Genomic DNA, 196773 nt, shown 5'->3' on the forward strand with positions numbered 1-196773 from the left:
GCATTCTGTCTCCGACCACGGGCATCATGAATCAGATTTTGATGTGGGTGGGACTCGAACTGATTTACTTCCTTGGCGAGGAAAGCTATATTCGCAGCATTCTGATCGGCTCCGGCATTTGGAAGGAAGCGGGCTGGGGAACGATTATTTACCTGGCAGCACTGGCCGGGATCAACCCGGACCTATATGAAGCTGCACGCGTAGACGGCGCGAACCGGTGGCGCCAAACCCTGGCGATTACGATTCCGTCGATTCTGCCCACGATCATGATTCTTTTCCTGCTGAACATCGGCAATTTCCTCGATTTCGGGTTTGAGCGGGTATTTGTGTTCCTGAATGCCTTGAACGAGAATAAGGGCGACATTCTGGATACGTACATTTACCGCGTCGGTCTGCTCGGACAGCAGTACAGCTACACCACAGCCATTGGGCTGTTCAAATCTCTCATCGGGCTGCTGCTCATTGTGGGCGGAAACGCCATAAGCCGCAAAACGACCGGGAATTCCTTATACTAGGCAGGTGACCGAAAACATGATAAAAAGATCAAAAGGCGAATTCGTATTCGAAATTTTCAACTTTATCTTCCTGGCCGTTGTGTCGGTTGCCATGATATTCCCGATCCTGCACGTTGCGGCGCAATCGCTCAGCAGCGATGTGGCCATTTCGCGGGGAGACGTTGGCCTGTGGCCGGTGGAGTTCACGCTCTCCAACTATGCGATCGTTTTGAACGATACTTCCGTATGGCGTTCCTTTCTGATCAGTGTATTCGTGACTGTCGTGGGGACCGGGATCAACCTGATCGCAACGGCCTCGCTGGCCTATCCGCTGTCGCGCAATGAATATCGGGGACGAAAAGCCATTCTCATGCTCGTGCTGGTCACTTTTATCTTCAGCGCGCCCCTGATCCCGAATTATCTGCTCATTAAATCACTGAACATGCTGGATACGGTATGGGCCCTGATCATTCCGGGCGCGATCAGCGCATACAACCTGTTCATCATGCGCTCGTTCTTCATGAATCTTCCGAACGAAATCATTGATTCGGCCCGGATCGACGGGTGCGGGGAGTTGCGGATCATATCGAGCATCGTGCTGCCTTTGTCCAAGCCGATCATGGCGACGATGGGATTGTTTTATGCCGTTGCGCATTGGAATTCGTATTCGTCCGCTTTATATTATATCAATAGCCGTAAACTATTTCCGCTTCAGGTTCGTCTGAGAGAGATCGTCATAACCGATCAGATGGGAGAGATGGACACCACGTTTGAGAATCTGGCGAACATGTCCCCGGAGGGCATCAAGATGGCCACGATTGTGATCGCTACGCTGCCGATCATCCTGGTCTACCCGTTCCTGCAGAAATATTTTATGAAGGGCATGCTCATCGGTTCGATCAAATCTTGATCGTAAAAGAACACAATCCCATAATAAGAACGCCAATACTGCATATGAGGGTTATGAGCTACGATGAAATGGATTTAACGAAAGCGCTTACCTCATGAATGAGCCACTTGTCTATTTTTGTGAAAAAGGGGAGAGGTTGATGAAAAAAATTGGACGGTCTTACTGATCAGCGTCATGATGATGTCACTGCTCGCGGGATGCGGGGGGAAACCGGAAGAAGGAACTGTCAGTCCCAAGCCGGAAGAAACGAAGCAAGGTACAGACTCCAACAAGCTGTCCTTCTCGATTTCTTTCTCCACGGGCGGCAACACCTACATTGAATCGTCACCCGATATCAATAAGGACAAATGGGTTCTGAAGCTGGAGGAGATGACGAACACGGATCTCGATATCCGCTTGATGTCCCACAAGGAATTTGATCAGAAGATGAGTCTGATGTTTGCAGGCAACGAAATCCCGGACGTTGTAGGGAATATGCGAGGAGGTCCAACGACAGGATCGATGTCAGGCTCGGTGGAAGCCGGGGTGTTCATGCCGCTGGATGATCTCCTCAAGGAGTTTGCTCCGAACCTCATGAAACTGGTTACCCCGGCCGCATGGGAAGAAGTATCGTATGACGGCAAAATCTACGGCATCCCGGCCTGGCTGGAAAATCCGTCGCGCCGCGCCACGTTCATTCGTACGGATCTGATGGAGAAGGCCGGCATTAAGGAAGCGCCTAGAACCGTGGAAGAGTATCTGGATATGCTGCGTGCCTTTAAGAAGCTGGGTGTAGAGCACCCCTACCAGTACCGTGAGGGCTTTAAATATGCGGATACTTTCCTTGGGGCATACGATGTGCTGCCGTTCAGTTCATGGAGCTGAATGGGGAGGTCGTACCGAAATTCTTCGATGTCGAGAACATGACCAAGGCGCTCCAGACATATAAGACGATGTACGATGAGGGTCTGATCCCGAAGGATTTCGCTTCGCTCTCTCAAGAGGATTACGGACGCAATATCAATGCCGGCAAATCTGGGATGTGGGCATCCAACGGCGAGGGGCTGATCGGATTCCGCACCAAGCTGAAGGAAGTGGATCCTTCGATGAAAGTGGATATTTACCCATCCCCGACCGGACCGGACGGCAAGGGCGGACTCGGCTTATACAGTTCGGTATCGACCACGTATTATATCAATAACAAAGTGGGAAAAGAGAAAGCCATCAAAATCATTAAATTCCTGGATTGGATGCTGACGGAGGAAGCCGATATGTTCTTCTCCTTCGGGATTGAAGGCGAGAATTATACAATGGAGAACGGGAATATCAACTATAAATGGCCTGTGACCAAACAAGAGGTGGATGAAGCGGGCTTCCGAGCCAACCAGCTGTGGTTCGTTCACGAGCTGACCTATAATAAGAAGCAGACGGCCCTTACCGAGGATGGCCAGGACGTGATCAAGGCGTTCAGCGATGTGCTGAGCAATGAAGGTCGCGGCGGCATTACGTTCATGGCGAATCTGAACAGCTTCTCCAAGTTCCCGGATCTGGCTTCGACCGGAGATACGGGACCTAAATTCATCCTGGACAGCATGGTGAAGATGATCTACGGCAAGCAGCCGATCTCCGATTGTATCGCTCCATCCGCAGTTTGGATCACGAGCTGGAGACGGAGTTTGCAAGATTTCGCCGATTCGAGCGGCTGTACGGATTTGCCAGAGTGCTGCGTTCCCTGGAGGACAGCGATTTGACGGATGTTCCCCCTTGGTATGAGGGGCTTCGAATGAAGCTGTTGCGTTTCTGCGAGAATGATAGGCAGGGGTTCAGGGAGCCGTGGTAAAAGCCCAATCGTAGTGAAGGAACCAGTCGCTTTAGGATAATCGAGGCAGATAACCACATCGCTTACGCAGGTCAATGACTGCGAGGTTGCCAGTCATTGAGGTCAAGCGTTGCAGGTATATAACAAAAAGGGTTAGGCAGAGGGCATGAACGCCCGATCTGCCAAACCCTTTTTTCTTAAACATCAACCATACAAATACGACTTCACATCCGGCCCGAGGTAGGCTCTCCATATAATCAGATTGTAAGGATCGTCCCAGTCGATCTGCTGCGGCTCTTCAAACATGCGGTGCAGGCGGTTGTTGTTGAAGATGATGGAGCCGCATTGATCAAAAGCCACCCCGTCTACCCACAGCATCCTGTCGTCGGACAGCAGCTTGATGAACGAGCGCGTGTACGGTGAATAGTAACCAATCCCCTTGCCTTCGAGCATGGTGTAGAATATATGGCCTTGATTGTCGGCATGCATGCCGTCGGTTGTCGTTCCTTTGCTGCCCAGGATCTGAACGGAATTCCGGATGATCGAATCGGGAATATTGAAATTCCGCAGCAGCCCTGTATCGATAGCGTACAGATTGCGCCCCGTTACCGGGCAGTAGAATAGAGTTCCGCGATCCGCGGATAATGCTATGCCGTCGGCGCCAATCCGGATCGGCTTGTTGCGGTATACCGGCTCGGTATCAATCTCAAACCGGAATCGGGGCACGTCCTGCGTACTGTAATGACTGTCGAGGACGCGCCGAAATTTCTTCGTTCTCATATTGTAGACGATAATTCCGCCATACAGCGGATGGTCCGGCCAGCCGGAGCCCGAATCGGTGATATAGGCATAACCGTTTCGGTTATCCACCACGATGTCGTTCAGGAACGACGTTCGGGGTGGAGCAATATCATCCGGAATGACAATGGAATCGAGCAGGCGGTTAGCGTTTAGATCCCAGATGACCAGCTTTTGCGAGCCTTCGGGCGAAGTATCGTATGCGATTTTTCCTTGATCCAGAATCCACATCCGATGATGCTCATCAATCTCGTAGCCAAGGACAGATTGCAGCATTCGCACATCCCCCGGTGTATTCCACTCCCAGCTTGGAAAAGCCTCCAGTACGGGCTTGCCGTTCACCATCACAATGGTATTCAGCGTAGCGGGAACCCCTTCCGCCCAGCGCGGCACCGATACATAGAATCGTCCCTGTAGGTCCACTTTGACGCCTGCGGGCATGCAGTGCTTCCAATACTGATGCTCCTCGAAGCGCTGCTTCATCGCAGCATTCGGGAAGTTCCAGTCCAGGCGGTTCCAGTGGAAGAGCATCTGGTACGGACTTGTATAGCTATGGGCTTGCTTATCATGAAGGGCGGCAGGCTGCTGCCACTGGCCCTCCATGGAATGATACGGTATACGCATATTTGTAAGACCTCCCGATAACATGCTCGGTTCATCCATTACGGCAGCGATAATTCATTCTTCGCGCTGATTCCTCTGAGTTAGTTATATGCCTAGAGGGATGGATTGGCACCGAAAATATTTACGAAGAGGTCTTTTTTCAGAATACCCGTTACACTTGCATAACCTTAATCAGATTCGTGTTACCGGATTGACCGATCGGCACGCCGGCAGATAGTACGATAATGTCGCCTTTTTCGATGTAGCCTGTCTTGATGGCATTGCGGGTGGCGGATTCGAACATTTCGTCCGTCGTTGTGACCTTGTCGCCTTTTACCGGAATGACGCCGGAGAGCAAGCAGATTTTGGCCAGCACTTCTTCATGCTGTGTGACCGCGATAATCGGTGCCTGTGGCCGATATTTCGAAATCATCCGCGCCGTAAATCCGCTCTCCGTTGACGTAATGATAGCTTTGGCATTCAGCACGAGGGAGGAGCTAACCGCACCCTGACTAATAACCTCGGTAATATCGGCTACTTGCTGTCTGGATTTGAAAGCGAATTGGTCTTTATAATCGATCATCGTTTCGGCGCGGCGGGCAACTGCCGCCATCGTGCGCACGGATTCTACCGGATATTTGCCCGCAGCGGATTCGCCCGAGAGCATGACAACATCAGCGCCCTGGATCACCGCGTTAGCCACGTCGCTCACCTCGGAGCGGGTTGGACGGGGATTGACCTGCATCGATTCCAGCATGTGTGTTGCGACGATTACCGGTTTGCCGGCCAGGTTGCATTTATCGATCATTTCTTTTTGCATCATAGGTACTTCTTCAATTGGCACTTCAACGCCAAGGTCTCCGCGGGCGACCATGATTCCGTCGGATGCTTCAATAATGTCATCCAGGTTCTGCATCCCCTCTTCATTTTCAATCTTGGAGATGATCTGTACATGATCCGCACCGCGTTCCTTCAGGATGCTGCGAATTTCACGGATGTTGTCGCCATGGCGCACGAAAGAAGCGGCAATGATCTCAATGTCGTTCTCGAGACCGAAGCCGATATGCATGACGTCACGCTCGGTGACCCCAGGAAGTGTCGTTTTGATGCCGGGGAGGTTGACACCTTTACGAGGTTTAAGCACGCCGCCGCTAATGATTTTACAGTGAATGTCCTTCCCATCTACACGGAGAACGTTCAGGTCTACGAGGCCATCATCAATCAAGATACGGTCTCCCGGCTTAACCACTAGATGTAATTCGGCATAATTGACCGAAATGCGGTGTGCATCGCCCAGAATTTCTTCTGTAGTCAGGATCAGCTCCTCACCTGGCTTCAGCAGGCAGGAAGCCTCCTTCAGCTTGCCGATCCGTACTTCGGGTCCTTTAATGTCCATCATGATGGGGACATACGTGTTTAATTCGGATGCGGCCTGGCGAATATTCCGGATACGGGCCACGTGATCTTCCGGCTCTCCGTGTGCCATATTCAAACGGGCAACGGTCATTCCCTCTTGAATCATGTTTTTCAACAGCTCAATGGAATCGCACGCGGGTCCCATCGTACAAATAATTTTCGTTTTTAGCATGGCTGTTTGTTCCTCCTTTGTATTTGCACTCGTCAGCTTTTTGCAGCATTCGAGCTCATTCAAACTACCCTAATGATCACATTGTAGCCTGTCTTGTCGAATCGTGATATGAACTATAGTACAATGAATGGATTATAGTATCGCAATGGAGGTGAGTTATGATCATTCCGGTAGAAGTAAAACAAATTAGCGGTGTCGATTGGTATGAAGCAGTTGACAATGAGAAGCGAGCATGGCGCTTAAGCCTTGTGACATATGGAAAATGTGTATATTGGGTGAATGGGGATAAGCAGATTATGGAGAAAGGGGAATTGCTGCTTATTCCAGCCGGTGTTCCGTATTATGGCAAAAGCATCCCAACCGTAACACACACGCAAATTGCCGTTGAGTGGACAGACCAGCTATCGACGGGATTATCGGTGCTTGAACGAGAAGAAGCATTAAAACATAAACCCGGCTGTTATGAGTTGATCCGCGAACGGTTGAAGGTGATCCATCAGCAGTGGCAGGAACGTCCATCTTATTATGTCTTGATGATAGAAGCATTATTGACAGAAGTGTTGATTTATATCAGTCGTGAGCTGGCCAAGGGCGTCATTACGCCGGAGAAGCACTTGCATGTGGAACGGATGAAGTCTTATATTGAGCGGCATTACCGAGAGAAAATAACGAAAGAGGAGCTGGGCGATGCCATCGGCAAAACCCCAAATTACGCAGCGGTACTCTTTAAGAGTGTTACGGGGCAGACCATCAGCCAGTACGTGCACGCCCAGCGGATCAAACGGGCAGTGTATTTGTTAACGGAATCGCAGCTGACGGTACAGGAGATTGCCGTATTTCTCGGATATCAGGACCTCTCCTACTTCTATAGAATTTATAAACGAGTCACGGGCAGCGCCCCATCGGATTTATTGCATGAGCGTCCACGAACGATCTAGGAAATTAACGCAAAAAAGAGGGCTGCGCCCTCTTTCTGGTGATTGCTATTTTATTGAGCAGCGTCATTTTCGAATAACTGCTTCACATACTGCCGCAGTTTCGATTTATCTACGCCGAGCACTTGTGCCCGTCCGGCCTTCTCGTTTGTCAGCAGTGAGAACGGCGGAAGCTGCTGCTGGTCGATTTTATCCATATTCACATCAAAACCGAGAGCCATCAGCTTCAGCATTTCTTTGGGGCTTAGATCGGTTTCGATGTATGGCGCAATTGATTCCAGGATGCTGGGCAGCTTGATTAATGAGCCCGTGGTCTGCATCTTCCTGGCGACTTCCGTCATGAGAATCCGTTGTCGTTCCGTACGGGCAAAATCGGACTTCGCATCGTGTCTGAATCGAACATATTGCAGCGCCATCTTGCCGTCGAGATGCTGCAGCCCTTGTTTTAAATCGATGTCGTACATATGCTTGTCCGCTTTGCTTGTGTAATACATGTCTTTCTCCACTTCTATGTCGACTCCGTCAATGGCGTCAACCAGGGCTATGAATCCAACAAAATCGGTGTAAACATATTTATGTATGGGCAGGTCCAGCAGATCACTGATCGTTTGTCTGGTCAACTCGATTCCGCCGTAAGCAAATGCCGAATTCAGTCGTCCTTTGCCATGGCCGGGGATGTTCACATAGGTGTCTCGCAAAATCGAGAACAAATGGGCTCTTTTCGTGACAGGATCGATGGAGGCCACCAGCATGGTGTCGGATCTGCCGGCATCGTCTCCCCGGGAATCTCCTCCAATCAGGAGAATATTAATGCGTTCTTTACCCTCCCACTTGGGTATTTCGATGATTTCCTCCGACGCAGCGCCCGAGGTTTCCGTTGGCTCCGCGGGATTCGAAGCGGTCGAAATTTGGTTTGAGAATTGTATGATAGCGTAGGTATAGTACGAGATAATCCCCAAGATTCCAACGGATAATAAGAGCATGGTGTATTTTAACCATTTCCTTTTCATAGTTCCTGTAACATCCTTTCTGTTGTTCTACTGCATAATTGACCATTCTAGCAAAATAATGAACAAAAATCATATTTTCCCGGAAAAACGATTCGGAAAAGTCGATATATTCCGGTCGGATAAACGGGTTGACTCTCCTCCAAGGGGAGACCTTAGACTGGAAGTCGAAGGAGGGAACCAGCGTATGTTATACACGGTAAAAGAGGTTTCGGAGCTTTCCGGGGTGACCATCAAAGCGCTGCATCATTATCATAAAATCGGCCTGCTCTTGCCTGCCGAGATCAGTGAAGCGGGTTATCGCTTGTACGGTACTGCCGAGCTGGAGCGATTGCAGCACATTCTGTTTTACAGGGAAATGGATTTTTCGTTGGACCAAATCAAGGCACTGATGGAGAAGGCCCCTGAACGGCGGAAGATGCTGTTACAACAGGAGAAGCAGCTGATGGATCGCGCAGATCGATTGGATACGATTCTGAAAACCTTAAGAACATCCTTAACCAGTACGGAGGAGGGCAAGCACATGGAGGCTCAGGAATTATTCAAAGGTTTTGAGAGCGAAGAAGAATGGAAGGAAGCCTTAGCGGAGCAAAATGAGCACCTGAAAGAGCAGTATGATGTGGATTTGCTCGAGGGTGAACCCGTTGATGTGCCAAGCATGAACGAGCAGGCAAGGGAAGCGGCTGCCTTTATGGCAGACATGGCAAATGCGTTGAAAAAGGGGATCAAACACGATGATGTGCGAGTACGGGATTCGATTCGGGATCACCTGCAGTTTATGAATGAGCAGGGCCACGCCTTTACGGCTGCGGATTTTGCGGGTCAAACGAAGTTTTTTCTGAGTGATGACTTTCATCTCCGGATGCTGGAGGAGCAGCAAACGGGGCTGGCTTATTATCTGCATGCGGCTGCGGAGGCGTATGCGCTTCTGACGTAAATAGGATGATTAAGCCGCGCGAGTCGCGGCTTTTGTCATTTTTAAGGGTGTTTAGAATTTATCGGAAGGGTTAAATACATGACATAGCAGCAACAAAAAAACAACTTAGGAGTGATGAACAATGGCTAACAACAATGATAACAAAATGAGCAGAGAAGAAGCGGGACGCAAAGGCGGCGAAGCAACGGCCAAGAATCACGACAAGGAGTTTTATCAAGAAATCGGCCGCAAAGGCGGAGAAGCCACATCAGAGTCCCATGGTAAGGAATTTTATGAGGAAATCGGTCGCAAGGGCGGAGAATCCCGCGACAATCAAAACAACAAATAACGATTAAATATAATCTACAATCAATAAATAGCAAGCTTAGAAAAGCAGCGGCGGTTCCGGTTAAACGGAAACCGTCGCTGCTTTATTTTTGAGCTAACCGCTTGGTCTAATCTCGAGTGCCAGATGCCTTCAAGTTATCTTGATTTAAGTCCACCTTGCCGCCCACAGCTTCATTTCCTTGCAGATGACATGCAGGTCCATGCCTTTCGGCGTTAGAGTGTATTCCACCGTAACCGGAACGGTAGGGAATACTTCGCGTTCAAGCACGCCCTGTTCCTCCAGATGGCGAAGGGTCGTGGTCAGTGCCCGCGGACTGACATTCGGGATTTGCCGCTGCAGCTCGCCAAATCGTTTCGTGCCGCCAAAGAGCTCGCGGATGACGAGAAATGCCCATTTTCCGCCTAAGACCAGCAATGTTTTTTCGATATTGCATTCGATATGTTCGGGAGTTTTCGGTATGTAACTGCTCGATTTATTTCCCATAACGGTAAGCTCCTTCCGGTTTTCTATTAACTATACTCAAGTATATCAGCTATCCTTCCTATAATATAGTGAAGAACATTTCACTTCTTCCCTGAGAATAGGAACTACTTTAAAATAGCAAATGTAGCATTTAAGTAATTCTATTGAAGGAGGAGTTACCATGAAATACAGAAGATTAGGACGCACAGGTCTCAAGGTCAGTGAGATCAGCTTGGGAAGCTGGCTTACATACGGTGGTTATGTTGAACGCGAGAATGCGGTTAACGCGATTAAAACGGCTTATGATCTCGGCATTAATTTTTTTGATACAGCGAATGTATATGAGAAAGGTGCAGCCGAAGTGTTAGTTGGCGAAACCCTGAAAGCGTATCCGCGCGAGTCTTACGTGCTGGCGACCAAGGCATTTTGGCCGATGGGAGACGGACCTAATGATCGCGGCTTGTCCCGCAAGCACATTATGGAGCAGGCGCATGCCAGCTTGAAGCGTCTTGGCCATGATTACGTGGATATTTTCTACTGCCATCGTCATGATCCGGAAACGCCGCTTGACGAGACGCTTCGCGCGATCGACGACCTTGTTCGCCAGGGCAAGGTCCTCTATGTCGGCGTGAGCGAGTGGCAGGCATCGCAAATCGCGGAAGCGTTGACAGTAGCGGATCGTTATCTGTTGGACCGCATCGTGGTCAATCAACCCATCTACAATATGTTTGAACGTTACATTGAGAAGGAAATCATTCCGCTGAGCGAGCGTTCCGGCATTGGGCAGGTCGTATTCTCTCCGCTGGCGCAAGGTCTGTTGACGGGCAAGTATACCTCAGCTTCCGATATTCCAGAAGGCAGCCGTGCCGCGAAGCTGGAATGGATGCGCAAAGGGATTACCGAGGAGAAAATCGCGAAGGTTCGCGAACTGGAGAAGATTGCGGCAGAGCTTGAAGTATCCGTAGGCAATCTGGCGCTTGCCTGGATTCTGCGCCAGCCGAACGTAGCCAGTGCGTTAGTCGGTGCAAGCCGTCCGGAGCAGGTAACCGAGAACGCCAAGGCATCCGGCATTGAGCTCAGCGAAGAGGTTCAAACTCGCATTGAAGAGATTTTGAAATAGGGAAGTAAATCGACCAAGAACTAAGACGTTTATCGCATGGATCCTTGGAATAAGAGAATCCGAGGACAGGTAGAAAGATGTATATTAGATGGCTTCTGACTCGGTTCAGGGGCCATCTTTTTTTTGCGTGTCTATCTGGCTAATGAATCCCTCTATTAGAAGACATTTTCTTGTTGAATTATATCGTCTACCATTTATAATACTCTCAAGTAATGTTATACTACTCACTAGTATTATGTTACTGAAATAGGACAAATGTATTAGGGGGAAGCAGCAATATGCAAAAACGAAGGCGAATAGCATCCGCAAAATGGTGGAAGGTGATGTTGTCCATTCTAATAGGTTTAGAGGTTGTACTGGGTGTGCTCGCGTCTCCGAAGACGGTTAGGGCTAATCTTCTAGACGCTCAATATCTGGGGGAGATCCGTCTATTTCCTTACCAGAACGGTCCCGAAGGGTGGATATACTGTGCAGGGCAAGTGTTAACGCTAAGTCTGGAAAATTCGGCTTTGTATACTCTATTGGGCAACAACTTTGGCGGGGATGGCAGCAAGACGTTTGCATTGCCTGATTTACGGGAGGAAGAACCGGTGCCGGGTATGGGGTACTATATCGCGGCTGAGGGATTATATCCGAGAGGCAGCAGTGGCTTGACCTACAATACGATGCTGGGGGAGCTTCGACTTTTTCCCTACAACATGGAGATGAATGATAACTGGGTGACGACTGATGGCACCGTTTTAAGTGATTCTGATCCTCTATACAGTGTGTACGGTACTACATTCGGCCAAGACAGTCAGGGTTGGTTTAAATTACCGCAGATTAACCCTGTGCAACCCCAAATCCAGTATTACGCCGCCAAGGCAGGGATATATCCAGGCAGCGCCGGTGAGGTGTATGCTGGCGAGACACGCATTTTTCCTTTGGATATCCCTGAGCTAGCATCCTATAAGGCGGATGGCAAGCTTCTGAATGTTGCAGCGAATGGGGCACTTTATGAGTTAATCGGCAACAAGTTTGGGGGAACTCCGAACCAAACCTTTGGAATTCCTGATCTGAGAGGCAAACCTTTGACGCATTATTACGTATCCCATTACGGATACGTTCCAACCCAGCTGCAAGTTCAGCCTGTAACTGTTTCCGACCAATATACAACAGATGTTTCCACACCATTAACGGTACCGTCCCCTGGGGTGATGAGTAATGATTCCCATGTTCTGACAGCCAAAATATTGAATCCGCCTGCTCATGGAAAGATCACATTTCATAAGGATGGCTCCTTTACTTATACACCGGACGTCGTTTTTGTTGGCACAGATTCTTTTACATATATAGCGAGCAATCATAATAAGAGCAGTGCCCCAGCCATCGTTAACATCAACGTTACGGAGATTGAGCCGACGATAAGTGGAGTAACCGATGGAGGACTTTATAATCACGAAGTGACGCCCGTTTATACCAATGGCATGGGAACGCTGGACGGCCAGCCTTTTGCCAGCGGCACGACCATCCGCAAAGATGGACAGTATAAGCTGGTCGTCGAGTCGCCTCGCGGCAAAACGGTCAAGGCCGATTTTGAGATCGACCAAACCGCACCTGTGGTTACAGGCGTGGCAGATGGAGGTCGGTATGATCGGGAACTGCAGATCTTTTTCAATGAAGGGAGCGCGACGCTCAATCAACAAGCGTTCCAGAGCGGAGATAAGGTAAACACGGAAGGAGAATTTGATCTCGTCGTAACCGACCGTGCAGGGAATGAGACTCAGGTTCATTTCTCGATCTATTTCCCAAAAACCGTGACGTTCGACAGCAACGGTGGTTCGCCCGTGGCGGATTCGGTCGTCCCTCATCATACGGCGGCAGCTAAGCCCGTTGATCCGGTGAAATCCGGTTATGCCTTCGGGGGGTGGTATGCGGATCAATCCTTCCAGCTTCCATTTGATTTTGCGGCACCGATTCTGGCTAACCTGACGCTGTATGCCAAATGGATCGATGCGGATTCGCCTGTCGTGGTGGATCGGACGCCTGCGAATCTGGCTGATGATGTGTCGATCGAAACGAAGCTTGAATTCAAGTTCAATGAACCCGTAACCGGAGTTAGTGGCAAGTACATATCGATTATGAGGGCAGAGGACCATCACAAGATCGAGTCGATCGAAGTAACAGACGGTTCTCGCGTTAGGGTGGTCGATGAGAAGGTTGCGGTAAGTCTGTCTCAACGTCTGTTGTACTTTACGCGTTATTATGTAGAGATAGAGGAGGATGCATTTCAAGATGCTGCAGGCAACTTCTATGCAGGCATCAAGGGTCCTCAAGATTGGAGCTTTACAACGGAAAAAGAATCTGTTTCAGCGCCGCCTGCTCCTGCAAGCTTGAGTGCTAGAGCTGGAGATGGTGAAGTGACCTTGCAATGGTCTACCGTAACGGGGGCTACCTATTACGATATTTATTCCGGGACGGAATCCGGCGTATATGGAACAGCACCGATCGCAACGGTCACGGATACTACGTATTCAGCAGGTGATTTGCTGAATGGAACGACTTATTATTTTGCAGTTAAAGCCGGAAATGATGGGGGCTCCAGCGCATTTTCAGAAGAAGTGAGCGCAAGGCCGGCCGGTGCCGAGATTCCCGTTCCGGGCGATGCGGATTTAAGCGGATTAGCATTATCGCATGGAACGCTCGCTCCGGCATTCAACCCTGCTGTCATCAGCTACATTAGCCAGGTTGGAAACCGTATAACGGAGATCAGCATAACGCCGAGCGTTTCCGATCCTCATGCAAAGGTGACGATGAACGGCAAGGCCGTATTCGCCGGGCAGCCGTCAGATCCGGTCAGCCTAGCAGTAGGAAGTAACAGCATTCATCTCGTGGTTACGGCTCAGAATGGGACGACAAAGACTTACACGGTGGACGTGAACAGAGAGGCAGCGGCTTCCCCTGAGCCTGAACCTGGGAATCCTCCTCATCCCGGTACGTCAGGCGGTGGATCTGGCTCTCCTGGAGGTCAAGGACCGAGCGGCGGTGAGGGTTCCCAAGCAGGTCAAGGGGCAGGTTCGGGGCAGAGCTCCATAGGGAGCAGCCGCGTAACGTCGTATATAAATGATGTATTACAGAACGGCATGATATCATCAACGTTAATGAAAGAGAAGAATGGGCAGGCCGTGTTGACTGTTAAGGTGAACGGAGACAGACTGCAATCATTGCTGATCAAAGAGAAGAACGGTCGACCGATTATGCGGATTCACGCCACGGACGATCTCGATCAAGTCGTGCTGGTCTTGGACAACCAGTCTGCAAAAGCGCTTGAAGGAAGCAGCGCAATGATCGAATTCGAGACCGTGGCAGGCAGCGCCCGTGTTCCAGCTCAGGCTATTTCAGAACAACTCGGCAAAGCTGCGGGATCAAAAGAAGGAACACTTCATCTCGTACTTACCAAAAGCGAAACGGCGCTCAGCGCAAAGCTGAAGCAAACTGGGAATGCAAATGATCTTGGTACAACATATGGCTTCATTGATGTTAAGGTCATAGCCTATGATCAAGGGAAACCGGTGGGCGGAGATTCCTATTCTGCTTATGTGGTGCTTGAGATTCCACTCCGAGAAGGATCCGCGCCAAAAGTCGTGACAACCGCCGTATGGTTGGATGGAAATGGAAATATCCATCATGCGCCAACCCGATTGGCAGCACGTGAAGGCAAAACTTACGCCATCATCCAAGGTTTGAATAATGGTACGTATGCCTTGATCAGCCATACCGAAGGATTACCGGATATGACTGGCCATTGGGCCGAGGCAGCCGTGAACGAGATGGCCTCACGCCTCATTGTAAGCGGCAGAGATGCTGCCGGGTTCCATCCGGATGCACCCGTCACCCGTGCGGAATTCGTCTCGATGATGGTTCGCTCACTCGGTTTAACCGAGCAGGGAAGCACCAGCACATTTCAAGACGTAACTTCCCGGGACTGGTACTTGGGGGCCGTATCGGCGGCAAGCAAGAGTGGGCTTATTCACGGCTATGCCGACGGCAATTTCTTGCCGGATAACCTGATATCAAGACAGGAGGCTGCGGTCATTTTCGCAAGAGCCCTAAAAATCGCAGGGGTTGCTCCGATATCCGGCAGCTCGGATTCGGATGCTGCGCTAGGTTCCTTCCAAGACGGTGCCGAATGGGCAGGTTGGGCGAAGGCGGCTGCAGCGGATGTGGTCGGAAGTGGAATCATGGGCGGTTATGATGGCAAGCTGAGGCCGCACAGTAATATGACCCCGGCGGAAACGGCAATCATGCTTCTGCGGATGCTTTCCGCATCGGGGATGATTGGCAATGTGCCTGCTAAATAATGGCTTATCGAATATAGAAAAAAAGAGCTGCGCCAAAGGGAATTCGTTCCTGGCGCAGCTCTTCTATTTGAAATAACGCTGTTTACCCCAGCCGATAAGTCGCGAACGGCTTGGTATATACAAAGTCGTCGCTGATTTCATCCAGGCTGGAACCCAGTGCCTCATCGATCTCAATCTCCAGGCTCTTCAGATTATCCTCCAGCTGCTCAGTCTTCGTCGCGCCGACTATGACAGTGGAGACGGCAGGGCGATTCATCAGCCAGGCTAGGGACAGGGCACTTGGGGAATGACCATGCTCTGCAGCCAACTGACTGACTTGCTGTGCGAGCTTCAGATTGCGATCTTCCAGGAAACTATTGAAGTTAGGGTCCGTTTCCGCACGGGAGCCGGAAGGCGTGCTTGCGCCTTGACCGTATTTGCCAGTGAGAATGCCGCCAGCCAGCGGGAAATACGGGATGATGCCAACGCCCTGATCGAGGCAGAGGGGAACAAGCTCCAGCTCCGGCGTACGGTCGGCCAGGGAATAACTCGTTTGGGTGGATACATACCGGGCGTATCCGCGCTGCTCGCTGATCCCAAGTGCCTTCATGATTTCCCAGGCGGCATAGTTGGAAGCGCCGATATATCGTACCTTACCCGACGACACCATGTCATCCAGCGTGCGCAAGGTTTCCTCCAGGGGCGTATTCGGGTCAAACGTATGAATCTGATACAGGTCCACGTAGTCGGTTTTCAGCCGCTTTAAGCTGTTCTCCAGCTCTTGCTGCAGATGATAGCGGGAGGAACCGCGTTCGTTCGGCCCTTGGCCGTTCACGAGTCCGGCTTTCGTGGCTAATACGACGTTATGGCGTTTGCCGGCAAGCGCTTGTCCAATGATGCGCTCGGATTCCGAACCCGCATAAATATTAGCGGTATCGATGAAATTGATGCCATGATCCAGTGCATGGTCTATGATGCGGGTGGATGTCTCTTGATCGGCTCTTTTGCCAAAAGCATTTGTGCCAAGACCGAGCTCCGAAACCTTCAGTCCGCTGTTGCCAAGACGGCGGTAGTTCATATTGATCCACTCCTCTATGTATAGATTTCCTATAGTATAAACATGATTCCGGAATCGGTTCAAATGGATATTGGAGTACGACATCTTTTTTCACTAATCGATGGAGTGTGAATCATGAAGATTTATCTGAAGAATGATGCTGGGGTAACGAAACAAGTGAAGGTAGGCTTTAGCTGGACGACGCTATTCTTTGCCTTCTTCCCGGCTTTGTTTCGAGGCGATCTGAAGTGGGCAGTTATCATGTTTATTATTTCTGCCGTCGTCGGTCCATTTACGTTGGAAATCGGAGCTTGGATTAGCGGAATCATATTCTCATTCGTGTATAACAAGATTTATATTAAAGAACTATTGGAAAAGGGTTATCGTCCTGCTACCGAAGAAGCAAGAGCAGTACTTGAGAATAACCAAATTATTGCGAGAGTAGCATAGTTCGATTTCATGCGTAAAGCTTGGGACCTGAGTGAATCTTTCATTCAAGCTCCAGGCTTTACTATATTATATCCTCTAGCCTAATCGATGAAGCGGTTTGTGGACAAATGCTAAAGGTTGTGCAAAATGCCTTAGGACTCCTTGCGATAGGCTGAATATTACGATAGGATAGTTACGAACCATTTGGAAGGGGGATTGTCTTATGAATGAAGCGATTTTTAATCAATTGGATTTTGCCAGAGGAGCGACCTTAAAGTCAGTAGAACATGTAACGGAGCAAGAGGCCGATATCATCCCGGAAGGATTTGCGAATAGCATTCGCTGGAACCTGGGCCATATCTACACCGTGCATGAGCAGTTTGCTTTTGCAACGGCGGGCGAGCAGCCCCGTATTCCGGAAGGATTCGAGGCCTGGTTTGCAACCGGAACTAAGCCTGCCGATTGGACGTCGAAGCCGCCTGCGATTTCCGAACTGGTAGAGCTTTTGCAGGAGCAAACGACCCGGATCCGTGAAACCTTCTCGAATCGCCTCGACCAGGCTTCGGCTCATCCGCTGACCATCGGACCCTTGACGTTCCAAACCGCGGGAGAATTTCTTGTGTTCAGCTTGTATCATGAAGGAATGCATACGCAGACGATCAAGGCTTACCGAAAATTGATAAAGTAATACGATGAACACGAAGCGATAGAAGGGTGCCCTCGCGCATCCCTTCTATCGCTTTTGTTTGTCGTTGCGGTGATCGATCCTTATAATGGAATCAACACAGATGGGATCATCGATGGGAGGATATGATAGTTATGGCGATTGAAATCGAACGCAAATACCTTTTGGAAGCTTATCCGGAAGACTTGATATCGGAAGGAACCATCGTGGTCGAGAAGGAGCAGTTCATCGAGCAGACGTATTTGGCGCTGGATGGGGACCAGGAGCTTCGGGTCCGCAAAATAACGGATCTGAAATCGGGTCAGGTTGAATTCACTCATACGTTCAAAAATGGATGGGGAATTGCCAGGGAGGAAATAGAGTTCGCCATTTCCGAAGGACTCTATGACCAAGTGGTGAAGGCGCATGGCGCGATTCCGCTGACCAAGAGACGGGTGACTGCCCGTTTAGGGAACACGATCATCGAAATCGACGATTATGCGCAGATTCACATGCTGGTGCTGGAGGTAGAGTTTCCTTCCATGGAAGCCGCAGACGGCTTTGTGCCGCCGGCGTGGTTTGGACAAGATATCAGCACAGAGAAACAATACAGCAACAAGAAGGTATGGCGGGATCTGCAGCAGCAAGCTGGTAGGGAATCGTAACGGAATTAGTCCCGAAGGGATGGCTGACATAGGCAACGTGTGCAGCTAGGATGTGGATACTACGCTTTCTCATATGGTTGTAAGAAAGGCTCTTCGCGGGCGGTCAGGCATGACCGCTCGCAAGAGCCTTTTTTATGGGGCATTCAACCAAAATCCTGTAGTATAGCTAACCGTATTCGACGATTACAGGGTGTCGTGAGCCGCGTTCGACTTTTTTTGACAAAAATATTGAAAACGTTTTATTATTATAATATAATATTATCATGATAATTAATTATTATATTGAAAGAGATTGCATTCATAAAAAATTCTGCTTGTCAGAGAAGGGAGAAGCTCTTCATGAATGAAAACCAGCAGCTGCTTGAAAGCTATTTTCCGATTGCTTCTTTTATCGCGGCGATCATCGGACCTCAATGCGAGGTTGTTGTGCACGATATCAGCGATCCGGAACGCTCCATCATTTTTATCGAGAATGGCCATATTAGTGGACGCAGGGTCGGCGATGCCTCCACAGACCTCGTATTGAAAATTTTGAAGGCGGAGGCCTACAGAGAAGAGCAGTTCATCGCGAACTACAAAGCTTCCAGCGCCCGTGGCCAGACTTTCCGATCCTCGACGTATTTTATTAAAAACGGCAGCGGCGAGCTGGTCGGTCTCATGTGCCTAAACATTGACATTACGCATATGGAGGTTGCGGCCGACTGGATCAACAGCATTTTGCAGGGAGGATCACTTACGCCGCCGGCAGCTCTTGATGCATCCAAGGAGGAGAAGCCGTCCACCGAATATCTACAGGGGAACGTGGACGACTTGCTGCAGCATATCATCCAGACCGTCCTTAGCAAAATCAGCATTCCGGCGGACCGTTTATCTTCTAACGAGAAGATCGAGATTGTGAAGGAGCTGAATGAGCAGGGCGTATTTCTGCTGAAGGGCGGAGTATCCAAGGTTGCCACGGCTTTATCCATATCAGAGCCTACCGTGTATCGCTATTTGCAGAAGCTGAAATAAGCGGCTTTCATCCGAATAATAATGCATTGCATCCTGAGACAATGGAAGGTGACATCATGACATTTAATTTCGACAAGGTGGTCAGCCGGTTTGGCACGAACAGTGCGAAATGGGACGGGATGGCGCAGAGCATGGGGAGCGATATGATCGCTCTCTCCGTGGCGGACATGGATCTGCCAGCACCGCCAATGGTGGTGGATAAAGTCGCGGAGGCCGCACGTCACGGCATTTATGGATATACCGATCCGTTCCCGCCTTACTTCAAAGCTGTCCGCACTTGGCTTGATAAAGCCTATGACTGGCAGGTCGAGCCCAAATGGATCGTATTTTGTCCGCGCATTGTTCAAGCCGTCTCGGTCATTATACAGAAGTTTACGGAGACCGGAGACAGGATTCTTGTCCATACGCCTGTTTATCAGCCTATTGCGAAAGCGGTTACGTTAAACGATCGGGTATTGGTTGAAAGTCCGCTTAAGCTTGCGGACGGGCGGTACGAGATCGATTTCGAAGATATGGAGCGGCGGATGGGGGAAGGGGTTAAGATGGTTCTGCTCATATCCCCGCACAATCCGGTTGGCCGCGTATGGACGAAGGATGAACTTGAACAGATGGCGGAGCTTTGCATCCGGTATGACGCACTGATTGTGTCCGATGATATCCATGCTGATTTCATTCATGAGGGACACGAGCATACCGTCATCGCCAAGCTGTCCGAAGAGGTTGCGAATCGTTCCATTATCTGTACGTCACCGGGCAAAACCTTTAACCTGGCAAGTCTCGAAATCGCTAACATCATCATTCCCAATGATGAGCTTCGGGGGGTGTTTCAACAAGGTCTGCTGCAGGCCGGAATTCATAATCCCACATTCTTCTCCGTGCCTGCGCTGGAAGTCGCATATACTTCGTGTGATGAATGGTTAACCGAACTTCGTGCTTATATCAAAGATAACATGGCTTATGCCCGAGCATTCATAGCTGATCATATGCCAGAGCTGGCCGTGATCGAACCTGAAGGGACATATTTGCTGTGGATTGACTGTACGGCCGTGAGCTGCCATGAGAAGGATTTGGTGGAGTGGATTCAGGAGAAGGCGCGTGTCAGCGTTAGCTTCGGTTCTTCTTTCGGTCCTGGCGGTGAAGGCTTCATCAGGGTCAACATCGCCACGCCGCGTCATATATTGCAGGAAGGCCTGGAGCGGCTTGCCGCGGCTTATCCGCTACAGCGTTAACAATCAAAGTTAATTTACATCCAGGGGGAATCCATGATGGCTAAACCAAAAGAGGAACGAATGATAAAGCAGCCGACCATGTTTCTGGCGTTGCTTCCGATTTTTACGATGGTGATTTTGCTGTGCCTTGGTTACGTATTATTTGAGCTGCCGCCCGAACCGCTGATTATTGCATCCGCCATTGTCGCAGGCCTGATTGCGATCAAGCTGGGTTACAGCTACAACGATATTTTGGAGTCCATCTCACAAAAAATTGCGAAAACCATGCCTGCGATCTTAATCCTGATTGTTGTCGGATTTATGATCGGTGCATGGATGGTCGGTGGAACTATCCCTATGATGATCTACTACGGCCTGAGAATCATTGATCCGCAATTTTTGTTGATCACCGCTTTTCTGGTTACATCTGTAGTATCCGTATGTACGGGAACCTCCTGGGGATCTGCGGGGACCATCGGGGTTGCCTTCATGGGGGTCGGCGCTGGAATGGATGCCAATCTTGCCGCTGTGGCGGGTGCAGTTGTAGCGGGTGCTTACTTCGGGGACAAGCTTTCGCCGCTCTCGGATACAACCAATATTGCTGCCTTGTCTACCGGCGTTAATTTGTACGAGCATATCGGCCATTTGCTGTATACGACGCTGCCGTCTTTTTTCGTGGCGGGGATCGTATACGTGATCACAGGACTGAATACGCATGTATCCAGCGTTGGGGTTCCTGAGAAGGTCACCGAGATCATGAATACGATGACAACGATATACGATTGGAATTTGCTCCTGATCCTGCCCGTGTTAATCGTCCTGTACGGCTCGATCACCAAGAAACCGACGATTCCTGTCATGCTGCTGTCATCCATTGTGGCCATGGCGAACGGTATGATATTTCATGGTTTTACTTTGCATGATGTTGTGACTTCGGTTGTAAGCGGATTCGATATCGCGATGGTTCATGTTAGCGGCTTTGATCCCAATACCGTCATTGCCGATATTCCGCGTCTCATTAACCGGGGCGGCATGAGCTCCATGATGGGGACACTGCTCATCTGTTTCAGTGCGATCACGTTTGCCGGCACGATATCGCTGACCAAATCGCTGGAGCTGATTGTGGACAAGCTCTTGAAGCATGTGCGTTCCACCGGCTCGCTGATCCTGGCTACGATTGCAACAGGGTTGACCATGATCGGCGTAACCAGCAACGGACAGGTCTCCATCCTGATGCCGGGCGAAATGCTCCGCGAGGCTTACATCCGCCGCGGTCTGCATCCGAAGAATCTGGGGCGGACGGTGGAGGATTCCGCAGCCATTACCGAACCGATTCTGCCATGGACGGCAGCGGGTGCCTATATGGCCGGTACGCTGGGCGTAGCCACACTATCCTATTTACCTTGGGCGGTGTTGTGCTGGACAGGCATTATTTTTGCGACGATCTGGGGCTTTACCGGGTTCGGTATTGCGAAGCTTACTCCCGAGCAGCAGGAGGAAATGCTAAAGGAATACGACAAAACCGCATAACGGGAACCGGAACTAGCCTCATGCGGATGATGCAGGAGCTGCATCTGTCCATTCGTGCAGGATGAATATTTCTTTGGAAAAGGCAACAAATCATTAATATAAATGCGTGAAACTATACGCTAAAGAGGAGAGAACACCATGACACAACAAGAGAGAAAAACCATCGCCACCCAGCAGGCTCCAGGAGCAATCGGTCCTTATTCCCAAGCAGTGCAATACGGAAATCTGCTGTTTACCTCCGGCCAGCTTGGCATGGATGCGTCGGGGCATTTCGCGCCGACGGTAGAAGAGCAGGCGAAACGCTCACTGCTTAACGTGAAGGCAATTCTGGAAGCGGCCGGTTTTGGCATGGAGGATATCGTCAAGACTACAGTCTTTTTAAAGGACATGAATGATTTCCAAGCCGTCAACGAGGTATATGCTTCTTTCTTCTCAGAGCCATATCCGGCACGGAGCGCCGTGGAGGTTGCCCGTTTGCCGAAGGATGGGCTGGTTGAGATTGAAGTGGTAGCTGGCAAGTCGTAACCCCATCGTCCTTCGATGTGCTGAATTAGGGATATGAACATCATTAGGTTTTAATAAAACTGCCGGGCACTAAACCCGGCAGTTTTTTGTGTGAAAAGGGATTATCATTTTTATTTCGTACGCCCATAATGCTTTCCGTAAGACAGTACCTTATGGTACAGACTTCGATCTTTTAACGTTTTGAGCGGATAAATTTGCGGTCTGGTGTTAACCTCGAGAATCCACGGCCTGCCATTGGAATCCACGGCTACATCCAGCCCCAGTTCTTGGAAGCCGCGATAATGACGGTCAAAGTTTTTGCCTACGGCAACGCCGAGTCCCTTGAGTTCAGACTCCAACTGCTGGGTGAAGACCGAGTCGAAATTGGCGCCGCTCATCGTCTTCTTGAAAGTTCCGATGGAGCCGCCTTGATTATAATTGGTGGCGACTTTGTTCGGGTTGCCGACTTTGGTGAACAGGGCGGTGCTGACCCAGGCTCCCTGCCTGGTCTTCTGGACCATCACCCGGATATCGAATGGCTTGCCATTGCTTTTGGCTAAACGAATTCCTTTTTGCAGCAGATATGCCCTGCTCCCGGCAAAGCGATTCAGACCACGGAACAATTGAGATGAGCTGGAGTATGACGTTTTCTTGGTATTCAGCTGGCTTTGGTAGCCCCCGTCCGTTTTGCGGATTCGGATGATGTTACTGCCGCCTGAACCATCCGTAGGTTTGAAGAAAACCGTAGTGTAGTCCGCCAGCATAGCGTTCAGGTTTTTTTGGCTAAACGGCAATGTGTGCGGCACATATTGTCTGAAATAAGAATCTTCGTTCAACCATTTCGTTTTCTTCCATTTGCTTTTGATGGTACTGCTTTTATATTTCATAGTTAAGAGGCTCACCCCTCTTTTTTGTTCAGCATATGCCGAAAAAGGAGAGTAAGCCTCCACGATGGCCTTAAACCAAGCTAAGTGCTTGAAAACAATTTTTTATCGAAAAACAATAAGATGATAAATAAAGCTGCCGCGACAAGCAGTATCGACGCCGGTATGATAAAGGCCAGCAGGGTTGCCGTATTCTGCATCTGATAATACATTAGCATGCCCAGCGGCATGATCCCTCCCCCGAGGATGCTCGTCCAGAAGTGCAGCGCGGCCGTCTTCTTCAAACTGAGTTTTTCCCGAAACACGTAGTAGAACAGGCCATAGGCAAATAAGGTCAGCCAGCCTACCACCAGAATATGGGCGTGGCCTGCAACCATGCTGTAGTTACTTCTCCCTGCCATGTCCGCTCCGATCAAAGCACCGAAGAGTGTATAGATTGCCGCGATACGCATCAGCCACTTACTATATTTTAACAATGGATATTCCCCCCCTTGCATCTTGAATCGGTCCCAATATACAAGAGTTATATGAACGGAGCGTGAACAAAATATAAACCGGAATTGAACAGGGAAACATCATCTACTATAATCAAATAGATCTGATGTAGAAGGAGAGAATTTCCAGGTGCGAAGCCCACTCATTGCTTACTGTCTTTCGAAGAAAGCTGCAACCGAGGACTATCCGTTCGGACCGCTTCCGGTCGTCATGAAAGTCGGGGGCAAAATGTTTGCCCTGATTACCATAACGGCAGGAGAGAAGGTTAGTCATATTTCCCTGAAATGCGATCCGGTGATTGCAGAGAATTTGCGCCAGCAGCATGACGCGGTGCAGCCCGGATATCATCTCAACAAAAAACATTGGAATACCGTTACCGTGGATGGCTCATTAACGGAAGCTGACCTCCACGATATGATTGATCATTCCTATGATTTGGTACTGAAGAGTTTACCGAAGGCTCAGCGCGATGCGATCTCTCAGCGGCTGGTATGAGGCCTGCTGAAATAAATAATCGCCCTGTGGCACAGTGGAGGCAGATAAACATCCACTTGCCAGAGGGCGATTATTAGATGGTACCATCAAACCTATTCCAACCCATCCGCTGGGCGGTTTCGTATTAGAATGGTCTCATGCCCAAAGTATCCACTTTCTCTCCGGTAATATCAACGCCCATACGGCTTGTAATATCGCGGTAGTGACCGGCGCGGCGCTGCACCGGGCTGCCCTCGGTTTCACCGAGGTTAGCTTCCAGGCCGTTCAAGACCATCACGGTCGTACCGAAGCCGGGATCGCCCAGCCCTCTGAACTTCTCAAGCGGGGAAGGCTTCCATCTGCCAACTATCACGTCATGGGCGGAAGGCTTCGGGTCCTGCGGCGTCATCCAGAACAGGATGGCGGTCATGTAGCCGATTTTGCCGTCAGTGGCAACGATCTCCGGATTGTCCAGCAGCACGCTTTTGTCTCCATAGATGATGGAACTGAACAGGCCGTAATTAAAGTTCCAGCTGAGCATGATCGGTCCCCGTCCATAATAGCGTTTGTCTGGTGTTCCGGGATACAGCTCAGCGCTGGCAGGATCGACGAAGGCATCCTTGTTGACGCCAGTCCGGCCAGCGATGTTCTCGTTCCAGAACAATCCCCAACGGAGCGGTCCTCCCGGAGCAGTAGCCCAGCCTCCGCCCGTTTCGTGGGACAGATTGGCGAGGAAGGCTGCCAGTTCGCGCTTGCGGTCCTTCTTGAACCCTTCCTTCAAGAAAGTGCCGCCATCAATGATAACGGTTTCAATATCTTTGTTAAGGTTCTCAGCGGAATGGAAGTCAGCTGAACGCACAACAAGTGTTTCAACGCGGGCGTCCTTGTCTAATCGGTAAATCTCCTGCGCGGAAGGGGTTCCTTGCCGCGTGTTGATCTTGATCTTCAGATTGGAGACCTCCGCAACCGCGTTGATGAGATTGTCGTATGAGAAATAGTCTGTCTGATCGGCTTTATAGTATTCTTTGCCATTGGCGACTTTAAACCATTCCGCCGAGCCAAGCCGGTAAGGGAACAACGCCTCGAAGTCTTCCTCCGAGAGCAGTGCTTTAACGGCGGCGATCGCCTTCTCCGGTGTGTAATCCGGATCGAGGCCATCCCAGTTCTGGTCGATCTCCTTACGACTGATTAGCCGGTGCTTCCCGATCGCTAGGGAACCGCCTAGATTCTCCGTGATTTGTGCTGGAGCTGAGGTGCTGGATTTAGTGCTGGCTGCCGGATGAGCGGTAGATACCTCGGGCTGAGGCGCTTCATTGGCTGCAAAGGCATGAAGCGGGGTCATGAGGAGCGCAGCGCCAAGGGCTGCAATCATACTTCGCTGGATCATTTTGCGGGATAACGGATATTTCCACACGGTCATACACATTCTCCTCTGTATCATTGGGATTGGAATACACTGCCATCATATATACGGTATGTTGTTTTGTACATAGTCAGGAAATCCCACGATTTAACGCGCAGTTGACACTGAAGGGGAACCTCTGGCGTGACCAAGCGGGGGAGATGTGACGATAGACAGGGGATTTGCTGCGGAATCACTAAAGATGCCGTCGAAGTTCGAATACCGGCATTCGCTGTGTCCTCCAACTTGATAACTAGTTTTTTAACGTAAAAACATTATAATGTTATTATGTCTTGATTCTAGCAATCTATTAATCTATGGAAAGAATGCTTCACTTTATAATGTTCTGTTCATTTGTGTAATTTCATACATATTAGAGATTCATCATCTTATAGACGAAGAAGGTTAACTGACATGAGTTTATTTGTTCGCGAAAAAGGGTTCTACAAAAGCTTTTTCTGGCTGACGATTGTGATCGGGATGCAGAACCTGATATCGGTCGGCGTGAATTTGTCGGATAACGTCATGCTGGGAGGATACAGTGAATCGGCCCTATCGGGCGTTGCCCTCGCGAACCAGATCCAATTCCTGCTGCACATGCTGGTTATGGGCGTATGTGAAGGATTGGTCATCATGTCGTCCAGATACTGGGGAGCGAAGGATCTAGGCTCCATCAAAAAGGCGGCAAGCATCGGCATGCGCATGGCCATCTTCCTCAGTATTGTGTTATGGGCGATCGTGTTCTTTTTCCCGCATGAGGTACTGTCCTTGTTTACGAAGGAAGAGAATGTTATAGCCGCAGGTGTGGAATATTTACGAATCATCTGTTTCTCTTATATCTTCTTTGCCGTCACCAGTTCCTTGCTGGCTTCACTGCGAAGCGTGGAAACGGTGAAAATCGGCTTTGTGGTATCGTTATCGACCTTGATTATCAACATCTGCCTGAACTATATCCTCATCTACGGGTATTTAGGTTTTCCTGAACTGGGTGTGGCCGGATCGGCTATCGCTACCCTGACGGCAAGAATCATTGAATGCGTGATCGTCCTGGTGTACATTAAACGATTTGATCGCAAAATTTTGCTGAAGCTGCAGAATTTTCTGCAGTTCGATATGGAGCTCTTCAAACAGTACATTCGCGTAGGCTCCCCGATTCTGCTGTCCAATACGATATGGGGGCTTGCCATGGCGGCACAAACTGCCATTCTGGGGCATATGGGAGAATCGGCAATCGCGGCCAACAGTATTGCTACCACGATTTTCCAGATGGTGACAGTCATCGTTTACGCTTCGGCCAGCGCAACGGCTGTGCTGATTGGGAAGACCATCGGTGAAGGGTTGATGGACAAAATTATATCCTATGCCAAAACGCTGCAGATTCTGTATATCCTGCTCGGCTTGCTGACGGGCGCTGTGCTGTTTGTAATTAAGGATTTCGTCCTGGGCTTCTACTCCATATCCGATGAGGCGAAAACACTCGCGCTGCATTTCATGACAGTGTTGTCGATCACCGTAGTCGGAACGGCTTATCAGATGCCGGCATTAACGGGCATTGTGCGAAGCGGCGGAGACACCCGCTTTGTGCTTTACAACGATTTGATTTTTATGTGGCTGATCGTGCTGCCCTCCTCGGCATTATGCGCGTTCGTGTTCCATTTATCACCACTCGCCATATTCATTTGCTTGAAGTCCGATCAGATACTGAAGTGTTTTGTGGCGATCGTAAAGGTTAACCGATTCAAATGGATACGCTCCTTCAGCTCATGATGGATAGAGAGTTGTCTTAAGGAAAAATGATCAAATAAAAGGAACCCCGGGTCCACGGACCGACCGGAGTTCCTTTTTCATTTTTCCCCGCAAAGTATTTGGAATAAGCATCGAAGCATAGGCTCCACTTTGTGGGGCTACTTGGGATATAGCGTTCAATCCTCTAGCAGGTTTAATGACTGGGCTTTAACCAGAGCCTGCGTGCGGGTAGTCACGCCGAGCTTGCCATACAGTCTGGATAAATATACCCGGACCGTTCCTTCGGACAGGCCAAGTGCAGCGGCCATCTGTTTATTGGCGGCACCTTGCCGGATCAGATGCAGGAGATTCATTTCATTCCGATTCAGCGGCTCCAGGAGAAGAGACGGGGATAGCTTGGCGGATGAAGGGTCCGCTTGGGGATAATCCGGAAAATGCTCCAACAGGATGCGTACATATTCAAGCAGCTGATGCTGCTCCGGCTGTAAGCCGCTTTCTTGTCCTTGGTGGTTTGCATACAGCTTCAGCAGCTGGTACATCTCCTCTCCTTCGTCCAGGAAGGAACGGACATAACCGTTCTGTGCTCCAATACGCAATGCGTCGCCAAGGAGATGAAGAGACTGCTTTCGCTGACCACGCTGATATTCCAGCAGTGCTTGCAGGCCTGTGATCTCGATGATGCTGGATCGCTGCTGTTCGCGCTCGGCTTGGGGTTTTAACAGCTCCAGGAGGTGAAGCGCCTCAGTTTCCCTGCGCTTTTTGCCTAACAGGCGAACGAACGCCAAATATTCGGTTTCCCGGCTATAGGTTGGTCGGTCCTTGACGGAAATCGGGAGGCCGGCCGCTTCCTTTCGGGCTTCGGTTATACGCCCTTCCCGAATATAGAGCATGCATCGTATAGCCTTTAATGGAGCAAGCCATGGGCTCGCTTTCCTGCCGAGGACAGCGGTCCATGCTTCATCCAGAGCATAATGGGCCAGATGAAACTTGCCCTCCGCAGCGTACAGCTTGGCTTCGGTTATATGAAGCGGCACGAACAAACCCATGGTTTCTTTGGCGGGGGGCGCATTTCGAATCTGTACCAGTAGTTGACGGCATTCGGTAAGCTTGTTCCATTCATAATACCCCTCGCACAAGGATTGCTTTACATATAAATTCATGAGCGAATGCGCCCATCCATGGGATTCCAGCACGCCGGTAAACAGATGTGCAATCTTCTCCGTATCAGCGGAGAGAGCTCCCTTCATGCCAAGCGGTGTACGCCTTACGTAAGGCTCCTGCCGGTTGTAATCGAATTGATAGTAGATCGGGTTGTCGGGCATAGCGTTGTCGAGGATGCCTTCGCTAAAAGCAAACCATTTGCCGAAGTCCCCGTTCAGAAAAACAAGATTGGAACGCACGAACAGGAGGCTGCTTCGGAGCTGCTCCCGTCGATCTGATGACGCGAGTGCGGCGCACGTTTCTTCAATTTGGGACAGCATGCGCTCAGACCGCTCCAGATCCCCTGCCAGAACCATGATAAAGGCATGCGCTAATGACATTTCAAGTGTCATCGAGAATGGGGATGGGATGCGGTCAAACCATTCTAGCAAGGTAGCAATCTCCCCCCGTTCAAGCACGGTTTGCATATGCTGCTCCAGCAGGTTCACGGCCCCCTCAATGTCCTGCGCTGCAAACATATGGTCAATGGCCTCATCCATAGAAACGGTAGAAGCGTAGTATTGCCCGGCAAGCCGATGACGCTTCGTATACTCCCCGTTATCTTCACGTAGCAGGAGGTCCAGCAGAAACTGCGAGAACAGATGATGATAGCGATAGCAGATATGATGTTCATCCAGTGGAACCAGAAACAGATTCAGCTTCTGCAGCTCCTCCAGCATCGGGCGGCTGTCGCTGAAATCGGTTACAGCATCGCACACCTGTGGATGAAGCTCCGATAGGACTGCGGTCTGCAGCAGAAAAGTGAGCACCTCGGAAGATAGCCTGCCTATCACCTCCTGGAACATATATTTTGAGATCAGAAGTTGATTTCCCTTCATATCTTCGACGAATGGCTCCAGATCGCGGCCGTTTCGCAGGGAAAGCGAAGCAAGCTGGAGCCCAGTTATCCAGCCTTCCGTTCGATTAAGCAATGCATCCAGCTGCATCGGAGTTAGACGGGGCTGACTGCTATCTGATTCATGCCGGAAAAAGCGCTCGGTTTCATCAGAGGTGAATTCCAGCTGCTTCATTCCGATATGGTTGACCTCATGGTTAACCATCCCTTTCATCGTGGGGAATGGAAGCTCGGTTCGGGAGGAGATGAATAGATGGATAGGCTCAGGGAGGTAATCAATCAAGTAGGAAATCCCCGCATGGATTGCATGATAGTGAATGCTATGCAGGTCCTCGAGAATGAGATTGAGGGGTTCATGCTCCTCGTATAATTCACTGATCAGCGTATCCAGAAAGCTTTCAATCGAGGCGCTTGGCAGCAGATGCGTATGGTTCATAAGCCGATCTCCTTGCTGTTCTGGAAGAACCGAAGCCAAGGCGGCTGCAACGTATCGCCAAAAGCGGACGGGATCGTTATCCCGTTCATCCAGCGACACCCAGGCGCATCGCTCGTGGGCTCCATGAGCCCACTGGGCCAGCAGCGTCGATTTGCCGTATCCGGCAGGGGCAATAATGGTAGTCAGTTGTCCATTGTGGCCTGCTGTCATCGCTTGAATAAGCCGATCCCGGTGAATGAGATGCTTTTTTAACCCGGGAAGGCTTATTTTCATTTTCAGAATAGGTGAATCGGTCAGTAATTTCATAGGTACCCTCGCTATATACGAACGTTATTTTTACGAAATTTGAGTCAAGATAACTAGATTATATGAAAAAAATGATGAAAAGTTAACGTTTGTCAATCGTTTCCCTTCCATTTATTTGATAGCATCCATGGTACCGCGGTCCCGACCGGGATTGTGGTTTATAAGCGCTGATGAAATGAGGGAGGAGATTTATGTTAAAGCGTTCAGGGAAAATCCTGCTATGTATAGCTTTGCTGTTGATGCAGATGGATTGGGTATTCGGATACCGGCAAGCCTTCGCAGCCACCGCGGTTGCACCGAAGCTTGTTGCCGGTTACTATCATACCGCTTCGCTTGTAAGCAGCGGCGAGGTTTACTCATGGGGGTATGGAGACAGGGGACAGCTGGGCGACGGCAGCTGGAGCACCCGGATCACTCCGGTCATGGCGAAGGGTTTGAACCATGTCATTGACATTCATTCCGGCGTCCGCAGCTCCATGGCGCTCCGTCAGGACGGAACGGTGTGGACCTGGGGGGCGAACGAGAACGGACAGTTGGGAATTGGAACGACAACGAATGTGAACGCCCCCACACAAGTTGCGGGTTTAAGCGGGATCAAGGCCATATCCGGCGGATTAGGCTATCACGGCATGGCGCTTTCCGAGAACGGAAGCGTATGGACTTGGGGGAGAAACGTCAACGGAGAGCTGGGCAATGGAACGACGATACAACAAAACTTCCCGGTTCAGGTGACTGGTTTGAACGATGTGACGGCCATTGCGACTGGAGGATATTACAGTCTTGCGCTAAAATCGGACGGTACCATATGGGCCTGGGGCGTGAACGGAGACGGGGAGCTTGGCGATGGAACGACGACGGATCGATACATGCCGGTACAGGTTGCCGGGCTGACAGACGTCATTGCGATTGCCGCCGGGGGGTCTCATAGTTTGGCCGTTAAACAAGACGGCACCGTCTGGGCATGGGGAAAAAACACCTACGGCATGCTTGGTGACGGCACGAGAACAAATCGAACGAGACCGGTGCAGGTTAGAAACTTGGAGCATATTGTTGCGGTTGCAGGCGGAGGGTACCACAGTCTTGCAGTGGACCAAGCAGGAAACGTATGGAGCTGGGGGGATAACAGTCAGAAGCAGCTCGGTCTGGGCTCGAATGCCTCCAGCCTAATTCCGGTCTCTGTGTCAGGGATCGAGCATGTTCGTGAAATTTCCGCCGGTGGCTATCATAGCGTGGCGATGGAGAAGGATGGGACCGTCTGGGCATGGGGCTCTAACTCCGGAGGGCAAATCGGGGATGGATCCTACAACAATACCAGGGATATTCCTACCCTGACGAAGGCCGTGCTGGATACCACGGCGCCGGATACCGGCAGTGGGATTCTGAATCCTTACAGCATTACGGCGGATTCGGTTGGATTGGAGTGGCCTAAGGCCTTGGACAATATGACGGAGCAGTACGAATTGCAGTATCTATTATATTCGTCAGGCAGCCCCAATATCAGGGACGTAAGTCAAATGGAGAGGTATGGAAAGCCGATCGGAAGCTACACGGCGGATCAAACCGCACTTGCGGTAAACGGACTTGCGGAAGGCACGGAATATTATTTTAATGTCATCGCCAAAGATGCAGTCGGCAGAAAAAGCGCATACCGTATGCTGAAAGTGACAACGAAATGGCCGCAAATCTATTCGTTAATCTATGATGGCAACGGAAATGCCACGGGGAATGTTCCGGCAAGCAGCAGTTTGTTTGCCAAAGGCGACGAGACGGTTGTGGCGGGTAATACGGGCCAACTGGGCAAGGATGGATATACCTTCGTCGGCTGGAATACGAAGGCCGACGGAAGCGGGATCGATTATCCGGCTGGCGGCAAGCTTATATTTGGTACGCAGGATGTCACGCTGTATGCCAAATGGAGTGCGAACCCGGCACCCATCGAGCTAACGGTGGTATCGTATACGCCGGCTCATCAGTCTGTCGGGGTTGAAAGAGATGCGACCTTGCAGGTTGTCTTTAATGAAGAAGTGACGGCTGTGTCCGGTAAATCGATTACGATTAGGCAAGCTTCGGATCAGCGCGTCGTGGAGACCATCGATGCTGCTGATGCAGGTAAAGTCTCGGTTCTCGGGAACACGTTGACCCTGGATCCGTTGACTGCTTTCGACTATGGAACGACTTATTATGTCGAGATCGAGTCTGGGGCTTTTACCGGTAACCATTCGGGTACCTATTTTGCCGGAATTCAAGGCGGGGATACCTGGAGCTTTACGGTCAGGGAGCCTGCGACCACGCCGTATGACGCCACCTTGCAAGCATTGGCGCTGAATTCACCTGGAGCGGAAGTGGGTCTGAGCCCTGAATTCGATAGATACCATTATGACTACAAGGCACAGGCAGCCAATGAAACGGATCGCCTTACGGTGACTGCCCAGGTGTATGACGCTCGTGTACAGGTAACGGTCAGCGTGTACGGGGAAGCCGGGGATTTGGAAGTGGGGCCGATCGATATTTTCTCCGGTCAGGAGAGCCCGGAACTCCCGGTTTCCGTCGGTAACCATATAATCGAGGTCGTTGTGACGGCGCCGGATGGCCAGCATCTGAAATATAGAGTGATGGTGACAAGAGCGTCGTCAACCGGAGGCGGAGGTGTAACGCCTGAAGAACCGGGAGGAGGTTTATCTCCTGGAGGTACTGGCTCAGGCTCAGGATACGCAAATTCAGGTTCATCAGGCAGTGCCACGCCAGCAGAGAATAGAGTGAATGTCAGAGTTACGCTAAACGATGAATCTCAGGAAGGGATGGTTACAGGCTTGTTCCATGAGACAGATGGACATACCGTCGTTTCGATGAAGCTGGATACGGCAAAGCTGGAAGCCCGTTTAAAGACCGTGGACTACAATCCGGTCATCGTCATTGCGCTTGCACAGCCTGCGGATCATGTCTACCTGGAAATAAGCGGTGCTGCAATTGACCTTCTTGATGCTAAGCAGGGCGCCATTGAAATCCGATCCGCTCTCGGTACCTTCCATGTTCCTGCTGCCGTGATGGCATCATCGCGCTGGCAGAAGTCGGGAAGTTTGGATAAGCCGATAGCGGCGGATCAAATGTTGGTGACTCTGACGATGGCTGCCAGCGATGCAGCTAAGGTAAAGGCTGTTCAGAAGGCGGCGCTGCAATCCGGCATAACCCTTATCGGTTTGCCTGTCGATTTTGAAATTACAGCTAAAGTTCAGGACATATCCCTGCAATTAGATCCGTTTCCACAGTATGTGGAGCAGCGGATTTCATTGTCACAGGGAGCGTCAGGCCATATTACTACAGCTGCCCGGGTGGATGCGAATGAAGATCTCCATCATATTCCAACGCGAACCGAGATGAAGAAGGATGGAAGCAGCGAGGCCGTTCTGCATCACCTCACCGCCGGAACCGTTGCTCTCATATCTCATCAAGCGAGCGTTGCCGATGTTTCGTTTCATTGGTCCAAGGATGCCGTGAACGATCTGGCTTCGCGATTGATCCTTAATGGAAGCGGCCGAGTGAAGGAGTCCACAAACCCAGGTGCGAATCAGCCCGAGAGGACCCTTTTCGCTCCGGACGCTCATGTGAATCGTGCGGAGTTTGCTGCCATGATCGTGAGGGCACTCGGTTTGCACGAGGTGAAGGGCGAAATCCCTGCTTTTCAGGATGTCAGCGCAGGCGACTGGTATAGCGGCGTCCTTGCACAAGCCGTACAGTATGAGCTTCTTCAGGGATATGAGGACGGCCGTTTTCGGCCAACTCAAGGGATTACGCGCCAAGAGGCCATAGCGGTTATGGGTAGAGTGATGAGGCTGGCAGGAATAACAAGTACAGTGAATGAGATGGAATCAGCTGATATCCTTTCATCTTTTAAAGATCTCCAAGACCTGTCCGCTTGGGCCAAACCGGCTGCTGCCGCGCTTGTGCAGCAAGGAATAGTCCATGGAGCCGACGCAGGGCTTAAGCCGCTGCAGAAGCTGTCCCGCGGCGAGGCGGCCGTGATGCTGCAGCGGCTATTGAAGGCGGCAGAGCTGATCGATTGATTCAGCGGGATTAACTAGGTCGGATATTAGAACCTTTCATATATTTGCAGGGGATGCCTTTGGGCATCCCTTTCTGCGTGAATGAAAAGGAAAAGCAGCATATAAGCTGCCAACAATTTGAAAATAATGCGTTTTCATGCTGATCTCGGCAGAAAACGCTTGCTCAAATGTTGGCAATTTCCGAACGTTTTCGACATTTTGATAAGGTAATGTTCTGTGATATCGGCAGTTTTCCGCCAAATTTTTGCTAAAAAACACATTAAACTACATAAAACGCTAAAATTTTTGTTTTGACATCTGCTTGTCTATACCCTAGGATAATAGTATAAAAAGTGCTCACTTAGGAGGATAAGGTCAGGAAATGAAAAAGACATGGTCAATTCTATTAACACTCGTATTATCTGTTGGATTGCTTGCAGGTTGCGGCAATAGCGATAAGTCTACTGACACTGGTGCAGCTAATGGCGGTTCAGAAGGATCTCAAGATAAGAAACGCATTGCACTTGTTCTCCCTGAGAAGATCGGCGTGAATCCTTTCTTTGCATTGATGGACGAAGGATTGAAGAAGGCTGCTGCCGATTTCAATGTCGAAGTGAAAACGATTGAATCGACAGACCCGGCCTCGATTGAGCAAAACCTGCGTACGGCGGTTGCTGAAAAATATGATTTGATTATCACATCCACCTTCCAGATGGAAGATGCACTGAAGAAGGTTGCACCGGAGAATCCGGACGTGCCTTTTGCCATTATCGATACGGTAGTGGATTTGCCGAATGTCCGCAGCGTCGTATTCCGTGAACATGAAGCAGCTTACCTGCTTGGTGCAGCAGCTGGATTGGCTACGAAGACCAACAAGGTTGGCAACGTGGTTGCAGACGACATTCCTATTATGCATAAATATATGACTGGCTTTGCAGAAGGTGCAAAATCGGTAAACCCTAACGTTGAAATTTTCGTTAACTACGTCGGCGGTTTCACAGATCCGGCTAAAGCGAAGGAACTCGCACTCCTGCAGAACTCCAAAGGTGCCGATTTCGTTGCAGGCCTTTCCGCTGTTGGTGATTTGGGCGTATTCGAAGCCGCGAAAGAGAAAGGCTTCTATGCTTCAGGACAAGATACGGATAACACGGGCACGGATCCCGAGCACGTTGTGCTTGCTCAATTGAAAGGTACAGACGCTGTTGTCTACGAAACGGTTAAAGACTTTGCAGAAGACAAATACTCATTCGATATTCGTGATTACGGTCTGAAAGAAGGCGGCGTGGGTCTTACTTACGTAACCCATGAGAGCAAAACACCGCTTAACCCATTTATTGGACAAGACATCGTAGATCAGCTTAAGGTGATTTCCGACGATATTATCGCCGGAAAGATTAAAGTAACGAACGCATTGGAACAAAATTAGTTCTCACCTGGACCGGCTGCACATGCGCAGTCGGTCTTTCATTCAGAAGCGAAAGGAAGGCATGACTCGATGCTACTCCAGATGGACAATATTACGAAAAAGTATGGCGAGTTTAGCGCAAACCGCGGCATTGATTTTTCGCTGCGTGCGGGTGAGGTTCATGCGATTGTCGGGGAGAATGGTGCAGGCAAAACAACGCTGATGCGGATATTGTACGGGATGGAGCAGCCAACCTCGGGTACGATTCGGCTGAATGGCAAGGAAGTTTCGTTTGCAAGCCCGCTTGACGCGATTCAGGGCGGCATCGGTATGGTGCACCAGCACTTCATGCTGTTTCCTACGTTTACAATCGCTGAGAATATCGTGATCGGCAATGAGCCGGGATCAGGTGCCAGGTTTGACCGCAAGCAAGCCGTGAAGATTGTTGAGGGGCTTTGTGATCAATACGGAATGAAGGTGGATCCCCGCGCAATCGTAAGCAGCAGCGCGCCTGGCGTGCAGCAGCGGGTTGAAATCTTGAAGGTGCTGTATCAGGGCGCTGAAATCATTATATTGGATGAGCCAACGGGCGTGCTGACGCCGCTCGAGGTGCAGGAGCTTCTGGATGCCATTAAACAGCTCTCCAAACAGGGAAAGAGCTTTATACTGATAAGTCATAAATTGAACGAGGTCCTTGATGTGGCCGATCGCATCACGGTGCTTCGTGACGGCGCCGTCACGGGCGTTGTGGAGAAGGGGAATACCGATGCCCATCAGCTTTCCCGTCTCATGGTCGGACGCGAGCTCATGGAGCTGGATCGAAAGCCGATCACGCCAGGTGAGAAGGTGCTGGAAGTCTCGGACGTTTCGATCCGCGGAACGAAAGGAAAGCCGGTTCTGGACGAAGTGAATATTGAAGTCCGTGCGGGCGAAGTTGTCGGGATTGCCGGTATTTCCGGCAACGGGCAGTCCGAACTGCTTCAGGTGATTTCCGGTCTGGCTCAGCCGGACAGCGGACGGATTGCCGTTTCGGGCAAGGACGTAACCGGTATGTCGACAAGAGAAATACGGGAGCACGGATTAGCCCATATTCCGGAGGATCGCTATGTATGGGGTGCTAATCGAACGGCAACCGTGATGGATACCGGGCTTATGGGGCACCACCGCCGCTTGCAGAAGGGCGGCTTCCTTAATCTGAAGGACATTCGTACGCTCGTTTCCGGATGGGTTCAGAAGTTCTCGATCAAGACAGGCTCTCTGGAGACCAGCTCGCAGTATTTATCCGGCGGCAATCTGCAGAAGCTGATCGTCGCACGGGAACTGGAGCAGGGAACCCCGTTCCTGATCGCTGCCGAACCGACGCGCGGCGTCGACATCGGAGCCATGGAGACAATCCATGGCGAGCTGCTCAAGCGGCGTGAAGAGGGGACAGGAATTCTGCTGGTATCGTCGGAATTAACGGAAATTTTGAAGCTGTCCGACCGGGTTCTGGTTATGTTTGAAGGCCGGATCGCAGGCGAGCTGTCAGCGAAGGAAGCGACAGAAGAGAAGTTGGGACTGCTGATGGCGGGAGGTACCTTGTAATGAATAAATGGACAAAATTTACGCTTCCGCTGCTCCAGCCGATTGCCGCGATCATTGTTGGGCTGCTCGCCGGGGCCATTGCGATTATGATTGCCGGCGGCGATATCCTGCAGACTTACGCGGAGATGTGGAAGGGTGCCTTCGGCGGCATGTATTTCTTTACGAATACGCTGTCCCGGGCGACCCCGATTATTCTGATTGGTCTGGGCGCGGCGTTTGCATTCCGCGCAGGTTTCTTTAACCTTGGTGCAGAAGGTCAGATGGTGTTTGGCGCGCTTTCTGCCGCATTGGTCGGATTGTACATGCCGGGCCCGGGCTGGCTGGTGTGTATCGTTGCCATCCTTGCCGGTGTGATCGCAGGCGGATTATGGTCGGTGATGGCCGGATATTTTGATGCCCGGTTTCGGGTGAACCTGCTGATCTCTACGCTGCTGCTGAACTATGTGGCCGTGTTGTTTGCGGGTTATCTGGTTGCCTATCCGTTGAAGGACCGCTCGGGTTCAGCTGCGATGGCGCAATCTGAAATGCTCGATAACAGCGTCTGGCTGCCGAAGCTAATCTCCGGCATGCCGCTGCATGTAGGCTTTGTACTCGCGGTGCTGGCCGCGTTGATTATATTCGTACTGTTGAAGCGCTCCGTGATCGGTTACGAGGTACGGATGCTTGGCGGAAATCCGCTGTTTGCTCTGTTTGGCGGGGTTAAGCGCGGGCCGATGATGCTTGGCGCCATGTTCCTCAGCGGCGGCTTGGCCGGTCTTGGCGGCGCTGTTGAAATTCTGGGCTCCCAGTATCGCTATATTGATGGTGCATTATCTACAGCCGACTATGCCTGGACGGGCATTATGGCTGCATTGTTGGCAGGATCGCATCCGATCGGCACGCTGATTGCCTCGATCTTTTTGGCCGCGCTGCAGACAGGCGGTATGGGCGTGGAACGGAATACGGAAGTGCCGCTTGAGGTAGGAGCGATTATCCAAGCCGTGCTGATTCTGTTTATCTCCGCCCGATTCACTTACAGCTTCCTGAAGCGCAGAAAGGGGAACAAATCCGATGGAACAGCTGTTTGATCTTGCCTTAATCAACTCGGCCCTCCGGGTGCTCACTCCGATCTTGCTTGCGGCCCTCGGCGGTGCCCTGTGTTCGCGCGTCGGACTGTTCAACGTCGGTTTGGAAGGCTTTATGCTGCTTGGCGCTTTTTCCGCCGTGGTGGGGAACCACTTCTTTGGCAACGTCTTTTATGCGATTTTGTTCGCGATTGTGATCGTTTCGATATTCTCTTTTATATTTGCTTATCTCAGCATCAATCTGCAGGCGAACGTCATTGTGGTCGGTATCGCGATGAATGCGTTGGCGGCTGGATTGACCACATTTAGTCTACGGGCTATTTTTGATGTAAAAGGTGCATTTTATGACAATACGATGGTCGGGCTGCCCAAATGGAACATTCCGATTATCGAGGATATTCCGGTGATCGGTCCGATACTGGCGGGTTTGACGCCGCTTGTCTATCTGTCGTTTTTGATTGCGGGCCTCATGTGGTATTATTTCTATCGCACGAAGAGCGGCTTCCGGTTCCTGGCTGCCGGCGAGAATCCGCTCGCTGCCAAAAGCGTGGGCATCCGTGTAAGACGGTATCAGTATGGAGCCGTGCTGGCGAGCGGTGTGTTGTGTGCGCTTGCCGGTGCGCAGCTGTCGCTTGGACAGGTGACGATGTTTACGGAAGGCATGACGGCTGGACGCGGCTTTATTGCGCTCGTAGCCACGATGCTGGGCCAATCGGGTCCGCTTGGAGTAACGGCGGCAAGCCTGCTGTTTGGCTTTATGGATGCACTCAGCATAAGGTTCCAGGGACTGGCGCTGCCTACGCATTTCACGCAGATGCTGCCTTATGTCGTCACGATTCTGGCGATGTTCTTCTTTAAGGACAGAAGCTTCCAGCAGGATGCACTGAAGCAGGGCTCAAGCTCCAGATAGGTGCGCACGCTGCGCCGTGACAACAAGAGAATTCGCCATCTTAGACGATCAGCGGATGCGAAAGCGGAGAAAGCGTAAAGGAGATGAACTTGGTGCACAAAAAAGCAGAGCGATTGAAAAAAATGAAGCCGGTGGCGGTGGGCAACCTGACCGAGGAGCAGCGTGCCAAGCTGCCGCCGGGGCAGACGCTGACCGAGAAATTCCCCATTTTGCACGAAGGGGAGGTTCCTCATTACGACATGTCGGAGTGGACGCTCAAGGTATTCGGCGAAGTCGAAGAGGAACGGACGTTTTCTTATGAAGATATCATGGCGATGCCAACGGTGAACGTGAACACCGATATTCACTGCGTCACGCGCTGGTCCAAATTCGATACGGTTTGGGAGGGAGTCCTGTTCCGGGATTTCCTGGCGGGGCTGAAGATCAAGCCGGATGCCAAATACGTCATGTTTCATGCCGATCCGGATTATGATACGAATGTACCTATCGAGGATCTGCTCAAGGATGCTGTGCTGCTGGCCTATCGTTTTAACGGCGAGCCGCTGACGGACAAGCATGGCTGGCCGCTGCGCACGGTTGTGCCGCATCGCTACTTCTGGAAGAGCGCCAAATGGCTGCGCGGCATTGAGTTTATGAAGGAAGACCGCCCGGGCTTCTGGGAACGCAACGGCTTCCACAATGAAGCAGACCCGTTCAAGGAAGAACGGTTTAGCGGCGAGGCACTGGATATACCTGAAGACGAATGGACACATAAGGAGTTTGACTAATATGTTGATGCCTATTTTGCAAGTGAACTCAGAGGATATACCTGAATTTGTGATCGTCTGCGGCGATCCCAAGCGTGCGGAGACGATATCCCGTAAGCTCGAAGATGCGCGCGAGTTGGCATTCAGCCGCGAGTACCGCACATTCGTGGGGACGTATGAAGGCGTTGAGCTTGCGGTAACCAGCCACGGCGTTGGTTGTCCGGGAGCTGCGGTTTGTTTTGAGGAGCTGATCCGTGCGGGGGCGAAAACACTGATTCGCGTCGGGACGGCCGGATCGTATCGGGCGGATATTCCTGCGGGAAGTCTTGTCGTCAGCACAGCGGCGATCCGTACGGATGGCCTGACGAAGCAGCTGGTGCCAGACGGCTTTCCGGCAGTTGCGGACAGCCAGGTAGCAGAAGCGCTGTACGAATCCGCCCTCGCAATCGGTGAGGGTGTGGTGCGCAAGGGGATTACTGTAACCCTGGACGTGTTCTTTAACGGTGTTGAGGAAGTGCCGCACCAGAAATATAAAGCAGCGGGCGCGCTCGGCGTCGAGATGGAAATCGCGGCGCTGTACGTCGTTGCGGCGATTCGCGGCGTTCGCGCCGGCGCGATTGTGGCGATGGACGGCTTTGCCGACGCCGATCTCGCGGCTGAGTACGACCCGAACACGAATGTGGTCGCTGACGCAGTGGAACGCGAGATTAACACGGCCTTGCAGGCTGTGGTGAAGCTGGCGAAGCAGGGGTAGTAAGGGCAAGAAAGCCGGATTTCCTGAGTGCAAGCTGCAGGAAACCCGGCTTTTTTGTTTTGAGTATGATGAATCTGGGGGAGTATTAGAGACTTGCAGCAGCAACTCAGCAGTACCTATCGTTACTGTTTTGGTGGCTGGACCGTGAAGAAGGGAACCTTTTCGATTCCGACAGCACGCACGTAAGTGAATAACTGCCCTTTATGGTGGATTTCGTGGTCGACCATGGTGCCCAGCCACACTTTTCCTGGGACAACGAACCCGTTAAAGTCCAGCGGCTGCTCGAGCTGGCTGTCGGACAATTCAGCAAAAACCGCCGTAGTCGATTCGGTTGAAGCTTGCACGATATTTCTAATGTCATCGATGGTTTCGAACTGGGTGGAAATCGAAGGCGGAGAGAACGAGCCTTTTGCAATGGAGTGCAGAAACATATCCGAGGACGCCGCAATATGAACAGCTAATGCGCCCAAGGTATAGGCGTTCTCCCACGGTTTATAATCCAAATGCTCGCTCTGTACGTCCTCCAGCAGTTGCAACAAGACTGTACGGTGTCTATGCCATCGTTCGAATTGCTGTTGACCTTCATGACTCATGATTCATCCTCCTTGATCGATTGCAGAATAAAGTGTTTAAATATGCAACCGCCTTATTCGCGGTTTATAAAACAGTTCGATAAGTAATAGCGGATTCCTTCCCGATGCGAAGTTATAGCCAGATGTTGTATTCGATAATTTTGGAAAAAAGCAGTTGCAAAAATATAGCGGACCCTATATACTGAGTTCAATTAGTAATTGGTCAATCAATAATAAAACAAAATGAGTGAAAGGAGGGTGGTAGAAATGGCTAGAGCGTCAACCTCTGCGAATCGGCGGAATGATATCGTGGCGGCAGCCATCGAAGTGTTTGCAGAGATCGGATATTATCGTGCGACCACGGCTCAAGTTGCCGAACGGGCAGCGATATCCCAGCCATACGTCTACCGGTTCTTTACCAAGGAATCACTGCTTGTGGAATCGCTGGCTGTCTCCTGGAAGCGCATCGTGAAGGCATTTCAAGTGGTGATCGAATCAGCTTCTCCAGAGAATCTGGAGTCGGGATTGATCCGGGCGTACGAAGGGATCATGCAATCGCATCGCAGCGAGATTCTGCTCCAGATGCAGGCGCAGACGATTCAGGACGCGCCTATCCGCGAAGCGATGCAGCAGGGAATGAATGAGGTGAAGGATCTCGTGGAGAATGCTTTTGTGGAAGCGGGATTTGGGGATGCCGATAAGAAAACCTCCTATTTTCTGGCCCGGGGTATGCTGTGCAATATCGCCATGGCGCTGGATATGCCGAATATGATGCCCAAAAGATAGAGCATGCTCAGGTGCATTTCTTAGTACCACACCGCGTACCGCATGGGTAGTGCGCGGTGGAGGAAGGGCATCTTATTTTTTAAATCATTTGTAATTGGTCAATCAATAACAAAAATAATTTTTGGGAGAGATTCATGATGAAAAAGGCGATTGTTCTGGGTGCAACAGGTGGCGTAGGAGCTCCATTGACTGCGGAGTTGGTTACGCGTGGAATTCAAACGGTGGCTTTCGGCCGCTCCATGAAGAAGCTGAATGAGCTGGCTGATCAGCTGGACCATTCTCCTCTGCTTACACTGGAGACGGGTGATGCATTTAAACAGGAGGATATCATAAGAGCCGCGGGGAGAGCTGACGTTATATTTCACAGCGCGAACATTCCCTATCACGAGATGGAGTCAAGGCTGTTGCCTCTAGGTGAATCGGTGATGAAGGCTGCGGAGAAGATGGGAGCAAAGGTTGTAGTGGTGGATGGTATCTATCCATATGGCAGACGGTTAATGGAAAGGGCAACGGAGGAGCATCCAAAAAAACCGCATACCCGTAAGGGCAAAGTGAGATTGGCCTACGAGCAATTGATATTCTCGTCGCGTTGGCATAAGGCAAAGCCTCTTATCGTACGGCTTCCCGACTATTACGGTCCTTCCGCACAGGCATCCTATCTATCCGTAACGATGGAAGCTATTGCGGCAGGCAAGCCAACCGCGTTCATAGGCAATATGAGCGTTCCCCGCGAGTACGTATATTTGCCGGATGCCGCCCGGATGATTGTGGAGATTGCCACGAGAGAGGAATCCTACCGGCAGAACTGGCATATCCCCGGACCGGGTGTTATTTCAGGCCAAGAGCTGGTACGGATTGCGCAGCAGGCTGCCGGAAAGCGCAAGACCGTGATGCCGCTGGGACGAATTGGGCTATCGCTGATCGGGTTATTCAATCCGGTGATGAAAGAGGTGGTTGAGATGCTGTATTTGACCGAGGAACCTCTGGTGCTGAGCGGTGAAAAATATGAACGCTTGATAGGCCCGATTCAATGGACGCCCCATGAGCAGGCAATTACGGCAACGATGAGGAGTTTAATGGACAAACAAGCTCGAGAAGCAGAAGACGCAAAGCGTAGTGCAGCCACGATATAACGATATGATGCGGATGTTTTTACGAAAATTAGTAATTGATCAATCAATAATTATGCGAATCATACCTTACTTGAGTGGTTAACTCTTTAAAGGAGATAAATCTAATATGGCTAAAATTCAGCTCAAATTTATGGACGGTTTCTTGGTGGCAGTTATGCTGGTATGTGTGCTTAGCTGGTGGGATTGAGCCATCAGGGATGAAGAATCAGTTATAGGTAGACACGCTGACCGCGTAGACGGTTGGCGTGTTTTTTTATGGGCTCGAAAAAAAATTTCGGGAATATCCATCAGTTTCATTTGCTCAAACGTTATATTAACAGAAAAGACAAAACGAAAAGTGAGAGGTTGGCTAATGGAAGTATGTGATCTCTATGAAAATCTGAAGGACGATGTCCGGCGTTATGCCAGATCCATTGCCAAGCATGCTTATGAAGCGGATGATCTGGTTCAGGATGCTTTTATGAAGGCCATCAAGGAGCCGAGCCTCGCAGATCTGCCCCTTCACAAGCAAAAGGCCTGGTTCTTCAGAGTTATCAAAAATCGCATGATCGATATTAGCCGGCGGGAGAAGCGGCTCGTATCGTGGGAGGATGATCTGGATGTCGCCGAACTCCCCGTTTCAAGCGGCAACATAGAAATGACCGAATGGCTCGCCCGCTTGCCGCTGTCACAAAGCGATATCGTGTTTAAACGTTATTGGCTTGGTATGTCCAGCCAGGAAATCGGAGAACAGCTCGGCATGCCGGCAGCTACGGTTCGGTACAAATTGCAAACTGCCATCAAAAAATTGAGAAAACTATGGGAGGAAGATATGAAATGAGCAGAATGATTGGGAACGTAGGGATGCTGGATCTTACACAGGCAACGGAGGAAAGCGTAACAAGCATTGAGCGAATCGGGAATGTGGGTCTTGTGATATACCGGGCGGAGTCGGCGCACCTCCTTATGCAGTTGAAAAATGCAGGCAATATCGGCAAGACGCTTGAAATCCCGGAGGGACATCGTTATTACAGCGGCACGCTGCGGCTGGACGAAGAATATTTTCAGCTCTTGGAGCAGCCGGACCGCGTATTCGTTAACGGCACGGTCATTATCGATAAAGAAGTATCCCTTGAAGCATTCCAAAACAGCACACTGCATCTGGTGGTCAACGGCGAGGTATATGCTCACCGGCATCTGGCCGGAGCTGTTACCGCTGCGTTGATCAAAGCGGGAGGAGCCAGCGCGGAGATTTACGCTTACGAATACGAGCCCAGGTTCGAGTCTGGGAAGGTTCAATTGAACAATGCGTACCTGGCCTCCAGCAACGAGCCTATGGACCTGGTCTTCAACGGCATGGTTCATCTGGATAAGGAACTGGATATGGAGCAGTTCACGGCCCGGATTGAAAGCATCCGAGTTAACGGCAAGGCGGTTATCCATGAACATCAATCCCCTTATTTCTACGATAAACTGAAAACGATAAACGGCCTGGTCGAGGTGATCCCGGCAGGATTCGAATATGTAACCAAACCGTTAAGGCTAAACGGAAGAACCGTTCGGCGATTTAAAGGTCATAAGTTCTACACGAAGCAGCCTCTCATTATTGAGGCGGATGTGAGCCGGGATGCCTTTAGTCAGGCCGTGTCAGAGATACAGTCGACTTCGTTCATCATTTGCAGTGAGGAGATCGAGGATCTGGTCTGGGAGCGATGTCCCAGCCTGAATACGGAAATCATAAGTTACGAGCGGTTGTTTGTTTTCATTCACGGTGAAGAGACCTGGTCGAGGGATCAGTTGTTGGCTTTGGAACAACCGGCAAACTTCATTGTTGACGGGACGCTGACCTTGGACGAAGACGTGACCGAGGAAGACATTAAGGCATCAGTGTCCTCCCTGGACCTTTTCGGCGAAGTCGTTGTAGGGGAAAAAAGAATTAAAGGCATTTTGTACCCTTACCTTCGGGCAAACAATGGAAGTATTATAGTGAAGGGGACAGAAGATGAGCTTGCAGGTATTGGTAATGTCGGAATGTTGTCGCTATAAAAGAAATGAGGAATGAAACTATGAATATCAATAATGAAGATATTGCCAAACAGCATGTTCGCGATCTCCGTCAGGAATTGGAACGATGCAGGATGGCAACGAAATTGCGCTCTAAACGCAATCAAGCGGCCAACACCGCAACGACTGCACGTACAGTCGATGGAAAGTGGAAGTCGCTGCTTAATACCATCATCATGATGGGAAGAAGAATGCTCTAATCGGTTGAGCCGGTTATGGCACCAAACGAATCTATACGAATCGTCGATGCGATAAGCGTCGGCGATTTTTTGCTTTTACCTACCGATAGTTAAAAAATATTGACACTTCTCATCCTTCGGTTTAAAATTCTACCTATCGGTAGTTAAAAAGGGAGTGAAATAACACGTTGAAAAAGAAAGACTTGACCTCGCAGCAGATCGTTGAGGCCGCCATCGGATTGTTTGCGGTTCATGGCATCGAGAAGACCAGCCTTGCGATGATTGCCGGCGAGGTGGGTATTACGAAACCGTCGATCTATTATCATTTTGCATCCAAGGATGAACTGGTGGAGCGGGTCTTTGAATACATGTTCAGCGATTATCATTTCGATCATTATTTCTCCCTGACCGAAATGAACGAGCATAACTTCGCGGAGAAGCTGTACCAAGGGGGACTACGCATGTTTCCGGAGGAGGAAGAGGCTTTTATACCGGTCATCCGCCTATTGAATGAGTTCATGCTGACCGCAAACCGGAGTGCCAATTACGGCCAGCGGGTGGTTGCCATGCAGCAATCGTTCCTTGACGGCTTCCGGGAACTGATGCGGTTAGGAGCAGACTTCGGGATCATTGAGCGGCAGAATGCAGATTCCAAGGCGTATGTTCTTGCACTGGTCATTGATAATATCACGAGTTATATCATGATGGATATGCAATTGGATTACCAAGCGATATGGAGGGAAACGGTGAACAGTACCCTCAGGAAAGGAGCGGATATACTTGAATCACGGGATGGAATACAGTGACCTTGGATTATCGGCTTCTGACCGGATCCTGATTTGGGCGGTGCCGCCGTTATTAGGTGCAGTTGTCTGCTGGTTTATACCTGCAATCGCGGATTGGGCAACGGGCCTCGCCTGGGTGCCTTTTCAAGGACCGCTGGAGTTAATCGCATCCATACAGGGACCTTGGGTCGTCATCGTAACCGCTATTCTGGGCTTACTTGCGGGCATGGTACTCTCCCACATTGCCATTAAAGAAAGCCTTGCCGTTCGCCTGTCGGATCAAGAGATCAGACTCCGCATGCATGATGCCGAACAAACGTATACGAGAGACGAGGTTTCTGCGGTCTTTCTGGATGGCAAGCAGCTGGTCCTGCTGGGTACTGAGGGGCAGGAGCTCTACCGGGAGAAACCCGAAGCCAAGCGGGATGCCTTGGCCAAAGCCTTCAAGCGGCACGGTTACTCCTGGAGAGACCGCGATCCGTTCGCCGATCATTATGTCCGATGGGTTGCCGATTCGCCGGAACTGACGCCCAGCCTGAACGCGCTCTTCCTGGCACGGGAGAAGGCGATGGAGAACGAGGAAAAAGAGGATGCAGGCGATCTGCGCAGGGAACTATCGAAGCTGGGAATTACGGTACGGGATAACGGAAAAAGACAGTATTGGCGGCAGCACGGCCAGCGGCCATAACGGCCACAGCAGCAATAGCAGCCATAGCAGCAATAGCAGCCATAGCAGGCAAAGTGTCCATAGCGACATAATGGCTCACGCTGACATTGACGTAGCATCATATTAGCCGTTTCCCCGTTGAGTCCACGACTATGGAAGCAGTCGTAATTGTCCCGATCATACGTTACTCACTCATCACGCCCACCGCCGATGCCGCGATCATCGGCGGTTTTTTAATGGATCTTCGCGTTACTGTTGTTTGCCATGACATTTATTCCCCCTCTCATCGAACAAAATGACACCTCACCCGCTCAGACGAGCCTGCGGCAAACAATATCCCTCTATCGGCAAGACATCCGGCAGTCCTCTCTTCCCATGAGAAGTTTTACAATGAAAGCGATACCTCAGCGAAGGAGATGTCTTATGAATTTTGATCTGAATATCGTACCTTTCAGCCGAAGAGAGTCTTTCTTGGCAATTTCCCTCCTGCCCGCAGCAAAGGACCGCAGACCAGGACTTTACCTGCGAACCGTCCGCGGAGGAGATGACAAGTTTGGCGAGGCGTTTCTGATAGAGCTGCTAAACCGGCAGAGCGAGCCGGTTCCGTTTGAACCTATGGCATCACCCGACAAAATCAGGCTAAAGGCCTCCGATTCGGAAGGCCATGCGGACATTTGTTTATCGGACTCCCGGACCGTCCGATTCCGCTCGGAAGGCTGCGGCATCCGGCTTACCTTTTTTCCAGCAGCGTATGATTACGCCTATGAGACCCATCCGGACAGCTGGGAGGTGAACAGCTTCACGCATGGCTGCCGCTTCATGTTGACCCGGCTTGCAGGCCAGATGGGCATGGAGGTCGAATGGAACGAGATTAAGAGCTCGCGGGTGACCGCCGACTTCTCCGTGGACGCATTAACCAATATGGCGGAATTTGCGGTAGAGGAGTTCATGACCGTCATGACCCCACGCAAGGAATGGGAGTCCTTCGACGAGGCGGTTCATAGCGTCCGGGAAGATTATACCGCATGGCTGAACAACACCCTTACCGTCTCTGAGCGGTGGCAGGAAGCAAGGGAGCTCGCGGCCTATATCACCTGGTCCTGTGTGGTTCCGGCCGAAGGCTGTCTGACCCGCCCAGCCATGTATATGTCCAAGAATTGGATGACCAACATCTGGAGCTGGGACAACTGCTTTAACGCGATGGCCCTCGTGCGGCATCAGCCGGAGCTGGCTTGGGATCAGTTCATGATCTTTTTTGACCGGCAGGATGAGAGCGGACTGATCCCGGACTTCGTGAATGATAAATACGAGCTTTGGAATTGCAACAAACCGCCGATTCACGGCTGGACGCTGGCCTGGATGATGCGTCGGACCGATTTCATTAAGGAGACCCAACTGCGCGAGGTCTATGGCCCATTATCGAAATGGACGGAGTGGTGGTTCACGCACCGGGACCATGACGGCGACGGCATTCCCCAGTATAACCACGGCAACGATTCAGGCTGGGACAACAGCACAGCGTTTAATAACGGCATTCCCGTCGAGAGTCCTGATCTTGCCGCCTATCTCATTATTCAGATGGAGACGCTGGCCGAAATCGCAGGCTTGCTCGGCCTGTCCGAGGAGTCGAGCCAATGGAGACGGAGAGCGGATGATACGCTGGAGCGTTTGATTCGACACTTCTGGAAGGATGGCCGGTTCACGGCCTGCCGCTCGGGAACGCATGAGGTATCCGAGGGAGACAGCTTGCTGCTGTTCGTTCCCATCTTGCTAGGAAGACGCCTTCCCGAGCATATTCGCAAGGCTCTACTGGAAGGACTTCGGGATGAAAGCCGATTCCTGACAAGCAACGGCTGGGCTACCGAGAGCGTAAGCAGCCGCTATTATAAGGCGGACGGATATTGGCGCGGGCCGATCTGGGCTCCCTCCACGATGCTACTGGTCGAAGGGGTGGCGGCAGCCGGCGATATGGAGCTGGCGACGGAGATTGCGCAGCGGTACTGCCGGATGGTCAGTATCAGCGGCATGGCCGAGAATTTTGATGCCCTGACCGGAGCGGGGCTTCGCGATCGAGCGTTCACCTGGACCTCCAGCGTATTTTTGATTCTTGGACATGAATACACCCTATAAGTGCGTGTTCAAAAAGGTCGATTTTCAGCACCGAAGCTTATGCTTCCGATGTGCGTTTTTTCAAAACGCTTCAGTTGGATGAAGCTAGGGACGTCAGGAGCGGAGCTACACGTTTTCGCAGAAAACGCCTTCGAAAGCATCTGCTGTTTTGAGTACGTGAGCACCTGAAATGTTTCCGCAGGAAACATGCTTCGGAAGCATCTGCTTAGTCCCGGCTGAATTCAAGATTCGATGCCGAGCTGCTTCCTGATTCGCTTCGTGTTAGATATAGAATTTATTCGTTATCAGCAGAGCTGATGAAATTCTATATCGCAAGAAAACCTACTTTTGAATCGCGGTCGCTCATCCTTGATTGGCCTCGATTGGTTTTCTTATCAAAAGCGGACTTTTTTGAACAACCTCTATAACGATGACGGACAAATACTTCTTCCCGGGCTTTTGCCTTGCGGGGGAGGTGCTTTTTCCGTTTCCTCTTAGTTTCCAGTTGCCGCCTAATTACAAGCCCTTTGTTCGGGTTTATAATGAAAGCGGTATCACGGGCGGATTAGCAGTCCTGCCGCATGGCGAACGAGTGGACGAAAGTTTCACGATACGATACAAACAACGGGGAGAGTAACCATGAATCTGCAGGGGATCAAAGATCGAGTGGGCCGGCTGTTCACCGGCACCTATCACAGTATACGAACAAAGCTGCTTACTTGTTTTTTAATCGTCACCCTGATTCCGCTGTTCTCGCTTGGTGGACTTTCCTATTATCAATCCGCTAAAGTGATTAACTCCCAGTTCGGCAAATATGGCGATAACGCCGTAGCGCAGCTGGAGCAGCAGACCAGTTCGGCATTAGGGCGGATGAAGCAGACGGCGGAAACGATTTATTCCTATTTATTGGACCCGAGCCATTCGGGAATCGGAGCCGGGACGCCATCCACATACGGCGACATTATGGAGAAGAACGACTTCGAATCGTTATTGAAGTCTCTTCGGACGCAGCTGACAGCGGGAATTTACATCATTACGACCTCCGGCTATTACTATGGGGAGAACAATCTGGATGTGAATAAACTCGACAATATCCCGATGTGGAGCACGAGGCCGAAGGCCTATGCCGGGACGTATTGGCTCGGTTTTTACAAACAGGATCATTCCATCAAGAGCAGTGATAGCGATAACGTGCCGGTCATCGGGCTCGCCGTACCGATCCACCACCCGGACAAGGCTCAGGACGGCAGCATCATCCTCATTGAGGAGAGTGCCGAGGAGCTGCTGCGCAGTTATGCCAAGTTCGAGGCCGACACGCACGCCCACCTGCTCATTACATCGCCGGACGGCACGATCGTGTATGAGACGGATGCTTCGTATACGCCCCATGACAACGATGTGACCTGGTCCCGGACGCTTGGCGTCAACCAATGGACCATGGAAGCCAGAGTTCCCGCCAAGGCGTTCTATCAATCCTCGGGCATTATCCGGGCAAACACGATGGTTGTTGCCATCGTCTCCTGCTTGCTCGCTTTTGGCATCGCTTATCTGTTCTCCTCCCGGTTCACCTCACGAATCCGGACCTTGAAGGACTCGATGCAGAAGGTGAGCTTTGGCAAGCTGGATACCCGTACGCCAATCGAGGGCAGGGATGAATTGGGCAGCCTCGACATGAGTTTTAACCGGATGGTTACGGGCGTGCAGACACTGATTGGCGAAGTGGAGCAGAGCGAGCGGCTGAAAAAAGAGGCGGAGCTGCGCGCATTCCATTATCAGATCAACCCCCATCTGCTGTTCAATACACTCAACTCCATCCAGTGGAAAGCCAGGCTGCAAGGCGCGGAGGACATCCGTCAGATGCTGTATCATCTGACGATGGTGCTGGAGGGGAATTTGGATATCTCGCAGGAGCTGGTCACGTTGAACAGGGAGCTGCGCATGATCGGTCACTTTCTAAAAATCCAGGAGATCAGGTACGGTGAGGTGTTCCGTTATGAGCTGGATTGCGATGAGGCGTTTCTGCCTTATTTGATTCCACGGATGACGCTTCAGCCGCTGTTTGAAAACATTTTTTTCCATGCCTTCACCGATGGTCAGGGAGAGATACATGTCAAGGTCGAGGAGGATCATGACGAGCTGGTGCTTACGCTTCGCGATAACGGGGCCGGCATCAAGGAGGAGAAGCTCGCTCAGTTATTCTCGCCGGAGATGAAGCGGAAGGGACGCGGCGGGCTTGGCGTGCGGAACGCCGATCAGAAATTCAAGCTGCATTTTGGTCCGCTATACGGACTGAAGGTACATTCGATTAAGGGAGAAGGAACAACGATCACCATACGCTGGCCGAAAAAGGAGGAGTCTTTCGATGATGAAAGCAGGGTACTTTAAGGTGTTGATTGCCGATGATGAGAGCATTGTGCGTAAGGGACTCCGCTCCACGGTGCCGTGGGACCGATTCGGGATGGAGGTTGTGGCGGACAGCCCCAACGGTCAGGCGGCTTGGGAGGCGTTTCTGGAGTTTCGCCCGCAGGTCGTCATTACGGATATCGTCATGCCGGAAATGGATGGAATCGAGCTGTCGCGCAAGGTGAAGGAGGTCGCGCCGGAAACCCGAATCATTCTGCTCAGCTGCCATCGGGATTTCGAGTATGCCCAAGAGGGGATGCGGCTTGGCGCCTCGGGATATCTGCTGAAAACCGCCTTCGAGGACGAAGAACTCGAAGCGATGCTGGAAAAATTCCAGCGTGAGCTGTCCGATACGCCGTCCTACGCGCACGAGTTGGCAGAGCAGATTTCTGCTCACCTGTTTGCTTGGCTGAACGGTCATAGCGATCGATTCCCGGGAGAACTCCGGCAGCTCTGCAGTCGTGTGGGGCAGGGGGAGTGCAAGCCCATCTCCCTCTATCTGATCAAGACGGCGGGCTGCAGCAGCAATTGGGAGGGGCTGCTTCAGGAACAGGGCTCCGACGAGCCGGGTTTGCGCTGCAGCAAGCTGATTCACTACGGCGCGGACAGCTGCTATTGGGCCGTACCGGAGGAGTTTAAGGGAGCGGCTGACAGCTTGCTGGTGGAGATCAAGAGCCGGTGCGGGAAGCTCACATGGAATTCGCGGGAATGTCTTCAAGATTCGGAGGATGTGCAGGCAGCTTTTCAATCCTTGCATAAGGAAGCCGAGCTGGAACGGGTGTACGGTCTTAGCGGGGAGCAGTGGCCTGAGCCGATTCTGCACGCGGTCCATCTCCTGCATGAACATCCCGCGGACGAGTGGTCGGCAGCGGAGCTGGCCCAGAAGGTGGGGCTGAGCCGCAGCCATTTTTCGATCCTGTTCAAGAAAACGGTTGGCGACAGCTTCATCACATTCCAATATAAACGTAAGCTCCGCCTCGCCTATGGCCTGCTGCGCGAAACCTCCTTAACGATGCAGGAGATCGCCGAGAAGACCGGGCTTGGCGACAGCAAATATTTCAGCAAATGGTTCAAACGCTGCACAGGTCAGACGCCAAGCCAATACCGTGCCGAACAAAAAGGGGAATCATTGTAAACAAATGAACACCCGAGGACGAAAGTTCGAACAAAAATACGATCATCTGCGAATCAGCGCACGTTTTGAACCGCTTTCATCCGAGTTATGATGAAAGCGGTTCAATTCATATCAACTCAATACTTTAGGGGAGCTGACAATATGAAAAAGAAAATGTCATGGATCGCGTTGGTTTCGGTTATGACGTTAATGGCATCCTTGCTGGCCGCATGCGGCGGCAGCGGCGGGACCGGAGCATCGAAGGAGCCGGACGGCAATGCATCGGGCGCGGCGACAACGCTTCGCTTCGCTACCTGGGATACGGGAGATGCGCTGAAGATCGAGCAGGAGATCGCCAAGAAGTTCGAGGAATCGCATCCCGGCACGAAGGTTCAGGTGGAGGCTTATGCCGACGGATTCGATCAGAAGCTGGCCGCCGGTTTTGGCGCAGCCAATCCGCCGGACGTGATGTATATGTGGGATTTTCCGACGTATCACCAATCTCTGGAGCCGCTTGACGGCTACGCGTCCAAGGATGAGGATTTGAATATCGATGATTTTTACCAAGGATTGTTTAACTACGGCAAGATCGATAATCAGCTGTACGGAATCCCGGCGGGCTTTACGACCCGGGTGGTGTACTACAACAAGAAGATGTTCGACGATGCGGGCATCGCCTATCCGAGCGATGGATGGACATGGAAGGAATTCCAGGAGAATGCCCAGAAGCTGACGGATAAATCCAAGAAGCAGTATGGCTTCGGCGTACGAGCCGAGAACGATACGTATGACCTGCAAGGGTTCGTATGGAGCAACGGCGGTTCCTTCATTTCCGAGGACGGCACAACGATTGAAGGCTACATGAACAGCAAGGAAACGGCGGAAGCTATTCAGATGCTGGGCGATATGCTCAAGAACGGCTCAGCCGTCCTTACTGGAGGCAAAGGGCAGCAGAGCGGGGAGGATATTTTCAAAGCCGGCAAAATTGCCATGTGGGAGAGCGGTATCTGGCCGCTGGAATCCTTCAGGGAAGCCGGAATCGATGTGGGTACGGTAGAAATGCCAGCCTTCGAGGGCAAGCCTGTAAAGGGCGTATTGGCCGAATCCGCGCTGTCGATAGCGAAGGATTCCAAGAACAAGGATCTGGCTTGGGAGTTCATTAAGTTCTACGTATCGGACGAAGCGATCAAAATGCGCGTGGCCGACCTTCCGGTCCGGGTCAGCGTGGTGAACGAGCTGAAGAAGGATCAGGATCCGCTCTACAAGCCGTATTACACGATGCTGGAGCGTTCGGACAATACGCCGGCCTTCCTGCTGAATCCGAAATGGAACGAAGTGAACCGCCAGCTGTCGGCAGCTGTGGAATCCGTCATGTTTGGTAGCGATGCCCAGGAGGTTCTGAACCAAGCGGTGAAGGATAGCGAACGCTATTTGAAATAAACGAAGAAAGAAGGTTCGCGAATATGGCCCATACTGAAGTGCCTTACTCACAACAGCAGACAGCGGCCCCGAAGCGACTTGGACCAAAACGTTGGGGTGGGGCCGTGCCCTACCTCTTCATTTTTCCATGGATATTCGGTTTCCTGGTTTTCACGCTTGGTCCGCTGCTGTTTTCCCTCGTCATTTCGTTTTTTGATTGGCCGATCGTAGGCCAAGTGACTTTTGTCGGCATCGACAACTATGTGGAGATGTTCTCGAACGATCCGTTGTTCTGGAAATCGCTGATGGTTACGTTAAAGTTCGCGGCTTTGTTCGTTCCGCTGAACATCATCGTGGCTTTGGGACTCGCCATGCTGCTGAATCAAAAGGTGAGAGGGAGTGCATTCTTCCGCACCGCCTTCTACCTGCCGTCGGTCATTTCCGGCGTTGCCCTCGCCATGATCTGGTCGTGGGTGTACAGCGGGGATTACGGGATCCTGAATTTTTTCTTATCGCTTGTCGGCATCGAAGGCCCGGACTGGCTGAACGATACGAAGTGGTCCCTGGTCGCCATGGTTATTGCAAGTCTGTGGGGACAGGGCTCGATGATGCTTATTTTTCTGGCGGGTCTCAAAGGCATTCCGAAGGACCTGCATGAGTCGGCCTCGATAGATGGAGCGGGCAAGATCAGGCAGTTCTTCAATGTGACCATCCCGATGATCACGCCGACCCTGCTGTTTAACCTGATTACGTCCATCATTGCGGCCTTCCAGCAATTGACGCTGGCGCTTCTGCTTACGGGCGGTGGCCCGCTGAAGTCGACGTTTTTCTATGCGATGTACATGTACGAGAATGCGTTCAAGTATTTCAAGATGGGTTATTCCGCAGCCAATGCCTGGTTCATGTTCCTGATCGTGCTGACGCTGACGTTCCTCGTGTTCAAGTCTTCGGAAGCCTGGGTGTTCTATGAGGGCGAGATGAAGAAGGAGAAGGCGAAGCCAAAGCGTAACAAAGCAGGCGTACCTGCCGGCAGAGAGGGGCATTCCGCATGAAAAAGGTAATCACGTATACACTGCTCATCTTGTGCTCCCTGCTGTTCATTGCGCCGCTCTTCTGGGCGATCACGACTGCACTGAAGTCGCAGCAGGAGCTGTATCTGTTTCCTCCGAAATGGTTACCTTCCGTGTGGAGATTCAGCAATTTCGCTGAAGCCTGGAGTATTCAGCCGTTTAACCTGTTTTTGAAAAATACGCTGATCGTGACGCTGCTGTCGACGCTTGGGCAGCTCATATCGTGCACGCTGGTGGCATATGGGTTCGCACGGTTTCAATTCAAAGGACGGGACGCGCTGTTTCTGATCGTGCTCGCCACCATGATGATTCCATGGGAAGTGACCATGATTCCGCAGTATATGGAATTCAACTATCTGGGCTGGATCAATACGCTCAAACCGCTCATCGTACCGTCCTGGTTTGGTTCCGCTTATTTCATTTTCCTGCTGCGCCAGTTCATCATGACCTTGCCGAAGGAGCTGGATGAAGCGGCAACGATTGACGGGGCGGGCAAAATGATGGTTTTGCTGCGGATCATCGTGCCGCTGATGGGACCTTCGCTCATACTGGTGGCCGTGTTCCATATGATGAGCTGCTGGAACGATTATCTGGGTCCGCTTATCTTCCTGAACGATCAGACGAAATATACGCTGACGCTAGGATTATCCCAATTCAAGGGCATGCATGGCGTCGATATGCAATCCATTATGGCGGTCACCTGCCTGATCTCGATCCCGCCGCTGGCCGTATTTTTCTTTGCGCAACGTTATATCGTTGGCGGCATTGCCACGACGGGGATCAAGGGGTAACCGTGCCGGTGATAAGAGGCATCCACGATTGATATGAAGCATAATGCAGCATCAGAACATAGAAGTGCGTGTTCAAAAAGTCATGGAAAAGATGACTTTTTGAACTACCTCTAGAAGCTTAGACTGCTTGGGAAAGGATGGAGAGATATATGAAAGACCATCGTATCGGCCGCGACTGGGATGACCTAAGCGTGCTGGAACGGAATCGGGCGAAAAGCCGGGCCTATTTCATTCCGTTCGCGGATGCGGACGGAGCGCTCAGTTATGACAGAGGCAGCTCGACCTGGTATCAATCGCTGAACGGGGTGTGGAAATTCCACTATGCCGAGGAGCCGGAGAATGCTCCTGAAGTTTTTTATGAAGAGGATTACGATGTATCGGCCTGGGATGACCTCCCGGTTCCAGGGCACTGGCAGCTGCAGGGTTACGGGCATCCGCATTACACGGATTTGTACTATCCATTCCCCGTGGATCCGCCGCAGGTGCCAAATGCGAATCCGACCGGAAGTTACGTGCGCGAGTTCGAGCTTCCGGAGCATTGGGACGGTAGGAAGATTTGCGTCAAATTCGACGGGGTGGACAGTGCGTTTCATGTGTGGCTAAACGGGTCGTTTATCGGCTACAGCCAGGGAAGCCGGCTGACCTCCGAGTTCGATCTGACGCCTTATGTGAAGACCGGAGTAAACAAGATATCGGTTCGGGTATACCAGTGGTCCGATGGAAGCTATCTGGAAGACCAGGACATGTGGTGGATGAGCGGCATTTTCCGGGATGTGTATCTGGTAGCCGAGCCGTCGGCGCTTCGCATCAACGACTTCCGTGTAACGACCGTGCTGGATGAGGAGTATCGGAAAGCCAAGCTGAACGTGCGTTTGGAGCTGAACGGAACGGAGTCCGGATCGGTCCAGCTGCGGTTGTTGAACGGAGCCGGAGTGGAAGTGGGGTCAGCCAGGAAAGATGTCTCGCACTCCGCCGTGGAGGACTTTGAGATCAAGGTAGCCGGTCCGGATTTATGGAGTGCCGAGTCCCCGGCACTGTACCACTTGGTGATCATCTTGCAGGATGCTCAAGGGGGAACGCTGGAGACGGTGGCGCAGCGCGTCGGCTTCCGCTCCATTGAAGTGAAGGACGGACAGCTCCTGGTAAATGGCAAGACAATCCTGCTTAAAGGCGTCAACCGCCATGACCATCATCCGGATACGGGCCGAACCGTCACCCTGTCCACGATGCTCGAGGACATCCGTATGATGAAGCAGCACAACATCAATGCTGTACGGACCGCTCATTACCCGAACGATCCCCGGTTCTACGAGCTGTGCGACGTGTATGGGCTGTACGTGATGGAAGAGACGGATCTGGAGACCCACGGCTTCGAGCCGATCGGCAACATTTCCCGCTTGAGCGATGATCCGGAGTGGAAGGAAGCCTATGTGGACCGTGTTCGCCGAATGGTGGAACGGGATAAGAACCATCCGTCCGTGCTATTCTGGTCCCTCGGCAACGAATCCGGCTTCGGCTGCAATTTCCGCGCGATGGCGGAATGGTGCCGGGAGAATGATCCAACGAGGCTAATCCATTACGAGGAGGACCGCGAAGCCGAGGTGTGCGACGTGGTGAGCACCATGTATTCCTCCGTCGAGAAGATGGAGGGATTCGGCAAAATGACCGATCATCCCAAGCCGCATATTCTGTGCGAGTTCGCGCATGCGATGGGCAACGGCCCCGGCGGCCTTCGCCCCTACTTCGATACCTTTGAGGCGCATCCCCGCCTGGCGGGTGGTTTCGTATGGGAATGGATCGATCACGGGCTGAGCAGAAGGACCCCGGACGGCAGGAAGGATTATGCATACGGCGGCGATTATGGCGATGTGCCAAACAACAGCAATTTTGTTATCGACGGTTTGGTCCGTCCGGACCGGACGCCTTCACCCGGACTCTTGGAATACAAAAAGGTCATTGAACCTGTCCGTATGACGATGCCAAATCAGGGTCTGCTGCTCATGATGAACCGTTATGATTTCATTTCGCTGGATCATCTGGTGGCCCATTACCGTGTGTTGGCTGATGGACAGCTTGTCCGTAGCGGAGTCTTGCAGCTTCCCCGCATCGAAGCAGGCACAAGCGCGGAGCTAAGCCTCCTGGAGGTCTTGGAGGACGCGACAATAGGCGTGAGTCCTTATGCCGAGCTGTGGTTTGAGGTATCCCTCTCGCTGGCTGCGGACTGCCGCTGGGCGGAACGGGGACATGAGGTGGCATGGTCCCAGTTTCTGCTGCGGGAATCGTCCAAGCCTGAATTCGAGCAAACGGCCGCATTGCGGCGGGGACCACTACAGGTCACCGAGGAGAAGCACAAGCTTAAGGTGGGAAATGGCAGCTTTCAGCTGTCACTCGGTTCGCTTCATTCCGGATTTGAGAGCTTATTCCTGCATGGCAAAAGAATCACGCTTGGCGGACCGGCGCTGAATTTCTGGCGTCCGCCGATTGATAATGATATGTACGTGCTGCCGGATTGGCGTAAGGCCCATCTGGACCGACTCTCCGAGCGGATCGATCATTTCGAATGGAAGCGACTGGACCAAGACAGCGTGGAGGTGCGGCGGATTTCCCGGATTGCGCCGCCGGTATATGATTGGGGCTTCCGCTGCGAAACGACCTATACGATCACTTCCAGCGGCCTGATTATCATGGATGTGAAGGGTGAGCCGATCGGCACGCCGCCCGCCATGCTGCCGAAAATCGGATTGCAAATGCAAGTCGCGGGAGACATGGAACATGTCCGGTGGTACGGCAGAGGACATGGGGAAAGCTACCCGGACAGCCTGGAAGCGGGACGGTTCGGGGAATACCGCAGCACTGTGGACGGCTTGTTCACGCCGTATATTTATCCGCAGGAGAACGGGAACCGATCGGATGTCCGCTGGATCTCGCTCGCGGATGGCGCTGGATTGGGGCTCCTCGCCGTTGGCGAGCCTGTCCTTAATTTCAGTGCAAGCCGGTACACCGATCAGGATGTGGAGTCCGCCGCGCATGCCAGCGACCTTGTTCCGCGCAGCTTCATTACGCTGAATCTGGATTACCGGCAGAACGGACTAGGCAGCAACAGCTGCGGTCCGGCACAGTCTCCGGAGCATTCGATCAAGCCTGAGCCGTTTTCGTTCCGCATTCTCCTGAAGGCTTACGCTGCCGAGGATACCGATCCGGTAAGACTCAGCCGGCGGATGCGCTCGGAAGCGGAATTATACAAGTAACCGACTGATTTCATTTCAGATCGTCATCGGATTTTCTGGAGAAGGGGAATAACATGTCCTTTTACATCAAAGACCTGCTGCAGCTGTCTACGGGGGTGCGCCGCTTCCTTATAAGCGAGGCCTTCTACGGCATTGGAATCGGCCTCTATACACTCGTCCTGAATCTGCATCTGCTTTTTCGGGGGCTAAGGGAGGACGAGATCGGCGCGTTGGTGTCGATGGGCATTCTGATCATGGGCGTGCTCGCCATTCCGGTATCCCTGCTCGCTAACCGGACCGGAAGAAAAAAACTGCTGGTTACCGGCGTATTCTTTATCGCCGCAGGTAATGTGTTGTTTGCCGTCAGCGATGATTTGCTGTGGTTCTATGCCGCTCAAATATTGGTGTCTACCGGTTTGACGCTTGTAGAGACGACGGAGATCCAGCTTCTCTTCCATTATTGCCGTTCCCGTAAGGAGGAGGCCCGAGCATTTTCCTTGATGTTTGCCGTCTTTACGGCTTTCACGGGTCTCGGAACGCTGGCAGCCGGATATATCTCGAAGGGATTTGAGGGAAGCAGAGGCTATGAAGTGTCTCTTCTGCTGACCGGGCTGGTGCTTGTGCTTCATGGCGTCATCCGGGCGTTCTGGCTGCCTGCCGAGCGCAGGGACTTGGATGAGGAAGTGGCGACGGCTTCATCTTCTAAGGGAACATCCAGGTTAACGGGGCCTCTATCGTCCGGGACCTTATGGCTGTTCGCCGTGTTTATGGCGCTGCTTGGCGGCTGTATCGCCATGACTGGTTCATTCTTGAACGTCATCGTGAAGTTCCGCCTGGATTGGATGGATGACCAGGTATCTTTAATTCTTGCCATCGGCGCGATTCTTTTGTTTATATGCTCATTGATGACGCCCTACGTCATGGAGCGGTTCGGTTATAACACGGCCATTATCTCGGTATTTATCGTAAATATGTTGCTGTTTGCCGCTCTATACATGATTCTCCCCGTATGGCTGTTTGTCGGGCTGTTTCTGCTGCGGGGCGGTGGCGTGACCATGCTGTCCAATCTGCTGGACAGTCTGCTGATGTCGGCTTTCAATGAGAAGGAACGTAATCTGTACGCCGGCATGCGGTCGGTATTCCGGAGTTTAGGCTCGTCCGGGGCAACCTTTGTTGCCGGACTGATCCTGGCCCGGCAGGATTATCGGCTTCCCTTTCTGGCCACGGCCGGCGTGCTGCTCCTATGCGGCCTGTATTACGTATGGTGGATTCGTCCGGTCTTATCCAAGAGATTAAACAGCGGCATCGAGCCATGAATGTGAAAGGCTGCCTAAAAGGGGTATTCCCTTTTAGGCGGCCTTTTTGCTGATTGCAGCATGCTGTTTTCAGATTCATCTTACGGCGTCGGCTTCACAGTTACAGGTTGAACCCGTATTTGTTCGAGGGAAAGTCTTTAAACATATTGACATCAAAAATTGGTACATGTTTAAATAGAAGAAGTGTTAGCACTCTGCTGTAAAGAGTGCTAAAAGAAACCTCGTTCAGATTGGAAGGGAGATTTTTTCATGGCGAAAAAACAGTTTAAAGCTGAGTCCAAACGGCTGCTCGAGATGATGATCAACTCCATCTATACGCAGCGTGAAATTTTTCTGCGTGAGCTGATTTCAAATGCCAGCGACGCGATCGACAAGATTTACTATAAAGCGCTGACCGACGACAACTTGACCTTTAACAAAGAAGATTACTACGTTAAGATTACCGCAGATAAAGCAAACCGTACGCTGACCATTACCGACACGGGGATCGGGATGACAAAGGAAGACCTCGAGAACAACCTCGGCATTATCGCGAAGAGCGGTTCCCTTGCATTCAAGAGTGAGAACGAAGCGAAGGACGGCCACAACATCATCGGCCAGTTCGGCGTTGGGTTCTACTCGGCTTTCATGGTGGCCGATGTCGTTACTGTGACCAGCAGAGCCCTCGGCAGCGACGAAGCATTCAAGTGGGAATCCGAAGGCGCGGATGGATATACCATTACGCCGGCCGAGAAGGATTCTGTCGGAACCGAGATCGTGCTGAAGATCAAAGAGAACACGGAAGACGATCAGTATGACGAGTATCTGGAAGAATATCGTCTAAGAGCGATCATCAAGAAGTACTCCGACTTCATCCGTTATCCGATCAAGATGGATGTGAAAACGCAGCGTCCGAAAGAAGATTCCGAGAACGAATTTGAGGAAGTTCAGGAAGAGCAGACCATTAACAGCATGGTGCCGATCTGGCGCAAGAATAAAAGCGAGCTGACCGACGCGGATTACGAGAATTTCTACAATGAGAAGCGCTACGGCTTCGATAAACCGCTCAAGCACATTCATGTCAAAGCGGACGGCGCTGTTGTATACAACGCGATTTTGTTCATTCCCGAGAATACGCCATTCGATTATTACACCAAGGAATACGAGAAAGGGCTTGAGCTGTATTCCAACGGCGTCCTGATCATGGACAAATGCGGCGACCTCCTGCCGGACTACTTCAGCTTCGTCAAAGGGATGGTCGATTCCGAGGATCTGTCGCTGAACATCTCCCGCGAGATGCTCCAGCATGACCGTCAGCTGACGCTGATCGCGAAGAACATCAAGAGCAAAGTGAAAAGCGCGCTGCAGGGCATGATGAAGGACGAACGAGACAACTATGAGAAGTTCTTTGCCTCCTTCGGCAGAGGCCTGAAATTTGGCGTCTACAACGATTACGGCATGAACAAGGAAGATCTTCAGGATCTGCTGCTGTTCACGTCCTCCAAGGAGAAGAAGCTGGTCTCGCTGGATGAGTACGTATCGAGAATGCCGGAGGATCAGAAGTATATTTATTATGCTTCCGGTGATTCCATCGACCGGATCGAGAAGCTCCCGCAGACGGAAATGGTGCTCGACAAAGGTTATGAAATCCTGTACTTCACCGATGATGTTGATGAGTTTGCGATCAAGATGCTCATGAAATACAAGGAGAAGGAATTCAAGTCGGTATCCAGCGGGGATCTCGGCATCGATTCCGAGGCCGACAAACAGGAGAATGAAGCCGAAGAGAGCGACAACAAGGAACTCTTTGAAGCCATGGGCAGCCTCTTGGCCGGCAAGGTGAAATCCGTTAAAGCTTCCAAACGACTGAAATCCCATCCGGTATGCCTGTCCACGGAGGGCGATGTCTCGATCGAGATGGAGAAAATCTTGAAGGCAATGCCGAACGGACAGGATATCCAAGCCGACAAGGTGCTGGAGATCAACACGAATCATGAGGTATACAAATCCCTGAAGGCATTGCAAGCGGATCAGGATAAGCTGAAGCTTTACACGAATTTGCTGTACAATCAGGCGCTGCTGATCGAAGGCTTGCCGATTGCCGATCCGGTGGAATTCACGAACGATATTTGCAAAATCATGGTGTAACAGGCGCAGCTGGATTATAAGATAATAACAAACAAACCCGAGACTCTGGTGTAAGGTACCAGGGAATCGGGTTTGTTTTTTTGTACATCTAATCTCAGTGCAGTGTAGATCGTTACACCACGTCTGCGGCAAGATCCGATAACAGTCCGTTCTCGGCTGCCAGGCCTAAAAGGTCGTACACCAATATTGGGAACATCGGAAAGCCGACATAGTATGGGGTGATGGCATATAGCGGATAGAAGATAACCAGTGACTTATCGGCCAGATAGAAGTCCTGATTCGGCGAAACGGTAACCGGACTGTTCTCCAGCACGGAAATGCTGCGTTCCTTGATCTGACGGTTCACTTCGGCGGCCAAGACGGCTTGATAGCCCGAGCCTGGGCGGAACAAATCGGATAAGGCATAGGATTTTCCGGTGGCCGTCGCAAAGGTCAGGCCTTTCGTCACCGTTTAAGGCTCGGTCAACCCGGCAGAAGGGCTTCGGATAGGCAGAACGCTCCAATGCGAAAGAAAGCTCTAATGCGAAAGAACGCTCCAATGCGACAGCGGCAGTCCAAGTCCGCGGGCGTGTTTGTTGTAAATCAGCTAGTCTTCACTGCTTGTCTGTAACGCCAGACGTAAGCAATCTTCTCACAAAGATCGTGAATATAACTAAGGAAACGACTACTGATGCTGCCGTAACCGTGAACAAATACGTATAGCCGATGCGCTCGGAAACCAAGCCGAGTATAATGGCTCCAAGTCCGATGCCTAGATCGAATGCCGTCATGAAGGAGGCGTTCGCTGCGCCTCTCCGGTTCTCCGGAGCAATGCGCAGGGTCGCTGCTTGAAGCGCGGGCTGGGCCGAGCCGAAGCCGATGCCGTACAGAATGGCGGCCGTAATCAGCCCGGTCAATCCGTTTGACATACTTAAGACGACCAGAGCCGCCGCCGTCACGACAAGGGACGGAATGATGACAGCCGCTTCGCCGAAACGGTCCGACAGCTTCCCGGCAAAGGGTCTGATCAAGGTAAGAGCGACGGCGTACACCAGGAAAAAGGTTCCCGGATTGACCCGGATGGACTCGGCAAACAGCGGGAGGAAGGTCGTGATACCCCCATAAGCGACAGCCAGGAAAAAGATTGCGACCGTGACAGGGAGAACGGATTTCTCGACTAACTGAATCCGCCCTGCCGAAGGTTTGGCTTGATAAGGGGCTCTGGTCATGTAGGCCAGTATAAGGGCAATCAGAGAGAGCCCGGTAGCAACAAGGAACAACGTCCGAAACGAATTCCCGCTGACGATAAAAGTACCCAGCATGGGGCCGATGGCCATCGCAACCGTCATTGCCATACCGTACCAGCCCATGCCTTCCCCGCGGCGGGAGGTTGGGATTAAATCCGTAATGACCGTTCCGATGGAGGTTGTCGAGAAAGCCCAGCTTGCGCCATGCAAGATCCGCAGCGCAAGCAGAAGCAGGATGCTGCCAACCCAATCGTAGAGATACATCGAGAGGACAAAGAATAGAAGACCCCAAATGTAAAAGGCTCTTCTGCCATACCGATCCACCAATCCCCCGACCATCGGGCGAAAGACGACTGCCGTCAGCGTGAACGCACCGGCCGCCAATCCAACCTGGGATTCTGTTCCTCCCAGATGCTTAATATACAGCGGAAGCGTGGGCAGCAGCAGATAGAAGCCTGTAAACAGAAATAACATCCCGACCGTCATTTGAATAAACGGTTTCGTCCATAATCGTTCCATTTCGATCCCTCCTTATTTCCAATTCCCCAATGCGAAAACGTCTGAACTCTAGTCTTCTTCGGACTTAATAGCCGATATTTCTTTCCGGATCCACTCGATATTCGTTATTCCTATCTGCTTCCGGTGATCGAGTACCCGCAGCAATTGAAGCCGCTGTTTCTCAGGATCAGGTCTATAAAACGTGATCTCCGCTTCAAAGTCCGTCACATGTTTCAGGTTGGTCTCCAGATAAATCAAATACTGCTCTAGACAATCGAGCCGAACCTTCTTCGGAACATACCGGAAATAGACCATTTTAAAATGGAATATCTGCTCCGTATCCATGTTGTATTCCAGGGGGTTCTCCATGAGCTTAAGAAACTTCTTCCGTCCGGAATCGGTGATCCCGTAGATTTTGCGGGGGCGTTTGCCTCCGCCGGATTCGTCCAGACGAAGATGGATCCACCCGTTATCTACCATCCGGGAGAGCAGGGGATATAACGTTCCGGAACTAATCTGACGGTAAGGACCACCTGCATTTTTTAATATTTCTTGAAGCATATACCCGTGTTTATCCCCGGTCATCAATTCACCCAACACAAAAATTTCATACATATGAGCGCCTCCAACAATATGTCGATGCGATATAAATATATATCGTACCGACATAATTATGCAATACCTGGAAGTGAATTTCTGCAATCGATTTTCAAACTATCGTCAACCGTTGGCTGACATTTATTTAGATATGCATAGGTGAAGAGAAGCAAAGGGGCGATACATTTAAACTGCGTCAGACACAAAAATTAGAAAGGAGGGATTAGCGGCTTAAAACGGAGTCTTTTAAAAAGCTGATCACTATTAGAAATACCAAGATAGAGGGGACCTAACAAATGAAGCCAATCCGAGTAGGATCGGCTGGAAGAATGCGAAGAGGGAGGAGGAAGCCAACTGTAACATGAGGTGTTTGGCAGATACGAATCCGTTGTGCGCAACAAGGGGTAAATGCATGCATTCGTATAGGTGGGCAGTGCACAGCATGAGCCTTAAGGGTTTTGCTTCCTGCGTTTACAGTCCGCCTGCGTTTTTCCCATGACTTTCACCTTGTTGTCCGTTGTTCTCCTCGACATAATCCAAATGTTGAAACCCCCAGGTGCACATGTCGGTCAGAACGCTGCCCAAGCTCTTTCCGTGCTTTGAGATGGAATACTCCACCTTGGGCGGGATCTCCTGATATACCTTGCGTACGACCAGCCCATCCTGTTCCAGTTCGCGGAGCTGATTTGTGAGCATGCCTTGGGTCACGCCCATAAGCAGACGCCGGAGCTCCCCGAACCGTTTGGTTCCGTCCTGCAGTAGTATAAACAGAATCAGCGGTTTCCACTTGCCTCCGATTAATTGCAGCGTTGTGAGAATGCCTTCGGTGTTAGGCCGTTCATGATCGCTTGTTCTCATATTCTCATCTCCCATAGGAAGTGTCGGTTTTTGTTCATGTGATGTTAGTAATGTAGCACAGTATTCAGTTTAAACCCAGTACTATTCTTATTCGTACTTAGTACGTTTTACCGTACTATGCATGGGATGAATAGGTACGCTAAAACCGACTAAGTACATAAAAAGAGCGTACTTTTCAACGAAACGGATCCGAAACATAATGGGGTGTCAAACAAACCAAATGAGACAGGAGAGACCTGAATATGAAAATCATGGTGATTGTGGCTCATCCGAATTTAGACAACTCGCGTGCGAACCGAGTGCTGATGCAGCACAGCAGGCTGTATGCGAATGAAAATGTAGATGTCCGGGATCTTTACAAGGAGTATCCGGACTGGAATATCGATATCGAGCGCGAGCAGCAGCTTCTTCTTCAGTATGATCGGGTGGTGTTCCAGTTCCCGTTTTACTGGTATAGCTGCCCGCCGCTGTTGAAGAAATGGTTTGATGACGTGCTGACCTTCGGCTGGGCGTTCGGGCCGGAAGGAAACAGCCTGAAGGGCAAAGAATTCATGCTGGCCACGACGGCAGCAGGCGCAGAACAAGGGTATCGTGCAGGTGGGGACAATTGGTATACCGCCAGTGAGCTGCTGCGGCCGATTCAATCCACGTTTAACAGGTGTAAAGTGAATTATCTTCCTGCATTTGTAACGTATAACGTTGAGCGGGTGAGTGATGAAGCACTTCAGGCAGAGGCAGCCAGGTATGCCGAGCAGGTTCTTGCACCTTCAGCCGAAAGCCGATACTGAGGCACGCTTCTCCGTTAACCGATAGAAGATTGGCTCTTGCCGGCCGAAACCATTAAGGGCATGATAGAGTCATATATGACATGACCTGATGCAGTTTTAATGCCCTTTTATGGGGGCCCACTACTATTAGCTCGAGGCAGTTTCATAAGCACATGCACACCAAATTGGAAGGAGGAAGCTTCATGACGATTGATGAAGATATTCATTTGGAGCCCTATGACAAGCAGTGGGCGGATCGGTATAGCGACGAACATCAGACGTTAACCAGAGAGATCGGTCCCTATACAGCTGCTATAGAACATTTCGGAAGCACATCCGTACCGGGGATGACGGCTAAACCCATCATCGATATTCTGGTGGGCGTGGAGAACGTGTTGCATACGAATGAAATCATCCCCAAGCTGACCGCTATGGGTTACGAGCACTTGGGAGAAGCCGGGATCCCCGGCCGTTTATATCTGCGCAAAAGAGGTAAGCATGCCTATAATGTTCACATTGTGTTATACCGTGGCGACATTTGGAATCATAACATCGTGATCCGGGAGTACTTGCGAGCACATGCCGTCGAAGCTGAGCGTTATAGCGAGATCAAACAGCGGATCGTTTCGCAAGGAACCCGGACCCTGCTCCGATATTCCGATGAGAAGAATGCGTTCGTGAAGCAGCTTCTAGCCAGAGCGAAAGCATGGATGAGTGGTGTGCAATCCGAATAAGCGTCTGGTAACTCATCCTCCATTCATGGCCTTGCACTGCTTTCGATAAGCGGAAGGGGTGAGGCCATGAAATTTTTTGAACGTCTTGCTGAAATGGACATAGTCCGAGAAGCCGACGCGGTAGGCCGTTTCCTGGGCGGAAAGCTCAGACTCCGCCAGCAATTCCCTCGCTTTTTCCATGCGAACCTGCACCAGGTATTTCACGAAGTTCATATTTGTTTCGCTCTTGAAGGTACGGCTTAGATACGTGACCGACATCCCCACTGAATCAGCCACCTCCTGTAAGGACAAATCCTCCATCGCGTAATTCTCTTCAATGTATCGTTTGGCTTTCTGAATATTGTGGCGAGACCCTAGATTTCGGGAGCCCTTTATTAACGCCAGCATTTCCTTGACCTTATCCTCGATTTGACAGCGGCAGGCCATGGGATTGTCCTGCGGCCATTGATCCTCGCCGATATCCATTGCAAGAAGCAAACCGCGTTCTTCAAGCGCAGCCAGCAGATCCTGCATCAGCATATGAGCATATCTTGATAAGCTCACCTCTTCAGGTCCCCTCGTCTCAAAAAGAGCCATGATCTGGCGGATTTGTTCCAATGCTCCCTGCTCATCGGCGGAATACAGCAGCTGGGCGAGCCTGGTTTTATGGCGCTGCTGCGCAAGCGTCCATTCCGTCTGCCGGGAGAATCGCGCTTTCCGGTTATCCAGCTCCCTGCAGGCACGTTCCAGTGTTGTATGGAACTGCGCCGGGTCGATGGGCTTCAGCAGGAAATCCGAAACGCCATAGCGCAGGGCCTGACGTGCAAATTCGAAGTTGTCGTGGCCCGAGAGGATAATAAAATGCATCTGTGGATGGGATTCCCGGACACAGCGGATAAATTCCAGTCCATCCATTTCAGGCATGCAAATGTCGGTCACGATAATATCGGGCCGGCTGTTCTCTAGCATCTGCAGGGCTTCAACCCCGTCTTCGGCTTCGCCGGTGACCACAATTTGAAGACCGGACCTCTCAACAAGCTTTCGCAAACTCAAATGAATGGCGTATTCGTCATCAATTATCATTAACCGGTACATGGTGTCCCTCCTCGCTAGTCCTATACGGCAGTCTAATCTCAAATATCGTGCCTTCCAAGGGCACAGACTCCACAAGGTGGAGGCCATACTCGGCACCGAAGGTAAGCTGAAGTCTTTGATGTACGTTCAAGAGCCCGATGCCGCTGGTGGTTTCATCCCCGCCGTTTCGCAGCATGCCTTCACCCGGCTTCTCCCGGGTTTGCAGGATGCTCCTGATCTGCCACAGCGTTTTTGCTGCCATGCCAATCCCCTTGTCTCGGATCATGATGGCAAAATAGCCCGCCTCCGCACGGGTGCTTATCCCGAGGTAGCTTGGCTTCTTGCCTCGGTATCCGTGTATGAACACATTCTCTACGATCGGCTGCAGCGTCAGTCTGACGGCATTTACGCGATCCAGGTCCCGTTCGTTCACATCCATATCAATCTGGAGTCCGCGGAAACGGGCGCTTTGAAGATCGAGATAATACTGGACATGCGTCATCTCCTCCCGCAGCGGCACGACAGACCCGGCATGGCCGATATTGTAACGGAACATATGGGCCAGCGCCCGCGTCATGCGACTGATCTCCATATGATCGTCCGCAATGGCATATGAATTAATAATCTCCAGTGAATTGTACAAAAAATGCGGGTTGATGTGGGACTGCATGGAGCGGAGCTCGGATTCCTTCTGCTTGATCATGAGCTCCCGCTCCTTCAGTTGGGAATCCTGGACCTCCCGGATCAGCCGCTTCAGTTCGCCCGTCATGCTGTAAAAGCTCTGGAATACGGCGGTCATTTCATTGTTGCGGAACCGGTTCATTTTGGTAGGAAGCACAAAATCACCCCGCTCGACGCGGGCCATCAACTTCTGGAGCATGGATAGCGCTCTCGTCAAGGACAAGGAGAATCCGCCTACAAGCGCCAATGCAATGATCAAGAGAATGGCTGCGGCCGCAAGCGAGTAATTACGCTGGGTGATCAAACCGCCGATGAGATTGTTCAGCGGCAGGTCGGCGACGACCGTCCAGCCAGTGATCTGCGAGCGTTCATGCAGGACCATCTTTTCGGTGCTGGAAGCTGCGTCTTGATGCCGGAAGAAGGAGGAGTCCCGGTTTTGAATATGCGTTAACAGCCCCGGTTCGACTTGGGTTCCGACCCGACTCGGATCCGGGTGGTAGATCATCTGCCCATCCTTGCCCATGATCCAGACGTCAAAGCCGCCCAGCGAATCATTAGAGCAGATGGCTCCGATTTGCTTCAGATTGAGATCGACAATCAATAATCCTTTATAGAGAAAGGAAGAATTGTCATACAGCTTCCGGGCCACGGTAAGGGCTGGCGTGTTTCCTACCCGGCTGAGGCCGATGATTTGAAAATCGTTGAATTGATCCAGCTGCGCTTGAAACGAACGGTTGCGTTTGCGGATTTCACTCATATCGAGCAGCCCCGGCGCGCTTTCGTAATCGGTGATTTGTCTCTTGTTCTCGGCGACGAGCGAAATTCCGATAATATCGGACCGGCCGTAGATCATCTGGGCAAACAAGTCGTCCTCCACTTTTTTGGCAAGCTGAAAGTACGCATAGGGGGTAAGCTGGGTGGTCGAGAGAAATTGCTGGATCTGCGGGTTGTGGATAAAGGGATAGGTGGAATTCTCCAGATTGGATATGTACGAATCCAGTGAGACGTTGGTTTGCTCGATGATACGCTTGTTAGCGCCTGCGGCAAACTGTTCAATCGCTTCGGTAGACGACTGGTACCAGAAGCTGCCGAGCAGAAAGAAGGGGAGGCCAATGAATAGGATGATCAGAACGAACAAACGTTGGTTAATGGTCAGATTACCGGTGGAAACGCCTTGGATGTTCATCGCTCTTCCGCCTTCCGCATTGAAGTAGGGAATGTAAGGAACATTGTAGCAAAAAAACACAAGTTGTAAATAAAAAACCATGATGCCGCAGCAAGAAATCACAAGTGGGATAAGAAAGCACATGGGCGCATTCGGTCGTTATCAACTACAATCGCATTAATCCATTTCAAACAATAGGGGGCGAGGATTTGTGAAAAAGAGAAAAGGGCTTTACAGCTGGTTAACGGCCTTATTGCTGATAACCGTTATAGTAAGCGGTTGCAGCAATGCTGATGAAGGAAAGGGCGGTACTGCCACACCCGGCACCGGAGGCGATGAAGGGAAAAAGGTAGAAATCCTGCTCGGGTATTATTCCAGCGACAGCTCCGACACGAAGATGAAGGAGCTGATCGAGCAGTTCGAAAAACAGCATCCAAACATTAAGGTAAAGACGCAAAGCGCGCCATATGGGCAGTTCTATCAAAAGCTGGATACGCAGATCGCGGCCGGCCAGGCCCCGGATGTATGGCTGTCGGACGGCGTCTATGTCATGAAATACGCCCAGCGGGGCGCCGCTAAGGATCTGACGGATTGGATCGCAAGAGACCTGAAAGCCGACGAGTACTACGGCCTCGATTTTAATAAGGACGCGGACGGGCGCTATTGGGGCGTGCCGCAGGGCATTCAGGTCGGCGTGCTGTTTTACAACAAGGAGCTGTTTGATAAAGCAGGCGTTGCGTATCCTTCGGATGAATGGACCTGGGAGGACCTGAAATCGTCGGCAGCCAAGCTGACGGTGGATGCCGGTGGAAAAACCGCCGAGGACAGCGGGTTTGACGCTGCAAGCGTGAATCAGTTCGGGCTGACGTTCTTCAGCATTACCGAAGGCTGGTTCTCCGTGATGAAATCCTACGGCGGCGGTGTCCTTGACGAGAAAGCGGAGAACTCCATCATCAATTCGCCGGAGAACAAGCAGGCGTTCGAATGGATGGTCGACGGCATGCAGCGCGGCATCATTACGGATCCGGTCGACCTGAAGAGCTTCCAGAGCAATACCGCCGTGTTCCCAAGCGGATCTGCAGCCATGCGGATCGGCATCTATGCCCGGGTGCAGGCAGCGAATGAAGCCGGCCTGAATTACGATGTGACGCTGCTGCCGAAGGGACCTGATGGCAAGCGAGTGTCCCCGGTCATCGCCAACTCATGGGTGATTAATCAGAAGTCGAGCGACGAGAAAGCCGAGGCTGCCTGGGAGTGGATTAAATACTGGGCTACGGAAGACGATGTGCAGAAGCAGTGGACTGAACTGGGTGAAGCCGTGCCCGTCAAAAAATCCGTAGCGGAATCCGAAGTGTTCCTCAAGGCGGGAGAGCAGCCGGCTAACCGCCAGGCCTTCCTAGATAGCCTGGAGTTCGCACAGACACTCGACAATAATGCGGTCTGGGAAGAATGGGTAGGCAAATTCAACGAACATGCGGAGCGTGCCTTCCTTGGGGATGCAACTATCGATCAAGCGCTCAGCGAAGCGGATGCTGCCGTTCAATCGATTCTCGATGATTTTTATAAAAAATAAAACAAGGGTGGAAGAAAGGCGGGAGTGAAATGGGCAATACATTAAACGACAATGCAGCACTCAAAGCCGATCCGATGCCGCACGGAAAGCCCGCCCGAAAACGGAAATGGGATCATGAGGGGAGATGGGGGCTGCTCATGGCCTCCCCCTATTTTCTCCACTTTATCATCTTTGTGGCAGGTCCTCTCGCCGCATCCCTGTACTTCAGCTTTTCCGATTACGATATGCTGAATCCGCCCGAGTGGAGCGGACTGGATAATTTCCGGCGCATGGCCGAGGATTCGATGTTCTGGCGTTCCCTGTGGAACACCTTGTATTTTGCGGTTCTGTTCGTACCGCTCCAGACTTTTCTCGCTTTAGTACTGGCTGTCGCGCTAAACCAGCGTTTGAAAGGGCTTAAATGGTTTCGAATGGCCCATTTTATCCCGGTGATCTCCTCATGGACCGTCATCCTGTACGTCGCCGACGCCATATTCAACCCTCGCTTCGGTCTGGCGAACACGCTGCTTGCCAAACTGGGGCTGGAAGGGCAAGGCTGGCTGCAGGATCCGAAGCTGGCCATTCCGCTGCTTGTCTTCATCGCGGTCTGGAAAGGGATCGGCTATATTATGGTCATTTATCTCGCGGGTCTGCAGAGCGTTCCCGGGGATCTGTATGAAGCCGCAGAGATAGACGGTGCCGGAGCTTTACGCAAGTTCCGCTACATTACGGTTCCGTTGATCTCACCGACGACCTTCCTGGTTGTCATCATGAGCACGATTTCCACCTTCCAGGCATTTGAACAGATCTATGTACTAACCGGAAGAGGCGACATCAGCTCGGCGGGAGGCCCGAATAACTCCAGTCTGGTCATGATGCTGTATTTATACCGTGAAGGGTTTACGTTTATGAGGATGGGTTATGCTTCCGCCATTGCCTGGGTGCTGTTCATGATCCTGTTCCTGCTGACGCTGATACAGCTCAGGGGTCAGAAGAAGTGGGTGCACTATGACTGATCAAGCAGTCAAGATGGAACTGCAGATGTGGAACCACATCGGAGGAAGGAGGAGCCTCACATGAGAAGAAAGCTGCTGGGAAAAAGCATCGGTTACGTGCTGATCGGGATCAGCTCGCTCATCATGATTGTGCCGTTTCTGTCGGCGCTCATGAATTCATTGAAAACCTACAAGGAATATACAACCGTTCCGCCCCGCTGGATTCCCGAGGTATTCCAATGGTCTAACTACGCGCAGGTGTTTCAGCTTGGGAATATTGGCGGCTACACGTTAAACAGCATCTTCGTAGCCGTATTGTCCGTCGTCGGCGCCCTGATCTCCTGCTCGATGGTCGGGTATGCGTTCGCAAGGCTGCGCTTTCCGCTGAAAAGCGCGCTGTTCGTGATGGTGCTGGGAACGATGATGATTCCGGCGGTGGTCATCATCATCCCGCATTTCATCATTTTTAATAAGCTGAACATGCTGGATACGCTCACGCCGCTGTGGATTATCGAATGGCTGGCTCAGCCGTTTGGGATTTTCCTCATGCGGCAGGCTTTTATGAATATACCTAAGGAGTATGAGGAGGCGGCCAAGATGGAGGGCTGCAATCCGTTCCAGATTTACCTGCGGATTTTTATTCCCATGGCCAGGCCTACGCTGGCGACGCTGGCGATCTTTACGTTTATGGGCAAGTGGAACGAGATTCTGACGCCTGTCATTTATTTGACCTCGAATGAGAAGTATACGCTGCCCATCGGCATTCTCTCCTTATCAGGCCAATGGACCGGCAATGAACAGCTTATGATCGCAGCTGCACTGGTCAGTCTCGTTCCGATTCTGCTGGTATTCCTGTTTGCCGAGAAATATTTTGTGCAGAACCACAATATGGCCGGGATTAAATAATGGAACGTTACTATCGGCCCGGGAAGGGTCATGTCTGTGAAGGAAAGGATGAAAGACGAAATGAAAATAGCGGCATTCAGCGGATCGTTAATCGATTACAGCATCCATGAAGCGATGTCGATCACGGCCGGGCTCGGTTTCGACGGAATCGAAATTGCCTGCCGCGAACCGCACTTAAGTCCGGAAGCTTCGCTGCCGCGGGTTCGCGAAATGAAGGCTGTCGCGGAAGGCCATAGCTTGGAGATTCCGGCATTGGCAGGTTATATGGGACATTTCTCAACAAGCGGCGATGCGGAATGCGCCGAGGCTTATGATCAGTTTATGGGTCTGCTGGAACGCGCGGTAATGTTGGAGGCGGGCATGATCCGGATCTTTCAGGGAGGGCCTAATGCTTTTCTGGCGGAGGATTATCATTATGCCAAGGCGGCCTTCTGGATTCGGAAATGCGCGGAGGAAGCCCGGGCTGCGGGGAAACGGATCGTGCTGGAGATTCACAATCAGAGCCTGGTGGAGACGACAGATAGCGCTCTGCGACTGCTGGATTTAATCGGCGAAGATCAGGTTGGCCTGATCCATGACGCAGGGAATATGTACATCACGGACACGGAGTTTGGGGAAGCGTCGGTCCAGCAGCTCGGAAGCCGCCTGTTTCATGTGCACATCAAGGATGAACGGCGGGTCGGGCAAGGGGGCGGGCCGGGAACGTTCAAGAATTTGACCCGACACGGGGAAGAGTTCTTCCTGCAGTGCCGCCTTGGTGAGGGAGAAGTGGATCACGGCGGGCTGCTCAGGGGGCTTCGGGAACAGCGGTACGCAGGTTGGCTTACGCTGGAATGCGCAGCTCCCTATCCGCCGAAGGAACGGCTCGCGTATGATCTGTCGGTCATCAAGGAATGGCTGCAGGCTGTGGAGGTGTCGACAAGATGATTGGGAAAGCGCGGAAATTTGGAATCATCGGCTGTCAGCATGCCCACATCGGCATGTTTATCGAGGAGATGCTGGCCCTGGGCTACGAATGTGCAGGAGTATACGAACCGGACAATAAGCCGTTAGCCCGTACACTCGCCGACCGGTACGGCCTGGAACTGACGGGGGATCGGGAATCGCTGCTTAATGATGAAGGAGTGTGCCTCATCGGCTGCGCGGCCATCAACCATGAGAAGATGGATGTCATTGAGCTGTGTGAGCTGCATGGCAAACCGATCATGATCGACAAGCCCGCCGTGACGGATCGGGCGGGGCTGACCCGGCTGCGCGGCGTTCTGGAGCGGGGAAGGATCGAAGTAGGCATGATGCTCACCGAGCGCTTTCGTCCTTCCCTGCATACCGTTCAGCGGATGATCCGGGCGGGTGAATTGGGGGACATTGTCTATATCTCGATGCGTAAACCGCATCGGCTGAATCCGGAAGCTCGACCGGCCTGGCATTTTGACAAGTCACAATCCGGGGGCATCATTAACGATCTTTTCGTGCATGATTTTGACCTGTTACGGTGGCTGACGGGCCGGGAAGTGGAGACGACATCCGGTTATCTGGCGAAGCATATGCTGCCTGAATATCCGACCTTCTATGATACGGCCGGCGTACAGGTATTCATGGCTGGCGGCATAACGGCACAGCTTTACGCGGACTGGCATACACCGGCAGGCAGCTGGACTTGGGGAGACGGACGGATATTCATTACGGGGACGCACGGCATTGCGGAAATTCGGCTGGAAGGCGATCCTTTATTATCGAGCAATGAGGTTGCGCTTGTGATCACCGATCAGGAGCTGCGCTCTTTGCCTTTGGAACCGCCCCCCCTCTCCCTTGCACAGGATTTCCTGAACCGTGTGGAGGGAGAAAAGAGCATCATCACACATGACGATATTTATAAAGCATCGGAGGCTACAATAACGGCCGATGAGGAGGCTCGGATCCTGATCCGGGAATAGGGAATGTATGCGGCTTTCACCGTAAACAGAGCGTAATTGAGGAGGCGTTGGGAACATGACAAAGGAAAAGCTTCCCGTTCGATTCGGTATTATCGGCTGCGGGATTATTGCGGATATTCATGCGCAGGGCATCTTGAATACGGAGGAAGCTGAGCTTACCGCCGTATTCGATACGAAACGGAAATCTGCGGTCAAGCTGACAGCAGCATATGGAGGAGATATCTGCGACACCGTGGAAGAACTGCTGGAACGCGAGGATGTAGAAGTGGTCTGCATTTGCACGCCAAGCGGCATGCATGCAGAGCAGACCGCGATGGTCGCCAGGGCGGGCAAGCATGTGCTGGCGGAGAAGCCGATGGCGATCAAGCTTGACGATGTCGAGCGCATGATCGAGGTATGCGCGGAGAATGGGGTGCTGCTCGCAACCGTCTTTCCGAGGCGCATGTCCCCGCAAGCCCGATATGCCCGGCAGGTCATTCAAGAAGGGCGCCTCGGGAAGCTCAGCTTATGCTCGGCGTATGTCATGCTGTACCGCGATCAAGCCTATTATGACAGTGCCGGCTGGCGCGGGACCTGGGCGATGGATGGCGGCGGGGCGATGATGAATCAGGGAATTCACACGGTGGATATGCTGCAATGGCTCGTTGGGCCCGTTGCGTCCTTGTCCGCGAAAGCCAAAGCCGTGCTGCGCAGCATTGAGGTCGAAGATACCGTTATTGCTGCGCTTGAATTTGAAAGCGGCGCGCTTGGCGTGCTGGAGATCACGACGACGGCCTGCGACGGGAAAGGGCAGCGGCTCGTCATCCATGGAGAGAAGGGTGTGCTCGTCATTGAAGAAGATACAATCGTATCCCTTGAGATCGATGGCCAGCAAGTTCAGCTGCCTGAATTCGAACCGTTTAAAGTTATACCTGACGGACACCGGCTGCAAATTCGAGATATGGCCCTTGCCGTTCGCGAAGGCCGCGAGCCTGTCGTCACCGGGAAGGACGGCCGGCATTCATTGGAGATTATTCTTGGCACCTACGAGGCTTCCCGGCAGCGCAAGGAAATCGAACTGCAGACCGGAAACGCCGGTATTGTAGGGGATGGAGGTGACTTTATGATGTCTCAGCGCAGCATAAAGCTTGTTCTTGAAGACGTTCAAGATCAACTGAAGGTCCGCGTTTATGACCAGCGCGAAGCGATGGGGAAAGCGGCGGCCGCCGATATCCGTGCGGCCATGCAGCGCCTTCTGGCCGAGAAAGAGCGCATTCGCATCGTCTTTGCTGCTGCCCCGTCCCAGAATGAATGCCTGGCGGCGCTGGTTCAATCGGAAGGATTGGACTGGAGCCGGGTCACGGCTTTTCATATGGATGAATACATCGGCCTTCCTTCGTCTGCGTCGCAGCGGTTCGGGAACTTTTTATCCCGGCAGCTGTTTGATCGGGTATCTCCAGGAGAGGTGCATCTGATCGACGGCATGAATGATCCTGAAGCGGAGTGCGACAGATACAGCCGATTGATCACCGCTGCACCGATTGATATGGTGGTCCTGGGCATAGGCGAGAATGGGCATGTCGCCTTCAACGATCCGCCCGTTGCCGATTTTGCCGACCCGTTATGGGTGAAGCGGGTGAAACTGGACGAGGCTTGCCGCCTTCAGCAGGTGAATGACGGCTGTTTTGCGAGCTTGGAGGAGGTTCCGGAATATGCGCTTACGCTCACCGTTCCGGCGTTAATGTCAGGTGCCCATCTGTTCTGTGTCGTTCCGGGTGCAAGCAAGCGGGCAGCGGTGCAAAGGACGCTGCAAGGTGATATAAGCGAGGCCTGTCCTGCCAGCATTCTTCGGCGGCATCCGGATTGCACGCTGTACGTGGACCGGGAGTCGTATGGGGAAATCCGGAATGGATAGCCATGCCCTTGTTCGTGTAGGCAGTCATTACGCAACAGGTGAGCGGATAAAGCTAACATGGAACCCAGACGGCCGGATCGAGCAGATACTTCCTCATGATGGTGACGAGGACGCTTGGATCGCTCCCGGACTTGTTGATCTTCAGATTAACGGCGGGTACGGCCATGACTTCAATTCCTTACCGCTCACAACGGAGACGGTCATCCAGGCGACCCGGCGTTTATGGGAGAAGGGAGTAACGCAGTATTACCCAACCGTCATTACCAATGGCGATGAAGAGATCGAACATTTGCTGCGGGTTATCGATGCGGCTTGCCTGGAGGATGAAGCGGTCCGTTCAACCATTGGTGGGATTCATTTGGAGGGCCCCTTTCTTTCTCCGGAAGAAGGGCCCAGGGGAGCTCATGATTCCCGGTACATCAAAGCGCCCGATTGGGCGTTGTTTTCAAGATGGCAGGCGGCATCGGGGAACCGGATTCGGATTGTGACCCTATCGCCGGAGTGGCCGGAAGCTGCGGATTTTATTCAAGCGTGCGTGAAGGCGGGAATCGTTGTATCGATCGGGCACACTGCCGCCACACCTGAGCAAATTCGGGAAGCCGTGGAAGCGGGAGCGACGATGTCCACGCATCTTGGCAATGGCGCACATCTGACGCTGCCGCGCCATCCGAATTATATATGGGAGCAGCTTGCGCAAGATCAGCTGTGGGCGGGGATCATCGCGGATGGGAACCATCTGCCGGACTCGGTCATCAAAGTGATGCTCCGCGCTAAGTCCTCCAAAGCGCTGCTCGTCAGCGATGCCGTCTATTTAAGCGGTATGCCACCAGGCGAATACGAGACCCATATCGGCGGCAATGTCGTATTAACACCCGAAGGCCGATTGCATCTCGCCCGCAAGCCCGAGCTGTTGGCCGGTTCAGCCATGATGCTTGCCGATGCGGTATGGAGGCTGGTTCAGTCGGGTCTGTGCGCATTTCCTGAAGCTTGGGACATGGCTTCAACGCTGCCAGTGCAAGCGATGGGGAAAGCAGACCATTATGGATTAAAGAGAGGGGCGCAGGCCGACTTCGTGGTGTTGGAGAAGGAAGAGGGAGGTCTTCGCATGGTGGAGACCGTCAAGGGAGGGCGTTCGGTTTACCGGGCGGATCGGTAGATGTTGAAATCATGAACAGAATGCAATGAGTTTTGAACGATGAACAAAGTTTGAGGCCAAGACGAAAAATATCCCTTCTTGAATTCAAGAAGGGATATTTTTTGCATTCTTTTTTATATCGATCAGTACGATCTGCATGCCTATAAGACGCCCGACGCTACGATTCTGATTGAAACGCAGCGTTGGGTATATCAGCCGCTATTCTTATATTGAACGAATATTTATCGATTGTTCGATAGAACTATCGTTACATTTCTTTGTATACCTTTTCTAAATACTTAATGGATACCTGTTGTGCCTCAGATTTTATTTGTATATCGCTTTCATATCCTCGTCTTAGATTTACATATAATGATATCGTATGCTTAATTGCGTTATAGCAACTTTCTTTTTCATGAAGAGCAATTGTTTTTCCCAGTTCCTCGATAAGTTCAGGAGCATGTCTTTCAATTTTCCGTACCCCATTTGGAAGTGAATTGTGTTGCATTAAAATTAATGGACCAATAACAGCCTCTCTAACAAATGAAAGAAGACTGATTACTTCGAATAACTCTCCTCTGCCGAGTTTAGTAGCACCATAATGTATCCAAACCCAGAAACGGTCTTCAATCCATTGAAGATCAGGGGAAGGATAAGAAAATTTGATTTCATTCAGAAGCTGTTCCAAAGAGGAATTCCGTTGCCATACCACAACAGGCTTTTCTACTCCATCCTTTATTTCTTCGATCGTTACAAATTTAAAATCAACATGAAGAGGGCCATGGTACAAGCCAATGAGTAACCGTGGCTCACCTACATGTTCACCAGTAAACCCGGATAAAAGGTGACCAAATTCACCAACGATTTGCAGTCTATTCATCATAATGTCCGTTTTAAAGGTTGGATCATAGACAAGAATCAAATCAAGATCGCTAAACTGATCCATCGTATTAGTTCTCATTGACCCCCCAGCAAGTACACCAACAAATCGTTCGTCATCTTTTATCTTCTTTATAAGATTTTGAATAAACTCTTCATGTTGTTTTAACATGCTTATCACTCCTGAAATTTGACCTATTAAAAATAGGTATTACGCCATCGTAACATAATTGATGAATCATATTCAATATTGATTTTCTAATCGAAAGAGTTTGAATAATCCATAAGGTTGGCTGCCTCTAATCGTATTTCGCCATCATCTCTGTGAGTATCCCCTTAATGCGATTCACCAGCTCCTGCGGCTCCTTCACGGTGGCTTCATTTCCTAACCCGGTAAAAAATTTAGCAAAATACAAAAGCTCGCTCGCAGGGACGTTCTGATCGAGCCGTCCGCTTCCATCCGGCTGCAATTCGATATGGGGAACAGGACACAATTCGGATTCACAGCGCTGAACGCCTTCCCGGCTCAGATCAACGACCATCCGGACATAGACCGATTTCTCTGCTCCGTATTCCCTCCAATTGCCCAGATGGATATGGCGGTGATCCCGCGGCTCGATTCCGGTTGTATCATAGGCCACGGACTGCATGCGGTCACAACGGAACAGGCGAAAATCATCCCGCAGAAAACAATAAGCGGCACAATACCAGAAGCCATTGCTTGCATAGATGCCCACGGGCTGGATGCTTCGCGCGGCATAGCCATTCCTGCTCTCGTATAACACCGTAACGACCCGCTGGTCGACGGAGGCATCCAGCAGAACGCCGAGAGATTCAACCTTCTGCTGCCTTGTATGCGTCAGAAAATCCACCCGGTTCTTCATCTGGTCAATCCGGTCGCGCACATCCCCGGGCATGTAATAATAAAATTTTTGAAGTGCGGTAGAGGACTCGGCTTCAAAGGGAAGAAATAGATAGTGACGCAGGGCGTGGCTGGCAAAAAACATCGCAACGGCTTCTTCCTCGCTAAAAGCGATTGGCGGAAGAATTCGTTCCTTCAGAACCTGGTATCCGCCGTGCGGTCCTACCTCGGAATAGAGTGGAACACCCAGCTCGCTTAGCTCCTGCAGGTCCCGCAAGATCGTGCGAGAGGACACGCCGAATTGATCGGCCAATTCCCTTACCGTGAATTTCCGCATCCGGTTCACGGTCATCATCAGCTCCATGAGACGTTTGGATTTGGACATAAGATCATCTCCGTATCGTTTGATGACTATGACAATAGTTGTCACCATTATACGCTATACTGGCTGTAGAACCCAGAGACCCCTTATAACTAAAAAATGGAGTGATGAAACGTGAGTCAATTGAATGAAATGAAGCAGCTGTTATTTGAGGAGCTTGAGCTTATCGTTAGAACCAGTTCGAATCTGATCGACAAAATCTCGGCAGAGCACTGGGATTACAGACCTGCCCACAATATGAGGTCGCTTCAGGAACTCGTGCATCATCTGGTTTCGGTGCCTTCAACGGACTTGTTGATTTTGCAAGAGAAGAGTGAGGCGGAGATTCGGGAGCTTGAAGCAAGCATCGCTACTGACGGCGTGGAAAAGGACAAGCTGATTTCCTGGATGACGAAGGGACTTGCGGATGTAAAGTCATACATGAATGGGTTGACGGATGAAGAATTTATGCAAAAGAAAACTAAACCCTTCTATTTGGAGCACGGATCGACACAAGCCAAGTGGCTGATTGAAATCGTCACGCACGCCCAGCATCATCGGGCGCAAATGTTCAATTACCTGAAAGCCCAGGGCTATGAAGTGAGCATGTTCGATTTATATTAAAGTTAAAGCACGGATACCCAGTGATAATTAAAAGGAGAAGTAAAGATGCTGAATATGTTTTTAACATCTTCGTTTAAAGATGTTGTTGATCTTTTTAGAGAATTCGTTGCTGATGATCTGAAAGGGAGGAGTTTTACGTTTATTCCTACTGCGAGTATTTCAGAAGAAATCACCCACTATATTTATACAGCAAAAGAAGCATTCGAAAAGTTGGGAGTCGTCGTTGAAGAGCTTGATATTTCTGTAGCATCATCGCAGGAAATTAAAGAAAAGCTAGCACGAAATGATTTTATTTACGTATCTGGTGGAAATACGTTCTACTTGTTACAAGAGCTGCGGAAATCAGGGGCAGACAAGATAATAACAGATCAAGTTAATTCGGGAAAATTGTATATTGGAGAATCAGCGGGATCTATAATAACATCTCCCAATATAGAGTATGTAAAATTCATGGATGATATAGGTAAAGCAACTACATTGAAATCGTTTGAGGGTTTAAACTTCATAAATGTTTATCCTGTTCCGCATTATAACAACGAACCTTTTAAAGACGCAGCTTCTGATTTAATAGCTCACTACAATTCTAAATTAAATCTCGTGCCTATTTCCAATACGCAAGTAATCCAAGTTGAAAAAAATAAAATAGTTGTTCGTTAAAATGATGTTCGATTCGATGATTAAAGGGATGGCAATCGCCATCCCTTTTTTTATCTTATACCATAAATATAAATTAGCTTGAAAGTGACGCAACGTCATCCTGTACAATGGCTTCAAAGTTGAAAAGGGTGGAGAAAGATATGAAACGATATGTACCGGCTGCAATCCTATGGATCGTCAGCATGTTCTTGCTCAGTGCATGCGGTTCGAGGGGCGAAGAAGCCGAGCAGCTCCAACGCGTAACGCTTGAGGAGGTTGAAGTGCTGGAGATCGACCATGGCAGCACGACCTTGTTCATGGAGACAGCGGATGTGGAGGCATTGGAGGTTTCGCTGCTCCGAGGCGCCAACTCCCCGGGGGCCGTTGTCGATCAGGATGACCATCGGGTGAAGATTCGTTTAGATAACGATATCACTCGGATGTTGAATATCGGCCGGATGCCGCAGCTTCGCGTGAGAATTCCCGCGGATTATGCAGGAAAGGTCATAGTTGACGGTTCTTCCGGCAATGTAACGGGAACCGGCTTGCAAAACCACAGCCTCCAGGTAAAGGGGCGAAGCGGGAATATCTCACTTGCGTTCACCCGTTTGAACAACGATGTGGAGGTATCGGCGACAAGCGGAAACGTGAACATACAGCTCGATGAAGAAACACCTGGTGCAACATGGATGCTGCAATCCGGAAGCGGACACCGGTCCATTGCCGTTCCTTTGGAGGATAGAAAGGAGAGCAACCGGAAGACGGAAGGGCGCTCCGGTGCTGGCCAGCATGAGGTGAAACTCAAAACCTCCTCGGGGAACATCTCGATCAAATAAAATGTAAGAACAGAGCGTAAGAAAAAAACAAGCATCCCCGTGGTCCTTTCCAAGAGTTTACAGCTTTCGGGCTCTTGGAAGCAGACCATTAGAGGATGCTTGTCATCTTGACCTATGAAAGTTTCTTATATGACAAAGAAGAAGGATAGAACTTATTCTTCAGCAGGCATAGAAGCCTTGGATGAAGCGGAGGATCTCATATATTGCGGCGGGTTTACGTCATCAATAAGTAGAATACCATCGTATTGGTCACGGGCAATCAGACTTTCGGGGATCATGCCCCAGCTGTAGGCAAAACGCGGCTCGAACATCCAGGAATTGCCTGCCTCACGCTTTTGGTAACGCAAATCAACGAAGGTATACGGCGCACCTGCGGCCGACAGGATCGATTCAATGGACCCCGGTTCTGCCGGCAGAACGTCATGCACATTGCCCATATTATCTGCGGTTTGTCCGCTGGCCGGATACAAGCCGAGTACGTAACTGTATTTTTTCATTTCGTCCGAGAGTTTTTCTCCCATTAAAGTAACCGGATATGGCGTACCCATGACTTCGGTTTGAGCCTTGCGGATGTGGTCGTTATGTCCCCAGACGATGAATTTCTCCGTTGGATAGACTTCAGTAGCCAGCCACATGAGATTATCGTGCATCGCCTGATCCCGCCATTCCATCGATTCCAGGAACGGTGCATAATCCCCGCTCTCCATGCCGAGGGTTGACTTGATGGAGAGCTCTACATACTCCTGGGCTATCCGAATCCGGTCGTTCAAACTTCTTTCAAGCAGCAAGGACAGCTTGGGGTTATCCGGATATAGCTCCTTCAAATGAGCCTCGTTTGCCTCCATCTTTAAGGATTTTATAACATCCTTGTATACTTGGATCAGCTGATTTTTCTCTTTGCGATAAGCGGCAAGATCCGTACCAAGAGAGTAGTCGGACAATTTCTTCTCAGCGTCTGATAGACGCTTAGCCATGGCCTGATCCTGCAGCCATTGCCCGTCTAACAGCGGGTACTGCAGCTGCATGTCGAAACCGGTCAGTACGAGCGGCTGCTTGCTCTTTTGTGCTGTTTTAATGTATTCGAACAACGGCAATATTTCCTTGGACCACCAGACACCGAAGATGGAATCCTTCATGGTCGACTCTGGGCTCTGTTGTCCTGCTTTACCATATGCCAGAGAGGTATTGCTGAGGCCGCTTTCGAAGGCAAGCACGTTATAGCCCATTTCCTGATGCAGGAACTGGATTAAACGAGTCTTGGCCAGATTGAACTCGGCAACGCCGTGGGAGCTCTCGCCGAGAAACACGAAACGTTTATCTTGCAGCAATGGTTTTAGCATAGCCAGATCCTTATATTGGTTTGGACCGCCCGCCGTGTCGGCGGGCTGAATCGTATCCAATCGGTATACATGGTCTTTAGCCCAGTTCTCCCACTCGGCAATCTTTTCGTCGGAGGTTCGTGCTGTTTTCACTTCTGTAACCTGACCTTGGATGGTATCCGGGGTGGAAGCGTATATTTTTCCGTCAGGGATTAGGGATGCTCCCACGAGGGAAGCGGTGAGCAGAAACACGGTGAATGCTTTTCTAGCGTTATGTAGCGGCATGCAGGATCACTCCTTATAAGATGATTTGTTGTATGATTTTCTAATTGAATGGACGTATAGCAAAAAAGATATCGTCATGATTACCTTGAAACGCAGCATCACCTCCTTAACATAGACATTAGTTACCGTGATTTGCTGGAGAACTGCACTGCTGTATCAGCCTTAGTCCTCTTCCCAGAACAGATCATTCAGAGTACGAGATAGTGCTTTGCATATGGCAACGCACAGGCTGAGGGACGGATTGTATTTTCCCAGCTCGATCAGACCGATGGTCTGCCTGGAGACACCGACGATCTGGGCCAGTTCTTCTTGCGATAGATCCATCTCGACCCGGGCCATCTTCAATTTGATGTTTTTCATGCGACAGTCACCCTGATATCCCTTTCTACAAGTCGAACGGATCGTTCTGCGACATTTTCTGGCTTACCTTGTTGGCACCATAGTGGATTACCGAATTCACTATAACAAAGAGCGGAATATAGATGATCAGTGAGACGAAGAAAACGATAAAGAAGTATTTGATCTCGGTCGCACTGCTGTCATTGCCAAACAGAATCGCGCTGCGGATACCGAAATAAAGAGCAAGTGCGACACCGATAATGAGCCCCCATATCGCTGTGCGCATGCGGAATGGAATTTTGCTTCGCTGGTCATGGACCTCCACTTCATCCGAATAAATTCCCATCGCCACGCTGCGGATGCCGAAATATAAGCTTCCACCCAGAATGATCAGCATTTCCAGCCATACGGGTTCCGTCCGGGATAGCGCAAAAGATTTAATAATGACGGAAATGCTGCAAATGATCATGATCAAGGTATAAACCTCTTTATATAGCTTGTTCTTCAGATTGACAATACGCTCATCTTCAACCGAGTTTTTCTTAAACCACTTCATACTCATCCTTCCTTTCGCTTGGTTATTCATTCGTCCCTGAGATTTTCTGGATACATGAATAGTAATAGTATTTATGTCTTTTTGCAATATATATATGTCATTATGATTTTAATATTAGTCTCTTTGGGAAATAAAGGTGGATCCCGCCTCGAGTAAATATCATATCGCACAGGGCAACCCCTTTTCTTGATATATTTTGCTAAACGGCATAGTTGGCCAGTGGGTTTACAACCATTCTCAGCGTGTTAAAATTGGAATAGGGCAGCTCTCTTGCCCGAATTGATAGCAGGAGCGTGTTCGTTGCCATGGTCATGATCCATTTCGTTCGCTTACGTTAATGTGAGGTACAGATCCAAATAGGCTCGGCCCCTTTTTTTTTGACATTGTGGCTTGAGTTTATTTTTCTGTGCCTTTTTCATTGCGTATGATCGAATGAAAGGGTGATTTTGCTGTGTCCAGAAATGAAAGGTTATTAAAAAAAGCACAATGGCTATCGATGAATGAGAAGATGTTTAGATGCCCGATCTGCGGCAGTTCCATGAGGGTTCAGCAGCTGGCAAGCTTGGTGTGCGAGAAGCTGCATAGCTATGATATATCCAGACAGGGGTACGTCAACCTGCTATCCCATAGAGCCAAAACCAAATATGATAAGGCTTTGTTTGAGGCACGAAAAATGATTAACAGCAGCGGGTTCTTTGGCCCGTTGATTGAAGGGATTTCGAACCGTCTGATGCGGATGCAGAAACAGAAGCTGTCGGAATCCGGCAGGCCTCTGAGACTGCTCGATGCAGGATGCGGGGAAGGCTCCCATCTCTCGGCAATTGGACATAGCCTAAGGGAGCAGGGGCATGAGTCCAATGTTGTTGGTGTGGGCATGGATATTGCAAAAGAGGGAGTCGTAATGGCTGCCAAGACATATTCGGACCCTATGTGGTGCGTGGCCGACCTGTCTCAGTGCCCGTTTGCAGACGAACAGTTTAATTACATTTTGAATATTCTGTCTCCTTCCAATTATTCGGAGTTCAGGCGATTGCTTACGAGTGACGGAATGTTGGTGAAAGTAATTCCGGGGAGCCTGTATTTGCAGGAGCTTCGAGCTTTGTTCTATACAGGTACAGGTAAAGAGACATATTCCAATGACGGCACCATGGAGCTGTTCAGCCGTCACTTTGAACGGATCGAGTTCGAAGAAATTCGGTATCGCGTCGTTCTGGATTCCGAGCAGATGAAGCAATTGATCAACATGACGCCGTTATCCTGGAGCGTTTCGTCTGAGGTAATTGAACGGATGTCAGGTGGAGAGATGGAGATAACCGCCGACTTCACACTTCTGTATGGATGGAAATAAGGGTAAGTATTTTTCTAGCCTTAGATTTCCGTTTTATTTTGCTAAAGTGTCCACTGTAGGAGATAATATGAGTTATCTACGTCAATATCAAAATAAAAGGTGGTTAACGATCGCATGACACTTCGAATGAATCCGTATCTCATTATGGACGGGAATGCTAAGGAAGCTATTCAATTCTATGAGAAGGCCTTGGACGCTAAAGTCGTCATGGTTCAGACTTTCGGCGAGATGCCGGCTAACCCGGACTTTCCGTTGCCGGAGAGCGCGCGGGATCGGGTATCCCACGCAAATCTTATCGTCGGAGAGACGGCCTTGATGTTATCCGATACGTTTCCCGGTCAACCGGTCCAATCCAGCAATCAGGTCCAGATCTGCATCATGACCGATGCAGCCGAGCGTGCAAAGCAGGTATATGAAGCACTGCGGGAGGGCGGCAAGGTGGTTATGCCGCTGCAGGAAACCTTCTGGAGCCCGGCCTACGGGATCGTTGCGGACAAATACGGCGTAAACTGGAATATCTCAACCGAAGTTGAAGCGTAGAAGCAGATTCTATACTCCTGTTGGTGCAATTGCTTCAGGATGGAGGCCTGATCGACAGCAAAACATTCTATTTCGTGAATGACAAACATCTTCGTCTGCATAGCCCGACCATACGCGTCAAAGAAGTCGAGGGAAGCGACGGCACGTCGTTTGTACTGGAGAGCAGCGTGCTCACCCGCCACGTATGGTTGTCCTCGGAATCGGAAGGCTTCTACAGCGACAACTTCTTCGACCTGATTCCGGGCATTCCGATGACGGTATCCTTCAGCAGCCGAGATAACGGAGAGCAGGCATTCGTACCTGGCAATCCAGGCCAATTCGAGGTTCGGTCCATGGCCGATTGTATCGACCCGGCGATGGTGCTGACGGTTTAATTCATCCTGTAATCGATCAACTAAAAAAAGAGCCGCCCCTTCAACCGATTCTGGTGAAGGGGCGGCTTGTTTGATGTATATGGAAACCAACCAGGATTGCGGCTGATAGAGAAACCAATCCTCGATGGTTTGATCATAAGCAACAGTAACCTAGGGGTATCTTCATCTCCATGTGATGAGGGCATGTAAAGGGTGTCCGATTCCGGCTAGATGTCAGCAAACGAAAAGAAGTCTAGCCCTCTACTATCGGTTACTCTAGATTGGTAGACATTCTGTTGGGACATGTCCATACCCTTAAACAAAAATCGGGAAGGAGACTAAACATGAAAAGACAAGTTTTGTTCATCCATAGTGCCGGCCCACAAGGCATTCACCAAGGCAGCAGTGACTTGATTGCCCATCTACAAGATCAGCTCGGGAAAGCTTACCATGTCTTATCTCCCGGCATGCCGGATCCGGATTACGCTCTGTGGAAAGCGCAGATCGCCAATGAAATCAATGCATTGAATGGGGAGGTGCTGCTCGTAGGTCATTCCCTAGGCGGGTCCGTGCTACTGAAATATCTTTCGGAAGAAGACTGCCAGCTAACCATCTCGGGACTGTTCTTGATCGCAGCCCCCTACTGGGGCAAAGACGATGATTGGCAGAATGAAGATTTTAGATTGCCTGATTCTTTTGCCACCACGCTGCCTCGCATATCCAGTCTGTACCTGTACCACAGCCGCCACGATCCCGTGGTGCCTTTCGCCCACGCTCAGCACTACGCGAAGCAACTCCCCCAGGCCATCACCCGGGTATACGAGGGTGATGATCACTATTTCCGCGAGGGCTTGCCCGAGCTTGTAGATGATATCAAGCGTATATAATCTAAGACTTCAATCTTCGTCTGTTCAGCCACCCCTGTATATGTTAATTACAGGGGGCGGCTTCCTCTCCCCCCCTCCCAAAAAGGGAGAGAGTAGCTGCGCCGTGGCTAATCGTTCGTCTTTTTGTTTTGTTTAGCATCTTCGAATAAGTGTGGATGCAGGTCCGTCCCGTTAAGACTCCAGCGGAGAAGGCGGAATGATTCTGGAGAAGCGATAGCGGTCTCCTGAAAGCTTTCTGAAAGAAAGCTACTTCGTAAGCGTAGACCGCACCCGGATTTCTACATTAGCCCATTCATTCATAGAAATCTGGGGGCAACAGAGATCGGAAGAATCATCCGCATGCGGAGCGATGAAAAAAACAGCCGGAGCGATGCAAAGGGTCTACCTGCGAACATAGCAATGCTATGGGAGCCATAAGCTAAGCGGCGCATGTAAACCTCGCATCAAAAAAGACGACATCAGCTTTTCGCTAATGTCGTCCTCTTTTTTTACTTGCTCGCTTTATATGCGCTCAAGTATTCCTTCACCTTCGCCGGATCGGCGACCAGCTCGTTGCCGGTTTTAACGATTGGGCTGACGGTGGAGTAAGCTTTAATTTTGTTGTTGTTGTAGTAAGTCAGGATCTCATCCTGGTTGATGGAGTAGAGCACCGCTCTTCTCAGATCATCGCTTGTTGCCACATCACGGTTTTTCGTGTTGAACAGCAAGTAGGATACGGCGTTGCTTTCGATGGTTTGCAGCTTCAGCTTACTGTCGCCTTTAACCACATCGTATTTCGTTTCAGGCACGCCGTAGTACAGGTGAATTTCGCCGCTGCGCAGTGCGGAGAGCGTGCTGTCCGCATCTTTGATAAAGCGTACTTTCACTTGCTCGATTTTCGGTTCGTGCTCGGTACCCTTCATGTAGCCAGGGTTTTTGTAGAAGGTCGCCTCATAGTCATTCTTGGAAGACAGAATGTAAGGACCGCTGGCATACAGCGTGTTGTTGTATTTGTCGCCTTCGGTTACCGTGTTTTGGTCACCGTAAGGGATGTCTTTGTTCACATCGAATTTCTCAACGTCATACGTGTTGATGGATTCCACTTGTTTCTTTGATACGATACCGGCCGATTGGTGAGCCAGGTAGTTCAACACTTGCGGGAACGGCTCAGTGGTCGTCAATTTAATGACTTGGTATTTACCATCTTTCGTGCTTGCTTGATTCTTGTCGTCGACGAGGGAAGTGATCTTGGAATCTAAACCAGCTTCCAGTGCATCCTTGATGCTTTCGCTGCCACCGGACACTTTAGTGTTCTCCAGTGCGCTTAGATCGGTTACAGCTTCAACCGTGTTGATATGCTCGTGAAGCGTGTAGGTGCGATGATCAGGTACCGAATTTTTGTCCTTGGCTCTGTTCATGGAGAAGATGACATCGTCAGCGCCTACGCGCTCGCCGGAATCTTCAGCCTTTTTATTTGTGATTTTCGCAAAGTCAATATCGTCTCTAAGAATGAAGTAGTACTCCGAGTTGCCTTCGCCAATGGCATGGTTATAAGAAAGCGATCCTTCGGATGTGATCTTGTCATCATCGGTCAGGTTGATCAGACGTACGTTCATGTTGGTGTTGATGATGTTGATGGAACCATCGTTACCCTTGATTGGATCAAGAGAAGTCAGTTCAGAGATCGATTGGGACAGAATCAGCGGCTGCGTAGCACGCTTGGATTGGTCTTTGAAATCAACGGCTTCCCAAGGAAGGGAACGGGATTTCGAGAGACGAACGGAGTTTTCGTCCAGCACATCCTTGTTGAACGCTTGGCTCTTCAGGGAAATGTACAATGGCGCGATGTAAGCTTTGTCCGTAACGAGACGCTGTTCAAGCTGTTTGTAGGTTTCCGCAGCGTCCTGAGGCGTTTGTGTTGCCGCTTGGTCGATCAGCTTGTCGACTTCTTCGTCGGACATGATGCTGTAGTCGCCGCCCGTTTTGAACAGGGAACGTACAGCGTAGTCAGGGTTACCCGTAACGGTTGTCCAGCTGGACAGTGCGATGTCGTAATTTCCGGCATCTTGCTGTGCCTTGTAGCTGCCGTAGTCCGGCTGCAGATTCAGCTTCACGTTGAAGCCGTTCTTCGTGAGCTGGTCACGAATGATGTTGACATCGGATTCGTTAGAGCTCATGCCAAGCAGTTCAATATTAACAGCGGATGTATCTGTAGCTGTATCCGATGGTTCTTGCTGATTTTGCTGTGCATCATCTTTGGTTGTTACGTTGCATCCAGCCAGTACAATGACTAGCGAGAGGAACAGTAACAGCAAGGAACTCTTTTTCATTTGTGATACCCTCCTGAGTTATATATATATAAAATATTTTTGAAACCATTAGTTAGGCACTGAAGCACATTAATCCAGCTTAGGATCTAGGGCATCCCGCAGTCCGTCGCCAAGGAAGTTGAAGGACAGGACAAGCGCAATGATGGCGAGACCCGGATAAATGGCCAAGTAGGAATTTGTCTCTAGATACGTGCTTCCGATCTTAAGGATATTCCCCCATTCCGGGATGTGCGGCTCAACGCCGAGACCCAGATAACTCAAGCTGCTCGTCGAGATGACGGCTGCACCAATGGTTAGCGTAGATTTGACAATCATGGGTGCAAGCGAGTTTGGAACAATATGCTTGAATATAATCGAAAAATTGCTCGAGCCGAAGGCTCTGGCCGCATCAACGTATTCAAAGGTGGAGGCCAGGAGCACATTCGCCCTCATGGTTCTCGCATAGGTCGGGATAGCGCCTACGCTGAGTGCCAGGATGAGGTTGAGAGTATTGGCTCCGAATGCAGCAATGATCGCAATGGCGAGTAAGATACCCGGAATGGCGTACAGCACATCCAGCAAGCGCATGATGATGTTATCGGTATGGCGGCCATAGTAGCCGGAGATGGCACCGAGAACACCGCCGATGACAACCGGGATCGCCGTAGAGGCAAATCCGACGATCAGCGAGATTCGGGCCCCGAACACGATTCGGGAGAACAAATCCCGGCCGAAGTTGTCCGTACCGAAGGGGTACACAAGACTTGGCGGCTGTAGGATGGCACTGTAGTTGTTATCAATCGCGATGCTGTAATCGAAGGTAAACAGACTGCTTACCGACAGACAGAACAGGAAGATCACAAAGAACAGTCCGGACATGGCCGTGGAGTTAGCGGTAAGCTTCACCCACACGTCGCCCCAGCGGGTCATCGCCGGATTGCCGTTCTTGCGTATCTTCGCTAGCAGGTTGATGCCGAGCACCAGGGCAAAAATATTACCCGTCACCGCAGTCAGAATGACCGGAAAGGCAAGCCAGGCCATTTTGGGATGTGCATAATTCGTTGTTACATATCGGGCAACGAGTATAAGCGCGATCAGCTGAATGACTGCAATAATCAGAAGCGCGGCCATCGCCGGCAGGAATGTATTCGAGACGTAAGGCTTGAACAGATTCAATGCCGATACCGCGATAACAAACAGCTGGGTTAACAGCATGTAGACGGCAATCGTATATTCAGGAGGCTTCTGTTTTTTAATCAGATTGAAACCGAACGTGACGGTAAACAGATTTCCTGTGACGATGCTCAGCAGTTGAATATATCCAAGGATCCTCGTCGAGCGCCGGATTTCTCCCTGGCTTTGAAGATCTCTTCGGATCAACAGGGTGATGATGATCTGAATGATGGTAAACAATGCATATACCGCAAAGGCGGTGAACACCCACGGTTTGATGGTTCCCCCAGTGAAATCAAAGCTGTTCAGAAGCAGGATCACCGTTAAGGTCAAAGAAATAACCCATGTGAAGCTGGCTTGACTGTACTCGTGTGAGGATTTCAGCTGGTGTTTGGTTTCTTGTTTAGAAAGAAGCTTCTTGATCATGAGTACACCTGCTTTAGTATTGTTTCATCTTGGACCTGATCCGTGGATCGAAGAACGCGTACAAGATATCAATGATGACGTTCACCAGCGATATGGTAATGGCGGTGTATACCACGCCGCCCATAATGGCCGGGATGTCAGGGATGAATTGTTTATCGACGATGTAGCTGCCGATACCGCTGATGTTGAACACCTTCTCCGTAACGGCAGAGCCGCCGAGCATCCCGCCGAACTGAAGTCCAATGACGGTAATGATCGGAATGATGGCGTTGCGGACAGCATGCTTCATCAGGATGGTGCCCTTGCTGAGCCCCTTCGCCCTTGCTGTGATCATGTAATCTTCATTAATAACCTCCAGCGTAGAGGAGCGCGTCATTCTCGCTACCGAAGCGGTAAGTCCTGTGCCGAGCACAATCACCGGCATGATCATGGACAACCAATTCTCCGGATTAAAGGTGGCGGGCAGCCAATGCAGCTTGATCGAGAAATTCAGGATGAAGATCAGTCCCTGCCAGAAGTTCGGAATGGACAGCCCGAGCAGAGCCACGAACATAAAGGTATAGTCAAAGAACGAATTCGGTCTCGTAGCCGAGATAATCCCGATTGGCAATGCGATCGCAATCGCAATGATCAGGGAAATGACCGTGAGCGTCAGTGTGATTGGGAACTTTCTGGCGATGCTTGAGGTGATCTCTTCGTTGCCAGAGAAGGATTTGCCAAGATCGAAATAGGCGATTCCTTTAATATTGTTCCACAGCTGCGCCAGGTACCCTTGGTCTAGACCGTGCATTTTGTTAAAAGCCGCGATCTGTTCCGGCGTTGCCGTCTCGCCCAGGATGTTGGCAGCAGGGTTGAACGGCGACAAGTGGAGAATCGTAAAGACGAGCACGGCTACCCCAAAGATAACGAAGACCGTCATCACGAGTCTCTCCATAATATATTTCAGGTAAGGATTGCTGTACAAAAAAATAAGGATGTACATCAGCAAGCCTGGAATAAGTGATATAATGAAGAACAACGGATTCTCGATGAGAGAACCAAACATATCGGCCATCGTCAACCGTTTCCGGTTGTTCAGCTTCAGTTCCTTGGCAGTCCGTTCCTTAAGGACTTCCTGGAACCCTGCTTCTACGATCTTGTCGACTTCCTGCCGGAGCTGCGTCTCATTGACTTTTTGCTTGAAAAAGTCGTGCTTGCGTTTCTGCTGCTCCATAATCTCGGAGCGAAGAGCCTCCAGATATCCGGCAGCCAGCATCTCGCTGCGTATGCGGTTCTCCGCCGTTGTGTAGTCGTCCTTCTTTCTGTGAACTAAATAAAATAGGAAGACCACGAGATTCACAGGCGCTCCCAACAATAATAGTAAGTATCTATAAGAAGGATTCAGAAGGATCTTACTGTATGTGCTGCTTATCAAACCTATGAGTCTGTTTGGTCTTGCTGCTTCTGTCCCCCCCATAAGCTGCCTTTCCTCCTTGTTTCAAATTGCATTATTCCGAGTGATATAGTATATTTTATTTTAGCCTATTTTAAAAGTCAATAGATTATAAGAGTTGTAGATGATATTCCTTTAATGACATAAACGCATAATGGCAGGTGAGCAGAGTTGGAACCGATATTGCAGGTTAAAAATTTGAGTGTAGCCTTTCAATCCCGTGATTCAGAATTTCACGCGGTGCGTGGGGTCAGCTTTGAAGTGAAGAAAGGGGAAACGCTCGGGATCGTTGGGGAATCCGGAAGCGGCAAAAGCGTCACCGCACGCTCGATCATGCGGCTGCTGCCGTCCCCGCCTTCTTATATGAAGAATGGGGAGATCCTGTTCCTTGGTCAGAACCTGGCGGAGAAAACCGAGAAAGAGATGGAGAGCATCCGCGGACGCGATATCGGGATGATTTTTCAGGACCCGATGACCTCGCTTAATCCGACGATCCGAATCGGGGAACAAATTTCGGAGAGCCTGGTTAAACACCAGAAGCTGTCCAAGCAGGAAGCGAAGAAGCAGGCGCTTGATATGTTGAAGCTGGTCGGCATACCGAACAGCGAAGCGCGCTATAATCAGTACCCGCACGAGTTCTCGGGCGGCATGCGGCAGCGGGTCATGATCGCCATCGCGCTGGCGTGCAGGCCCGCGCTGCTGATCGCGGATGAACCTACAACGGCGCTTGACGTAACGATTCAGGCCCAGATCCTTAATTTGATGAAAAATATGCAGGAGCGCTTCGGTTCTTCCATTATATTGATCACGCATGACCTCGGCGTTGTTGCGGGCATGTGCGACCGCGTGGCGGTGATGAAGGACGGCATGATCGTGGAGACGGGCACGACGGAGGAGATCTTCGAGAATCCCCAGCATCCTTATACCTTGAAGCTGTTAAACGCGCTTCCGCGTCTGGATGAGAAGAAGAAAGCGAAGCCGGCGCCGATCATCGTGCCAAGCACGGATTACAAGGGACCTCTGTTAGAGGTTAAATCCTTGAAGCAGTATTTTGATATGGGTAAGGGGAATGTGCTTAAAGCGGTGAATGATATTAGCTTCCATATTCAGGCTGGGGAAACGCTTGGGGTCGTTGGGGAATCCGGCAGCGGAAAATCGACGACGGGGCGAGCCATCCTTCGCCTTCACCAGCCAACAGGTGGAGAAGTGCTGTATCAGGGAATGTCTGTGAATCGTCTCTCTCCTTCGGAAATGAAGGCCATGCGGCGTCATATGCAGATGATTTTCCAGGATCCGTATGCCTCGCTCAACCCGAGATTGAAGGTGGTGGACATTATCGGCGAAGCGCTGGATGTTCACAAATTGACCGGCAGTAAGCAGGAGCGGAAGAAACGGGTCGAGGAGCTGCTGGATATGGTCGGATTGGATCCGGCCTATGCCACGCGCTATCCGCATGAGTTCTCCGGCGGTCAACGCCAGCGGATCGGGATTGCGCGGGCACTGGCTGTGGAGCCGAAATTCATCGTGTGCGATGAGCCGCTCTCCGCGCTCGACGTGTCGATCCAATCGCAGATCGTGAAGCTGCTGGAGGAGTTGCAGCATCGTCTGGGCTTGACCTATCTGTTTATTGCGCATGACCTGTCGATGGTGAAGCATATCAGTGACCGCGTTGCCGTTATGTATATGGGCAAAATCGTGGAGCTGGCTGAAAGCGAAGAGCTGTACTCCAATCCGCAGCATGATTATACGAAGTCCTTACTCGCGGCGATTCCGGTACCCGATCCGAAGATCGAATCCAAGAAGAAACGGGTACTGCTGGAAGAGCGCACCGGAGAGGACAAATATAATCTCGAGCATTCGGAGCTTGTGGAAGTATCTGAAGGCCATTGGGTGGCCATGCCAACCGGAGCTTAACGAACAATAGTAGAACCTGTCCCGACTGGAGTCGGGGCAGGTTTTTTTTGAATAAGAAGTATGAACTTCAGAAATTTAACGTCCTGATATCGCAAAAAACTTTCGCTAATAAATTTCGCTAGATACGGTCTGTCTTCTGGGAAAGTACGTCGATCAACTTTGTTCTCATACAACGGGACATGCCAAAAAATTCGCTCATAAATCCACGATTTGCGTGGTACATAAAAAGGAATTGAGCCTTGGACGGCAAATATTTAAATGTTAGGAAGCGTTCTCACGAGAGGAATGAGCCTACGAAATTCCAATTGTACGTACATTAGCAACATACCAATGAGGAGGAAGTGGAATGAATCGTTTGCAGCAAGGGGATGTCGTATTATTTCAAGGGGACAGCATTACGGATTGCGGTCGTGACCGGAACTTTTCCGGCAGCTTGGGTAACGGCTACCCGCTATTGATCGACTCGTTGTTCGGCATGAAATTTCCTGAGTTAAACGTAACCTTTTTGAATAGAGGGATCAGTGGAAACCGGGTCGTCGACTTGAATGACAGATGGCAGGAGGATTGCCTGGACCTGAAACCGGACTGGGTATCCATCTATATCGGAATCAATGACACTTGGCGCCGATATGATAGCGGTGACCCGACAAGCACCGAGGATTACAAAGCTGGCTACCGTCGATTGATCGAACGCACCAAAGGGGCGCTGGACGCCAAGTTGATTCTGGTTGAACCGTTCGTGCTGCCGCATCCGGAGGATCGCAGAGTTTGGCGCGAGGATCTGGATCCGAAAATCACGGCGGTTCGCGAATTGGCGGTTGAATACGGGGCGCTGCTGGTTCCGCTGGACGGATTGTTCGCTGCGGCGTCGGTGCGCCGCGAAGCTGCTTTCTGGGCGCCGGACGGGGTGCATCCGTCACCGGCCGGACACGGCCTGATCGCGAAGGCTTGGCTGGAAACGATGGGCGTTCGTTTGGATTAATTCATTTATCAGCGAAAAGCGGAATGCAAGATGAAGGATAAGCTTGATGCGCTGATCTTGATTAAGATGAGAAAAGAGCTCGAGGGTGAATCACTGCCTTTCGAGCTCTTTTTTTGATCATGCATTAAAGCGAGAAAATAAGGGTTGACGCCTTCTGTTAAATCCTATAGGATTACTTGTATTAATAGTCCTTTTAACGGAAAACAGGGGGAGAGAGAACATGAAAGGCAGTAAACATGTAAGGAAATTAACGACGCTGGTGCTCGCGTTTATGATTGTCTTAACCGGTTGTGCCGAATCGGGCAGCGGTGGCGGTAACGGAGCCGGGAATCTGGCGGACAAGGTCGAGAACCTGCCGGCAGGCATCGCGGAGAAGGATCCTGTGAAATTGATGGTCGTTCGGAAAATCGGGGGCGATGATCACACGGCGCAATTTTTGGCAGGCGCGAAGCAGGAGGGCGAGGCACTCGGGTTTAAGGTAGATACCTTCTCGGCGAACGGGGATTCCGCCAAATTCCATGATGCGATCGCCCAGGCCATTGACAGCGATTACGATGGATTTATCATTTCGCACGGAGACGATCCTGCATCCGTTCAAGACGTGAAGAAGATTACGGATAAAGGGATTCCTGTCGTTACCTTTGACTCCTTGCCGGAGATCGGCGACATTGCAGGGGTAACCCAGACATCGCAGGATGACGAGCAGCTGGCGAAGCTGGCACTGGACAAGCTGGTCGAAGAGCAAGGGCCGGAAGCCAACATTGTCTATCTCTGGGTAGACGGATTCCCGCCGATGGTGCGTCGTAATGCCGTATACCAGGAAACGCTGAAGAACAACCCGGGCATCAAGGAATTGGAGCGTTTCGGTGTAGCGAGTAACCAAACTTCGCTGGAAACGCAAAATGCAGTATCCGCCATCCTGACGAAATATCCGAAGGGCGAGCTCGATGCGATCTTCGCTACCTGGGATGCCTTCGCCATCGGTGCAGCCAGAGCGCTGGAGGAAGCGGGACGCACCGAGGTTAAGATTTACGGCATCGACGTATCCAACGCAGATTTGGAGCTGATTCAGAAGCAGGACAGCCCATGGGTGGCTACGGCTGCCGTGGATCCGAAAACGATCGGTGCGATCAACGTCCGTTTGCTTGCTAAAAAGATTGCCGGCGAGGAAACGCCTGCTACGGTCAATCTGGAGCCTGTATTGATCGAGCGCTCTAGCCTTGCCGGTGCAACCGAAGCGGTCAACATGGTCAACCTGGCGGACATTATCCCTAGCTGGGGAACAAGCACCGAATTCGAAGAGGACTGGATGAAGGCGTTGAAAGAAGCAGGCGGCAAATAAACAGCACGATTCATACAGGCGCTCTTGTCGGTCATCGATAAGGGCGCCCTATCCTATTTGAAGGGAAGAATGCACTTGCGAAGCGTTATGGAGCCAACAACTGCCACATTGACCGACGTATCGGGTGTGGCACCCTTACTTCAAATGAAGCATATCTCGATCTCCTTTCCGGGTGTTAAGGCGTTGACCGATGTTGATTTTCAGACGACGGCGGGAACGGCCCATGCGTTGATCGGCGCGAATGGCGCAGGGAAATCCACATTAATGAAGATTCTATCGGGAGCTTACAACCATTACGAGGGCGAGATCTGGATCAATGGGAGCAAGGTGCACATTCGTTCCCCGAAGGAAGCGAAGGACCTGGGCATTCAGATCGTCTATCAAGAGGTGGATACGGCGCTCATTCCGAACCTGACGGTCGGGGAGAACATTATGCTCGACCGGACGGTTCACGATATGGGCAAACGGCACTTGATCCACTGGAAAGAACTCCATCAGGAAGCCGAATCGATTCTTGCACGGATGAATATCCGGGTTCCCGGCAAGAAGCTGATCTCGGAGCTGACGCTGGCGGAGAAGCAGATGGTGCTGATCGCAAGAGCCGTCTCCAAGCAGTGCCGGATTCTGGTGCTGGACGAGCCGACCGCGCCGCTCAGCCACAGCGAGACGGATCAGCTGTTCAAGCTGGTGCGCAAGCTGAAGCAGGATGGAGTCGGCATTATTTTCATATCGCACCGGCTGCCGGAGCTGTATGAAATTTGCGATGATATTACGATCATGCGGGATGGTCAGCTGGTGAAGAGTGATCGCATTGCGAATATCCATCAACCGAAAGTGGTGGAGTACATGCTGGGCTCCAAGATGGAGCAGCAGTTTCCCCGCGTCGAGCGGGACATTGGCTCCACCTGGTTCGAGGTGAAGAACATGTTTGACCCGGGCAAAATCAACGGCGTTGACCTGCACATCCGCAAAGGGGAGATCGTCGGTCTGGCCGGTCTGGTCGGGGCCGGGAAAACCGAGCTGTGCCGGGCAATATTCGGAGCATCCGACACATCGACCGGCGAGATCGCGCTGAACGGGAAAAAGCTGCGCATCCGCTCACCGCATGATGCCGTTTCGCAGGGCATTGCGCTGGTCCCCGAGGAGCGCCGCCGCGAAGGTGTCTTCGTGGAAGAAGCGGTGTCCGTCAATTTAACGGCTGCGGTGCTGTCCCGTTTTTCCAGATGGGGATCCTGGCTTAGCTTCGGCAAGGAAAATCAGGCGGCGAGGGAGATCATTCAGTCGCTCGGGATTAAGACCCCGAATGAGCGGGCCAGAGTGAAAAACCTGTCCGGGGGCAACCAGCAGAAGGTGGCGATCGGCAAGTGGCTGCTGGTCGACGCGGACGTGTATATTTTCGATGAGCCGACCAAAGGGGTTGACGTTGGCGCGAAGCGGGACATCTTCCATCTGGTGGCCGAGCTGGCCAAGCGGGGGAAATGCGTGCTGTACGCCTCAAGCGAGCTGTCCGAAATCGTTGGCATCACGGATCGGGTATATGTGATGTATGACGGCGGCATCATGAAGGAGCTAAGGACGCAGTCATCCAACGAAGAGGAAATATTGCTTTACTGCACAGGAGGCGGGTTGATATGAATACAGCAAGACCTGTTAAGGAGAAGCCGACGGCTAGTTTCGCTTTTGACTTTCTTTATAAATACGGTACGTTGATTACGGTATTTGTACTTATTCTCGTATTCGGGACCGTCGCCGACAACTTTTTGAATACAAGCAACATTATTAACATACTCCGTTCGATCTCGATCGTGACGATTATTGCCGTAGGGCTGACCGTGTCACTGGCCGTTGGCGGCTTTGACCTGTCTGTCGGTTCAACGGCTTCCCTGGCGAACGCGCTGGTCATTTCCATGTTTGTCTGGCACGGGCAAAATATCGGCATCGGCATTGGTCTCACGCTGCTGTTCTGTCTGGTCGTGGGATTGATCAACGCCTTCCTGGTCATCAATTTCAAAATTGATGATATGCTGATGACGTTGGCCACGATGTTTATCTTTCAAGGCGTTGCGCTTACGTATACCCGCGGCGCTACCATTTCCCAGAATATGATCCTGCCGAGCGGAGACTTTGCCACCGGTAAAATTCCGGCGGTGTTTGAGAAGATCGGGCAAGTGCCATGGATCATTATCATCATGGTTCTCGTAGTTCTCGTCGTCCATCTGTTCCTGACCTATACCAAACACGGACGGTATATGTATATGATCGGAGGCAACCGTGAAGCGGCGGCTTTATCCGGGATTCCGGTGAGCAAATACCGTTTGATTGCTTATCTGGTCTCCGCATTGTTTGCCGCCATCGGCGGCATTATCCTCGGGGCTCGGGTCATGACGGCCGAAGTCAACTCCGGTGGACCTTACCTGATGGATGCCGTCGCTGCAACCTTTATCGGATACTCCGTATTCGGAGCCGGCAAACCGAACGCGCTCGGGACCTTTGTCGGCGCCGTGTTGATCGGTATATTGCAAAATGGTCTGATCATGCTGTCGGTGCCGTATTATGCGATGGATATCGTGAAGGGCGCCGTGCTGGCGTTGGCGCTTGCTTTAACCTACTATAAGAAGCGACATTAATCGCTTAAGCTGCGCTTTCTGTAACCGAACTTTGTTCCATTCATACTTATCGAGACCATCCCTCCAGTGATCCTGCTCCGGAGTGGATGGTCTTTTTTCATAGCTCGCTGCATTCAGGCAGGTTATCCATGATTTGGTTATTTAGTTGACGGACTTAACTTGTATTGACTATCCTTGTAGAAGACTGATTATAATTGTACATACATTTGCCTCGTATAAAGAGAAAGGGGACTCATCATGAAAAAAACAACCTTCATACAACCGGATCCCAAGGCTTGGCTGGACACATTTCACTTTGAAATTCCGATAAAGATAAGGTATTGCGAAACGGATATGCTGGGTCATGTCAATAACGTCAGTTATTTCATGTATTTTGAGCAGGGACGCATTGAGTACTTCGAAAACCTGGGATTGACTGAGGATCTGTTCAGCGACAAAAAGGTGTCGGTGGTTGCGGATCTGGAATGCCAGTATCTTGCTCAAATGTATCTGAAGGACCCGCTTAAGCTTCATGTCCGGGTGGCTGAGATCGGGCGTTCCTCCATGGACGTCCAGTATGCGATCGTGGTTGAAGGCACCTTAAAAGCTGCCGGTCGCGGAACCATTGTGCTCATCGATACCGCGTCAGGCAAGAGCACACCGATTCCGGATTCGGCACGCGAGCGAATTTCGACGTTTGAAGGATGGATGTAACGAAAAGACAAAAGATCAATCATAATCAGATAAGAAGGGAAGGGATTAGGGATGAACATCCGTTTTGCCGTTATCGGCACAAACTGGATTACCGAGCGGTTTCTCCAAGCTGCTCTGGAGACGGAAGAATTTATTCTTGCTGCCGTATACTCTCGTACAGAAGAGAAGGGCAAGGCTTTCGCGGCCAAGTACGCGGATCCCAAAGTGTACACGGATCTTGTGACGATGTTGCAGGATGACGAGATTGACGCGGTGTACATTGCGAGTCCGAATTCCTATCACGTCGATCAGGCGATATTATGCATGAACCACGGAAAGCATGTTCTCTGCGAGAAGCCGATGGCTTCTAACGCAGTTGAAGTCGCCGCCATGATTGAGGCTGCGAAAAATAACAACGTTCTGTTAATGGAAGCGTTGAAGTCGACGCTGATGCCGAACTTCAAGACCGTCAGGGACAACCTGTACAAGCTGGGTCCGATTCGGCGTTATTTTGCAAGCTATTGCCAATACTCCTCCCGTTATGATGCGTACAAGTTGGGGACGGTACTCAATGCATTTAATCCCGAATATTCCAACGGTTCACTCATGGATCTGGGTATTTATTGCCTGTACCCGATGGTCACCCTGTTCGGTAAACCGGACTCCGTCAAAGCTTCCGGCTATATGCTATCCTCCGGGGTTGATGGCGAGGGTAGCCTGTTGTTGTCCTATCCCGAGATGGATGCCGTGATCATGCACTCCAAGATCAGCGATTCCTATGCACCTGCCGAAATCCAGGGCGAGAACGGCACGATGATTATCGACAAAATTAATCAGCCTTATGATGTGAAGATCCATTACAGAGACGGCACCATTGAGAATGTCACCCAGCTGCAGACCCATGAATCGATGTATTATGAAGCACGGGAATTTATCGATTTAATCCAATGCGGCGAACGGGAAAGTGCAATCAATACCCATGCCAACTCACTCATTACGGCTGAAATCATGCAGGAAGCCAGACGCCAGATCGGACTGCGGTTCCCGGCGGATTCCCGCACCGATATATGATATTTGTCATACTCCCGAAATGACGTTTATGACTACGACACGCGTGACATCCTATCTATAATTAGATTAGACAAATGCGTGATAACTTAGAATGTCCTTACGCTTTATTTCGAGGAGGAAGACAATTATGGCTAAACCCGATAACAAACTGTCCAGCTTGAAAAAGAACGTTGCCCCTTATGAGGAAATTGACACAAAGGCGAGTATAGGTCAGCTTTTCAATACACTGGTTCCCTTGATACTGCTATGGTATGCAGCCTATTTAAGCTTATCCGTATCGTACTGGCTTACCATTCCCATAGCGATTATTGCATCGGGGTTTGTTGTCCGGACGTTTATCATATTCCATGACTGCTGTCACGGATCTTTCTTCAAAAGCCGCAAAGCGAACAAAATTCTCGGTACGATTACAGGCGTTATTACTTTATGTCCTTACGAACAATGGAAGAACACGCACGCGATTCATCATGCGACGAGCAGCAACCTCGATAAGAGGGGAATCGGCGATATGTGGGTACTAACCGTTGAAGAGTATGGGGAGGCTTCCTTTTGGCAGCGCCTATACTACCGGGTTTACCGCAATCCGATTGTGATGTTTGGACTGGGTCCTATTGCTATTTTTCTGATAACCTATCGTTTTAACCGTAAAGGTGCGAGACGCAAGGAGAAGATCAGTAACTATATAACGAATATTTCGATTGTTGCGCTGTATGCATTGCTGTGCTGGGCGATTGGATGGCAGGCATTCCTGCTCGTTCAAGCTCCTATATTCATGGTATCGGGGATGCTTGGCATTTGGTTGTTCTATGTACAGCATCAATTCGAAGAAACGTACTACGAGCATGATGAAGAGTGGAGTTATATCAATGCGGCCGTAGAAGGCAGCTCTTATTACAAACTTCCGAAGGTCCTGCAATGGATCACGGGTAACATCGGCTTCCATCACGTTCATCATCTTAGCCCGAAGGTTCCTAATTATAACCTGGAGAAGGCGCATGAAGCTGCTCCTCCACTGCAAAAGGCAACAACGATTACACTCAAGACCAGTTTGAAGTCGATTCGTTTCCGTCTGTGGGATGAAGACAAAAAGGTGTTCGTCACGTTTAAGGATGCAAAGAAGTCGCTCCGTAAACCGCAGGAATCGGTATTGGCGAAAGCCGAGAAGAGCCTGGCGAGCAGCAGACCTAGGGTGCAGGGCGAGTAATTCCTTGCGGCTACGAGGTTATAATAGGAATAGGAATGAATAAGAATATAGGTCCGTTAGGCAGAAATGAGGACTAAGCTCGAACCGACAGAAGGTGGGACTCCATGCAGAAATGGTATCAGATATTTCATAAAAGTACGGGGCTGAGCCCTTATGTATGGGTCGTCTTCTACATCCTTCCGTTCTATTTCATCTTCCGGTCGACCTCTACCTTTCAGGTCGTCTTCGGGACTCTGATGATTGTGATGTTCTTCGCCTTCTATGTGCTTTCATTTCTGGCCAAAGGCTGGCTCGTCTACTTCTGGACGAGTCTGCAAATTCTGATATCGATTACGATGTCATTGGTATTCGGGTATATCTATTTCTCGTTGTTCCTCGCATTTTTCATCGGGAACATCAAGAATAAGGCCGGGTTTATCACGCTGTATACGATCCATCTGGTCACGACCATCATTACGGTCAATTATGGATTGCTAACGCGGAATCCGTTCTTTATCACACAGCTGCCATTTATGCTTGTCAGTGTTGTCGGGGTGATTCTGCTGCCTGTGACGAACTATAACCGGAATAAGAATGATCAGCTGCAGGGTCAGCTGGAGGATGCCAACAAACGGATTTCAGAACTGGTGAAGCTGGAGGAACGTCAGCGGATAGCCCGCGATTTGCATGATACACTTGGACAGAAGCTGTCTCTCATTGGCCTCAAAAGTGATTTGGCCGGTAAATTGATGACGCAAGATACGGAAAAAGCCCAGGCCGAGATCGACGATGTGCGCCAGACGGCCAGAACGGCACTCCAGGAAGTGCGCGAGATGGTGACACGGATGCGGGGGACCCGGCTTACGGATGAAATTTTCCGCATTCAGCAAATTCTAAAGGCTGCGCAGATTGAATTAACCTTTGAGGGAACGTTGGAGCCGGAAAATCTGTCGTTAATGAATGAAAATGTGATCAGCATGTGCCTGAAAGAGGCCGTGAATAACATCGTGAAGCATAGCAATGCCACGGCTTGCTCCATTGTGATCGAATCCACGGAAACGGATCTGGTTGCGAGGGTGAGGGACAATGGAACAGGATTCGTGATGGATGCGAGAAACCGCGGAAATGGACTGCGGGGAATGAGAGAGCGGCTTGAATTCGTAAACGGAAGCATGGAGCTCACTTCCGGCGAGGGGACTACGCTGGTCCTTCGTGTACCTAATGTGCTTAGAATGCAGGATAAGGAGGCGGGAATATGATCCGAATTGTCATTGCTGAAGATCAGCGGTTGCTGCTTGGAGCCCTGGCCTCTCTGCTTGATCTGGAAGAAGATATGCAGGTGGTCGGGACGGCAGGTAATGGGAAGGATGCCGTACAGCTTGTCAAACTTCATCAACCGGATATCTGTATCATGGATATTGAGATGCCGATGATGAACGGACTTGAGGCTGCCGAAGAGCTAAAGGGCTATGGCTGTAAGGTGATGATCTTGACGACCTTTGCCCGGCCGGGGTATTTCGCGCGTGCCGTGAAGGCTGGCGCCAACGCCTACCTGCTTAAGGACAGCCCCAGTGAGGAACTTGCTGCATCCATTCGGAGCATTATGGCAGGCAGACGTATATACGCCTCGGAGCTTGTGGATGAAGCGTATTCCGGTGAAGAGAATCCGCTGACAGAGCGGGAAAAGGAAGTGCTGGGCCTGATTGCGGACGGCAAGAATACGAAGGAAATTGCCAATCAGCTGTTTATTACAACAGGTACCGTGCGGAATTATATTTCCGTTATTCTGGATAAGCTTGGCGTCAGTAACCGGATCGAAGCGATCACGCGTTTTAAAGAAAAAGGTTGGTTTAAATAATCATCTAAAAATAGTCGGAAGCCCCGTGGTTGCAGCCACCGGGCTTCTTTTTTGTGTGGATAAAGAGAAAGGTGATAGGCCGAAAAGTCCGTTTTGAAACGTGGTAGATGGATTTTTTTACCTGGTATAGTATTCATTATTGTGTATAAATATACATATTTTTTTGCGTGGTAAAGTATTTGGATATAATTTATATTTTTTGGAAACCATAAAATTACTAATAAAATTAAGCCTGTACTTTATGTAAATAATGTAGTATCTATTGGGCTATCAAGCAAGAATATTGCTGTTGCTTTGTAAATGTATGCATTTTTATGTATAATAGGAATGATTGCCAGAAGTCAAATTTGAGGAGGAGGAGGTCTTCTATGGACCATATGATGTTTGAGGTTGGAACTGCTCTGATCCTGGTTGCTATAGCCTCCATAATTGCAGGAAAGCTCAAGTTCTCGATTATACCGTTCTTGATTGTACTCGGGATGCTTGTAGGTCCGCATGCACCAACGATAGGAATTCTTGACTTTAAGTTTATTGAGAGCCAGGGAATCATCGATTTTCTGGGACAGATCGGTATTCTATTCCTGCTCTTTTACCTTGGCCTTGAATTCTCTGTTCAAAAATTAATCAAATCCGGACGAAACATTGTGGTAGGCGGAACCATATATGTCATACTAAACTTTGCCCTGGGCCTGGCTTACGGATTTGTGATCAACATGCCGCTATATGAGACGTTAATCATTGCAGGGATGTTGTCCGTTTCCTCTACTGCAATTGTGGCGAAAGTGCTGGTGGATCTGCGGCGCACCGGTAATGCGGAGACGGAGCTTATTCTCGGCATGATTTTGTTCGATGATATATTCCTTGCCGTGTTCTTATCGATTATGTCGGGACTGCTGTTAGGCGGGGCCACATCGGTAGGGGCAACGATTATCTCCGTGGGTATATCCATAGGTTATATGCTGTTGTTCTTTGTTATTGCGAGAAAAGGTCCACCTATACTTAACAAATTGCTGAATATTACGTCCAGCGAAATTTTCATTATCGTTGTTTTCTCGTCGATGTTCTTTATTGCTGGATTTTCAGAGACGCTGCACGTAGCTGAAGCGATTGGCGCGCTGTTGTTCGGACTAGCCTTATCCGAGACAGATCATAGCGAACGGATTGAGCAACTGGTTATTCCTTTCCGTGATTTCTTTGGAGCGATATTCTTCTTCAGTTTCGGTCTCGGTATCGACCCGACCACGCTGGGGAATGCGTTATGGCTGGCACTCGGTGCCGTGGGACTGACTATTATTGGTAACCTTGTAGCAGGCATGATCGCGGGACGCAAGGCCGGACTATCGCATAAGTCGTCGCTTAACATCGGATTGACTATTATGGCGCGCGGGGAATTCACGATCATTGTTGCGAATCTGGGACTCGCTGGCGGACTGTCCGCCGTGCTGAAACCATTCTCGGCGCTATATGTTCTGATTCTTGCGATCCTCGGGCCTCTTCTAGCCAAGGAGTCAAAACGTGTCTACCGTGGAGTGAATAAAATATTCAAATGGAGCGATCCAGTGGAGAAAGTGAAAAAAAGGAAAGCATAGGGATCCCCGAGATGATTTACTTTCTTCCAACTAATCTATATAATCTAGAGATTGAATTAACCCCAGAACGGAGGATTTTCACATGAGTATTATTCGCGAATCTGATCTGCCGGGTATCGGGAAGAAATTCCTTATTCAGGCGAGATCAGGGGATAAGCTGGTTATTGTTATTCATGACGATGGCCGTAGAGAGCTGTACCATTTTGAAGATGACGATCCTGAGGAGACCATCTCCCAGATTACATTAGAGGATGATGAGGCTAGACAAATCGCCGGCATCATCGGCGGCATGACGTATAAGCCGAAAGCGCTGGAGACGATCGAGGTGACGCTCGAAGACCTGATCATCGAATGGGCACGCATCGAGCCGCATTACAAATGCGTGGATAAGACCATTGCTGAGCTTGGAGTTCGCCAAAGAACAGGTGCAAATGTACTGGCGATCGTAAAGCGGAACGAACAGAAAATCAATCCGGGTCCGGACGACATCCTGACAGCGGGATCGACGCTGGTTCTTGCGGGCGAGCGCAAGCAGATCAAGCAGTTGAAAGAACTGCTGGTCAACGGCTAATAGCGCTCCTTGGTTGATACAATGATAAACCATACCGAAAGCAAGCTCCTCTTTTGTGGGGGGCTTGCTTTTTTATGAGATGGGCAACCTATTCATCCAAGGGATAATATACGAATCTGTTTTGCATAAAAAAAGCGCCAAGGGCTTTATTCCTTGTGCGCTTTTTCTGTTTAACAGCGGGATGCTGCGGGTTATGGAATTGCAGAGGGGCTGATTATTTCCGGGCCACTATCATAAACCGTGCGGAATTCGTCCGAATTCCACGATCTGTGCAATGGTCTCTGACGAACTGCTGCAGGATGCGAAAATCCGATTCCTCCTGTCCAAACCCGGGGATGATGGGCGTGTGCTTGAGCAGAAAGATAAGATCCTCTTCACGCTCATAGTACTCAACCGCATCATATTCGGCATATTGGATATCGCGGAACCCGGCAAGCTGAAGTTCCTTCATATATTGATCCTTTAAGGCACCGTCTTCACGGGAGGATTGTCCTCTGCCAAAGGCTTGAGCCAGATTGGCTTTATCACATTCGCGAACCTGCTGCGTCAAAAACACACCATCCTCTTCTAGTACTCTTGCCACCTCTGATGCACGAAAAGGGGAGTGTCTGCATGAGATCAAATTGAAAAACGCCAACGGGAATTGAAGCGCCTCTGCATCCATCTGCATCAAGCGCACATTGGAAGCCGATACGTTCCGTTTATTCCGCAGGGCTGTCTCTATCATCGCATGTGAAAGATCGATCCCAACCAGCAAGGCTGCTTTGTCGGCGATGGAGAACAAGCTTTCTCCTCCGCCCGTTCCGATATCGAGCACAACGTCGGATGGTTTGCATAATGTGCCAACCTGATCGTAAAAATCCCACTTCACACCTTCCGACATGAATCTGACCTGGCTGAAGTCCCAGCCGTTTAAGGCCCCTACGATATCATAAAACTGCTTGTATTCCTGTGAATTCATTTATATTGTCCACCTTCCATATGAGATAAAACGGGATGCTGTAAACCGATTGACCCTCATTCATTCGAAGCCTTCTGTCCGGCACGCTGATTTACGATAGAAAGCTAAATGCAGCTCTATGGCTATGGGTTATAACTTTGGCATGGCCCGGTCCTCTATGAACTCGAGCCTAGCTACTTCGAATGATACGGATCAAGTGCAACATCCAATTCACCCCAATTCTGAAAGATTATTTTTAAGAGATAAGAAAGTATAAGCTTCAGAGGCTTGCCATCCTTATCTCGCAAGAAAAACTTCCGCTATACGCGGTCTGTCTTCTGAGAAAGTACGTCGATAGATGTTTTTCTTATTGTAAGTCCAAGGATTCTTTATGATCAAGGAGAATTTTATTTAGGAGAAAGAACCATAATCTTAAGCAAATGATAAGAATTTGGAAGTATGGCGTTATGAACTGTCTACTATACTAGATGAATCTGTTTCGCAAGGAACGGAATAATCGGATTTTAAAGATGAGAGGGTACAGCCATGAACAAAATAAACGCTTTACAAAGGGAACGTCTTCCCGAGCTGCAATTGGTACGCGCATTTGCCATCCTCGGCGTGCTGTCCGTGCACTCCACATCGTATGCCGTATCTGCGATGACGGACTCCAAATACTTTTTTATGTACAATTTCATGAACATCTTCATGAAATACGGAACGCCGACATTTATATTTTTGAGCAGTCTGGTACTCTTCTATAATTACTATGACCGTCCTATAACGAAGAAGCTGATCGTCGGATTTTACAAGAAAAGACTGCTATATATTATCATTCCGTATACGCTGTTCTCCGTGTTCTACTTCGCGCTCCTGCACTATTTATATTATCAGGGCAGGCCGTTCGGCGAGACGATGGAGAGCTTTGTTCAAAAGCTGTTGACGGGCAAAGCGTATACGCATCTGTATTTCGTATTTATCAGCATTCAGTTTTATGTGCTGTTTCCGCTTGTATTGTGGCTGTTCAAGAAGGTGCCCCAGCTTGCGAAATGGGCGATACCGATTGGACTGGTGATCCAGTGGACGTTTATACTAATGAATAAGTACTATTGGCAGGTACCGAATAAAGGGAGCTGGGCATTGTCCTACATTGCCTATTTCATGCTGGGGGCTTTTATCGGCATCTATTACCCGAAACTGAAAGCCTGGCTTGTCATTAGCCGCGCGAACGCACGACCACTCCGCATCGCCGCCTGGGTGGTGCTATGGATCGCATGGGCAGCTGCCGGTCTCGGCCATGTGTACATTTATTACAACAACCGTCTTCACGGAACCGGGTATAATTCAACGCTGTATGAGCTGCTGTGGAATATGCATACTTACTTTGGGGCGCTTGTCCTGCTCCAGCTTGCCATTCTGTTCTATCGGGCAGGGGTACGCGGATGGACGCCAGCGCTGGAGAGACTGGGGGCCGTATCCTTCGGGATATATCTCATTCATCCATTCTTTCTGCTCGTCTACCGGGAGTTTCCGCTAACCACGGGGAGCTCAATGCTGACCCATCTGTGGTATGCAGGAGGTTTTGCGGCAGCGCTAGGCTGTTCATGGATCGTTGTGGAATTGACGGTTCGATATATACCGGGCTCATGGGTGATATTCGGTAATATTCCGAAGGCGAAGAAATCGGTTAAGCCAGTCGATTCGCCGTCTGTGCCGCTTTCCGGTTCGTAGTGGGTTTCATCGCAAACCAGGACGTATCCGAAGACGAGGGCATGGCTATGGAGAAGAAACATCAACTACCGCACCACGCGGTCTGACATCCATAAAGAAAGACGACGTAGCGGTGTTGTGCTGACGGCCGTATTCGGAACAAGGAGGAGCCATGTCTGGAGTTACGATATTAATGGTTGATGATGAAACCGAAATTTTGAAATTGATGGAGATTTACGTCAGAAATGAGGGCTACACGCTGCTCACCGCATCTCACGGCCTGGAAGCGCTGGAGATTCTAAGAACCCATAAAGTGGATTTGATCATCCTTGATGTCATGATGCCGCAGATGGATGGCATTGAGGCATGTATGAGAATTCGGGAGGAGAACAACACGCCGATCATCATGCTGTCCGCTAAGAGTCAGGAGATTGACAAGATCGCCGGGCTCAGCATCGGCGCGGATGATTATGTGACCAAGCCGTTCAGCCCGCTGGAATTGATTGCAAGAATCAAATCACAGCTCCGCCGATACAAACAGCTGAACAGTAAATCGGTGAGGGATGAGAACGAAATCCAGATCGATGAGCTGATTATGAATGTGGCTTCCCACCGGGTAACGGTGGCAGGCGTTGAGATTAAGCTGACGCCGCGCGAATTTGCCCTGCTGCATATGCTGGCCATTAATCGCGGACTCGTGCTTAGCATGGACAAGATTTATACCGAGGTGTGGAACGAACCGTTCATGGAATCGAAAAATACGGTCATGGTACATATTCGCAAGCTGCGGGAGAAGATCGAGAAGGATCCGCAGCAGCCGGAATATATTAAGACGGTGTGGGGGATCGGCTACAAAATAGAGTAAACTTAAGCAGAGGTGACTAACTTGAAAGTAATGAAGCTTCATAGCATCCGCCTGAAGATGCTGCTTATGCTGCTTGCCAGCATCGGTATCACGGCAGCCCTGCTTATCATCCTCTATGCGTTAAGTACGCTGATACTCTCGATTCCGGCAATCAAGCCGCCGCTCGTCTGGATCATTAACCACATTGGCTCGGATCCGGTCATGCTGGTTACGGGCATCATTCTCTTTTTTGCCAGCTATTATATGAGCACGAAGTGGTTTGTCCTTGATCTGCAGAAGATCCAGGCCGGTCTTCAGGACATCACGGCAGGACGATTCGATTCCAGAATAGAGCTCAAATCCCATGACGAATTAGGCATTGTCGCTTCCAGCATAAACCGCATGACCGAACAGCTGAACGTTTATCTGGTGGAAATCAGGAACGGGCTTCGCGAGATTGCCAAGGGGAATTTCGACACCGATATTCCGGTGCAGTCAGGCAGCCAGCTGGGTGAGGTGGCTGAGAGCATCAACCAGATGAGCAGGCAGCTTCACCAATCCATTCTGGAGGAACGTAACGCGGAGAAAACAAAGAATGATCTGATTACGGGAGTTTCCCATGACTTGCGGACGCCACTTACATCGATACTGGGATTTCTGGAGGTTATCGAGGAAGACCGGTACCAGGATGAAGTGGAGCTGCGATATTACGTGAATATCGCTTATGAGAAAGCGCGAAATCTGAAGAATCTGATTGATGATTTGTTCGAATACACACGGATAAATAACGGGCTTCCGCTGGATATTCGGGAGATCGATATGGCTCAGTTCATTAGACAGCTGATCGAGGAATTCGTTCCGGCCCTGGAGAAATCCGGGATGGAATGTAAGCTTGCTGCAGAGGAAGGGCTCGTTATTCGGGCAGACGGCGCCCAGCTCGTCCGGGCTTACGAGAATCTGATAACCAATGCGATCCGTTACGGGGATTTGGGCAAAAGGATCGACATCGCCGTCCGCAGCGATGGCAATCAGGTGAGCATCAGCTTCACCAACTATGGCGATCCGATTCCCGAGCGGGATTTGCCGTTCATCTTTGACCGCTTCTATCGTGTGGAGACCTCACGTTCGAAGCAGACAGGGGGCACTGGTTTGGGTCTGGCAATTACGAAGAGCATTGTGGAGATCCAAGGCGGTGAAATCCGGGTGCGGAGTGACCGGCAGAGGACGACCTTTGATACGCGATTTCCTAAAGTCGTATAACGGATGCTTTAACTTGCCTGTATGTGCTATATCTTTTTTTACACTGTAAAACACAACCCAGTACCGCGCCGGTACTGGGTTTGTTGTATACTGGAAAGAAAGAAATTTTTCTGGGGATTAAACCCACTAAAATCGAGGCCATAATAGAAATCGCAAAGTCTACTCTGTCTCATAGGTATCATTGTTCTCTCGAATCACTTCCATAAACTCCAGGACAATCGTTGATATGGCATCCTCTTGAGGCATATAGATATATTGACTGATTCTCAATATATCGTCTTTGTATAAATCAATGAGTTGCAGAATGGCTTGATCATCATTCTGCTTTGCAGCTTGCAGCAAAGTCATGAATTCCCGATCTGAGATAACTTTTGGATCATTTTTCTTTTCCATCGGTTCACCGCCTGTTGAGAGATATGGAGCTGCTTGGCTACTTCCGCTTCAGTGAGGTCTTCTATGAAGAGTTTATATATAATGGTTCTCCCTTGCGGGGGCAATGAATCCAGTAATTGACCAATCCAAATGCGGTCATCGGATCTTGCATGAAATGAGCCTGTCTGCACGGTACTAAAATCAGGGTACGGCGTTTCTCGTTTTCTAAGCTTTTTAGCCTGATATTGTATTCTCCAACCAATTCGATAAATTTCTGTTTTATAGCGTTCGTATGCTGTTATATGCTTCTTCATAACGCATCCCTCCTATGCCTGTCTATAATCGTATTCATCATTTAGGGGAAAAAGAGAAGTTAAATAACTACAAAATAGGAACATTTGTTCTTATTTTATTATACCATTTTTTACATCTATTGTGAAATGGTACTCTATAAGTTGAACTATTGAATCCACTCATAAAAAGGACAAAAGAAAAAGGACAGCTCCGATAAAGACTGAGCTGTCCTTTTTCTTTCTCATGTTATTGGAGTGTGACCTCAGGATTGAGTGTGATCTCAAAGGCTCGCCACCAGATGAAATCAGGATTGTCATAAACCAGCGAAGCACTGCTGTATTCTGCCCATGTCCATGAACACCCCTTTATTTGTTTGACATTGCATGTCGGAGCGGAGGTGCCAATCAGGAAAGCGTCCCTTCCGGCCAGCGTTGTTAGGTGGATCTGCATTTGATCTCGGAGGATCGTGAACACTTGCTGGTAAGCTGATTCTGTGTTAAAGAGACGCATGTTTTGATCAGCGAACGAAGCTTGAAGATTATCGTAACGAATATGGCTTGGAGTTCTGGAATAGCTTCGGACATCGACGACAGCAAGCCTCTTATAATAGTAATCCTTCAAAAATCGTTTAAAGAGTAGTGACCCATGAGCGTTAACGGCCGTATTCAACTCGGAGGCAGAGGTCTCTGATACTAAAAAAGCGTATCTCGCTTGCCCCATGCCAAGCGAGATGCCCATAAGGTTCCCGGCAGTGTTCCATGCACTATAACCTAATAGGCGTCCCGTATACTGGCTGTCTAGCAGCGCTTCCGTTACTGTTGGATTGGCAGAGCCTTTCCCGGTGAAATCCATAACCACAGTTGCTACGAAGTTTGTTCCATTGGCATGGATACGGCTTACGGCACTGGACACCTGTGTTTCGTCTGTGATTGCCAGAATTTCAATGTTTGGTGTGCAAGTGACATATTGGCCGCCAACAACATCAATATGACGAAGAATATTCTGATGTACAGTCATGTATTCATAGTTGTTGATGATCGTGGATCCATGAGGACCGTAATATTGCACCGAAATTTGCGTTTTGCTGCCTTCTCGATGCAATTGATTAGCCATCCGTGCTACCAGAGAATGACCCAAGCCATCTGCATCAGGCAATATAATGGCACGATTCGGATTTTGCCCCTCGCAACCGCCTAGATAACGATCGATGTAGTTCTCCACAAAATTAATTTCATTGATTTGCACACCTTCTATTTTCGCATCGTCCACTCCAACGGCCAGGAAATCAATATAGCCCTTACGTACAAGCCTGTCCAATACATAATGATTGGTTTTAAACTTATGTTGCCTTGTGTTGTAGTAATGGGTTTTATTGAAGTGGACGGTATCGCCCAACTCGGTGCCATCACTGGATACATTATAGCCGTTCAAAATATCGCTGAAGTCTGTGTATTTTTTGCGAGCTATACCCATGAAACTGCGAGACTCGGTGTACGCGTTATAAGAGAGTCCCTCCACATAAGTGGTTGTAGCGAGTCGCAAAATGGTATCAAACACATAGATTGGCTTGCTGGGATAATGTTGTTTAATCTCGCGGATTAGGTCAAGCAAGTCTGTTGTCCCTGAATCATAATGGGGATACGTCCCTCCTCCGCTTGTTCGCAAACGTCTACTACCGATTAACCCCCCATAAACGAGCATATCGATAGAAATAATGAACCCCTGAACGGAAGAGGCATGACTCAATATGAACTGACGAATATCCTCGGGTTTACCAAAAGTAGGTGCGGAGGTGCCTATAAGTTGGCTGCCTGAGGCTTCTGCAACCGAATCGATTCGGTTACGAATATCTGCAGCAGTAGGAGTTATCAGGTTCAAGCCCGAAGCTTGTCCCAATTTGATTACATCATCAAGGTTTACTGGGCGATCATCCAAGGGTACATACAATACATTTTTCATTGGTCAACTCTCCTTATTTATGGTTTGATTGGCCTTCATATATATAGGTAAATTTTCCAATCCGTTTACAACCACAAATCAATTATTTTTTTCATAGAAAAAGAAGTTCAAAGAATGATTGAGAGCGTGTTTCGGCAAATCAAGAACAACCGGGGATTCAAACTTATGTTGAAACCGAAGGCGCGGCACGCGCGTGTTTCTTTTCGAGGATTATAGTCATGAAATGAGAAGTGGGGGACAGTCATGAGAGAATCGTTCAAGCGATTGGTGGAGCACCGATATTTTCAATCTATTATTATTGGCATCATCTTTTTGAACGGCATGATCATTGTCGCCGAAACGCACAGCGCGAGTCAGTTCCTGGTCTACCTCGACAAAATCATCCTCGGGATTTTTCCGAATGATCCCTGCGATTCCGGGCGCTGCGCAAAATATCGACTCATTAATCCGGTCGTTGCCGGCTTTAACCGGCGTGCTCGGGTTAACGCTGCTTATTTTTACGATCTATGCGATTATTGGTACTACATTTTTCAAGGATGTGCTTCCTTACGAGTTTTTTGGCAGTTTCCATAACTCTCTATTCACATAGATGTGGGGCAGGAAGAGGATGAGAGCCGGGATGAGCGGCTGGATCAGCTGTTGAAAGAAAACATGGAACTGAAGAATGACATGCAGAAAATCAAGCAACTGCTGCTTGATCAAAGGAAGCCACCCGGCTAGTTGCGCCAGTCGTCAGTCTACGGAATGATGGCTGGTGATTGACGATCTGATACAGACTAAGCGATGAGGTGAAAGTCTCAAGTTAATAGAACAAAAGCAGCCCACCCTCGGATGAAAATGGATTGCTTTCTCCGTATTAGTGGCATCCAATTGTCCAGTTCGTCGCGCTCCTTGTGTCAAAAAGCAAGGCTATCCTTTATGAGGGTGGGTTATGATCAAAAGGAGGAATATTACAATTTTCGCTGCGCTGAGGTAACCGAAGGTAATTGTTCAGTTTTATTTAAGTATTCGTTAAGAACTTGCCCCACTGATTGATAAGATATGTTCCTTATACTTTCCTTTAGAGAGTACATAAGGAGGCAGTCGGGATGGGATCCATACATCATGCGAAACGAAACATTAGGCTTACTATGGTATGGCCGGCAATCATAGTATTGGTTGGTGTCTTGCTGCTATCGGGATGCGCAGAGTTCAAGATTTCTGGTGAAGATCCCCGGATTGAGAATCGAACCATTGGCGAGACGGCAGCAGCAAGCAATAGAAACTCATCAATGACTCCAGCATCCTTTCTCGGGAAGTTATGGGGGGAAATATCGGACGGAGTGTCAAGCCGCGCCAGAATAATGACAGGCAGGCAAACGCCGAGCCGTACTCTACCCGAAGCGGGTTGGCGTATGGATGTAAGATAATGCGGGGAAGACGGCTAATTGTGAATTTCAGCAGAAATCATTTAATGAGAATCTTTCGTGAATGTACACGACATTAAGAGATATAGGATAGACTCCTTTCCTGGAAGGGAGTTTTTTTGTTTTGATTTTGGAACATATTGTCTTATAATAGCGTTTACATGATATAGGCTTGTATGGGAGAGGATGGTTTCTGTGAGTTTACGCGTATCGATCCGAAAGCGACTATTCATCGGAATAACGGCAGCTGTCTGTATTTCACTTGTTGGGCAACCGGCTCAGGGTATACAGATGAGCACTGGTATCGTAGTCGCTGGTGCTGCTGAAACTGGGGGCTTTACATCCGGCCAACGCGTTACGATTCAGCAGAAGGTTGCTTTATTTCCTAATACGCTTAGTAAGAATAGCAATCTGACAAAACTCAAGGTGAGCTATTACGGCACCAAGGGGGAAACGCTCAGGCTTACCTCCGTGAAGGGGGAATTGGCTTTAATCAAATCCGATTCCCGGGGAGACTTATGGCTCCCGACATGGTATGTGTCCAAGGAGGCTGCCCTAGTGAAAGAAATTTCTCCCCTCTCGCTTCAACTGCCCAGCAGCGGCAGTATATATCTTACTCCCGGCAGCACGATGAAATGGCCAATATCCCAAACGGGAACGGCTCTTATCGCCGTAGCGAAGTGGAAGGACTGGTATGGCGTCATGATCAGTCCTGCCAAGTGGAAGGAAGATTACCGGATCTACCGTCCGGCGATGATGTGGGTGCGAGGCAGTGACGTGACGGCCAAGAAGGCGATGCCTGACGGGCTTCTCGATGGAAATTCGGAAATAACGACGGATGTGGTACGCAACTTGACGGAGTTTCTTTTCAAGAAGGGCACCCCATCTTCTTATGTGAAAAAGCTGCTTGGCGAGCCGCAGGCGAGGGAGACATCGCGGAATCAGGAGATGAGCTCCAATAAACCGATGATACTTGGCGGGACCTGGAGATATGAGCAGCGGGATGCCCATTATACCGTGACGTTCTCTCCGTCCGGAAAGCTGACGGCCAGCGAGTGGACGATTCCGGGGACCGGATCCTTTGAACGGAGTTTCAGTCCCGGCGATGATTACGAGTTTACCTATCGTTTTGCCGCCGTGCCGCCGCCGAAGACCCTAAAAGCTGAGCCCGACTGGCGAAATCAGGGTAATCTGAACTTCACCTTCCTGCTTGAGGCAAACGAGAACGTCCTGCTCCTCAAGGGGGATGATGGGGGATACAGCGGGATGCACGATAATTCTTCTTTGTATGCGATTGACCGTGGCACCGGCATGAAGCTGTGGCAGGAGGATGCGGGATTTGGCTGGTATACATCCGTTACGGATAAGGAGCGGGAGTATGTCACGATGTTCTCGGCTTATAACCCGGTGGTAAAGGATTATGTAGCCCGCGTGCGGCATATCCGGTTTTCGGATGGAAAAGTGTTATGGGAGGTTAAGCCGAAGAACGAGTTTGGCCTGACGATGACGGCTGCGCAAGACACGGTAGTTCTGGATGAACCGCTCGATCTGAACGAAACCAAAAGCTTGCTGAGCGTGCTGGATCAGGAAACCGGAAAGGAGCGTTGGAAAAAGACGTTGTCCGGCGAACACCGCTTGTTGAACCAGGGCACGGACGATCCGTACGTGCTCATCGAGCAGAACGGACAGCTTACCGCCTACGATCCCGAAACCGGCAAAGCCGTATGGGATTACAAAGTCGGGAAAAAGTTCATGGACGATCCGAACCGAAATCCGTATTTTACTGGAGGCTATCGCTACGATCCGGTATCTCCTACGGATATGACAACAAGATGGATGCTGCTTGGCAAGGAGTGGGTTCTGCTCAATACGGAAACTGGCGAACGCGAAGGTGTGTATCCAGCCGATGAGATGGAAAGGTTCGAGGTGCTAAATGAGCGGTATTTGTTGGTGCAGCGTGCGTTGAACGGGAAGTATTTCAGCGGGGCTACCGATTACGAAAGCGTATTGTATGACAGCTTGGAAGATCGGGAATTATGGACCGTGAAAGGCAAAGCTGCCCGCGGCGCCATCGAGGGAGAGCGAGTCTATCTTACATTGAACGGCATCCCGGCAGCGGTAGATAAAGAAACCGGCAGCGTAATTTGGAAGATGGAGACTATTTCCAAAGCGAGTGACGATCTATCCCATCTAGTTGGCAGCAGTTATGGAATCCTGGATCGCTACCTACTTCTGAGTTTGGGAAGCGATCTTGTGGTGTTGAACAAGGAAGACGGCAGAAGCTTGGGAAGATTGCATAACGTGATTACCGGCAACGTGGATTTGCGAGAGCAATATGCCAGAAACGGTGCGCTGAACGTAACGGATCATGAGGTGTTGGTCGGAACAGTGAATGGAGCGTTCATTCGCTATGATGCGCAAAGACTGAAGGAACGTTTGGATGAGCTGCTATAGCCTGCTTTTATCGATAGACGATGAGACCGTATGAATGATGTCGTATGGGAGGAAGACTTATGGGCAAGAGGCTTATTATAACAGGGATTCCGGTCATCAGCCTATTGTTGATCCTGTGCATGGGCTGCGGCAGTAAACAGTCGGCCAGTTATGCGTCTCTGTTAAAGTACAATGATGAAGAGTATATAGGAAAAGGTATCGAGGGTGCTGAGGCTTTTGCAGAGGCGGATCTGACCTTGGCGGGCACCATTCAGAAGCAGCTCGAGCCGGACCAATATCCGGATACGCATTTATCATCGAATGAGCTGCCAGAAGGTACGGAAATCTATCATGTGGATAATGATATGTTGGTGGCTTTGCAGGAAGATCGAAGGTTTAAGGTGTTTGAACGCATGGAATAAAGATGAATTAGCGATAAGCGTCCCTGGTGTCTGGTAACAGATGCTAGGGGCGTTTTTTTTGTGGATGGCGATGGATGAACGGAAGAAAAGAATCGCTTGTTAAAATTTCCCTTGACTTTATTCGAAAAAAAGTTAATTATAAATATATCGAATAGATATATCAAATAGATATATTATATGAAACGTGGTGATGACATTGCTGGAGTACATTCTCCTCGGCATGCTGATGGAAGGAACAATGAGCGGCTATGATCTTAAGAAAACAATCGACAGCACTGTAGGCACTTTCTACAAAGCGAGTTACGGAAGTCTTTATCCTGCGCTCAAGAGACTCGCAGAGAAGGACATGGTCACACTGACCGAAACGGACAACAGCAAGAACAAGAAGCTATATACACTGCTGCCTAGCGGTCAAAAGGCTTTTCTCGACTGGTTGTCCGGACCGATGCAGACAGGGCGCAATGAGCAGCTGATCCGCATTTTCTTTTTTGATTATTTGGATGAAGACCTTCGTCAAAAACGATTGGCTGAGTACATATTTAAGCTGGATCAGGAAATTCACATGCTTGAGGCGGTGCAGAACGTCGTGACTGGAGAATTGGCTGAGATCGAACATCCTGAGAATTATTACTATCGGGTATCGGTTCTGGCGTATGGATTGAACCATTTTCAGATGGAACGGCAATGGCTGAAGGATATTATGGAGAGGAAGGATCTGAACCATGTCAAACCTGAAAACTAGGGTTTCTTTTTCACAAAACCGCCCGGTTTTAACCGTAGTCATTATCGAGGTTCTGCTGTTATTAGCCGTATTTGCTGCCGGAGCTTACGCCACGATTAAAGAGTTGAGTTATACTTCGCCTGTGCTGATCTCATTTATCCCGATCGCGCTGGTGTTGATGGTGTACTTTACATGGAAAAAGAAGTGGAATGCGCTCGGTTTCCATAAGCTCAGCAGTATTCCAGCCAACGATTGGGTCTACTATTCTCCCTTGCTACTTATTCTGATTGTCATCTCGCTCAAAGGAATGCGCGATATCAGCGCTTCGGATGTCCTGTTCTTTATCTTCTTTACCCTGCTCGTTGGTTTTGTGGAGGAGAGCATCTATCGGGGATTGATTCTGAAGACACTGCTGCCCAAAGGCATTAAAACCGCGGTCATCACCTCCAGCATCCTGTTCGCGGTCACGCATGTACTGAACGTCTTATCAGGACAGGACGCATTCCAAACGATTTTACAGATTGTATATGCTCTGCTTATAGGCGCTGTACTGGCTCTGCTGATGGTGAAGAACAAAAATATCATTCCTTTGATTCTATTCCACTTCCTTCACAACTTTATACAGTTTGTAGGTAATGACAATAGTGATGCTTTTATCGGATACGATCTGTTCATTTTGCTGTTGTTGGCCGTCCACTGTGTCTGGCTGTCTCTCTCTTTAAGAAAACCTCCGGTATCTGCAAGAATAGATCAAGCGGTTTAGTATCCTTTAGCGACACAGCAGTAGTACGAACACAGAAGTACTTGGACCGAGTAGATCTGAATTGTTTTATAGAGCAACCGTATGATACATCTCCTTGGATGAGATGTGCTTCCGGTTGTTTTTTTGTTTAGGAGGAGACAAATATCGACATATTACAGGGCATAATTTGTCGAGCGATAGAGTCGATTTTCCTATTCAGCTGCCTACATAGTATACCGATATTTATAAGATGTCCCAGGTAGTGGAAGGGGGTACGGAAAATTCCTGCGACGGATTCATGATATGGCTAGAGGAGGCAGAGAACGTGAGGTCTAAGAAAAACCGAATGATTCCATGGCTGTTGGTATTTGCATTATGTCTTAACGGATGGAATCCATTTATTGCAACAGCTGAGGGAGTTCAGCAACCTAACGAAGAAGAGATGGTACCGGAAGTAGTGGCGCCGCCCAGTGTTACGGATGCTGTATATCATAATTCAAATGTAGAATTGCTTGCAGAAAAAAGAGAGGTAACTTTATACCCAGGCGAATCTTACAGATTTTATAATACGTCCACCTCAACCAAGTCCATTACAAATAATGGGTCAACTTCGAAGGGGATTGTGTTTGACTATGTAACCTTTAATGCGGATGGCAAAATTACCGGCGAGGATATGAATCACGGCGGTAATGTTTCTCAGACAAAGGGGGCATCCACCATCATTACGGTCTCGGGCATGTTCCCAGTTACGTTTTCCATTTTTCCTGAAGTGACGTATTCCTTATCCTCAACACCAGCACTCCATCGTATTACGCTTAATCAGGGAGAAAGCTATATTTTTACGAATGAAGGGAATCAGTCCCTTAATCTGCAAAGCGATGCTTCCAGCAGCCAGGAGAAGCGTTACGATTATGCTGAATACGCTCCCGACGGCACGTTAGACAGCTCAGACTTTAACAGTGTCTCAAAGCCGGCGGTAGGCCAAGGAAATGAAATCATTATTACCGGGGCTACGATCAACCCGGTTACCGTGGGGTTCCCATACGATATGTTTAACGGTGAGTACAGTGCGGAACCAGCATATACGAGGATCATAATGAATCAAGGAGAAAGCTATCAATTTACGAATGTGAGCACGAAGACGGATACGCTGGAAAGTGACGGCAAGTCCAGTGACCGCTTCGATTATGTTGTTTATTTACCGGATGGAACTGAGTACTCAAGAGGAACGAATACGTCAAATAAACCTAGTGTTGCAGCAGGACGTACCGCAGTACTAACGATGGTTACGGCGAACCCTGTTACATTCGGCGTCCCATACCGAACGTTTGATGTACGGCCCACAGGAGGCAGTGCCATTAGCCGGATAACCGTTTATCCGGGAGATACGTATGTTTTTTATAATAATGGATCGCTTACAAATCCCATCCGGAATGATGCAAGTAACGTTGGCGGCTTATTTGATTACGTCATTTATAGACCCGACGATACCATATACAGAAGCGGATTTAATCAAAAAGGGAGCCCGAGTATTCCTTCATTGGGATACGCGATTGTCTCGAACATCGGAAATACGCCCATCGTGTTTGATTATACCGATGATTTTGCGGTTGATGGCAGTGCGGAGCCTGCATTTGAAAGGGTGACCTTATATAAAGGGGAGAGTTACGAGTTTACGAATATTAGTAGTAATATCGAATACTTGGACAGTGACGCTTCCTCCTCGTCCGGTCGGTTATTTGATTATGTTACTTATTACGAAGATGGGACTGAACGCTCGCGTGGACAAGCGACAAGCGTTGAACCCAAAGTGTATCCGAATAACAAGGCAGTGGTAACCGCAGTGTCGGATAACCCGGTGACCTTTGGAGCCATATATACCGTGTTCCAAGGCGGAGGAAGGCCGAATGAGGCTATCAGCCAGATTACCCTCAATCCGGGGGAGTCCTATATATTCCGTAATCATGGGACGCTGTCTAATCCCATCAAGAACAATGCCAGTAAAGTAAACGGGATATTCGATTATGTCATGTATAGAGCTGATGGCAGTCGATCTTCGGATGCCTTTAACAGGAGCTCCAGTCCACAGGTACCGAAACAAGGCTATGCGAACGTCACTGTAGCCGGTACCCAGCCCATCGTGTTTGATTATACGGATGATTTTTCGGTGGAGCCCAGTACAGAGCCTGCTTATCTGCGCGTAACCCTATCCAAGGGAGAAAGCTTCGCGTTCACTAATGTTAGTGCGGAGAGTGAATTTTTGGATAGTACAGCCTCCTTGGCGGGTGGTCGTACCTTTGATTACATTATCTATGATGCTACGGGAGCAGAACAGACGCGAAGAACGGGGGTTACGGTGGAGCCTAAGGTAGCTCCAGGCTATAAAGCAGTCGTAACGACGGCTTCAGACGAACCCGTCAGCTTCGGTGGCCTATACCGTGTATTCCGCGGTCAAGATGACCCGGGCGAGGTAGTCGAGCATCTCACAATCTATCCAAATGAATCATATGTTCTTTATAACAAAGGACCTGATGTTGAGCTTCGCCACAATGCGGATATCGTGGGCGGTTCTATGGATTATGCACTGTATCGAACCAATGGAACGCTTTCCTCGGACGGATTTGACGTTTCCTCGAAACTTGATGTCACGTCTCAGTCTTATATCGTGATCACGAACCCTTCTTCTGTTCCGATTCTTTATGAGTACTCAGGCGATGTTACCGTCGAAGCAAGCACAGAACCCGCATTCCACAGAGCTACCCTGAATAAGGGACAGAGCTATCAATTTACGAATATCAGTACGATTGACAAGGCAATCGTGAGTGAGGCTGTAAATAGTGGCCGTACGTTCGATTATGTTCTCTATGATGGATCCGGCGTGGAAATCGATCGTCGAACAGGTACCAGCATTGAGCCTATCGTTGCGCCTGGAAATAAGGTGATCGTGACCGTTTCTTCGGACAGTCAAGTTTTGTTTGGGGCTGTATATCGACTATTCCAGGCAGAACCTGCTGAGCTGCCAGCAGGAGAAAAGATAACCGTAAGACAGCATGAGAGTGTTATCTTTACCAACACGGGAACAACCAGTCAACGGATGAAGTCGAACGCTCTTGAAGGAAAGAGCTTTTACGATTATGTAGTATATAGCCCAGGAGATAAACCGGAACTAGCTCAAATCAATTCAATAGATCAGGAGATTGTCATTCCTGGTGGCGGTGTCGTTGTGGTAACTGTAACCTCAGCGGAGTCCATTACCTATGAGTATTCGATACCAGTTACTGCAGAGGCCAGCGATGAGAAGGCGTTACTTAAGAAGGAACTGGCTGCTGGAGAACTGGGGAGCTTTATGAATACGGGCCAATTTGAGGCCAAGCTGCTGACGGATGCATCTGTTGTCTCAGACCGGTATTATGATTATCGGCTGCTGGACGCGAGCGGAAACGTTCTGAGGGAGGCAACCGGAACGGATGAGGAACAAGTCGTGCCTAATGGTGCAAGTCTGGAAGTGACCGTGTCTTCACCTCAAGGCGTACTTTTTGCAGGACCATCCAGAAGCTTTATTTTTACTGAAATGACGGACAAGTTCATCGACCTTGTGGAACGGAGAGCAGAGGACATCGATCTAAAAGAGAAGCAAGAGAACTACTATCGATTTAAACCGGAGGCGGATGGATTATACCGATTTGTTGTCAAGGAGAGCAAGAATTTCGAGAAGGAGCCTCAAGTGACATTGTACGCTGATGCTGGATTGACCGATGAACTGGCTACGACCGTTGATCAGGTGAGAGAGCACGGTTGGGATTACACCGTCTTGGAATGGGAGCTCAAAGCGGGCCAGGTTTACTATTTAAAGCTAATAGAGAAAGATGGAACCGCTCTTGAAGGGGTGATCAATTCTGCTCTAATGATTCTAGCCGCGGAAAACAAGTATCACTATGGCTCAAATAACCGGCTTTCTAAAGTGATTCTCCGTACGGGAGATGAGATTCTATATGAATACGACAACAATGGCAACGTAACGAAGCGAAGCAAAAAGGTATTTCCATTCTAATTCGAGATCAGATGCGATAGAGGTGACGATGTGTTCAAAAGAGGATTTATAGCTGTTTTATGTATAAGCTTATTATTGGGGAATATGGGCTCTTTGGTATATGGAGACAGCAGCAAGGTAACAACCAAATCAAGAGAGATTTCTTCACCTGCGATTACGATTCAGATGTTGACACAGCAGTATGGTGTAGACATTGCTTGGGTTCAAGAAAAGATTGCGGATGGATATACCTTGTATCAGATATACTCATCTCTGGGCGGTAAGAAGAGCTCAAAAGCAGCCGATACCGTTCTGGCTAATGTACAGGTACCGGATGTTGTGCAATATGATGAGAAGGCTGTGGTGTCATTATCAAAAACGTTGGCTGAAGATTCAAACGGCGTGGACGAAGCAGCTCTTGAGCAGGTACGAATCCATGACGACTCGTCGGCCTACTTCAACAGCTACGGTCAAGATTCGGTCTCCATGGCTACCGGTGATTTGAATTATGCTAGCGTGGATTTGGAGCTTCCGGGTATGATCCCGTTTTCATTAACACGGGTATACGACAGCTCGAAGGCGAACGAAGAGATCGGAATCCGTCAGGATGAGGTAACTGGACAGGCCGTGAATGACACTAGCATGCGAAGAGAGGAGTCATCTTACGGCATTGGTCGGGGCTGGAGATGGGATCTTCCCCATATTCAAGAGCATGGTGGTAAACGTTATTTGTATTTTCCTGGAGTGGGCTCCTACGCCTTGTCCGATTTATTAGACATTGTAGGGTATAACTGGAATGACATGGATCTGGTAACGGATCAAAGTGTAACTGTGAATGGACAACCAAGTGAATACAAGCTGACGGTTCTCAATGATTATGTTTACTACTTTGATGCTCAAGGTTATCTGCTACAAATCAAAGACCACTATAACAACACGGTGAGCTTTTTATATGATCAGACGCCCGAGGGGCTTGTATTAAAACAGATTTCGAATAGCGAAGGAAATACTCTCCAATTCAGACATAATACATTGAGTCTTTCTGTGATTTTGGAGGGAACGGACCAAAGCGTGGAATATCGCAAAGTTCAGAAGGAAGGCTATACGCTTCTGGCAGAGGTTATTGACTCCATGTCGCGAAGTACGACTTATGTGTACAACCATCCGGTGTCGAGGTTTAACTTCCTATCCGGGCTGGTTAGCATGCCTGAACAGCATGAAGCTGACGGAACGGTTTTATTGACTCGTATCGTGTACCCGACATCTCGGATCACCGATATTCAATATGAAGCGTCATTGAAACAGATTGGGGATTATGCAACTAGGCATGTATTTAAGGTCAGCTCCCGCAAGGATACATTCAGTTCGACATCGGGAGAAAAAATACTGGGTTCCCGCAGCTTCGAGTATACGGGTGAAGACTTGAGTCGTTATGGCCAAGATGTGAACTGGACCACGACCGTAAGCAGCAGTAAATGGGACGAAACGTACAAGCTGAGTAGTTCTTTTGAAGGAAGCTCAAGTCCGGCGCTTCATTACTTGCAGGAATATCGCCAATCGGGGGATTCGATTAGTTACGTCCAAGAGTATGCTTATGATGAGACGAATAAACGAAATGCACCGCAGCAACTCCAAGAACGATATATCCAAAATGCGGCCAATTCAGAGCTTGTTACCACGACATACACCTATGATGAATATGGTCTCATCACATCGGAGAGATCAAGTACGGGGCAAGATACGAGCTACGAATATGAGCAGAAGACGGGAACAGCGGAATGGAAAAAACCTTCCATGATCACGGTCAAAATGAACGACACACAGTCTCAGGTTACCCATCTGGAATATGACGGGCAGGGTAGTGTAACGAAAGAGGTCGTGTCCCAAGGAACGGGCGGAACACCACTTGCTCAATCCGAGTATGAGTATGACACTTACGGCAACCGGACAAAAACCAAAGTCAGGGATGATTCACGATTTATTGAACAGACGTACAAGTACGAGTCCCCGTATGGACGTCATCTGCTGACAAACCAAAGCATGGTCGTGAAGGACGCAACCTCACGCTCCTCCGTAATTACTACGGACTATTCATATTGGCCGACAGGACAGCTCAAGAGCCAGAGAGATAGCGACGGAAACGTGCAAGCGTACACTTATGATAAATGGGGTAGAATTACCCAGCTTGAATACAGTGACGGCACGCTTTCGACCATTCGTTACGATGATGCATTGAATCGAGTCACTCAGACAGCACCGGACGGCGTGATTACGACGGAGCAGTATGACCCGTTTGGTTTGCTAGTTCAGGAGAAAACGCATGATGCGTTATACGAGTATGAATATGATGATGAAGGCAACGTGACGGAAGTGACCGATGCCGAAGGCAACAAAACGAGCTTAACGTATGATGCTTTTGGAAGAAACACGAAAACGGTATACGCTGATGGAGCCAGCAGCAGCACGGATTATCAGGTCGTGGAACGGACAACCACGTATAGCGACGCTGCTGGAAACAAACAGCGCGAAACCTATGATGTACTGGGAAGAACAATATCAACGCAAGAGTGGAAAAATGGAGGGTTTACGCCGCTTCAGCATCTGGAATACGATCTGCTCGGTCAGGTGACGGCATCCATTGACGGCAATCAGCAGCGCACCGAGTATACGTACGACGTGCTGGGCCGCTTGACCTTGGTGAAGGATCCGAAGGGAGAGGTTACCCGCTATATTTATAGCCTGGCTGGTGATCTGGTTCAGGTTGTGCTGCCCGACCAACAGAAAGTAACGAAGACGTATGACGAGATGGGCCGCGTGATTAATCAGACCGATATGGCCAATCAAACCACGGTCTACCAGTACGACAACCGTAGTAATGTAACGCAAGTGGTGGACCGTAAGAACCAGATCTATAACTACGGTTATGACTCCGAGAATCAGCTTATTTCAAAGAGCGGACCGGATTTCTCGATTAATTACACCTATGATGATGCAGGCCGCCGGACCAGTATGACCGATACTACGGGTAAGATGACGTATTCATACAATCCTGAGGATGGAACGCTGAAGGAACTGGAGTTTCCGGACGGAACCAAGGTGTCGTATGAATATAATACGCAGTCGAAAACCGGATATATTCTGAAGGACGCTGCCGGAGCATCCATTCGCATATCTTCTGAGCTTGATGAAATGAATCGGGTCTCGGTGATGGATATCAGCACCGGAAGCAGTGGACCTTCCTTGATGTCTGCTTCTCCGCTGGATCGAATGACCTTTGAATATGGGGCTAACAGTTTGCTGGAGCGCCGAAGCTTTGATAGTGGACTCAGTACCGGTTTTAACTATGACGGATATGACTTGTCAGGCGTAACCGTTCAGCAGGGAAGCACATCCGTGCACGAATTCGGATATAGCTATGACCCGAACAAAAATATCATCTCCCGCACGGAGAACGGAACGTCAGGACAATTCACCTACGATCCGCTGAACCGAATTCAGACGGAAACATCAGGTGACAAGAATTTAAGTTATACGTATGACGCTAACGGGAACCGGCTGGAGCAGGGAAGCGGCAAGATTTTCGGCCTGAAGGAAGCAGATTATACGTTCGGCAGCCAGAACCGGTTAACTCAGGTGGCCGGGGAAGGCAAGGAAGTCAGCTACACCTATAACGGCGACGGATTGTTATATGAACGTAAGGAAGGTACAGATACGACGCGATATTACTATGATGAGGAAGCCAAACTCATCGCAGAAGCGGGAGTCTCCGGAAGCAATGTTACCCTTACCTATGCCTATGTCTATGACCTGTACGGTCAGTTAACGGCAAGGCAGGACCGAGCCTCCGGGAAGCTGCAGTATTACCAAATCAACGGTCACAGGGATGTCGTCGGTCTGGTGGATGAGCAGGGGACGCCGCTAAACAGTTACTCCTACGATATTTGGGGTGGCCCAGTTGTAACCGAAGAAACCGTTCCGAACGTGATGCGCTACGCCGGCGAGTATTGGGATGATACGACGGGCCTGCAGTACTTGCGTGCCCGCTGGTACGATCCGGGAACGGCACGGTTTATGGGCGAGGATACGTATGAAGGGACATTGACGAATCCGCTGAGCCAAAATCTGTATACGTATGTGCATAATAATCCGTTGAGATATATTGACCCAAGTGGACATTTTGCATTTGAAACCTCTGATAAAGTAGAACTGAAAAATTTACTCGATGAAGCCAAGGAAAAATCGAAATCCAACAGAAAAAACAGATATTATCAGGTATACAAGGATTTCATACGGGATCGGTACGACTTTGTATCCATCATGGGAGAAAACCGTTATAATTACTTATTCGACTTGTTAACGGGAACAAGCCCTTACACTAATAATGCAGGCATTTCGTCTTGGGCAAGAGCGCAGTTATTAAATGAGTATCAGGTTTCAAAAGAGGCAGAATATATTGCGTTGCTCGCCATGGGATTTTTACCTGCTAACGGCGGTGCAGGTAACAAGAGATTGCAAAATCTTTATAAATCAATTAAAGATGCTCCGCTTTACCCACAAGGTTTTTCAGCGGCTAAAAACGGAACTGTGAAGAACAAGGTCAACAATACAGAATTACTTGAGGAACTACGAGCTATTGAATCCGGTACTTGGAACAAAATTTACAAGGATGGATTGAACGCAAACGGTAAAAAAATCTCAATTCATTACTTCCAAAGCCAATCCGGTCAAGTGTTTAATGTCAAGTTGAAAAATGGGTGGAGCAACTCATCAAGTCAAATGCCTAAATAAAGGAGTGGTATATTGAATTTACAAATTGAATTGAAGCATTCAGACGAAATTCAAAAGTTTTTATGTATATTAAATCTTGGCATGCTTGATTCCTTGCTTGAAGGGGCATTAACATTTGAAGATGCATATGCGTATCTATACCGTCCTTATGTAGCACAACTTCTAAAGCAAAATAATGCCAACAAGGAAATAATTGAATTGTTTGAAGAATGCTGTATGTTGGAAGATATACGAGACATAGCTCCCAAAAAACTACAAGATGCACTTAAACTGAAAAAGAAAGAAACATTAGATTTACTTAAATCTTTGTCTAGTACAGAAAATTCGATGTATTGGCTCAACAAATTTGACGAATGATTCAAAGACCTTGGGGGGCGGCAATCCTCAGGGTCTTTCTTTTTCCCCACCTAGTGCCGAATGAATCGGGCGGTACAGCCTAAAAGAATGTAACCCTCATCCCCCTCATATGATATTCCCTTAATATGCCTGTACGCACATGCAATGCTTTTGATTGCGTCTGAGGAAGGAGATATTCAAGTATGTAGGATTTGGGGTAGGATAGGGGGCGGCTAAGGGCCATAGCGTTGACGTGTGCTCCTATTCGATGTGTATCCAGATTTAGACACCAACACAACTCAATCAAGAGGGTATGAAGTGGAACTTCGAGTTTTTGGAAACGAGGACTATAAAGCATAACATTGGATATAAGAGAAGGGAGCTTTTGAAGTTACACGGTTTCAATCATGAGTTGTTTCAGCAAACAGGAGAGTGTTTGAGGGTTATTCGATTAGAGTTAACCGAGTTAAACTTGGAAGAAACTTATCACATTCAGGTGGAGGATACCGTCATCGTCACGACGGCAGAGCATCCATTTTGGGTGATAGGGAAAGGCTGGGTTGAATCCAGAGATTTGAAAGCAGGAGATCGGCTTGTCAACGATGAAGGAATAGAATATGTCATTGAAAAGATCGAGATCAAGCAAGAAACGATCCGAGTGTACAACTTCAGCGTTGGGGACTACCATACGTATTTCGTAACGGGACTCAAGCTATGGACCCATAACTGCGGTGGAAGTGGAGGCCGAGGCGCTGGCGGCGGAGCCGGAGGCAGCGGAGGGTTTGTGCCGAGACCCGGCGGTGGTGGTGGAACATCTCTGCCTAAAAAGGTAACAAGCCCGAAACAGAAACAGAAGCCTGTGGTTAATTCAGTCATTGGCTTGATGAGAAGAGTGCAGCAGATTTTCTTGCAGAGGTGGCGAAAAAGTTCCCTGGTGTCCATGAAGTTCCGCTACCATCATCTATTAAATCAAGAGGATACTTGCCAGATGGTACTGAAATAAAACCTGATATGGCTAGAGTGATAGTGAAAGAGGATGGTGGAATTAGGTCTGCTTTTCCATATAGCAGTGCTCATCCTTCAGGAATAGGAAAATAATAAAAAGGAGAAATAACCATGGAGAATGTATACCCGGAGTATGTTACAAAGAGTGCTATTGAAGGTCTCGTAAAGAAAATCAAATTACCTGTTCCTGATGAATTTTCACAAGATTGGGAATATGAAGTGTCGGATTCTTCAAGAATAACCGAATTCTTATATGCCTATGAAAATACCGAATTAAACAAAGACGAAAAATTCGCTTTAATGATTATTATTATTTCATCATTCAATGATGCTATAGTAGAAGGAAAGGCTGAGGAGAATTCGGCTAGCTTAATCAGATATCATCTTCTTCAAGATATTAGTATTCATAAGAATACTATTTATTATTGGTCGATGTTGGATGAGGATGATCTAGAAAATTGTCATGCTGCAACATCTTTTATGAGAGAGATTGCATATGTCACCAAATTAGATGATCAAGACTAGAATTGTCAGGGGGGAATTAATTTACTGGGTTTACAACTCCAACAACAAGATCGTACAATACAACCAACAAACCAAACACTTAAAACTTGACAAGCACACTTGATAAACTTTTCAAAAGCTCTTTCCCACTCGAACCATCTGTAGGAATGAGCTTTTTTGCATGCCAAAATTAAAGAAGGACGAAACGAAATGGCAAAACGTGAACAGATAGTGGCAGCAGAGTGCAGCGAATATTATAACTTACATCAAAATATAGTAAACGTAACTGCAAACCTTGTTTACTTGCAATTTTAAATACCAAGGGGGGACATTCATGAAGCGAAGGACGCCGCCTAACCGATCACCTGAGCCGGGGGATACCGATTCTCTGCCTCCCAGAAGGAACACCCTGTTTTGGAGGCTATTCGCCAACTATTTTCTCCTCATTCTCATTCCCGTTATTGTTGCGTCGGTTCTTGCCCAGGTGCTGGTCGTTCGCATCATCGAGAAGGATGCCGAGCGTTTTAATCAAGTGATGATGAAGCGATTCTCCGAGCAGACGGACACCGAGCTTCAATCCTTGAAGACAAGCATGATTAATATCCTCAGCACCTCCAGATTACGGAGCGTGCTTCTCGCTCCCATGGCTTCATCGCCGGAAAGCCAGCTGCTTCCGGAACTGCTTCATTCCCTGCGGGAGCAGCTGCAGCAGCTGGAATCGGATGATCTCGTCGAGAGAGCGTATTATTATTTTGTTCACCAGGATTTGATGATGGATGCCGAAACCTACACGAATAAAGCGTATTATTTCCATTCCCATTATCCCTTGGATCTGAACCGCCGCCATCAGCTGGAAGCTGAATTATCCGGCAAAAAAATGATGGACTTTATGGATACCCCCGACACTTTGACGGCTTCCATGAGCTATCCGTTTAATACTGCGGCTCCTGAAGTCTATCTCCTGGTCGAAGTGAAACGAGACAAGCTTCAAGAGCAGATTCATATTCCGGAGAGCTGGGTTACGGGCACGGCAATTGTGGATGATGGGGCCAAAGTGATTGCTCAGACCGGACTGACCGAGCAGGACCAGCTTGCCCTGCAGCAGCGAATACGTACGGACGGCGTTGCTTCGCAATTCACGATATCGGACAAAATGGGGCTGTCCTTCATGGCATCCGGCTTTGACGAGTCCTGGCATTATATCAGCATGATTGATTTAGGCACATTGATGAAGCCAGTCTATATGACCCGATGGATCTGCTGGTTGTTCCTCCTGTTCTTCCTCGTTATAGGCGCACTCGCCTCGTATTATTTAAGCCGACGCTTATACCGGCCGATCCTGGAGATTAAGGATGGACTGAAGCTGCATCACGCTCCGAACGGGGAGGTCGGCCACGAAGGAAACGAGTTTGATGTGATCAAACGCTATTCCCAGTTCATTATGACGGAGAATAAAGAGCTGTTCCAGATGGTGAACGGGATGCTTCCGATTGTTCAGGAGCAGTTTTTCACGAAAATCCTGCTGGGGCAATACCGCGATGCTTTATCGATTGAGTACTATGCCAAGGAGATTGAGTTTGCCTACAGTCATAAGGCGGCAAGAACCGTCCTGTGCATCTCGTTCCATTATGATCCAACCGTTTACGAGTCGGCATCGGAATCCACCAAGACTTTTTTGCTGACGGAGCTGAAGGACAAGATTCATCGGCTGGCACATGGCATGGTCTGGATCTGCCAGACAAGGCCGGATCTGATTGCTTGCATCGTGGAGCATGGTCCCATCACGGAGGGCGAGGACCATCCGGAACAAATAGCGGAGCAGATAAGGCACGTTTTTCTCGAATACGGTGCTTATTATAAAGCGACCATCGGTATCGGAAAGACCGTTCATGCCATTGAAGAGCTGCACCAGTCCTATGAGCATGCGCTGGCCATGCTGAAGTACCGGGGGCTGCATTCCGCGGTGGAGATTTGCGGCAGTCAACCTTCCCGGGAGCTGCAGCAGTGGGATTCTTTCCTATCCGTGCAGGACGTCCAGCGGATCCTCAATCAGTATAAAACGAGGGAGTATGACAAGCTGCTTCATTCCGTACTTGCTCTGCTGGAGGAGGGAAAGGGCAAGGATGCATCTGCCATGCAGATGAAATATCTGCTTGCCGATGTGCTCAACACCTGGATTCGGGCCGTGGAATCGGAGCGCAATGAACTCAACGTTCCGTATTACTCGGGTCTGTTCGAACGAATGAATCGCTGCATGACATGGGACGAGCTGACGTGCTGCTTCGAGGACATTCATGGTTTTCTGTTCCGGAAGCCGGCTTCCAGCAGCCGGAATCAACAGTTTATGGAGATTGTGGAATACATTCATGAGCATTATGATCAAGAGCTGTCGATCGAGCATTTTGCCGGCATGATGAATATGTCCATCGGGCATTTCAGCCGGACCTTCAAGGAGGAGATCGGCGAGAAGTACGTGGAATATATCGCGAAGTACCGGCTGATGAAGGCGAAGCAGTTTTTGCTTGAAACCGATTTGAAAATTGACGAAATTGCTGAGAAGGTCGGGTATTGGGGCCGAAATTCTTTGATCCGGGCTTTCCGCCGATATGAAGGCATTACACCCGCCAAATACCGGAGTTTTCACCAATAGGAGAGAAGAGACTACATTATTTTCTGAAGTCTCTTTTTTTGCATGGAACAGGCTGAAAGCCTTGCGGCACAGGCAGTGCAAAACATGTGTCTCAAGGAAAAGATGTTTGCTTTACGCGAAGGAAGAACGGCTCGTATAGTGGGGACAACAACAAACGAATGTAAATGCTTTCAATCGGAGGTGGGGATTATTGGCGCAGCTATCACGGATCGGCTATGTTCTGAGAAAACATAAAGCGTTGTACTTGCTGATGCTGCCCGGCATTTTGTACTACTTGATATTTAAGTACGCGCCGATGTACGGCATCATCATCGCCTTCCAGGACTATTCGATCGGCCGGGGCATTTTGGGAAGCAAGTTTGTCGGATTCAAACATTTGATTGAATTTTTCTATGTCACCCCCGATGCATGGAAGCTGATTCGCAACACAATCATGCTGAATGTGTATGATCTCCTGTTTCATTTTCCGGCGCCGATCATTCTGGCGATCCTGTTCCATGAGCTGAAGAGCAAATGGTTCAAACGGTTTGTGCAAAACATCAGCTACATGCCGCATTTCCTATCCACCGTCGTGATCGCAGGCATTCTCGTGACCTTCCTGTCTCCCACCACGGGCGTGGTGAACCATCTGCTCGTCAAGCTGCTTGGCATTGAGCCGATCATGTTTCTGGGCATGCCGGAGTGGTTCCGGACGGTGTATGTGGGCTCCGAAATATGGCAGAAGATGGGGTGGGGGACCATTCTCTATCTGGCTGCGATTGCCGGAATCGATCCGACGCTGTACGAGGCGGCCAAGATGGATGGGGCGAACCGATGGCAGCAGGTCCGACATATTACGTTCATCGGTATGGTGCCGGTCATGATTATTCTGTTCGTGCTGTCGCTCGGCAATTTCATGGAGGCCAGCTTCGAGAAAATATTGCTGCTCTACAATACGATGAATTACGAAACTGCGGATGTCATTAACACCTTTGTGTACCGGCGGGGCATCCTCGATGCCGATTTCAGCTTTGCCACCGCGGTGGGCCTGTTCCAATCGGCGATTGGTTTCATTCTGGTCGTAGCGGCCAATCGGATCGTACGCAAATATTCGGAGACCAGCCTGTGGTAAGGGAGGTGCGCGATGAAAAAGCAGGAAAGCTTCGCCTCGAAGCTGTTTGACGTATTCAATGTATTGTTCATGATTGTGCTGATCATTGTAATGGCTTATCCGATGGTTTACGTATTCTCGGCTTCCATCAGCAACAATGCCATGGTCGCGAGTGGCGCCGTACTGCTATGGCCGAAGAAGTTTACGCTGATCGCTTACGAACAGCTCATCTATAATCCCGATCTCTGGGTGAGTTATTGGAACACCATTCGTTATACATTTCTGCAAACGGTGTTGACGCTGATTGCGACCTCCGCGATGGCATACCCGCTTGCGAAGCGGTGGCTGCCCGGCCGGAGAGTGATTTTATTGATGGCGGCGTTCACGCTTCTCTTCAGCGGCGGCATGATTCCAACCTTCCTGATCGTTCAAAAGCTGGGGATGCTCGATACGATCTGGGCGATCGTGCTCCCGTCACTGATCAGCACATGGTATCTGTTTGTCATGCGGACATTCTTCGAGGCGCTGCCGGAGGAGCTTGAGGACGCGGCTGCCATCGACGGATGCGGGTCCATGCAGATTCTGGTGCGGATCGTGCTGCCTTTATCCGTACCGGTGATGGTCACGATCGGCCTGTTCACGGCCGTGAATCAATGGAACTCTTTTTTCAGCGCTTTGATCTATCTGAATGACCGGGAGATGTACCCGCTGCAGATTATGATGCGCAACATCCTGATCGCCGGTACGAATGTGCAGGGCGAGGGAGACCTGACGCATCTGGAGACGTTGAAATACGCCATGATCATGATCGGTACGCTGCCGATCCTATGCGTCTATCCGTTTATCCAGAAATACTTTGTACAAGGCACGATGATTGGCGGTATTAAGGGGTAGTTATGGATTTCAAGCAAATCCGTCTCTATACGCTGTGAAGATAAAAAGGAGGTTAGGGAATGAGGCGAAAGGGGTTCAGAACTGCGCTTGCCATGATCCTGCTCAGCGCGATGCTGGTTGCGGGATGCTCCGGCGGGGGCAAGGATGATTCGGGAACGTTAAGTCCTGACAAACCGGTAACTTTTTCTTGGCTGGTATACGACCGGGTCGAGGGCAAGGTTCGGGATGACTGGGAGATTTTCAAAGAGATCGAGGCCAAGACGGGCGTCAAAGTGAAGTTCCAGATCGTGAGCCAGGAGGGGCTTGAGGAGAAGAGGCAGATCATGATTGCCACAAATACCGCCACGGATTTTATCCAGGTGCCGACGCAGGACGGCAGGGAGCATGGACCGGAGAAGGTGTTCCTGAATCTCAATGATTACTTGGATCGGGCGCCGAATCTTAAAGCCTTTTACGAAAAATATCCCGAGGCAAAGGCGCTGGCAACGGGCACGGACGGAGGCTTGTACACCGTACCCGTATTGGAAGGGGATGCGGAGGGCAAGGGCTTCAACTTTATCTGGTATGCCCGCAAGGATATCATGGATCAGCATGGGATACAGGCACCGACTACGGTGGATGAATTTTATCAGTATCTGAAAACATTGAAGGAAAAGGTCCCGGATTCCTATCCGCTCATATCCAACGCCATCGTTGGCGATACAGGGCTGTATACGACCTTCGGGCGTATCTTCACGGGGATCAGCGGCTTCTACAATCTGGATCCGACCACGGATCAATACGCGTTCGCGCCTTACCATGAGAATTATCAGGATATGCTGGTGTATCTGAATAAGCTGTATGCGGAAAAATTGCTGGATCCGGAATTCTCGCTGCTGACGCAAGCGCAGTGGGAGGAGCGGATATTAACGGGAAAATCCTTGGTGACGTTTTTCTGGAAGGCCGATCTGGAGTCACTCGTAGCGAAGGCGAGGGGGGCTGGTACGGCCGAGTATGAGCTGGACGCGATTCCTTCCTTTGCCGCGGAAGGGGTCAAGAACTATCAGTTTTCCCGTCCGGTCGTTGGCACCGTCGGTCGAGCAATCTCGGCCAAAGTAAAGGATAAGGAGCGTGCCGTTCAATTCCTTGATTATTTGGTCAGCGAAGAGGGAACGAATTATCTGTCCTTAGGCATCGAAGGCAAAACGTACACGATGGAGGACGGCAAAGCAATATATAACACGGAGTTTGGCGAGTCTCCGTTTAATGCGCTGCGCAAGGACTGGGGCATATGGTATGACCTGATTACGCTGAATAACGCTAAATCCCGTGAAGTATGGGAGCGTGGTTTAAGCGAGAAGAGCAAGGATATCAATGCCCGGTATGAGCAGTACATTGTCCCGGCACCGAAACAGATCGTCAAGACGGAAGAGGAGCTGGAGCTCGAGAAATCGAAGCTGAACAATCTGAACAAATTCCTTGAGCAAAAGGTGACGGAGTTCGTGACCGGCAAAACCCCGATTAACGACACCACCTATCAGCAATTTATTGACCAGGCCAAGAAACTCGGCTCCGATGAACTCCTTACTATGTACAACACCGCCTATACGCGCACGTACGGCGGCAAGTAATTCCTTATGGAGATTGGAGGAATCAGGCAATGGACGATATGAAGATTATCGATGTCGACGTTCATAACGAGCAGGACGACAGGGCGCTGCTTCCATATTTGCAGGAGCCCTGGCGCTCCCGGGTAGCCGCATCCGGCATCGGTTATGCAGGCTCAGGGTATTACTCGCCAATCGGCGTGATGAAAAAGGACTCGATCCCTCCGGGGGGTGGCAAAGCCGGTTCCGACCCCGATTATATGATCAAGCAGCTGATAGAAGGCTACAATCTTGATTATGCCGTATTGACGGGAGTCGTCTATAATATCTCTTCCACGCATGATCCGGATTATGCGGCAGCGATATGCTCGGCCTATAACGATTATCTGATCGCCGAGTGGCTCGGCAAACATAAAGCGTTCAAAGGCGCAATGGCGGTAGCCACCCAGGACCCTTTGCTGGCGGCACGCGAGATCGACCGGATCGGTGGCCATCCGGATATCGTGGAGGTGATGATCTCCAGTGCGGCGCGATCGCCGCTGGGTCAGCGTCATTATCACCCGATCTACGAAGCAGCGGAGCGGGGCGGCCTTCCAATCGCGATCCATCCGGGAGCGGAGGGCGGCGGGAGCTCGACGGCTCCCACCGCGGCCGGTTACCCGACCCGCTACATCGAGTGGCACACCTGCCTCTCCCAGATGTTCATGGCGCATCTGGTGAGCATGGTATGCGAAGGCGTATTCGTGAAGTACCCGAACATGAAGGTAGTTCTGGTTGAAGGTGGAGTGGCCTGGCTGCCGGGCCTGATGTGGCGGCTGGACAAAAATTACAAAGCGCTTCGCTCCACCGTGCCCTGGCTGACGAGAATGCCGAGCGAATACATCCGGGATCATTGCTACTTATCCACGCAGCCGATTGAGGAGCCCGACAATCCGCAGCATCTCATCGATCTCTTCAACATGATTGATGCCGAGAACATGCTGCTCTATTCCAGCGATTATCCGCATTGGGACTTCGACTCGCCAAGCCATATTTTGCGGGGGCTGAAGCCGGAGGCGCGGCGGAAGATTTTTTACGAGAATGCAAAGCAGCTGTATCGGTTGGATTGAGTGGATGGATGATGAATGTAGAGCCAATTTGATGAAACTAACTTGCTAGATTGAAGTTAGCTTGCATGATCGAAGTTAGCTCGCATGGTCGAAACTAATTTGCATGATCGAAACTAGCTTACATGATCGAAACTAGCTTACATGATCGAAACCAGCTTGCAGTGATCGAAACCAGCCTACTAGATGAGATTAGCTTGCAAGATTGAAGTTGGTCAATGATCAATGTTAACAACTGGCAACATTGTTACTGAGTAGGAGTAGATTATGAACTCAATTATTTGGACTACTGGATTGAATACCTTAGCTAAATTGAGTCATTGGATTAAATATGATACGGAGTGGGCTGGGTGGATAGGTAACTGGACTAACCGGATTAATGGATCCGGCTGGAGTCAACCGGGATACTCTGGATGAATAGCACGAAGTGAAGACAAACTTGATTAACGAACTGGGCGCACAGGCAAGGAGGTGTTTGAATGGCAGTGCATTACGTGATGGCGGAGGAGGACATACCGGAGGGCGGACACCAGGTCGTAAACATAGAGGGACGCGAAATTGGAATCTATCGGGTCAACGGCGAATATCATGCCATCCTGAACTACTGCCCGCATCAGGGGGCGCCGATCTGCGCAGGACTGGTGTCCGGTACGACGCTTCCTTCGGAGGTATACGACTACGAATACGGCCGGACAGGCGAGATCGTCCGCTGTCCTTGGCATGGCTGGGAGTTTGACCTGCAGAGCGGCAAGTCGCTGTTCAGCGACCGCATCCGGGTGAAGAAGTATAAGGTAGAGGTCCTTGAGGGCAAGATCGGGGTGGTGATGGGGAGGAAGTAGGCGGGGAGTTGAAAGAGTATCATCAAGGACAGAGTGGCTCCATCCAATGTGAACAGACGTGGGACCGGATACTTGTTGGATGCAGGTGACGATCAAGGCACGTTCGTTGGGAGTTGGGTATAACGAGATGTCGCTAATTACATTGGTGTAACGTTGGGATATAATCGGATGTGGCAAATTACCTGGCCTGCTCCTGGTTATTGTGACCTTGCGCCACTTCTTGGGATTACTTAATGGGAAACTGCAGGTTTCATTGCCAACCATGGGCGCTCAAGGTACTTGTGTCAGTTTTTAACGGACCCTAGATCCGTTATTTAAGTCCAAAACTGCGTTTTTTACAAAGTACCGGACTCCAGATCCGCTATTGTGCGAATTACGTGTGCAAATACCAATAAAAACAGCAAATAAGGACCTCTGGGTCCGCTAAAGTTACCAAAAGGGCTGTTTTGCACAAAATAAGGTATTCTGTGTCCGTTAGGAAGTCTTCACGACGAATAAGAGGACTTTCGGACATATTAAATGATATGTCGATCATATTTTAGGCGTCCGGGGAAAGGCGTCCCGTTAAATAGGTAAATTTCTACCCTATTAGTCTAAGCGGGGGGACAGGTAAGGTACGTGATCCGGGGCATAACTTGGTTGGCTGTCGACTGAAAAAAGAGCGAGTATGGTGGGAATGAGTCCCTCACACTCGCTCTTTTAGTCATGGCGATTATCCCGAACGGATTATAGTTGTTCTATACAATCCTCCTCACACCACCTGCGACAACACCAATCCCCCGTAAGCGAACGCGGCCAGGATCACCAGCGCCGGGTGGATTTTGCGGATGTTCATGGCCCAGAAGGCGATGGCGGCGATGCCGAGAGATTGCAGAAGGCCGATGGAGATGACGGAGCTTTTGCCCATCTGCCAGGTCAGGGTCAGCATCATGATGGCGATGACCGGCTGAACTAACAGGGTCATCCCTTTGACGACAGCCGACGTACGGTATTTCTGCAGTAGATTCAAGAGCCAGATGAGAGCTACCGCCGAAGGAATAACCGTAGCCGCGAGGGCAAGGGTCATGCCCATCCAGCCGGAAACATCGTACCCGACAAAAGCGGCGATTTTGGTGGCGATCGGCCCGGGAAGCGCGTTGCCAAGGGCAAGCATGTTGGAGAACTCCGGATCGGTCAGCCATCCATGATTCGTGACGATCTCCTTGTACATGAGCGGGATGGAAGCAGGACCGCCGCCATAACCGAGCACGTTGGTGACGAAAAAGCTGATCAGCAGCTGAAGCCAATCTTCCATTAGGCGGACCCCTCCTTATCCCGTCTTTGTTTTTTTAATTTGGCTACGGTTTTGAAATGTACGGTGCCGTAGGCAAGGAACAGTATAATGACAATGGCCGGATGAATCTGGGAAATCTCCAGCAGAAGAAACGATACTGCGAAAAATCCGACCCCGGCGTAGATGCCTAGCCCCTTTACAGCCTTCTCGCCAAATTCGTAAGCCATCGTTCCCAGCATAACGGCAATGACCGGCGTAACGCCTGCAATCATGCCTGCCACCACTTTGGAGCTGCTAAGGAACGTCACCGCCGACAACAGCGCGATCATCGCAATACAGGTCGGAAGGATATGCGCGAGAACGGCAACTATGGCGCCAAGCACCCCCTTTTCCCGGTAACCGAGATAGGCGGCCATCTTCGTGGCGATGGGACCCGGAAGTGCGTTGGCTAACGCGAGCACCTCCCCGAATTCATCGTCGCTGAGCCAGTTGTAACGAACGACGGCCTCGTGACGGATCAACGGAATAACCGAAGGACCGCCGCCGTAGCCGAGTATTCCGGTTCGGAACATGCTGAACGTTAATTCCATGTATGGGTTGCTAGTTTTATCAGGCAAGGTATGAGTCCTTTCTGTCGTAAGAGTCAGAGGCGGATGCCCATTCGGCTTTTATAACGCTTGATTAAGATTTGAGTATCCACACTTGTAATGCCCGGGAGCGGGTAAAGCTTCTCATTTAAAAACATTTCCATTTTCTTATGATCGCTAAATAGTCCGTGCATATGCAGTTTGCTGGGGCCGGTCATATGATACAGACTTGTTACATACGGCTCGTTCTCCAATGTGTCCGCTACCTGCTGTAGATGTTTGGGTTCGACCTCTACATTGAAAAAAGCAGACACCGAAATCCCCACTTTCTCCGGATTAATGACCGCCGCGAACCGTTCAATAACGCCGTCATCGATTAGGGCGTTGACCCTGGCCTGTACGGCAACGCGGGACAACCCAATCTCCTTGGCCAAATCCGTGTACGAGATTCGCCCGTTCTTGCCGAGGATCGCAATGATTTTGCGGTCCGTATCATCAATCAGGGGAGGCGCGTTCTCACCGGAAGAATGAATATTCATGGGCTGCAGCTCCTTTGGTTTTACTTATATGTAAGAGTTAACCGACATAATTATTACAAAACGTAATTAAAATGAAGATTATACTTGCGATACGTTTAAATATATAAGAAATTTATAATGTTTTCAATCTGATTTGCAAAATTTGAAACTTTTTGTCCGCTTTTCAAGTCTAAGACTATGGATAGAAAAAGATAGATTTGATTTATTTGGATGTACAACCACTTTTAATCCGTTTAAAAACATCTGGGGGCAACAGGGATCGGAAGAATAATCCGCATGCGTAGTGCTGAAAGGGCTAACTGGTTAGAATTCATTATCTAATTCTATTAAATGGTTCAACTTATAGAATTACCCTTTTATATCAAATTATGATAGGATAAACGTGGTAAATGACTAGCTTCTTAGAAGTTCTTATTTGGAAAGGCGGCATCGATATGAAAAGATTATTTTGCCTCATTCTGGTTATCGTTATGATTCTCCCGGTCAGCATCGTTTCGGCAGCGGGCACGAATGATAAAGAGACTGAGAGCAAGGTCCAGGAGACCAAGGATACAGCGGGCACAACCACTCAAGCCAAGCCGAAGAGCAAACCGATAGATCTTGTTTTTGCAGGTGACATTCTGTTGGACGGCTACGTGGGGAGCCAGATTGATAGATTCGGGAACCTATACCCATTTAAGAAGGTCGCCCCCATCTTGAAAAAAGCGGACATGGCGTTTGCCAATCTGGAGACACCGGTCTCCACTCGGGGTAAGGCAGCGGATAAAACCTTTGCTTTCCGTTCGAAGCCGGATACGCTTGAAGGCTTGGTCTATGCAGGAATCGACGGCGTAACGCTGGCTAACAACCACATTCTGGACTATGGGCAGCATGCGATGCTGGATACGATTACACATCTGAAGCGCCAGAAGATCGGGTACACGGGAGCCGGGCGCAATATTGACGAGGCCTTCCAGCCTTACGTGCAGAACATTGATGGGAAGAAAATTGCGGTCCTGGGAGTCAGCCGGGTGCTCTCGGGTAATTCTTGGATTGCGGGCAAGAACCATCCGGGCGCTGCTTCCGCGTACACAATGGAGCCGATGTTGACCCATATTAAGAAATCGGCAAAAACAAACGATTATACGATCGTGTACATCCACTGGAATGAGGAATTTGCCGACTATCCGGAAGAATATGCACGCACGATGGCGAAGAAGATGATCGATGCGGGTGCCGACATTATAATTGGTTCCCACAGCCATACGTTGATGGGTATTGAATATTACAAGAACAAACCGATTTATTATTCGCTGGGCAACTTCGTGTTTAATCGCTCAACCCGGGGCGGTGACAATACCTTGCTGTCGATGATGGTCCATTTTGAAATCCAGGGCTCCAAGATCACGAGCCGGATTACACCGGTGAAAATTATTCAAGGTCAACCGAATCTGATGGACAAGAAGTACAACAAAGACATCATCGCGAAACTGAACAAACTCTCCTATAATGCAAAAATTGATGCCAACGGCAATGTCACCAAAAAATAATCGGAAGTTTATAAACAACTGCGGCCATAACCATAGGACGCGGTTGTTTTTTTGTGCGCTGGGAAGACCTACGTGAAAAATGTCAGAAACGGGTGTATGGATTTTTTTCTCATTCTCTGCATTCGACAAAATCCGTACTTACGCCATCCAGCCAGAAATTCCTGCCCTAAAAAATAAAATAAAGTTTTACAAAACATATTGTAATTCGAAATAAAATTTCAATATGATAAGGGAAAGAAGACGGGTTAACTTCGGTCGTTCGTTGGAAGCGGTGACTACGAAGCGGAAGCATACATTTTGCAGCCCTTCCAGCTAATGACGGAATGTAAAGCCGATAGCGGCAGAGTTAACTTCGTCTTAACACAGATTGGAGGTGGAATTAACAAGCTAACGTTATACTCCCGAGTAGGTCTTTCATTCACGGACGTGCATCCGGGAGGAACAAGAGTCCAAACACAGAGAAGGAGGAATTAATGTACATGATAAAAAGCAAAAAGAGAATATCGTCGCTGCTCAGCGGAGTGATGTTGCTTTCACTGCTGTTTCCCGCAGGACAAGCTGCTGCAGCCGACCCGGTCGCCGCCGCATCATCGGTCATTGATATGCGGCAGATGGAGATTGGGCCAGGGGCTACATATACATGGGCGAATATGCAAAAGGGCAGTGGCGAGCAGAAGGTCCACATGGTGGAGTTTGATCCATCGTCGCAAGGGAATCTGGAGCTTCAGCCCGGCCTCACCGATGGCAAGGTCTACGGCATGCAGGGAGTCAGCAAAATGGCATCCGATGCCGACAAGGCAGGCAACCGCGTCATCGCGGCAGTGAACGGGGATTTTTACGATATGTCCACCGGAATTCCGCTCGGATTGTTTATGGGGGGCGGGGAGTTATTAACGGATCCGCCCAGTGGCCGGAACGCCTTTGGCATTAAGCCGGACGGGACCAGCCTGTACGGCAGTCCAAAATTGACGAAAAACGTGACGATAGGCGGAGCGGTAAGCAGTCTATCATCCATCAATCGTCTCAGAGGGACGGACGCCCTTGTCCTTTATACCGAAAAATTCAATGCCACAACGATGACCAATAATCTTGGCGACGAGGTTATTCTGGATATCGAGAGCGGCAGGGTCGCCAGCGGGGAGATCTTGACGATGAAGGTGGCCTCCGTTCTTAAGGATCAGGGGAACTCGCCAATCGGCTCCAACCAAGTGGTTCTGTCCGCATCAGGATCACAGCGGAGCAAGCTTGCCGGACTTCAGGCAGGGGATGAAGTAATGGCGAGTTTTGAGCTGGATAACGAGTGGAAGGATGTCACGATGGCGATTGGCGGTACGGTGATGTTGGTGCAGGATGGCGTAGTCCAGCAGCATACCGATCCGGCCGTGCATCCAAGAACGGTGGTGGGAACCAAAGCGGACGGAACCGTTGTGCTGTTCGAGGTCGATGGTCGTCAGCCTGGCTTCAGTGAAGGGCTTAACTACATTGAACTTGGCGAAATGCTGCAAGAGCTTGGTGTGGTAAACGCACTGAATCTGGATGGAGGCGGTTCGGCTACCTTCGTTGCACGCCTGCCGGGAGAAGCCACGCGCAAGGTGCTCAACTCGCCATCGGATGGCGGCGAACGCAAGACGGCCAACGGCATTTTGCTGGTGAACAAGGCGCCAGAAGGAGCAGCGAATAAACTGGTCGTTGCGCCTACACTGGAGAGAGTGCTGACGGGCTCCTCTGGAACCTTCAAGGCGGCAGCCGTGGATCAGAATTTGCATCCGGCAAAAATGGCGGAGGCTGCGGTATGGAGCGTTGACCCTGCTTATGGGACGATCGATGCAAACGGGAAGTTTATGGGAGCGAATCAACCGGGTGTGACCGAGATATCCGTGCAATCCGGTAATCTGACCGGAACTGCCGCATTGGAAGTCGTCGATGAGCTGACCGAGCTCAAATTCTCCGACGCCGTGAAGACCTTCTCCTCCGGCTCTACCGAGACGCTCGAGGTCACGGCGCTTCGCAATGGACAGGTGATTCAGGCGGATAACAGTCGTTTTGAATGGCGAACCGAAGGCGAGATCGGGACGATTGACGCCAATGGAACGTTTACTGCCACGAACAAGCAGGATGTCAGTGGCAAAATCCATGTGAAATACGGAAATGTTGAAACTTCCATTGATGTGAATGTGGGGCTTCCGCCGGTGATGCTCGAGGATTTTGAGAATGGCCTTAGCCGTTATAAACCAAGTGCCGGAGCGCAGTATAATTCGACCAAGGTATCTATTGAGACCAATGAGACCTACATTCGTTCGGGGAATGGCGCATTGAAGCTGGAGTATGATTTTACCGGAATGACAGGCACCTCCGGCGCTTATCTGCAGACGAATGGCACAGCGGACAATATCGAAATTCCGGGTTATCCGGAGAAGATCAGTATGTGGGTCTACGGGGACGGCAATGCGCACTGGCTCCGTGCCCAGATTCGTGACAGCAAGGGCGCTATCCCGCTCGATTTTACCGATCAGACGATTGGTGTTGATTTCAAGGGATGGAAGTATCTCGAAGCGTCCGTTCCCAAAGGAAGAACCCTTCCGCTGGTGATGGACATGCCTGTAAGATATATGGAAACCCAGGCCGTGAAAAAAGACGCCGGTGCCATCTACGTGGACGAAATTCGTGCATTGTACGGTCCGGCTAATGACGATATCGATCCGCCGGTTCTGAAGAAATTCTCACCAGCTGATGGTGAGGAGATCAAGGTGAATACGCCGACCATAACCGTGTATGCCGAGGATGCGGGTTATGATCCTGTCGCACACCCGGGAACGACGCTGATTGATCCGGACAAAATCCGATTCCATCTGGACGGCAGCCTGGTACAGCATACCCTGTATCCGCCGGAAGGAAAAATTCATTACACGCCGAACGTTCCGCTTGCTGATGGGGTCCATCAGGCGAAGGTAACCGTACGTGATATGTCGGGTAACCAAACGACCGAGGAATGGAACTTCACCGTAAATACCGGCGCAGCCAAGGTGGTATATGATACGCCGGATACGATCTATGCAGGAGGCAGCTACACGCTGGATATCGGCGGTGTGAAGACCTCTCAAATTCGCAGCGGGCATATCGATTTCCAATTCGATCCAAGCAAAGTGGAGAACCTGGCGCTCATACCGGGAGATAAGCTGAGTCCATCTCAGGTTAGCGCGAACATTGACGGTACTACCGGGAAGGTGAGCGTGACCTGGAAGGACATCCATACCGCATCCCTGCAGGATACGGATTGGATCGGCCAAATCCAGTACGACGTGAAAAAGAACGCAACCGGCAGCAGCAGCATCTCGCTCACGTCCGGAGCGGTATCTTTCACCGATACGGGCAATACCGAATTTTCGTTTTACGGTCTTCCGATAGAATCGCAGATCGCAACGCATTATGCGCTGAGCTGGAATGAGGAAGGAACGGTACAGGGATACGAAACCGTGTTTGAAGTGACCGATGCCCAAGGTCAGCCTGTGGAAGGCGTACAGATCATGGCTGACGCAGCGGTAGTAGGCACTACAGATACTGCGGGTATCCTGAAGACGGCGGCGCTGACGTCCCAGGTCAAGACGTATACCGTGCAGGCCGTGAAAGGCAATCAATACAGTCCGGCATTGGAGTTCAAGGTTTCGCCGCTTGCAGGAAGCAAGACACCGTTCAATATCAGCGTGAGCATGGGCGAAGACCCGACCACGTCGCGGATGTTGAATTGGCATACGGACCCGGCAACGGATGGGACCGTCGTGGAACTGGCCAAGCGGTCCGAATATACGGATTTCGATGCGCCGAATGTCCAGAAATTTGAGGGTGCCAGCGAGCTGTACCATACCTTGGATCTCGGCACCGTTCGTGTCCATAAAGCGACGGCAGCCGGACTTGAGCCAGGCACAGAGTATGTGTACCGTGTCGGTGATGGACAAGGCCATTACAGTGCCCAAGGCTCTTTTAGTACAACGGAGGTTAGGGGAGATACAACGAAATTTCTGTATTTTGCCGATTCCCAGGCATCTACCGCGAAGGAGTTTGAGCTGTGGGGGAATACGATCGACAAGGCGGCAGCCGAGCATCCGGACGCTGAATTTATGGTCCATGCCGGCGATATGGTGGACAAGGGATTTCTGGAGGAGCAGTGGAACTACTGGTTCGCTGAAGCCCAGAAGCATTTCCTGAATACGACGTTAGTGTCTGCCATCGGCAACCATGAAGTGATGGGGAATAAGGAGAATGGAGACTTCCTGGCTCACTTTAACCAGCCCGGCAATGGCTTGGATAGCCTGGAGGGAACGAATTTCTCTTTTGACTACAAGAACATTCATTTCATTATGCTGAACAGCGAGTATCAGTTGGAGGATCAGAAAAAGTGGCTCCAGCAGGATCTGGCTGGCAATGACAAGGAATGGACCATCGCGATGTTCCACCGCGGACCTTACGGAAGCATTTATGATTCCGCCGAGGTACGCAGCCTGTGGGCGCCGGTGCTTGAGGAATTCGGCGTGGATCTCGTATTAAACGGACATGATCATATTTATATTCGTTCCTATCCGATGATGGACAACCAGATTGCTGCGGACGGGAAGGGCACAACCTACGTTGTAGCGGGATCGTCAGGACCTAAATTCTACTCTCACACGGAGCGGGGCTGGCATGAAGTGGTAGATGAAGAGAAGACTCAGATGTACGCTTCCGTGGAAGTGGAGGGAGACGAGCTTTATTATGTAGCCAAAACAGTTGACGGGCGCGTCGTGGATGAGTTTACGCTGGCGAAATCGGATATGAAGCCGGAGCCGCAGCGGATTGAAGTAACGCCAAACCAGCTGACGCTAGCTGTGGGCGAGAGCCAGAAATTGCTGGCTCAAGTGAAGCCGCGCAGGGCTGAACGAACCGTTGTATGGTCTGTATACAGTTCCGAACCGGCAAATGATGTCGTCACCCTATCAGCAGATGGCATCGTGACAGCTCATGGTTTGGGCAGCGCGGTTGTAAGAGCGACCAGCACGACAGCGCTGGACGTCTATGCGGATGTGAAGATTACGGTGGACCGAATTCCGAACGGCAGCATAGAGTCGATCGCCCTAAGCGGCAAATCCGAGCTGAAGGTCGGGGACACCGATCAGACCGTCACGGAGGCGGTTTATACCGACGGCAGCCGTATCCGCTTAATCGAAGGTGTAACCTACGAGAGCAGTAAGCCAGAGATCGCCTCGATCGATGAGTTAGGCTCAGTCCGGGCATTGGCCGAAGGGGCGACCGTGATTTCGGCAACTTACGAAGGGGGCAAGTCGGAATATGATTTGAAGGTAACCACCCGGGGCGGGGGAAATCCTGATCCGGGACCGGAGCCACCGGTAGACCCTCCGGTGCAGCCGCCGGTAACACCACCGGTAACGCCGCCCGTGCAGCCGCCGGTAACACCGCCAGTAACACCACCGGTCACCCCGCCTGTGACACCGCCGTCAGGCAGCGTCACCTTATCAGCGAGCGAGCTGGCAGCTCAGCTGTCGAACGGGCAGGTTGTAATCACGATGAATGGAAGCTTTACGGATATCACGCTGCCGGGGAATGCAGCAGACATACTCAAGGATGGTTCGATCCATATTGAAGCGAAGAATTTGGTCATAACGATCCCGGCCGAAGTGCTTCGCCAGCTGGGTGGTCTTGCAGATCCTGGCCAGCTTGAGAAGAGCACGATGAAACTGAGTGCCGCCACGTTATCGGATGCGGAGATGAAGGAGCGAATCGCGCAAGCTGCCCGCGTTTCCGGTGCGAAGCTGACAGCAGTCGGAGCCATGCTGGAGTTCGAGCTTAAACTGACGACAGCGGAAGGCAAAGCTTACAACTTAACTGAATTCGATCATCCGATTACGCTGGAACTGCCGTTATCTAATGACACTAACGGCAAAAGAATAGCGATGTACTATTTGTCCGATAATGGTGAGTTGGAGTATATAGGCGGAGTGGAAAAAGATGGCCGCATGACTTCGGGAATCCGACATTTCAGCGCCTATGGTTTACTTGATTATGAGAAAACCTTTGCCGATGTGCCATCTTCATTCTGGGCTGCAGAAGTGATTGCCGATTTGGCAGCGAAGCAGCTCATCGAAGGCGTCAGCACGGAACGCTTCGCACCGGCTCAGCAAGTGACCCGGGCTGAATTTGCGGCGATGCTGGTTCGTCTGCTCGATCTTCAGGCAGAGAGCTCTGCGCCGTTTGCCGATGTAGATTCAGGCAAATGGTACGCAGAAGCTGTGGCCGCAGCTGCCGGGTCGGGCATCGTGAATGGAATAAGCAAAGACCGTTTTGATCCGGATGCCCCGATCAAGCGTCAGGAAATGGCGGCGATGCTGGTGCGCGCTTATGCCCACGCGATGAAACTACAGCAGGAGAACATCAGCGCGGGCAGCGATTTTGCCGATCTTGCTTCATCCCCGGACTGGGTTCGGGAAGCGGTAGAAACGGCGCATGCCCTCGGATTTGTTCAGGGCCGTACACCGAGCCGCTTTGAACCGGAAGGCCTGACCACGCGTGCGGAAAGCGCGCAGGTCATCTATAATCTGTTGCACAAACTGAAGTAAAGGCTAGAAGGCAGACTACCGCTTCTCTTCTCCTGTAGATGATCACAGAGGAGAGAGGCGGTTTCTTTTCTTAAGACTAACCGAGGGCTGTCTTTACGGCATAAACGTCAAAAGACATTTTTCTTACAGGTTAAAGAATGGCGGAAGTTCCGATATAATGATGACATGGTCAATGAACGAATATGAATCGAATTAATGGCTAATCTGGAAACCGGAAAGAAGGAGAGAGAATGACGGAATACGCGAATACGCCGAGGCCACCTTACTATGCCTGCATTTTTGTGTCCAAACGAACAGAGGGTGACCGGGGTTATGGGGCGATGTCTGATAAAATGGCAGAGCTCGCCGCGCAGCAGCCCGGCTATTTGGGGGTGGAGTCTGCACGGGATGAGGGGCTTGGGATCACGGTATCGTACTGGGATTCCCTGGAGGCCATTCGTTTATGGAAGGAGAATGCCGCTCATCAGGTAGCCCAGGAACGGGGCAAGAACGAGTGGTATGAAAGCTTTGGCTTACGAATTTGCAAAGTGGAGAGGGACAGCTTCTACAAGCTTTAGGCAAGGCTAATCCAGGAAGAGGATGAGGAGGAGTAAATGATGATACAGAATCCGGGCAAGATCAGATGGGGAATCATGGGGACAGGCTGGATTGCGGAGCAGTTTGCAGCCGATCTGGCGTATGTGGAGAACGCTCAGTTTGTGGCCGTGGGCTCTCGTACGGCAAGCAATGCAGGAGAGTTTGCGTCTAAATATGATATACCGCGGGCTTATGGCAGTTACGAGGAACTCGTGAAGGATCCCGATATTGACGTTGTGTACATAGCGACTCCGCATCCGCTGCACCGGGATCATGCCTTAATGTGTCTTCAGGCCGGCAAAGCCGTCCTGTGCGAGAAACCCTTTACGATTAACGGGGATGAACTGGAGGAATTAGTGGCAGCTGCACGGGAGCAGAAGCTGTTCCTGATGGAGGCCATGTGGACGCGTTTCCTTCCTTCGATTCAAAAGGTGCGCGAATGGTTGAACGACGGACTTATCGGCGCTGTTCGGCTGCTGAAGGCCGATTTTGGTTTTCGGAGCGGCTGGAATCCGCAGGGCCGTTTGCTGAATTTGGAGCTTGGCGGCGGCGCGCTGCTGGATGCGGGTATTTATCCGGTGTCGTTTGCATCCATGATTTTTGGAACCGAGCCGGAGAAGATATGGAGTACCGCGCATATCGGTGAGACGGGCGTAGATGAGCAGTTCTCGGTTATTCTATCTTATGAATCGGGCAAGACCGCTTCGTTAAACGGGGCGATCCGGCTTGGATTGACGAATGAAGCTTATATTTATGGCACCAACGGGTATATTCACATTCCGTCCTTCTTGAATGCAACATCCGCTGCGCTTCATGTAGATGGCGAGGAACCGGTGGTTGTTTCAGATGACCGGCAGGAGAAAGGGTATAGCTTCGAGGCTTATGAAGTGGGGCGGTGTCTACTGGAAGGGCGGCTTGAGAGCGATGTGATGCCGCTCGATGAGTCGCTTGCGATTATGAGGCTGCTGGATCAGATCCGGGGACAGTGGGGCCTGAAGTATCCTTCGGAAGGTTAAGCCGTCTGGCAAATAAGGGAGCAGTGCGAGAGAACATCTCGCCCTGCTTTTTTTGTTGCTGCTATAGTTCAGATGACGTGAACAGAATTATTACGCGTTCTCAATGTCATTATTTACATAAGTTTTACGTTGGGATGACAAGCCATTAATCTTCTCTTGTTATGCTGGAGCTGTTTGACAGTCTTGCTTCACACACATCCAACATCATAAAGGAGAGAATACATGATTACTCATCTGAACAAAAGGCTATTATCCATGCTGTTATCCGCAGCGTTAGTGTTTGGATTATTTGCAGGAATCGGATCGTCATCCACTGTTGAAGCAGCAACGCAGGATCAGCCTGATATCTTACTTCAGCGCAATGCGGAGTGGAAGTATTTTGATCAGGGCCAAGATTTAACAACCGTATGGCGTTCCACCTACGATGATTCCTCATGGGAATCCGGATTGGCTCCTTTCGGTTATAAAGATAACGGAAGCGGCATAACAACCGCGGAGTTTGGTCCGCTTACCACCGAAGTAGACTACGGTGCGGATAAAAAGCTCAAGCACCGCACGACGTATTTCCGAACGAATCTTCAAGTCAGCAAGGACCAAATTGACGGTTACGGCCAGATTCTCGGCACGTTTGGCATTGATGACGGCGCCGTGCTCTACGTCAATGGCCATGAAGTAAGACGCATGGGCATGCCGGACGGCGAGATCACATACGACACGAAGGCGACCTCGAGCAAGGACCTGCCCGTTATATATGGGGACGTGGACCTGACCGAGCCGCTGAAAACATATTTGCAGGACGGCAATAATGAAATTGCGGTCGAGATCCATCAGCAGAGCGACAGCAGCTCGGATCTGTATTTCGATATGGAGCTTACCGCGTTAGCGCAGGCACCGGCACTGGATATTTCCAAGGTAACGGTAACCTTCCATGGAGACGCAACAAGCGCGAAAGGATTTACCTGGTATACGCCGCTGGGCTCTTCCCAAAGCGATGTCCAGGTTGTAGAGAATCGCGGGGCCGCGCCGGACTTCAGTCAGGCGCTAGCATTTAGTGGTCTTACTTCCGTCTCTTCGAATTCTCCGGGAGAACATGTACATAAAGCGGAAGCGACAGGTTTAACGGCCGATACCTCCTATTATTTCAGAGTCGGGGACCAGAGCCTGAACGTATGGAGCGAGGTAGGCACCTTCAAGACGGCACCTGTCAGCGGCGCCTTCACGTTTATCGATCTGACGGATACGCAAGCGAAGGAAGAGGACGAGGCGATACTGTCGGCGGCCACCTTATCCAAAGCCCTTGCCACTATTCCAGATGCCAAATTCGTTGTTCACAACGGAGATGTGGTGGAGAACGGCACATCGGAGCAGGAATGGAACTGGCTGCTGGGTCATTCGCAATCTAGCCTTTTGAATACAACGATTGCCCCGTCCGCAGGGAATCACGAGAATAAGAATTACGCCTTCTATGAGCATTTTAATGTGAAGCAGCCGGACAACGCTGCGACGATTACTGGCGCATACTACTCTTATGATTACAGCAATGCGCATTTCATCGTGCTTAACTCCAATGAGAATTCGTCCGAGTACGCAAATTTCTCTGCAGAGCAAGTGGCGTGGATGAAGCAGGATGTGGAGCAAGCGAAGGCTGCCGGCGCAGACTGGATTATCGTCAATATCCATAAAGGGCCGTATACAACTTCGAATCACGCAACCGACAGCGACATCATTGGCGCGAACGGAGTAAGAAACAAAATTGCTCCCCTGATGAACGAGCTGGGAATTGATATGGTGCTGCAGGGCCATGACCACATCTATGCGCGGACGAAGCCGATCAAGAGCGACGGAACCGCCGAGGATGTCACGAAAATTACCGAGACGCTTAATGGGCAGAGCATCGAATACGCAGTTAAGCCGGATGGAACCATCTACATGATTCCTGCCACCGCAGGAGCCAAGGTTTATTTCAAGAACCAAAAGCCGGAGCTGGGTGAAACGTATTTCAATTTGTTTGAGCGCGCGGAAGAGAACCACGCCCGCCAGTACGGAAATACAACCAGCCTTGCCAGAGGTCACGTTCAGAACTTTGTCGGGTTTACGATCGACGGTGGTAAGCTGACAGCTGTGACGTATGAAATCGATCAGAATCAGCACAACGCGCAGCCGTTTATCGTGGATCAGTTTGGAATCATGAAGGAGACGAAGCCGGATCCTGTTCAGGAAAAAGTGAGCAAAGTGACGGTTACGTTCCACGGCGATGCCAAAACATCCAAGGGTTTCACCTGGTATACATCCCAGCAGGTGACAGGCAGTGACCTTCAGATCGTGGAGAAGTCTGCTGTCGCTCCTGACTTTACGAATGGGATCACGTTCCAAGGACGTTCAGCTGCCTCTACTAATTCAGCAGCAGAACTTGTGCATAAAGCGGAAGCAACGAAGCTCAAGCCCAATACGTCCTACGAATTCCGCGTAGGCGATGCGGCGCTTGGGGTTTGGAGTGAGACGGGAACCTTCCGGACTGCGCCGGAGAAAGGGGCGTTCGCGTTCATTGATTTGGCTGATACGCAGGCGAAGGAAGAGGATGAAGCGGTGCTTTCATCCGAGACACTGGCCAAGGCGCTGGCTACCGTGCCGGAAGCGCAATTCGTCGTCCATAACGGCGATATTGTAGACAAGGGCGTCAAGGAAGAACAGTGGAACTGGCTGTTAGGGCATTCGCAGGAAAGCTTGCTCCATACGACGCTGGTGCCATCCGCGGGTAACCACGAGGATGAGAACTACGCTTTTATCGAGCATTTCAATGTACAGCAGCCGGACCATTCGGCAACCGAGACCGGAGCGTATTACTCATACGATTACAGCAACGCGCATTTCGTTGTGTTGAATTCCAATGAGGACTCGGACGTGTACGATAATTTCTCTGTCGAGCAAGTGGAATGGCTCAAACAAGATGTACAGAAGGCTAAAAAAGCCGGAGCGGAGTGGGTGATTGTCAATATTCATAAAGGCCCGTACACCACATCGAATCATGCGACGGACTCCGATATTATGGGAGCTAACGGCGTGCGGTCCAAGATTGCTCCGTTAATGGCAGAGCTCGGCATTGATTTTGTATTGCAGGGTCATGATCATATTTATGCCCGCACCAAACCGATCAAGGCTGACGGCAAAGCGGCAGAGCCGGAGAAGATTACGGAGATGCTAAACGGCGAGAAGCTGGAATACACGGTTAATCCTGACGGTACGATCTATTTGATTCCGGCAACCGCAGGACCGAAAGTTTATTATAAGAATCCGAGCGAGAAGCTTGGGGAAACATACTACGGACTGTTCGAACGAGCGGAAGAAAATCATGCGGCCAAATACGGCCCGGATTCGAGCGATAACCGGCGTCCGAAACGCAGCCAGGTACAAAATTTCGTCGGTATTACGATCGATGGCGGCAAGCTGACCGCGGTCATCTATGAAATTGATCAGAACCTTAATGGTGCACAGCCATTTATCATTGATCAATTCGGCATCGTGAAGAAGGATGTTCAAACGCCGAATCCTGATCCAGGAACTCCAGGTCCGGGACCAGGTCCAGGAACACCAAATCCGGGTCCTGGCACATCCAATCCAGGATCAGGAAGCAACTCTGGTTCAGGAAATAATCCTGGTTCCGGTTCAGGAAGTGGCTCAGGATCAGGCTCGGAGAACGGTTCAGGTGCCGGGAATGGAACGAACCCGGGTAACGGATCGGAAACAGGTTCTCAGCCTGGAAGCAACCCGGGCACGGATTCGGGTAATGCGAATCCACCGGCGCTGAAGGATACTGCGGGGCACTGGGCCAAATCAGCCATCGATAAGGCCGTGGCAGCAGGCTTTGTCAACGGATATGGGGACGGAACCTTCAGGCCAAATCAACAGGTTACGCGGGCTGAATTCACGGCTATGCTGGGCCGCGCGCTGCATCTGACCGAAGTCGGGACTAAGCTTACGTTCACGGACGCAGGCAAGATTCCTTCGTGGGCCAAGGATGCTGTAGCGCAAGGCGTGGCAGCAGGCATCATCAGCGGTTACAAGGATGGCTCCTTCAGTCCGCATAAGCCGCTGAACCGGGCCGAGCTGGTAGCGATGATCGTTCGTGCCAGCGGAATAAATCCCGACTCGGTAGCGAAATTGACCTTTAAAGATACGAAGGAAATTCCGAAGTGGGCTGCGCCGTATATTGCGACTGCGGTTGATGCAGGACTTGTGGGCGGTGTGGGTAACAATCGCTTCGCACCACAGCAATTCGCAACACGGGCGGAAGCCGTGACGCTGATTATCGGACTTCTTGAACACGTGAACTGAATGAATCAGGAAGCCAACACGGGGGATTGTCCCGTGTTGGCTTCTTTTTTGCGATTCCATACGCCATGGCAGCTTAAATCCCTGCTCGAAATATAAAATTATATTTTATAAAAACTATTGAAATTTGAAATAAAATTTCAATATGATAGAGGTAGAGATGAACGCGTGTGTTCGAATCCATGCCGATCATCTACTTTTAGCGACAGAGATAGGAGGTGGGGGGCGCCGATTCGAATCGTAATCGTATTCGGGTTCAACGAATAGTAAGCGCATTCATAAAAGTAGGGAGTGAATTAGTGAATGAAAACCAGAAGACATGTCTATCGAAGCAGCAGGTCGATCCTGTGCATGACGCTGGCGTTAGCGATGATGTTCAGTACAGCTGTTTCTGCATGGGGCAGCAGTTCCGTTGATGCAGACGCAAACGCCGGAGATCCACGCGCTGTTGTGATTGAAAATTTCGAATCGGTAACAAATATGTCCGCAACCTCCGTAAGGGGAAAGGCTCAGCTGGATGTAGTGGGGAGGCCGGAACCAATCTATTATGGACATCACGCTGCAGCTCTAACGTATGATTTTGTGGGCAGCGAATCCGGTACCTCGGCGGCTTATCTCAACTTCAAAGATCCGGACGGTTCTACCGGCAGAAGCGTCCCCGGTTCACCGATTGCACTCGGTTTATGGGTTTACGGCGATGGCGGGAATCATTGGCTCCGGGCTCAGCTTCAGGACGCTTCCGGCGGCAAGCATGCCGTGGATTTAACGTCTACCTCCGGTTTTAGCTGGAAGGGCTGGAAATACGTCAAATTTAACGTCCCCTCTACCATCAAGGCTCATCTCAAAGTGAATCAAATCTATATCACCGAATTAAAAGATACGAATAAAAACAAAGGTACCGTATACTTCGACAGGCTGTCCGCATTCTATACGGCTTCCCAGGTGTACGGGCTCGATATTGGTGGGCTGACGCCCATGGCCGTAGGAGAGACGGTGAAGCCCCAAGTATATGCAACCTATGAAGGACAAACGGAACCTGCATTATTAACAACCGGCGTGAAACTCACCAGCAGTGACAACAACATCGCTACGGTTACGGGCGCTACATACGACACCATTGAAGCATTGGCGCCGGGAACGGTAATCATAACAGCTGAATACGGAGATGCACCGAAAGCTCAGTATGAGCTTCATATTACGCAGGATGTGCCAGCCCCTGGAGAATTGCTGTTATCCGGGCCGCTTCATATGGAGACCAGTCTTACTGGAAAAATGCGAACCAGTGTGGTTTACTCCGTATACGGAAACCAGACGGACCCTGTATGGCTGACTGAAGGAATTAGCTATGCAAGCGATCAACCAGGCGTTGTATCGGTAGATCAAGCCGGTCAATTGACCGCAATTTCTGCAGGAACGGCAGACATTACCGCTTCGTACCGCGGAATAACCGCACAGCATGCCATTACAGTGACGGACCCGGTTCCTGTTCTGCAGAGCATCGAACTTCAAGGTCTTACAGCGGTTACGGTAGGAGATTCCTTCGAGACGGCGGTGTCCGCAATCTACTCCTGGCTGGAGGAGCCTGTGATCATAACGGAAGGCGTTACGTTTACCAGCAGTCATCCGGATGTGGCCACTGTCGATGATAAAGGAGTGGTATCCGGCTTGAAGATAGGTTCCGCTAGAGTAACAGCCACATTCCAAGGAAAGACCAGTTCCCTCTACATCACGGTGAATAAAGCTTCTGAGCAACCGAAAGCCGAACTTAGAGCGGCCTGGATTGCAACCGTCGACAATATTGACTGGCCAGCCAAAGGAGTCACCGATCCGGATCAGCAGAAACAGCAGTTTATCAGCCTGCTTGATCAGTTGGAGGATGCGGGAATGAATGCGGTCATTATGCAGATCAAGCCGACGGCGGACGCATTCTACCCGTCCAATTACGGGCCATGGTCAGAATGGCTGACGGGAGATCAGGGCAAAGATCCGGGGTACGATCCGCTGGCATTCCTGCTGGAGGAAGTCCATAAGCGAAACATGGAGTTTCATGCCTGGTTTAATCCATACCGCATCAGTCTTCAAGGAGACGTTAACAAACTTGTAGCAGACCACCCGGCCAGGCAGCATCCGGAGTGGGTTGAAGAATATGGCGGCAAGCTGTATTTCAACCCAGGAATACCGGAAGCGCAACAGTTTATTATCGACGGCATCATGGAGGTCGTTCGGAATTACGACATCGACGCCGTGCATTTTGACGATTACTTCTACCCGTATCCCGTAACCGGCGTGGATTTCCCGGATACGGACACCTTTAACCAATACAAAGGCTCCTTTACGAATAAGGGAGACTGGAGAAGAAATAACGTCAATCAATTCATTCAGAACGTGAACGAAGCCATCAAGGCAGAGAAGAGTTACGTGAAATTCGGCATCAGTCCGTTTGGTATCTGGAAAAATAAATCCAGCGATCCAACCGGCTCTGAAACCAATGGTCTTGAGAGTTACAATGCCATCTATGCCGACTCGAAGAAGTGGGTTGAAGAAGAGTGGATCGATTATATCACGCCTCAGATTTATTGGAATATCGGTTATTCCGCTGCCGCTTACGATAAGCTGATCGATTGGTGGAGCGGGATCGTGTCCGGCAAGAACGTTCATCTATACAGCGGACAAGCCGTATATAAAATCGGGTCGAATGCCGATTGGTCCAACCCCGAAGAGATGCCGAACCAGATCCATTACAACCGCAACTTTGAGGAAGTCCGGGGCAGCATGTACTTCAGCTCCAAATGGTTTAAGGATAATGCACTCGGATTTACGGACAGACTAAAGAACGATCTGTATCGATATCCGGCCTTGATCCCCGCGATGCCTTGGATCGATTCGGAAGCGCCGACTGCGCCCAAGAAGCCGAAGGCTGATCATGAGCAGGATGGTGTGAAGCTAAGCTGGAGGTCGACAGATGATGAGACGTATTATGCGGTCTATCGTTTTGATGGCAGAGGCGCCGGCAGTGTTCAAGATCCGTCGCATTTGTTAGGAACCCTCAGGAAAACCGCTGGTACGACGCAGTCCTTTGTTGATCATACCGTAGCGGCGGGACAAACCTACACTTATGTCGTGACGGCTGTCGATCGTTTGCATAACGAGAGTGCCGCAAGCAAACCGGTCACGGTGAAAGTGAAACAAACCGGCAAGCCTGGAAAGCCACCGGGGAAACCGAACAAACCGTGAGTTGACATGAGCGCGATAGGATCTAATCCTTACCGGTTAACGGCTGTTCCACTTCCCTAGCAAGATGTGGCTTTCAGGGAATGGCAAGCCCATTTCAAGCAAAAGGGACATCCCGGCTTATAGCCTTGGGATGTCCCTTTTGCGCTTGTTCCAATGGACATGCTACGTGATACAATAGGTGCATTATGACCTGGAGTGTGGTGTATGTTCAAGAAATTAGGATTGGCGTTGATTTATGCCGCCATAGGTGGTCTTGTTTACTTTTATGGCGATGCCATATTGGTATGGATTCGATCGACAGACAGTATCACGCTGATGATGTTCATGGCCGTCATCATGGCCTTGTTTCCGGTGATCCCTTATCCGGTGGTAGGAGGCGTTATCGGTGCCGCCCTGGGGCCGGTCATCGGCGGAATCGTCACTTGGGTCGGCTCCACCGCCGCTTCCATCCTTATGTTTATGTTCATCCGATACGGTTATCAGGAATGGGGCGACCGGGTGCTTTACCGTTATAACAGGCTGGGAAAAATGACAACAATGTTCGAACGGAACGCCTTTTTGACCATCCTGTTTACCCGGTTGATCCCGTTTATTCCTTCTATTGTCATCAATGTGTACGCGGCTCTCAGCAAGGTAACGTTCGCATCATACAGTATCGCGTCCGCGTTAGGCAAAATCCCAGCCATGCTGCTGTTCTCGATGGTGGGGGATCATCTCATGACAGACCCTTCCCACATCATCATCACCATCGGCGTATATAGCGTATTTCTTGTGATAACCCTGCTGGTTTACCGGTTCTCAGGCTTTGGCCGTTCAGGAAGAACGGAGGCCAAACGGTTATAGCTGCTCAATTGATGAGGTGGGACCACTCCGTTCAGCAGATGCGGAGGTCTCGCCCTTTTTCTTTTGGAACCAAGCCCGAACAGCCTCGATCTCTCGCTGATCCATTCCGCTTAAACTTTCGTTGATCTCGCTGAATATCATCTTCACTTGCAGAGACAGAAGCCCTCTTCTTCGCTGTCGGCGGGTACCGCTAACCTCCATGGCGATAATCTGCGGCCTGCGTATATATCTGGTGGACATTGCAATGAAACGGCTGCGGATCGTTAGCTGTTTGTCCGTTACATTAAGTCCGGAATCCCGGTGCGAAAGGAGTCCCCAAGCTAACGAGAGCGGAAGGAGCAGAAGCGATAACAAACCGAGCCCGTCAAAATACCAAATGCACGCGGCACTAACTACCGCGGCAAAAGCCAGCTTCCACCGCAAGTACATCCATTTTGCGCGGGGCGGCGGCGAAGCGGTAATAGCCTGAGCGCTGAATTGAGGCGTAACCCGATTCAGCAGTGCTGGAATATCTGCGGTCTTCAGTAGAGGATGAAGCATGAAATGCTTGTCGGATTCGGACGTTAGCACATGAACCTTCACTTCAGCGTAACCGAACCAGCGCCGGAATACGCCTTCCTTCACGGTAATGGCCAGCACTCGTTCGGGAGAGAAGAGCAGTCTTTTTCTCTCCAGCAGACCGCAGCTGACCGAGATTTGTTTCCCGATGCGCTCGACGGTAAATCCCGCATATTTGATCGTGTAGAGCACGGCGGAGAGCAGCCAGGATACGATGAGCGCCACAGCGGCAATGCTGATCCAACTGCCAGGCAACAGCTTCCCTGCCGATTGAAACAGCGATTGATATATCCGATCCGGGAGCAGGTCATCGGCAAAAGATAAAATACCGCCCACAAAGGCTAAAGCCAGCGACAGGTTGGGCGAGGAGAGCGCGGCAATGAGCAGGCGTCCGGAGGATAGTTGGAGCAGCGTGCTGCGTTCCTCTTTTGCCGTGATTGGATCGCTTGTATTCTTTCTGCTAAAGGCGCCTGAATCGGAATCCTCCAAAAGACCGCTTCCGTATTCCATGTTCTGATTCGATGGTTGAATGGATTCGTGATTCTCCCGGGTTTCCGATGGTTGAACAGATGGCCTCTCGCTCGGAGCGTGAAAGCTTAAATCGGATGGATCGGAACTTTCATGAGCTTGGTGGGCCTCCCGTTCCGTCTGTCTTGTTCGGGTTTGTTCACGCAGCCAGCGCTGCAGCCGCTCGCCTTCGCTATTGGTGATGGCAGGCAGGATGCCGCCACCTTCCGTTTTACCCGGCGTTTCGATTCGGACCTGGGTAAGTCCCAGTATGCGCTGCAGCAAGGGCTGCTCCATATTCATGGAATGAATGCGGCCCGTATAGATGGACAACTCCTCACGGAACAGAACGCCGCGGCGGATGAGGATTTTGTCTTCTTCTAACGTATAGACGAAGCGTTTCCACTTTAGATACCCGTACAGAAGCAGAAAAGAGACCAGGATGACGATGACGGCGGACAGCCAGTACCAGGGGATGTCACGCAGTGATTTCCCGTTAAGGAATTTGATGGATACCAGAGCGGCGATGGGAATGAGGGATTTTACACTGCCTACGAGCGGGAACAGGATGAACAGGCGGTGAAGTCTTGTCGGTTCATTCATCGTGATCCACCACTTTGGCCAGCTCGCCGATCTGTTTTTTCAGTTCCTCTGCTTCTTCCAGCTTGAGCGCCTGGATGACATGAGTCGTTGCGGCGGTAACGACCTTTATCTTGGCTAAGCCATATTTACGAAGGAGCGGTCCCCGTTCCAGCTCGACATGCTGTACCCGCGTCATCGGGACAAGGGTGTCACTGAGCCAGATCCAGCCGGAGCGAAGCTCCAATTCTTCCTCGCTTACCTTGAAGCCGAATTGTTTGTAGGTGAAAGAGGGCACAGCCCAAGTAAACCAGGCCCCGAGAACCAGAAGTCCGATGGTGATCCAGCCCGGTATCAGGGTCCACCCGAATATAGCAGCCATAATTAGATAGGCTGCTGCAGCGAGTAGAATAACCCCATCCGTAATGAAACCCGTTATGCGTGAGATCGTTACGGAGTCCGGGTGACACCTGCGCATGGCGTCAAGTCGATTGTCCATATGTATGTTCCTCCTAGATGTTACAAATTCGAGCAGTTCTTGCATCTATGTATGTTTACGTTGCTTGGAGAAGGTTCGTTTCACCCCGCCTCTGATTTGCTTGCCGTGCTTATCATTGTAGCATAACAGGTTAACGGTCATCTGAACCTGACCTAACGGTTGCATGAACACACCTCGAATCTGTTAAACTTGAGTTAAGGAATCTGCCGAACACGATAGAGTTTTTTCTGCTTACCTGTATAATGAAATGACTGAGAATTAAGGGGTAGCATGTAATGAAAATAGACCGGCTATTAGCCATAACCGTCCTGCTTCTGAACCGGGGGAGACTGAGCGCCAAGGAGTTGGCCGATCGGTTTGAAGTATCAAGCAAAACCATATATCGCGATATGGATACGCTATGCCAAGCCGGGATCCCGATTGTTGCCCACCAGGGAATATCCGGCGGGTTTGAAATTATGGAGCATTATATGATTGACAAGTACTGGCTGTCCGCTGAGGAGATGAGTGCGCTGGTTACAGCCGTCAAAGGGATGAGCAGCGCACTGGATGATCAGCAGATGGGTATCCTGCTTGAGAAGGTAAAGGCGCTGCTGCATAGGGTAGAACAGGGGCTTGACGATGAATATCGGAGGGAACCTGTGGTCATGGACTTTCAGCCTTGGGGGCAGCGTCAAGGACTGAAACCCGTTGTGAGCTTGCTCAAAAAGGCTATTCAAGAAAAGCGCAGGGTCGTGATGGAGTATATCGATAATCAGGGCAATGCGGAGCGAAGAACCATTGAAGCGGCATCCCTGATTCTGAAGGGAAATATTTGGTATGTACAAGCCTTTTGTCTGGAGCGGGAAGACCATCGAATCTTTCGATTATCGCGCATGCAGCATATCGAGATGCTGCATGAGACTTCGGAGACAAGAATGATACCGAGCATGGAACGATTGGAATGGGATTCCTCTTGGTCGAGCGCGCTGGAGCAGCAGACTATGCTGCTATTCGAAGCAGCCGCGCGTCAGCGGGTGGCGGATATTTTTCCGCCGGAACAAGTGACCGTCAACCCGGACGGCTCATTACGCGTTCAAGTGTTATACAAATTGGATGAGTGGTTTTACGGCATGATTCTAAGCTTTGGTGATCAGGTGCTGGTTGAGCAGCCGGGTGAAGCGGCCGAGGAAGTGAAGCGAAGAGCGCAATTGATTATGCAGCGCTACGATAACCAGGACAGATAGATGTCCACGTTACCTCTTTAGAATAGAGATATATTCACATTTTAAGGAGGATACACATGAGTGATAGCAATCAGAATCAGAGTGAACGATTTATAGAAGTTAGACCCGCCATGTCCATTCAGGGTGTCGGCGTTCGAACGACGAATGAAGCGGAGGCAGGACCGCAAGGCAAGATACCGCAGTTATGGGACCGGTATTTCCAAAGCGGTTTGCAGGCACAGTTATCTGATAAGGATCAAGCCATATATGCGTTGTACACGGATTACGAAAGCGATGCATCCGGGGCGTACACCTTGATTATCGGGAACAGGATAGATGAAGACATGGCTGCTGCAGCCTCTTCGGAGGGACTGAAGCAGGCGTCCGTCCCGGCAGCCAAGTACATGGTATTCCGGACAAGACGTGGCCCTTTGATGGAAATCGTTCCGCAGGTGTGGCATGAAATTTGGAGTTACTTCCAGCAATCAGCCGAAAAAAGGACGTATACCGGCGATTACGAACGCTATGATATGCGGCAGTTTGATCCTGCCTATACTGTGGTGGACGTCTACATCGCCATTGAATAGCCGTTATGAATCGGTAGACGGCTCCATTGCTTGGAGTGGAAACGACGATTCTTCGGTAAAACGACTCAATCCGGGAATACGCGATATTGGCCAATAATGAATGAGAGGGTGATCCTACAGTGGGATCACCCTCTTTATTTCACTATCCCGAGACTGGTTTCTTAATCATCGTTATGAACGTAGTGCCGCCATAATCAAACGATGTTACTTCCGAGAAGCCCAGCTGGGTATACAAGCGAATGGCTCGTTCGTTGAATTTGGCAACGGTCAGCCGAAACGATGTACGATTGTGAATTTCAGCGATGGATGACAGCACAAAAGAGAGGAACTCTTTTCCCCGACCTTGTCCGGTCGATTCCGGTTTCATGCCAAGTCCGAAATCCAGCAGATCCTCGTCATATGCACCTAACGGGATCGCAATCGGAATTTGGGCAGATGAGCCTGTGCAGCAAAAGCCGAAGAGCTGCCCTTCCTCATCGAGTATGGCGTAATACGAACACTCAAGGAGTTCTTTCCGAAACTCCTCATCCGGCTCGCTGTTGTAGAAGTCATAGGGAGGTTCATAGATCCATTGCATAATTTGATCGGCATACGTTTCGGTCATGGCCGTGATACGAAGAGGCATGATTCTCATCCTTTGGGTTTGTTGATATAGGTTTCTTCCATATACTATATTTCGATTTGGAAACGTAAAAAACCTTCTCTTCCGCGTACATGGCCGGGCATACGCCCGGTCCATGCTGAGAAAGAGAAGGCATCCATTCCAAAGGTCCAGCTTATTTGAACCCGGTTAGTGCCGATCCCGATTTCATGAAATACTTCTGTCCGAAGAAATAGATCAGGATCATGGGAATCGCCATGATGGTGGAAGCCGCCATCAGTTTCTCCCACTGCGCCCCGTGATCCTGCTGAAAGCTTTGCAGGCCGACGGTGATGGTCCATTTGACCGAATCGTTCAGATAAATGAGCGGTCCCATGAAATCCACGTAAGACCACACAAAAGAAAATAAAGCGACGGTGGCCAGAGCCGGTTTCAGGATCGGCATGATGATCTGGACATAAACCCGCAGCTCTGAAGCACCGTCGATCTTCGCAGCCTCGGACAACTCGGTCGGTACGCCAAGCAGGAACTGCCGAAGCAAAAAGATGAAGAACGGTGCTCCGAAGAATGCGCCGATGGTCAGCGGCATGATCGTATTCACCCAGCCGAGCTTGGTGAAGATGATGTACTGCGGGATCATCTGCACTTGAGCCGGCAGAATCATGGTCGCCACCACGATGGTAAAGATAATGTTTCGGCCCCTCCAAGGAATGCGGGAAATCGAGTAGGCTACCAGCGGTGCAGAGAATAGCTGACCGATGATATTCACCATACAAATCAGAAACGTGTTCAACATATAGCGTGTAAAAGGAATGGCTTGAAGGGCTTCTTTATAATTCGACCATTGGAACGTTTCAGGCAGGATACTCGGCGGAAACATGAGTATTTCTTCCGGCGTCTTCAACGAGGTCATCACCAGCCATACAAATGGGAACAGGAAGATAACAGCGAATAGAATAAGAACCAAATGCGGTAAGATAACTCGCAACTTGACAGCCATGTTACTCACCTCCGTAATAGACCCAGCGGCCTGACGTTTTTAATAGGATGAACGTAATCAGTAATACGATAATAAACAGAATCCAGGCGAGCGCCGAGGCATAACCCATCTTCAGAAAGACAAAAGCTTCCTGATACAGATTGACCGCATAGAACAGCAGGGACTGTTCCGGACCGCCCAGAGGCCGCTTCCATCCACCTTCCCGCCAGCCAAAATGTAGGATTCCGTAAAGATTTGAAAGGCTCCGATTAACCCCATGATGAGCTGAAAAAGAATGATGGGGGACAGGGCGGGAACCGTGATCTTCCAGAACCGGTACCACCAGTTCGCTCCGTCGACTTGAGCCGCTTCATAATATTGTCTCGGCACGCCCTGGAGGGCTGCGAGAAAGATTAATGCGCCTGCACCCGAGCCCCACAGGCTCATCAGAATAAGAGATGGTTTCGTATAACGGGGATCAAGCAGCCACGCCGGGTCTGTTAAACCTAGGGTGCGAAGTGCCATGTTAACCAAACCGAAGTCGGGATTCAGCATCCATGTCCACAATAGAGCGCTTGCAACGATCGGTATGACGGATGGAAGGTAGAAGAGGGTGCGGTAATAATTGATTCCCTTTACCTTGAAATTGAGCATCACGGCAATCAGCAGAGAGACGGCCAGCGTGATCGGCACAGATATGAACGCCATGAAAAAGGTGTTACCGAGCGATTTGTAGAAGCGGTCATCCGCGAGGATTTGCTCGTAATTCTGAAGTCCCACCCACTTGGGGGGACTGAATAAATCGTATTCGGTCAGACTCAGGTAGAGCGAACCGAAGAACGGGTAGACCGTAAAAGCCAGAAAGCCGATGATCCAAGGAGAGGCGAACGCCAGGCCAAGGTATACATAATGACGTTCCTTCCTGGACCAGCCTGATATGGGCTTTCGTTGATTCGCTGCTGTGGAGACTCTCATCTTCGCGATTCTCCTTCCGCTTCAAGTATTTAGTATGCAGCCCCGCCCAATGCATCGCTGCATTGGACAGAGCCTGCTTAGCTCATCATTTCACCAGTGGCTGAATCTTTGCCTTTACCTTGTCCAAGCCTTCCTCCATGCTGACGGTACCTCGGAGGATAGCATCATATTGCGCGCTGAACTCCGTCATGTATTCGTTCGTGTAGGAGGAAGCCGGGAAGGACCTCAGGTTTTCGCTTCCCGAATAGTCGAGGAATTCCTTGAATCCGGGCACATCCTCATACTGTGGATTGGTGAAGGCAGAGTTTCTTGTTGGGAGATTCCCGAGAGCAGCCGTAAATTCGGCCATTTGCTCCGGCTCGGTCATCCATTTAATGAATTTCCAGGAAGCGTCCGGGTTTTTGACGCCCTTTGGAATATAGAATACACTGGTAGTCACATTTCCGGAGTTTTGAAGTTTCGGGTTGTTCTCATCATAAGGAATCGGGGCAATGCCATAATTCAGATCAGGCGAGTATTGTTTGATGAAGGTGGGCAGCCACTCTCCATCGATCGTCATCGCATACTTGCCCGAGAAGAACGGATTCTGTGCCGACATGTATTGGCCAAGCCCGGAAGAGAATCGATCCAGATTATCGGAACCGTATTGATCCCAGATCTCCTTCGAGAGCTTAATCGCTGATTGGATCCCGGGATGGTCCGGCGTCACCTGCTGCGCCGCTTCATCATAAAACGATCCGTTAAAGGCATAGCTGAACGTATACGCATCCATTCCGGGCCACAATCCGAGTCGCTGGAGGCGCCCGCCATCCTCAACGATGCTCAGCTTTTTGATATATTCTTTAAGCTCGCTTATCGTTTCCGGTGGACCGTCATAACCGGCTTCCTGCAAAATATCCTTGTTGTAGAACAGCATGGATACATGCATGGCCGTCGGGATCGCATATGTCCTGCCTTCATGCTGGGAAGTGCTTAGGGCAGCCGGCACGAAGTCTTTAAGATCCAAGCCGTCCTTCGTTATATAATCATCGAGCGGCATCATGGCGCCGCGCAGCCCCCATGGCACGACATTTTGTCCGAATTGGGATGCGATATCCGGAGGATTGCCCCCGGTAATCGCGGTAAGCTGTTTCTGATAGTCGCTTTGGGATAGACCCTTTACTTGAATGTCGGGATTGGCCGAGTTCCACTTGGCAATCAATCGTTCCAGCGCTTCCGCTTCCGGACCGGTCCAGCCGTACCAGAAGTCAAGCGTTACGGCATCCTGGGCAGGCGGATTATCGGATGGCTTGTCACCAGCATCACTGCCCGATTGCGGCGGATTACCGCCAGAGCATCCTGTTGCGATAGAGAATAATAGAATAAGACTCCATATCAAATGTTTCTTCTTCATTCCTCTTCCTCCCCTTGAGCAATCGTGTACAATCGTGTAATCGTAATCGAAGTTCTATCAATTCCCTCCCCAAAACAGTTGACTAAACAACCGGCCCTGATCCAGTTATTTGTAAGAATTATGGATATCGTAGCATGTAAAAAAATCATTTCATTTCACTATCGTGTTCAAAAATAGGATTATCGTATGGCATTGAACGTTCTATTTGATCGCTTGTTTACGAAAGTCGGTGGGGGAGATGCCCGTGTATTTTTTGAAGATTCTGCAAAAATAGGAGAGTTCATTAAAACCGGTGGAGTAGCATACATCCGTAACGGTTAACTCCGGCTGCTTCAGCATCATCATGGCCTGCAGGATCCTCAGGTCGGTGAGATACCGGTTGAATGTTTTGCCTGTCCATTCTTTGAAGAGGATGCAGAACGTGGACCTTGATAAATTTGATAGGGTGCATAGATCATTCAGATTCATATCTTCCTGGTAGTGGTTATGGATATGATCAACGACTCTTGTCATGATTCCCCGGTATTTCTCTGATTTCTCGAATCCTTCTCTAAGCAGTTCACCGTTGACCTGCCGTACCAGAATCGAGAGGAGGACAAGCAGCTTCGCTTTGAGCGAGATTTGAAAAAAAGGGGTTCGTCTCTCGTATTCAATCAGCATGTCCTTTAAGACATTTTGAACCGTTACGTCGGTAACGCTGTCCAGCGTTATTTTGGACTGGGCGTTCATTTCATGGCGCAGAAAGTATTCCAGAAACCCCACATCGAAAAAAGTATGATCTGTTGGCATTTCCTGAAATCTCTCGTTCACGAAGACTGGCATAAATTCGCATCCGTAAATCTCGATGTCCTCATCGGGTGAAATGCTGACGCTGTGCAGGGTAAACGGAGGTGTAACAAAAATATCGCCCTTGGAGATCTCGTACGCCTGTTGATTAACGGTGTGTTGGAATGCTCCTTTCGCCACATACCAAATCTGGAAATAATCATGACAATGCGTCCATAAGCTCTGTTGATAGGTCAATTTATACATTTTGCACGGAAGACCTTCCAACATTTCCATCTTTGAGTTAAAATAAACGACACCTGATCCCGTTAGTTCTTCAATATCAACCTGATTCCAATAAATACTCAATGTTTTACCCTCCCCTATTGATTTTCTTTGATTTAAGAAAACGCTTTCAGTTTATGAGTCAGCCATTTTCTTAAAGATGATTATCCCTGAAAAACGAATCGTGTACAGCATTCCTCTTCCTGCCCTTTGAAATATGTTTCGCATTCGCAAACATCCTATTTCTAGGGGAACGTGGGGTTGTTATGAAAATTGTATATTTGGATGGTTTGAGAGGTTTAGCTGCCTTGATTGTGGTTGTATCTCATTTTTTCCAGGTGTTTGCACCGGCGGTTTTTGAGGGGAGGAAGGAGATCGAGCATTTCGCTTTCGAGGGGATTGCCGCGCGAACACCGTTCAATCTGCTGTTTAACGGCAACTTTTCCGTCTGTCTATTTTTTGTGTTGAGCGGATATGTGCTCAGCTATCGTTTTTTTCAAACCGGGGACAGGCTCATCATTTATTCGTCTGCCATTCGCCGCTATTTTCGTTTGGCCGCACCCGCCTTGGTATCCGTCATCCTTGCTTATCTGATCATCGTGTTGGATCTCGGAGCTTACGACAATATACGCGGAATGACATTATCATCGATGCCGGATCCGTTCACCGCTGACGCCAATCTGCTGGCCATGCTGAAGGAAAGCTTGTTTCATACTTTTTTCACGTATGGATCGCAGTATAATCCTGTGCTCTGGACTATGACTTATGAGCTGTTCGGGTCTTTTCTGATTTTTGGGTTTCTTGTCCTGTGTGGGAGACGGGTGATCCGTTATGTTGCATATGTTCTCCTGATCTACGTCTTCCACGATTCTTACTACCTGGGATTTGTGCTGGGGATGCTGCTCGCAGACTTGAAGCATAGCGGTCGGGATTGGGTGTCTTACTTCAATGCACCATGGACGAGCTTCATATGGATCACGGTTGGCATTTATATTGGCTCTTATCCATACTTGGATCCGGAGGGAACAATCTATTCTATTCTCGTGTGGGAATCGGATAGGTTCGAATTTTTTACATTTTATCATGTGATCGGATCGTTTCTGATTCTGATAGCTCTGCTGAATTCGAGATGGCTGCAAGCATTGTTTCATCATAAGTTTTTTGCCTATCTGGGAAAGATATCGTTCTCGCTTTATCTAGTGCACTTCACGATCATCTGTACACTGGGATGCCATCTATTTCTTCTGTTCAGCACATTTCTCTCCTATGGCTGGAATGTAAGCATGACGAGTCTAATCACGGTTCCGGTGATCTTTGGCGCTGCCCATGTATTCTACCGGCTGGTGGACGTTAACGTCTTATCTTTGCTGTCGCGCTGGAGCAAGAAATGGCTTACCAGCCGGAAGAGGAGGGTGTTCAATGCTCATGTCCCTCATGAGCAATCGGTAAAGGGAGACTAAAGACTAAGGATATCAAATAAGCCCATTTATGCATGAGAAAAAACCTTCTGGTCCGCAGCCGATAGAGTTTGGGCATTTACCTGATCCCAGGCTCGGCAGGTGCGGTGACCGAAGGTTTTTTTGCTATTCCTCCTTACATGAAATGAATATGTCTTACATACCCTGCTTCGATTTTTTACAGTTCAAGGGATAGTAGCGCCCGTATGCTTTTCCATAGGACACGATTCTTTCAATGGTGTCCTTCTCTTTAAGTTTGGTGAATGGGCATGGATCAGGGAGCGTGTTCACTTCCAGTATCCAGAGCGTAAGGTCGCGATCTACTGCGAGGTCGAGTCCCAATTCATTCAATGCAGGATAAGTATGGCTCATGTGAGCAGCCACTGCCAAGGCAATACGGTCGATCTCTTGAAGGAGTTCGTCTGTCTTCGCCTCATCCGCACTTGCGCGAATAAGTCGGTCTGCGGCATAAATCGTACCGCCTTGGCTGCCGTTGGTAACCGCTTTTCTCGGATGGGCGACACGTCCAACCGTTCCGGTAGCCTCCCATTCCCCCTTCGGGTTTCTTTGAATCATGACACGAAGGTCGAAAGGGCGATGATCATATGTCAGCAAATGTATTCCTCTCTGGATCAGATAGCGCTTGCTGTCTATTTGTTTACTCAATGATCGGCACAGTTCTCGATAAGAACGACAAGTCAATGTTCTTATGCCGTTTTGATACTGATATGCCGACCCCTTCTTCTCCACGCGCATGACCCCTTTACCTTGTGAACCAGCATCGGGTTTCACATATACCATGCCGTAGCGCTCCAGCATGTCAAACAGATGTCTCCGTGAAAACAGCTGAGTGGGTGGAACGAGCTTCGCCAACTCTTGTTGGCTTTGCAGAAGTTTTGTTTTGGTCCACTTGCTCTTCACCGTGAATCGGGAGGTTTTCATAAGATGTGCCTCATTTCAGGAAGATATGGTGTTATTGTACGAAGCTGGCGGTCAAAGTGTAACCGTGCAGCTTTTTTTCTATAGGGGGAATCGAACGAAATGAAGGAAGCGACATAGACTATAGCCAGGGGTAGTGGACTCCAATCTGTCGAAGGGGGAAGCGAAGTGCGGGATTTCAACATTCTGCAGCAAGCCTTGGTCCGCTCGCGTCGTTATATGCCATGGTATGAGGGCTGGGTACGGGGGAGCATCGGAAGAGCGCTCGATGAGATGGCTCAGGAGCCGAGGTTAGAACTGGAGCAACTACCGCTGATGACGCACACCGTGCTGGAGGAGCAATACTATACGGACGACAATCCGTTGGCAGCTCGAAGCGATGTTCATTATTATCGTACTTCCGGCACGAGTTCGGGTCGGCGGAAAGCGATCTATTACTCTGAAGCCGATGAGGAGGATTATATTCGGTTTAAGCTCCAGGTGTACCGGCAGATTCTTGGATCCGGCCAATATCGATCGGCTATTGCGGATATGGGTACCGGGCACGCGGAGGCAACGTCGATCGAGGTGTTCCGCCGCTTAGGTATGAACGCCGAATCGATCCCCTTTCAGGCGCCGATTGAGCAGCATCTTGAGCGGCTCGCACTGTGCAAGCCGGAGGTGCTATATACGATGCCGTCGATACTGGATCGCATCCTGAACGCTTCGATTGACGCGACCGCATATGGCATCCGGCACGTCATATTGGTCGGCGAAATGGCTTCCCCCGCCTGGATTCAGCTTACCGCCAAACGGCTCGGAATCGGTGCAGACCATGTTACGGATACGTACGGTTCCATCGAGATTGGCACGATTGCTTATTACTCCCATGAACACGGGCGATATCTTCTGACGGACGGACTGCTTGCCGAGGGAGTACGCCCGGAGCAACTGGACGCTGATCTCGAACCGCTTGCCAATCCGGAGGAATCCGTGCTCGTCCTGACATCGGGTTATCGGGAAGCGTTTCCCGCCATTCGCTATGTCACCTACGACGTAGTGCGCGATTTGCGCCCAATGATGGTGGATGGAAGACTCCGTCAAAGCTTTAGCAGCATCGTTAAGCGAATCGGACCTGATCTGAAGCATGGAGAGAAGATCAGCATCTATGACATTGAAAACGTCGTCTTGCGCCATTTGCATGCGGGCAGCGTTCAGGTGAAGGTGGCTCATAACGCCTTGATCGTTTATATTTTCCATTCCACGGCAGAGCAAGCGATATTACAGAGGATCAAGCATGATATCGAGCAGCAGATTCCCGAGATTGGAACGATGATACAGTCCGGGATCCTTGGCGAAATCCAGGTGATTCGCGGAGATGGTGAGCCCGGAGCAGGTAAAACATCGGTTAAACATAAAAAAATATGGTACGAGTAAATAAGGAGAATGACCTTGGAACTTCAAGACGGGATTGCAGGCGTGATCGGTGTCACCCCATTAATCCGCCTTAGTCGATTGTTTAACAACCGTTCGTTTGATGTATACGGAAAACTGGAGTGGATGAATCCCGGAGGAAGCACCAAGGATCGACCGGCGCTTCATATGCTTCGGGAGGCCATGCGCCGCGGCGAGATCACGCCGAGCACGGTCGTCATTGAATCCAGCTCAGGCAATCTGGGCATCAGCCTGGCACAACTCTGCAACTACTTGGGGCTGCGTTTCATCTGTGTCATTGACCCGCGCACAACGGATCAGCATCGCCGCATCATTCGCAGCTTTGGGGGGGAGCTTGAACTGGTCACGGAGCCCGACAAGGAAACCGGTGAATTTCTGCCTGCAAGAATAAGAAGGGTTAATGAACTGGTTCACCGTTTGCCTAATGCTTACTGGACCAATCAATACGGTAACCCGGACAACTATTTAGCCCATAAAGAAACCACCATGCAGGAAATTGCTGAGCGGTTGGGCGAGATTGATTATTTGTTTTGCGGGGCTAGCTCATGCGGCACGATCCGGGGATGCAGAGAGTATATTGCGGATCGGCAGTGGTCTACCCAAGTTGTGGCTGTGGATGCAAAGGGAAGCGTTATTTTTGGAGGAGAGAAAGGTCCGCGGAAATTGCCTGGACTGGGTGCCGGCATAACGCCGTCTTTATACCACGAGGATATAGCGGACCGCGTAGAGTATGTGTCGGACCTAGATTGCATACGGGGCTGCCGGGATCTGGTTCGGTACGAGTCGATTCTCGCCGGCGCTTCATCTGGCGGGGTCATCTCAGCAGTCCAGCGGATGTCGGGCAACATCCCTGAAGGAGCGGTATGTGCGGTGATTTTACCTGATCGCGGTGAAAGGTATCTGGACACGGTGTATAACGATATATGGGTACAGCAGGAGTTTGGTGTGGCCCCGGTTACTTTCTCGTTTGGAGGATAGATCATGATTTATTTACATGACGGACACATACGTGAAATCGGGATGGATTGGTCAACGCTGATTCAAAGGATAGATGAAATTATCAGGATCAAAGAGAACGGGGACTGCGTTCATCCGCTAAAGCCGTATTTACGCTTTCGCGCCCCCGAGAACCGAATCATTGCCATGCCAGCTTTTGTCGGAGGAAATATAAATATGTCCGGCATCAAGTGGATCGCAAGCTTCCCGGGCAATAGCCTGCATGGCCTGCCGAGAGCGCATAACACGATAATCCTTAATCATCCGTTGACCGGTGAGCCTGTGGCTGTCATATATAGTGGATTGCTGAACGGTTTGAGGACAGCCGCGGTAAGCGGGTTAATGCTGAAAGCCTTCATTGAAGCCAGGCGGCTCGAGAGCGTACGGATTGGTATCATTGGCTGGGGGCCAGTCGGGCAGATGCACCTCGCGATGTGCAGGGCGCTGCTGGGGGATCGCTTGGAACGTGTGCATCTATACGATCTCAAAGGCATCGATCCGGCAACCGTTCCTGAGGAGGTTCGGAACATCACAGATATTGCGGATACTTGGCAGCCTGTCTACCGAAACGCCGATGTTCTTGCCACATGCACCGTCTCGGAAGAGCGATATATCAATGAGAAGCCATCGAAGGGGATGCTGCTTCTCAATGTGTCGCTGCGGGATTATACAACAGACAGCGTAGCCGGGGTCAAGGCCATTGTTGTCGATGAATGGATGGAGGTTTGCCGTGAGAACACGGATGTGGAACAACTGCATCTGATGACGGGATTGCAGGAATCCGACGTCCTGACGCTTTCAGATATTCTATGTCGTGACGGCCTGGCGGCTTACGACGATCATGAAACGGTATTCTTCAACCCTATGGGGTTAGCGGTATTCGATATTGGCATAGCCAGTTACTATTATCGCGAAGCAAAGCGGCTTGGGAAAGGCATCGGGTTGGATAAAGGATAGCGATCCATATTAGAAATACAGGGCCCTTCGACCCGCTGTACAGCGGAACGAAGGGCCCTGTTGTTAAGATAGGCCTTTAACCGCTCGCATGGGTCTGCACCACATGCTGCCGGCGGTAAGCGCCCGGCGTCATGCCCGTGGCCTTCTTGAACGTCCGGTTGAAGGAGGTAATATTGAGATAGCCGACACGCTGGCTGATCTCATTAACGGTCAAGTCTGTGCACGCCAGCAGTTCCTTCGCTTTGTTCATGCGGATGCCAAGCAGATGATCACTGAAGTTAAGACCGGTTTTCTCCTTGATATAGACGGAGAGGTAGGCGCTCGACAGGTTCAGCTTGGCTGACAGATAGTCGAGAGACAGATCATCGGCATACTGGTTATGGATAATGTTCATGAACATGGCGATGAGCGGCTCTTCCCCGGTATCCTTTTTCTTGCGAATGAGGGCGCAGGAGGCTTCGACGAGCTGACGGAATACCCCCTGGTAATCAGATAAACAATGGCATTCTGCCAGCCTTGCGCTCCACTGTTTTAAGGATTGGACAGAAGTTTTGTCAATCTGGGCCATCTCCATATAACTTAGAATCTTGGAAGCGACCGAATCGGCGAAGAAACGAAATTGCGCGATGCCCGCCTCCTTACGCTGCATAGCTTCGAGCGCCTGATCGATGATTTGCAAGGAGCGGCCGTCGCTGCCGGATTGCAGCGCGTCAAGCAGTCCTTTTTCCTGTGACGGGCTCAGGTTGACAGTGGTTGGAAGCACCCGCTGCTTGGTCACCATCTGTGATTCCTCCAAGAGTTGTGCCTGCGCGGTCAGTCCTTTGACTTGATGGTAGGCTTGATTGAATTCGGACGAATGGCTCACCTGGGAACTGACGGCGATGGTGACCAGGAACAATTCCTTTTCCTCGTTCAACATGTCCTTGATTTCCAGCAGAAGTTCCTCCAGGCGGGCGGCTTCCTCCCGTTTAAAGATAGATACAATCTCGTTCTTTTCGATCTGGAACGTATGGGATCCCGGATAGCGCTCAGCCGTGATCAGATGAATATGCTCCAGTATATGGCGGACAGCCTGATCGGTCTGGAGGGGAAGCTCATAGACCGGATTCATCCGGAAACGGATGTGATACAGAACCACGATGAAACTTCCGTCATCCGACAGGAAATCCTCCCACTCGCTAATATCGGTATTGATGCTCTTCAGCTGACTGATATAAGAGTAACTGGTTAGAACCGATTTATGCTTGTTCATGCGTTCCCGTATTTCTTCCTTTTCCTTGAACAGCTCCTGGATACGGTTCTGGATCAGATCGTATTCCGTGATGCTTCCGGGTTCCGGCATGGATGAACTGTTGGCTCTGTTCAGAACGGTGGTTAGAATCTGCTTCACCGGCTTGTGCAATCTGCGGCTGAGGAAATAGGAAGCGGCGAGAGCCACGCCAAGCGACAGGCAGAAGATGAGCAGCAAACCGCCGGTTAACCGGCTCAGTTGGGAAGAGACATGGCTGTATGGTACGGCCGAAACATAAGTCAGTCCGTCGGATCCGGCTTCGGCAAAATAGTAGGTTCCATCCTTCAGCACCGCTTTCTGTCCAGCTTCAAACGGCGGAAGCTGATCCTGGTCCATGGAGCCTAGAGTGTACAGCACTTGGCCATCAGCATTCAGAATGGCGAGTGCACGATCGTCCGACTCGCCGAAGAAGGACTGGGCGGCCTTGTCGATATCGATGAGGGCAATGACCTCATAAGGACTATCCGGCTGTTTGTAGACAAAGGGCATCAGTTTTTTCTCGGACAAATCGTTGTTGATTCGATAGGTTGACACAGGGAGGAGGTTGAAGGATTCCTGATGGCCCTCGTAGCTGCTCCAGAACGAATAAGGATACATTGGGCTTGTATAGGAACGATTGAACATATAGGAAGCATCGCCGCTTCCGGATTTACTCAGTACAAAATCAAACTCTCGAAGATAAATCAGGGTGTCCTCCAGAAAGAATAGCGGATTATAGATATCGCTCCGCATCTGCATCATCACTTCACGGGCTTTCAAATAATTCACTTCGTTTCCGGCCTGGCGGCGAAGCTGATTATTGAAGCCGATTAAATCGGGCTGATTGTAGATATCGAACATCAGCACCTGAAGCCTGCTGAATTGATTGGTGAACCGTTCTGCCGTATCGTGAACCGCCTGCTGGCTGGTGTCGATGATTTCTTTTTGCAGGCTGCTCTTAAAAAGCTGGAAGATGACCATATAGAACAATCCGAATAACACGATGATGGCTATAAAGCTCAGAAAAATCTTAAAGAATACACTGCGGCTTTTATGTCTGATCCAATTCACAGTCTTCCCCCCTTTGTATTTTTCTGACGTCCAAGGTTTCACAACATTATATAGGACAAGTGTTAAGGATTGTGCCCGATTCGTGTTAATCGTTCGTAAAAAATGGATAGTCAATATTTTAGATTTTACGCAATGCTTTAGGAAAATGGCGCTTCTGCCCATCCATCCAATGAAAGGCGAGACATCATTAAAATGGTCAATACCCCTTATGCGTTCGGGTCGTTTATGATGCAGACGTGGACCTTGGGACACACGAAGACGCATAGACGAAAGAGAGGGGATTGCCGATTTTGCAACGTCAGCTAAGCAATATGGAAGCGCATTCAAAAATTCGAAAGAAAAGTGTCTGGCGGAGATCCATGATGCAGATGCGCAGAAACTGGCAGCTATACGCTTTATTCACACCGGTTCTGCTATACTTCATTGTATTTCATTATGTACCCATGTATGGCGTCCAGATTGCATTCAAGGATTTTATGGCTAACAAAGGGATCGTGGATAGCCCATGGGTGGGCTTCAAGCATTTTGAACGCTTTTTTGACAGCTTTTATTTTTGGCGCATTATTAAAAATACGATGGGTATCGGATTATATGAGCTGGCGGTCGGATTTCCGATTCCGATTATTCTGGCCTTGATGATCAATGAAGCCAGATCGGGCCGGTTTCGCCGATTCGTACAAACGGTAACTTATGCACCTCATTTCTTGTCCACGGTCGTCGTCGTTGGCATGATCATGATGTTCCTGTCGCCGGTAAGCGGCCTAGTCAATTCGATTATCACCTCCTTCGGCGGAGAGCCGATCGCATTCATGACAGAGCCCTCCTGGTTCAAGAGCATTTATGTGTGGTCTGGCGTGTGGCAGGGCATGGGCTGGAGCTCCATTATCTATTTGGCGGCGCTCGCCGGGATCGATCCGCAGCTGCATGAGGCGGCCAAGGTGGATGGTGCGGGCTGGCTCCGGCGAATCTGGCATATTAATCTGCCGGGGATCGCGCCCACGATGACAATTCTGCTCATTCTGAACATCGGTTCCGTTCTTGGCGTCGGTTTCGAGAAGATCTTCCTGATGCAAAATTCACTCAATATGGAAGCGTCCGACGTCATCGCCACGAACGTATACCGGAGCGGTATACTGGGTGCCCAGTACAGCTTTTCGGCTGCGGTCGGCCTGTTTAACTCCATCGTTAACTTTATCATGCTGATTACCGTGAACCGGATTGCCCGAAAAGTCAGCGAGAACAGCCTATGGTAAGGAGGAATGATGGCATATGCCGCAAAGCCGCAGTGAACGAATAGTCGGAGTATTTATTTACATTATACTATCTTTTATTACGCTCCTTGTACTGTATCCTTTATTTTTTGTTCTGATTGCTTCCATCAGCGCTCCGGAAACGGTGATGCGGGGGGAAGTATGGTTATGGCCGAAGGAATTGTCGTTTGTCGGTTACGAACGATTATTTGCCAATTCGGATCTCATGCGGGGATTCCTGAACACGCTGCTCTATACCACGACGGGTACGGCCTTGAATGTTTTGATGACGATCGCAGCTGCTTATCCGCTTTCCAGAGCCGATTTCAACGGTCGCGGCATTTTTACGGCGATTATTGTATTCACCATGTTCTTCAGCGGGGGGATGATCCCCAATTACTTGCTGGTGAAGGAACTGGGGATGCTGGATACGATTTGGGCCATTATTATCCCTTCGGCCGTATCGGTGTGGAACATCATCATCATGCGGACCTTCTTTCAAAGCTCCATTCCGAAGGAGATGCAGGAGGCGGCGTTTATTGACGGAGCTTCCAACATGCGGGTGCTTTGGCGCATTGTCCTGCCGTTATCCGGTCCGATACTGGCCGTGATGGTGCTGTTCTACGCAGTGGGCCACTGGAACTCGTATTTTAGTGCGCTGATCTATTTGTCGGACCGTGCGAATTATCCGATGCAGCTGTTCCTGCGTGAAATTCTGGTTCAGGGACAAATGCAGGAGATGGTGGATATCAGTGATGATTCACTGGCACGAAGTCTAATGGATGCGGAAGCGATCAAATATGCGGCTGTCATTGTGACGAATCTGCCGATGCTGCTGTTGTATCCGTTCCTGCAAAAGTATTTTGTGAAGGGTGTTATGATTGGTGCAATTAAAGGTTGATTACGGATATTTCATGAGGAGGAAATGAAATTTATGGTGATGAGAAAATGGGCTTCACTTACATTGACAGCCGTGCTGGCAGCCGGATTGCTGTCAGGCTGTGGTAGTAAAAGCGGGGAAGGTGCAACAGATAAGGGGGAAACGCCTCAGGCTAATGTTAACGAAACCGGGATGCCGATTGTGAACGAGTCCCTCAACCTGACATTCTTCACGGGCAAGTCGCCATCGAACGGAAGCAAATTCGAGGAAACCCTCGTATGGAAAACCTATCAAGAGATGTCGAATGTGAATGTGACATGGAATCTCATTCCATTCGATACACTGACCGAGAAGCGGAACCTGGCGCTTGCCGGAGGAGATTATCCGGATGTATTCTACTCCGCAAGGGTCAGCTCCGCAGAATTGACCCGCTATGGGGGGCAGGGGGTATTTATACCGCTGAACGATCTGATCGATCAATATGCACCGAATTTTAAAAAAATGATGGAACAGTACCCGGATATTCGAAAAGGACTGACGATGCCGGACGGCAATATTTATTCCCTGCCTTCTTTCTACGATCCTGAGCTGCTCTCCATGTTGATTGGTACACCGATATGGATTAATCAGGAATGGCTGGATCAGCTCGGGATGAAAGAGCCGCAGACAACCGAAGAATTCTATGCGTATTTGAAGGCGGTCAAGGAAACCGATCTGAACGGTAACGGACAGCATGACGAGATTCCATTCGCTTCAACAGGCATTACCGGGATCATCGATCACTTGAAAGGCTCTTGGGGACTTGGTACAAGTGGACTTGGCCATAAATTGGTGGACATAGATCCGGACACAGGGAAACTGCGCTTCACAAAGGCTTTGCCGGAGTACAAGGAAATGCTGCAGTTCGTGAACAAGCTGCATCAGGAAGGACTGCTCGATAAAGAAATCTTCACGATTGAAGGCGGAGCATTGAATGCGAAGGGGCAGGAGGGCCTGCTCGGTTCCACGATTGTGCCGAATCCGGAGATGGTGATGGGACGCAAAGAATACATCGGGCTCGGGGCGCTTAAGGGACCGCACGGAGATCAGCTCTATTCTCACGTCAAAGTGCCGATGGTTCACGTGGGTGCATTTGCGATTACCGATAAGAACCCGAATCCGGAAGCAACAATCCGCTGGATGGATTATTTCTACGGGGATGAGGGAGCCCAGTTCTATTTCATGGGGAAAGAAGGCGAGACTTATACGAAAAACGCTGACGGTCAGCTCGAATATGTGAAAGAGATTACGGAGAATCCAAACGGATTAACGCAGGATCAGGCGTTGGCCAAGAATTTCACTTGGCTCGGGGGCAGCTATCCGGGCTTTGTGCGGGAGCAATGGTTCAAAGCCTCGGAGACACGCCCTAACGCAATGGCCGCTGCCGAAAAAGCAAAGCCGTATGCTGTAAAAGAGATTCTTTACAACTTTAACTTTACATTGGAAGAGACGGACGTCATGTCCTCGATCGGTAAAGATATTGAGGATTACGTTAAGGAAATGGAAGCTAAGTTTGTTAACGGCTCTGCTCCATTCAGCCAATGGGAAGAGTATGTCAATACACTCAACAAGATGGGACTGGACCGATACATGGAAGTTTACCAGGCTGCATATGAGCGCTACCAGGCGGAGTAAACGGAACATATGACACTTTAAAAGACGCGGTGCGGGGGGTTCCGTATCGCGTCTTTTGCTAATCCAAATAATTGGTGAAACAGGTTACATGATGAAGCGGCCCGTTCAAGGAAACATCCTTGCTTACGGACCGCTTCTGTTATGGTTTAATCGGATGAGGAACAGAGTTCTTCTACATGGATGGTACAGAACAGCAAGGCGGTTCTGCCGGGCTCCAGCACCTGCATGCCGGTGATTTCCGGATCCAGTTCCAGGTTGAAGGCATTGGTAGCACATGTGTAAGGCTCGGGGCATAGATAACCGCTCGCTCCATCGCCATTGTGCAGCACCCATTGCTTGAATGCGTCATCCGCACGGTATGTAACCCGGAGGCCTGCCGCCGAATCGGTTAATACGGTTTCATTACGGTCTTCCGGCATGGCAAGGAACAGATCATCGAGCGGAAACTGACTGACGGAGATGCCTTCCCGTAAGCCTCTGCTGCGGAAATCATGGGCGAGCTCGCCGGTCGGCAGCACGCGGTCATTAAGGACCCATCGTTTCCCGACAGGGGCCTGCAGCGTGCAGCGTTCTTGACCGTATTCATTCCCGAAGGGAAAGCGGAAGGTGGTATGATATCCCAGTCCCCATGGAAAAGAGCTTGTGCTTTTATTGCGAATTTCCGCGGTCTGCCTGAACGAGGCCCCATCAATGCTCATACGCAGAAGGATGGTGAACTCGTGGGGAAATTGCGACAGGATCGTTGGACGGCCTCTTGAAGAGAACACGGTTTCGATCACGGCCCGATTCCCTTTTGTCCAGCAGCGTCCGACTTCCCATGCCTGGTCATGAACAAGCCCGTGCGCATGATTATGATGCTGCGGCTCGTTGATCCGGAATTGATAGGGCCGGCCTTTAAAAGTAAAACTCCCGTTTTCGATCCGGTTGGGCGGAAATAAAACAGGAATGCCATATAACAAGGGTGTCCGCTCATATTCCGTCATGGAAGGCGGCATACGCAGCAATTCCGTGTCTGATGGTTTCCACCGCAGCGAGATGACGCTGCTCCCCCAGCCCGGTACCACCGTCATGGATAAGCGATCATTCTCGGCCCTAACTGCAGGCATGTCAAGAAATGTACATCGTTCAACTGCTGGGCATGTCTCCATGTCACACCTGCTCTACTTGTCCGCTTAAGACGGAGCGATGGATGGCATGCACCAGCTTGGTATTCAACAAACCGGCAGCTGCGCCGGATTCCGGCATCGTATCCAGGCGGATATGATCGACGAAGGAATGGAGCATATAATTGGGTGCTGCAGTATATTGGCCGTTGATCGGTGTACCGAGCGTATGGACATGACTGTAGACGCTGCCGCTCTTACGGACCATTTGATCGGATAAATCGACATACAATGCCCCGTCCTCGCCGATGATCTCGACCTTGAAGTCGTAGATAAGCGGCATCGATTCGGGCAGCACCCAGCTGGTCGTAAATGTAGCGTGCGTGCCATCATCGAAGGACACGATCGTTTGCATGGAATCGTAGGTGTCGATCCCCATCGCGACTAATTTCTTCTTCGTGCCTACTGCGTAAACGCTCACCGGCAGAACCCCGCTTTTCAGCCATAAGGCAATATCCGTGGCATGAGGGAAAAGGAACCAGCCGGGCGTTGATTCCCCGGCCCATTTCAGCATTTTGGTGGGCACGTAGATGGTGTCATTTAAGCGGGTGTTGATGGTCAGAATGTTGCCTATGTCACCATTTTGGACCGCTTCCTTAACTGCAACGAATGGAGAATTCCAGCGATTCTCGAATGCGACGAGGCACTTAATGCCCGCCTTCTCAACCTCGGCGTACATGTCCTCGGCTTCCTCGACGGAGGTGGAGAAGGGTTTTTCAACCATGATATGAATGCCTTGCCGTGCTGCAAGCATAACGGGCTCTTTATGCAGGAAATCCGGCGTGGCAATAACGATGGCGTCCAAAGCCTCGCTTGCCAGCATATCTTCAACCTGCAGATAACCGGGAACCCCGTATTTATCCATGCTGGCGTTTCGTGTTGTTTCATAAGCATCGCTGACCGCGGCCAACTCCGCATAGGGATTTTGGCTAAGGGTATCGGCGAACATATTCCCGCGAATCCCCATGCCTACGATTCCGATTTTTATCATTGTGAACCCTCCTCGAATGGTTAAATTATTTAACTGCTCCGGCTGTCATTCCGCTGACCAGATGTTTCTGCAGCAGCCAGAACGCAATCACGATCGGAAGTGTGGTTATGACGGAGCCCGCCATGAGGTAATCCCAGTTGACGACATACTGTCCTTGAAAGCTGGCGATGCCGACCGACAGCGTCCATTTGTCGTAATCGCTGATGAACGTCTGTGCAAACATAAACTCGTTCCAGCTGGTTAAGAAGGAGAAGACGCCGGTTACCACGAGCCCGGGAAGTGTGAGCGGGAGCAGGATCCGGATAAAGGTTGTCCACCGGTTGGCCCCGTCTACGCTCGCAGCTTCGTCGATGGACTGGGATACGCTGTCAAAGTAGCCTTTTAGCATCCATGTACAGAACGGTACTGCAAACGTGGTATATGCGATTACGAGACCCAGATGGGAATTCAGCAGATTGTAATCCTTCATGATAAGGTACAGCGGAATAATGAGCAGTGAGCCGGGGAGCATCTGCGTCAACAAGATGATATATCCGAGCGACATCCGTCCCCGGAAGCCGAACCGGGACATCGCATAGCCGCCAAAAGCGGAGATGACAAGGGAGAACACCGTTGTTAGCAGCGAGACTAGCGCTGTATTACCGAACCATTTCATAAAGTTGGCGCTGTCATCCGCATTGGGATTCAGCATTCCCTTGTAACCATTCCAATTAAGTTCATGTGGCAGGTACGTCAGCGGCGTGCTGTAGATTTCGGCCTGAGGCTTCAACGAAGTCAAGATCATCCATAGAAAAGGAGACACGGCAAACAACGAAATAAAAACAGCGCATACATATACTAGAATCTTGTTTGGGCCTTTGCTCATGACATTTCACCAGCCTTCGTCGCTTTCATGTACATGACGGTGAACACAATGGAGATCGCCAGCAGGATCATCCCTGCAGCGGAGGCCAGACCGAAGTCAAACGATTTGAAGCCTGCCCTGTAGATGAAGATGGTCAGTATTTCGGTTACCCGGCTCGGTCCGCCCCCGGTGAGGACGTATACGATGCCGAAATCCTTAATGGTCCAGATGATAAGCAGCAGGAACACGATGACGGATACGGGCTTCAGCATCGGGAAGGTGATGCTCAGAAACTGGCGCCATTTCGAGGCACCGTCGATTTCCGCTGCTTCGTACAAGCTTTTGGATATGCTTTGCAAACCGGCCAGGAGCATGATGGCTGCGAACGGGAAGCCCTTCCATACATTGACGAACATGGCTGCCCAGAGCGCGGTGTCGGCTTCGCCGAGGAAAGCGACCGGATTGGCCAACAGGTTGAGCTTCAGCAGCAGATCATTGATAACGCCGAATTGATAGTCATACATCAGAATAAATACGAGACATGCAACGACTTCAGGTACGGCCCATGGGATGATCACCAGTGCTCTTACAAGCCCTCGGCCCTTGAAGGGAATATTCAACAGGACGGCCGTACCGATTCCCAGCAGGAAACGCAGAGCCACCGTCACGATAATATATAGAAAGGTAATGCCTAACGATTTCAGGAAGTTCCCCGACTGGATCGCGGCTGTATAGTTGTCCAAGCCTACAAAGGGATTGCCTTCGGCAATCGGTTTGGCAACCTTCCAGTACTGCACGCTCATCAGCGCCGATTTCAGAATCGGATAGAGGAGCACAAGAGCAACGGTAATGGCCAGCGGTGCAATAAATAAATATGCGGCTATATTTTTTTTGAAATGTCGTTTTTCCTCTAGCCATAAACGCTTTGCCCTCGATGGTCTTTTCAATGGCAAGGGAGTTTGTCTGCTTGTCACATCCGTTCGCGTTGGATTCATTCCCCTACCTCCTTATGATGTAAGTGCCGCCCGGCCATGAAGCCAGGCGACTTCAATCGTTTGATCATCCGAATGTTTTTTAATGCATCGTGTCCTTCATTTGCTCAGCTGCACTGTCCAGCGCTGTCTTGGCGTCTTTCATGCCAACAAACATTTCCTGCGCGGCATTGATCAGGATTTGGGAGAGGGAGCCGAGTTCGGGAATGGGCGGGTCCATAACGGCCGGTGCGTATACATTCTCCTGGAAATCGAAGAATTGGGCAGCCAGCGGATTCTCCGATTTGTATTCTTCGGATTCGGCATATTCCTTGCTGCTCGGAATCATGCCGGAGCCGGCGATAATCTGCTGCGCCTCTTGGGATGTCATCCATTCAAGGAACTCCCAAGCTTCATCAGGATGCTTGCTGTCTTTGGAAATCATCGATACGATCGGGTAATTGTGCGGGTTCGGTTTATAGGTTTGGCCTTCGTATACGACGGAAGGCTGCGGAATGAGCCCCAGGTCGTCCATTAAAGCTTCATCGCGTTCTTTGGTCATGCCGATAAACCAGGGGCCATCCATCATCATGCCGGCTTGCCCATTCCAGAACATCTCGCGGCTGACCTTCTTGTCGCGGGTTCCTGGAGGCGTGGCCTGCGGGTTCTTGATTAGATCCTGCCACCACTCCGCTGCCCAAACGTTCGGTGCGGAGTTGACATTAATCCGGTCGGCTTCGTAAGGGCCTGCCTCGCCGTCCGGGAAGTAAATTCCTCCTGATACCGGACGAGCGAGCAGCCTGTACCATTCCGAGGCGATAAAGGGATGCGTGCCGATGACGCTGGAGAACCCGTATTGCCCGTCTTTAACACCGCCAAGTTGAATGGCGGCTTCTTTGAAGTCGTCCATCGTTTGAATGGAGGCAGGATCAATTCCAGCCGCTTCGAACATCGATTTGCTGTAGAAAATGCCGGTTGATCCCCATGCGTAATTGGACAGCGCATAATAGGAGCCGTCGACCTTGCTCAGTTCCTGTCCGACAAGCTTGTCCTCAAGTCCGCTCGCTTGAATCTTTTCGTCGAGATTAACAAAGGTACCGCCGCTCTGCAGCGCATTATAGGTGGCAATATTCTCAGGGTATACCTGAACGATGTCCCCCTGCGTACCTGCCAGAATCTCCGTGGTCAGTTTATCCCAGTAATTCTCGTAGTCTGTGCCGTGAACTTTGATGGTGACGTTAGGGTGGGATTCATTGTATTTGGCAATGAGCGCATCGATTGCCTTCTTATGAGGTTCTTCCGCATACACCGACGTCTCGAACGAGATCGTAATTTGATCACCTTCGGACGGGTCGTTGCTTGCCGATGCCGGGTCTTTACCACCCGAGCATGCGCTTAATACGGTTGATAACGTAAGGGCTGCAGCGATAAGAGCCGTCCATCCCTTTTTCTTTCTGTTCTTGTCTACCATGCTAGTTCATCCCCTTCTGGCTTTTTAGTATTGTGGAAAGCGCGGTGAGGCGCCGTTCCTATGCCCTTAATAAAAACACCTGCTGCCAAGTCAGGACAACAAACACTTTTCGCAAAACAAACTGAAAGGTGAATACGGTGTTAGTGTAAACGTTACCGCGATGGCAATTTAAATAACACTGGAAATTGTATGTAATATTAATCACAAAAAACTTTTCTCTACGAGAAACTATTTTCTACTTTGCGGTGAAGGGCATCACTGCGCGGGTAGGAGCAACCAAGGCATAGACGGGAGAAGGCCGAGGGAGACTTTTATGTCCTCCTCGGCCTTCGTTTGATATCGGGGTCTGCGCCGTTTTATTTGCCTTTACGATAATCCATTGGGGGTACGCCGGTAATTTTTTTGAAAGTCCTGGCAAATGATATCGGGCTGCTGTAACCGACCCGTTCCGTAATTTCTTGTACAGACAATGCGCTTTCCGTAAGGAGTCGTTTCGCTTCCTGAATTCGCAAATCGATCAAAAAGTCCACAAATTTCAAGCCATACTCTTCCTTGAATAATCTGCTCAGATATTTGCCGCTGATCCCGAATTTGTCTTGCAAGTAGTCAAGGGATAGTTCCGCTTTCGTATAATGCTTTTCAATATAAGCCTTAACCTCTTGTACGAGGTTTCCCTGGCTTCGCAGATTCCGCTGCTTATCCAGCCGTTGGGCAAATTGCTCCAGAAGCTGGAGCACCATCTGCGTCCAATCTTCCGGCAGGTCGATTTCTTTCTGAACCCGGTCGAGTGCCGGCATCGTTTCCGTTTTCCAGAGCAGGTAGTATTCGTCATTCATACTGGAAGCCGTCTTGTTCAAATGGTACGTCAGGTAATGCAGTACGCTGCTTGCGCCCCGTCGGGATATGCCTTCTTCCAGCATATTCTGAAAGAGCGTCTGCATCTGTGTCTTCCACTTGACTTCTTGCAGTTGGAAGGCGTCAACGATCCGGTCGACCTGTTGAAAATAATGAAAGCTGTGATCCTTCGACAAGGCATCGGACGAATAAGGAATGATCATGGCACTTCGGTTTACGGGCTTCGTTTGCAGCGCATCCAATGCCTCGTGATAGGAATCATGCAGATTATCCGGATGCTCAACCGGCTCCCCGATGCCGACGGATACGGTGAACGATAAGGCATCGGCAAATCGGCGCTGGCATTCTTCGGTGAAGGAGAGTGCCTCGAATCCCTGTTTCTCCGCTTGTGGCGATATAACCAAAATGCAAGCAAGCTGGTGCAAGGACACCCACAGATGCTTTACCTCGCAGGCGTGATCCGACGCCGCTTCCAGGATGATCGTTTCAATGGCTTTTTGCTGGGAGCCATGCTGCTTCTGACCGTAGTTGGCGCTCCACTCTGAACGATGATCAATTTCCAGGACAAAAACCAATGGCTTGCCAAACAGCACAGGCAGGCCGTGCTTGGCTGCTTCCTTCTCCCATTCCTTCAGATCGAAAGAGCGCGTCCCTTCCAGCAGCTCGTACATGAAAAAATTTTGCTGAGCCTTCAAGTCCTCCTCGAACTGAAACTGGAACCTTTTATTCTGATCAATCATATTTTGCAATTTGGAATTGATGAACGTGAATTCGTTTTTATGGATTTCCTCCGGGACGTCCTCCTTGGAGGATAGCTGCTGCAACTGGTTGACCAGGCGCTGAATGGGTCTGTAATTTTGCAGCGTCACGTAGACGATCCAGGCAACCGAAACGGCACATAGAAGCAAACCGGCAATAAACCATATATTTGATAAGCTAATGATGAAATTGAAGGTATCCGCCCCTTGAACACTGCTAACGATGCGCCAGCCCGTATACTCGGAATTCGCTTCTGACTGAAGGGCGCCGTTGTTGGTTACAGGCTTGCTTACGGAAGTCTTCGATTTTGCCATATCAAATAAGCTGTTCCCTTGGGAATCATACAGGCTTAGTATGCGGGATGACGGATCGTGCATTTGAAGAAGCATTCCCTGCAAGGCATCAGCGCTTACATTAACGACGATTAGCCCATGATGCTTCGAGAAGATGGAAACGCTGCGCGTCAATGAAACGACCGGCACCCCTTTGTCGGAGGGCAGCTCCTTGTATGATCTGATATCCGACCAATGGCTGTTGGGTGTTTCCAGCTTGGTGCTAATGAAGACGTTGTCAGCATATTGATCCAAGGGATAGCTGGTGCTTTCATTGAGGACTTGATTATGATCCGCTTGAACCATATAGATGGAATGAATCAGGGGGTTGGTCATTTTTAAATCGCGCAAAAGATTCATCACGTCCACCTGAAGGGGCAGATCCTTTTCCGTGCTTCTGGAGAAAAAGGATATGACCTTTCGATTACGCAGCATCTCGAGCGAAATTTTCTGATCCAGCGAAGACAACGACGTATCAATCATCAGCATCGCTTGTTGGGTTACGAAAGCATTGGAGCGCTCGGCATCCTTTCGGTTGCTCTCGCTCAATGATTGGGAAAAGACAAAAAATAAAAAGGCGGGGACGACCAGAAAGACAGGGATATACAGCATGAGCATCCGCGTAAACCAGTTACGATTCATGTTGGTTCCTCTTTCCTAGGCAAACATAAATGATATTCACACGTTATGGCCTCGAATAGTCATGAATAGATCTTCGGCTGTTATTCTTGTGAAGTGTTTGTGACAAATAGCAATTCTTTATGTTAGTTTATCAGACATCATGTCGATTTGACCACAATATTGTCGGAAATGTGACAAAGAAACATGTAAGATGGTGAATTTTACCAATGAACATGATAAAATTCAAGAAATGTGTTCAATGACTTGCCGGAACACTTGCGTTGTATATCCTACATACAAATTGAAAGAAATGGAGGAAGACGCAGCAGATGGAGCCGAAGACGACATTCAGAGATATTCCCAAGGTCTTCGCGGTATGGCTTTTTAAGCAGAGGCGGAGATATACTTCGAACAAGAAGATTGAATGGATGGTTGAGCGGTTGATTCAAGGCTTTCTGATCATGTGGGCCATCTTGTTCATACGTTGGTGTATATTGATAACCATAGCCACGATGAGGCATTTTGGAATCATTGATTAAAGGCGATGAGAAAGCGGGTACTTGTTCTGATAAGTAGAGTATCACAATACATATGAAGGTAATTTCAAGGCAGCATGTAGCTCGGATACCGCTGCCGCTTACAGAAGCCCGGCATGGCTGTCGCGGCTTTTTTTGCTGTGTAGCGTCCATTTTACACAAACCGTGACCTTTATTGAGGATGCGTTAACACTTCTTCCTTACACTTAACATTAAATAAGGATAGAAGAGGGGATATGGAGTTGAAGCATAAAAGCATGAAAGTAGTCTCGCTGTTGATGGCGGCGGAAATCACGATGGCCTCTCTATTTTCGGCGGGCACCGTGATGGCTAAAGAAGGACAGGAGATACTCCAGACGGCCAGCATGGAGACAGCATCACAAGATACAGCTATCGCTGTTGTTGATTTCGGCATTACCGATAAGATCTTTCCCGATGTACATACAGAAGAAGCATATACGGTAACCGTTGATGTGTATGGTGGACAAGCACCGTATACCTTCTCGGCGACGGGTCTACCGGCAGGTTTGGACATTAAGTCCGATACAGGATTCATTACAGGTACGCCTGCTGCTGGGCATGAGGGCGAATATACGGTTGAGGTAACGGTACAAGATAGTGCAGCCATACCTGCTACGGCTCAATCGATTGTGAAATTGCAAGTATTGGGGAAACGGCCTGATCCGGTGGCTGACAAGCTAGCCATGAAGATGATCGGGCATTATTCCGTAGGGACCTCCAATAAGGATGGCGGCGTTGCGGAAATTGTAAAATACAACAAGGATAACGGGAAGCTCTATCTGGTCAATGGTTCAACTCAGCCGGCTAGTCTCGAAATCGTGTCGCTTGGCGCTGACGGCAGCTTGCAAAAGGACAAGCAGATCAATGTGGAAGACTTGGCAAGCACGGGTGGTTTTCTGTATGGGGACCTGACCAGCGTGGATATCAACACCAAGACGAAGCAGGTGGTGGTCGCTGTTCAGGAGCAGGATCATGCAAAAGCCGGCAAGGTTCTGGTACTCGACTATGACGGCGGTTTGATCGGATCTTATGAAACCGGCATCCAGCCGGACATGGTCAAGTATACTTCCGATGGCCGTTATATCCTGACAGCGGATGAAGGCGAGCCTCGTACAGAGACTGCTTCTGATCCGGAAGGAAGCATTACGATTATCGACACCCTGTCGGGCGAAGTAAGTTATCTGAAGTTTGATGACCCGTCGATCATTGACGATCAGGTACATATTCGCGGACCTGTGGAAGCGGACGGACAAATTCGCAGCACCGGAATTAAGGATGATGCTGTTCATGATCTTGAGCCCGAATACATCTCGTTGTCCGAGGACGAGTTGACGGCTTACGTTGCTTTGCAGGAGAATAATGCAATCGCCGTGGTCGATATCGCCGCGAAGAGTATCCAAGCGGTTAAGGGACTCGGGTATAAGGACTTCAATCAACCAGAGAATCAGCTTGACCTTCTGAAGGATGGACAAATCAAGTTTGAGAACGTTCCTTTTTACGGAATGTATATGCCTGACGGAATCGCGACCTACAGCGTGAATGGACAGCAGTACATTCTGTCCGCGAATGAAGGGGACGCAACAGGCTGGGATGAGCGAAGCAATGAAAGTAACATTGGTAAAATGAAACCTAATTTGGATCCGTTGTCTCCGGCAGCACAATTTCTGGCAGACAAAGGAACCACCTACGATAAGGTTGAAGTTGCCAGCGATATGGGCAATGAGGGACTGTACCTGTACGGAGGTCGTTCATTCTCCATATGGAATGCAGCCGATATGTCCCAGGTGTATGACAGCGGCAGTGATTTTGAGAAGATTACAGCCGAGCGCTTACCGAATCATTTCAATGCCAGCAATGACAAAACCGATCTGGACAGCCGCAGCTCCAAGAAAGGACCAGAGCCCGAATATGTAACGGTGGGTAAGGTAGGACAGAAGACGCTGGCTTTTGTCGGCTTGGAGCGCATTGGCGGGGTAATGACGTATGATGTAACGAACCCATCCGATCCGGCGTTTCTGAACTACATCAATACACGGGATTTTAACGGAGGGATTGCATCGGATTCCGGCCCGGAGGGACTGGACTTTATTCCGGCCGCAGACAGCAAGACAGGACGCCCGCTGCTGCTGGTTGCGAATGAGGTCAGCGGAACGGTGGCACTGCTGGAGCTTCAGGTGACCAAAATTACGTTGGATCACTCTTCGCTCACGCTGAATCCGGGCGGTTCCCCGGTACAATTGCAAGCGAGCGTTGATCCCGCTCAGGGCGGATCCAGCGAGCTGGCCTGGAGTTCCTCTGATGAAACGGTAGTTACCGTAGATCCGAACGGTCTGGTTGCACCGGTATCCGTAGGTGAAGCCGTGATCACCGTTCTGAGCAAGGACGGCTATGGATCAGCGGAAGTACCGGTTAAGGTAACGGATAGTTCGCCGGAAGGAGAGCCATGGAAATTAACGGTTATGCATACGAACGATACGCATGCGCATCTGTCCGAAGTGGCCAGAAGGGCTGCACTGGTTAAGCAGGTCCGCAGCGAGGGCGGAAACAGCCTGCTGCTGGATGCAGGGGATGTATTCTCCGGCGATCTGTATTTTACCAAATGGTTTGGATTGGCCGATCTGGCCTTCATGAACTATATGGGTTATGACGCGATGACGTTCGGTAACCATGAATTCGATCAAGGCACCAAGACGCTCGCAGATTTCGTAAGCAAGGCACAATTCCCGCTCGTCAGCGCGAATGTGGATCTTAGTCAGGATGCTAACATTTCGCACCTGATCCGTAAGCCGGCGGTGATCGATACCGATCAGCCTAAGACGACGGCAAATAGCGGGGTATATCCATATGTGACATTGCTAGTTGACGGCCAGAAGGTCGGGGTATTCGGCTTAACCACTGAAGATACAGCCGAGACGTCCAGCCCGGGCAAAGATGTGGTATTCAACGAGGCGGTAACCTCAGCTCGTGCAACAGTGGAGGCGATGGAGCAGGAAGGACTTAACATCATCATCGGTCTGTCGCATCTGGGCTACGCCAAAGATCAGGCGCTTGCCGAAGCGGTTGAAGGCATCGACCTCATTGTTGGAGGCCATACCCATACGACGCTCAATGCACCGGAAGTGGTGACGGACAATGAACACGGAACACCAACCGTCATCGTGCAAGCGAATGAATGGGGGAAATACCTCGGCCGGGTCGACTTGCAATTTGACAAGGAAGGCAAGGTCCTCGTCGGAGAAGGCGAGCTCGGCGGCAAGCTGATTCCGGTGGATAGCAATGTGGCAGAAGACAAGCAGGCCAAGGATATGCTGGCCCCTTATAATGGCGAATTAGAAGAGCTCATGAAGCAGGTAGTCGGTATAGCAGATGTCCTGCTGGACGGTAAACGCGAGAATGTCCGCTCCAGGGAAACGAATCTCGGCAATCTGATTGCGGATGGCATGCTGGCAAAAGCCAAGGAGCTTAAGAACGCCGATATTGCCCTCACCAATGGAGGAGGTATTCGCGCCGCTATTGATGAAGGTGAAATCACGATGGGCGAGCTGCGCACGGTGATGCCTTTCGGAAACACGCTGTTTGTCATGGACGTCACAGGACAGCAGCTGAAGGACGGATTGGAAAACGGAATTAGCGGTGCGAAATTGGCCGATCTACCGGGGAAATTCCCGCAAATCGCCGGGATGAAATTCAAATGGGATCCTGGCGCTCCGGCAGGAAATAAAGTGTACGATGTACAGATTATGAAGGGCGGAAGCTATAAACCCCTGGTATTGACCGAAACGTACCGGATGGCAACGAACAGTTTTGTGGCCAAAGGCGGGGACGGATATAAATCCTTTGCCGAAGCGATTGCCGAAGGGAAATATAACGAGGATCTGGGTTACCCGGATTATGAAATCTTCATGGAATACGTGACCAAGCTTGGCGGAAAGGTCTCGCCGAAGGTCGAGGGACGAATTACCGAGCAGAAGAAACCGGTGAATCCAGGTGACGGCTCCTCTCCGGGATCAGGTTCAGGATCAGGCGGTTCGGGAGGCGGTTCTGTAACACCGCCGACAATGCAGCCTAACCCTCCTTCCACGGGTGGAAATACATCATTGCCCAACGTAATGACAGGCAAGGATCTGAATATAAGCGCTGCAGGTGGAGCTGTGGGCCACATTACGGTGAAAGAAGAGGCGTGGAAGAAGGCCGTTGCCGGATTGTCTGCGAACGGGCAGCAGGAACTCATTATTCGGGCCCCTGAGTTGAACCGTGCCGCTGAGCTATCCCTTTCGGCAGCAGGTCTGAAGCAGGCGATGGAACGGAATTCGAATACGACCCTGGTGCTGGAGACTGCACTTGGAGCGTTCCGTCTTCCGGTAACGGCTCTGCATTTGGATGAGGCTTTGAAGTCTGTACAAGGCTCCGGCAGCATCCAAGTGAAAATATCCATGACCCCGGTTGGTAGCAGCGTGGTGGATGCTATGACAAGCAAGGCAACTTCCATGGGCGCCGTGATGGCTGCGAATGGAGCACTTCAGTTTGGTGTAGCGGTTGGCGTGCCGGGCGCAGAGCAAGAAGTAAAGGATTTCGGGAAGCGTGTGGTCAGTCGCATCCTGCCGCTGCCGGCAGGAACAGCTCCGAATTCGGTCACTGCTATAATCTATGACGCCGATGCAGGAACCTTCCGATTTGTACCGGCTGCAGCGACGACATGGAACGGTAAACCGGCCATCGCAGTGAAGCATGCCGGAAACGGCATTTATGCACTGCTGCAGTACAAGAAAACCTTTGCGGATCTAAACGGCCACTGGGCGAAAGTGGAAATCGAATCTATGGCTTCCAAGCTGCTCGTGAACGGAGTTAACGCTAACTCGTACGCACCGGGCAAGGTAATCACGCGAGCAGAGTTTACTGCTATGCTGGTCCGTGCGATGGGACTTAGTCCAGTTATCGAGAGCGGAGCATTCAAGGATGTCCAGGATGCCTCCGCGTACGCTGGCGAGATCGGCGCAGCGTTGCGTTACGGCTTGATCGAAGGCGGCACAGATGGTGTTTTCTCACCAAATGCCGGCATGACCCGGGCAGAAATGGCTGTGATGATTACCCGGGCTATGGAAGCGGTAAGTCCGACAAGCCTGCCAAACCAGGGTGCGAATGCTGGTAATGAATTCAAAGATCAGGCATCCATCCCTGTCTGGGCGGCTGCCCAGGTAGCCAGTCTTACTGAGCAAGGTATCGTGCAGGGTGACAATCAGGGTAATTTCGGAGCACTCGATTCGGTTACCCGTGCACAAGCAGCACTTGTTCTGAAGCGGACTTTAACAGCATTGAAGTTCATGAACTAAGCGAAGCGGGAATACATTAGAAATTATAAGACCGTCCTTAAGGTGGATCAGAAACCTTTCGGGCGGTTTTTTATATCCAAGTCATTTGTGAGTGATTAAAGAGAAGTGTCCAGGCATCCGATAATTGAAGTAAGGGTTAAAATAACAATTGGATAAGGATGTGAGTTCATGCGCGTTGAGTCAGCATATACATACTGGAGTCCTGTGACATCGAAGAAAGCCGAACCAGCCCAAGAAGGGTTTGAACAGCTGCTCCGGAAGAACAAGAAGGAAGAAGAGGGCAAGGGAAAGATGGTAACCGTTAGAGAAGGCGGTTATTTGCGTCAGTATATGGTTCGGCCGGATGGGAGCAAAATGCTATTAAGTGAGACGAAGCAGGTCGAGAGTGAATCCGCCGCCAGTTCAACAGATCTATCGATGTCGTTGCCTCGAGCAGGCAGAATGAGCCTCAATACCAAGGAAGCTCTCGATCTGTTATGCCTTCAGGCTGGGGCAGTCGGTACCCGTTCCATCTACAAGGTATTTGATATAACCTAAAAAGGAAAATGGCAAAAAATCATACTGGTAACAAATCGATACTTGCTGTATAATTCTCAGTAAGTCTTGGTTGAACGTGAGATTTTTCATTGTATTTAAGTCTAATTTCATTTATTTTGAAAATAGATGTATTTACATGAAAGGATTCATGTTATAATTCAATTCATCAACTAAGCTTATAGGGATTATCGGTTAATTAGTATGGATGCATGACAAAAATAAAACATGAATATGGATCTTCGGGGTAAGGTGAAATTCCTAACCGGCGGTGATGGTTCGTTCCGGCGTGAACGAAACTCAGCCCGCGACTCGCTGCGTTCTGGCACGAACATGAATGCAGCGACTGACTTGGTGCAATTCCAAGGCCGACGGTAAAGTCCGGATGGGAGAAGATCAAAGATGAGTTTGCCGTAGATGGGAAATTTTCCATTCGACGCAGGCTTATTTGATCAGCCCCCGTATACGTCGACACATGTCGATGGCGGGGGCTTTCTGCTAGTAAGACCTCCGTATTCAAGACAGGAGAGGGCAAGATGAGTAATATTAATACCGGGGTCAAAATGAAACCCTATGATTCCGACGCACAGGCAAGTCGACGTTTTAAGGGAGGGTTCTGGCTTGTCGTTTTGGGAGCCGCTCTGTGGGGCGTAGACCCGTTATTCCGGGTCATTCTGCTCAAGAATCTGACTTCGGCTCAGATCGTTTTGCTTGAACACATCATTATATCCTTGATTGCAATCCCTGTATTGTGGAAGAACCGCGAGGAACTAAAAGGCCTTGGCTGGAATCATGTCGGCGCGCTGCTGTTTATTTCCTGGGGCGGCTCGGCATTGGCTACCGTATTGTTTACGATGGGGCTGTCGAGCGGCAATCTGAATGCCGTCCTGCTGCTTCAGAAGCTTCAGCCGCTGTTTGCCATCATTTTGGCCAGCTTACTTCTGAAAGAGAAGCTTCCGCGCCATTTCGGGATACTGCTCATTATCGCTTTGGCGGGCACGTATTTACTGACCTTTGGCCTAACCCTTCCGATTGGCCATTGGAACGAGTTTATTCAAGTTGGCAGCCTCTTGTCCTTAGGTGCGGCAGCCCTGTGGGGCGGTTCAACGGTCATGGGGCGCCTGATGGTAGGCAAACTGAAATACGAGACGGTAACCTCGCTGCGTTTCGTGCTGGCACTGCCGCTCCTGACCGTCATTACATGGAGTGAGGGGGCAGCATGGAATATGCCGGCCTGGAATACCGGGGCATTTGCCTTGGTATCGCTGAACCTGATCGGTCAGGCATTGCTGCCGGGTCTCCTGAGTTTGCTGGTTTATTATAAAGGGTTAACCACGACCAAAGCCTCCGTGGCAACACTTGCGGAATTGAGTTTTCCTATGGTGGGCGTGCTCATCAACTGGATCGTATTCCAGCAGATCGTGACAGGTCCTCAGCTTCTGGGATTCCTGCTGATCTGGATCGTACTGTTTCTCATTTCCAGACAGCAATCCGAAGCTTCTCCACAATTACAATAATTTCATAAAAGTTTGCAAAAAAGCCGGTCCGAAATAAACTGTACCCTTTGTAAAGGACAAATGTAAAAAAGGCTACGCTGCCCTGAGAAGATGATCCCTGTATTGAATGGGGGTCATCTTCTTTAAGTTCCATTGATATCTGTAGTG

The 196773-nt window shown here is 50.2% G+C and carries 154 protein-coding genes, 3 pseudogenes and 1 riboswitch (1 of these 158 cut by a window edge); of the genes and pseudogenes, 111 read left to right on the plus strand and 46 right to left on the minus strand.

The genetic code is table 11. The annotated features are described in order from the left end of the window. The 4 genes from J7E85_RS30385 to J7E85_RS35215 form a co-directional block, all read left to right on the plus strand. Positions 1-515, plus strand: the 3' portion of a protein-coding gene (locus J7E85_RS30385) for an ABC transporter permease (RefSeq protein WP_215163749.1). 436 nt of this gene lie to the left of the window's left edge; only the last 515 of its 951 coding nucleotides appear in the window; its start codon lies beyond the left edge, outside the window; its stop codon occupies positions 513-515. A 16-nt stretch (positions 516-531) separates the two neighbouring features. Beyond that, positions 532-1404 (plus strand): carbohydrate ABC transporter permease, encoded by an 873-nt coding sequence (locus tag J7E85_RS30390; protein WP_215163750.1) that lies wholly within the window; start codon positions 532-534, stop codon positions 1402-1404. Positions 1405-1578: 174 nt separating this feature from the next. Further along, positions 1579-2268, plus strand: a complete 690-nt coding sequence (locus tag J7E85_RS35210; RefSeq protein WP_483311351.1) for an extracellular solute-binding protein — start codon at positions 1579-1581, stop codon at positions 2266-2268. Continuing rightward, positions 2259-3134, plus strand: coding sequence for an extracellular solute-binding protein (locus J7E85_RS35215; RefSeq protein WP_483311352.1), 876 nt, complete (start codon positions 2259-2261; stop codon positions 3132-3134). The genes J7E85_RS35210 and J7E85_RS35215 overlap by 10 nt, the downstream gene beginning before the upstream one ends. 272 nt (positions 3135-3406) lie before the next feature. Here the strand turns inward: J7E85_RS35215 and J7E85_RS30400 are convergent, their stop codons facing one another. Then, the gene (locus J7E85_RS30400; RefSeq protein WP_215163751.1) at positions 3407-4624 is read right to left on the minus strand and encodes an L-dopachrome tautomerase-related protein; all 1218 of its coding nucleotides are present in this window, start codon (positions 4622-4624) and stop codon (positions 3407-3409) included. Positions 4625-4775: 151 nt separating this feature from the next. Next, on the minus strand, positions 4776-6191 hold the full coding sequence (gene pyk, locus J7E85_RS30405; RefSeq protein ID WP_215163752.1) for a pyruvate kinase: 1416 nt from the start codon (positions 6189-6191) through the stop codon (positions 4776-4778). Positions 6192-6349: 158 nt separating this feature from the next. On the opposite strand from pyk, the gene J7E85_RS30410 reads away from it, so the two are divergent. Continuing rightward, positions 6350-7129, plus strand: coding sequence for a helix-turn-helix transcriptional regulator (locus J7E85_RS30410; protein WP_215163753.1), 780 nt, complete (start codon positions 6350-6352; stop codon positions 7127-7129). 50 nt (positions 7130-7179) lie between these two features. On the opposite strand, the gene J7E85_RS30415 is transcribed toward J7E85_RS30410, so the two are convergent. Then, positions 7180-8136, minus strand: coding sequence for an LCP family protein (locus tag J7E85_RS30415; protein WP_215163754.1), 957 nt, complete (start codon positions 8134-8136; stop codon positions 7180-7182). Between the two features lie 184 nt (positions 8137-8320). Here J7E85_RS30415 and J7E85_RS30420 point away from each other — a divergent pair, with 184 nt between their 5' ends. Together J7E85_RS30420 and J7E85_RS30425 are read left to right on the plus strand one after the other, a co-directional pair. Then, a complete protein-coding gene (locus J7E85_RS30420) occupies positions 8321-9070 on the plus strand; it encodes a MerR family transcriptional regulator (protein ID WP_215163755.1) in 750 nt (249 codons plus the stop codon). Positions 9071-9191: 121 nt separating this feature from the next. Then, positions 9192-9395, plus strand: a pseudogene (locus J7E85_RS30425) (KGG domain-containing protein); the annotation flags it as partial. Positions 9396-9542: 147 nt separating this feature from the next. Here the strand turns inward: J7E85_RS30425 and J7E85_RS30430 are convergent. Continuing rightward, positions 9543-9881: a winged helix-turn-helix transcriptional regulator gene (locus J7E85_RS30430; RefSeq protein WP_071221283.1), complete on the minus strand. Its 339-nt coding sequence runs from the start codon at positions 9879-9881 to the stop codon at positions 9543-9545. A 160-nt stretch (positions 9882-10041) separates the two neighbouring features. Between J7E85_RS30430 and J7E85_RS30435 the strand changes: the two genes are divergently transcribed. Continuing rightward, positions 10042-10980: an aldo/keto reductase family protein gene (locus tag J7E85_RS30435; protein WP_215163757.1), complete on the plus strand. Its 939-nt coding sequence runs from the start codon at positions 10042-10044 to the stop codon at positions 10978-10980. A gap of 278 nt (positions 10981-11258) precedes the next feature. Then, positions 11259-15320 carry a tail fiber protein gene (locus J7E85_RS30440; RefSeq protein WP_215163758.1) on the plus strand — a complete coding sequence of 1354 codons (4062 nt, stop codon included), beginning with the start codon at positions 11259-11261 and terminating at the stop codon, positions 15318-15320. Between the two features lie 82 nt (positions 15321-15402). Here the strand turns inward: J7E85_RS30440 and J7E85_RS30445 are convergent, their stop codons facing one another. Next, positions 15403-16377 (minus strand): aldo/keto reductase, encoded by a 975-nt coding sequence (locus tag J7E85_RS30445; protein WP_215163759.1) that lies wholly within the window; start codon positions 16375-16377, stop codon positions 15403-15405. Between the two features lie 114 nt (positions 16378-16491). Here J7E85_RS30445 and J7E85_RS30450 point away from each other — a divergent pair, with 114 nt between their 5' ends. The 7 genes from J7E85_RS30450 (at position 16492) to J7E85_RS30480 (ending at position 22388) form a co-directional block, all read left to right on the plus strand. Then, positions 16492-16806: a DUF2628 domain-containing protein gene (locus J7E85_RS30450; RefSeq protein WP_215163760.1), complete on the plus strand. Its 315-nt coding sequence runs from the start codon at positions 16492-16494 to the stop codon at positions 16804-16806. 202 nt (positions 16807-17008) lie between these two features. After that, positions 17009-17473, plus strand: coding sequence for a DinB family protein (locus tag J7E85_RS30455; RefSeq protein WP_215163761.1), 465 nt, complete (start codon positions 17009-17011; stop codon positions 17471-17473). Between the two features lie 131 nt (positions 17474-17604). Beyond that, positions 17605-18114 carry a CYTH domain-containing protein gene (locus J7E85_RS30460; protein ID WP_215163762.1) on the plus strand — a complete coding sequence of 170 codons (510 nt, stop codon included), beginning with the start codon at positions 17605-17607 and terminating at the stop codon, positions 18112-18114. A 339-nt stretch (positions 18115-18453) separates the two neighbouring features. Further along, complete coding sequence (locus J7E85_RS30465; protein ID WP_215163763.1) at positions 18454-19125, plus strand: helix-turn-helix transcriptional regulator; 672 nt, start codon at positions 18454-18456, stop codon at positions 19123-19125. 56 nt (positions 19126-19181) lie between these two features. Continuing rightward, on the plus strand, positions 19182-20354 hold the full coding sequence (locus tag J7E85_RS30470) for a MalY/PatB family protein (RefSeq protein WP_215163764.1): 1173 nt from the start codon (positions 19182-19184) through the stop codon (positions 20352-20354). Between the two features lie 36 nt (positions 20355-20390). Then, a complete protein-coding gene (gene nhaC, locus J7E85_RS30475) occupies positions 20391-21863 on the plus strand; it encodes a Na+/H+ antiporter NhaC (RefSeq protein WP_215163765.1) in 1473 nt (490 codons plus the stop codon). Positions 21864-22001: 138 nt separating this feature from the next. Beyond that, on the plus strand, positions 22002-22388 hold the full coding sequence (locus tag J7E85_RS30480) for a RidA family protein (protein ID WP_215163766.1): 387 nt from the start codon (positions 22002-22004) through the stop codon (positions 22386-22388). Positions 22389-22498: 110 nt separating this feature from the next. On the opposite strand, the gene J7E85_RS30485 is transcribed toward J7E85_RS30480, so the two are convergent. Then, a complete protein-coding gene (locus J7E85_RS30485; RefSeq protein ID WP_215163767.1) occupies positions 22499-23254 on the minus strand; it encodes a YheC/YheD family protein in 756 nt (251 codons plus the stop codon). Between the two features lie 80 nt (positions 23255-23334). Further along, positions 23335-23727, minus strand: coding sequence for a hypothetical protein (locus J7E85_RS30490; RefSeq protein ID WP_215163768.1), 393 nt, complete (start codon positions 23725-23727; stop codon positions 23335-23337). Positions 23728-23875: 148 nt separating this feature from the next. Between J7E85_RS30490 and J7E85_RS30495 the strand changes: the two genes are divergently transcribed. Further along, complete coding sequence (locus tag J7E85_RS30495) at positions 23876-24241, plus strand: MmcQ/YjbR family DNA-binding protein (RefSeq protein ID WP_215163769.1); 366 nt, start codon at positions 23876-23878, stop codon at positions 24239-24241. A 124-nt stretch (positions 24242-24365) separates the two neighbouring features. Here the strand turns inward: J7E85_RS30495 and J7E85_RS30500 are convergent, their stop codons facing one another. Then, positions 24366-25640 carry a chitinase gene (locus J7E85_RS30500; RefSeq protein ID WP_215163770.1) on the minus strand — a complete coding sequence of 425 codons (1275 nt, stop codon included), beginning with the start codon at positions 25638-25640 and terminating at the stop codon, positions 24366-24368. A 396-nt stretch (positions 25641-26036) separates the two neighbouring features. Between J7E85_RS30500 and J7E85_RS30505 the strand changes: the two genes are divergently transcribed. Further along, positions 26037-27389, plus strand: coding sequence for an MATE family efflux transporter (locus J7E85_RS30505; RefSeq protein WP_215163771.1), 1353 nt, complete (start codon positions 26037-26039; stop codon positions 27387-27389). 155 nt (positions 27390-27544) lie between these two features. Here J7E85_RS30505 and J7E85_RS30510 read toward each other — a convergent pair whose 3' ends face one another. Then, entirely contained in the window at positions 27545-30133 is a 2589-nt protein-coding gene (locus J7E85_RS30510; protein ID WP_251036160.1) for a winged helix-turn-helix domain-containing protein, read from the minus strand. A 224-nt stretch (positions 30134-30357) separates the two neighbouring features. Here J7E85_RS30510 and J7E85_RS30515 point away from each other — a divergent pair, with 224 nt between their 5' ends. The 7 genes from J7E85_RS30515 to J7E85_RS30545 all read left to right on the plus strand — a co-directional run bounded on the left by J7E85_RS30515 (position 30358) and on the right by J7E85_RS30545 (position 40669). Continuing rightward, positions 30358-34227 (plus strand): RCC1 domain-containing protein, encoded by a 3870-nt coding sequence (locus J7E85_RS30515; protein WP_215163773.1) that lies wholly within the window; start codon positions 30358-30360, stop codon positions 34225-34227. A 361-nt stretch (positions 34228-34588) separates the two neighbouring features. Beyond that, complete coding sequence (locus J7E85_RS30520; RefSeq protein WP_215163774.1) at positions 34589-35632, plus strand: BMP family lipoprotein; 1044 nt, start codon at positions 34589-34591, stop codon at positions 35630-35632. A gap of 69 nt (positions 35633-35701) precedes the next feature. Beyond that, entirely contained in the window at positions 35702-37195 is a 1494-nt protein-coding gene (locus J7E85_RS30525; RefSeq protein ID WP_215163775.1) for an ABC transporter ATP-binding protein, read from the plus strand. Beyond that, a complete protein-coding gene (locus J7E85_RS30530) occupies positions 37195-38262 on the plus strand; it encodes an ABC transporter permease (protein ID WP_215163776.1) in 1068 nt (355 codons plus the stop codon). The genes J7E85_RS30525 and J7E85_RS30530 overlap by 1 nt, the downstream gene beginning before the upstream one ends. Continuing rightward, positions 38246-39169, plus strand: a complete 924-nt coding sequence (locus J7E85_RS30535) for an ABC transporter permease (RefSeq protein WP_215163777.1) — start codon at positions 38246-38248, stop codon at positions 39167-39169. Before J7E85_RS30530 ends, J7E85_RS30535 begins: the two co-directional genes overlap by 17 nt. A gap of 92 nt (positions 39170-39261) precedes the next feature. Further along, positions 39262-39936, plus strand: coding sequence for a sulfite oxidase-like oxidoreductase (locus J7E85_RS30540; protein ID WP_215163778.1), 675 nt, complete (start codon positions 39262-39264; stop codon positions 39934-39936). A gap of 1 nt (position 39937) precedes the next feature. Then, a complete protein-coding gene (locus tag J7E85_RS30545; RefSeq protein ID WP_215163884.1) occupies positions 39938-40669 on the plus strand; it encodes a nucleoside phosphorylase in 732 nt (243 codons plus the stop codon). Positions 40670-40791: 122 nt separating this feature from the next. On the opposite strand, the gene J7E85_RS30550 is transcribed toward J7E85_RS30545, so the two are convergent. Beyond that, complete coding sequence (locus J7E85_RS30550; protein ID WP_215163779.1) at positions 40792-41262, minus strand: DinB family protein; 471 nt, start codon at positions 41260-41262, stop codon at positions 40792-40794. Between the two features lie 246 nt (positions 41263-41508). Here J7E85_RS30550 and J7E85_RS30555 point away from each other — a divergent pair, with 246 nt between their 5' ends. The 16 genes from J7E85_RS30555 (at position 41509) to htpG (ending at position 62410) form a co-directional block, all read left to right on the plus strand. Next, positions 41509-42027, plus strand: a complete 519-nt coding sequence (locus J7E85_RS30555; protein ID WP_215163780.1) for a TetR/AcrR family transcriptional regulator — start codon at positions 41509-41511, stop codon at positions 42025-42027. Between the two features lie 137 nt (positions 42028-42164). Beyond that, the gene (locus tag J7E85_RS30560) at positions 42165-43160 is read left to right on the plus strand and encodes an NAD-dependent epimerase/dehydratase family protein (protein WP_215163781.1); all 996 of its coding nucleotides are present in this window, start codon (positions 42165-42167) and stop codon (positions 43158-43160) included. 352 nt (positions 43161-43512) lie between these two features. Continuing rightward, positions 43513-43980 (plus strand): RNA polymerase sigma factor, encoded by a 468-nt coding sequence (locus J7E85_RS30565; RefSeq protein ID WP_215163782.1) that lies wholly within the window; start codon positions 43513-43515, stop codon positions 43978-43980. Next, positions 43977-45185, plus strand: coding sequence for a hypothetical protein (locus tag J7E85_RS30570; protein WP_215163783.1), 1209 nt, complete (start codon positions 43977-43979; stop codon positions 45183-45185). The genes J7E85_RS30565 and J7E85_RS30570 overlap by 4 nt, the downstream gene beginning before the upstream one ends. Before the next feature lie 20 nt (positions 45186-45205). Beyond that, positions 45206-45403, plus strand: coding sequence for a hypothetical protein (locus J7E85_RS30575; protein ID WP_076322834.1), 198 nt, complete (start codon positions 45206-45208; stop codon positions 45401-45403). 167 nt (positions 45404-45570) lie between these two features. Continuing rightward, complete coding sequence (locus tag J7E85_RS30580; protein ID WP_215163784.1) at positions 45571-46188, plus strand: TetR/AcrR family transcriptional regulator; 618 nt, start codon at positions 45571-45573, stop codon at positions 46186-46188. Beyond that, the gene (locus J7E85_RS30585) at positions 46163-46855 is read left to right on the plus strand and encodes a YqeB family protein (protein ID WP_215163785.1); all 693 of its coding nucleotides are present in this window, start codon (positions 46163-46165) and stop codon (positions 46853-46855) included. The genes J7E85_RS30580 and J7E85_RS30585 overlap by 26 nt, the downstream gene beginning before the upstream one ends. 402 nt (positions 46856-47257) lie before the next feature. Then, entirely contained in the window at positions 47258-48964 is a 1707-nt protein-coding gene (locus J7E85_RS30590) for an amylo-alpha-1,6-glucosidase (protein WP_215163786.1), read from the plus strand. Between the two features lie 618 nt (positions 48965-49582). Then, positions 49583-51328 carry a cache domain-containing sensor histidine kinase gene (locus J7E85_RS30595; protein ID WP_215163787.1) on the plus strand — a complete coding sequence of 582 codons (1746 nt, stop codon included), beginning with the start codon at positions 49583-49585 and terminating at the stop codon, positions 51326-51328. Next, a complete protein-coding gene (locus tag J7E85_RS30600; RefSeq protein WP_483311353.1) occupies positions 51309-52481 on the plus strand; it encodes a response regulator transcription factor in 1173 nt (390 codons plus the stop codon). Before J7E85_RS30595 ends, J7E85_RS30600 begins: the two co-directional genes overlap by 20 nt. Positions 52482-52622: 141 nt before the next feature. After that, the gene (locus tag J7E85_RS30605; protein WP_215163789.1) at positions 52623-53900 is read left to right on the plus strand and encodes an ABC transporter substrate-binding protein; all 1278 of its coding nucleotides are present in this window, start codon (positions 52623-52625) and stop codon (positions 53898-53900) included. Positions 53901-53923: 23 nt separating this feature from the next. Next, positions 53924-54931 (plus strand): carbohydrate ABC transporter permease, encoded by a 1008-nt coding sequence (locus J7E85_RS30610; RefSeq protein WP_215163790.1) that lies wholly within the window; start codon positions 53924-53926, stop codon positions 54929-54931. Next, positions 54928-55740 carry a carbohydrate ABC transporter permease gene (locus J7E85_RS30615; protein WP_215163791.1) on the plus strand — a complete coding sequence of 271 codons (813 nt, stop codon included), beginning with the start codon at positions 54928-54930 and terminating at the stop codon, positions 55738-55740. The genes J7E85_RS30610 and J7E85_RS30615 overlap by 4 nt, the downstream gene beginning before the upstream one ends. Before the next feature lie 149 nt (positions 55741-55889). Further along, positions 55890-58988, plus strand: a complete 3099-nt coding sequence (locus J7E85_RS30620; RefSeq protein WP_215163792.1) for a glycoside hydrolase family 2 TIM barrel-domain containing protein — start codon at positions 55890-55892, stop codon at positions 58986-58988. Positions 58989-59041: 53 nt separating this feature from the next. Continuing rightward, on the plus strand, positions 59042-60283 hold the full coding sequence (locus J7E85_RS30625) for an MFS transporter (protein WP_215163793.1): 1242 nt from the start codon (positions 59042-59044) through the stop codon (positions 60281-60283). Positions 60284-60532: 249 nt separating this feature from the next. Beyond that, positions 60533-62410 (plus strand): molecular chaperone HtpG, encoded by a 1878-nt coding sequence (gene htpG / locus J7E85_RS30630; protein ID WP_215163794.1) that lies wholly within the window; start codon positions 60533-60535, stop codon positions 62408-62410. Positions 62411-62522: 112 nt separating this feature from the next. On the opposite strand, the gene J7E85_RS30635 is transcribed toward htpG, so the two are convergent. From J7E85_RS30635 to J7E85_RS30650, 4 genes are all read right to left on the minus strand, one after another. After that, positions 62523-62858, minus strand: a complete 336-nt coding sequence (locus J7E85_RS30635) for an RsiV family protein (RefSeq protein ID WP_353049587.1) — start codon at positions 62856-62858, stop codon at positions 62523-62525. Positions 62859-63003: 145 nt separating this feature from the next. Further along, positions 63004-64155, minus strand: a complete 1152-nt coding sequence (locus J7E85_RS30640; RefSeq protein ID WP_215163795.1) for an MFS transporter — start codon at positions 64153-64155, stop codon at positions 63004-63006. Positions 64156-64203: 48 nt separating this feature from the next. After that, positions 64204-64749, minus strand: coding sequence for a PadR family transcriptional regulator (locus tag J7E85_RS30645; protein ID WP_215163796.1), 546 nt, complete (start codon positions 64747-64749; stop codon positions 64204-64206). A gap of 453 nt (positions 64750-65202) precedes the next feature. Further along, positions 65203-65589, minus strand: coding sequence for a winged helix-turn-helix transcriptional regulator (locus tag J7E85_RS30650; RefSeq protein ID WP_215163797.1), 387 nt, complete (start codon positions 65587-65589; stop codon positions 65203-65205). Between the two features lie 242 nt (positions 65590-65831). On the opposite strand from J7E85_RS30650, the gene J7E85_RS30655 reads away from it, so the two are divergent. After that, complete coding sequence (locus tag J7E85_RS30655; RefSeq protein WP_215163798.1) at positions 65832-66377, plus strand: NAD(P)H-dependent oxidoreductase; 546 nt, start codon at positions 65832-65834, stop codon at positions 66375-66377. Between the two features lie 182 nt (positions 66378-66559). Further along, entirely contained in the window at positions 66560-67090 is a 531-nt protein-coding gene (locus J7E85_RS30660) for a GrpB family protein (protein WP_215163799.1), read from the plus strand. Between the two features lie 12 nt (positions 67091-67102). Here J7E85_RS30660 and J7E85_RS30665 read toward each other — a convergent pair whose 3' ends face one another. Together J7E85_RS30665 and J7E85_RS30670 are read right to left on the minus strand one after the other, a co-directional pair. Further along, complete coding sequence (locus J7E85_RS30665; protein WP_215163800.1) at positions 67103-68164, minus strand: response regulator transcription factor; 1062 nt, start codon at positions 68162-68164, stop codon at positions 67103-67105. Next, complete coding sequence (locus J7E85_RS30670) at positions 68142-70010, minus strand: sensor histidine kinase (protein ID WP_215163801.1); 1869 nt, start codon at positions 70008-70010, stop codon at positions 68142-68144. The genes J7E85_RS30665 and J7E85_RS30670 overlap by 23 nt, the downstream gene beginning before the upstream one ends. A 190-nt stretch (positions 70011-70200) precedes the next feature. Between J7E85_RS30670 and J7E85_RS30675 the strand changes: the two genes are divergently transcribed. From J7E85_RS30675 to J7E85_RS30710, 8 genes and pseudogenes are all read left to right on the plus strand, one after another. Continuing rightward, positions 70201-71562: an ABC transporter substrate-binding protein gene (locus tag J7E85_RS30675; protein WP_215163802.1), complete on the plus strand. Its 1362-nt coding sequence runs from the start codon at positions 70201-70203 to the stop codon at positions 71560-71562. Positions 71563-71591: 29 nt separating this feature from the next. After that, positions 71592-72557, plus strand: a complete 966-nt coding sequence (locus J7E85_RS30680) for a carbohydrate ABC transporter permease (RefSeq protein ID WP_215163803.1) — start codon at positions 71592-71594, stop codon at positions 72555-72557. Between the two features lie 60 nt (positions 72558-72617). Next, positions 72618-73442: a carbohydrate ABC transporter permease gene (locus tag J7E85_RS30685; protein WP_076322856.1), complete on the plus strand. Its 825-nt coding sequence runs from the start codon at positions 72618-72620 to the stop codon at positions 73440-73442. A gap of 60 nt (positions 73443-73502) precedes the next feature. Next, on the plus strand, positions 73503-74369 hold the full coding sequence (locus J7E85_RS30690) for a sugar phosphate isomerase/epimerase family protein (protein ID WP_215163804.1): 867 nt from the start codon (positions 73503-73505) through the stop codon (positions 74367-74369). Then, positions 74366-75376 (plus strand): Gfo/Idh/MocA family protein, encoded by a 1011-nt coding sequence (locus J7E85_RS30695; RefSeq protein ID WP_215163805.1) that lies wholly within the window; start codon positions 74366-74368, stop codon positions 75374-75376. The genes J7E85_RS30690 and J7E85_RS30695 overlap by 4 nt, the downstream gene beginning before the upstream one ends. A gap of 55 nt (positions 75377-75431) precedes the next feature. Beyond that, positions 75432-76457: pseudogene (locus tag J7E85_RS30700) on the plus strand (Gfo/Idh/MocA family protein); the annotation flags it as partial. Positions 76458-76478: 21 nt separating this feature from the next. Continuing rightward, positions 76479-77270, plus strand: a complete 792-nt coding sequence (locus tag J7E85_RS30705) for a glucosamine-6-phosphate deaminase (protein WP_215163885.1) — start codon at positions 76479-76481, stop codon at positions 77268-77270. Further along, entirely contained in the window at positions 77263-78426 is a 1164-nt protein-coding gene (locus J7E85_RS30710; protein ID WP_215163806.1) for an N-acetylglucosamine-6-phosphate deacetylase, read from the plus strand. The genes J7E85_RS30705 and J7E85_RS30710 overlap by 8 nt, the downstream gene beginning before the upstream one ends. 247 nt (positions 78427-78673) lie before the next feature. Here J7E85_RS30710 and J7E85_RS30715 read toward each other — a convergent pair whose 3' ends face one another. Together J7E85_RS30715 and J7E85_RS30720 are read right to left on the minus strand one after the other, a co-directional pair. Continuing rightward, entirely contained in the window at positions 78674-79456 is a 783-nt protein-coding gene (locus J7E85_RS30715) for a nucleotidyltransferase domain-containing protein (protein ID WP_215163807.1), read from the minus strand. Positions 79457-79583: 127 nt separating this feature from the next. Beyond that, the gene (locus J7E85_RS30720; RefSeq protein WP_215163808.1) at positions 79584-80531 is read right to left on the minus strand and encodes a helix-turn-helix transcriptional regulator; all 948 of its coding nucleotides are present in this window, start codon (positions 80529-80531) and stop codon (positions 79584-79586) included. A 111-nt stretch (positions 80532-80642) separates the two neighbouring features. On the opposite strand from J7E85_RS30720, the gene J7E85_RS30725 reads away from it, so the two are divergent. From J7E85_RS30725 to J7E85_RS30735, 3 genes are all read left to right on the plus strand, one after another. After that, complete coding sequence (locus tag J7E85_RS30725) at positions 80643-81131, plus strand: DinB family protein (RefSeq protein ID WP_215163809.1); 489 nt, start codon at positions 80643-80645, stop codon at positions 81129-81131. A 45-nt stretch (positions 81132-81176) separates the two neighbouring features. After that, positions 81177-81788 (plus strand): peptidase E, encoded by a 612-nt coding sequence (locus J7E85_RS30730; RefSeq protein ID WP_215163810.1) that lies wholly within the window; start codon positions 81177-81179, stop codon positions 81786-81788. Positions 81789-81928: 140 nt separating this feature from the next. Further along, the gene (locus tag J7E85_RS30735; protein ID WP_215163811.1) at positions 81929-82603 is read left to right on the plus strand and encodes a DUF4097 family beta strand repeat-containing protein; all 675 of its coding nucleotides are present in this window, start codon (positions 81929-81931) and stop codon (positions 82601-82603) included. A 152-nt stretch (positions 82604-82755) separates the two neighbouring features. On the opposite strand, the gene J7E85_RS30740 is transcribed toward J7E85_RS30735, so the two are convergent. The 3 genes from J7E85_RS30740 to J7E85_RS30750 all read right to left on the minus strand — a co-directional run bounded on the left by J7E85_RS30740 (position 82756) and on the right by J7E85_RS30750 (position 85102). Then, positions 82756-84207: an erythromycin esterase family protein gene (locus tag J7E85_RS30740; protein WP_215163812.1), complete on the minus strand. Its 1452-nt coding sequence runs from the start codon at positions 84205-84207 to the stop codon at positions 82756-82758. Between the two features lie 162 nt (positions 84208-84369). Beyond that, positions 84370-84567, minus strand: a complete 198-nt coding sequence (locus J7E85_RS30745; RefSeq protein ID WP_215163813.1) for a helix-turn-helix transcriptional regulator — start codon at positions 84565-84567, stop codon at positions 84370-84372. 25 nt (positions 84568-84592) lie between these two features. After that, complete coding sequence (locus tag J7E85_RS30750) at positions 84593-85102, minus strand: DUF6773 family protein (protein WP_251036162.1); 510 nt, start codon at positions 85100-85102, stop codon at positions 84593-84595. 496 nt (positions 85103-85598) lie between these two features. Here J7E85_RS30750 and J7E85_RS30755 point away from each other — a divergent pair, with 496 nt between their 5' ends. The 4 genes from J7E85_RS30755 to J7E85_RS30770 all read left to right on the plus strand — a co-directional run bounded on the left by J7E85_RS30755 (position 85599) and on the right by J7E85_RS30770 (position 88230). Then, positions 85599-86450, plus strand: a complete 852-nt coding sequence (locus J7E85_RS30755; RefSeq protein WP_251036163.1) for a putative RNA methyltransferase — start codon at positions 85599-85601, stop codon at positions 86448-86450. A 114-nt stretch (positions 86451-86564) separates the two neighbouring features. Then, complete coding sequence (locus J7E85_RS30760) at positions 86565-86990, plus strand: VOC family protein (RefSeq protein WP_215163816.1); 426 nt, start codon at positions 86565-86567, stop codon at positions 86988-86990. Positions 86991-87013: 23 nt separating this feature from the next. Then, the gene (locus J7E85_RS30765) at positions 87014-87364 is read left to right on the plus strand and encodes a glycoside hydrolase family 2 protein (RefSeq protein ID WP_353049591.1); all 351 of its coding nucleotides are present in this window, start codon (positions 87014-87016) and stop codon (positions 87362-87364) included. A gap of 323 nt (positions 87365-87687) precedes the next feature. After that, entirely contained in the window at positions 87688-88230 is a 543-nt protein-coding gene (locus tag J7E85_RS30770; RefSeq protein ID WP_215163817.1) for an alpha/beta fold hydrolase, read from the plus strand. A gap of 488 nt (positions 88231-88718) precedes the next feature. Here the strand turns inward: J7E85_RS30770 and J7E85_RS30775 are convergent, their stop codons facing one another. The 3 genes from J7E85_RS30775 to J7E85_RS30785 all read right to left on the minus strand — a co-directional run bounded on the left by J7E85_RS30775 (position 88719) and on the right by J7E85_RS30785 (position 93573). Next, the gene (locus J7E85_RS30775) at positions 88719-90539 is read right to left on the minus strand and encodes an ABC transporter substrate-binding protein (RefSeq protein ID WP_215163818.1); all 1821 of its coding nucleotides are present in this window, start codon (positions 90537-90539) and stop codon (positions 88719-88721) included. Positions 90540-90608: 69 nt separating this feature from the next. Continuing rightward, positions 90609-92117: an ABC transporter permease gene (locus J7E85_RS30780; RefSeq protein WP_215163819.1), complete on the minus strand. Its 1509-nt coding sequence runs from the start codon at positions 92115-92117 to the stop codon at positions 90609-90611. 13 nt (positions 92118-92130) lie between these two features. Next, positions 92131-93573: an ABC transporter permease gene (locus J7E85_RS30785; protein ID WP_215163820.1), complete on the minus strand. Its 1443-nt coding sequence runs from the start codon at positions 93571-93573 to the stop codon at positions 92131-92133. 147 nt (positions 93574-93720) lie between these two features. Here J7E85_RS30785 and J7E85_RS30790 point away from each other — a divergent pair, with 147 nt between their 5' ends. The 12 genes from J7E85_RS30790 (at position 93721) to J7E85_RS30845 (ending at position 107358) form a co-directional block, all read left to right on the plus strand. Further along, positions 93721-95463, plus strand: coding sequence for an ABC transporter ATP-binding protein (locus J7E85_RS30790; protein ID WP_215163821.1), 1743 nt, complete (start codon positions 93721-93723; stop codon positions 95461-95463). A gap of 346 nt (positions 95464-95809) precedes the next feature. Beyond that, on the plus strand, positions 95810-96445 hold the full coding sequence (locus J7E85_RS30795) for an SGNH/GDSL hydrolase family protein (RefSeq protein WP_076322878.1): 636 nt from the start codon (positions 95810-95812) through the stop codon (positions 96443-96445). A 220-nt stretch (positions 96446-96665) separates the two neighbouring features. After that, the gene (locus tag J7E85_RS30800; RefSeq protein WP_215163822.1) at positions 96666-97787 is read left to right on the plus strand and encodes a sugar ABC transporter substrate-binding protein; all 1122 of its coding nucleotides are present in this window, start codon (positions 96666-96668) and stop codon (positions 97785-97787) included. Positions 97788-97874: 87 nt separating this feature from the next. Further along, positions 97875-99422, plus strand: coding sequence for a sugar ABC transporter ATP-binding protein (locus J7E85_RS30805; protein ID WP_251036165.1), 1548 nt, complete (start codon positions 97875-97877; stop codon positions 99420-99422). Next, complete coding sequence (locus tag J7E85_RS30810; RefSeq protein ID WP_215163823.1) at positions 99419-100414, plus strand: ABC transporter permease; 996 nt, start codon at positions 99419-99421, stop codon at positions 100412-100414. Before J7E85_RS30805 ends, J7E85_RS30810 begins: the two co-directional genes overlap by 4 nt. 237 nt (positions 100415-100651) lie before the next feature. Continuing rightward, complete coding sequence (locus J7E85_RS30815) at positions 100652-101107, plus strand: acyl-CoA thioesterase (RefSeq protein WP_215163824.1); 456 nt, start codon at positions 100652-100654, stop codon at positions 101105-101107. Between the two features lie 51 nt (positions 101108-101158). Further along, positions 101159-102157, plus strand: coding sequence for a Gfo/Idh/MocA family protein (locus J7E85_RS30820; protein ID WP_215163825.1), 999 nt, complete (start codon positions 101159-101161; stop codon positions 102155-102157). A gap of 127 nt (positions 102158-102284) precedes the next feature. Continuing rightward, positions 102285-103361, plus strand: coding sequence for a Delta(5) desaturase DesA (gene desA / locus J7E85_RS30825; RefSeq protein ID WP_215163826.1), 1077 nt, complete (start codon positions 102285-102287; stop codon positions 103359-103361). Between the two features lie 104 nt (positions 103362-103465). Then, on the plus strand, positions 103466-104599 hold the full coding sequence (locus J7E85_RS30830) for a sensor histidine kinase (RefSeq protein WP_215163827.1): 1134 nt from the start codon (positions 103466-103468) through the stop codon (positions 104597-104599). Then, the gene (locus J7E85_RS30835; RefSeq protein WP_215163828.1) at positions 104596-105198 is read left to right on the plus strand and encodes a response regulator; all 603 of its coding nucleotides are present in this window, start codon (positions 104596-104598) and stop codon (positions 105196-105198) included. The genes J7E85_RS30830 and J7E85_RS30835 overlap by 4 nt, the downstream gene beginning before the upstream one ends. Positions 105199-105566: 368 nt before the next feature. Then, positions 105567-106787, plus strand: a complete 1221-nt coding sequence (locus J7E85_RS30840) for a cation:proton antiporter (protein ID WP_098742324.1) — start codon at positions 105567-105569, stop codon at positions 106785-106787. An 82-nt stretch (positions 106788-106869) separates the two neighbouring features. Further along, entirely contained in the window at positions 106870-107358 is a 489-nt protein-coding gene (locus J7E85_RS30845; protein WP_076322887.1) for a cation:proton antiporter regulatory subunit, read from the plus strand. 214 nt (positions 107359-107572) lie between these two features. Here J7E85_RS30845 and J7E85_RS30850 read toward each other — a convergent pair whose 3' ends face one another. Beyond that, positions 107573-108319 (minus strand): class I SAM-dependent methyltransferase, encoded by a 747-nt coding sequence (locus tag J7E85_RS30850; RefSeq protein ID WP_215163829.1) that lies wholly within the window; start codon positions 108317-108319, stop codon positions 107573-107575. Positions 108320-108844: 525 nt separating this feature from the next. Here J7E85_RS30850 and J7E85_RS30855 point away from each other — a divergent pair. The 3 genes from J7E85_RS30855 to J7E85_RS30865 all read left to right on the plus strand — a co-directional run bounded on the left by J7E85_RS30855 (position 108845) and on the right by J7E85_RS30865 (position 112112). Further along, positions 108845-110029, plus strand: coding sequence for an acyltransferase (locus tag J7E85_RS30855; RefSeq protein ID WP_215163830.1), 1185 nt, complete (start codon positions 108845-108847; stop codon positions 110027-110029). A 151-nt stretch (positions 110030-110180) separates the two neighbouring features. After that, positions 110181-110873, plus strand: coding sequence for a response regulator transcription factor (locus J7E85_RS30860; RefSeq protein WP_076322890.1), 693 nt, complete (start codon positions 110181-110183; stop codon positions 110871-110873). A 21-nt stretch (positions 110874-110894) separates the two neighbouring features. After that, positions 110895-112112 carry a sensor histidine kinase gene (locus tag J7E85_RS30865; RefSeq protein WP_215163831.1) on the plus strand — a complete coding sequence of 406 codons (1218 nt, stop codon included), beginning with the start codon at positions 110895-110897 and terminating at the stop codon, positions 112110-112112. Between the two features lie 159 nt (positions 112113-112271). Here J7E85_RS30865 and J7E85_RS30870 read toward each other — a convergent pair whose 3' ends face one another. The 3 genes from J7E85_RS30870 to J7E85_RS30880 all read right to left on the minus strand — a co-directional run bounded on the left by J7E85_RS30870 (position 112272) and on the right by J7E85_RS30880 (position 114737). Next, positions 112272-112460, minus strand: a complete 189-nt coding sequence (locus J7E85_RS30870) for a hypothetical protein (protein ID WP_083659672.1) — start codon at positions 112458-112460, stop codon at positions 112272-112274. Next, positions 112457-112798: a sigma-70 family RNA polymerase sigma factor gene (locus J7E85_RS30875; protein WP_215163832.1), complete on the minus strand. Its 342-nt coding sequence runs from the start codon at positions 112796-112798 to the stop codon at positions 112457-112459. The genes J7E85_RS30870 and J7E85_RS30875 overlap by 4 nt, the downstream gene beginning before the upstream one ends. A 226-nt stretch (positions 112799-113024) precedes the next feature. Beyond that, positions 113025-114737: a DUF4127 family protein gene (locus tag J7E85_RS30880; protein ID WP_215163833.1), complete on the minus strand. Its 1713-nt coding sequence runs from the start codon at positions 114735-114737 to the stop codon at positions 113025-113027. A gap of 243 nt (positions 114738-114980) precedes the next feature. Here J7E85_RS30880 and J7E85_RS35000 point away from each other — a divergent pair, with 243 nt between their 5' ends. The 18 genes from J7E85_RS35000 (at position 114981) to J7E85_RS30965 (ending at position 139289) form a co-directional block, all read left to right on the plus strand. Beyond that, on the plus strand, positions 114981-115310 hold the full coding sequence (locus tag J7E85_RS35000; protein ID WP_353049588.1) for a hypothetical protein: 330 nt from the start codon (positions 114981-114983) through the stop codon (positions 115308-115310). An 18-nt stretch (positions 115311-115328) separates the two neighbouring features. Beyond that, a complete protein-coding gene (locus J7E85_RS34700; protein WP_285228862.1) occupies positions 115329-115457 on the plus strand; it encodes a hypothetical protein in 129 nt (42 codons plus the stop codon). A 368-nt stretch (positions 115458-115825) separates the two neighbouring features. Next, positions 115826-116146: a hypothetical protein gene (locus J7E85_RS30890; protein WP_215163834.1), complete on the plus strand. Its 321-nt coding sequence runs from the start codon at positions 115826-115828 to the stop codon at positions 116144-116146. A 183-nt stretch (positions 116147-116329) separates the two neighbouring features. Then, on the plus strand, positions 116330-118597 hold the full coding sequence (locus tag J7E85_RS30895) for an outer membrane protein assembly factor BamB family protein (protein WP_251036167.1): 2268 nt from the start codon (positions 116330-116332) through the stop codon (positions 118595-118597). A 59-nt stretch (positions 118598-118656) separates the two neighbouring features. Continuing rightward, entirely contained in the window at positions 118657-118998 is a 342-nt protein-coding gene (locus J7E85_RS30900; protein ID WP_215163836.1) for a hypothetical protein, read from the plus strand. Positions 118999-119188: 190 nt separating this feature from the next. Further along, positions 119189-119740, plus strand: coding sequence for a helix-turn-helix transcriptional regulator (locus J7E85_RS30905; RefSeq protein ID WP_098742392.1), 552 nt, complete (start codon positions 119189-119191; stop codon positions 119738-119740). Next, positions 119721-120482 (plus strand): CPBP family intramembrane glutamic endopeptidase, encoded by a 762-nt coding sequence (locus tag J7E85_RS30910; protein ID WP_215163837.1) that lies wholly within the window; start codon positions 119721-119723, stop codon positions 120480-120482. The genes J7E85_RS30905 and J7E85_RS30910 overlap by 20 nt, the downstream gene beginning before the upstream one ends. A gap of 304 nt (positions 120483-120786) precedes the next feature. Next, a complete protein-coding gene (locus J7E85_RS30915; RefSeq protein WP_215163838.1) occupies positions 120787-124512 on the plus strand; it encodes a hypothetical protein in 3726 nt (1241 codons plus the stop codon). Between the two features lie 84 nt (positions 124513-124596). Further along, positions 124597-129279, plus strand: coding sequence for an RHS repeat-associated core domain-containing protein (locus J7E85_RS30920; RefSeq protein ID WP_215163839.1), 4683 nt, complete (start codon positions 124597-124599; stop codon positions 129277-129279). A gap of 12 nt (positions 129280-129291) precedes the next feature. Further along, the gene (locus J7E85_RS30925; RefSeq protein ID WP_215163840.1) at positions 129292-129636 is read left to right on the plus strand and encodes a DUF3969 family protein; all 345 of its coding nucleotides are present in this window, start codon (positions 129292-129294) and stop codon (positions 129634-129636) included. Positions 129637-130000: 364 nt separating this feature from the next. Beyond that, positions 130001-130618 (plus strand): polymorphic toxin-type HINT domain-containing protein, encoded by a 618-nt coding sequence (locus tag J7E85_RS30930; RefSeq protein ID WP_215163841.1) that lies wholly within the window; start codon positions 130001-130003, stop codon positions 130616-130618. A 113-nt stretch (positions 130619-130731) separates the two neighbouring features. Beyond that, positions 130732-131145 (plus strand): hypothetical protein, encoded by a 414-nt coding sequence (locus J7E85_RS30935; RefSeq protein WP_215163842.1) that lies wholly within the window; start codon positions 130732-130734, stop codon positions 131143-131145. A 313-nt stretch (positions 131146-131458) separates the two neighbouring features. After that, on the plus strand, positions 131459-133774 hold the full coding sequence (locus J7E85_RS30940; protein WP_215163843.1) for a helix-turn-helix domain-containing protein: 2316 nt from the start codon (positions 131459-131461) through the stop codon (positions 133772-133774). Between the two features lie 190 nt (positions 133775-133964). Next, complete coding sequence (locus J7E85_RS30945; RefSeq protein ID WP_215163844.1) at positions 133965-134885, plus strand: ABC transporter permease; 921 nt, start codon at positions 133965-133967, stop codon at positions 134883-134885. A gap of 12 nt (positions 134886-134897) precedes the next feature. After that, the gene (locus J7E85_RS30950; protein ID WP_215163845.1) at positions 134898-135758 is read left to right on the plus strand and encodes a carbohydrate ABC transporter permease; all 861 of its coding nucleotides are present in this window, start codon (positions 134898-134900) and stop codon (positions 135756-135758) included. Positions 135759-135817: 59 nt separating this feature from the next. After that, positions 135818-137368, plus strand: coding sequence for an ABC transporter substrate-binding protein (locus J7E85_RS30955; RefSeq protein ID WP_215163846.1), 1551 nt, complete (start codon positions 135818-135820; stop codon positions 137366-137368). Positions 137369-137397: 29 nt separating this feature from the next. Then, the gene (locus J7E85_RS30960) at positions 137398-138453 is read left to right on the plus strand and encodes an amidohydrolase family protein (protein ID WP_215163847.1); all 1056 of its coding nucleotides are present in this window, start codon (positions 137398-137400) and stop codon (positions 138451-138453) included. 476 nt (positions 138454-138929) lie between these two features. Beyond that, complete coding sequence (locus J7E85_RS30965) at positions 138930-139289, plus strand: Rieske (2Fe-2S) protein (RefSeq protein ID WP_215163848.1); 360 nt, start codon at positions 138930-138932, stop codon at positions 139287-139289. Between the two features lie 751 nt (positions 139290-140040). On the opposite strand, the gene chrA is transcribed toward J7E85_RS30965, so the two are convergent. The 3 genes from chrA to chrS are packed head-to-tail and all read right to left on the minus strand — an operon-like array spanning position 140041 to position 141688. Continuing rightward, positions 140041-140583: a chromate efflux transporter ChrA gene (gene chrA / locus J7E85_RS30970; RefSeq protein WP_215163849.1), complete on the minus strand. Its 543-nt coding sequence runs from the start codon at positions 140581-140583 to the stop codon at positions 140041-140043. After that, on the minus strand, positions 140583-141152 hold the full coding sequence (chrB, locus tag J7E85_RS30975; RefSeq protein WP_215163887.1) for a chromate efflux transporter ChrB: 570 nt from the start codon (positions 141150-141152) through the stop codon (positions 140583-140585). Before chrB ends, chrA begins: the two co-directional genes overlap by 1 nt. 53 nt (positions 141153-141205) lie before the next feature. Next, complete coding sequence (gene chrS / locus J7E85_RS30980) at positions 141206-141688, minus strand: chromate efflux transcriptional regulator ChrS (protein ID WP_215163850.1); 483 nt, start codon at positions 141686-141688, stop codon at positions 141206-141208. 434 nt (positions 141689-142122) lie between these two features. Here chrS and J7E85_RS30985 point away from each other — a divergent pair, with 434 nt between their 5' ends. From J7E85_RS30985 to J7E85_RS31015, 7 genes are all read left to right on the plus strand, one after another. Then, positions 142123-143217: a CapA family protein gene (locus J7E85_RS30985; protein WP_215163851.1), complete on the plus strand. Its 1095-nt coding sequence runs from the start codon at positions 142123-142125 to the stop codon at positions 143215-143217. A 479-nt stretch (positions 143218-143696) separates the two neighbouring features. Next, positions 143697-149822 (plus strand): phosphodiester glycosidase family protein, encoded by a 6126-nt coding sequence (locus tag J7E85_RS30990; protein WP_215163852.1) that lies wholly within the window; start codon positions 143697-143699, stop codon positions 149820-149822. 230 nt (positions 149823-150052) lie between these two features. Further along, complete coding sequence (locus J7E85_RS30995; RefSeq protein WP_215163853.1) at positions 150053-150379, plus strand: antibiotic biosynthesis monooxygenase family protein; 327 nt, start codon at positions 150053-150055, stop codon at positions 150377-150379. A gap of 39 nt (positions 150380-150418) precedes the next feature. Further along, positions 150419-151414: a Gfo/Idh/MocA family protein gene (locus J7E85_RS31000; protein WP_215163888.1), complete on the plus strand. Its 996-nt coding sequence runs from the start codon at positions 150419-150421 to the stop codon at positions 151412-151414. Between the two features lie 222 nt (positions 151415-151636). Continuing rightward, positions 151637-155746 (plus strand): S-layer homology domain-containing protein, encoded by a 4110-nt coding sequence (locus tag J7E85_RS34705; protein ID WP_215163854.1) that lies wholly within the window; start codon positions 151637-151639, stop codon positions 155744-155746. Between the two features lie 300 nt (positions 155747-156046). Further along, positions 156047-158977 (plus strand): family 10 glycosylhydrolase, encoded by a 2931-nt coding sequence (locus J7E85_RS31010; RefSeq protein ID WP_215163855.1) that lies wholly within the window; start codon positions 156047-156049, stop codon positions 158975-158977. Positions 158978-159181: 204 nt separating this feature from the next. Continuing rightward, on the plus strand, positions 159182-159820 hold the full coding sequence (locus J7E85_RS31015; RefSeq protein WP_215163856.1) for a TVP38/TMEM64 family protein: 639 nt from the start codon (positions 159182-159184) through the stop codon (positions 159818-159820). Here J7E85_RS31015 and J7E85_RS31020 read toward each other — a convergent pair. After that, positions 159815-161488: a PH domain-containing protein gene (locus J7E85_RS31020; RefSeq protein WP_215163857.1), complete on the minus strand. Its 1674-nt coding sequence runs from the start codon at positions 161486-161488 to the stop codon at positions 159815-159817. The two genes, J7E85_RS31015 and J7E85_RS31020, sit on opposite strands and share 6 nt — an antisense overlap. Then, the gene (locus tag J7E85_RS31025; RefSeq protein WP_215163858.1) at positions 161481-161963 is read right to left on the minus strand and encodes a PH domain-containing protein; all 483 of its coding nucleotides are present in this window, start codon (positions 161961-161963) and stop codon (positions 161481-161483) included. Before J7E85_RS31025 ends, J7E85_RS31020 begins: the two co-directional genes overlap by 8 nt. Before the next feature lie 275 nt (positions 161964-162238). Between J7E85_RS31025 and J7E85_RS31030 the strand changes: the two genes are divergently transcribed. Both J7E85_RS31030 and J7E85_RS31035 read left to right on the plus strand, forming a co-directional pair. Continuing rightward, positions 162239-163189 (plus strand): helix-turn-helix transcriptional regulator, encoded by a 951-nt coding sequence (locus J7E85_RS31030; protein WP_215163859.1) that lies wholly within the window; start codon positions 162239-162241, stop codon positions 163187-163189. Positions 163190-163245: 56 nt separating this feature from the next. Further along, entirely contained in the window at positions 163246-163755 is a 510-nt protein-coding gene (locus J7E85_RS31035; RefSeq protein ID WP_215163860.1) for a GyrI-like domain-containing protein, read from the plus strand. A gap of 142 nt (positions 163756-163897) precedes the next feature. On the opposite strand, the gene cpaA is transcribed toward J7E85_RS31035, so the two are convergent. From cpaA to J7E85_RS31060, 5 genes and pseudogenes are all read right to left on the minus strand, one after another. Then, a complete protein-coding gene (gene cpaA, locus J7E85_RS31040) occupies positions 163898-164380 on the minus strand; it encodes a capreomycin N-acetyltransferase CpaA (RefSeq protein ID WP_215163861.1) in 483 nt (160 codons plus the stop codon). Between the two features lie 151 nt (positions 164381-164531). After that, complete coding sequence (locus J7E85_RS31045; RefSeq protein ID WP_215163862.1) at positions 164532-165356, minus strand: carbohydrate ABC transporter permease; 825 nt, start codon at positions 165354-165356, stop codon at positions 164532-164534. Between the two features lies 1 nt (position 165357). Beyond that, positions 165358-166310, minus strand: a pseudogene (locus tag J7E85_RS31050) (carbohydrate ABC transporter permease). Between the two features lie 85 nt (positions 166311-166395). Continuing rightward, entirely contained in the window at positions 166396-167703 is a 1308-nt protein-coding gene (locus J7E85_RS31055; protein ID WP_215163863.1) for an ABC transporter substrate-binding protein, read from the minus strand. Positions 167704-167904: 201 nt separating this feature from the next. After that, the gene (locus J7E85_RS31060; protein ID WP_215163864.1) at positions 167905-168837 is read right to left on the minus strand and encodes an AraC family transcriptional regulator; all 933 of its coding nucleotides are present in this window, start codon (positions 168835-168837) and stop codon (positions 167905-167907) included. A 182-nt stretch (positions 168838-169019) separates the two neighbouring features. Here J7E85_RS31060 and J7E85_RS31065 point away from each other — a divergent pair, with 182 nt between their 5' ends. Beyond that, positions 169020-170213: an acyltransferase family protein gene (locus tag J7E85_RS31065; RefSeq protein ID WP_215163865.1), complete on the plus strand. Its 1194-nt coding sequence runs from the start codon at positions 169020-169022 to the stop codon at positions 170211-170213. A gap of 153 nt (positions 170214-170366) precedes the next feature. Here J7E85_RS31065 and J7E85_RS31070 read toward each other — a convergent pair whose 3' ends face one another. After that, on the minus strand, positions 170367-171152 hold the full coding sequence (locus J7E85_RS31070; protein ID WP_215163866.1) for a YheC/YheD family protein: 786 nt from the start codon (positions 171150-171152) through the stop codon (positions 170367-170369). A 165-nt stretch (positions 171153-171317) separates the two neighbouring features. Between J7E85_RS31070 and J7E85_RS31075 the strand changes: the two genes are divergently transcribed. From J7E85_RS31075 to J7E85_RS31085, 3 genes are read left to right on the plus strand one after another with little or no spacing between them, the layout of a single operon-like run. Beyond that, the gene (locus J7E85_RS31075) at positions 171318-172565 is read left to right on the plus strand and encodes a phenylacetate--CoA ligase family protein (protein WP_353049590.1); all 1248 of its coding nucleotides are present in this window, start codon (positions 171318-171320) and stop codon (positions 172563-172565) included. 9 nt (positions 172566-172574) lie between these two features. Next, positions 172575-173561: a 2,3-diaminopropionate biosynthesis protein SbnA gene (gene sbnA / locus J7E85_RS31080; RefSeq protein WP_215163867.1), complete on the plus strand. Its 987-nt coding sequence runs from the start codon at positions 172575-172577 to the stop codon at positions 173559-173561. Positions 173562-173564: 3 nt separating this feature from the next. Continuing rightward, positions 173565-174536, plus strand: a complete 972-nt coding sequence (locus J7E85_RS31085) for a 2,3-diaminopropionate biosynthesis protein SbnB (RefSeq protein WP_215163868.1) — start codon at positions 173565-173567, stop codon at positions 174534-174536. A 76-nt stretch (positions 174537-174612) separates the two neighbouring features. Here the strand turns inward: J7E85_RS31085 and J7E85_RS31090 are convergent, their stop codons facing one another. Continuing rightward, on the minus strand, positions 174613-176877 hold the full coding sequence (locus J7E85_RS31090) for a helix-turn-helix domain-containing protein (protein WP_215163869.1): 2265 nt from the start codon (positions 176875-176877) through the stop codon (positions 174613-174615). A 311-nt stretch (positions 176878-177188) separates the two neighbouring features. Here J7E85_RS31090 and J7E85_RS31095 point away from each other — a divergent pair, with 311 nt between their 5' ends. The 3 genes from J7E85_RS31095 to J7E85_RS31105 are packed head-to-tail and all read left to right on the plus strand — an operon-like array spanning position 177189 to position 180681. Further along, entirely contained in the window at positions 177189-178130 is a 942-nt protein-coding gene (locus tag J7E85_RS31095; RefSeq protein WP_215163890.1) for an ABC transporter permease, read from the plus strand. Positions 178131-178146: 16 nt separating this feature from the next. Beyond that, complete coding sequence (locus J7E85_RS31100) at positions 178147-179028, plus strand: carbohydrate ABC transporter permease (protein ID WP_215163870.1); 882 nt, start codon at positions 178147-178149, stop codon at positions 179026-179028. A 33-nt stretch (positions 179029-179061) separates the two neighbouring features. Then, complete coding sequence (locus J7E85_RS31105) at positions 179062-180681, plus strand: extracellular solute-binding protein (RefSeq protein ID WP_215163871.1); 1620 nt, start codon at positions 179062-179064, stop codon at positions 180679-180681. Positions 180682-180827: 146 nt separating this feature from the next. On the opposite strand, the gene J7E85_RS31110 is transcribed toward J7E85_RS31105, so the two are convergent. From J7E85_RS31110 to J7E85_RS31135, 6 genes are all read right to left on the minus strand, one after another. Then, entirely contained in the window at positions 180828-181787 is a 960-nt protein-coding gene (locus tag J7E85_RS31110; RefSeq protein ID WP_215163872.1) for an aldose 1-epimerase, read from the minus strand. A gap of 43 nt (positions 181788-181830) precedes the next feature. Then, positions 181831-182835, minus strand: a complete 1005-nt coding sequence (locus tag J7E85_RS31115; RefSeq protein WP_215163873.1) for a Gfo/Idh/MocA family protein — start codon at positions 182833-182835, stop codon at positions 181831-181833. A gap of 25 nt (positions 182836-182860) precedes the next feature. Then, the gene (locus J7E85_RS31120) at positions 182861-183700 is read right to left on the minus strand and encodes a carbohydrate ABC transporter permease (RefSeq protein WP_213645922.1); all 840 of its coding nucleotides are present in this window, start codon (positions 183698-183700) and stop codon (positions 182861-182863) included. Next, a complete protein-coding gene (locus J7E85_RS31125; protein WP_215163874.1) occupies positions 183697-184674 on the minus strand; it encodes a carbohydrate ABC transporter permease in 978 nt (325 codons plus the stop codon). Before J7E85_RS31125 ends, J7E85_RS31120 begins: the two co-directional genes overlap by 4 nt. A 79-nt stretch (positions 184675-184753) precedes the next feature. Continuing rightward, entirely contained in the window at positions 184754-186121 is a 1368-nt protein-coding gene (locus J7E85_RS31130) for an ABC transporter substrate-binding protein (RefSeq protein ID WP_215163875.1), read from the minus strand. A 356-nt stretch (positions 186122-186477) separates the two neighbouring features. Beyond that, a complete protein-coding gene (locus J7E85_RS31135; protein WP_215163876.1) occupies positions 186478-188709 on the minus strand; it encodes a helix-turn-helix domain-containing protein in 2232 nt (743 codons plus the stop codon). 308 nt (positions 188710-189017) lie between these two features. Here J7E85_RS31135 and J7E85_RS31140 point away from each other — a divergent pair, with 308 nt between their 5' ends. The 4 genes from J7E85_RS31140 (at position 189018) to J7E85_RS31155 (ending at position 196626) form a co-directional block, all read left to right on the plus strand. Further along, a complete protein-coding gene (locus J7E85_RS31140; protein WP_215163877.1) occupies positions 189018-189227 on the plus strand; it encodes a hypothetical protein in 210 nt (69 codons plus the stop codon). 233 nt (positions 189228-189460) lie between these two features. After that, entirely contained in the window at positions 189461-194575 is a 5115-nt protein-coding gene (locus J7E85_RS31145; RefSeq protein WP_215163878.1) for a choice-of-anchor I family protein, read from the plus strand. A gap of 168 nt (positions 194576-194743) precedes the next feature. Continuing rightward, positions 194744-195112 (plus strand): hypothetical protein, encoded by a 369-nt coding sequence (locus tag J7E85_RS31150; RefSeq protein WP_215163879.1) that lies wholly within the window; start codon positions 194744-194746, stop codon positions 195110-195112. A 231-nt stretch (positions 195113-195343) separates the two neighbouring features. Next, positions 195344-195510: riboswitch (FMN riboswitch) on the plus strand. A 135-nt stretch (positions 195511-195645) separates the two neighbouring features. Then, positions 195646-196626 (plus strand): DMT family transporter, encoded by a 981-nt coding sequence (locus J7E85_RS31155; protein ID WP_215163880.1) that lies wholly within the window; start codon positions 195646-195648, stop codon positions 196624-196626. Positions 196627-196773: the final 147 nt, after the last annotated feature.

This window comes from Paenibacillus sp. ISL-20 (assembly GCF_018613005.1).
Classification (GTDB): Bacteria; Bacillota; Bacilli; order Paenibacillales; family Paenibacillaceae; genus Paenibacillus_AQ.

Bases quoted from the DNA above. Each gene is read 5' to 3' on its own strand.
- J7E85_RS30780 (WP_215163819.1), bottom strand. From the start codon at position 92,117: ATGATCAAGAAGCTTCTTTCTAAACAAGAAACCAAACACCAGCTGAAA.
- J7E85_RS30805 (WP_251036165.1), top strand. From the start codon at position 97,875: ATGGAGCCAACAACTGCCACATTGACCGACGTATCGGGTGTGGCACCC.
- J7E85_RS30465 (WP_215163763.1), top strand. From the start codon at position 18,454: ATGAATGAAAACCAGCAGCTGCTTGAAAGCTATTTTCCGATTGCTTCT.
- chrB (WP_215163887.1), bottom strand. From the start codon at position 141,152: ATGGAATTAACGTTCAGCATGTTCCGAACCGGAATACTCGGCTACGGC.
- J7E85_RS30655 (WP_215163798.1), top strand. From the start codon at position 65,832: ATGAAAATCATGGTGATTGTGGCTCATCCGAATTTAGACAACTCGCGT.
- J7E85_RS30645 (WP_215163796.1), bottom strand. From the start codon at position 64,749: ATGTATGAAATTTTTGTGTTGGGTGAATTGATGACCGGGGATAAACAC.
- J7E85_RS31035 (WP_215163860.1), top strand. From the start codon at position 163,246: ATGAGTGATAGCAATCAGAATCAGAGTGAACGATTTATAGAAGTTAGA.
- J7E85_RS30505 (WP_215163771.1), top strand. From the start codon at position 26,037: ATGAGTTTATTTGTTCGCGAAAAAGGGTTCTACAAAAGCTTTTTCTGG.
- J7E85_RS30855 (WP_215163830.1), top strand. From the start codon at position 108,845: ATGAACAAAATAAACGCTTTACAAAGGGAACGTCTTCCCGAGCTGCAA.
- J7E85_RS30650 (WP_215163797.1), bottom strand. From the start codon at position 65,589: ATGAGAACAAGCGATCATGAACGGCCTAACACCGAAGGCATTCTCACA.
- J7E85_RS35000 (WP_353049588.1), top strand. From the start codon at position 114,981: ATGAGAGAATCGTTCAAGCGATTGGTGGAGCACCGATATTTTCAATCT.
- J7E85_RS30830 (WP_215163827.1), top strand. From the start codon at position 103,466: ATGCAGAAATGGTATCAGATATTTCATAAAAGTACGGGGCTGAGCCCT.
- sbnA (WP_215163867.1), top strand. From the start codon at position 172,575: ATGACCTTGGAACTTCAAGACGGGATTGCAGGCGTGATCGGTGTCACC.
- cpaA (WP_215163861.1), bottom strand. From the start codon at position 164,380: ATGCCTCTTCGTATCACGGCCATGACCGAAACGTATGCCGATCAAATT.
- J7E85_RS35210 (WP_483311351.1), top strand. From the start codon at position 1,579: ATGATGATGTCACTGCTCGCGGGATGCGGGGGGAAACCGGAAGAAGGA.
- J7E85_RS30590 (WP_215163786.1), top strand. From the start codon at position 47,258: ATGAATTTTGATCTGAATATCGTACCTTTCAGCCGAAGAGAGTCTTTC.
- J7E85_RS30480 (WP_215163766.1), top strand. From the start codon at position 22,002: ATGACACAACAAGAGAGAAAAACCATCGCCACCCAGCAGGCTCCAGGA.
- J7E85_RS30745 (WP_215163813.1), bottom strand. From the start codon at position 84,567: ATGAAAAACATCAAATTGAAGATGGCCCGGGTCGAGATGGATCTATCG.
- nhaC (WP_215163765.1), top strand. From the start codon at position 20,391: ATGGCTAAACCAAAAGAGGAACGAATGATAAAGCAGCCGACCATGTTT.
- J7E85_RS30445 (WP_215163759.1), bottom strand. From the start codon at position 16,377: ATGAACTACCGCCGTCTTGGCAACAGCGGACTGAAGGTTTCGGAGCTC.
- J7E85_RS30620 (WP_215163792.1), top strand. From the start codon at position 55,890: ATGAAAGACCATCGTATCGGCCGCGACTGGGATGACCTAAGCGTGCTG.
- J7E85_RS30785 (WP_215163820.1), bottom strand. From the start codon at position 93,573: ATGGGGGGGACAGAAGCAGCAAGACCAAACAGACTCATAGGTTTGATA.
- J7E85_RS31065 (WP_215163865.1), top strand. From the start codon at position 169,020: ATGAAAATTGTATATTTGGATGGTTTGAGAGGTTTAGCTGCCTTGATT.
- J7E85_RS30520 (WP_215163774.1), top strand. From the start codon at position 34,589: ATGAAAAAGACATGGTCAATTCTATTAACACTCGTATTATCTGTTGGA.
- J7E85_RS30625 (WP_215163793.1), top strand. From the start codon at position 59,042: ATGTCCTTTTACATCAAAGACCTGCTGCAGCTGTCTACGGGGGTGCGC.
- J7E85_RS30615 (WP_215163791.1), top strand. From the start codon at position 54,928: ATGAAAAAGGTAATCACGTATACACTGCTCATCTTGTGCTCCCTGCTG.
- J7E85_RS30555 (WP_215163780.1), top strand. From the start codon at position 41,509: ATGGCTAGAGCGTCAACCTCTGCGAATCGGCGGAATGATATCGTGGCG.
- J7E85_RS30600 (WP_483311353.1), top strand. From the start codon at position 51,309: ATGAAAGCAGGGTACTTTAAGGTGTTGATTGCCGATGATGAGAGCATT.
- J7E85_RS30560 (WP_215163781.1), top strand. From the start codon at position 42,165: ATGAAAAAGGCGATTGTTCTGGGTGCAACAGGTGGCGTAGGAGCTCCA.
- J7E85_RS30690 (WP_215163804.1), top strand. From the start codon at position 73,503: ATGAAAATAGCGGCATTCAGCGGATCGTTAATCGATTACAGCATCCAT.
- J7E85_RS30510 (WP_251036160.1), bottom strand. From the start codon at position 30,133: ATGAAAATAAGCCTTCCCGGGTTAAAAAAGCATCTCATTCACCGGGAT.
- J7E85_RS30570 (WP_215163783.1), top strand. From the start codon at position 43,977: ATGAGCAGAATGATTGGGAACGTAGGGATGCTGGATCTTACACAGGCA.
- J7E85_RS30880 (WP_215163833.1), bottom strand. From the start codon at position 114,737: ATGAAAAATGTATTGTATGTACCCTTGGATGATCGCCCAGTAAACCTT.
- J7E85_RS35215 (WP_483311352.1), top strand. From the start codon at position 2,259: ATGGAGCTGAATGGGGAGGTCGTACCGAAATTCTTCGATGTCGAGAAC.
- J7E85_RS30740 (WP_215163812.1), bottom strand. From the start codon at position 84,207: ATGCCGCTACATAACGCTAGAAAAGCATTCACCGTGTTTCTGCTCACC.
- J7E85_RS30875 (WP_215163832.1), bottom strand. From the start codon at position 112,798: ATGAAGAAGCATATAACAGCATACGAACGCTATAAAACAGAAATTTAT.
- J7E85_RS30990 (WP_215163852.1), top strand. From the start codon at position 143,697: ATGATAAAAAGCAAAAAGAGAATATCGTCGCTGCTCAGCGGAGTGATG.
- J7E85_RS30795 (WP_076322878.1), top strand. From the start codon at position 95,810: ATGAATCGTTTGCAGCAAGGGGATGTCGTATTATTTCAAGGGGACAGC.
- J7E85_RS34705 (WP_215163854.1), top strand. From the start codon at position 151,637: ATGATTACTCATCTGAACAAAAGGCTATTATCCATGCTGTTATCCGCA.
- J7E85_RS30735 (WP_215163811.1), top strand. From the start codon at position 81,929: ATGAAACGATATGTACCGGCTGCAATCCTATGGATCGTCAGCATGTTC.
- J7E85_RS30705 (WP_215163885.1), top strand. From the start codon at position 76,479: ATGATGTCTCAGCGCAGCATAAAGCTTGTTCTTGAAGACGTTCAAGAT.
- J7E85_RS30515 (WP_215163773.1), top strand. From the start codon at position 30,358: ATGTTAAAGCGTTCAGGGAAAATCCTGCTATGTATAGCTTTGCTGTTG.
- J7E85_RS31115 (WP_215163873.1), bottom strand. From the start codon at position 182,835: ATGATAAAAATCGGAATCGTAGGCATGGGGATTCGCGGGAATATGTTC.
- J7E85_RS31140 (WP_215163877.1), top strand. From the start codon at position 189,018: ATGGAGCCGAAGACGACATTCAGAGATATTCCCAAGGTCTTCGCGGTA.
- J7E85_RS30890 (WP_215163834.1), top strand. From the start codon at position 115,826: ATGGGATCCATACATCATGCGAAACGAAACATTAGGCTTACTATGGTA.
- J7E85_RS30415 (WP_215163754.1), bottom strand. From the start codon at position 8,136: ATGAAAAGGAAATGGTTAAAATACACCATGCTCTTATTATCCGTTGGA.
- J7E85_RS30985 (WP_215163851.1), top strand. From the start codon at position 142,123: ATGAAAAGATTATTTTGCCTCATTCTGGTTATCGTTATGATTCTCCCG.
- J7E85_RS30525 (WP_215163775.1), top strand. From the start codon at position 35,702: ATGCTACTCCAGATGGACAATATTACGAAAAAGTATGGCGAGTTTAGC.
- J7E85_RS30845 (WP_076322887.1), top strand. From the start codon at position 106,870: ATGAGTATTATTCGCGAATCTGATCTGCCGGGTATCGGGAAGAAATTC.
- J7E85_RS30760 (WP_215163816.1), top strand. From the start codon at position 86,565: ATGACACTTCGAATGAATCCGTATCTCATTATGGACGGGAATGCTAAG.
- J7E85_RS31045 (WP_215163862.1), bottom strand. From the start codon at position 165,356: ATGGCTGTCAAGTTGCGAGTTATCTTACCGCATTTGGTTCTTATTCTA.
- J7E85_RS31085 (WP_215163868.1), top strand. From the start codon at position 173,565: ATGATTTATTTACATGACGGACACATACGTGAAATCGGGATGGATTGG.
- J7E85_RS31030 (WP_215163859.1), top strand. From the start codon at position 162,239: ATGAAAATAGACCGGCTATTAGCCATAACCGTCCTGCTTCTGAACCGG.
- J7E85_RS30715 (WP_215163807.1), bottom strand. From the start codon at position 79,456: ATGTTAAAACAACATGAAGAGTTTATTCAAAATCTTATAAAGAAGATA.
- J7E85_RS30755 (WP_251036163.1), top strand. From the start codon at position 85,599: ATGAATGAGAAGATGTTTAGATGCCCGATCTGCGGCAGTTCCATGAGG.
- J7E85_RS31100 (WP_215163870.1), top strand. From the start codon at position 178,147: ATGCCGCAAAGCCGCAGTGAACGAATAGTCGGAGTATTTATTTACATT.
- J7E85_RS30460 (WP_215163762.1), top strand. From the start codon at position 17,605: ATGGCGATTGAAATCGAACGCAAATACCTTTTGGAAGCTTATCCGGAA.
- J7E85_RS31020 (WP_215163857.1), bottom strand. From the start codon at position 161,488: ATGAATGAACCGACAAGACTTCACCGCCTGTTCATCCTGTTCCCGCTC.
- J7E85_RS30435 (WP_215163757.1), top strand. From the start codon at position 10,042: ATGAAATACAGAAGATTAGGACGCACAGGTCTCAAGGTCAGTGAGATC.
- J7E85_RS31000 (WP_215163888.1), top strand. From the start codon at position 150,419: ATGATACAGAATCCGGGCAAGATCAGATGGGGAATCATGGGGACAGGC.
- J7E85_RS30500 (WP_215163770.1), bottom strand. From the start codon at position 25,640: ATGACCGTGTGGAAATATCCGTTATCCCGCAAAATGATCCAGCGAAGT.
- pyk (WP_215163752.1), bottom strand. From the start codon at position 6,191: ATGCTAAAAACGAAAATTATTTGTACGATGGGACCCGCGTGCGATTCC.
- J7E85_RS31135 (WP_215163876.1), bottom strand. From the start codon at position 188,709: ATGAATCGTAACTGGTTTACGCGGATGCTCATGCTGTATATCCCTGTC.
- J7E85_RS30720 (WP_215163808.1), bottom strand. From the start codon at position 80,531: ATGTCCAAATCCAAACGTCTCATGGAGCTGATGATGACCGTGAACCGG.
- J7E85_RS31110 (WP_215163872.1), bottom strand. From the start codon at position 181,787: ATGCCTGCAGTTAGGGCCGAGAATGATCGCTTATCCATGACGGTGGTA.
- J7E85_RS30800 (WP_215163822.1), top strand. From the start codon at position 96,666: ATGAAAGGCAGTAAACATGTAAGGAAATTAACGACGCTGGTGCTCGCG.
- J7E85_RS30550 (WP_215163779.1), bottom strand. From the start codon at position 41,262: ATGAGTCATGAAGGTCAACAGCAATTCGAACGATGGCATAGACACCGT.
- J7E85_RS31070 (WP_215163866.1), bottom strand. From the start codon at position 171,152: ATGAAAACCTCCCGATTCACGGTGAAGAGCAAGTGGACCAAAACAAAA.
- J7E85_RS30535 (WP_215163777.1), top strand. From the start codon at position 38,246: ATGGAACAGCTGTTTGATCTTGCCTTAATCAACTCGGCCCTCCGGGTG.
- J7E85_RS30840 (WP_098742324.1), top strand. From the start codon at position 105,567: ATGGACCATATGATGTTTGAGGTTGGAACTGCTCTGATCCTGGTTGCT.
- J7E85_RS31145 (WP_215163878.1), top strand. From the start codon at position 189,461: ATGGAGTTGAAGCATAAAAGCATGAAAGTAGTCTCGCTGTTGATGGCG.
- J7E85_RS30575 (WP_076322834.1), top strand. From the start codon at position 45,206: ATGAATATCAATAATGAAGATATTGCCAAACAGCATGTTCGCGATCTC.
- J7E85_RS30835 (WP_215163828.1), top strand. From the start codon at position 104,596: ATGATCCGAATTGTCATTGCTGAAGATCAGCGGTTGCTGCTTGGAGCC.
- J7E85_RS30610 (WP_215163790.1), top strand. From the start codon at position 53,924: ATGGCCCATACTGAAGTGCCTTACTCACAACAGCAGACAGCGGCCCCG.
- chrS (WP_215163850.1), bottom strand. From the start codon at position 141,688: ATGAATATTCATTCTTCCGGTGAGAACGCGCCTCCCCTGATTGATGAT.
- J7E85_RS30955 (WP_215163846.1), top strand. From the start codon at position 135,818: ATGAGGCGAAAGGGGTTCAGAACTGCGCTTGCCATGATCCTGCTCAGC.
- J7E85_RS30815 (WP_215163824.1), top strand. From the start codon at position 100,652: ATGAAAAAAACAACCTTCATACAACCGGATCCCAAGGCTTGGCTGGAC.
- J7E85_RS30960 (WP_215163847.1), top strand. From the start codon at position 137,398: ATGGACGATATGAAGATTATCGATGTCGACGTTCATAACGAGCAGGAC.
- J7E85_RS31155 (WP_215163880.1), top strand. From the start codon at position 195,646: ATGAGTAATATTAATACCGGGGTCAAAATGAAACCCTATGATTCCGAC.
- htpG (WP_215163794.1), top strand. From the start codon at position 60,533: ATGGCGAAAAAACAGTTTAAAGCTGAGTCCAAACGGCTGCTCGAGATG.
- J7E85_RS30935 (WP_215163842.1), top strand. From the start codon at position 130,732: ATGGAGAATGTATACCCGGAGTATGTTACAAAGAGTGCTATTGAAGGT.
- J7E85_RS30910 (WP_215163837.1), top strand. From the start codon at position 119,721: ATGTCAAACCTGAAAACTAGGGTTTCTTTTTCACAAAACCGCCCGGTT.
- J7E85_RS30605 (WP_215163789.1), top strand. From the start codon at position 52,623: ATGAAAAAGAAAATGTCATGGATCGCGTTGGTTTCGGTTATGACGTTA.
- J7E85_RS30695 (WP_215163805.1), top strand. From the start codon at position 74,366: ATGATTGGGAAAGCGCGGAAATTTGGAATCATCGGCTGTCAGCATGCC.
- J7E85_RS30820 (WP_215163825.1), top strand. From the start codon at position 101,159: ATGAACATCCGTTTTGCCGTTATCGGCACAAACTGGATTACCGAGCGG.
- J7E85_RS30895 (WP_251036167.1), top strand. From the start codon at position 116,330: ATGGTTTCTGTGAGTTTACGCGTATCGATCCGAAAGCGACTATTCATC.
- J7E85_RS30390 (WP_215163750.1), top strand. From the start codon at position 532: ATGATAAAAAGATCAAAAGGCGAATTCGTATTCGAAATTTTCAACTTT.
- J7E85_RS31055 (WP_215163863.1), bottom strand. From the start codon at position 167,703: ATGAAGAAGAAACATTTGATATGGAGTCTTATTCTATTATTCTCTATC.
- J7E85_RS31120 (WP_213645922.1), bottom strand. From the start codon at position 183,700: ATGAGCAAAGGCCCAAACAAGATTCTAGTATATGTATGCGCTGTTTTT.
- J7E85_RS30850 (WP_215163829.1), bottom strand. From the start codon at position 108,319: ATGAATTCACAGGAATACAAGCAGTTTTATGATATCGTAGGGGCCTTA.
- J7E85_RS30660 (WP_215163799.1), top strand. From the start codon at position 66,560: ATGACGATTGATGAAGATATTCATTTGGAGCCCTATGACAAGCAGTGG.
- J7E85_RS30770 (WP_215163817.1), top strand. From the start codon at position 87,688: ATGAAAAGACAAGTTTTGTTCATCCATAGTGCCGGCCCACAAGGCATT.
- J7E85_RS30995 (WP_215163853.1), top strand. From the start codon at position 150,053: ATGACGGAATACGCGAATACGCCGAGGCCACCTTACTATGCCTGCATT.
- J7E85_RS31105 (WP_215163871.1), top strand. From the start codon at position 179,062: ATGGTGATGAGAAAATGGGCTTCACTTACATTGACAGCCGTGCTGGCA.
- J7E85_RS31095 (WP_215163890.1), top strand. From the start codon at position 177,189: ATGGAAGCGCATTCAAAAATTCGAAAGAAAAGTGTCTGGCGGAGATCC.
- J7E85_RS30905 (WP_098742392.1), top strand. From the start codon at position 119,189: ATGACATTGCTGGAGTACATTCTCCTCGGCATGCTGATGGAAGGAACA.
- J7E85_RS30950 (WP_215163845.1), top strand. From the start codon at position 134,898: ATGAAAAAGCAGGAAAGCTTCGCCTCGAAGCTGTTTGACGTATTCAAT.
- J7E85_RS30595 (WP_215163787.1), top strand. From the start codon at position 49,583: ATGAATCTGCAGGGGATCAAAGATCGAGTGGGCCGGCTGTTCACCGGC.
- J7E85_RS30545 (WP_215163884.1), top strand. From the start codon at position 39,938: ATGTTGATGCCTATTTTGCAAGTGAACTCAGAGGATATACCTGAATTT.
- J7E85_RS30810 (WP_215163823.1), top strand. From the start codon at position 99,419: ATGAATACAGCAAGACCTGTTAAGGAGAAGCCGACGGCTAGTTTCGCT.
- J7E85_RS30965 (WP_215163848.1), top strand. From the start codon at position 138,930: ATGGCAGTGCATTACGTGATGGCGGAGGAGGACATACCGGAGGGCGGA.
- J7E85_RS31130 (WP_215163875.1), bottom strand. From the start codon at position 186,121: ATGGTAGACAAGAACAGAAAGAAAAAGGGATGGACGGCTCTTATCGCT.
- J7E85_RS30450 (WP_215163760.1), top strand. From the start codon at position 16,492: ATGAAGATTTATCTGAAGAATGATGCTGGGGTAACGAAACAAGTGAAG.
- J7E85_RS30670 (WP_215163801.1), bottom strand. From the start codon at position 70,010: ATGAACATCCAAGGCGTTTCCACCGGTAATCTGACCATTAACCAACGT.
- chrA (WP_215163849.1), bottom strand. From the start codon at position 140,583: ATGGAAGATTGGCTTCAGCTGCTGATCAGCTTTTTCGTCACCAACGTG.
- J7E85_RS30565 (WP_215163782.1), top strand. From the start codon at position 43,513: ATGGAAGTATGTGATCTCTATGAAAATCTGAAGGACGATGTCCGGCGT.
- J7E85_RS31015 (WP_215163856.1), top strand. From the start codon at position 159,182: ATGTTCAAGAAATTAGGATTGGCGTTGATTTATGCCGCCATAGGTGGT.
- J7E85_RS30430 (WP_071221283.1), bottom strand. From the start codon at position 9,881: ATGGGAAATAAATCGAGCAGTTACATACCGAAAACTCCCGAACATATC.
- J7E85_RS30400 (WP_215163751.1), bottom strand. From the start codon at position 4,624: ATGCGTATACCGTATCATTCCATGGAGGGCCAGTGGCAGCAGCCTGCC.
- J7E85_RS30940 (WP_215163843.1), top strand. From the start codon at position 131,459: ATGAAGCGAAGGACGCCGCCTAACCGATCACCTGAGCCGGGGGATACC.
- J7E85_RS31150 (WP_215163879.1), top strand. From the start codon at position 194,744: ATGCGCGTTGAGTCAGCATATACATACTGGAGTCCTGTGACATCGAAG.
- J7E85_RS30920 (WP_215163839.1), top strand. From the start codon at position 124,597: ATGGGCTCTTTGGTATATGGAGACAGCAGCAAGGTAACAACCAAATCA.
- J7E85_RS30410 (WP_215163753.1), top strand. From the start codon at position 6,350: ATGATCATTCCGGTAGAAGTAAAACAAATTAGCGGTGTCGATTGGTAT.
- J7E85_RS30665 (WP_215163800.1), bottom strand. From the start codon at position 68,164: ATGTACCGGTTAATGATAATTGATGACGAATACGCCATTCATTTGAGT.
- J7E85_RS30870 (WP_083659672.1), bottom strand. From the start codon at position 112,460: ATGACTTTGCTGCAAGCTGCAAAGCAGAATGATGATCAAGCCATTCTG.
- desA (WP_215163826.1), top strand. From the start codon at position 102,285: ATGGCTAAACCCGATAACAAACTGTCCAGCTTGAAAAAGAACGTTGCC.
- J7E85_RS30900 (WP_215163836.1), top strand. From the start codon at position 118,657: ATGGGCAAGAGGCTTATTATAACAGGGATTCCGGTCATCAGCCTATTG.
- J7E85_RS30730 (WP_215163810.1), top strand. From the start codon at position 81,177: ATGCTGAATATGTTTTTAACATCTTCGTTTAAAGATGTTGTTGATCTT.
- J7E85_RS31025 (WP_215163858.1), bottom strand. From the start codon at position 161,963: ATGGACAATCGACTTGACGCCATGCGCAGGTGTCACCCGGACTCCGTA.
- J7E85_RS30420 (WP_215163755.1), top strand. From the start codon at position 8,321: ATGTTATACACGGTAAAAGAGGTTTCGGAGCTTTCCGGGGTGACCATC.
- J7E85_RS31010 (WP_215163855.1), top strand. From the start codon at position 156,047: ATGAAAACCAGAAGACATGTCTATCGAAGCAGCAGGTCGATCCTGTGC.
- J7E85_RS30470 (WP_215163764.1), top strand. From the start codon at position 19,182: ATGACATTTAATTTCGACAAGGTGGTCAGCCGGTTTGGCACGAACAGT.
- J7E85_RS30775 (WP_215163818.1), bottom strand. From the start codon at position 90,539: ATGAAAAAGAGTTCCTTGCTGTTACTGTTCCTCTCGCTAGTCATTGTA.
- J7E85_RS30485 (WP_215163767.1), bottom strand. From the start codon at position 23,254: ATGAAATATAAAAGCAGTACCATCAAAAGCAAATGGAAGAAAACGAAA.
- J7E85_RS30750 (WP_251036162.1), bottom strand. From the start codon at position 85,102: ATGAAGTGGTTTAAGAAAAACTCGGTTGAAGATGAGCGTATTGTCAAT.
- J7E85_RS30530 (WP_215163776.1), top strand. From the start codon at position 37,195: ATGAATAAATGGACAAAATTTACGCTTCCGCTGCTCCAGCCGATTGCC.
- J7E85_RS30455 (WP_215163761.1), top strand. From the start codon at position 17,009: ATGAATGAAGCGATTTTTAATCAATTGGATTTTGCCAGAGGAGCGACC.
- J7E85_RS30685 (WP_076322856.1), top strand. From the start codon at position 72,618: ATGAGAAGAAAGCTGCTGGGAAAAAGCATCGGTTACGTGCTGATCGGG.
- J7E85_RS30680 (WP_215163803.1), top strand. From the start codon at position 71,592: ATGGGCAATACATTAAACGACAATGCAGCACTCAAAGCCGATCCGATG.
- J7E85_RS30440 (WP_215163758.1), top strand. From the start codon at position 11,259: ATGCAAAAACGAAGGCGAATAGCATCCGCAAAATGGTGGAAGGTGATG.
- J7E85_RS30860 (WP_076322890.1), top strand. From the start codon at position 110,181: ATGTCTGGAGTTACGATATTAATGGTTGATGATGAAACCGAAATTTTG.
- J7E85_RS30640 (WP_215163795.1), bottom strand. From the start codon at position 64,155: ATGGAACGATTATGGACGAAACCGTTTATTCAAATGACGGTCGGGATG.
- J7E85_RS30710 (WP_215163806.1), top strand. From the start codon at position 77,263: ATGGATAGCCATGCCCTTGTTCGTGTAGGCAGTCATTACGCAACAGGT.
- J7E85_RS31125 (WP_215163874.1), bottom strand. From the start codon at position 184,674: ATGAATCCAACGCGAACGGATGTGACAAGCAGACAAACTCCCTTGCCA.